The organism is Parapedobacter lycopersici, assembly GCF_024643285.1.
Classification (GTDB): domain Bacteria; phylum Bacteroidota; class Bacteroidia; order Sphingobacteriales; family Sphingobacteriaceae; genus Parapedobacter; species Parapedobacter lycopersici.
The window spans coordinates 173,015-403,700 of the sequence record NZ_JAMSLW010000004.1 but is presented as its reverse complement, the minus strand read 5'-3'; the positions used below and the strand labels follow the sequence as shown (position 1 = coordinate 403,700).

The following is a 230,686-nucleotide window of genomic DNA, read 5'->3' as shown; positions in this document are numbered from 1 at the left end:
TACTGGGAAGTTCCTCGAGGTACGCTTTGGTATCCATTGCAAATGCGAACCAGCCGATCGCTTCCTCGCTATTCAGGTAGTTTAAGAATTTCCGGTTTATTTTCCGGCCGTATATCCGTTTATAGCTTTTTGCCAGTTGCGGGGCAATCTCCAGGTCGGTGCTCAGCCGGAAACCCACATCATTCGCATAAAGCCCGGCCCGCAAGCTGCCGTAGTGACTGAATAACGAGCCGGTTGATCCGGAAAGCATCAATTCGGGTAACCACGCCAGATAAGCAGATTCAAAATTGGATAACCACGCCGTAATCAACGCGTCGTCCTGAACACTGCTTACATAGGACGCATTGGAAAGGATACTTTCTGCCGGTGCCTGGTTAAACAGATTTGCCGTGAATTCACGCGACCACTGTGTGGTCAACCCCTTTTTTATTTGCTGGTCTGCCGCATAATATTCATCATACGGATTGCCATCGTCGTAGTCCGCGCTGTCATATTCAACGGCCGGTGGCGCACTCAATTCATAAACAGTGTCCCCGGACCAGGCTGAGTCAGCAGCTGCGTCAACCGGAACGGGAAAACTCATTGCAGTTGAATCGAGGGCCGGGGGAGGTAAGAACATGCTATCATCATACTTGTCGCCCTCCTCGAAGGCCCTTGCCGTATCCACATCAACGTCATCGTAATCATCATAATCGGGTGCCACAGCCACCGCTACCGCCGTACTGTCATAGTAACCGTAATCATCGTAATCAACGGCACTCGCGGTATCGGCTGCTGCATCGTCGTAATAATCGTAGTAATTGTAATTTCTGATGCCATATCGGTCCGCCACTTCGCTTTGTTCAAAATAGCCGTCTACAAGTGCCGTGCTGGTGACGCTCAAGGTACCGCTATCCCATGCGAAAATGGTGGTGTCCTCGTCAATGACTTTGACAAAGCTGCGAAAACCATCCTGTTCTTCCACCTCCTCATCGCGGATAAACTGCTGTTCAAAAACCGTTGCATCCGCAATTGGGACGAGAAAATTATAATGCTTCGTACTGTCGGTGAGGACTGTATAGAAGTAACTTGTCCGGTTCAGGTCCAGCCCGAAATCCGCTACGCTGTTTACCGAGGAGAATCCGGCGGACCGCGCTTTTTCCAGCAGCATGCTGCCAATTGCCGACTGGTTAAAATCCTCTACCCCCATCAGGTCAAAAAAATGCGCCGTTTGGATATTGACAACGGCAAATGCATCACTGGGAATCCGGCGGGCCAAATCCTGGCCATTTGCCAGGGTTACCATGGATACACATAAAATCAAAGAAAAGAGCTTATTCATCTTAATTTGCTAATTTAATACGGTTTGAAAGATTTTTCCTGCCATTGATCAAGTCCATCAGCGGGCTTTGCAGCATGACCGCTTTTTTCGAGGCAGATACTTTGGCTATGGGATTACTATTGGAAACGACAGGGATATCAAAGCGATAAATACTGGTATATATGGCATTCTCAAACACCGCCTGGTCCGCGGCCTTCAGCTTGTCGAATTCCTTTTTTGCCGTCGGCTCATACACATAAGTCCGGCTGAACGTCTTTGTTGCCGGAAGATAAGCATAGGAGGCATGATTTGCGGTCGTAACTTTCATCTTTTCGAAGACGCGGTCGGTGATGGTATTCAGGTCCTCGACCCGGGCAAACGACCAGCTGATGGAAGCGATGAAGGTGTTAAAATCAAGCGTATAAGTGACATTGGAAATTCCGTCGGTTTGCTGCAGCTCACCGACCAGTTGCTCCAGTTCCCTGCGGATATCAGCTTTGGAAGGTACCGGATATCCATTAACACTATCAAGTAACATAACGGCTGCCAGTTTACTCTTGCTTTGGCTGAGGTTAGCCGTAAGTACCGCCGTGCCCGACCCGTCCTGCTTCACGCTGACCTCTTCAATAAGCTGAAAACAGGAAGTGCATAACAGGCCCGATAATAACAGGGGAAATAAGAAAAAAACTCGTTTAATGCTCACTTGTCCGTCTTATATTAATGCAACATAAACATTGCATGTTGCTAATTCGTGGCAAATATAACGTGACCATGTGGATTAATAAACCCCTGTTTTCCGTTATTCTGTCCCTGCTGTAAACCGGGCATCGAATGCTGCGGAATAGGGCATAATGGATTGCTGCCGCCTGCGCATGGAACTGTCAATCAGAAATTTGGTTTTCGTTTTGCCAAAAATGCCGATACCCCTTCGGCAAAATCGGCCGTGCCGAAGCACTTCGAAAATTCCTCGATTTCCACTTCAAACCCATTCTTTGACGGATCGAGTCCGGCGTTTACCGCACGTATGGCCGCAGCCACGGCATTGGGCGATCTGGAGGCGATTGTCTGGAGTATTTCCAAGGCTTTCTGCAGCAATACCGGCTGATCAACCACCGCATTAACCAATCCATATTCAAGCGCCCTTTCCGCGGTGATCATGTCGGCAGTCAGTATGAGTTCCAGTGCACGGCCCCGGCCCACCAGCTGGGTTAGCCGTTGCGTACCGCCATAACCCGGGATAAGTCCCAATGTGACCTCCGGCAGACCCAGCCGGGCATTTGGAACCGCAATCCGCAGGTGGCACGCCAGCGCCAGTTCCAGTCCACCCCCAAGTGCATAACCGTTAATAGCGGCCAGGATGGGCTTGCCTGCATGGTGGATCAGGTCGAATACATTGCGGTGGCCGTCGCTGGCAAGGCGCTGCCCCTGTGCGGCATCAAAAGCAGCAAACTCCGCGATATCCGCACCTGCCACAAATGCCTTTTCCCCCGCACCGGTCAGCACAATACCCCGCACCTGGCTGTCGGCCAATGCTTTGGTTAAGGCACCATGCAATTCGGCTAGAATAGTCTGATTAAGTGCATTAAGTTTTTCCTCGCGGTTGATGGTAATAAAACGGACCGATTGCTCGTCCCGGATCAATAACTGATGAAATGCCATAAGGGGTATATTTGATGAACTAAAAAGATAAACTGGCACCTATCCGGATCCCATTCCGGTCTGCACCGAGATGACCAAGGTAAGATAGCCTGGTAACATATTCTATGCGAAATACGTTCAAAATGTTTTCCAAACCAAATGCCGTTTCCATATAGGGCTTCTGTCCCAGCGTAAACGTTGTCGGGTTTCCATGAAGATCCGTAGGGAGCCGGAATACGCCCGTACCCCCGTTTTCAGGCCGGTTCTCCGGCCGCACATTGCCATACAACAGCCTAAAGCTGATGATCTCGCGTAATTTCAACCGCTTTATCAACGGAATTTTATTCAAAATAAAACCATTTAGCCGGTGTTCGATGCTGAACTTGACGTATTGGTCGCTCACGAACTCCAGGTCCTCCATCAAACTATAGGCGTCCGGCGAAAGCACGTAAGTCTGGTTGGCATTCGGGATATCCAGCAAGGGAAAAGGGAGTGTGCCAAAAATATAACCTGCCCCCATGTTGACGTCGGCAAATCCCAATTGCGAAAGAAAAACCCGCTTGAACACATCGAACCGCAGCGCATGATACCCATAGTCGCTACCCAGCAGTCCCTTAACCCCCATATTGTAGCGCAGATTAAAAACCGGGAATTTATTGATCATCGGCGTGCGTTCCACATTGCGTTGTAAAAACGCTTCATGGGGCGCCCAGCGCAGGCTCAACCCCCACTCAGCGGTCTGTAACCCACGGAGGGTATCGGCTCCGGGCCCGGCCGAAATAAAGTGCAACTGCGCGGCAGGTGTCTGCCGCAGCGTGGCAACATGCGTCTGTAACATGAAATGATTGCCAAATTCAATCACGTGGTTTAGCCGCATGGCCTTATTATACAGCCATTTGTCCTGGTCATCGCGTCGGAACGACCGCACAAAGCTATCGCCATTACGAAAACCCAGCCGCTGGCCCGGTTCCCGGGCGTCCTGCTGGTAGGTCGCCTGTATGTAATGTGCAGGATAGGCCGCAACGGGCCTGCCGTTAAGTGTGTAAGCTGTTCCCAGGTAAAATTTCACACGTTCGTCGCGGAATCCATATGCCGCGTATGCTTCGCCATATATTTTATCCGATAACAGCGGACTTGTTCTTCCTCCTATGCGCACGCGGCTGCCTTCCAGTTCATTATAACTATACATGTATTCCACGGGCCCGATTTCCACGGGTCCGGCACGTTTGAAACTGCTGAGCAGTACAGATCCCCAGTCCAGTGTACGTTTAAACGCCCGGTTATTCCGCAGGCTGTCAAAATTGGTGTAGGTATTGGCTTCCACCGATGTGAGCGGTACCGGCCGGTTCTCTTTCCAGTAGCGGTCGGGTACCAGGTCGGCCCCGGCTACCATGGACGCCGGTTGGCCGTCGAATACGCGGTCGGGCGTCTGTTGCTGCGTATCATAATCCCCATAAACCAATGTCCGTTGCCCGAAAGCCCCGCGTTTCCCCCCGGTCAATCCGAAATGGATGCGCATATCGGAATGCCCGAGCAGGTAGATGCCGTTGCCTTGCCGGTTAAAACGCTGGGAAATGGTAACATCCGTTACCCAATTCAGGTTCGCCTCGTGACCTATCCGGATATCCGCCTGCCGGATGCCATAATTGCCATCGAGTGTGACCTGTAATTTCCCGGCAAATAAGCGGTCTTCCCTGTTGCGCGGCACAAAAGTCAGTTCAATAAACGTTCCTTCCCCGGTCGAAAGCGTATCCGTGATGTAGTATTTATAAAACAACGGTGCACTTTCTGCAGTAGGTCCCAAAAAGGGCTTGTTCAGGATCAGGATGTTATCGTCATAAATATCTACATCCCCGTGGATGTATTCCATATACGCTTCGATGTTCCTGTTGTTTACATACCGGGGGTCAAGTTCGGTCTTCCGATGTGCGGTTACAAGGGTTTTTGCCGCTTTGGGAAACGCGCGTAAATACTGCCTTGCTACGTGTTCTTCCAGGAACACCGGCAGCAACGCCTTGCCAGGTACCAGTGTCGTATCCGTATTTTCCAGTGCAAACCGGTATCCCCGGGTAATGCCGCTGTTTAACAGGCCTTTTGGAGGGTTACTGACCGCCAGCATGACTTTTTCATACCGTTGAAAGGACACATAATCATAGCGCGCCAGCCGGTTAAGCGGCTTATGCTGAATGACCTGCCGGATCAGCGCGACGGCCGGATTATCCCGGTTCCGATAGCGGCCCTTGCCTTCAACCATTACTTCATCCAGCGCATGGATGTTCTCCTCCAGCTGTACATTCAGTGTCTGGTCGCCCGTTTGGGGCAGCTGGGTGACCAGTGCCTTGTAACCCAGTGCATCAAAAGTGATCGATCGGCTGACGTGTGGAATAAATAGGCTGTAAAATCCAGCGCGGTCCGTGGAGGTACCTATATCGGTATCCCGCAGTACAACCGATACGCCCGAAATCCCTTCCCCGGTAGAGGCATCCGTAACCCGCCCGCGGATGGTCAGCTGTGCAAAAGCGCCGAATCCATTGACGAGGAAGATGAACAGGAGTACGGTTTCCAAAGCGAACTGTCGTATAGCAATACCTTTTATGCCCTTACCTTTCGTCATCGCCATAACCACCGATTGCTGTTCTTCCGTCTTTTTGTAAACGACCACAAGATACATTTGTTGGGGGATTAATACAACATTTCCTAACTTGCGCTACACAAAAAACAAGGATTATGACCCATGCCGAAAAACTGTCCGCCATTCGTCATTTGATGGATGAGCAACATATCGATGCGTATATCATCCCGTTATCCGATCCGCATATCAGTGAGTACCTTCCCGAACATTACCAGTGTATCGCCTGGGTATGTGGTTTCACCGGATCGGCGGGCACCATAGTGATCACCAAAGAATTTGCGGGCTTATGGACAGACTCGCGTTATTTTGTACAGGCCAACAGCCAACTCTCGGGCACCGGTTTTGAATTGGTGAAGCTGCGGGCACAGGGCGCAGCGGAATATGCGGATTGGCTGGCAGGACAATTACCTGGGAGTTCCGTGGTGGCGTTTGATGGCAAGCTGGCTTCCGTTCTGCTGGCCCATACCGTGTCGGAGAAGCTGACGCCGCTGGGAATGACGGTCCGGGGCAATGCCGATTTGATAACCCAACTATGGCAAGGACGCCCCCCATTACCGGACAATCCGGCCTATTTGCTTGATCAGTCCATCACCGGCGAGTCTACGGAGGAAAAACTTCGACGGCTGCGCGGCGAGATGGAAAAACAGCAGGTACAGGCACACTTTATCTCCTCTCTTGACGACCTCGCCTGGCTATTCAATATCCGCGGCAGCGACGTGGCATGCAACCCGGTCGTGCTGGGTTTTGCCTTGATTACACCCGTCACGGCCACGCTGTTCATTTCCGGGACAAAGCTCAGTGATCAGGACAGCAACGTGTTGACCCAGCAGGGCGTCACCCTGGCCGATTACCACGCGAGCGGTCCGGCATTGAAGGCCCTTCCTTCCGGAGCCAGGTTGCTGCTCGATCCCAAACGCACCTGTTTTGCGCAGTATCAGCAAGTGCCTGCCGGCAACGCGATTGTGGAGCAGCTCAATCCGACAACGCGATTTAAGGCCGTTAAAAACGAAGTTGAACTTGCTCATACCCGAAATACCATGATTAAAGACGGGGTGGCACTTACCCGGTTTTTCAAATGGCTTGAAGAAGCTGTAGGACGGGAAAAAATTACCGAAATATCCATCGCCGAAAAGCTGCAGGGCCTGCGTGCAGCGCAGGAAGGTTTTGTCGGCGAGAGTTTTGACACCATCGCCGGTTACAAAGCCCACGGCGCACTACCCCACTACAAGGCAACACCGGCCAGTGACGTCGAGCTTGGAGCTGAGGGTTTGCTGCTCGTGGATTCCGGGGGGCAGTACCGCACAGGAACGACGGACATTACCCGGGTGGTTTCGTTAGGCAAGACCACGGATGCGGAGCGAACGGATTATACCCTGGTGCTGAAAGCGATGATTACCGGCAGCACCACGGTGTTTCCGGTGGGTACCCGGGGTTATCAGCTTGATGCCATTACACGGAAACCCATGTGGGACCAGCTGCGTAATTACGGACATGGCACCGGCCATGGGGTAGGATTCTTCCTGAATGTACACGAAGGGCCGCACGTGTTTAATCCTTCCAGTGTGGATGTCGTCGTTGAACCGGGGACGATTACCTCCATAGAACCGGGACTGTACCGGGAAGCGCAGTACGGTATCCGTATTGAAAACCTGGTGTTGGCGGCAACGAATGAAAACACAGCGTTTGGCGCTTTTATGGCGTTTGAAACCCTTACACTCTGTTATATCGATACCGCGCTGGTGGATAAAACCCTACTGGACGAACCGCAGATCCACTGGCTGAATAGCTATCATGCCACGGTATTTGAAAGGCTGGCGCCCCACCTGGATGAAAGCGAACGGCAGTGGCTGGCCGGGAAAACCGCAGCCATACGATAACGCTCCAAAGAAAATAAAAAAGGCTGCCCCGCACCAGGGCAGCCTTCGGAGATAGGTTTATGGGTCGATTATTCGGCTTTTTATTGCTGTTTAGCCCACCAGAGCGGGGTCAACACTTCGTCCGGACCACCCAATGCGCTGACGGCACTGTCGTAGCCTTCAGGATTGCTGGCCGGTATCGTTGAAGGATAACGGACCCGCTGCGGGAAGAACCGGATGCTGGCATCCATGTAATTGCTTTGGTTAAGGTCCGGCATGTTCACGAGCGGATCTTCCACAGCCGGATTTTCGAAGAACGGTAGACCCAGTCTGCGCTGGTCGTTCCACGTTTCCAGTGGTAGCCAGGGTGCCTGGGCAATGAATTTCTGCGTGATAATTTTGGTCAGCAGGTCGTTTTTCACCGCACCTCCCTCATACAGGTCGTTATCCGGGTAAGGGATGTTGGCGACACCCGCACTTCCGGTGTAACCATCCACAAAGTTCATGGCGTGGGTTGCCGGCGGTTCAGTGGTATGTCCCCAGCTAACCGATGTCCCGGTCATGTTGTAATCCGTTGAGCTGAGGTAATCACCGAGGTAGGACGTCACCCCCCAATGTTCAAAGCTTGACGTAATGCCCGCTTCATAAGCCGCCTGAGCATCCATGGGTGCCGACCAGCCACGTAACGCCGCTTCGGCCACCAGAAAATAGGATTCCCACGGGGCGAAAAAGACGCGTTTGTTGTCGCTGTTACGGAAGAGGCTGTTCAGTCGCGGAGAGCCATTGGGATAGCTATAAACCTGATTGAGCGATCCCCTTGTTCCCCAGGCACCGTTGGCAAACCCATTCCAGGTATATGCTAAGTTTACTTCCTTAAATACCGAGCCGTCCTCGCTCATGAGGTTACGTTTGTTATCCAGCGTGGCATACGTCGGATACAGCGCATTGCTTTCATCCCCGGGGATGGCATATATCTTATAAGCCCGCGGATCAATCGAATTGGGCAGTCCATCGAACCAGTAACCGGCAGTCGGCGCATTGGTCAACATTGCAAAGTGATCATCGTATTTGATGCCCACATAGTTTGCCGGTTTGATATAGTCTGCATAAGAGGTCGCCAGCTGGTCAGCAGACGGGATGCCACCCAGGCCAAGGTACAGGTTGTTGAGCGTCGCCGAGATATTAAAGTGGTTCCATGTACGCGTCATCACCCCTGTAAGCCCATCCCATCCCGGCTGTTCAGCCACCTGGAACATGTCGGCCGCAGCGGTAATGTGGGGTAGTGCTGCGGCGGCCTCAAATTCGGCCTGAGCTTTGCCAGCGTCCACTTCAGAAAGCCGCATTGCCAGGCGCATGCGCATGGAATTGGCGTATTTCTGCCATTTGGCAAAATCATAGCCATAGGCCGGGTCAAAGCGGGAAATGCTTGAGGCGCTGACTGCCAAATCCAGTTTGGTTGAAGCGTCCGTTAATTCCGATAGCAAGAAATTATAAACGTCCTGCAGGCTGGCGTATGACGGATTGTCCCCATGGAAAGCATCCAGTGGAATCGGCCCAAAGGTATCCGCCAGTTCACTCATCAGGTAAGCCCGCCAGATCCGTGCCACCTGTACCAGGTTCGGGGTGTATTCCGGTGCCGTGCCGGCCTCAATCTGCTGCTGACCGATCTGGATCGCGCTGTTGATGGCGGAGAGCCAACTCGCCATGTAGCTTCGGCCGTAGTAATCCGAAGACCAGCCATCGTTATAACCGCCGCTGGAGATGCCGCCGCCGGAAGAAAAGCGTCCGGCAGTCGTCCAATACAGGACGAATACCCGTTCCGCAATGTGGGGGTCCATCTGCGAGTTAATAATGGCGTTGTTAATGAAATATTCCACCTGTACCTGGTCGGCATTCGCCCCGTACGGGTCTTTATTGATTTCTTCGAATTTGCTGCACGACTGAAAGCCAACCAGGCTCCCAAGAAGCACCGCTGCTGTTTTATGAATAATATTTTTCATGTCAGTAGGATGTTGAAAATTAAAAACCAAGGGTTACACCAAACATAAAGGTCCGCATGGTGGCGGGCGACGCACTCTCAAATCCAATGGCGTTTGACCCGGTTGCAAATACAGCTTCGGGGTCGAGTCCCCGCATTTTGCTATGAATCATCCATACGTTATTGCAGCTGGCAAATACCCGGACGTTCTGCAATCCAGAATTGGTGAGAATGGATTGCGGGAACTGATAACTCAGCTGTACGTTGCGCAGCCGGATGTTGGTCGCATCATACAAATTGGCCTCGTTGATACCCAGATTGCTTGCCGTGGCGACACGGTTCCAATAGTTCTGTACGGTTACGGACGTTGTGTTCTCTACGTAACCGTCGGCACCATCACTTTCCACACCGCTTACTACGAAATCTTCACGTGCACCGTTTGGCGCGGTGACGGCTGCAGTACCATTGCGCTGCATGGCGACCTGGGTAGAGGAGAATATTTCCCCGCCAAAACGGCCGTCTATCTGAAACGAGAGACCGATCCCTTTATAGTTGAAGGTGTTGGTCAGTCCGGCCATTGCGTCGGCCTGCTGGTTACCCAACAGTTCCTTTTCGCTGTCGCGCAAAGGCAGCCCGTTTTCCAGGATCAACCGGCCATAATGCGGGCTTGCGGGATCTTTAACACGCAAAAAGCGGTGTCCGTAGATTTCGCCATACATGCCACCTGTACGGCCGACGATAGCCAGATCGTCGTAAGCGGCGTCCACCGGGTACTGATATACGCCCAAATGGCTGGCGATATCAATCACTTCGTTGATGTTCCGGCTGAAATTGGCCGAAATGTCCCAGTTGAATCCGGTCGGATTACTCAACGCGTTTACATTCACCATCACTTCAAATCCTTTATTCTGAATATTTCCGGCATTGATTTTCCGCGACGCATAGCCGCTGGTGGGGTCGAGACCCAAATTGATCAGCTGGTTGGTCGCGTTTACCTTATACCAGGCAAAGTCAATATTCACCCGGTCGAATACCCGTACTTCGGCACCAAATTCGAGACTGCGAAGCAATTCATTCACCACATTCGGGTCGTAGAAAACACTTCCGGTATTGGCCGTGGTGTTACCCCGCGGGTCGCTGCCAATGCTGTACACGTTGTAAAGCTGGTACGGTCCCATGTCATTCCCGACTTCGGCATATGATGCACGCAGCTTAGCGTAGCTAAACCAAGCGGGTAGTGTACCCCCGAGCGCATTAACCATGTCGGTGAATACGTATGAGAGGTTGACGGAAGGGTAGAAAAATGACCGATTATCCGGGTGGAGCGTCGACGTCCAATCGTTCCGGAAGGTTGCATCCAGGTACAGGTAGTTGTCGTATTTCAGCGCAAGGGATCCATAAACGGAATTGACGCGTTTTTCTGACAGGCTTTGGGTAATCGAGGGCACACCTACACCGTTGTTCAGGGAAAATAAATTAGGCACCTCCAGTTCCGTCACCGAGCCGCCTACAGAAGAAAGGTGTTGCTGCATTAAGTTGCCACCGACCATCATGGAACCGCCCAGCCGGCCAAAAACTTCATCCTTTTGTGCCGTCAGCATCGCACTGTAATTGGTTTCCTGAAACGTTTCCTTGGATAAGGCATAATGGCCACCGGCCGGATTCGGGCTGCCCACATATACTTTCCGCTCCACATTGGTGGTATAAATATCCCCGCCTCCTTTAACCTCGGCTGTTAACCAGTCGGTTGCTTTGTAACGCAGGGTACCGTTCAGCAATACCCGATCCCTTGAATCCTTATATTGGTCATACGCTGCACGCCAGTACGGGTTGATCGAAGCGTTTGTGCCACTGCCGAACCATAGCATATCACCGTTTTCATCGACAGCCGGTTCAAAATCCCGGATGTTGAGCGAGCGGGGCATCATATATAGCGAATACATGCTGCTCCAGTCACGCGAATTAATCGGACGGTTGTAACCTGCGGTGTTGCTGTATTGTACTTTGGTGTCGGTACTCCAGCGGTCGTCCCTTCCGAATTTGGTGGTCGCACGCGCCGTGAGGTTGGTCCGTACAAATTTATTGCCGGGCAGGATACTCTTTTGGTTGACACGGCTTACGGACGTATAGATCCCCGTATTATTAAATTGCTGTTGAAATGTGGCGTTATGCTGCTGGTTGATGCCTGTTTGCAGGAAATTGCTGATGTTATCCTGCACCGTTAAAGGGCCTTCCGAACCGTCCCATTTGATGACGTTCTGTCCTTCAATGCGCGGTCCCCAGCTCAATCGTTCGTCGGGAAGAAAATTGCCATTCGATCCCTGGCCGAAAAGGTCCTGGGTTTCGGGTGTCATAAACGGATTCTCAATACCGACGTTGGAGGATACGGTCAATCCCAGTCCGGCCTGTTTCCGGCCTGATTTGGTAGTGATCAGGATGACACCGTTGCCTGCCCGGTTACCGTAAAGTGCCGCTGCAGAAGGGCCTTTCAGTACCGACATGCTCTCAATGTCTTCGGGGTTAATATCCCCGAGGCCATTTCCCCGGTCAAATCCCGGATCCCAGAAACCGTTGGATTCGGTTCCAGTGAAATTGTTCACGGGCACCCCGTCAACCACGATCAGTGGCTGGTTATCACCTGTCAATGAATTGAAGCCGCGGAGTACGATCTTGGCCGAGGCACCGGCACCATTGCTGGAACGGGCGACCTGCAGACCGGCTACCTTGCCCGACAACGCATTCGTTACGTTGGTTTCCCGCGCATTGGACAGCGTGGCACCTTTCACCTCCTGCACGGCATAACCCAGTGAACGGCGCTCCCGCTCAATACCGAGAGCCGTTACTACCACCTCACCCAGTTCGCTGGCGTCCTGTTCGAGGACGACATTCATCCGGGTCTGGTTTCCTACGGTAACCTGCTGTGAAGTATATCCGACCATGCTGAACTGGATGACCTCACCGCGTGATGCACTGATGGTGTAATTACCTTCTGCATCGGTCTGCACGCCGCGGGTAGTGCCCTGCACTACCACGCTCACACCGGGCAGCGGACCGTTTGCGTCCGTCACCGTTCCGGTGACAGACTGCTGCGCATAGCCGACGGAGACGGCGCTAAAAAGCACCACAGCCAGCATGCAGCATTGCATGTAAAAATTTCTCATGTTTGTGTTGATTTGGTTAAATAATTGGTTAATTGCTGTTTATAATTAGGTTTGAAAGGTGTTGTGATTCGTTACGGAACACTTAAGACTTCCTGCCCGGCTCGATCAGTTATCGTTTTTTCTTCAAGAATACAATTCTCCACAACCAGACTGGCTGCACCCAGAAACTCAGCTTTGTACGTGAGGCTGGATACCACTATGTCGGTATTTTCCACCAATTTGGGGATACAGAATTCATGGATGGCGCGATATACCGGTGGCAGCAGCAGGTTGCCGGCCGCTCCCCCACGGCCGCTGAGCACCACCCGTTCGGGATTCATGATGTGGATCAGTGTGGCAATGCCTTTGCCCATCATAAACGCCGCATCCGTAAGCACACGTATCGCTAATTGATCGCCTTTACGGGCCGCGGCAATCAGGTGGTCACCTTCCGCCTTGGTTTTATCAGCGAAGAGCTTGCTCAGGCTGGATATTCCCCCTTCTGCCATTGTCCGCTTGGCATTTTCCACCGCCACGAGCAGCGAAGCCACGACTTCCAGGCACCCCCTTTTTCCACAGGGACATAGGTTATTGGAATCCGAAAGCGGAATGTGGCTGAATTCACCCGCATATCCGTTGTGCCCGCGGAACAGGCTCCCGTTGACGATCATTCCCAGCCCGATTCCCCAGCCCACGTTAACCACCATGACATCCTTCATGCCTTTTGCAGCCCCGAAATGCAATTCTGAAATGGCTATTGCGCTTGAATCGTTTTCAATATAAACCGGCAGACCCAACCGCTGGGTTAATTTCTCCCGCAGGCCAACCGTTTCATTTTCTTCGTATAAATAGGAGGCATTGACGCCGCGTTCCACATCGACAAACCCCGGCATGCCTATTCCAACACCCAATAGGTGCCGACGGTCTATGGCCGATCCGTCAAGGTAATCGTCAATAAATGCACAGAGCTGGTCAAAGGCACTCTCGTTATCCTGCAGGGGTAGCGTGATGGTCGCTTCAGGATAAACCGTTTCATTAAGCAGGTTGTACAGTACAATGCGGGTGACAAACTGGTCCATGGCCACCACGACGATGTATTGTTTCATTTTTTTGTTTAACCGGTATTTTACCGCTCTCCGCCCACCTGTGGAAGGTGCGAGCCCCTGTCCAACGACATACCCGTCCTGAATGAGCCCATTAACCACTTTCGTAATGTTCGGGATGCTTTTCTTGGTGCCCGTACTCAATTCCATTAAGGAAAGCGCACCTTTATAGTAAAGGAGTTTGAATACCGTTTTCCGCAACTGGTCCTCGCGTTGTCTTTTCACAGGTTGGTTAAGTTAAAATTGGTTTTTAAAATGTAACACAAACTTAATAAAATAAATATTTCTATCGCAATACTTTTTAAAAAAATTAAATAAGATGACGTAATGTATTGATAATTAAATCTGGTCATTGGCTTTCCTGTCGCCATCAGATGGATCCCTATCCGTATTTGGTATTAAAAGTAGGCTCGCGTTGTGCGGCTTTCCGGCAGATTCGATGGTTAATCGGGGTTGCGGGGCGCCCGCTTCGCCATCAATTGGGGTTGTGGCCGGCCTGTGTGCAGGGTGACACCAGTATTGTGGCGGAAAAGGTGGACTCACCCTGGACTCACCCTGGACTCACCCCGAACCAGTCCCGGACAGGAGTGCCCTCATTCCGGACAAACGGGCGTATGAATCCCGATTGATGGCAAAGCAGGGGCAACGCATAAAAAATAGCATCGGCTAAAACAGTATTATTTAAAAAATTGTAGCTTTACCTAAATTATAAACTTCATTCCCTGAACAATGAACCAACGGTATTATTCCCTTGATGTCTTCCGGGGCGCCACGGTGGCACTCATGATATTGGTAAACAACCCGGGTACTTGGTCACACATCTTTTCCCCGCTGGAGCATGCGGCATGGCATGGCGCGACACCCACGGACCTGGTGTTCCCTTTCTTTCTCTTTGCGGTGGGCAATGCCATGGCTTTCGTAATGCCCCGCCTCCGCGAAGCCGGTGATGCGGTCTTCTGGAAAAAAGTGTTGAAGCGGACGGCGCTGATCTTTCTGATCGGGCTGTTTATCAACTGGTGGCCGTTTGTGCAATGGGATGGCGATGCACTGGCGTTTAAGCACTGGGTTAATCCGGAAGATCCCGAGCGGGGTATCCGTATCCTTGGGGTGCTGCAGCGTATTGCGCTGGCCTATTGCTTCGCATCCATCATCGTCTATTACCTGAAGGAGAAATCCGTTATTGTTGTTTCCGCCTTGCTGCTGCTGCTCTACTGGGTATTGTGTGCGGTATTCGGGGGGGCAGATCCCTACAGTTTACAGGGCTGGTTCGGCAATGCCATTGACCAGTGGGTAATCGGTGTTGCCCACCTGTACCGGGGTGAAGGGGTGCCGTTTGAACCCGAGGGATTAATGAGTACCCTGCCCTCCATTGTGCAGGTCATATTCGGTTACCTGACCGGTCGCTACATCAGGGAAAAGGGAGAAGTATCCTGGCTGTGGCCAAGGTTGCCTAACCGGGATGGGTCTATTTACCGGATGCTGGGCGGTCTGTTGGTGATGGCAGTGCTATTGTATGTGGTGGGTCTGTGCTGGGGACTTGGATTTCCCATCAACAAGAAAATATGGACGAGTTCCTATGTGCTGTATACTACCGGACTGGCGCTGTTTGCCATCGGCGTGATGATCTGGTATATCGAAGTGCTGAATGTGCGTAACGGGCTTACCCGCTTCTTTGACGTTTTTGGTAAAAATCCATTGTTTATTTTTGTGCTCAGTGGCCTGCTGCCGCGGTTGCTGGGGCTGTTCCGCATCAGCACGGGTGTGAATGAGGCCGGGGAAACCCTGTATACCACACCGCTCGGCTGGTTTTATACCAACGTCTGTGCCCATGTACCGGGGCCGCCGGAAATCGGATCGCTTTGCTATGCCCTCGTTTTTGTCGGGGTTTGCTGGGCAATCTGCTACGTGATGGATCAGAAGAAAATATACGTGAAGGTGTGATTTGGAGGCTATTAAAAATTGGCGTACCTTTGCAGCCAATTAATTAATTTTTTAACGCTTTAATATTATTCACAGCAATGTATTTAAGTAAAGAGTACAAGGCGGATATCTTCGCCGAATTTGCCGGAGGCGCAACAAATACTGGTTCCGCGGAAGGTCAGGTGGCTTTATTCACCAAAAGGATTGCCCATTTAACGGGGCATTTGAAAACGAACAGGAAAGACTTTGCCACACAACGTTCTTTGCAGAAGTTAGTGGGTAAGCGCCGTGCCTTGTTGAAATACCTCTACAACAAGGACATTGAACGCTACCGTGCCGTAATTAAGGCATTGGGCTTGAGGGATATCATCAAGTAGCTTTCAGTTAACATTTTCAATAAAGCCATTCGTCCGCCGTTCAGCGGGTGAGTGGTTTTTTATTTTTTTAGTCATGGGGTGCTGGTTTCAGCTGCCGTATGAAGGATGGACTAATTTGCATTTTATATACTGTAGATAAATGCCAATTTAGTTATGTTTGTGAGCAAATAAAAAGTCTAATATATCCATGGTGTACTGCCTGAAGACGAACAGTGCACCGAATTTGAAACAACAGATGAGTTACAACGAGATCAAAACAACAATCGATATCGGCAATGGACGCCATATCGAAATCTCCACCGGCAAACTGGCCAAACAGGCCGACGGTTCGGTGGTGGTCAAACAGGGTGATACCATGCTATTGGCCACAGTGGTTTCTGCACAGGAGCCGAAACCCGGAGCAGATTTTCTGCCGCTTTCCGTCGATTACCAGGAAAAGTATGCTTCTACCGGACGGATTCCGGGAGGGTTTTTACGCCGTGAGGCCCGGTTATCGGATTACGAAATATTGATTTCCCGTTTAGTGGACCGTGCCCTGCGCCCGTTATTCCCCGAAGATTACCATGCGGATACCCAGGTGATGATTTCCCTGATTTCCGCAGATAAAGACATTATGCCGGATGCACTGGCCGGATTGGCCGCTTCGGCAGCACTTGCTGTATCGGACATCCCCTTTAACGGACCGATTTCCGAAGTGCGCGTGGCGAAAGTGGACGGACAGCTGGTGATTAACCCGTTGTTGAGCGAGCTGGAGCGGGCAACACTCGAATTTATTGTGGCCGGTACCGCGCAGGATATTGTGATGGTGGAAGGCGAGTCTAAGGAAATTTCCGAAGCTGAAATGGTCGAAGCCATTGAATTTGCACACCAGACCATTAAAAAACAGGTGGCTGCCCAGGTTGAGCTATCGCAATTAGCGGGCAAGACAGCCAAACGGGAATATAGCCATGAGCCAAGCAATCCCGAACTGCGTGACCAGATTTTTGCGGCTACCTACGATAAGGTATACCAAGTGGCCAAAACGGCATCGGCTAAGCACGACCGGAGCGAGCAGTTTAAACAGATCGGTGCAGAATTTGTTCAGACACTGGGCGAAGAACTCGACGAAGATACCGCGTTCCTGGTAAAAAAATACTACCACGACGTGCAGTATGATGCCGTCCGTAATCTGATATTAAACGAAGGCATTCGCCTGGACGGCCGTGATTCGCGTACGGTACGCCCCATCTGGAGCGAGGTGGATTACCTGCCCGCAGCACACGGATCGGCGGTATTCACCCGCGGAGAAACACAGTCCCTCACTTCCGTAACCCTGGGCGCCAAGGATGATGAGCAGCTGATCGACGGCGCATTTATCCACGGATATAACCGGTTCCTTCTGCATTATAATTTCCCTGCATTTTCAACGGGTGAGGTACGCCCTAACCGCGGACCCGGCAGACGGGAAGTCGGCCATGGTAACCTGGCGATGCGTTCGCTGAAACAGGTGCTGCCTACCGGTGACGAAAACCCATATACCATTCGGGTGGTTTCGGATATCCTGGAATCCAACGGTTCGTCGTCGATGGCGACGGTATGTGCGGGTACCCTGGCGCTGATGGATGCCGGTATTAAGATCAAGGCCCCGGTATCGGGTATAGCCATGGGCTTGATAACGGACGAAAAGACCGGAAAATACGCCATTCTGAGCGATATTCTGGGCGACGAGGATCACCTGGGCGACATGGACTTTAAAGTAACCGGAACTGAAAAAGGAATCGTTGCCTGCCAGATGGACCTGAAGATCAATGGCCTGAAATGGGAAGTGCTCACCCAGGCATTGGAACAGGCGAAAGAAGCCCGGCTGCATATCCTCAACGAAATGCAGAAAACCATTGCTGCGCCGCGCGCGGACTACAAACCGCACGCACCGCGTATTGTTAGCTTCAGCATAGACAAAGAATATATCGGTGCGGTGATCGGACCGGGTGGCAAGATTATTCAGGAAATGCAACGGGAAACCGGTGCAACAATTGCCATCGAGGAAATCGACGGCAAAGGCGTTGTGCAGGTGTTTGCCGATAACAAATCGGCAATCGATGATGCGGTAAGGCGCATCAAGGCCATTGCGGCCAAACCTGAGGTAGGTGAGGTATACGAAGGAAAGGTCAAATCCATTATGCCTTTCGGTGCATTTGTTGAGATCATCCCCGGTAAGGATGGGTTACTCCACATCTCGGAAATCGACTGGAAACGGTTTGAGACCATGGACGGTATCTTTAATGTGGGCGATATCGTGAAAGTGAAGTTGCTGGATATTGATAAACAGGGCAAGCTGAAGCTCTCCCGTAAGGCGCTGATTCCGCGCCCCGAGAAGAACGAGGCGTAAGCACGCACTGTTACCGCATATAAAGAGCCGGACATCCATGATGTCCGGCTCTTTTGTTTTACAGTCCCCCGGGCCAGGTTTCCGGCTTCCGTCCGAAACGTTTACTGGGTTTTGCACCCATTTCTAACACCAGTTCCCCTCCCTTCACCAGATCCTCATGCCGGATATAGGCCTTTTCATAAGATTCACCGTTGAGCGTCGCCGACTGGATGTACCGGTTTTCGCTGCTGTTATTCAGTGCGCGTACGGTGAACGTACGGCCTCCGGCCAGGGCGAAAGTAGTTTCATCGACAGCCGGACTGCCGAATACATACTCGCCGCTGGCGGGATTTACCGGATAGAGGCCCGCTATGCTCCAGACGGCCCATGCGCTCATCTGTCCCGCATCTTCATTGCCTGCATAGCCGTCGGGGCGGGCATGGTACATCGAATCAAGCACGAGACGTACCTTTTCCTGCGTCTTCCACGGCTCGCCCAGGTAGGTATACATATATGCAATATGGTGGCTGGGTTCATTTCCATGTGCATACTGTCCGATAAAACCGCTTACATCGGGCGATATGTTTTCACCCCGCATCGCTGAAGGTGCGGCAAACAGTTCGTCGAGCTTACGGACCAATGCTTCATTTCCGCCGTAAAGGCCCGCCAGCCCGCGGATGTCATGCGGCACAAAGAAGGTATGCTGCCAGGCATTCCCTTCGATGTATTGGCTCTTGTCAAAATTATGTTCAGACCAGAAAGGGTCGAATGGTTCCACGAAGCTGCCATCGCTGGTTTTTGCACGCATGAAACCGGTTCCCGGATCGAAAAGCCGGGTGTAGGACTTTGACCGATCCATAAAAGTGGCATAGTCGGCATGCTTCCCCAGTTTTTTGGCTACCTGGGCGATACACCAATCGTCAAATGCATATTCCAGCGTAACCGTCACGCTGCCGCCGGCTTTATCCTGTGGCAGGTAGCCGTATTCGATGTAATCCGGTACGCCACGTATGTCCTGGTGCGCACTGCGGATCATGGCCCGGTAAGCCCGCTCCGCATCCAGTCCCGGCCAGTCTTTCAGGATGGCATCGGCCAGTACGGGGATGGCGTGGTATCCGGTCATCGTATTCGTCTCCCAGGTGCTGAGGTCCCACACCGGCAACAGCCCGTTTTCATCATGAAAGGCAAGCATGCTGTTCAGGATGTCAGTATACCGGCCGGGCTGGGTGAGGGTAAACAGCGGGTTCAGCGCGCGGAACGTATCCCACAGGGAAAAGAGGGTGTACCGCTGCGCGCCGTCCGGCATCGTATGCACGTCGCCGAGTGCATTCTGGTATTCACCATCGGCATCGGCATACAGGGTAGGTGCAAGGGCCGTGTGGTACAGAGCGGTGTAGAACACCCGTTTTAGCGAGTCGTCATCCGTTTTAACGGTGACTTTCCGCAGTTCCTGTTCCCACAGGTCCTCCGCGACACGGTGTGCGGTGGCAAAATCCTCCTGCGGCCGGGCATCCAGCTCGTCGAGCGCCTTGTCGTAACTGGTGGTGGACAACGCTACCTTGAGCTCAATGGCTTCGGTAGTGACAGGATCGAACAGCAGCTGTGCAGCCACACCCGCTCCTTTGTCATACGTTTCTACCATGTCAGTCATGTCCGATGCCGTCTGCCCGTCGTGCAGGATCGTTCCGGTGAACGGTTTGGACGTCCGCGCCGCGAAATAGATACGCTGTGCCTGGGCCCAGCCAGTGGAATAACGATAGCCTACCAGTGTGCTGTCGTTGAGAATGGTTATGTGCGTTTCCGTGGGAGTATCCCAATTGACATGGAAACCCAGGTCGAAGCGGAGCGTGGGAGCGCTTCCCTGTGGAAAAGTATACCGGTGATATCCGCAGCGCGCGGTTGCGGTGAGCTCTGCTTTGACCCCGTTGCCAAGCGTAACGTGATAATACCCCGGCGAAGCCCCCTCATCCGCATGGCTGAACGGTATTCTCGGCGGAGCGGCCGTATCGGCCAGTGGCGTGGTCAGCGGCATCACGGAAATATCGAGCCAGTCGCCAATCCCCGTTCCGCTTAGGTGGGTATGGCTGAAGCCGGCAATCAGGCTATCGCTGTAGTGGTAGCCGCTGCACCAGTCCCATCCCTGCCGTCCGTTGTCCGGACTTAACTGTACCATCCCGAAGGGAACGGTGGCGCCGGGAAAGGTGTGTCCGTGACCGCCCGTGCCGATAAACGGATCGACATAGGAAGCCAGTGGCGACTGTGCCCGGGAGTATATCGAAGCGATGGAAAGCAAAATACAGGCGCTTAAACGTATTAGCATAAAATTGGTTCCAAATAAAGTTAGCAATACTTTTTTGGTAAAACTAACGGATTATTTACGATAAGTGAAAATGTTTGCTGAAATTTTGCGGATAAATTCAATTTATTGCCTACGTTTGCCGATGTGCTAAACGTTAAGCATTTTTCTGCTAAAAGGGATAGTGATGTGAGGGAGGCGGCAGGGGTATAATGCCTGTTTTGGGAAAGGGAAATCAGGTAAAAAGCAACAGTGAAATTAACCGGCATCAATAGCAAATATGAAGAAAAAAATACTCATCAGTGACATTGCGAAAGATTTGGGGATATCCGTAACCACCGTGTCGTTTATTCTCAACGGCAAGGCCAAGGAAAAACGGATCAGTGAGGGACTGACGAAGCGGGTGCTGGATCACGTGAAAAAAGTCGGTTATAAACCCAACGAATTGGCTAAAAGCCTGCGCACGGGGAAAACGAAAATCATCGGGCTGGTTATCGAGGATATCTCCAATCCGTTCTTTGCCAATATTGCCCGGTTTATCGAGGCGAAGGCCTACAGCCGGGGGTACCGGATTATTTATTGCAGCACAGACAACGACGTCGACCGGACGATCGCTTTGGTCCAGCTTTTCCGCGACCGCCATGTCGACGGGTACATCATCACGCCGTCTGAAGGCATAGCGGAGACCATCCAGTCGCTGCTCAGCAGCCAACTGCCGCTGGTGCTGTTCGACCGCTATTTGCCGAATCTGCAGACCAACTATGTGGTTTCGGACAACGTAAAAGGAGCTTATGACGCCACTGCCCACCTGGCTGAGCAGGGCTATAAGCGTATCGCATTGGTAACCCTGTACTCTTCACAGACCCAGATGCGCGACCGGATGGATGGTTATATGCGGGCCATCGATACCTATAAGCTGCAGCCGTATGTAAAAAAGGTAAACGTTAATCACGACGAACAGGCCGCGATTGTAGATTTTCAGTCGTTTCTGGCCGAACAACAACCTGATGCCGTTTTCTTTGCCACCAATTACCTGGCCATCTCGGGGCTAAAGGCCATCAAGCAGCTTGACATACCGATGCCCGCCGTTGTTTCCTATGACGACCACACGCTGTTCAAGTTGTTTTCACCGACCATCACCGCGGTATCACAACCCATCGAGGCCATTGCAGACGAACTGATCAATATCCTGCTGAACCAGCTCGATGGTAAAGAACGGGCATTGAAACAGGTGATGCTTCCCTCGTCGCTGCTGATCAGGGAGTCCTCACTGAAAAAATAACGGGGCCCGCCGTTATTATACTTCGGGGATGAATTTCATGGACAGGGAATTGACGCAATGCCGCGTGTTCTTGGCCGTGAACTGCTCGCCAAAGAAGACATGGCCCAGGTGCCCGCCGCAATTGGCACATACGATTTCCGTCCGGCGGCCGTCTGCATCGGGTATGCGCCTGACCGCATGGGCAATCTCGTCGTCAAAACTGGGCCACCCGCAATGCGATTCAAATTTATCTTCCGAACGGTAGAGCGGCTCACCGCAGCGTTTGCAGACATAGGTGCCCTTGGCCTTGTTGTGCAATAACTCCCCTGTAAACGGCCTTTCAGTGCCCTTATGCACCAGGATGTACTCCTCTTCGGGGGTTAATTCATTATGTTTGTTCGTGCCCATATTGACATGCATTGGCGTTATTCGCTATCCCGGCCGGCGGGTTAACCACCCGCGGGCCCGGCATTGCTGGAATACCCGGTGCCGTCCGCGGAAATAAACGGGACAGTTCCCATACGAATATACGAAAAAAAGGAAAAAAAGTTTTAGATGGGCACATCTCCGGGGCTCGCGGGTGACCGCAGCAGGGGATACGGGGATGTCTATCGGGCGGTGAACCAGGTATCTTTAACGCGGTTTTCAGATACTAAACAATTCGATTGAAAAATCAAAATGTACGAACCAAAATCGGCCACTTGCATCGAATGACTTTTTCAAAGAAATTACGCTATATGTGCTTAAATCTTCGTTTTTGATCAATTTAGAACGATTATAAATTATTAAATTAGGTCATCAAAGTGTCATCGATACAGCAATAAGTTATACTTTTGTGGCAATAATAAAAAAGGGTAAATCCATTCACACAGATAACCCAAACTTTTATATTCATCATAAACAGTATAAAGTGCTCAATATGAGAAATATCTCATTGTTTTTTGGAAGATTTGCAAAGCCCGTTTCGGTTGCGTTGGGATTATTATTTGCGGTTTCTACCTTACAGGCCCAGGATGCGAAAGAGGGCGAAACCTTGTTCAAGGCCAACTGTTCCACTTGCCACAAAGTCTTTGGCAAGTTTCTGGGGCCTGAACTGGCGGGTGTAAGCGAGCGGCACGATGAGGCCTGGCTGCTCAAGTGGATTCACAATGCGCCGGCCATGATTGCTTCGGGTGACGCTGCTGCGGTGGCACTGGATGCCCAGTTCCCGAATGCGGCGATGACGGCTTTCCCCCAGCTTTCTGAAGACAATATCAAAAACATCCTGGCATACGTTAAGGCAGAGGAAGGGAAAAAAGCGGCCGGCGGCGATGCAGCCGGTGGCGCGGCAGGAGCAGGTGGCGCGGCAGCAGCCAGCGGCGACGCCAGCAACTTCATGATCATCGGGCTGGTAGCTGTTATTGCACTGGCTTTCGGTGTTATTTTAGTGCTCAACAAGGTAATCCGTACCCTGGAGCGTGTACTGGTAAATAGCAAGCCCATTATCCCTGATCTGACGGAAAAAGCGCCGGGTAAAGATTACATGGCTACCCTTAAGCGGATGGCCAAGAACAAGAAACTGGTCTTTTTTACCGTGCTGTTGCTGGCGGTATTCCTGGGTTCGGCGGGTTGGAAAACCCTGTGGAATGTAGGTGTACATGAAGGTTATCAGCCGGTACAGCCGATCAAGTTTTCGCACCAGCTGCACGCCGGGGTGAACCAGATCGATTGTGCGTACTGCCATGGCGGGGCTTATAAATCGAAAAACGCATCCATTCCTTCGGCCAACGTATGTATGAACTGCCATACGGCCATCACGGCGAGCGAGAAATACGATGGTGAACTTTCACCGGAGATCGCAAAAATTTACCGCGCCCTGGATTACAACCCGGAAACGATGGAATATGGTCCGAACAAACGGCCTATCGAATGGGTACGGATCCATAACCTGCCGGACTTCGCTTACTTTAACCACTCGCAGCACGTAGTTGTTGCCGGTGTGGAGTGCGAAACCTGCCACGGTCCGATCAACACAATGGAAGAAGTATACCAGTACTCGCCGCTGACGATGAAATGGTGTATAGACTGCCACCAGCGGACCGAAGTAAACGCCGACAATGCTTATTACGAGCAGCTGATTGCCGCACACGAGCAACTGAAGAAAGGCGAGAAAGTGACCGCGGCCATGCTGGGCGGACTGGAATGTGGAAAGTGCCACTATTAATAAAATACAAATTAGAAATACGCAATCTTAGATATAGCTTAAATGGATAGCAACAAGAAATATTGGAAAGGTTTGGAAGAACTGCAGCAGACACCCGCTTTTGTGGAGAAAAGCAAAGGGGAGTTTGCCGAATCGATTCCGGTAGAGGAGGTATTGAATGAAGCTGGGTTGAGTACGAAAACGCCGCGTCGCGATTTTCTTAAAGCACTGGGATTTGGTGTGGGCGCCGTAACGCTGGCGGCCTGTAACCGCACCCCGTTGCATAAATCAATTCCGTACCTGATTAAACCGGAGGAAGTTACCCCCGGTATACCGAACTTCTATGCATCCAGTTTCAATGGCCAGAGTGTATTGGTGAGAACCCGCGAAGGCCGTCCCATTCTGTTGGAAGCTAATCCGGCAGCACAGGGACTGAACTGCGGAACAGATGCCGGAACACAGGCTGCGGTGCTTGATCTCTACGATCAGGCGAAACTGCAGGGTCCGAAGTTCCACGGAACGGATACGTCATGGGATGAGCTGGACACGCAGGTGGTAACCGCGCTGGGAAGTGCGGCAGCAGCCGGCAAGCAGATCCGTATTATTGCTTCTACCGTGAACAGCCCGTCCACCATTGCGGCGGTTGCCCGGTTTACTGAGAAATATCCAACGACCCGCTTAATTGAAGTGGACGCCGTTTCATACAGTGGTATAACCAAGGCAAACCAACAAAGTTTTGGAAAAGCAGTGGTGCCGCAATACCGTTTTGATCGCGCTGATGTAATTGTCAGCGTGGCTGCCGATTTCCTGGGTACCTGGGTAAGCGGCGAAGAACATACACAGCAATACATTTCCAACCGCGATTACAAGAGCCTGAAAAAGGGCCGGATGTCGCGGCATATCCAGTTTGAAGGGGGCATGAGCCTTACGGGCTCCAATGCCGACGTACGTGTAGCCATCAAACCTTCCGAAGAAGGACCCCTGCTGATCGCATTGTATAATGCCATTACCGGCGGCTCGTTGCCGGGAGGACTGTCTTCAAACAGCAAAGCACAGACTGCACTGAAACTGGTTGCGCAGGAACTGCGGCAGGCGCAGGGCCGTGCTGTTGTCGTATCGGGCGCTAATGATATCGCCATCCAGACGCTGACCAACGCCATCAATGTGGCACTGGGAAGCTACGGCGGCACGATTGACCTGGATAATCCTTCGTACCTGCTTAAAGGAGATGAGGAAGCATTTTCCGCATTTCTGGCTGAAGCGAACCGGGGCGATGTGGATGTGGCATTTTTCCTGAACAGCAATCCGCTGTACTATCACCCTGATGCAGCAGCCGTAAAAGCGGCGCTGGACAAAATTAAGTTCAAGCTTTCTTTTGCCGACCGGGAAGATGAGACGGCTTCGGAGCTGGATGCCATTGCACCAAACCATAATTTCCTTGAGTCGTGGGGCGATGCCCATCCGCGCGGCGGATATTACACCATCGTACAGCCTACCATTAATCCGGTTTACAATACCCGCCAGGCAGAACAGAGCCTGTTGATATGGGCCGGTGACACGACAGACTACTACACATTTGTAAAAACAAACTGGGAGCAGAATATCCTGGCCGGCAGCAGCAAAACCTGGAAGGATGTGCTGCAGACCGGTTTCGAATATAAGGGCGATGCGCCCGCAGGTACTTATACGTTTGATACGTCGGGCCTTGCCGGTGTCGCTGCTGCGATTACAAAACAAAGCCAGGCATTGGCCAAGGATGTGGAAGTGCAGCTTTATCAAAGTATCGCGCTTCGCGACGGCCGCCAGGCAAACAACGCATTCCTGCTGGAACTGCCGGACCCGATATCGAAAGTAACCTGGGATAACTACGCGGCGCTGAACCCGAAGTTTGCCGAGTCGCTCGGACTGGGTGAAAACAGCGTAGTTGAAGTAGAAGGGGAAAACGGGTATAAAGTTATCCTGCCCGTGCTGATGCAGCCGGGACAGGCGATGGGAACTGTATCCATTGCTATTGGATACGGACGGACCAAAGTGGGTAAAGCCGGAAATAACGTCGGCCAGAACGCATATCCTTTCGCGAAAATCGTTAATGGAACGCTGCAGTTTAATACCACCGCGAAACTGAACAAAGCAAGCGGATCTTACGAACTGGCCCAAACCCAGACGCACCACACCATTGAGGGGCGTAATATCATCCGTGAAACAACTTTTGCAAAATATAAGGAAGATCCAAGCCACAACACAGGCCGCTGGTCCGACTCGCATAAGACGTATGACCTGTGGGACAAATACGAAGAACCGGGACATAAATGGGTAATGGCGATTGACCTCAATGCCTGTACCGGATGCGGTTCCTGTATCGTGGCCTGCAGCGTTGAGAATAACGTGCCGGTTGTTGGCCGGGATGAAGTGCGCCGCCGCCGGGAAATGCACTGGTTGCGTATCGACCGCTACTATACCATTGAACAGGAAGGCGAGTCGTACACCGAAGAGGATGAAATCGGCCGGCTTGAAGACCTGGAAAATGTTTCCGTAGTGCACCAGCCGATGCTGTGCCAGCACTGCGACCACGCGCCGTGTGAAACGGTTTGTCCGGTACTGGCTACCGTACACTCCTCAGAAGGATTGAACCACATGGCCTATAACCGTTGCTTCGGTACCCGGTACTGTGCAAATAACTGCCCGTACAAAGTGCGCCGGTTCAACTGGTTCAATTACTGGAATGATTCCAGGTTTGACAATTACCTGAATAACGAGTTTACCCAATTGGTACTGAATCCGGATGTGGTATCCCGTACCCGCGGGGTGATGGAGAAATGCAGCATGTGTATCCAGCGTATCCAGGCAGGTAAGCTCCAGGCCAAAATTGAGCAACGCCCACTGAAGGATGGAGACATTAAGCTGGCCTGCAGCGCAGCATGTTCAGCCAATGCCATTATCTTCGGAGATGCCAACGACCCGAATTCGGAAGTTTCCAAGGCATTGCGTAACGAACGGGTTTATTACGTACTGGAAGAACTTAACGTACAGCCAGGCGTCGGTTACATGACCAAGGTGAGAAATACATTTGAGGCTTAATTCGAAATAACATACTATGTCATCGCATAACGAATCAATATTAAGAGAACCATTAATAACCGGGAAGGATATTACCTACGCGAAAGTGACGGATGATATTCTGCTTCCGGTAGAAAACAAGCCGAATAAGGCTTGGTGGATCGGATTTACGCTGGCTGCTTTGGGAGCCTTGCTTTGGGTGGTCAGTGTAAGTTATACCTTCTGGACCGGTATCGGCGCCTGGGGACTGAATAAAACCGTGGGCTGGGCCTGGGATATTACCGACTTCGTATGGTGGGTAGGTATCGGTCATGCCGGTACATTGATTTCTGCCGTGTTGTTGATTTTCCGTCAGAACTGGCGGAACTCCATTAACCGTTCAGCAGAAGCGATGACGATCTTTGCGGTAATCTGTGCCGCCACGTATGTGGTTGCGCACATGGGCCGCCCCTGGCTGGCTTACTGGATTTTCCCGCTGCCCAATCAATTTGGGTCGCTTTGGGTGAATTTCAACTCTCCGCTGGTTTGGGATGCGTTCGCTATTTCAACGTATTTTACGGTATCGCTGGTTTTCTGGTACTGCGGTCTGCTGCCGGACATCGCTTCGGTACGCGATCGTGCTGCGGGACTGAAACGGCGGATTTATTCCATTATGTCTTTCGGATGGAATGGCTCGGTAAAGACCTGGCAGCGGTTTGAGATTGTTTCGCTGATCCTTGCCGGTATTTCCACCCCGCTGGTACTTTCCGTACACACCATCGTATCCATGGACTTTGCCACTTCCGTGATCCCGGGCTGGCACACGACGATCTTCCCGCCATACTTTGTGGCAGGCGCGATATTCTCCGGATTTGCCATGGTACAGACGCTGTTGCTGGTCATGCGTAAGGTCCTCAATTTCGAGAATTACATTACCATGTTCCACATCGAATCAATGAACAAGATCATTCTTGTAACGGGATCCATTGTGGGTATCGCTTACCTGACGGAGCTGTTCATTGCCTGGTATTCGGGATCGGAGTATGAAATGTATGCGTTTGCTAATCGTATTGCAGGCCCCTACTGGTGGGCATACTGGACGATGATGACGTGTAACGTGATTTCCCCCCAGTTGTTCTGGTTCAAGAAGATCCGGACCAGCATTCCGATTTCCTGGGTATTGTCCATTGTGGTGAATATCGGGATGTGGTTTGAACGGTTTGTCATCATTGTGACGTCCCTTCACCGTGACTATCTTCCTTCAAGCTGGGCAATGTTCTACCCCAGCTGGGTGGATGTTGGGATTTTTGTGGGCTCCATCGGTGTGTTCTTTACCTTATTCCTCTTGTTCCTGCGGTTCCTCCCCAGTATTGCCATTGCCGAGGTGAAACTGTTGCTGAAGAGCGCGAGCTTACAGCAGAAGACCAAGCTGGTTAAGGAAGGCCACCTGAATCCGGAGCAGGTTGAGTTCTTTAGGAACTCGTTGACGAAATATGATTCCGTAACGGAAGAAGATATTAAAGAGTTAGAAATCAAATAGCAATGAGCAATACAAAATATATCATTGGAAGTTTTGCCGATCCGGATGAAATGATGGATGGGATCGACAGGCTGCAAGCAAACAACATCGGGATTTATGACTGCTTTACACCGATGCCGATCCACGGGATCGAAGCCAAGCTTGGCGTGAGACCTTCACGGCTGCCGATCGCCGCTTTTTGTTTCGGTATTACGGGAACAATGCTCGGATTCAGTCTCCTGTATTATACCATGACATACGACTGGCCGATGAATATCGGTGGAAAGCCGGCTTTGCCGCTGCCAAACTTTGTGCCCGTAACGTTTGAGGTAACCATTCTGCTGTGTGCCCTGGGTATGGTAGCTACTTTTTTCTTCCGGAATCACTTATTCCCGGGACGTGCCCCCAGGGTAATGGACCTGCGGGCGTCGGACGACCGGTTTATCATTGCCGTTGATGCCCGGGAAAACACCGATCATGAAAAGATAGCGAATCTGCTGAAAGAAGCGGGTGCGGTTGAAGTTAAGTACAATGAAAGAAAATATGTTAGCTATGAATAGGAAGAATTTTCTTGGAGCGATCAGTGCGGCGGTGGCTATTGCTGCCGTGGTCAGTGCTTGCGGCGACGGGACGACGCGCAGCAGGGGATGGGAATTCTCGAGAAATATGTACGATCCTATTGGCTATAATCCCGACCAACCGAACAACAATTTCAAGGACGGAAAGACAGCACAGACACCTCCGGCCAATACCACGCCGGTGGGATTCGAGCGATTCGAATACCCCAATACCATGGAAGGGTACCAACGTGCCGGTGCTGAACTGGTAAATCCATTGGCAAGAACAGAAAAGACCCTGGCAGAAGGAGAAGCGTTATACCAAACCTACTGCGCCGTTTGTCACGGACCGGAAGGCCATGGGGACGGACCGATCACGAAGGACCGCGAACTGGTGACGTCTACGGAGCGGAGAATGCTGGAAAACTTCCCGCCGCCGCCCTCGTATGCTGCAAGTGATGGGATCAATTCATCCAGGGGAGGTGCAATGGCAGCGTTAACCGATGGTAAGATCTACCACACGATTACATATGGATTGAATATGATGGGATCGCATGCTTCCCAGCTGTCGCCCGAAGAGCGTTGGAAAGTAGTTATGTACGTTAGGGAATTACAAAAGAATTAATATTATATCAGCTATATTAAATGGGAACTCACAGTCATCATCACGATTATAATTTTTCCGAACAGTTTGTGTTCACCGGAAGGGCAAAGACCCTGAGTTTGGTCGCCATCGTTGTGGGCGTAGTGGCCATTGCTTTTGGTCTGCTTTCCAGTGACCACATTATGGTGGAGCGTACGTACGCCAACTTGTTGCTGATGGGGTATTATTTTACCTGCGTATGCGCGGCAGGCGGCTTCTTTTTAGCGGTGCAGTATGTCACCCAATCCGGCTGGTCATCGGGCCTTATCCGCATTCCCCAGGCAATGGCAAGCGTTTTGCCGATCGCCGCACTGTTGCTGTTGGTTATCATCATCGGCGGATTATTTTCGCACAATTTGTATCATCATTGGTATGCAGAAGGGCTTACGGATCCGCAAAGCCCGAATTACGATGCGCTGGTAGCCGGAAAGGCTTCATTTTTGAACGCGCCCGGCTTTCTGATCCGTCAGGTTGTTTTCATGGGTTCTTACAGCATATGCTCCTGGTTATTGGCCAAGTACTCCTATAATGAAGACATGGACGGAAGCCTGAACTCTTATAAGAAGAGCTTTAAGCTGTCCGCGTTATTCCTGGTGATCTTTGGTTTCACCACGCCGATCTGGTCGTTTGATACCATTATGTCATTGGAAGCGCACTGGTTTTCGACCATGTTTGGCTGGTACAATTTTGCGGCCATGTGGGTAAGCGGGCTGTGTGTGATTACGCTTATTATTATCCAGTTGAATAAAAGGGGCTACCTGTCATGGGTAAATGAAAATCACCTGCACGATCTTGGAAAACTGATTTTTGGATTTTCCATTTTCTGGACATATGTATGGTTTGCCCAGTTTATGCTGATTTGGTATGCCAACATCCCTGAGGAAACGGTATATTTCTACAAACGCTGGGAACCGGAATACAAACCCTGGTTTTGGATTAATATATTGATTAACTTCGTGGCACCTGTATTGATACTGGTCAATCGCGACTTTGTCCGCAACCGGAACATGCTCGCTTTTGTATGTATCCTGCTGTTAGCCGGACACTGGCTTGATTATTACATCATGGTGATGCCCGGCACGGTGGAATCACACCGCGGATTCGGATGGATCGAGATCGGCGCTGCGTTGGGTTTTGTGGGACTGTTTAGCTTCCTGGTACTCAATAAACTGAGTAAACACGCCCTGGCACCGGCAAAACACCCCTTCTTGGAGGAAAGTTTACATCATCAAATATAAGTTGGTAGAATAAGAGACATTAGTATTATCGTTATTATTAGAAATGGGCTTTATAAAATATATCAATTTGAAGACGGTTTTTATACTGGCATTGAGCATCAGTATGGGGCTGTCAGGCAGGGCATTTTCTCAGGAGGCTGATACAGCTGCACGCGTTACCGATACGACTGCTGCCGTAAGCAGCGCCGGAGATGCGGCGCCCGCGGATACAGCGGCATCTGCCGACACGGCAGCGGTAGCACCGGCGGTAAGCAAGGCTGCTGCAGCACCTGCGGCGGCAGTGGAACCCGAAAGTAAACTGAACATCGATCCGCAGGTATATACTAATTTCTTTTACTATACCCTGCTCTTCTTTTTGATCTGTGTGGTGGTCGCGGTAATCGGCCGGATACTGAAGGTATATGAACTTACGCGGAAAATGAACGGCCTGGATGCCGAATACTACATGTATAGTTTCCATGCCTACTTTTTCCTGGTTTCCCTGATCGCCGGACTGTACGGCGTGTATTGGTCTTACGCCCATCACGGCACGCAGGCCTGGCGGGCTGCGGCCACGGAACATGGTGCGCAGATCGATATCATGTTCCTGGTGACCACCGTAATCATTACCATTGTATTGGTGCTTACGCATATTGCCCTGTTCGGCTTTGCCTTTAAATACCGGGCTACGCCGACACGCAAAGCTTATTTTTATCCGCATAACAACACTATCGAGAAAATCTGGACCATTGTTCCTGCGGTGGTGTTGACGATCCTGGTATTGTTCGGGTTCTTTACCTGGCGGAGCATTACAAACGTTTCCGAAGAAGACCAACAGAATGCATTGCTTATTGAAGTGACGGGCGAGCAGTTTGCCTGGACCGTCCGTTACCCGGGCCGGGATGGAAAAATCGGCGAACGTAACTACAAATTGACCAGCCCGCTGAACGGCCTTGGAATTGATTTTAACGACAAGAACAGCTGGGATGACCAACTGGGTTCGGAAATCGTGTTGCCGGTTAATAAACCTGTGCGCGTACAGATTACCTCAAAGGATATTCTGCATAGTTTCTTTATTCCTGACTTCAGAGTACAGATGAATGCAGTACCGGGGATGAAGACTTACTTCCAGTTTACTCCCACCATTACCACGGAAGAGATGCGTGATAAATTGGGCGATTATAACTATGATTTCGTAATGCTGTGCGCCAAGATCTGTGGCGGCGGACACTATAACATGCAGAAGCGGGTACGGGTGGTAACAGAAGAAGAATACCAGGCATGGCTCAATGAGCAACCTTACTTTTTTACCGAAGAATTGAGAAAAGAATTTCAGGTATCGCAGCAAGCGGAATCAGAAAACGAACAGGACGCCAAGCTGCTGGCTACCGCAAACTAATGGATTGAGGATTAAAGTATTTAATAGTTAGATATGTCAAATATAACAAGCGCAGGCGCTCATAGTGTGGACCACCACGGTGACCATGGACATCACCATGAATCCTTTTGGACTAAATATGTATTTAGCCAAGATCACAAAATGATTGCGAAGCAATTCCTGATTACGGGTATTATCATGGCTGTTTTTGCAATGATATTATCCATATTATTCAGGCTCCAATTGGCTTGGCCGGATAAAGAGTTCCCTATTTTGGAGGTTTTCCTTGGAAAATGGGCAGAAGGCGGCCGGATTAATCCGGAGTTCTTCCTGGCGTTGGTCACGATACACGGTACCATCATGGTGTTCTTCGTGTTGACGGCCGGGTTAAGCGGTACATTTGCCAACCTCCTCATCCCGTATCAGCTGGGTGCGCGGGATATGGCATCGCCGTTTATGAATATGCTTTCTTATTGGTTTTTCTTCACGGCATGTGTGGTCATGATTTCTTCGTTTTTTGTTGAAAGTGGCCCAGCAAGTGCGGGATGGACGGTTTATCCGCCGCTATCGGCAATTCCCAAGGCCATCAGCGGTTCCGGACTGGGTATGTCGTTGTGGCTGACCAGTATGGTGCTGTTTATCATTTCCCAGATTCTGGGTGGAACGAACTACATCAGTACGATATTGAATATGCGTACGAAAGGGATGAGTTTCTGGAAGATGCCTTTGACGATCTGGGCACTTTTCCTGACTGCAATTGTGGGGTTGTTCTCGTTCCCGGTACTGGTTGCTGCCGTTGTGCTGCTGATATTTGACCGGAGTGTGGGAACCAGCTTTTACCTTTCGGACCTTGTGGTCCAGGGACAGATTTTACCTTATGAAGGCGGTAGCCCCGTTCTCTTCCAGCACTTGTTCTGGTTCCTGGGGCACCCTGAGGTATATATCGTATTAATGCCGGCACTCGGCCTGACCTCCGAGGTGATTTCCACCAACTCGAGGAAGCCAATTTTCGGTTACCACGCGATGGTGTACTCCCTGATCGGTATTTCTACGTTATCGTTTATTGTTTGGGGGCACCACATGTTCGTGACCGGGATGAACCCGTTCCTTGGCGGGGTGTTCATGATTACGACGCTGATTATTGCGGTGCCGTCTGCCGTAAAGGTATTTAACTACCTGGCTACGTTATGGCGGGGCAATATTCGCTTTACCCCGGCTATGTTGTTTGCCATTGGCATGGTGTCTTTCTTTATCTCCGGTGGATTGACCGGACTTTATGTAGGTAACTCCGCATTGGACATCAACCTGCATGATACCTACTTCATTGTTGCCCACTTCCACCTGGTTATGGGATCGGCATCCATTTTCGGAATGCTGTGTGGGGTTTACCATTGGTACCCTAAACTATTCGGCCGGATGATGGATGAAAAGTTGGGCTATCTGCACTTCTGGTTGACTTTCATCGGGGCGTATATGGTGTTCTTCCCCATGCACTTTATGGGGATAGACGGTGTACCCCGGAGGTACTATGCATTTACAGAGTTTCCGTTTATGGAGAAATGGATTTCCGTGAACGTCTTTATTACCTGGTCGGCTATTATTGCCGGACTCGGCCAGGTCGCTTTCCTGTGGAACTTCTTCGGATCGATCCGGTTTGGTAAGCGGGCTACGCAGAATCCATGGGGTGCAAATACCCTGGAATGGACAACACCGGTGGAACACATCCATGGCAACTGGCCTGGCGAGATTCCGACCGTTCACCGCTGGCCATATGATTACAGCAAGCCCGGCCACCACGAGGATTTCATTCCGCAGACGGTGCCTTTCTCGGAAACGATGAGTTCCAACCTGCCACATGATTTTGAGGGAGACCAGGAAGCCGAGCGCATCCAACGGGAATGGGAATTGGCGAATAAGCCACAGACGGAGAAAGAAACGGAATAAATAGAAACCGCCCAACGAAGTCCAATGGGTGTTGGGCCCATGGGACTGCGCGAGGGTTGTTAGCAAGGAAATTATGCTGCCACCTGCCGAGAAGCGCTTTTTGCGCATCAACAAATTGACGATCATCTCGTTGTTTGTGCTGATTCTGGCAGGAGGGGTGGTACGTAGCACAGGCTCGGGCATGGGATGCCCCGACTGGCCGAAATGTTTCGACAGGCTGGTGCCGCCTACGGATGTATCACAGTTACCCGAGGGATATGAAGAAAAATATATCGCCGGGAGAAAGGAAAAGAACGAACGTTTTGCCAACATGCTCGACCGGTTCGGGAACAGTACACTGGCAAATCGGATCAGGCACGATGAAAGCATTCTCGTGCACGAGGAGTTCAACGCAGCGAAAACCTGGACAGAGTATATCAATCGGCTGTCAGGTGCAATTACGGGGTTTCTGTTGTTGTTGTGTGCTTTTTTTTCTTTTACGTTCTTTAAAACGAAGAAACGAATTTTTATCTGGAGCGTGGTGAACGTGTTCGCCGTGGGCTACCAGGCTTGGCTGGGTTCCATTGTGGTTTCCACCAACCTGATGCCCTGGATTATTACCGTTCATATGCTGCTGGCGCTGGTGATCCTTGGAATCAATATCTATACGTATTTCAAGGCGCGATCGTTGCGCGACAAGGACCTCCTGATGAATCACACATCAGCCGGAATAAAATGGCTGGCGGGAGTTTCGCTGGTGTTGATTGTGGTGCAGGTAGCTATCGGAACGGGTGTGCGTGAACAGATTGACCTGATATCGTCATCCAGTACCGCCCGGGGCGAATGGCTGGGGTTGCTGGGGAGTGAATTTGATATCCATCGAACATTGGCCATTGTGACAGCGATGGTAATCGTGTTCCTGTTCTTTGTCGTCCGCTCCAGGTTTGCACCGAATACACCCCAGAGCAGGTTTACCAATATTTTATTGGCCCTGCTGGTGTTACAGATCATCAGTGCGGTGATATTGGATCGGTTCAATATACCGCCGTTTGCACAGACGGCACACCTGGTGCTTGCCAGTCTGCTATTCGGTGCACAGTATTATTTAATGCTTTTGCTGGGAAAAACAGCCCGGTGAGAGGAAAAGGAAGTTGTAACATGTCGGATCATAAAATAGACAAAAAGCTTGGTGGGGAGGCCGTCGTTGGACGGCACGGTGGGGGAGCGGCTTTTGCCGAGGTGAAGCAGTTTGTAGCCGACCTTAAGCAGTTGGTTAAGATGCGGCTGACCATGACCGTGGTGTTTTCTGCGTCGATTGCTTTTTTGATCGGCAGTAAACAACAGGGCGACATCAATTGGATCAACTGGCTGATCTTGACAGCCGGTGGTTTTCTGGTAACCGGATCGGCCAATGGCTTCAACGAAATTATCGAGCGTGATCTTGACCGGTTGATGAAACGTACGGCTGACCGACCTATTCCGGCCGGCCGGATGACCACCGGACAGGCATTGGTGTTAAGTTTACTGATGGGAATCGCAGGAACGTATACACTGGTCACCCTGAATTTTGTGGCTGGCCTGTTATCCGTATTTTCGATTTTACTGTATGCCTTTTTCTATACGCCATTGAAGCGTAAATCGCCGATTGCCGTTTTTGTCGGTGCTTTCCCCGGCGCTTTGCCACCGCTGATTGGCTACTATGCTGCGTTCAGTCAAAATGACCTGGCCGCATACAGTCAGTATAATGCTTCGGCAATTGTGATTATCCCGCTGGTGTTATTTGTTATTCAGTTTGTATGGCAATTCCCGCATTTCTGGGCGATTGCCTGGGTGCTTGATGAGGATTACAAACGGGCCGGGTTCCGGCTATTGCCTACAATGAAGAAAGACCGGGTATCGGCATTTATGGTGTTGTTTTCAACCCTACTGATGGTGCCGGTCAGTCTGCTGCCCTATTTTCTGGGATTTGGCGGTTACTTCGTATTGGCTGTTTCATTGATCGGCGCATTGGTGTTCAGCTGGTACGGTTTAAAATTGTTCCTGCATCGTGATGTGGCTTCCGCACGGAAGGTGATGTTTACCTCGTTCCTGTATTTGCCATTGATTCAGTTGATATTACTTTTTGATTTTACAGCCTTATGATCGCTATGGCGCAATATACGCAAGATAAAGAACAGCTTACCCAGCAAAAGGCAAAACGGTTTAACCTGTGGCTGGGCATGATCGGAATGTTCATGGTGTTTGCTGCGTTATCAAGTGGGTTTATTGTGTATACCCAAGGGGGGATAGACAAGGGGATAAAAACCATACTCCCGGATGCATTTATATACAGCACGGCATTGATCGTAGTGAGCAGTATAACGATGTACCTGGCCCAGAAGGCAGCAAAGGAAATGGCATTCGGCCGGCAAAAAGGCCTGTTGGCAGTCACCATCGCATTGGGGATCGGCTTTTTTATGATGCAGGTGCATGCATGGGGGATATTGGCAGACCGTGGCGTTGTTTTCGTAAACAGCAATGCTTCACAGTCTTTCATTTATATTTTCACGGGGATGCACCTGGCACACATTGTTGCCGGTATTGTGGTTCTGGTTCGGGCATTGATCGGACGGATCCGGAATATTCCCCAGGTTAGCAATGTCTTCCGGATGGGGCTTGCTTCCTTATTCTGGCACTTTTTGGGTATTTTGTGGATTTATATTTATGTTTTTTTACTTTTGAATCAAAATTAAGCAATGAGCACTACTGTATCGCAATTGGATAAAGTGAAAACCGGAAGGTGGAGCGGAGGAAGGTCGCCTTTCGACGTGGAGTATGGTAAAATCATGATGTGGTTTTTCCTGGTCTCAGACGCCTTCACTTTCTCCTCGTTCCTGGTTTATTATGGCACACAGCGGTTCGCCCACCTGACCTGGCCTGACCCGGATAAAGTGTTTCAATCGGTTCCGTTTATTGCGGACAGTGGTTACCCGCTGGTGTTTGTGGGGATCATGACCTTTATCCTGATTATGAGCTCGGTGACGATGGTACTGGCTGTGGAAGCAGGACACCGCAATGCCAAAAAGGAAGTGGTTGGCTGGATGATTGCCACCATTATCGGTGGGTTAATGTTCGTTGGCTGCCAGGCGTTGGAATGGACACACTTGCATCATCAGGGTTTCTGGTGGGGAAGTATCCCTTATCAGGAAGGTGTTTCACCGGCAGAGACACTGGCACCGTATTTCACAAACGGCATCTCGGAAGTTTCCGCACAGCAGTTTGCTAACCTGTTTTTTACGATCACCGGATTTCACGGGTTTCACGTTTCCGTGGGTATTCTCCTGAACATCATTGTGCTGGGCATGACGCTGGCGAACACGTTTGAGCGTCGTGGTACTTATCTGATGATTGAAAAAGTAGGCCTCTACTGGCACTTTGTCGACCTGGTATGGGTATTTGTATTTACATTCTTTTATTTGGTTTAATCGCATTAAAAATTAGCAATTATGGCTTCTAATCACCAGGATAATACGGCAGGACACGAAGATGTGGCGCATCACGAAGGGATGACCAAAGGAAAGATATGGCGTGTATTCTTCTACTTGCTTGCAATCACTGCACTGGAATTCTTTATCGCGCTGGTATTGGTACACGGCGGCATTATCGCCAAAGGACTGGCAGTTAATGTTGTCTATATCTTATTAACGCTGCTTAAGGCGTATTACATTGTAGCTTATTTTATGCACCTGAAATTTGAAACATTTGGATTCATCATGTCAACGACCGTGGTACTTATCTTTGTCGTTTACCTGATCGTATTAATGTTGACGGAAGGGGCATATATGAAATCCCATTTCAACCCGTTCTCCTTTTGGCCGAGCACGTAATGGAGGGAACCAGAAAAACCTTTGGTTTGAAAAAAATAGCAATCCTGGCAGGTATCTTATTACTGCCAGGATTTTTATATTATCTGCTGAAGCAGAAAGGTGAAAACCGGTATACGAAGCTGCCGATATATGGGGAGAAGACATTAACGGGTACGTTTACTAACCGTATGGGCGAACAAATACCCGATACCCTGTTCCATCAGGTTTCGCCGTTCACCCTCACCAACCAGCTTGGCGAGCCGGTGCAGGTACTTGCTTCAGATACATGCCTGTCGGTGGTTAATTTCTTCTACACGCGGTGCCCTGCGGATTGTAACCACATGAATGACGAGCTGAACCGTGTGGCCGAGCGTTTTTCGGCAAACGGCCTGGTCCGTTTCTACACACTTTCGGTTGACACGGCCTTTGACTCGCCCGATGTGTTACAGGCTTACGCGGCGAAATACACACCGCAAACCAAAAAATGGGATTTTCTTACCGCAGGTCAGGATGATGTATATCGCATAGCCCGCGAAGGATTTCTGGTGGATGCCGTTCAGGACACCACCCGGGGGGAGGCCCTGTTTCTCCATAGTCCATCCCTGATTCTGGTAGATACCCACCGGCGTATCCGGGGCTACTATGATGCCAATGAGCGGAAGGAAGTCGACCGGCTCGTCGATGAAATTAAACTGCTGCTGGTACAGGAAATTCGGGAGCGGAGCCCGCTTTAAACCATCGGAAGGTCCGCTCATGCGCGACTCTCATCTTCTTGTCATTAAACTCCGTTCTTTTCCCTTTAGTCCCTGTTCTTGTTATCTTTGTGCTTAGCGAAGCGACTTCACCTCATGACACAGCAGACCGTAGAAAAGAAATACAATAAATGGATTGTCATTCTTTCCATTGTTATCCCGTTGGTAGTGGCACTCTTATTCGGTGTCAACCTGCGGAAACTGGGATATGATGTCCAGCCTTTAACGTTTTTACCGCCCATTTACGCAACCATTAACGGCATTACTGCCGTTTTGCTGGTATGCGCCGTGGTGGCGATCCGCAATGGGAAAAGGAAGCTGCACGAGCGATTGGTAAAGATCTGTATCGGCTGTTCAGTCGCTTTTCTAATGATGTATGTGGCGTATCATATGACCGCCGAATCTACGACTTACGGTGGTGAGGGTACGATCCGGTATGTGTATTTCTTCATTCTCATTACCCACATCCTGCTATCCATCGTCATCATACCATTCGTGCTGGTGACTTTTGTACGGGCACTGAGCGGTAATTTTGAACGGCACCGGAAGCTGGCCAGGATCACCTTTCCGCTGTGGCTGTATGTGGCGGCAACAGGGGTCATTGTTTACCTCATGATATCACCCTATTACGGGACTTAACCGATAAAAATCACTAGCTTAGCTTACAGGGTATGCAACGAATATGGATATATCAGGCAAACAGGCCGCTGCAGGAAAATGAAAAAGGATTGATTCAAAGCCGGCTGGATGAGTTTACCGCACAATGGAAGGCCCACGGCAAGTCGCTGGCCGCAAAAACGGAAATCCGCTACGACCGTTTTATCATTGTCATGGTTGATGATGAAGTAGCACCCCCCACGGGATGTTCTATTGATAAATCGGTGCATCTGCTCAAGGCGATTGAGTCGGAGACCGGACTTCAGTTATTCGACCGTATGCAGGTAGCGTACCGCGATGCCGAGGGGATACAGGCCGTACCCCGGACTGCATTTGAACAGCTTATCGCCGAGGGGCATGTAACGGATGAAACCATCGTATTCAACAACCTGGTCGGAACCTACCCCGAACTGGAAACGCATTGGGAGGTACCGCTTCGCGAGAGCTGGCACGCTAACGTGTTTTTGTAACCGACTGCCGCTATCCGGCCCTACGGTATTCGGCTGTGTCCCATGTACCGGACAATGGTATTCGCTTTCCGGTTGATGAACGCCGTGGGTTTTACAGGCGACCAGCGCCGGGGGTTGGGTAAAACCGCAATCAATAAAGCTGCCTGGCGCTTCGTCAGGCTTTTCGCCGACTTTCCATAATAATATTGTGCAGCAGCCTCCGCGCCGTACAGGCCGTCGCCGGTTTCCACCACATTGAGGTAGACCTCGAGGATCCGTTTTTTACTCCACAGCAGCTCGATAAGAAGGGTGAAGTACGTTTCGAATCCCTTTCGAACCCAGGAACGCCCTGGCCAGAGAAAGACGTTTTTTGCCGTCTGTTGGCTAATGGTACTGCCTCCCCGAAGCTTACCGCCTGTCTTATTGCGCTGGTAGGCATCTACGATAGCCTCGCGATCGAATCCCCAATGTTCCGTAAACCGGGCATCTTCGCCCGCCATCGCCGCCCGTTTGAGGTTGTCCGAAAGGGCATCGTAAGCCAGCCAGTCCTTGGTGATTTTCCATGTTTTGCCCTCGCCCTGGCGTTCAAAACCCCGTTGCACCATCAGCCAGGTAACGGGCGGGTTAACAAAACGGAGGGCCAGCACCCAGACCACGGTAAGCATGAAAAACCCCACCACGATACGCAGGCCCCACCGCAGGTACCTGTTCCGGACGGTGGAAAATGGAAGTCTCCGACGTTTAACGCGCTTTTTTCGGCTTAGTTTGGCTGCCATAATTAAAACGAATATACGGAATAGTTGGCAGCAGGCAACCGACCGATTCACAATTATCCATTGCCAAATCCCGCCAATTGTTCTATTTTTACGGCCACGCAGGAGTAAAACGACGTCTATTTTGGCAAAATCAGCAAAGAAAAAAGAAACCCCTTTGATGCAGCAGTACAACAGCATTAAGGTGAAATATCCCGGTGCCCTGCTGTTGTTCCGCGTAGGCGATTTTTACGAGACTTTTGGTGAAGACGCAATAAAAGCAGCCCGGATACTCGGTATTGTGCTGACCAAACGGGGTAATGGCAGCGAGTCCGAAACGGCACTTGCCGGTTTCCCGCACCATTCCCTGGAAACATACCTGCCCAAGCTTGTCCGGGCCGGGCAGCGTGTTGCCATCTGCGATCAGCTGGAGGACCCCAAGACCACTAAAACTATTGTGAAGCGTGGCGTAACGGAATTGGTTACACCCGGGGTTTCCTACAGTGATAATATTGTGCAGCAAAAGGCCAATAACTACCTGGCCTCCATTTTTTTCGATAAAAACCTGATCGGTATTTCTTTTCTTGATATTTCTACCGGTGAGTTTCTGGTGGCACAGGGAAATGCAGCTTATATCGACAAGCTGCTGCAGGGGCTAAAGCCGACCGAGGTTATTATGGGCAAGCGGCAACACAGGCTTTTTGTCGAGCATTTCGGTAATCAGTTTTATACCTATACCCTGGACGAGTGGCCTTATACAGGTAGCTATGCCGAAGAGGCACTGCACAAGCATTTCGAAGTGCAGTCGCTGAAAGGATTCGGCATCGACCGGTTGTCTCTTGGTATCGTGGCTGCGGGTGTTGCCCTGCATTACCTCAATGAAACCGAACACCGGGATCTGCAGCATATTTCCAGTATCTCCCGGATTGAGGAAGATCATTACATGTGGCTCGACCGTTTTACCATCCGGAACCTGGAATTGGTGGGCTCGGCCAACGAAAATGCCGTTACGTTAGCCGATGTGCTTGACCAAACTGCTTCGCCGATGGGCGCCCGGTTACTCAAGCGCTGGATGGTAATGCCATTAAAAGAAAAGAAGGCCATTAGCGAACGGCTGGAGGTCGTGGATTATTTATACGCCAACAAAGACCTCCGGGAGGCACTGGTAAGTGAAATCAGGCAGATCGGTGACCTGGAGCGGCTGATCAGTAAGATCGGCCTGCTGAAGGCCAATCCAAGGGAAGTCATTCAGCTTAAGCGTGCGCTGCATGCTGTTGAAAAGCTGAAAGCACTGACCGCCACGGCCGGCACCCCGGCCCTGCAGGCCATTGCCGCGCAGCTGGATCCGTGCCAGCCTATCCGCGACCGGATGGAGGCACAGCTCCAGTCCGAACCACCGGTACAGGTAAATAAGGGGAATGTGATTGCCGATGGCGTTGATGAAACCCTTGATAAGCTGCGTAAAGTTGCCTACGGAGGTAAAGATTACCTGCTCGAAATCCAGAAAAGGGAAGCGGAGGTGACGGGTATTCCCTCGCTGAAAATTGCCTTCAACAACGTGTTTGGTTACTACCTTGAGGTAACCAATGCGCACAAAGATAAAGTACCTGCCAGTTGGATCCGGAAACAGACACTGGTCAATGCCGAGCGGTACATTACCGAAGAGCTGAAGGAATACGAGGAACAGATTCTCGGGGCCGAAGAAAAAATCCAGGCGATTGAAACCCGTTTATATGCCGAGTTGCTGGCTGCTGTTGCGGCCTATATAAAACCCGTGCAATGCGACGCGCAGCTGGTTGCCCGCCTCGATGTACTGCTCAATTTTGCGGTAATCGCCGAAAAAAATTACTACATCAAACCCGAAATAAGTGAAAGTGATGCCATTGATATCAAAGGCGGCCGCCATCCGGTAATTGAACAACAGCTTCCGGCCGGGGAAGATTATATTACCAATGACGTGTTTCTTGACACCGAGACGCAGCAGATTATCATTATTACCGGTCCGAACATGGCAGGTAAATCGGCACTGCTCCGGCAGACCGCGCTTATCGTACTAATGGCCCAGATGGGAAGCTTTGTTCCCGCAACTGCGGCACGGATTGGACTGGTTGATAAGATATTCACGCGGGTGGGGGCATCCGATAATCTCTCGTCGGGTGAGTCCACGTTTATGGTGGAAATGAACGAGACGGCAAGCATCATGAATAACCTTTCGCCGCGGAGCCTGATCCTGCTCGATGAGATTGGACGCGGTACCAGCACGTATGACGGTATTTCCATCGCATGGGCCATTGCGGAGTTCCTGCATAGTCACCCTGTAGCCCGGGCGAAGACACTCTTTGCCACACATTATCACGAACTGAATGAATTAACCAATTCATTTTCCCGGATCAAAAATTTCAATGTATCAGTCAAGGAAGTAAATAATAAGGTGATTTTTCTCCGCAAGCTGGTTCCGGGGGGAAGTGAGCATAGCTTCGGTATCCATGTGGCTAAACTGGCAGGAATGCCCCCCAAATTGTTGCAGCGTGCCACAGATATCCTCAAGCGTCTGGAACAGGAGCGTACCGGAGGGGAGCAGATTAAGGACAGCATGAAAAAAATCCAGAAGCAGGCCTATCAGTTGCAGATGTTCTCCATTGACGACCCTATTCTCGTTAAAATACGGGATATGCTCAATAATCTTGACGTCAATACATTAACCCCCGTTGAGGCGTTGATGAAACTGGATGAGATACAGCGATTGCTGAAGAATTAACCCGGGCGATATCGCCCTGCGATACCTCCATTATTCCATAGGACATTTATTCCATTAAACCTCGGCACACTTTTAGTAGTCCAATCCACAAAAGGAGTCAAGGAATAAATTAGGAGTAACGTAAAACGCAGAGCCATGAAAAAGTTAGTCATTTATGTTGTTGCGATTGTATTCGGAATAATGAGTTTCAGCGATGCTTACGCGCAGCGTGGGCGCGGCCATGGCCGGGGTAATGGAAAAGAACATCCGAAATACCGGCATGAACGGGGTGGGCACCATTATGCAAACGGTGGACATTACCGGGTTCGCGAATACGAAGGCCACCGGGGTAATTCATACCGTGAGTATTATCGGGAACGCGATAAGGCTTACCGGAAATATGTCAAACAACGGGGCAAACGCTACCGTGACCACGACGCCTGGTACTACGGCTCCCGGTTTTACCATCGGTCAGAATACGTGTATTTCCCAGCCTATCGCACGTACTATGACCCCTACCGTAGGGGATACGTTTACCGGCAGCATAATGCGTGGGTTTTTGCACAGGCCATGCCCTCGTTTATGGTTGGGCTTAACCTGGGGTCGGTGAATGTGCAGTTTATGGCTAATTTACCAATGTAATCCCATTTTAATCGCATAGCGAGGCGCGCGGAAATTTCGATTTCCGCGCGCCTTTTTTTGGCCTGTACCGTGGAATTGTATTTTTTACTGCCATTTTAGCCCCTGTGGTCTGAATTTTGCATATAGGCTTAACAGATACAAACAGATTACAGTTAAAATTATACTTATGAGTACGTTACATTATATGGCAGGAATGGCCCTGCTATTCGTGTGCTTTTCCTGTGAATCACCTGAATATGATGAGAAAGGCGCTGATGCAAAGATACTTAAGCAATTGTATGCGGAAATCGACGGGCTTTCCAAAAAGGAATCCTGTACGGATTCCACCCAGTGGGCCTATACGGCAATCGGGCGTAAACCCTGCGGGGGACCGAGTGGTTATGTTGCATATTCCAATAAGATCGATACGGAACACTTCTTAAGCAGGGTAGCACTGTATACGGAACTGGAGACCAAGTTTAACAATAAGTGGGGGGGTAACAACTCAGACTGTGCCATGGCGCCGGAACCGATTGGGGTGAAATGTGTTGACGGTGTGGCGCGGCTGATTTATAAAGAAGGTGAGGACCCGGGCAATGAGTTGCCTTCAGACTCAACGGATCATGAGCTGCCTGTAGACAGCACGGACCATGAGTTACCCGTGGATAGTACGGACAATGAGCTACCTGTGGACAGCACGTCCAATAACCTGCCCGTAGACAGTACGTCAAACGGATAACCGGGAGGTTTTGGGCTGCCGTGGCCAAGTTAAAGTTTAGCTGCCCCGTGTTGACAGATGGCATTCGATTTATGTATCTTTGCCTACGGGTGGGCTGTTGCCTTCCTGAAATAATCCTAAATGCTACATACGGCACCACGATAAAAGTAAAAAGGTATGCCTGCTATACTTATTAAAGTCGCCACCATTGTCAATGAAGGACAGATTTTCGTTGCCGACCTATACATCCGGGACGGGATCATCCAAAAGATTGCACCGCAGCTTACCGAGCGGGCGGAAATCGAGATCGATGCGGAGGGACAATACCTGTTACCCGGTCTGATCGATGACCAGGTGCATTTCCGTGAACCCGGTCTTACGCACAAGGCTGATATCTGGCACGAGAGTCGGGCGGCAGTAGCGGGGGGGACTACCTCGTTCATGGAAATGCCCAACACTGTTCCCAATACGCTTACACAGGCCCTGTTGCAGGAGAAATTTGATATTGCAGCCCAGCGCTCGCTCGCGAACTACTCGTTTTACATGGGCGCCGCTAACGATAACCTGGACGAAGTGCTCCGCACCGATCCACGCACGGTATGCGGGATTAAGGTGTTCATGGGATCATCTACCGGTAATATGCTGGTGGATGACGAATATACCCTGGAGCGGATATTTGCGCAGGCACCTATGCTGATTGCCACCCACTGCGAAGATGAAGCGACAATTCGGCAGAACCTCGCAAAATTCAAGGCAATTTACGGCGATGCACTGACACCGGATATGCATCCATTAATCCGCTCATCGGAAGCGTGTTTTATCTCGTCGTCGCGTGCGGTTGAACTGGCTAAGAAACACGGCTCCCGCCTGCATATCCTGCATATTTCAACGGCACGGGAAGCCCTATTGTTTGATGCTTCCATCCCATTGGAAGCGAAACGCATTACAGCAGAAGCCTGTATACATCACCTTTGGTTCAGCGATGCGGACTACGCCGGGAAGGGCAACTTCATTAAATGGAATCCGGCCGTGAAAACCGCAGAAGACCGCCGTGGAATCCTTGCAGCGGTACGGGATGGCCATATTGATGTTATCGCCACGGATCATGCGCCACATACGCTTGACGAAAAGTCGCAGCCTTATCTACAGGCGCCATCCGGCGGACCGCTCGTGCAACATGCGCTGCAGGCATTGCTCGACCTTCATCACAATGGAGAGCTGACACTGGAAGAGCTGGTGCAGAAAACCGCACACAATACGGCGATCTGTTTTCAGGTCAATAACCGCGGGTTTGTAAGAGAGGGGTATTGGGCTGACTTGGTTTTGGTGGATTTAAACAAACCATATACGGTCACGAAAGCCAACATGCTTGCTAAATGCGGATGGTCGCCATTTGAGGGACATACCTTTAAATCAACCATCACCCACACGCTGGTATCGGGGAACCTGGTTTACCGTGACGGCGAGCTTCTTGAGGGAAGCTCCGGAAAACGGCTGGTATTTAACCGATCATGATATACTGACTGTAATGGACAAACGTACATTCTTGAAAATAGGTAGCACAGGAATTGCCTCAATGGCCCTGGGAAATACATTGCCGGCTTTTGGAGCGGTAAGTGATTCACTCGCCGGACAACGGGCTGCCATTTATCCCAGGCGAATAAAAAAGGGGGATACCGTCGGGATCATTACTCCGTCATCGCCATTGGTCGACGACAAAGGCTATGCGATTGCCGAAGCTAATTTTGCTGCACTCGGACTTCGCGTCAAATGGGGGCAGCATGTAGGTAAAAAATACGGGTATCTGGCCGGTACGGATGAAGAACGGATAGCCGACATACACCGCATGTTCAGCGACCCGGAAGTCAAAGCCATCGTTTGCCTCCGCGGCGGGTCGGGTGCGGCCCGACTGCTCAGCCGGCTGGATTATGGCTTGATCGCACGGAATCCTAAAATTTTTATGGGCTACAGCGATATTACAGCTTTTCATCAGGCTATTTATACGCAGACGGGACTGATTACGTTCCATGGGGCGGTGGCTAATAGCGTTTGGACATCCATGGTCAACAACCAGTTTACGCAGCTGTTTTTTGAAGGGAAGCCGCCGGTGTATGCTACAGACAAAAAGGAATTCCGTCCGATTTCTTCCGGCTCGGCTGAGGGCCGGCTCCTGGGGGGAAATCTTACGGTACTGGCCGGTATTGCCGGTTCCCGGTATTTCCCTGATTTCGAGAATAGCCTGCTCTTTCTGGAGGATATCGGTGAAGAACCGTACCGGATCGACCGGATGTTCAGCCAGCTGGCGCTAACGGGCGCGTTATCCAAGATTAAAGGGCTGATTTTTGGTAAGTGTTCGGACTGCCAAGCGAAAAACCCAAGAAATTCCCTTACCCTGGATCAGGTACTAAACGATTACGTTAAGCCGTTGGGAATACCGGCATATCAGGGAGCACGGATTGGGCATATTGATGAGCAGTTTATCCTGCCAATCGGGGCGCGGGTTCGCATGGATGCCGGCCAGGGAACATTGCAGGTACTGGAAAATATTCTTCGTTGAATACAGGAAAGCAGCTTGCAGGAATTCCGAGCAGGCTAAACGGATGAATCGTCAGTTGTACCAATTGGCCGTGTGAACGCTGATCGTTAAATACCTAAGATATGAAACCATTCATTTATTTATTCGCTATGGTATTGTTGTCCTCCGCTTGTCAGGGCAACTGGTTCTCCGGAAAAGACGTTTATGTGCCTGATACGGCAATGCTGGCCAATGCCTTTGAAACGTATCGCGAACCCACCATCACCAATCGCCGGTTTAAGCACGCCGATATCGAACCGTTAATTCTGAAACGAAAGGGCGGGGACGCATTTGAAGTGACCCAGCTGGGGGTTTCCGTACTGAAAAAGCCAATTTACCAGCTAACATACGGAAGTGGTCCGAAAAAGATCATGCTTTGGTCGCAGATGCACGGCAATGAACCTACGGCAACCATGGCGCTGATGGACTTGTTTAATTTTTTGGAGGCAGAAAATGATGGTCTGGATAGTATCCGTACGCTGTTGCGTGAACAGACCAGCATTTATTTCATTCCCATGCTCAACCCAGATGGTGCGGACGTGTATACCCGGCGAAATGCAATGGACGTGGATATTAACCGTGACGCCAGGGCCGGTGAGACGGTAGAAGGGAAGATCCTGATAGAAGCTGCCGAGACCGTCAAACCGGATTTCGCCTTCAACCTGCACGACATGAATATTTACTATAACGTGCCGGGAACATCCAATCCGGTAACTGTTGCCCTGCTGGCGCCCGCGTATAATGAGGAACGGGAGGTAAATGAGGTACGCGGTAATGCCATGAAAATTGCGGCCAGCATTAACCGGATCCTGCAGGGCTATATTCCGAACGGCGTGGCCAAATATGACGATACCTATTCGCCCCGTGCTTTTGGTGATAATTTCCAGACCTGGGGTGCAAGTACCGTCCTGATCGAATCAGGCGGTTATCCGGGTGATCCCGAAAAGCAAGTTATCCGGAAGCTTAATTTTATTGTTATCCTGAATGCGTTGATGGAGATTGCCCAGGAAAGTTATATGCAATACGACAGAGCCGAATATGAGGCCCTACCTTTCAGTGCCTCGCAACTTTCCGATCTGCTGATCCGGAATGTGGGTGCCGCCCACGATTCCCTGAATTACCGGGTGGACCTGTCCGTCGTACGGAATGAGGTAACGGATCCCGGCGACTACCGCACGTACCATGTGCAATCCCGGATAACGGATGTGGGCGACCTGAAAGAACAATTCGGCTATACTGAACTGGATGCCGAAGGCTACCACTTTATGCCGGGTAGGGTTTATCCAACGGCATTTAACAGCATTGAACAAGTGTCAACGGAGCAGGCGATGAACCTGCTGCGGCAGGGGTATTATGCGGTCCGGGTGACGAATTTGCCGGAAGACCGCCATCACAGCCTACCGCTGATCGTTTTCAACACGCGGACACCTGTTCCATCAGGCCCGAACCTGGGAACGGCAGCCAATTTCTTCCTCGCCAGGGACAATGTCCCTGCCTACGCGGTAATCAACGGTTATTTAATCGACCTGTCCGCTACGCCGGGGGAACAATTTAAGAATTACGTCTGGTAACCTGCCGCTGGTCACTGTTTACCGGACGTGATTGATTTCGTTATTGAAATTAACCACTGATACCTTTTTTATGAAAACAAATACGCCAATATGCCTGATCCTGATTATGGGTCTCGCCGCCTGCGGCAACAACCAGCATGCAGGTCAAACACAGGGAACGATTAAACTGGTGACGGTTGCTCCGGGGCATTTCCACGCATCGCTGGTGCAAAAGTCGGCGTACCCCGGTGTGAGTGACACCGCGTATGTGTACGCTCCGGATGGACCTGAACTGGAGGCTCACCTGGCACTGATAACACAATACAACTCCCGGCCCGACCACCCTACACACTGGAAAGAAGTCGTGTATTCCGGACCAGATTTCATGGAGAAGATGCTGAGCGAACGAAAGGGGAACGTAGTCGTTCTGTCAGGGAATAACCAGCACAAGATGGATTACATCGGCCAGGCTGTGGCAGCGGGCTTAAATGTGCTGGCAGATAAGCCGATGATTATCCGCCATGCCGATTTCCCCCGGCTGGAGGCTGCATTTGCACAAGCCCGGGAAAACCACGTGGTGTTATACGACATCATGACAGAACGGTATGAAATTAATACCATACTGCAAAAAGAGCTTTCGCAGTTGCCTGAATTCTTTGGGGGGCTTGTCGCCGGAGATGCCGGGCACCCTGCGATAACCAAGGAAAGTGTACATCATTTTTTCAAGGAAGTGTCGGGCAAACCGCTGATCCGGCCGGCGTGGTTTTACGATACCCGGCAACAAGGGGAGGGGCTCGTGGATATTACCACGCATTTGGTCGACCTGGTGCAATGGGAGAGTTTTCCGGAGGAAGTAATCCATTATGATCGGGATATCGAGGTAATTAATGCCAAACGGTGGCCGGCTATTGTTACGCCGGCACAGTTTACCCGGTCAACACAAATCTCCGATTTCCCGGAATACCTGCATGATGCCTTGGACAGCAATGGCAACCTGGCTGTTTTTGCCAATGGTGAAATTAATTACAGGATCCGGGGTATCCATGCCCGGGTATCAGTTGTCTGGAATTTTGAGGCCCCGGAAGGTGCCGGTGATACCCATTATTCCATTATGCGCGGCCGGTATGCCAACCTGATCATCAAGCAGGGGAAAGCAGAATCGTATAAGCCAGTGCTCTACGTCCAGCCTACCGAAGAACGGGATGTAGCTTCTTTCGAGTCGGCACTCGGTGACGCGATGAACCGACTCGGTGCTACCTATCCGGGACTGACGTTCGAACGTTTGCCTGATGGCCTGTATCGCATTGGAATTGACTCCGCGCTGGTGACCTCCCATGAGGCGCATTTTGCACAGGTCACCGAAAAATACCTGTCCTTTCTGAAGTCAGGTACCCTGCCTGATTGGGAAGTGCCCAACATGCTGGCCAAGTACTACGTGACTACCAAGGCACTTGAAGTGGCGGAAACGCAGGCGCCCGAATAACGACCCGGATTCCGTAGCAGTCGTTACATGAGGCGTTCGGAAAAGAAAATACAGGAATCGCGCCAAGCAATTGATTGCTGCTATTCAACGACTGTATGGCGCGATTCCTGTATGCTTACTGGCCCGAATATCCCGGATTCTGCTGCGCTTCAATCCCCGGGTTGGCGTTGATTTCGTCCTGTGAAATAGGTAAAACCGTCTTGTAAAAACTTCTGTCAATCGTTTTTTCCCTGTGAGGAACCGTTATTCCACCAAAGTCATCGTTGAATGTGATCGACCGGTTTAACCGGATCATGTCAAAAAACCGGTGGCCTTCGGCAAACAGTTCCTTGCTCCGCTCATCGAGAATCATGTCCAGGGTGATCGTTGCCGCGGTAGCCGGTGACAGGTTTGGCGACCGTTTCCGGATGGCGTTGAGGTAGCTGGCCGCAAGCCCCGGATCGGTGGGCAGGGCGGCCTCAGCCGCGATGAGATATACTTCAGAGAGCCGGATGACCTTGATATTCACTGCGGTGTTGGTTGACTTCCCGTCGCCTTCCAGTGCAACACTGCCACTATATTTATAACATGAACCTAGACGCGGGGTTTCCGATTCATCCTGGTCCATTACCCCCCAGCGCACATCGTCCTGATCTTCCCCCAGGCGCTCAAGAAAGTAATCGCTGGCCATGAACCAGCCGGCAGCCGTGGGCGCGCCGTGTGCCAGGCGCCGCAGGTAAAAGCCCAGCGATGCACTGCCTAAATCGCCCTCGTTCGGGAAGATACCCAATTCAAATATGGATTCAGTGCCGAATGGCGTTTTCCATGAGCCTGTCCACGCCTCGTTTTCATATAGTGTATACACCTTGTCGTTGATGATTTCCTCCGCAGCACTTAATGCCGCTGCGTGATCGCCCATATACAGATTTACCCGCGCCTGTAACGCTTTATTGGCGTAATAGTTTAAATAGCCATTGGTTGGGGTTTTAGGAAGCAAGGGTGCCGCAGCAATCAAGTCAGCCAGTATCTGCGTATAGTTTTCCGCAACCGTTGCCCGGAGTGGCTGGGCAGCGGCTTCCAGTGTGGCCGTTATGTTGGGAACGCCGTATGACGCCGGGTCATCGGTATATGCCTTACCATATAGGCGAACCAAATCAAAGTAAATCAGGGCCCGGGCGGTGAGCGCCAGCCCTTTGTATGTACTGAAGTCGTCCGTTGTCCCTTCCTGCTCCAGCCTGTCTATGTTTTCCAGCAGGTTATTTACCTGTAAAATGCTTTCATACAGCTGGGTCCAGAAACCGGAATAACTATTGGCAGTTACCGTATGATTGAAGGTGTACAGCGGATCCAGTCCGCGGCCCTGGGACGCAATGGTCAGGTCTCCACCCTTTGCATCGCCATACATGATAAAATTCCGGCCATAATAATCCGAGCTGGTCATAGACCGCATCAGCCCATTGATTATTACCTGGGCATCGGCGGCCGTTTGTATGGAGCTTTGGGAATCGCCCGAGTTGGTCGGTTTCACATCCAGGAAGTCGGAACATGAAAGGCATGCTGCCATTGATGCCCCTACCCACAGTATAATTATCGTTTTCATTGTACAAATCTTTTAATCGTTAAAAACTGAATTCAACACCGAATGTATAGGTTTTGCCATAAGGGGTTTCCCAGCCGCGCGTGCCATACTGGTTAACCTCCGGATCGGCGATTTTATACCGGGAGAAGGTTAACAGGTTCGTTCCATTGAAATATACCCGGGCGCTGGAAACGCCGATCTTGCTAACCACCTGTGTAGGTATCGTATACGTCAGGTTAATGTTCTTCAGGCGGAGGAAACTGGCGTTGTGCATCTGGCGGCTGCTGTATTGCATGGCATCGGTCAGGTCATTGCCGTCGAGTTTGGGCAGCGAACCGCCTGGACGTTCCACCGTCCACCTGTGCTCATCGTAATACTGCGCACGGATCCGTTCCCAGTAATACCCGTCGTCTGCCACATCCTTGAAGGCCCCGTCATAAAGATAACCGCCTATTTTGTAACTGAAGTTAAGGCCAAGACTAAATCCCTTGTAACTTACGTTGGTGTTCAGGCCACCGTAAACTGTGGGGATTGCCGACCCGAGAATCACGCGATTCGCGTCCGACCAATTGTAGGTAGCTCCCCTGCCGTTGTGCACAAAATCACCGACATCGCTGCCATCAGGATGATTGACATACCACATGTTCCGGCCATTTTCCGGGTCCACGCCAGCCCATTCAAATCCATAGAAACTCAACATGGATTCCCCTTCACGATAAATAAACTCGGCCCTGTCATCGCCACCCGTCGGGTCGTCCCAAATGATATCCTGCCCTTTAAGGTCGCCTTCATTTTTATATAGTTTGGTTACCTTGGAATCGATAAAGGATCCATTGACGTTTGCGCTCCATTTCCAATCACCCTCCCGGAGGATGTCGTACCCCAATTCGATTTCCAGGCCACGGTTATTCACCTCGCCGATATTCCGGAGAATGGAGCCGAATCCCGTTACCGTTGAAATGGGCACATCCTGTAGTAGGTTCCTGGAATCACGGTTGAAGTATTCCACTACGCCGTAAAGCCGGTCTTCAAACAGGCCGATTTCCAGCGCTACGTTTGTGGAATAACTGGTTTCCCAGGTCAGCGCTTCGTTGCCGATTGTATTGATCGCCCCGCCGGCATTTCCCATGTAGCGGCTGGTATAGCCTGTCAACGTCCGCCAGCCGAAATTATCCGTGGGCTGCGTGCCGTTTGTTCCATAAGAAGCGCGTAAGCGCAGGTTACTGAAAAAGGTTGCACGATCCATAAAGGATTCTTCACTGATCGTCCATGCGCCGCCGACCGACCAGAAATTACCCCAGCGGTTTTCCGGACTCAGCCGGGACGAACCGTCGCGGCGATACGATGCTGACAGGTTGTATTTACTGCCGTAGTTGTACGCCACGCGGGACAATACCGAAAGCATGTTATAGCCCCAGGAGTAAGCACTGGCGTCCAGCTCCCCTGCGGTGGCCACGGAATGCAATGCACTGGAGGGGAGATCCGTTCCGGTGGCGCGCTGAAAATCCGTATTGTTCTTCTCTGCTTCAAAACCTGCGAGCAGGTCCAATCCATGCATGCCGAACTGCTTATTGTAATTGGCCGTAGTGGAGGATACCAACTTCATATAAGCTGTGCTAATCTCATTTACCTCGCCGTTTGAAGTTGCGCCGTCGTAATGGTTTGCACTGTAGTAAAGGTGCTCCTTTACGGCGTTATTTTCATAAGAGAATACCGACTTTACGTTCAGTTCGGGAAGCAGCTGGATGTTCAGTGTTTCGTTAGCGGCAATCCGCAATGTGTTCGCGCTATTTTCCCACTCGTTTTCATAATACTCCGCGTTATAGGCATAGCTGCCGTACCGGTTTACCCAGGGCTCGCCGGTTTTGTAATCGGTTGGCCAGTATAGCGGCCATAACAGGTTACGCGTCTGCAAATAATAATTTCCTCCCAGGTTACGGGTGTCATTAAATCCCTGCTGTTTATTGTTTGAAATGCTGATGTTTGATATAAACTCGACGTGTTTGCCGATTTTCTGTGATAGGTTGACCCGACCTGCTATCCGGTCATAATCATTAATTACAATCCGGTTCTGGTCTTTCGTATAGGAAAGGGAAGAATAATACCGGGTGCTTTCTGTACCTCCGCTGACCGATAGGTCGTTGGTTTGGTATATCCCGGTCCGGAACAGGCGATCTTCCCAGTCAAAGTAGGTGCCCTCGCGGTTTATGAGGCCATCGGCAAGTCCCCTGATGGCTACATTTTCCAGTACACCGGGGCCGGCCGTTTCAAAATAATAGCCATGCCGGTTAAACCGGCTGTTCAGCATATCGAGTGCTGTTTCGCTGGCTTCAGCCTCCGTAGAACCATTGGACGTGCCGAGGTCGTGGAAAACCTGGTATAGCATATTTACCTGTTGCTGTACACCTGCCGGCTCATAGTTATCTGTAGCCCAGCTTGGCGTAAAGCCTACGGAGGAACGGATGTTGATGACCGGCTTTCCAAGCTGGCCCTTTTTGGTTGTAATCACGACCACCCCATTTGCTGCCCGTGAACCGTACAGGGAAGATGCGGCTGCATCTTTCAGTACGGTAATCGACTCGATGTCGGACGGGTTCAGGGAATTCAGGATGTTGTTGGACGTATAAAGGTAATCGCCGAATTGTCCGCCACTGCCCGATACCACGGGAACGCCATCAATGACGTATAACGGCTCGTTGGAGGCATTCATGGAGCCGATCCCGCGGATCCGTATACTGGGAGCCGATCCGGCCTGCCCTGAAGAAGCGGTGACCTGTATTCCCGGTACCCGGCCCGAGAGCGCACCTTCAAAAGAAACGGTGGGGACGTCCTGGATGTCTTCCTGCCGGATTACTGCGGCGGAACCGGTATAAGTATCCCTTGTTGCTGTCCCGTAGGCGACGACCATGACCTCGTCAAGCGCACGGTTCGAAACCGTAAGCTGCGCGTCCACTACCGTATTATTGCCTACGCGTATTTCTTGTGGTGCGTAGCCAACTGCCGAAAAGGATAATACGGCATTGCCATCCGGAATATCGATGCGGTAACGGCCGTCGTTGCCTGTGGCCGTAGCCACGGTGGAGCCTTTGATCACAACCGTAACCCCCGATAACGGCGATCCGTCCATCGCGTCTGTAACCCTTCCGGTTACAGCCATTTGCCGGGCTTCCGCCACATACACCCATGTACACAGCAGCGCCCAAGCGAAGAAAAATAATCGCTTGTTCATAATGGTTTTAATTTTGGTTAGTTATATCTCGTCGTTAGCAAAATGCTATACCGATGCCCGGCCTGTCGGGTAAAACCACTTTCCCCCGTTCAACTGTCATGCCCTGATACACGTCGTTGCTGATCAGCAATGCGCCGTCCAGGTCAGCCCAGTCGACCACAGGGGACAATTGCGCTGCGGCGGATATCGCACATGATGTTTCCGTCATGCAGCCCAGCATCACTTTCATGTCCAGCGCCCGGGCCAGTTCGGCCATCTTATGTGCTTCCCGTAACCCCGTGCATTTCATTAGTTTGATGTTGATGCCGCTATATACGCCATGGGCGCTGCGGATATCGCTTAACCGCTGGACAGCTTCATCGCCTACGGTTGGGATTGGGCTGTGTGCCGTAAGCCATGCGTTATCATCCACCTGTTCCTTAGGCATCGGCTGTTCCAGGAAAATAACGCCCCGCTCAGCCAGCCAATGTGCCATTTCCAGCGCTTCCTCTCTTTTTTTCCAGCCTTGGTTCGCATCTACACAGAGCGGCTTATCCGTTACTTCGCGGATTGTTTCAATCATCAGTTTGTCCGTGTCCAGGCCTAGTTTTACCTTCAGGATCTTAAAAGAGTCGGCTTCCCGGACCTTTTGCCGTACGATTTCAGGTGTATCAATGCCGATGGTAAGGGTGGTGTCTGGTGTGGTTTTCGGGTTATACCCCCATATCCGGTGCAGGGACTGCCCCATTAATTTTCCGAGCAAGTCATGCAATGCAATGTCAATCGATGCCTTCGCTGCCGTATTCTTCATTGCGAGGCTGTCGATATACGTTAGGATGTCTTCCGTAAGAAATGGGTCGGAAAAAGCGGTGAGGTCTACCCGGTTCAAAAAGGCAAGCACCGATTCATGGCTTTCCCCGAGGTAAGGAGGCATGGATGCTTCACCATATCCCGCAACCCCATCATATTCCAATTCCACGAGTACAACGGGCGTTGTGCTGCGCGATCCGGCTGCAATGGTAAATACATGCTTAAGTGTAAGTGTGTAAGGGCGGTATCGAAGGGTGAATTTGCCCATCTTACGGGTTACCGTGTCGGGAGTTGTAAATAAGGGAGTGGCTGTATGGCTGGTGGTATTCATTGATTAGTTGGTTTTTGGCAGGTTGGCTGCTTGGGTATTATATGCCGGATGTGCCGTAAGGAACTGCAGCGCAGGGTCCTGCTGGCCAAGGTAGCGGCGGGCGGCAACGAGGGTATTCGCCCGGTCGGCATCGTAATTCGGCGCGCTGCTCAGCAAGCTGTTAATGCGGACCGTCCCCGACGCGTGGATGAATAGGCCATTGCCCATGTACAACGCCACATGGGTAACGCGCGGATGGGGTGTTTTCCCTTTTGCTGCGGCAAAAAACAGTAAATCGGCGGGCTGCAGGTTGCGCAGCAGCTTTGCTGTGTCCAGGTCATCATTCGTAAGTACGTCCAATGCGAGCCCTGCCAGCACCTGCTGTGAAGCGTCGCGCGGAACAACCAGGCCGTTCATGTAATAGGCTGTCTTGGTAAAGCCGCTGCAATCCACGCCTTTTACCGAAGTACCCCCCCAGAGATAGGGTACGCCCATCATGGTTTTGGCAATATCCAATATATGTTGTGCTGTAGGGTTCAGCGCCTGCTGCCAGCTGCTGAATGCCTGTACCTGGCTGCTTTTTACAAAGGCGTTACGTCCATCGGGATAAATCACCTGTACGTAATCGCCGGAGGTACCTGTGGTCTGCAGCAGATCACCCATTACCAGATCGGAAACCCGCATCGACGACTCATCCGTTGCTTCGTAGGAGTGCCCAAAGTCCGATATGAAGATGACTTTTTCGTGTATATTCCATGAAGCAAGCGCTGCGTCCGTTTTCGGCGCAACCGATGAGGTACTGGTCCAGGCGATATAACCATCGGGGGTCCGTACGCGGAAATAACCATCCCTTTCCTGAAGCAGATCTACCACGGTTCCCAATAGTGCCTGTGTGGCCAGCTCGGCCTGGTTGCGCGGAGCGGTACGAAGATTGGCAACGGAAAGGTTGATAACGCCCCTGGTGGTTCCCGCAACTGAGCTGTCGGGGAGAAGCGTGACCGCACCTGTTGCAGGAATGTCGCTTTTTTTCAATAAGTCCGTAAAAGTGGCTTTCGCATTTTCATCCGTGGTGGTTACGTGGTACTGTGGGATGCGCAGGGTGGTATCCAGTTGGATTTCGAATAATGCAGTACGCTGATCGGGTGTGTATTGCTTCCGGACCTGTTCCGCAATTTGCATGATTTTTTTATATTGTGCAGAATCATGCAGGTTTGCCTGGCTATAGCCTGTGCAAGGTAAAAACGCAGAAAACACGAAAAGGAAGATGCTTAGCCGAATTTTCATATTGGGATAGTTTCCACTAAGTTATGAAATAATTGTATTTTTAGCTAATTTTTTACAATTAACCTTATTAGAACCGTAAACATCCGGCAACAAAACGTACTTATAAGTTTACTTAATTCAATCCTACCATGATTGATCGCAGGACATTTATTAAAGCCGGCACGGCGGCTAGCGCCATGCTGTCTGTTAACGAGCTGTTAGGAAGTGGCGGCAGGCGCAATTCAGTTGACGGGCCCATCGTCATCTCCACATGGGATTTTGGCGTAGCGGCCAACCGGGCGGCTTGGGCGGTACTTGAAAAGGGAGGACATGCACTGGATGCCGTGGAGGCAGGGGTGCGAATTGCCGAAAGCGACCTGAACAATCATACCGTGGGCAAAGGAGGGTACCCCGACCGGGATGGACATGTCACCCTGGATGCATGTATCATGGATGATCGCGGTAATTGTGGTGCTGTGGCGGCCCTGGAACATATTGCGCATCCGGTTTCGGTAGCCCGCAAGGTGATGGAGGAAACCCCGCATGTGATGCTCGTGGGCGGGGGTGCGTTGCAATTTGCGCTGGAACGCGGATTTGAAAAAGAAGACCTGCTGACGCCGGAAGCAGCGGCGGCGTGGAAGAAATGGCTACAGCAAAAAAAATATCAACCCGTTATCAACATCGAGAACCGGTCGTTTACTACAGAGAAATTACCGGGAAACCAGTATAATCACGATACAATCGGGATGCTGGCGCGCGATGCAGCTGGCCGGCTTTCGGGTGCCTGTACGACCAGCGGTCTGGCCTTTAAAATGCACGGCCGGGTGGGCGACAGCCCGATTATCGGCGCCGGGTTATATGTGGATGATGAAATCGGCGCGGCTACAGCCACCGGTGTGGGGGAAGAGGTTATCCGTACTGTGGGCAGCTTTCTGGTAGTGGAACTCATGCGGCAGGGCTATTCGCCGGAAGATGCATGCCGCGAAGCCGTAAACCGGATTATCCGTAAAAAGCCGGAAACAGCAAAGGCCATACAGGTTGGTTTTCTGGCCCTGAATAAACGGGGCGAATACGGTGCCTATGCCCTGCAGTCCGGTTTTTCTTACGCGGTCTGCAACCAAAACCGGCAAGATTTGTTAGTAAGAGGGAAGAGCGTATTTTAGGTGCCGGTAAAGGGCAGGTTCAGGCGGGGAGGCGCAGACAACGCATGTACCCGTATGATCACTGTGGGCATACCGAATTGTAATAAAAAATAAAAAAATGACAGCAACTTTTGGTGGAGGATGTTTTTGGTGCACGGAAGCCATATTCCAGCAACTGGATGGCGTCAGGGAGGTAGTACCCGGTTATATGGGCGGCCAACGGGAGAATCCAACTTACGAACAGGTATGTTCAGGGGCAACCGGACACGCCGAAGTAATTCAACTGGAATATGATGAAGAGGTGCTGCCTTATGAAGAATTGCTGGCGGTATTTTTTAAAACCCACGACCCCACAACGCTTAACCAGCAGGGTCATGATATCGGGACCCAATACCGATCGGTTATTTTTTATCACGACGATGTGCAGCGCGCAGCGGCAACGGCTTTTGTACGGCAACTGGAGGAAAATGAGGTATATGATGACCCCATCGTAACGGAAATTTCACCAGCAATGCCGTTTTATGCCGCGGAACTTTACCATCATAACTATTTTAACCACCATCCGGAAAACCCCTATTGTTCGGTGGTGATCGCGCCCAAGCTGCGTAAATTTTTAGCGGGAAGGACTGACGGCTGAGCTACCCGCGCATGAGCGTCAAACAGCAAATAAAGTGTCCCCGGCAATTACGTTAACGCCAATATTGGCTAATTCCTCCAGTCCCTTAGGATAAATCCCCGAAAGTGCCTCCGGCACGATACCCAGACTGAAGTCGCGCTCGCTTGCTTCGTAAACCGTGGTGCGGGGACAGTTTGGAAAATTACAGCCAGCGACCACGAGAGAACGAATGCCCTGTTCCGTCAAAAAATCCATAAGCGGCGTCCGATAAAAGGCTCCCCACCGGGGTTTGTAAATGGCATAGTCCAGCTCGCCAAGCTGTTCCACTTGTCCGGCAAGTAGGTTCCTGTGGTTGGGTTGCTTTGTAACATCGGGCAACAGTGCAGGTAAAATGGCTGCTCCGGATGTATAAGGTGCAACCACAGATGCACCGGAAGCAATATATTCACGGCGGCAGATATCGGCATTTGTGCCATCGGGAAGATATAGCCGGACGATGTGGATAACGGGACGCTGAGCGTTTCGGAATGCATGGGCAATACGGGATACCGCGGGGACAATGTCAGCAGTTCCATCAATGTAGGCATTTCCATCCGGTGCCGCAAAATCATGCTGCATGTCGATAATCAGCAGTGCCACATGTTGCCAGTCTATGGTGATATCCATGTTCATGCTATGAAATTAAAAATCAAATTAATCATAATCAAGTTTTTACCATTACCCGTTGTCCTTTTTTGATAAAATAAATACCTCCCATAGCCGCCAGTAATGCCAATCCTGTAATCCAGGTAAGTTTTTCATCAAGAAAGAAATAGCCAAGAAAAAGTGCAATAAACGGGTTAATATAAGCATATATGGACGCCAGGCCAATTGGTAATTTCTCCAATGCGTATACAAAACAAGGGTAGGATAGCAGCGACCCGATGATGATCAGGTAAAGCAATGCCCAGAGGCTGTTTGCCGAGATGGCCTGTATGGTGCTGAAATCATCCAGAAAGACTGAAAATATCAAAAGTACGACACCGCCGAAAAACATTTGCAGGGCGGCATTGGTAAGGGCATCTGTCTTCGACGGCCGGTATTTGGTGTACACGCTGCCCGCAGCAAAAGCCAGGGCGGCGAGGAATGCGACTACCATCCCCGCAAAATAATCGGGATTGGCCAAATCACCGATGTTATCACTGAACATTAATAAAATACCCAGGCATCCCAGCAGCAATCCGACAGCTACTTTGATATTTAGTACGTTGCGGTCGGCCCCGCTGATAAACGTCACGATCACTACATATACCGGCATGATGGAGACAATCAGTGCTGCCAGTCCGCTTGGAATGTATTTTTCACTCCACCCGACTACCCCATTCCCCAGGGTGATCATCAGGAAACCCGGAACGGCCTGGCGAAGCATCTCCCGCATGGGGAAAGCCCTGTTTTTGCGCACGAGCCGCAGGATGAGCAATAGTAACCCGCCGGCAATCGTTTGCCGAACACCCGAAAATAAAAATGCAGGGAAAGTAGTTACCCCAACACGCATCGCAAAATAAGTCGTTCCCCATACAATACACACAGTGGCAAGCGCTGCATATGCCAAGGTTAGTGGTCTGTTCATGAATGCAAAAGTCGAGAAAACCGGCGTATATATACCCATACAACTTTCGTCATTTTCAACTGAACAGTTGATTGTGCGGAATTTCTTGGATGCGGCCAATAGACAATAAATGCCGGGCCTGCTCAGCTAAATTCATGATTCCCCCCGGGCTCAGGAAGGTAATAAGTCGAATCTTATCAGGAACTTGGGGAAAAAATAGTATGTTTATTGGCAGTAATGAACATCTTAGTTGTTGAAGACGATAGCCGGATCAGCGAATTCGTGATCAAGGGATTGGAAGAGCAGGGCCATACCGTGACGCTGGCGTGTTCAGGCGAAATTGCCAGGGAACTGATTATGGCTGCTGAATGGGATATTATCCTAATGGATATCATGTTGCCCGGGATAGACGGTGTTCAATTAACCAAACTGGTTCGATATAAGCATAATACGACACCGATTTTGATGCTGAGCGCATTGGGGGAGACGGACGATAAAGTGCTGGCACTTGATGCCGGGGCCGATGACTATCTTGTGAAACCGTTTCATTTCAAGGAATTGCTTTCCCGGATGAATGCGCTGGTCCGCCGCACGAAATTTGGCCATCTCAGCCCAACGCAGGTCTACCAGTGCGGGGCACTTGTTGTCCATGTGGAGGAACACACGGTTCAGCTTGAGGAAAAACGACTGGAGCTCTCTCCCAAGGAATATAAACTATTGGTATACCTGCTTGAACATCAGAATAAAGTACGCTCGCGTGTGCAGCTTGTCAATGCGGTCTGGGGCATCGACTATGACCATAATACAAATATTGTAGATGTGTATATTTCCTACCTCCGCGCGAAAATTGAGCATACGGGTCAGAAATTTATCCATACCATAAAAGGGATAGGATACATGCTAAAACAACCCCAATAAATAAACATGACCATCCGGAATCGACTTACTTTGGTGTTGTCGCTCACGTTTGGTGTGATTTTTATCCTGGCTGCTATTTTGGTGTACGTGGTGTTTTACCGCATGTCCGAACGCATCATTTTTAGTGAACTGCAAAAGACCAGTGCGCTTTCCGCCATGTTTTATCTGGAGGAGGATGAGCTTCCGGCGGGCGATCACGCACGGATACGCCGTCAGTTTGTGGAAAGCATCTCAAACACGGATGTTAAAGTGTATGATGCGGATAACCAGCTTACATATGGTAATGGGCAGCTGGATGCGCAGGTAACACCGGAAGTGCTGGATCAGATCCGTAGATTGGAACAATTGCACTTTAAGGCGGCGGGTTATTATTACTACGGGATCCTCTACGCTGATAATCAGGGGAAGTTTGTTGTGGTCGTGGCTACCAATAACGTATTTTTTATATCACAAAGCAACCAATTGCTGCTCGTGATGGCCGTCGCGTTGGTGGCAGGCTTATTAATTATTTTTTTAATGAGCTTCTGGTTGTCCAGACGGGCCTATAAACCCATTGCCCGTATTATTAAAAGTGTCAATTTGCTGAATGCGGATACCTTGCATCAACCATTACCGCTTCCGGATACGAAGGATGAACTATATGAATTGCTGCATACATTTAATGGACTGCTGCATCGGTTGTCGGAAACGTTTGTCATCCAGAAAAATTTTATCAATTACGTTTCGCATGAATTTAATACGCCACTTGCGGCTATTACAGGGAACTTAGAGGTTTTTGTACAGAAAAACCGCACCCCGGCAGAATACCGTGATTTGGCCGGAACGTTACTTGGCCATGTGGCCTATATTGAACAGCTCATGGATAACCTGAGGCTGCTTGCCGGACTGCACCCCACACCACCCCAGCAGACGGCCTACCGTATCGATGAAATACTTTGGTCGGTTCTGGATCGCATTTACCTGCGCTGGCCAATGGAAAAGTCGCTCATTTATACCACCCTGGATGTACAAGCCGCTGACAAGCTGCTGGCGCATGGCAATAGCGGACAATTGGAAATTGCCCTGTTTAATTTAATCGATAATGCGGTTAAGTATTCAGACGGGAATCCCATAACTGTCTTGCTGGCGGAGCTGCCGGATGGCCGTGTTCGTTTGACGATACAGGATAGGGGGAAAGGAATCCCGGCTGAAGAAGTCCCATTAATCCACCAGCCATTTTATCGCGGTCGTAATGTAGGAAACACGGCAGGGAGCGGAATCGGACTGTCATTGGCGATCCTTATTTGTAAGCAGCTGGCGATCGCTTTTTCCATTCATTCAGACGAAGGTCGTGGAACCTGTGTTACCCTAACCTGGGCCCATTAGTGAACTCTAATCGGTTTTTAATCCCTTTCTAATCTTGGGCGGATAACTTTGCCAACTGAAAACAGATTAGGTAAACCACTATGACATTAGGTATTATGGGTATAGGCAGTCAAGAGTTAATCCTTATTGTATTTGCTGCATTATTGTTGTTTGGCGGAAAGAAAATTCCGGAAATGATGCGTGGACTGGGCAACGGGATACGGGAATTTAAGCGCGGTCAGCAAGAGGAGCCCCAGCGGGAAAATACACCGCAGCAAGAAGAAGTTCCCCAGGAGAAGGATGCAGCGAATAAGTAATGCACATACGCAAGGGACTTTTTTTACTGTTATGCAGTCTGTCGACTGTTGGTTTGCGAGGCCAGCCGGCCCTGGATACCTTACACTTTTCAAGGCAACATGCGGAGACCCTGTTTTTGCAGCAGAACCTGCAGTTACTTGCTGCGAGGCTGGATATAGGCCGCGCAGAAGCACAGGTTATCCAGGCCAGGCTATGGCCTAACCCTACATTATCAGTCGGTGAAATTAATCTTTGGACGAACGCGGGCGCCGAAGAGCTGGGGTCGCTTACCGGGCATTGGGGTAACACTGCCCAGGTGGCTGTGGAAGTGGAGCAGCTGATTCGCACGGCAGCCAAACGCCGTAAAGAGCTGGAGAAGGAGCAGGTAGGTGTGGCGCAGGCCCAAACAAATTTTGAAAATGTATTGCGGAATTTAAAGCTGGAATTCCGGAACCGGCTCAGTGAGCTTGAATTCACCCAGCAACAATCACAGGTTTACCAACGCGAGCTCCATCATTTCCAGCAACTGCTGCATGCCTATGGGCGCGGAGTAGAAGCGGGGCACGCAAGCCCGGGTTCCTATCTACGATTGCAGGCTTTTGAAATCGCGCTGTTGCAATCCATCAACGCGGTTAAGGAAGAGAACCTGCATGCTCAGCGCGCGGTGAAAGCGCTCATGGGTATCGCGGCACCCTACGAGGTGAAGCTTATTGACGAGCCGTCGCCGCTTCCGTTTCCGGTAGATTCGTTGCGGAACCTTGACATAGGTACACTTATCAGCTTGGCCCAGGAGAGTCATCCGGAATTGAAGGCAGCTGAATTGGAAATGGTTTACGCCGATAAGTGGCTGGCTGCTGAACGGGCTCAGCGTGTGCCGGATGTGGCCGTAGCAATAAATTACGACCGCGGGGGAAACATTATGCGTGATTTTGTGGGATTGAATGTATCCATGGAACTTCCGTTGTTTAATCGAAACCAAGGGCATATTAAAGTCGCCCGGATAGCACAGGAGCAGGGCGAGATAAACCTGCAACAGAAACGAAATGAAACGACCAACAGCATTGTACAGGCATGGCAAGAGCTACTGATTACACTGGACTACTATGAAAAACTAGCTAGTGGATTTGAGGAACGGATTGACGCGATGCTGGCGGCGTACCACCGCAGTTTCGCAAATGACGATATTAGCCTGCTTGAATACCTGGACTTTCTGGAAACATACCTTTCCAATAAAACAGCCACAATGGAAACCAGAAAGCAGGTGCAACAGCGGTATGAAGCATTGAACTATGCGATCGGCCGTCAGGTAGCCGCTATACCGGCGAAATAGCCTATATCTTTCGTATTACCAACAATTAAGCGATATGAAGCATCACATCATACTTTATTTCGGCTGTGTCGGAATAATAGCCGCTTCCTGCAGTCCGCGGGAGGTGATGATCCAGGAATCGTTAAGAGATTTTTGCCTTAACGATGAATTGCGGGAACGTATCCGGGTAGACTCGGTATACGAGCAGCCGGTTACCCAGCACGTTAACCTGACCGGAGAAATTACCTATAGCCCTGATGGGGTGGTCCGGTTTGTTTCACTGGTGGAAGGGGTCACTGCGGAAGCACATTTTTCACTTGGTGATTTCGTGAAGAAAGGAGCGGTGCTGGCTGCCATAAAAAGTCCGGAATTAAGTGCGTTGCTGGCGGAGCGGCAGGGCCTCAGGGCCCGCGCCCAGCTGGTGGACCATGAATTGCTGGCTGCCGCACGTATGTATGAGGATAAACTCGTTGCTGCACGCGACTTGCTGGAAGCCCGGTCGGAAAAGGAGCGTTTAACCATCCAACTAGCTAATATCGAGTCAACCCTGGCATTATTCCATCCCAATGAAGCGAAAGGAACCTTTGAAATTTTAGCGCCTAAAAGCGGTTATATTGTTGATAAACAGTTGAATTCAGGGGCGCCGTTTAATAGCGGCGATAACCTATTTACCCTATCTGACCTGAACGAAATCTGGGTAATGGTAAACGTGTATGCAACAGATATGCAGTTTGTAAAGCCGGGAATGGAAGTTGGCATCCAAACATTGGCATATCCCGGGGAAACCTTTCACGGTCGGATCTCGACTTTATCGCCGGTTTTTGACAGCGATGAACGGGTACTAAAAGCCCGGGTGGTGCTGGAGAATCCCGGATTGCGCCTTAAACCCGGGATGTCCGCCGATATTGCGGTTGAACGCCGCACCGGACAGCAGGCGGTGGCCATCCCCGTAGGGGCGGTTGTTTTCGATGATAATCAGTATTTCGCGGTTGTCTATGCGGGCGATTGTAAACTGCAGGCCAAACTTATTTCCATTCTGGCCAAAGACGGGAACATGTATTTTGTTGACGGGGGAATTAACGCGGGAGACCAGGTGGTGACCCAGAATCACCTGCTTGTATACGAGAAAATTAAAGCATTGCCATAACGATGAAAAAACTTGTTCAGCAGCTGGTTTCCTTTTCGCTGCAAAATACATTTATTGTATTTTTCTTTACCGCGCTTTTATTAGGTGTGGGTATTTATTCGCTAATACGCACGCCTATAGAGGCTTTTCCTGACGTTACCAATACGCGTGCGCGGATTATTACACAATGGCCGGGTCGGAGTGCTGAGGAGGTGGAGAAATTCATCACGCTGCCTATCTCCAAAGAAGTAAACACGATACCGCGCAAGGCCGAGGTACGTTCCATCTCGCTATTTGGCCTTTCCGTAGTTACGGTGATTTTTGAAGATGGCGTGGATGATTTTTTTGCACAGCAATACACGGCTAACCGGCTGCAGGGCATTGACCTTCCCGAAGGCGCCGCCGCTTCCATTGAACCTCCATCGGGTGCTACAGGTGAAATTTTCCGGTATGTAGTAAAGGGTGAGCTGCCCATTCGGGAAATAACCGCAATACAGGATTGGGTGATCGAGCGTGAACTACTGTCTGTCCCGGGCGTTGCAGATGTGGTGAGTTTTGGAGGTGAGGAGAAGATTTATGAAATTAAAATTAATCCGACGGAGCTGGTCAATTATGACCTGTCGCCGTTGGATGTATACGAAGCGGTAAGCCGGAGTAATATCAATGTAGGTGGAGACGTCATCCAACGCGGAGATCAGGCGTATGTCGTTCGTGGTATTGGCCTGCTTGATAAGGTAGAAGACATCCAGAATATCCTGATTACAGTGAAGGGCAGCACACCGATTTTGGTGAAGCACGTAGCTGAGGTGGTGATTGGTGCTAAACCCCGGCTGGGGCAGGTAGGGTTACAGGAGGATAATGATCTGGTAGAAGGTGTCGTAATTATGCTGCGTGGCGAAAACCCGGGAGAAGTTATTACCAGACTGAAAGAAAAAATTACCGAGCTGAATGAACGCGTGCTACCGGTAAATGTTCGGATCGAGCCTTTTATCGACCGTACGGAGCTGGTAAATGCCACGGTGAGTACCGTAAGCCGAAACCTCGTGGAAGGTATTGTGCTTGTTTCGGCAATCGTGTTTGTCTTTCTTTTTAACTGGCGCACGACGGTAATTGTGGCTTCGGTGATCCCATTGTCATTTCTCTTTGCCGTAACTATGCTGCGTATCCAGGGGCTTCCGGCGAATCTGATTTCGATGGGTGCGCTGGATTTCGGGCTGTTGCTGGAAGGCACGCTTGTGATTGTGGAAGCAGTGTTTGTGGGCATGCGAAAACGTGCAGCATGGATGGGAATGGAACGTTTTAATCAATCATTGAAACTGGGGGTTATTAAGCAAAGCGTAACCAGTGTAGCGACCTATGTGTTTTTCGCCCAATTAATCCTGATCGTTGCCCTACTGCCCATTTTTTCTTTCCAGAAGGTAGAAGGTAAAATGTTTGCCCCGCTTGCTTTTACCCTGGGATATGCACTGCTGGGGTCACTTATCCTGAGTCTGACCTATGTGCCGGCTATGTGTAAGGTCTTGTTGCGGCGCAATATCCGGGAAAAGGAGAACTGGGTAGCCGGACTGTTTATCCGGATGGCAACGGGCCTGTTCAATTGGGGACACCGGCATAAGCGCACAGTAAGCTATGGATTTTGCGCCCTGTTTGTGCTTTGCATTGCCCGATTCCTGTTTTATGGTTCGGAATTTATCCCCAGCCTCAATGAAGGTGCAATTTACGTGCGTGCAACCCTGCCGAATAGCGTGCACCTGGAGGAATCGGTTCGTCTGGCACAGGAAATGCGTCAGCAACTGCGCGATTTTAAAGAAGTTAAGTTTGTGATGAGTCAGGCAGGAAGGCCGAACGATGGTACCGATCCCACAGGCTTCTTTAATATTGAATTTCATATCCAGCTATACCCGGAATCCGAATGGCCGGAAAACATCAGTAAAGCCGAGCTGCTGAGCCGGATGCGGGCCGCACTGGAGACTTATCCCGGCATTAACTTTGGGTTCAGCCAGCCGATCCAGGATAATGTGGAGGAATACGTGGCCGGGGTGAAGAGTTCATTGGTAGTCAAGATTTTCGGGGACGATCTTTATGAGCTGGAAAACTACGCAGGACAGGTCAGGAATGTTTTGGAGGGGGTTAACGGCATCGAGGACCTTAATGTGTATAAGAACATTGGTCTGCCCGAACTGCGTATCCAATTGCATGACCATAAAATGGCGCGATATGCCGTAAATACTGCAGATGTACAGGCAGTAGTGGCAATGGCGATCGGTGGTCAGTCTGCCACGCAGTTTTATGAAGATGAACGTATATTCGACGTTCGGCTACGCTTTCAGCAGGCCTATCGTAACGATGAAGAGAAGATTGGGAACATCTTGATACCCACTATGGAAGGCAAGAACGTGCCACTGCGTGAAATAGCTACTATCGGATTCCACACAGGTCCAGCGTTTATTTACCGTGAAGGAAACAGCCGCTACATCGGGGTAGGATTCAGCATTGCCGGACGGGACATGGGCAGTACCATCGCGGAAGCACAGGCTAAAGTGAGCCAGGCGATAAACCTACCGAAGGCAAATCGGATGGAATGGTCCGGCGAATTTGAAAGTAAGGAACGCGCGACGCGGCAGCTGGCATTCGTCGTGCCCGTAGTGCTGGTCCTTATTCTCTTCCTGTTGTATTTTAATTTTGGCAACTACCGTGATACTTTAGTGGCTGTCTGTACAATTCCCTTTGCCTTCATAGGCGGATTTATTTCGCTTTGGGCTACGGGTACGGCGTTCGGCATTTCTGCCGGCATCGGGTTTATCATTCTTTTTGGTGTCAATACCATTAATGCCATTATCCTCATTGCTGTAATGAAGGAAAATCTTAGAAAGAAGATGCCTTTAGCCCAGGCAATCAGTAAGGGGGTAAACAGCCGTATACGGCCTATTGTCATGATTGCCCTGATGGGATCCATGGGTTTACTGCCTGCGGCGATGTCGACGGGAATGGGGTCGGAAATCCAGAAACCATTGGCCATCATGATCGTAGGCGGACTTCAGGTATGCATGGTACTTTCGTTCACTGTGCTTCCCCAACTGTTTTACTGGGCATACAGAAAGGAAAAAGAAATTGCCCGCAAATAAAGGTAATCTCGGATATTCGATTAACTTTGTGTACCTAACTGAATCAAAATGATGGTACACCGTTTGTTCTTTAGCCTATTAAGTACTGTACTTTTATTAAGCAGCTGCGCTTCCCAAAGCGAGACAGAAAACCGTAATATCCTGGCAATTGAATGGGAAGTTGCTGAGGTCCGCCATGCGGGCGGTAATGAAACACTATCGCTGCTGACAATTAAGAATACCTCAGCCGATACGCTGCATGGTGCCGGTTGGGCGATTTACTTCAATGGCTTTGGTGGACAGGTTTCCGGTGCGGATAGTGCGGTTGCTAAAATTGAGCGGGTTAACGGTGATTTCTTTACGTTGCAGCCGCTGGCCGGCTGGCGGTCTTTGCCACCCGACTCTGCGATACAGCTCCATATCCTGACCCGTATATTGCGGAATATGACCGATGTTCCGACCGGTTTTTATCTGGTTTCGGAACGTCATCCCGAAGGAATTGATTTGCCTTTTTCAGTGAAGCCATATCCACAGGCGGACAGCCTGGAAATGGAACTGGCGAAACGGACATTTATACAGAACGAACGTATCATTGATTTACCGCAGGAAGAGCTGCCGCCTGTACTCCCTACGCCGCTGGATTATACGCTCACTTCGGACACGTTTAAACTGAATGCCTCCGCGATCATCATTCCGGACGCAGGTTTCGGGCAGGAAGCGGGATACCTGCAGGCGGAATTGGCCAAGGTACTGACTACCGCCCCTGGCCTGGGTGAGAAGGCCGGGGGAGGGGGCGCTATACATATTCGCCAAAAAGAGATGCCCGAAGAGGAGGGATATGAATTAACCATTGATGCTTCCGGGGTCCGGATCGAGGCAGCAACGCCTGTGGGAGCATTTTATGGCATCCAGTCATTAAAACAGCTGATTCCGCCACAATTATGGAAAGCAAAGCAATCTGCCATATCACTCCCTGGAGTACGTATTACTGACGCTCCGCGTTTTGGACACCGTGCTGTAATGCTCGATGTGGCGCGTAACTTTCAGTCGAAAGAGCAAGTATTGAAAATACTGGACCTACTGTCGGCTTATAAGGTAAATGTGATGCACTTCCACCTCAATGAAGATGAAGCGTGGCGGCTGGAAATTCCAGGGTTGCCCGAACTGACAGAAGTAGGCAGCCAACGCGGGCATACACTGGATGACGCACAGCACCTGATGCCATCTTATGGGTCTGGTCCGGGCACCACCAATGCTGCAGGAAGCGGTTTTTATAGCCGATCGGAATTTATTGATATTTTGCGCTACGCCACAGCACGGCATATTCGCGTCATCCCGGAAATCGAAACGCCGGGCCATGCCCGTGCGGCAATCAAGTCTATGGATGCCCGGTACGCCCGGTACATGGCAAAAGGTGATACTGCTGCGGCAAAACAATACCTGCTGCGCGACTTGGATGACCGCTCCGAATACCGGTCGGTGCAGCACTGGAACGATAACGTCATTAATGTGGCATTGCCATCTACGTACGCCTTCCTGGAAAAGGTAACCGACGAACTGATGGCCATGTACACCGAAGCAGGTGCGCCGCTTCAGACCATACATTTCGGCGGAGATGAGGTGCCGGCAGGCGTATGGGAAAAATCACCGGCTGCCCGCCAGCTGATTGCGGGGTCGGACGTAAAAAACATAGACGAACTTTGGCATTACTATTTCGGACATATCAATCGCATGCTTAAGTCGCGTGGCCTTTATCTATCCGGCTGGGAGGAAATCGGCATGAAAAAGGCGATGGTCAACGGCCGGTCGCGAATGGTCGTGGAACCGAGGTTTGCCGGTGAGCATTTTCATGTAGACGTCTGGAATAACCTAGGCGGTAATATGGACCTGGCTTATCGGCTGGCGAATACAGGCTACAAGGTTGTGCTCACTAACGTAACCAATTTTTATTTTGACTTGGCTTATAACACCAGTTTCTATGAACCGGGACAATACTGGGGTGGTTATGTTAATCTGGAAAAACCTTTCCGTTTCATTCCTTTCAACTATTACCGCAGTCAGTTTGATGACAGCACGGGAGAATTGGTTGACCCGTCGCGTTTCACAAGCATGGAACGGCTGACACCGGCAGGCAGAGCCAATATTGTCGGTATTCAGGCGCCTCTCTGGAGTGAGAAGATCACGACGGTCGAGCGGATGGAATACCTGCTACTGCCGAAGTTTTTCGGACTAGCCGAACGGGCCTGGGCGGCGGATCCGCAGTGGGCCAATACGGGCGATGGGTCGAAGACTGATGCGACCTACCAACATGCTTGGTCGGTATTCCTGAATACACTGGGAAAGCGCGAGTTGCCAAGGATTGCGAATTATGCAGGGGGGTTCCAGTACCGGGTTCCGACAGCAGGTGTTGTGGAACGCGACGGGAAACTTCATGCCAACGTGCAGTTTCCCGGATTTACCATCCGGTATACCACTGATGGCAGCGAGCCTAACGCACAAAGCCCTGTATATGAGCAACCGGTTACGGCATCCGAAACAGTGGCCTTCCGGATATTTGATGCGGAGGGCAGGGGTGGCCGCACTGTGTATTGGCACACCGGCCTAACACGCTAAAACAATCCGATCTGACCATTACCGTCGATTTGGATGTCGTCCGGGTTGGTAATTTCAAAATCGATATCGGAAGGCTTTTTGTCTTTCGCGGTCTTGTTTTCGGTTTCTGACGACTTTTCATCTGCAGCTGGCCCGGCATCCGGTGCCTCAATTTTTGCGGAGGCTTCGATTTCTCCCGTTTTGGTTTCGATAGCTCCGGTTTCAGGTACCGCTACTGCTTTTTGTCCGGTGGAGGGTTCCGCTGGATCGGAAGGAGTTTCTGTTGCGGAACTTCCATTACGTATGGCGGGTACACTATTGTCTTTGTTTTCGGCTTCAGCAGCATCAGCTGCTGTTTCGGTCGTTCCATCCGTCGCATTCGTTCCCTGATTTTCGGGGGACGTCACTTTTTCTTCCGCACTCCGTAACGAAACCTGCTTCACTTCATGGGGAGTCAGTCGGTTGCCCTGGGCCCGCATTCCTTTTACATCCACAATCTCTGCCAGGTTCTGTTCGATGGTCTCCGGTGTCTGTGATTTTCCTTTCAGGATGTCTACGCGTACCAGCGGCATTGCGGCAGCAGTAATGAGGACAAGTCGCGATCCGGGCTCTTCGTTGATAATGGATATCCGTTTCCCGATGGGTGCTTCGTCAAACACGAACCGTTTTACATAGTATAGACCTGACTTTCCATCGCGGTGAACGGCACTGTAAACCTGTTGTCCGTTATATTGCTCAATGCGGATCATATGGTCATCAAAGTGATTACTCAGATCGAAGCTGCTCAATGCATAGGTGCCGTCGGCCATGACGGTCAGCAGTTTATCTTCGCCGTCGAATTCACCAAGGTATTGGCCGCGGCCATCGACGTTGAGTCGTTTTAGTACGTCATCGAACCATATTTTCCGTCCAGACAGCGTAGAAATACCCCTGCTTTTCAAAATCACCTTTTTTACCGGATACTTCGTAATGATATTTCCCTGGGAACTCCGCCCTTTAATGGCGATTTCCGAAAAATCAACGTCGAATTGTAGCTTGCGGAGCTTTGAGTGCGGCTTTAACTGTATGTTTACCACTTCGGCTTCCCCATTCGGGTTGGCGGTAAAATACAGCACTCGGGAACCTTTATTTCCTTTGGTAAGATCGTATTCCTTGTCGCGCGTAACCCCCATAATAGAAAAACGCTTGATATAGGATACGCCCGATTTGGCGTCGCGATAGATCAAATTATAGACGGTCCGGTCATCTCCTTTTTTGAATACCGCTACGTGGATGATGTCTTTGCCCACGAAAACCTTATCCTGTATTTTAGTTACCAGGCACTGACCGTCGCCCCGGAACACGATGATGTCATCCAGATCGGAGCAATCGCCAACATACTCATCTTTGCGCATACCGGTGCCGATGAATCCATCTTCCCGGTTAACATAAAGCTTGACATTGGCGAGGGCCACCTGTGCAGCTTCCACGCGGTCAAAAGCCCGCAGTTCAGTTTTCCGCTCCCGGCCCTTACCGTATTTTTCGCGGAGCTTTTCGAACCAGGCAATAGCGTATTCTGTCAGGTGCCGTAAATGATGGCGTACCTTTTTGATTTCCTCTTCCAGTGCGGCCATTTGCTCATCGGCTTTCTTCACATCGAAACGCGTAATACTGCTCATTGGCTTTTCGATCAGCTTCTTATAATCTTCGGGTAGAATTTCGCGGTAGAACTGAGGAAAGAAGGGCGTAAATAAGCGGGTGAGTACCTGCACTACTGTTTCAAAATCGCCGGAATTTTCATAGTCCGGATGCTTGTACATTCCTTCCTGGATAAATAATTTGAGGAGGCTGCTGAAAAAGATCCTTTCCTGCAATTCATTGAGCCGGATTTCCAGTTCCTGTTTTAACAGGCTCTTGGTTTGCTTGGTGTTCTCAATCAGTATATCGTTTACGCTCATGAACTGCGGCTTCTCCTTGCGGATTACGCAGGTATTCGGTGAAATGGAAACCTCGCAGGAAGTAAATGCGTACAGCGCGTCAATGGTTACGTCGGGAGAGATGCCTGGGGCAAGGTGGATAATGATTTCCACGTCTTTGGCCGTATTATCCTCAATCTTTTTGATTTTGATCTTGCCCTTTTCGTTGGCCGTTACAATGCTGTCGATCAGTCCGCCAGTGGTAGTCCCAAACGGGATTTCGGTAATGGCCAGTATCTTTTTGTCACGCTCTTCTATTTTTGCGCGGATCCGTATTTTCCCGCCGCGCTGCCCTTCGTTATATGTTGAGCAATCGGCCATACCGCCGGTCGGAAAATCGGGTAATAAGTTGGGTCTTCCGCCCTGCAATACCTCAATGGAAGCGTTGATCAGCTCAATGAAATTGTGCGGCATGATCTTGGTGGCCAGGCCTACGGCGATACCTTCGGCGCCCTGCGCGAGCAGCAGCGGGAATTTGACCGGAAGCGTTACCGGTTCCTTGTTGCGTCCATCATAACTGAGCTGCCAATCGGTAGTATCCGGATTGAAAACCACGTCATTGGCAAATTTGGACAGACGCCCCTCGATGTACCGCGATGCCGCAGCCGAATCGCCGGTCACCGGATCACCCCAGTTACCCTGACAATCTATCAGCAGGTTTTTCTGACCAATCTGTACCATGGCGTCGCCGATGGACGCATCGCCATGCGGATGGTATTTCATGGTATTGCCGATGACGTTGGCGGCCTTGTTATACCGCCCGTCATCCATTTCTTTTAAGGAATGCATAATGCGGCGCTGCACGGGCTTAAATCCGTCATTGATATGCGGCACAGCACGGTCAAGAATCACGTAGGAGGCATAGTCCAGAAACCAGTTTTCGTATAGACCCGACAGCGGGACGGTTTGGCTACTGCCCAGTTGTGTGTCTTCGGGATGTTGGTTTTCTTCGGGTATGGAATTCGTTTCGTCGCTCATGAAATCTCCGCAATAAAAGCAATGTTACCTTCTAAATAAATAGGCCAAAACGTGTTGGTGGCTTCAGCCGATCTGCCGTAAAAATACGAATCCATTTGGTTTCTGCCAAAGGTGGTAAAGGGTGGTCAGCTCTCTGTTATCCGAAACAAAGATACTTCAATTCCGTATACTCGTCGAGTCCATGTTTGGATCCTTCGCGGCCGATTCCGGATTGTTTAATGCCGCCAAAGGGAGCTACTGCATTGGAAAGTAACCCGGTATTCACACCCACCATGCCTGCTTCCAGCGCCTCGGATACCCGCCAGCAACGGTTTACATCGCGACTGTAAAAATAAGCTGCTAATCCAAATTCGGTGTTATTGGCCAATGCAATCCCCTGTTCTTCCGTTTTAAATCGGAATAATGCACATACGGGTCCAAATGTCTCTTCACGGGCGATGTATGCATCCTTTGGCACATCGGCAAGCACCGTCGGTTGGAAAAAGAGGTCCTTTTTCGCTTTTCCACCCGTCAGCAGCATGGCACCCTTTGTGAGCGCATCCGCTACATGTGCCTTTACCTTTTCCAGGCCCTTTTGATTGATAAGCGGACCTACCTGAACGCCTTCTTCCAAGCCGTTCCCCACCCGGAGCTTTTTAACTGCCGCGGTCAATTTTTTGGCGAAGGCATCAAATATACCGTCTTGTACCAGAAATCGATTTACGGATACGCAGGTCTGGCCGGAATTGCGGAATTTACCGGCAATGGCACCGTTGATCGCGGCGTCGATATCGGCATCATCAAATACGAGAAATGGTGCGTTGCCGCCGAGTTCCAGCGATACTTTTTTGATGGTGCCGGCGGCCTGCTCCATCAACTGGCGGCCTACGGCTGTAGAGCCGGTGAATGAGATTTTCCGGACTTTTTCGTTAGTGGTTAATTCCTTTCCCATGCCATTGCTGTCTTTGCCGGTGATCACATTGAATACTCCGGGGGGGAAACCGGCTTTGTCGGCAAGTACCGCCAGCGCCAGTGCGGTCAGCGGTGTTTCAGATGCCGGCCGCAACACGGCGGTACAGCCGCTGGCCAATGCAGGTGCAACTTTCCGGGTAATCATGGCCAGCGGGAAGTTCCAGGGTGTAATGGCGGAAACTACACCCACGGGCTGGCGGATCGTGACGAGTCGCTGGCCGGCTTTGGGCGCGGGGATGGTTTCGCCATATGCCCGCTTGGCCTCTTCAGCAAACCATTCTACAAAGGAGGCACCATAGTCCACCTCAGTAAGGCTTTCAGCAAGGGGTTTCCCACTTTCCAGGGTCATAATCCGGGCGAGTGCCTCTTTATGCTGGGTAATTAAAACATACCACTGATATACAACCGCACTGCGTGCGGCAACGGGAGTATCACGCCATGCCGGCCAGGCGTCGTATGCCTGATCGATGGCCTTTTTACAGGCAGTGGCATCCAGGTCAGGTACCGACCCGATGGTCGACCCGTCGGCCGGATTAATGACGTCAAACTGTTTTTTACCGCGGAGGAATTTTCCGTTAATATAGGCTTTGTCGGTAATGAGCTGGTTTTGCATGTTAAAAAAATATAATGTCTGTTGATAATACACAAACAACTGATATACCCAACGGTTTTGTTTTGCCTGTGGCGGTCATTTCCAGGGGGGCTATCCACAGCTCGTTTATTTTACTATTTTTGATGCGTAGCAGATTAATGCCGGCTATATTGGTGCTTTTCATTCCATAAATTTAGGAAAGTTGATCAGAAATACAACGATATTATTCTTGTTGCGGTTTGTCCGGATGGGGTTGTCGGTGTTTGGCCTTTCGCTGGCAGCCCGCTATTTTGGGATTTCACTGGAACGGGATGTTTGGCTGCTGGCGTTAAATTTTATTGTGGTGGCTGAAGCCATGGTGTGGGGCCCCGTCAATGAAACTTTCCGCGCCAAGTTTGTAATACTTAAGGAGGAACTTGGTGAACAGGCAGTGCTTAACAAAACGAAATCGCTGCTGCTACTGACCGCCATGTTATCGGCGGTGTTGGTTGGTATGGTGATGCTGCTACGCGTTCCAATCGCGAAGTTGCTGGCTCCCGGATTTGAGGGAGAACAACTCCAATTTCTTTCGCTCATGCTGCTGGTGCTTACACCGTCATTACTGTTCAACCAATTCAGTCATATTGGGATTAGTGTACTTAATGCCTATGAGTCTTATTTCCTGCCGGAAATTACGAGTTCGGTCGCCGCACTCGTCAATATCGCGTCCCTGCTGTTTTTGGCGCCCTATATAGGTGTTTTTTCGTTGCTGGTTGCATATTATTTCGGGCTTATCCTGATGCTTATCCTGGTTATCCGCCAGTTGAGACGAAAAAAGATCGCGATTTTCAGTGGATTCAACCAGACCCGGATGAGCGACTTTATGCCCTTTTTTTTATATGCCCTACCCTTTTTCGTGCCTTACTTTTTTGTTCAGCTGAACCTGGTGATTGAAAAATCGCTAGGTAATTTACTGGGGGAAGGTACGGTGTCAGTAATGGATTATTCGCGCAAATTTATCGATATCCCCATGCAGGTAATGTCGAGCGTCATGCTGACATTGTTGGTTCCCATTCTGTCTTCCCGGTTTGCAAAGAAGGACCGGACAGGTTTTTTGCAGGAGTTTAGACAGGTATTCCAGCTCGGATTATTGGTTGTAGCATTTATTATTGCTTTTTTTTCTACGTCGGCACGTGAACTGATTACGCTGATCTTATATCACGGGGACCTGATCACGCCGGATGCGGTAACCCTGATCAGCGAACTGTCCGTATATTATGCATGGTCTTCGCTCGTGATTTTTACGTACCTTATTTTTGGATTGGCACTGCTATCCGCTAACCAGGGCTGGATATATGCGGTACTGGGCGTGATTCCACAGCTTCTGATGATTGCGCTGAATTTCCTTTTTTATCGGGAGTGGGGCGTGTACGTATTTCCTATTTCTTTACTGCTGAGCCATATTCTGTCGGCCGTTATTATGTTCCTGAAGTTTCCGGGTGACAATCGTAGGTTGATTATGCCTGCTATCCGATACATGGGAATACTCGTTTTATTGGTGTTATTGTCTAAATTGGCAATAACCCAATTGGGAATGCAGTCGCAACATCCTATTTTTGCGATCATTTGTCACTTAGCCGTTATCGGGCTGGTTTTTTTGCTCCTCATGTTAATTTTCCGTGCGGAAGAACTGGCATACTTGAAAAAAGGCTGGAGAAATGTGCTGCAATATGGACGAAAATAAGCGATTTTCTGAAGATTTAACGGTTTCTTTTATTATCGTTAACTATCGGACACCCGAATTGGTACTCCAGTGTATCCAATCTATCCGACAATATTGCCATACACTACCGCATGAAATAATCGTTGTTGATAATCATTCACAGGATCATTCTATTGCGGCACTATCGTCATGCACGGGTATCCAATTGTTGCAAAATGATGCCAATATTGGTTTTGCCGGAGCAAATAACCGAGGTGCAGCCGTGGCAATAGGTAAATATTTTTACCTATTGAATTCGGATACCTACCTATTAGATGATGCGGCCTCAGTGCTTGTTGATTACATGGAGGATGAAAAGCATGCAGACGTTGCGATCTGCGGTACGGATTTACTCGACGCGGATGGCAATAAACAGGCGTCGTATGGAAACTTTCCCTCTGTTTCTGAGTTGCTTTTTCAGTTTGGAATGGGTCGTGTATTTAGGGGATATTATGCTACACACCTGTCGCAGGGGGTTGTATGCCGTTTCAATATATCGCAAGCGGTCGACTTTGTTTCCGGTGCTTCCATGTTTGTCCGGGCGGAGATATATCGTCAGCTAAATGGACTGGATGAAGATTATTTTCTTTATTTTGAAGAAACAGATTTTGCCTTCCGGGCACAGCGGCTTGGATGGAGAACCATGTTGCTTCCTGAGGTGCAGGTGGTGCATCTGGAAGGAGGATCCCAATCGGCGGCAAATTACTTTATCAAACTGGCGCGTTTCACCAAAGGGAAATTTTTGTTTTTTAAGAAGCATAAAAGCCAGATTACTATTTTTTTTGTGCGGATATTGCTGCTATTACGTCTATTTTTGGCGGGCTTGCGTCGCTGGGATAAGCAATATTTTAGATTAATGTGTCGCATAGCCAAAGCCTGAGGGGCAATTTCGCATGGACGGCACATCTCACAGGAAATGATAATGGATAAGCGAAATTACCAAAAGACATATTGCAGCGAATCTGTTCTGTTTGCACTTCGTGTAAAAATGATGGAAATATGGGTATAATAAATACCCATAAAAGACAAGTGATTTTCGGATGAAAAAAATTTTAATAGTATTTGGCACCAGACCCGAAGCAGTAAAAATGGCCCCGGTAGTTAAAGCGCTCCAGCGCTATCCGGACCGGATTGACCTAAAGGTGTGCGTAACAGCACAGCATCGGGAAATGTTGGATCAAGTGCTCCGTTTTTTTGAGCTTGTTCCTGATTTTGACCTTGACTTGATGCGCCATAATCAGGACTTGTATGAATTGACTTCGGATATCCTGCTGGGGTTAAAGGGAGTATTGCAGCAGTTTGCCCCCGATATGGTGCTGGTACACGGTGATACCACCACTTCCTCCGTTACTGCGCTGGCGGCGTACTATGCGAAGATTCCGGTCGCCCACGTAGAAGCCGGATTACGCACATACGATCTGTATGCGCCGTTTCCGGAAGAAGTAAACCGACAATTGACCGGACGAATAGCAAATCTACATTTTGCCCCTACAGATTTTGCGAAGCATAACTTATTGAATGAACACGTTCCTGAATCAGCTATCCATGTGACAGGTAACACGGTGATCGATGCATTATATTGGGCCAGGGAACGCCTGAATCGCTATTCAGATGAGGAGATTCGTGCCCTACAATCTACGGTCAATCTACAAAAGAAGCTGATTCTGGTAACTGCCCATCGTCGGGAAAATCAGGGTGAAGGCATGGCGAATATCTGCAATGCACTCCGTGAGATCGCTAGCCGAAATGAGGTAGAAGTAGCTTTCCCAGTACATTTGAATCCCAGTGTACGCGGACCGGTGTACGATCGTTTGAGCGGTGTTCCGAATATCAAATTGCTTCCACCGCTGGGGTATCCAGCGTTTACGTGGCTGATGATCCAATCATACATTATCATTACAGATAGTGGAGGGATACAGGAAGAAGCTCCAGGGCTTGGAAAACCAGTATTGGTGATGCGTAATGTAACGGAGCGACCGGAGGCAGTAGATGCAGGCGTAGTTAAATTAGTAGGCACTGATAAGGCACGCATTATTCAGGAAACAGAAAGATTAATCCAGGATCCTGCCGTTTACGCCATCATGTCTCAGGCAGCAAATCCGTATGGCGATGGTAAGAGTGCGCTGCGCATTGCCGAAACACTGCTGAACAGTGGACAATAAACGGAAAAGATATGATATTGATATTGGCTGATTTTCCGAATGAAAAAAACCGACATGAAGGAATGGCCCAGCGTATACTGGCAATAGACCAGCAGATACGGGCCGTTGATCGCAAGTACCTGTTTGTATCGCACCGGCGTTTTTTTCGAAGTGTAGCTGAGCCTGTTGCCGAGCGGGCTATCCAGTATCGATATAATCTTTTTCGCCATTTTTTTTTAATCCTCAAGCAGCTGCGAAGCGCACAGGCCATTTACATCCATTCCGTTATTAATCTACTTCCGATTTTACCACTATTCCCTTTTCTAAGCAAAAAGACATTTGTCATATTAGACGCCCATGGTGTAGTGCCTGAAGAACAACAGCTTGCAGGGCGTCGATTTAAAAGTTGCCTGTACGCGTTGGTGGAACGGATGGCCATTATGAGGGTAAATCTAGTGTTGGTCGTCACGGGAGCCATGGAAACGTATTTTCGGAAGAAATATCCGCAATCGTCACCGGTGTATGTACGTTATGGGATTTTCCCAGCACACCTGGACTCAGCGATGCCGCTGACCCCAGGTGAAGGTATCGCCGATGATGGGTTAGTAAGGGTTATTTACAGTGGGAATTTGCAGTCGTGGCAAAATATTGATCTTATGATCCAATTGATTAAAGCAAACCAGGACGACCGTATCCGGTATGATATCCTTACCGGCGAACCGATAGCGATGAAAAAACGGTTAGCAGCGGAAGGAGTTGCTCTGCCTAATGTGCATGTACAAACGGTAACCCCATCGGAGCTGGGGGACTATTACCGGGCGGCCCATTATGGAATCGTGCTGCGCGACGATATTCCGGTCAACCGGGTAGCCTGTCCTACCAAACTGGTGGAATACCTGTATTATGGTATGATCCCCATTGTGAAAAGTGTGCATATTGGTGACTTTGCCACAATGGGTTATGAATACCTGACCTACGAATCATTTTCTTCACAGGTTGTTGCAAGAAAAAGTGAAGTGAACCAGGCCGTGGCCCGGAAAATGATTGAACAACATCGGCAAATAGACCTTAAAACGATTTTAACCAGCAAGTAAATGACACAACCGGCAGTGGAAATACTCATGGCCACCTATAATGGTGCAGCCTATATTGAGGAACAGATCCGGTCCTTACAGGCCCAGACATTTTCCCGTTGGCGGTTGTTGATCCACGATGACGGCTCTACTGATACAACAACTGATATCGTGGCCGGTTTCTGTAAACAGGACGATCGGATCCGAATGTTATCGGATAATGTAAACGGTGTTGGAGCAGCACGTAACTTTTTACACCTTTTGGCACATACAGACGCTGACATTGTCATGCTGTGCGATCAGGATGACAGCTGGTTGCCAGAAAAGATTGAGACCATGTTGTCCGCGTTAACAACAACGGATGGCCCTGCATTGGTTTATGCGAATGCTTATTACCTGAATAACGAACGGGTTATCAGGCGGCAGGTAACGCGGTTGCATCCGACTGCGCTCGACGATTTCTTGTTTCTTAATGCCGGTATCCAAGGTTGCTCAATGATGCTGAACCGAGAATTGATTAATATACTCGGAAAGCCCCCGGCGACTGTGGCGATGCACGATCACCTGATTACCTTGGGTGCATTATGTTTCGGTCAGCTTCGGTATATTGATAAGGTATTGATGCTGTACCGGCAACATGGAGACAATGTGACTGCACACCATGTAAATCGTTGGAAGCAAGCAAAAAGGTGGTTTTTTACCGATGAATGTGTGGTAGATCGCCGTCATTTCGACGCTGTATATGCTTTTTATCAACATTATAAAGATCAACTGGATGATAGCCAACGGCGGGTATTCAAAGAATATTTTAAATTTGTAATGAGCGCAGGTTTGCCCGAGCGACTCCGGATCATCCGGCGTAACCGGTTTAGTCTGGGAGGTAATCAGGCGATACTGTTGGTGAAGACACTGTTGAGAAAAACGATAGCTGAACGATAATTCGAGATGGTCTATTATTATATCCTCGTTTTCTTTTCTGCAGCCATGGTCGTGTTCGACTTCGTGAAGGATCGTCATATCCAGCTGGTTTTCTTCGTTCTGCAATGCTTGGCGCTGACGCTATTCGCGGGACTTCGGGCTGTAGGTGTAGATAATGACAGCCTGAATTACTGGGATGCGTTTCAGCAGGCTGGGGGATTGTCGTGGGAGGAATTATGGCTGGGTGATTACACCTCTTCTATTGAACGCGGATATATGCTATTGAATAAGTTGGTTAGCTCGGCAGACATGGGTATCCATGTGGTCTTTATGGCGATGGCGGTTATGACCGGTCTTGTCAACTATACACTCATTTTCAAAAAAAGCCCTTTCCCGTTTACCTCCTTATTGATCTATGTAGGGTTCTTTTTTTTTTATCGGGACTTCACACAGATTCGCTATGCGTTAGCGGCCGGTATCGGGATGTGGGCGATATTCCTGTTTTTGGAAAAACATTACTGGCGTTCGTTCTTATTGGTCATTGTATTTGCCTTTATTCATAGTGCTGTACTGATCGTATTGCCCTTTATGCTGGCATTTGCAGTATTCCGCAATCGGTTCGTTTATTTTTTGCTTCCTATTGTGGGATTAGTCGGTGGTTTTTTTGATCCGATCGTGTTGATTTTTAATTTAATTGGCTTGCCTGACACGTTAACACGTTATGTGCTGGACAATGAGTTTGGGCGGGGTGGATATGCTATTTCGGCCATTGCCCAATTGGTAATGCTTGGGTTTTTACTGTGTTGGAAGCCGTTGTTAGCCTATTATCCCAAACGCCTGGTTGAAGGCTTGTTTATGGCGCTTTCCCTGGGATCATTTATTAATTTGCTCTTCATCTCCTTTTCGATCATGCAGCGGCTCTCCTCACTGTTGTTTGGTATGGTACTGTTTGCACTGCCGTACCTATTTAAGGCAGTGGAGTCGCGGATTAAGCTGGAAGAACAGCTGACAACAACTGTTATCCGCCTGGTCTTTTGCCTACTTGCACTATATTATGGCATCATGATGATTCATCCCGATATCCTGCAACCGTACCGGATATTGTAGATTTTGGGAGATCCGCTATCTTTGCCCACGCCAACTCAATGAAAAAGCAAAAGCTACTATACATTATTCACGGCATCCGTACAGGTGGGGCAGAAGTTGCTTTTCTTTCTGCATTGGACGGATTGGCAGCTACATATGACTTTAAGGCAATACTGTTAGGGAAATCGGATCCGGAACTGTTGAAGAATATTCCTGATTCCATAAGATCCCGAATGGAATTATATAACATTTCGCTGCCGGGATTGTGTTTGCGGCTGCCGGCCGTGTTGCGCTCCATCCATCGGTTTTCACCGGATATCGTGGTCAGCTCCCTTTGGCGGGCGGCAGTACCGGCGACGTGGTACAAGCGGGTAAACCCCCAAGTCCGGTATGTAGCTATGGTACACATCAACAAGTTTTTTCATGCGGCCGATCGGATTTTTACCAAGCGGGCGGCCCGGATAGCTGATGCATTGTATGTTGACAGTGAGGCCACCCGGTATTTTGCGGAATTGCACTTACCCCGGGGCAACCGCGCAAAAGTGCTTTCTTTTCTCACACGGAAAGCGTCTGAGAATATTAGACCACCCGCTTATTCCGAAAAGGAAAAGAGGTTCTGTTTTGTGGGACGGCTACATAAAATGAAAAACGTGCCACAGGCTGTAGAAGCCATCGGCTGGTTGCGCAGCGAAGGGGTTGACGCACGGTTAGACCTGTATGGCCGGGATGATGGCGACAAACAGGCAGTAGATGCCGCTATTCAAGCAAACCAGCTTGAAGCATACGTGTGCTGGAAAGGTGAATTTGTGCCGGCTGAACGGAGCACCATTTTTTCACAGTATAACTTTTACCTGCAGTTAAGCAGTAATGAAGGAATGGCCATGTCGGTTATTGAGGCCATGCAGCACGGACTGGTGTGTTTCGTTACACCGGTGGGAGAAATTCCGGCGTACGTTCATGACCGCCATACGGGTATACTGATAGATACCAGCACAGAAAAGCAATGGGAAGCATCTCTGATGCGAATAAAACAGGTCGTAACCAATGGCGCGCTATGCCAAAAAATCGCTGAAAACAGTCGACTGTATTTTGCAGACAGACCTGATTTTACTGCCTCGCTGTTAGCTGCATTGCAGGAATTCAGTGACCCAAAATTAGGAGATAATGTATGAAAGGTAAACGTATTTTATTCGTAGCGAATACGGCATGGAGCATGTATAATTTCCGGTTGGGGTTGATGAAAACATTGCGCGACCTGGGGTGCCGTGTTTCCGTAGCAGCACCGTACGATGCTTACTCGGATAAAATGACGGAAGCAGCTATTGACGTGATCCGGCTGGAAAAACTACGTGCAAGTGGCAAAAACCCATTTGATGAGTGGGCGTTTTATCGTGAATTGCTGTCGGTATACAAACATTACAAACCTGATCTCATCTTTCATTATACCATTAAACCTAATATTTATGGCGTGCTGGCTGCAAAAAAACTGGGTATACCAACCATTGCGGTGACCACTGGGTTGGGTTATGTATTTAACAATCGAAACCTGGTTTCATTGGCAGGCAGATGGCTTTACCGGTATGCACTTCCAAAGGCGGATGCGGTATGGTTTCTGAATCGGGAAGACCAGGCCAGCTTCCGTACACATATCGGCCTGTCTCAGGAAAAAATGCGACTCCTACCCGGGGAAGGGATAAATACTTCGATATTTGAACGTCGGGTACCCCTGGATTTTACGGACACGGTTTTTCTTTTTACCGGAAGAATGCTTTATGAGAAAGGGGTAGAGGTATTGGTTTCATCGGTAAGGCGGCTCCGGGGAGAGGGGTATACCTTTACGTGTCTGCTACTGGGATTTCTGGATATTGAAAACCCGTCAGCTATACCCCGTGAAAAATTAATGCAATGGGAAAAGGAAGGACTCATTACCTATCTCGGTAGTACAGATAATGTATTGCCGTATCTGGAAAAGGCAAATTGTTTTGTGTTCCCTTCCTATTATAGTGAAGGCGTGCCAAAGAGCCTATTGGAAGCCGCGAGCATGGAAATGCCGATTATCACGACTGATAATGTCGGTTGCCGGGACGTTGTTGAGCATGGAAAAACAGGTTTGATTGCGGTACCTAAAAGTGAGTCTTCCCTCGCGGAGCGAATGGAACAGTTTTTAAACCTGTCCAGGCAGGAAAAAATAAAAATGGGCCAATTGGGCCGGGAAAAGGTCCGCGGAGCTTTTGGAGAGGATCAGGTGATTTCAATTTACCTGCGCAGCATTGGGGCAATGCTGGAAAAATAAATGGGTTGAGGTATGATATTTGTGAATACATTGCTTAATTTACTGACTAATTTGTGCTTATGAGCTGGAAAAAGGACTTACTCTCACTGTTTTTACTGTTGTTGGGAAGCCAATTTGTATTTTCCCAAGTGTTGCCGGTAGGCACGCCGGGATTGGAAGATAAGTACCGTAGGGATCAGTTGCTGGGATTGGTAGACTCTTCGATTTCTTTTGTGATCAGGCCCTTAACGGCGACAGCGCTTGGCCGGACCAATTTGTTTGATCCCTTGGGGGACGCTCAGTCGGCTCCTTATATTTATGGACATCCGGACCAGGGCCTTGCAGTACAGTTGCTTCCTGTCCGATTTCAATCCCAATTGAATAGTTCGTATCCCTATGGTTGGAACGACGGACCGTTAATTCCCTCAAAAGGAATACAGGCGGTTTTAACCGGGGGCATTTTTGCACAGTATAAATTTATTACGTTACAGTTGCAACCCGAGCTGATGGCAGCCGGCACGGGATCTTATGATGGAATGGGAAACCTGCGGGGTTATGGCCTCGAATGGTATCGTGCAGTTGGCAATAAAATAGACATGCCGGAATATTTTGGGAGGAATGGATACGCACGGGCATACCTCGGACAAAGTAGTCTGCGGCTTAATTTTGATCCGGTTTCAATTGGGTTCTCCACAGAAAATCTGTGGTGGGGACCGGGTCGGGAAAACGCCCTGCTGTTGAGTAACACGGCACCCGGATTTCTGCATTTTACGATTAACACAACCAAGCCGGTAACTACTCCAGTTGGTTCGTTTGAGGCCCAGCTGGTTGGCGGGAAATTAAAACAATCAGGTTTTCCGCCTTCGCGCGATAAAGAGCTACAGCATTTTGAACAATATTATATAGAAAAACCAAAGGACGACCGATATTTCTCAGGTATGATCGTAAGTTATCAGCCGAAGTGGATTCCGGGCTTATCATTAGGATACATCGGTACGTTTATCGCCAATATGGACCATTTATCGGGGCTCAATGACTACCTTCCCTTTTTAAAGTCGACTCCCAAAACGATAACCTACCTGGACGACCTGGGAAAAGAGCGGAAGACTCGGACAACCCGCGACCGTTACCATTCTGCCTTTTTTCGCTGGGTAATGCCGGCCGCTCACATCGAAGTATATGGTGAATATGGGCGGAACAACAGCGCAGCAAACTTCCGGGACTTGATGGTAAGACCCAATCAGTCGCGGGCTTTTGTCCTGGGTTTCCGGAAACTGGTTCCCTTGTCGTTTTCACCGGGTGACTATTTCCAACTGGCATTTGAGGCCACAGAGCTCTCAAGGCCTCCTGCGCATTTTTTACGAAACAGCCAGACATGGTATACTCACCCAATTGTCCGGGATGGATATACGCACCGCGGCCAGGTATTGGGAGCGGGTATCGGACCAGGTAGTAACGTACAAAGTTTTGATTTTTCCTGGATCAGGGATATGAAGCAGATCGGCCTAAAGGTGGAACGACTGGTACGGAATGAAGACTTTTTTTATACCTATGTTTATGATCTGCGGCGCTCATGGGTAGATCTGACGTTTTCTGGATACGCCAGCTGGAATTATAACAACCTGTTGTTTTACGGTAATATGGGCTACGCTTATGCACATAATTACCGGTATGAATTCAGCCAGCCTGTTCCGCAGAATGATTTCTGGAATTTTGGAAGGGAAGATAGGGGAAACTTCATGATGCAGCTAGGTGTATCCTATCGGTTTAAATAAACTTCACATCGTAAATAGACAGGCAGTAAACAACAATTATGGGAACCAAATACACGGGAACAGCAGGTATGGTCGTTGGAATGATGTTATTTGCTCTTGGGGGAGTAGCACAGACCGTTCCATTGAATCTCCCCGAATTAACAGATTATTATCGGCGTCGCCAGTTACTTGGGACATTGGACTCAGCCATTTCATTTAATGTGCAGCCATTGGGTGATGTGGAATATGCCGATGGAGAAGATGATAGTAATAGTCCTGCGATGTCTACCGCAGGATACCGGTCTCCGGCCGGCTTTATCGTAAAGCCGTTGCCCGTAACGATGCGACATCAGCTGGTATCGGCGTATCCCTATGGTTGGAACGATGGTGCGATGATTCCTGCAAGAGGCTATCAGCTGTATGCCAGCGCCGGCATTTTTGCACAGTATAAATTCATCAGCGTACAATTGAACCCGGAGTTTGTTTATGCACAGAATCGCCGTTACGAAGGATATGGTGGGGCTGCAGGACCGGATCGCAATTGGTATAGTAAGGTAGGAAATCGATTTGATGCGCCGGAATTGTTTGGTAACGGTAGTTATTCAAAAGTATATCCGGGCCAAAGCAGTGTCCGACTGACCTATAAGGGAGTATCGCTGGGCTTTTCCACGGAGAATATCTGGTGGGGACCGGGTCGGCGCAATGCCATTATCATGAGTAATAACGCGCCGGGGTTCCGTCATGTAACGTTGAACACAACCAAACCTATAAACACAATAATTGGCTCGTTTGAGGGGCAAATCGTAGGGGGGCGACTGGAAGCATCGGGTTATCCGGCATCCCTGCTGGGTGATACGAGCGTCCATTCGGCTTACCAGCGCGAACGCAGAGGTGACTGGCGGTATTTTTCAGGGATGGTACTTAGCTACCAGCCGAAGTGGATACCTGGCTTCAGCTTGGGCTTTGCGAGGGCATTTACTATTTACCGCGATGACATGAATGATTCTTTTGGCGCTTATTTCCCCATTTTTGGGGGGGTGTCCAAAAACAGTGTCACCAATAATGATGGTAGCGAAAATCTTCCCAGCGACCAGGTGATTTCGCTGTTCTTCCGGTGGGTGTTGCCGGCTGCCCATTTTGAATTGTATGGTGAATACGGCCGTAATGACCATGCCTGGGATGGCCGGGATGGTGTTGTACAACTGGACCATACGCGAGCCTATATCTTTGGACTTCGGAAATTGGTGCCATTAAATGAGACGCAGGAAACCTACCTGCAGATTGCCGCGGAAATTACCCAGATGGGGGTGACGAACACGAATAGAATACGGTCCGCAGGCCCATGGTATATGCATGGACATCATGGTTATACGCATCGCGGACAGGTGCTGGGTGCCGGTATCGGTCCGGGGAGTAACCTGCAATCGCTCGACCTAGGCTGGGTCAAAGGAATGAAACAGGCCGGGCTGCGGGTGGAGCGGTTTACGCACGATGAGGATTTTGCAAATTTATGGATCAACCGGCCGGATTATCGACGCAATTGGGTAGACCTCAGTTTTGAAGGTTATGCGGTCTGGGATTATCAGCGCTGGCTCGGTAGCCTGGCCGTGCAATATATCCACGCCTACAATTATCAATACGGATTTGATTTCCAGAATACCATTGGATACTGGGGGTTCACGCCGCAGGATAAGTCTAACTTTTTAATGAAATTGGGGGTCATGTATCGTTTTTAATGTTTTTCTGCTATCTTAACCGGATAAAACGGAAAAACACACTACTTTTACACCTGCTAAATCAATGATGTTAGAAAAACAAGTACATCATTTAATGTTTTCAACTATGGGGCTGCGTTTTATTGGATTGATTGTGGTATTTATCCTGGGGCTGGGTCTGCCGTCCGTGTGGGCACAGACCATTAATCCTGACGATCTTTCCACTGTGCGTGTCGATGAGTTATCCGATGCGCAGATCCAGTCGTATTTACAGCAGGCCCAGGCCTCTGGACTGTCGGAGGCTGAAATGGAACAAATGGCGTTACAGCGGGGTATGCCTACTGAAGAAGTAGAAAAACTGCGTAAACGCATTGAGCGTATCCAGGGCGGACAAGGCTCTACTTCTAACCAACCTCCTGCACCCATTGACCGCCCGGTGGTGAACCGGGAAGTGAGCGACTCGTCGTCGTTAGCAAATAAAGTTGCTGCCGATTCGCTGCCGGAAGACTCCATCTCCGCTGGTTCACTGGAGATATTCGGAAGCAGTCTGTTTGAGGGCCAGACAGCACGGTTTGAGCCGAACCTGCGCATGGCAACACCGAGTAACTATGTTATCGGCCCGGATGACCAGGTCCTGATTGATATTTATGGAAAATCGGAAGCGTTTCATAGCTTAACGGTGACTCCCGAAGGCAATATTGTTATTCCTTATGTAGGAGTAGTTGCTGTAAATGGCCTAACCATGGAAGCAGCAGCAGCCCGTATCGAACAACGTATGGCCATGGTGTATCCGGCGATTAAAACAGGCGATACTCGGATATTGGTGAGTCTAGGGAACGTCAGGACTATTAAAATTGTGATTACGGGTGAAGTGAAAACCCCCGGGACCTACTCGTTACCTTCCGTCGCAACAGTCTTCAATGCGCTGTATCTTTCCGGTGGCCCCACAGCACGGGGTTCCTTCCGGGATATCCGCTTGATACGTGGGGGAAAAGAAATAGCCACGCTTGATATCTATGATGTGCTGATGAACGGCGCGTTCGCTGATAATGTAGGGTTGCGTGACCAGGATATTCTGATGGTGCCGCCGTATCAGCGCCGGGTTGAGTTGCGGGGAGAGGTGAAACGGCCAGCTATCTTTGAGCTAAAACCAACTGAAACGTTTGAAGACCTTTTACGATACGCTGGCGGATTTACCGAGGCAGCGTATCGTGAACGGGTGAAGGTAACCCGCAATACAGCAACTGAAAAACGTATCGAGGACCTGCTTGCCAGCCAAATGGGACAATTTGAGCCTCAATCAGGCGACCAATACATTGTGGGAAGAATCCTCGATCGTTATGCTAACCGGGTAACAATAAATGGTGCTGTTTTTCGTCCGGGCGTGTATGAGTTGAGCAGCGGTCTGACATTGTCAATGTTGATTAAAAAAGCTGAAGGGGTAAAGGAGGATGCTTTTCTAAACCGAGGATACATTCTCCGGTTGCAGGACGACCTGCAGACAGAACAAATTGCTTTTAATGTGGCAGCAATTTTAGCTGGCACCGAACCTGATGTCGAACTAAAAAGGGAAGACGTCATCCGTATTTCATCGATCTTTGATCTGAAGGAAGAATTTTCGGTACGGATCGACGGCGAGGTCCGGAATCCGGGAATCTTTGATTACGCAGCGGGAATGACATTGCAAGACCTTGTTATGCAGGCTGGTGGATTCCGGGAAAGCGCTTCCACGAAACGGATAGAAGTGTCCCGGCGTGTGAAGAATGCAGATGCCCTGTCTATTGCTGCGCAAACGGCAGAGATATTCCAGGTCAATATCAATAGAACACTGGATAACGAAGCGAATTTTGAGCTCATGCCATTTGATATCGTCGTTGTCCGTACAGAAGCAGGGTATGAAACGCAAAAGACTGTACAGATAGAGGGAGAAGTGTTGTATCCTGGGCGTTACACGATCACAAAAAAGAATGAACGTATTTCGGACCTTGTCAAACGTGCTGGCGGTTTTACGCCGTTTGCATATATTGAGGGGGCTTCGCTGAAAAGAGCGGGAAATATAACACAGAAAATGGCGGAGACAGAACGGGAGCGTAGCGAAAAGACACTGAAACAACAGGATGAATACGAACGCATGGTAGCATTGCGTTACCTCCAGCAAAATACAAACAGCATTAATGAACTTCATCTCAGCCGTAACCTAAACAATGATTTTGTGGGAATCAATCTGGAACGGATTATCCAGAAGCCCGGAAAGCGAGGTGATCTCATCCTGGAAGACGGTGACGTCATTCGTGTACCCAAAGAACTTCAAACAGTGGAAGTTTCGGGAGAAGTACTGGCTCCCTCTACGGCAATTTATGCGCCGAACAAAGGATTTAAACAATACATCAATCAAGCAGGAGGGTTTTCGCAACGCGCACTGCGGAAAAACGCATATATCATCTATGCCAATGGCTCGGTAAAAAGCACAAACCGGTTCTTGTTTTTTAACAATTATCCGCCGGTAAAACCCGGAGCAGAGATATTTGTACCCCAAGCGCCGGAGCGTTTACGAATGGGACCGCAGCAATGGCTGGGTTTCAGTACCGGCTTGGCATCGCTGGTGGCGATTATCGTGACAATTGTAAGGTAACCCCCGATCAGATACAAGGAAATAACGTGCCTAAACATGCCAGACAACGATAAGCATACTGGAAAAGGAAATAACCAGGAAGTGAGCCTAAAGGTATTGCTGTTGAATTTTAATGCCTTTTTATTTTATTCATTGAAAAAATGGCGGCTGGTTTTATTTTTTGTGATCATCGGTGCCCTGCTGGGTTTGGGAGTAGCGTTGTTTAAACGAACTCAATATACTGCGTCATTGAGCTTTGTACTGGAAGAACAATCGGGTGGCGGATCAATGGGCGCGGCAGCAAGTATTGCTGCGCAATTTGGAATCAATTTGGGAGCAATGGGTCAATCGGCCGGATTTTTCCAGGAAGACAATATCATCGAGTTTCTGAAATCGCGTTCCATGATCGATGAGACCTTGTTATCGATGGCAACCATCAATGGAGAATCAGAGCGATTGGTCGACCGTTATGTTGATTTTAAAGGGCTAAGAAAGAAATGGAAACGCAACATTCGGATTGCAGACATCCAATTCCGGGACACAACCGGTATTTACCTACAGGATAGCCTGATGGCCATGTTCTACAAAACGATTACCGAGGATCACCTTAATGTTAGAAAGCCGGATAAACGATTAAACATTATTGAGGTAAGTTTGGAAAGCCCAGACGAACAGTTCTCGAAGGTCTTTGTGGAGAAACTAATTGCCACTGCTTCTGATTTTTATATCCGGACGCGGACTAAACGTGCACAGGAAAATCTTGATGTGCTGACTTTTCAGGTGGATTCGGTCCGACAGGAACTGAATTCGGCAATTCGTGGCGTTGCGGCAGCCACTGATGCGAACCCGAATCCCAACCGTGCATTCCAGAGCTTACGTGTAGCGTCCCAGCTACGGACGGTTGATGTGCAGGCCAACACCGAAATATTGAAGGAGTTAGTAGCCAATCAGGAGTTGGCGAAAATCACATTACGTAATGAAAAGCCGATTATCCAAACGCTGGACCAACCAATTCTGCCACTGAAAAATGATAAGATAGGAAAAGCCAAGGGTATTATTCTTGGCGGTTTCCTTGGTGGAGTCTTTATCGGCTTAGGATTATTGGGAAAATTCCTGTATCGACGGATTATGGAAGCGTAAGCACCACCCACGTCTCATAGATCAGCCGGTTCTATACACACAACCTAAAGGTTTTCCTTCATAATCGTGTGGCCCATGCGATCTCGCTTTGCGCGAAGGTATTTTTCGTTATAGGGATTTGACTCGATCTCGATTGGCACATTCTCAATAATTTCCAATCCGTAGCCAATAAGGCCCGCCCTCTTCGTTGGGTTATTGCTCATCAAGCGCATTTTGGTAACACCAAGGTCACGTAGAATCTGGGCACCTACACCATAATCGCGATGGTCGGGTTTGAAACCTAACTGGACATTGGCATCCACAGTGTCCAGACCACTTTCCTGTAGATTATAGGCGTGGAGTTTATTAATGAGCCCGATGCCCCGGCCTTCCTGGTTCATGTATACCACCACACCTTTACCCTCAGCCTCGATCATTTGCAGGGCACGGTGGAGCTGCGGCCCGCAGTCGCACCGACAGGAGCCGAAAATATCACCGGTAAGGCAGGAACTATGCACCCGAACCAGAATAGGCTCTTCCGGTTCCCATTCACCCTTGTAAATAGCAATGTGCTGTTCGCCCGTATTTTTCTGGGTATAGGCCATCAGATTAAATTGTCCCCAAGTCGTTGGCAGATTAACGGAGACCTCTCGGGTAATCAGTGAATCTTTGGTAAGTCGGTATTCAATGAGGTCCTTAATCGAAATAATTTTCAGGTTAAAATGCTTTGCAACCTGCATGAGGTCTGGTAACCTAGCCATTTCACCATCATCTTTGAGTATCTCCACCAATACACCAGCTGGTTCAAAACCGGCAAGACGGGCAAGGTCGATTGCCGCTTCTGTATGCCCTGAGCGGCGGAGTACACCACCGTCTTTCGCAATAAGAGGGAAAATATGTCCCGGGCGACCAAATTCTTCAGGTTTGATTGCCGGATTAATTAATGCCCGGATCGTCTTTGAGCGATCCGAAGCGGATATTCCGGTAGTACATCCGTAACCCTGTAGATCGACAGATACCGTAAAATTGGTTTCATAAACTGCGGTATTCCGACCCACCATTAAATCCAGGTCCAATTCTTTACAGCGTTCCTCGGTCAGCGGTACACATACCAGCCCCCGTCCGTGCGTAGCCATAAAATTAACCACCTCGGGAGTGGCGTTATGCGCGGCAGTGATAAAATCACCTTCGTTTTCACGGTCCTCGTCATCCACGACAATTACTACTTTTCCGCGTTTTATTTCTTCGATTGCTTCTTCAATCGTGTTTAATCTGATGTCCATTTATGATGCCCTGAAAATACACAAAGATACATTACTTCACTTGAGAATCTATAATTACTATGTCAAGAATTTTGCGGATTAACGGCCTCTTTCGACCGTCTGCTGAACCGAAGTTTTATCCATGCCCATGCCTTTTCCGCTTTTATCCGATACTGTTCAATGTCGAACAGGGCGGAGTCTGTTGCCGCTTTATAGGCCAGAAAAATAGCAAGCGGCGATAAGATGAAAATAGCCATCCACATTCCCCAAAAAGGATCAATACTACCCTCTTTAGCTGATTTTTCACTTACCGTTGCGATGATATGATAGATCAGGAAGAAGATAATCGCCATAACGACCGGCAGGCCAAGTCCGCCTTTTCGTATAATAGCACCCAATGGAGCACCGATGCAAAAGAGCAGGAGACACGATACGGCCAACGTAAATTTGCGTTGATATTCAATGTTATACCGGATGTCTTTATCCCTGTAAAACGCGTCTTCGTTGGTTTTGACGTTGAGAATATCTTTAATATACCGGATTTGGCTTTGGGCACTGCTTATTGCCATGTTACGATTTTCTTCGGGTATGGCTTCCAGGAATTGCTGACGGTAGCTGATCGGCTTCATGGTTCCCGTATTGTCAGCATTATTGTAATAGGTGCTGAAATAATAATAATGTGACTGGATTTCGGGCAGCACCGTCGTACGTAGGCTGTCCATTTGTACGGCATTTGAATCTGTGTAATACTGGAGCTGCCTGAGATTGAGCATGGCGTGATGACTTTTAAACAGGCTTTCATCTGTACGTTTCATTTGAAAGACCGACATGTCAAACTTTTGCTCGGTTTCGTCGAAGTAAAAGCGGGTGAATTGCTGGCGGGGATTATATACCCGGGCATTGCGCGCCCGGGTATCTTCATAGCGCACACCGTCCCGGAGATTCAATATCATGGTATTATTGTCTGGCGAGTTATAGATATATCCCTCTTTCGCCAGGAGTACTGCATTTGCCGTATTACTGGTGTTATGATCGTAAATCATGAGGTCGTACAGCATTTTGCCATCCCGGCTTTTGCCTTTTGCACGAATGGAATAACCAGGTATGGTATTGTTAAAGATACCGGGTTTAATCAGAAAGTCAGCCTGTTTTATGCGAACATCATAAAGCAATGCACCCATTTTAAGATTTACAATGGGAAGAATGTAGTCACTGAATAAAAAGGCGCCGCCACTGAAAAGCGATACCAGTATAAATAATGGCATCATCGCTTTCCGGAGCGAAATACCTGCCGCTTTTATAGCGACTAATTCATAGCTTTCACCCAGGTTGCCAAAAGTCATGATGGAGGATAGTAGCATCGATAATGGCATTGCCATAGAAATCTGAACAGCCGATTGATAGGCGAGCAGCTTGAGGATGACATACCACTCGAATCCCTTGCCGATTAGATCGTCAATATATTTGAACAAAAATAGCATCAACAGCACAAACATCACGATGAGAAACGTGACAAGGAATGGCCTGATGAACGACTTAAGGATAAGAAGATGGATTTTTTTCATTGCATAAAACTCTTTCCCGTCAATAAATCCCCTTTCTAAGGCCATTGGAAGGCCTTGATCTTAATAAGTGAATAATGACAAAGATAGTGTTTTTTAAGCACCAATAACGCTCTGTAAATAGGCAATCTGGTTATCCCAGATTAACTTGCGGTCGTCGAGGTTTTCTGCGCGAGAGAAATCGGTAATGGATAATGCTACGTCATTGGTGAGCTCGTCCTGGAGGATTTCCATTTCAAAATGGTAGGGTTCATCATCCAGCCATTTATACTTTACCAGTTTATTTTCTTTTATACTGATGAGTTTGGCAGTATGATACTCATCGTCCCAGCTAAATTCATAGACTCCATCCTTATAAGAAACATCGTCAGCAAACCATTGCGATAATGCATTGGGCTCGTGCAGGAATGAAAATAGAATTTTAGGGGAGGACTTGATCTCGTATTCCAAGTTGAATTTAATCTTTTCTGCCATGCCAATCGTAATATATTCCGTTTAAATTGTCCGTCGATACTTTGTCTAACTTTTTTTCTAAAGAAAGGGAAAATAAACTATATTTGCAAACAATTTTTTGGGAGGGTAGCGCAGTTGGTCAGGTACAGGATTCATAACCCTGAGGTCGGTAGACGATAGTCGGCTCCTGAAATAAAAAATTAAAATGGCGGGGTAGCTCAGATGGTTAGAGCGCAGGATTCATAACCCTGAGGTCGGCAGTTCGATCCTGCTCCCCGCTACGGAACCGGTGCTAATATGGCATCGGTTTTTTTGTTTAAATGGGTTTGTACACTGAGGTTTTCAAGGCGCGAAAACGGTAAGAATGATCCGCTGCTGCTACGGCGACCGCTCACTGCACGGTTTTGCTCCTGCGAGGTTCCTCTTCACTCATTGCCACTTCGGCCGATTGGCGGGATATAAACGATCAGAAAGGGTTATATTTCATGTCAATCCGAAGTGGTTTAAGTCGTTTATAAAAAACAAAGCCCGGTTTTCATGAAAACCGGGCCCGATAAATAGGATGGGTGCTTAATTTTAATTAAGCGCCTAATTGCACTCTTTTGAAAACAGTAACCGTTAAACCTTTGGAAACACCATCAAGGAACTGTGCAATATTCTTGGAAGAATCCTTTACGAACTCCTGGTTGAGCAGTGTCGATTCTTTATAAAATTTGTTCAGTTTTCCCTGTGCTATTTTCTCTACCATTTCTTCGGGTTTGCCTTCAGCACGGATTTGCTCTTTGGCAATATCCAGTTCGCGCTGGATTGTGGAAGCATCCACATCTCCTTTGTCAATAGCTACTGGATTCATTGCCGCAATTTGCATAGCAACGTCCCTGCCGGCTTCTTCCGCACCATCAACGGCATGGCTAAGTCCAACCAATACACCCAAACGGTAGTTTCCATGGATATAGGCAACCACGTTTTCAGCTGCAATGGTTTCGTATTTCGAAATGTCAATTTTCTCGCCGATTTTACCCGTTTGATCAAGCAATAAGTCCGAAATCTTTACTCCGTCAATGGAAAGTGCTTTCAATGCTTCCAATGAAGCAGGTGCATGTTCAATCGCTACATCCGCAATCTGCTGTGCAAAAGCAATGAAATCATTGTTTTTAGCAACGAAGTCTGTTTCGCAATTCAATTCAATAACTACACCTTTCTTATTGTCGGCGGTAGTTTTAGCGATCACAACCCCTTCATTGGAGTCACGGTCCTGACGGCTCGCAGCTACCTTGGCTCCTTTTTTCCGCAGGTAATCAATAGCGGCTTCAAAATCGCCATTTGCTTCCGTCAACGCTTTTTTACAATCCATCATTCCTGCGCCGGTTTGTTGACGCAGCTTATTTACATCAGATGCTGAGATTTGTACTGTGGACATGTTATTTTTCCTTATGTATATTTACAAATGTGAGCCACACTGCAAAGGTGGCAAAAAACTTAAAACAAAAACCGGATGGCAATGCGGGTTAACGGAATAATAATGCTTCCGAAACCTACTGTTTACCATCCGGCTTCTAAAAGAAGATTATTCTTCGTCTTTTGATGCTTCCGCTTCAGCCGCAGCTTCTGCTTTTGCCTTGCGCGGGCGCTTGCCTGAAGTATCGGTGTCTGTTTTTGCTTCTTTTACTTCTACTTCAGCTTCTCCTTCTTCTCCACTGTCAATTTTTGCCTTGGCAGCAGCGGCTTCTTTTTCCGCTTCTTCTTCCTTGTCACGTTTCCGCTCTTCAAGACCTTCCTGAATGGCTTTGCCGATAATCGCGCTGATGAGGCTGATTGATTTGGTAGCGTCATCATTGGAAGGAATCGGGAAGTCAATGTGGGTAGGATCTGAGTTGGTATCCACCATTGCAAAAGTAGGGATGTTCAATTTCAGCGCCTCGCTTACTGCGATGTGTTCTTTTTTGACATCAATGATGAAAAGCGCAGCAGGTAACCGGTTCAGGTCAGCAATACCACCCAACAGGCTTTCCAATTTAATGCGCTCACGCTGAATCATCAGTTTTTCTTTTTTAGACAAAACATCGTAAGTGCCATCTTTGGTCATCTTATCGATATTTGCCATCTTTTTGATGGATTTGCGTACCGTAGCAAAATTGGTAAGCATGCCGCCCAACCACCGCTCGGTAACGAAAGGCATGTTCACTGCCTTTGCCTGTTCCGAAATGATTTCTTTTGCCTGTTTTTTCGTTGCTACGAATAAAACTTTCCGGCCTGATTTAACGATTTGCTTAATAGCGGAGGCTGCTTCCTCCAGCTTGGTCAGCGTTTTATTTAAATCAATGATGTGGATGCCATTCCGTTCCATGAAAATGTATTTAGCCATTTTCGGATCCCATTTACGGGTAAGGTGGCCAAAATGTACACCAGCATCCAGTAATTCCTGATATGTTGCTCTTGCCATGTTCTGATTCTCCTTAAAAAATTAACGTTTGCTAAATTGAAATTTCCTGCGCGCTTTGCGGCGGCCTGGTTTTTTACGTTCAACCATCCGGTCGTCACGTGTTACCAATCCTTTTGCGCGCAATGCAGGTTTCACTTCCGGGTTGAGCTCGATGAGCGCCTTGGATATCGCCAGACGAATGGCCTCGGCCTGTCCTTTGATACCGCCACCCGCTACGTTAACTTTTACATCATAATTGCCGGATGCACCAGCAATTTCTGTGCTTTGGGTAACGATGTATTGCAATGGCAATGTAGGGAAATATGTTTTATAGTCTTTACCGTTTACGGTTATGTTGCCGTTGCCTGCAGTCAGATAAATGCGGGCAACTGCTGTTTTTCTTCTTCCTGAAGTGTTTGTTGTTGACATGTTCGTTCTCCTTAGAATTTAACAGTTTTTGGATTTTGGGCCGCATGCGGATGCTCGCTTCCAGCGTAGACATACAGGTTCTTGAACAATGCGCGTCCCAAACGGTTTTTAGGCAACATGCCCCGTACCGCTTTTTCTACGATGCGATGGGGATGTTTAGCCAATAATTGTTTTGGAGACTCAAAACGCTGGCCACCCGGATAACCGGTATACCGTTGGTACACCTTGTCATCCAATTTGTTGCCAGTTAGCCGAACTTTGTCTGCGTTGATCACAATGACGTTATCGCCGCAGTCTACGTGTGGGGTGTACGAAGGCTTGTGCTTGCCGCGGATCACCTTGGCAATCTGGGATGACAAGCGCCCCAAAATCTCGCCCTCAGCGTCAACAACAATCCATTGTTTGTTAACGGTGGTTTTGTTGGCAGAGACAGTTTTGTAACTTAACGTATTCACTTGCTTTAATGTTAATTAAATGATATATTATATCCTTAGTTTTTAAGGGACTGCAAAGGTACAAGAAATAAATTGATTTTTCAAAACCGGTTTTTATTACAGGTTGTTTTTAATGAATAATACAACGTGTATTCGCGTAAATAGAATTTGCTTATGTACATTTGGGGCGTGGGTGAGATCATTCATTACCGCTGTTTTGAATGAAAACGGCAGGAAGGCTATCCCGCTGAAAAGACGATAGCTGGCTGCAACTGATGCACGTCTTGGATTAAACAAAATAATTTACATGATGAAACCCGCACAAACTGCTGCTCAAAGATGAATCTGTTAAAAAAGGGGCGCGGCAGGCTTCACCATCGATAGAACTTAACATAACGATTCCATTGATGCCACTGGATGGTGACAATAGATCGATATACAAACTGCAAAGCATTCATTGATGCCACAAAAGCAGACATGAAATTAATAGTCATACTAATGAAAATAAAATGGTACTGCTGTACTTTTCTGATCTGCTGTATATGTATTGGTGTATGGGTCCGGCCGGTTGCCGCACAGGAACATGCTGCGCTAATGCCCAGGGTATTGAATGCTGGCGATAGCCTGCTGATAAAGGAATTGTATTTACAGGGTGTTCAGCAAAAGGCATCAGGACAGCTGACCGCTGCTGAACGGACATTTGATAAAGTGATCCTTTTACAGCCGGATAACCATGCCGCATATTTTGAATTGGCCAGAATACATTTCGAAAAGGAGGACTACGCATCGGCTGAAAAATCTGCCGTGCAGGCTACTAAACTGGATCCCGATAATAAGTGGTACTGGACAGTATTGTTGGACGTTTATAAGAAGACAGCCAATTTTAAAAAAATAGCCGGGGTTTTTGGTGAGCTTATCCGTCTCGACCCACAGAAAGAGTCCAACTATTACGATAAGGCGTATGCACTGTATCTCGATAAGCAATACGATGCGGCTTTAACTGCGTACGACGAGATTGCAGGGAAATTCGGTAAAACCGAAGACCTCTATATCATCCGCCACCAGGTTTATCTGGCCAAAGGTGATCGCCGTTCAGCCACAGCGGAGCTGGAAGCGCTGATTGCCACGAAACCGGCGAACAGCAAGGGATATGTCCTGCTGGCCGATCTATATACCGGAGACGACAATGCAAAAAAAGCACTTGCGTTACTTGATGATGCCGGTAAGACTTTTCCCGATGATCCATTGATCCTGCTTGCGAAATCGGACGCCTCCCTGGCAATGGGGCGACAAAAACAGGCTTACAGCCTTCTTCAACAGGCATTTTCCAGCGATGCCCTGGATATCGATACCAAAGCAGGTGTACTCTATACCGCTGCCAGTAATCCCAAACGATCGCCAGGGGCGGAAGCCCTGACGGGATTGGCAGACCTCCTTGTGGAAGTGTATCCCCGGGAGACAAAGGCGCATGCAGTACGGGGAGATATTTACCTGCAAATGAGTCAACCCGAAAAGGCACGGGAGGCCTATTTAAAGGCCCTGGATATTAATCGTTACATCGAGGGGATTTGGCCACAGCTTTTGCAAACAGAACTGCAGCTTGGACGGTATGACGATGTCGCAACACATGGCAAGGAAGCCCTTTCCCTGTTCCCCAATAATACGCTGCTCCTGTTTTTCACAGGGCATGGTTTTCTGGGTAGCAAGCGGTATGAAGAAGCGCGTTCCTATTTTGAAACGGCATTGAATTCCGCAGACGAGGGTAATGTGCCGCTATTGACCCAATTATACAGCAACCTTGGTGATATTTACCATGCCCTGGACATGTATGCCGAGTCGGATGTAGCTTACGAAGAAGCCATTGCGACGGACAGCACCAATGCCTATGCGCTAAACAATTATGCCTATTACCTGGCGCTACGTAAGGAAAACCTGCACCGGGCTGCGGAAATGTCAAAAAAATCAAATGAACTGGAGCCGGATTTCGCCTCTTATGAAGATACATATGCCTGGGTACTGTTTCAGCAGGGAAATTATGAAGCGGCATTAACCTGGATAAAAAAGGCAATTGGACACAGCGATACCATATCGGATACCCTGCTGGAGCACTATGGAGATATTCTCTCCCGGTCTGGCGATATCCAGGGGGCGGTAATACAGTGGAAAAAGGCCAGAGACGTCGCTAAGGCCCTTGGCAAGGATATTGATAAATTAACAAAGAAGATCAATGAACGGCAGTATGTTGAATAAAATCTGTCTTTTTATGGTTATCTTATCGGGCGGTTTTATCCTTTCATGTGCGCCCCGAAAAGCATTGGTTTCACCTACCGGGGAAACAGCGAAAACAGTATCAAGGGCTGAACGGACGCACATCATCAATGAGGTGATTCAGCACAGTACCTATTACACGACGTTCAGCGGACGCGCAAAAAGCCGGATTACCATGAATGATAAGGAAACGTACGATGTAACGGCCAATGTCCGTATTGAGCGGGATAAGGCGATCTGGATTTCAATTACTGCCCTGATGGGGATCGAGGCCGGAAGGGTGCTGATCACCCCCGATAGTGTAAAGATGATTAACCGGCTGCGCAACGAGTATTTTACTGCACCGTTTGATGCGGTTTATTCATTCACGGGTGGCGACCTGGATTTTTCCAGCCTTCAGTCGATACTGACCGGCAATGTTATCGCCCAGGCAGTTAGCCGGTATGTGGAAGTGTCCGCAATGGAAACAGGAAATGTTTTAAGCAGTGATGCGTTGGACGACGGTGGACTGTCGTACTGGATAGCACTGAACGCCGGTTACCGACCGGTTACCGTTCTATTGGAAAATGCCGAAGCGCAGCGCATAGAAGCAGCATATTCAGGTTATCAAACTGTCAATGGTCGATTGTTCCCGTTTGAAACAGCCCTCTCCATCCGGGCTGGCCGATGGGATATACAGGCCAGTATGAATTATAACCGGGTGGCCTACGATGAGGCAGTGGAGTTCCCTTTCGGTATACCCGCATCCTATAAAGAAATTCAATAATTACAGGATGGCATGGTTTATCGGGGTGGTTTTATTACTTTCGCAGACAATAATCGGCAAAAATACCGTTTAGCAAAATAGCGTAGGCGTTCCTATTTTACAACATCGTAAAAGCAACGTGAATTGATGAATTTTATTAGAGGCATTTTAAGTATTGCGGCTTTTTTTCTGGTAGTAATCAATTGCCAGGCACAAAGCAGTGCCGAGCTCAAGAAGCAGCGTGAGCGGTTGAACCGCGAAATCGAACAGCTTAACCAGAGCCTTCGGCATACTTCCAGCGACCGGAGCCTATCGCTTAAGCAGGTCAATGCCCTGAATGCACAATTGCGCCTCCGGGAACAGAAAATAAGTACCATCAGCAGCGAAATACGGTTGATCAATAATCAGATTGCATCCCACAACAAAACCATTCAGAACCTGAGGGACCAGTTAGCTAAACTCCGTAAGGATTACGAAGGTATGATCCTGTTTGCCTTCAGGAACCGGAATGCCTACAATAAAATGATGTTTATTTTCGCTTCCAAAGACTTCAACCAAGCCTTCAAACGGGTGAAGTATCTGCAGCAGTTTAATGAATCGCGTAAGGAACGTGCGAAAGAAATTGAGGATACACAAAAGGAAATCGCATTAAAGGTTGCGCAGTTGGAATCCAGCAAAAAAGAACAGGCAACGTTGCTTTCGGAGCAACAGCAGGAGCGCAAAACGATATCAACGGAACAGGGCAAGCAATCGCAGGTGTTGAGTGCGCTTACCCAGCAGGAAAAACAGTTCAAGCAGGAGCTGCAAAAGAAACAGCAGGAAGATGCCCGACTTGCCAGGGCTATACAGTCGGCTATCCGCCGGGAAATTGAAGAACAGCGGCGGCTGGAGGAAGAGGCGCGCCGTGCAGCAATCGCCCTCGAAGCGGAACGGTCAGGGAGAACGGTAAAGGAAGTGGAAGCCGAGAATCCCGTTACCCGCAAGAGCGATACGGAAGTGCTTGCTGCAACGCCTGCGGCGGCCAAACTTTCTGCTGATTTTGCAGGCAACCGTGGGCGGCTGCCCTGGCCAGTTACGCAGGGAATCATCACCCAGGGTTTTGGCCGGCATACCTACGGAAGGAACGTTACTGTCAACAATACCGGAATCAATATCCGGACAACCAACGGCAGCCCCGTTAAGGCTATTTTCAGTGGAACGGTGTTAACTGTAGTGAACCCACAGGGTAATTATGCAGTGGTTATTTCACACGGCAAGTATTTTACCATCTACCAGAACCTACGGAATTCAACGGTGAAGAAGGGGCAGAAGGTCGAGGCCGGACAAACGCTGGGCGAAGCGTTGGTTGACCCGAATGACGGGACATCGGAAGTCCACTTTGAACTATGGGAAGGTGCAGCACCGATAAATCCGGAGCCTTGGCTCGCAAAATAGTCCAGTCGCTTTGTCACATTTTTCATAAATTTATATAAATAAAAATATTATATTTACATTTGTGAATTGCCCATGTATGATAATTGGGCAGCCGCTGACAGGATTTTTATAAATTAAAACAGATATTATGTTAGATTCAGTGTTGTTATTCCTCGGTGCGCAGGAAATTATTCTGATTGTTTTGGCACTGCTGCTGCTTTTCGGCGGCCGTAAGATTCCGGAATTAATGCGTGGTATGGGACGCGGTATACGCGAGTTTAAAGAAGGGCAAAAAGAGGCTCCCAAAGAAGAATTGAAAGAAGAAAAGCAATAAAAGCGTTGGCTTAGACAATACATTGCATTATTGGAGACTTTATGTCGGTAACTCCAAACCGGTATAAAGTCTTTCTGTTTTTAGGTAGGTATCAGTTCTTTTTGTTAACTGTTACATAATAAAAAAGTAATCCCGGCGTTCTTAGTAGGTAAGTTATGGATACAATGCCAAGTATATGCTGATCAACATAAGTGCTTCAGCCAGCAAGTTTTTTATGGGATCGCCTAAACACTTACGGATGATAGCATGATAAAAAAAGTGATCCCGGTACTAACTGCGTGTAGTTTATTGTACATTCACGCAGCGCAGGCAGAAAGCCACACCATTACGTCAGCTCCCATTGATTCATTGGCAGACGAAGCGATTGACGATCGCATCAACTCGCGCCTCGACCTGATCGGGGATAGCATCAATTTTGTACATCTCAATGACGACCTGGTTTCGTCACCAATGCTGGAACTGGTTCCTACCACCGTTGAAGGCCGGCTGGCCTACGTACAAAAAGAAGTTCCGCTGAATTATAATGAGCAGGTACAGTCTTACATTGATGTGTACAGTACCGACCGGTATAAGCGGTATCTCTCCCGTATGATGGGATTAGGCCAGTACTATTTTCCCATTTATGAGCGGATATTTACGGAAGCGGGCGTGCCCGATGAAATAAAATACCTATCCATTGTGGAGTCGGCGTTAAATCCTCACGCCGTATCACGTGTCGGGGCAACAGGACCATGGCAATTTATGTTTTCCACGGCCCGTATGTACGGGCTCACGATCGATAGCTATGTTGATGAACGGAAGGATCCAATAGCAGCCAGTCATGCCGCTGCAGCGTACCTCTTGGACGCATACGATCAATTCGGCGATTGGCTCATGGCCATTGCGGCATATAATTGCGGAACAGGTAATGTACTGCGCGCCATCCGTCGCTCCGGAATTAATAATCCCGACTATTGGGCAATCAGCCCGTACCTGCCACGTGAAACCCGAAATTATGTCCCCGCTTTCATTGCCATGACCTATATGCTGGAATATCACGAAGAAAATGAAATTTCAGCAGCAGAAACCGAAGTTTTGCTGGATACAGAAACGGTTTGGGTGCAGCGCACCGTTCCGTTCGCCGGTGTAGCCCAGGCACTGAACATTGGTGAAGATGTTATCGCAACACTGAACCCTGCATATAAACGGGGGATGGTAAACGGTTCGACAGAGACGCCAAAACGACTTATTCTGCCTGAAGTAAAACCGATGGCTTATCCGGCGTTATACGCCGTACTCAACAACACCCCCGTATCAAATCAGGCCCAATTTGTCAATGCTTCAAATACTGCTGGAAAGGCAGTGACAGCGACAATGCACCGGGTGCAAAAGGGCGAGACATTGGAAAAGATAGCTAAACAGTACCATATTACAGTGCAGGATCTCCGCGCTTGGAATAACCTTCAACGACACCTGATTGTACCTGGTCAACAGCTGAAAGTATCAGGTGGCCAACAGCATCAGAAGAACAATGCGACTGCTGCTGCCCCTACCTACCTTACTTATCGTGTTAAAAAGGGAGATACGTTATCCGGTATAGCACAGAAATACCGCGGCGCTACCGTATCCGGCATCCGTACAGCGAACGCATTGAGGGGGAATACAATCCGGCCGGGGATGACGCTGAAGATAACAGTGAAATAAAATATAAGGAAGATCAGATCAGCCAGGCGGCATCCTCACCGCCATCGCATTCTGTTAGGTTGACTTCTACGTGCTCCTTAAGGATGGTGGAGAGTTTCAGCCCCGAATAGTCACTGAAAATGGGAAACTTGTGGTGGCTCCTGTCAATCAAAACAGCCGTCCGCATTTTCTTGATAGGGATATCGAAGAAGATACCTAAACCATACGCGAGTGTCCGGCCGCTGTTCAGCACATCATCAACCAGAATGATCACTTTATTTTTTGCCTCTTCAATAGGAATATCGGTTTCCGCGTCCAATGTCCGGCTTTCCTTATCCAGCGTCACCTTGATCAGCCGGATGTCCAGGGAGGAGATTTGTTCCAGCAGCGCCTTTAGCCGTTGTGCAAATGCGTAACCGCGGGAGGCTATGCCTACCAGAACCAGGGATTTTTCCTCAAAATTATCTTCTACAATCTGATACGCGATGCGTAATGACTTTTGCCGGATCTGTTCCTGATTAAGGATTAATGTTTTCTTCGTTGGCATGCGCTGCTTTTATTGGAACGGTCGATAAAGGTAAGAAACGGAAAGGAGCGCTGCAAGCCGGGAACGCTCCCGGTAGCGGATTTAATTTACAGAAGGAACGTAGGAGCCTTCTTCTTCCGCAAGCATATGCTGCGCCGTAAGCATCCTGCCGCCATTGTAATAATAACGTTTCCAGTATGCTTCATTTAAATCGCTGATCATGACACCGCGACTGGAAGAAGCATGTGCAAACTTATCGTTGCCAATGTATACACCGACATGACTGATGTTGCGGCTGCGGATTTTGAAAAACACCAAATCGCCGGGTTTGAGCTCTTCTTTTTTAACCGGATCTACCTGGGTGTAAATATTCCGGCTGTTATAGCCCAATGTGGTGTTGAAGACTTTATCGTATAACTCGTAGGCAAACTTGGAACAATCCACTCCTTTTTTTGTTTTGCCTCCCAGGCGATAGGGAGTGCCAATCCATTCGTAAATAAACTGGTAGAGTTTGGTGTTGCTCGTTGCCGATGCGGCCACACCCATGATTTGAGCGAAATATTCCTTGGCCAAATTATCCGGATCCTGTGCCCCGGTAGAGGTAACAGCTACCTGGGTTGATGTCTGTGCCTGCGAAACGGCAAATAAGCAAGCAAATAGCAAGCATGCTATCGATGTTTTTAAATTCATTAAGCTGCCTTTTTGTAAAACACTCAGACGTTGATTTGTGTGGGTAATAAATTTACGTTTACCTACTTGGTTTGCAAAGCTATGGTAAATTTGCTATCCATGCAAGAGAAAAAATAAACATATGTTAATAACGTGTATAAATATTAACGACATGATAAAAAAAGCAACTTTTTTTTGCGAATCTCAAACGAATAGCGTTCCTTTGTCACGGAATTTAAGCATAGTGAAAGTACATTTGAATAATACAACGATTACAACAATTATTACCACCGGGGCAAGTACACGGAGGAAGTAGTTTTTATGTTGTAATCTTAAAAATAGAAAACCATAAGCGCCTTCCTCAGATAGAGGAGGGCGTTTTTAATTTAACACAGTTGGATGACGCGCAGTATAGATGCGGCTAAAGCAGATTCAATATGAAAGTACTTAAGTTCGGAGGGACATCCGTAGGCTCCGTGGACAGTATCAGGGCGGTGCTCGAAATTATTAAAAAATCACATGCTGCTAACGAACAGCCGGTGGTTGTGCTTTCTGCCATGGGCGGAATAACCAACTTACTGACTAAACTTGCGGAGGAGGCTGCAGAGGGTATTGATTTTGCAGCGGGCTTATCTGAGATGGAAGCGCGGCATTTTGCGGTGGTAAAACAATTGATTGCCGTAAAGCACCAAAATCCGGTATTTACCAAACTGAAACTGTACCTGAATGAACTGGAGGATCTGTTGCAAAGTATTCTCAGTCTCCGCGAACTTAGTTCACAGAGCCGCGACCTGATTTTAAGTTACGGTGAACGGTCATCGGCTTTTCTGATCAGTAAAATTGCCGAGCAGTATTTTCCAGCGGCATGCTTCGTTGACGCAACGGAATTAATCTACACGGACAGCCACTTTGGAAGCGCCCAGGTAAACCAGCCACTTTCGGAACAGCGTATCCGGTCGTTCGTTTCCGAAAATAGCGATCGGTTGCTTTTTGTCACTGGTTTCATTGCGTCCAATGAAAAAGGGAGGGTGACTACCCTGGGCCGGGGAGGCAGTGATTATACCGCGGCCATCATCGGCGCTGCGCTGGCGGCTGAATCCATTGAAATATGGACGGATGTTGACGGCATGCTTACCGCCGACCCACGGATTGTAAGGAAGGCGTTTTCCCTGCCGCTGCTTTCGTATACTGAGGCCATGGAGCTTTCCTATTTTGGCGCAAAAGTAATTTATCCTCCTACGATGATTCCGGCATTTCTAAAGAAGATTCCCATTGTAATCCGGAATACATTCAATCCCGATTTTGCGGGAACAGCCATCCAGCATGAAAGCGGTATGACCGAATTACCTATCAAGGGTATCTCATCGATTTCCGATATCAGCATAATCAACCTGAGCGGAGGCGGTATGATCGGCAAGGCAGGGTTCAGCGGCAGGTTGTTTACGTTGCTGGCAAGGGAGCAGATTAATGTCGTGCTTATTACCCAGTCGTCATCAGAACATAGCATCACGTTTGCCGTTCATCCGGGAGAAGCACTGCGGGCGAAACGGCTCATTGAAAACGAATTTGAACTGGAATTGCAGGCCAACAAGTTGCTCGAGCCGGAAATTGAAAATCAGTTGTCTGTATTGGCTATCGTGGGTGAGAACATGAAACAGACCCCCGGCATGGCAGGCAAACTTTTCCATGCATTGGGCCGGAACGGTATCAATGTACGGGCGATTGCACAGGGGTCCTCGGAATACAATATCTCTGTAATCATCGCTAAGGCCGATCTTTCCAAGGCACTGAATGCGGTTCATGACGCGTTCTTCGCCCAGCTTAACAAAACGCTCCACGTATTTAATGTCGGCACGGGAAATATCGGTTCCACGCTGTTTAAACAAATACAGGCGCAGCACGACTTTTTGCTGAACCACAACGATATCGAAATTAAAGTGGTGGGCATCAGTAATTCGCGGAAAATGCTGTTCAATAGCGAGGGAATCGCGCTGGAAAAGTGGGAAGAACAACTTGGGGAATCTGGTGAGCAGGCTGACCTGCCGGGTTTTGTGGAGCGGATGAAACGCATGAACCTCCCGAACTGCGTGTTTATTGATAATACGGCAAGCGAGTTGCCTATACCGTATTATGAGTCGATATTCAATGCTAATATCTCGATTGTTACCTGCAATAAAATTGCCAACTCCGGTAAGTATAGCCAATACAAACAGCTAAAAGACGCTGCCCGCAGGCATGGTGTGGATTTCTTTTATGAAACCAATGTAGGGGCGGGGCTGCCCATCGTACGGGTGCAGAAAGACCTGATGCTGAGCGGCGACCGCATCACACGTATCGAGGCCATCCTTTCGGGTACCATATCGTATATTTTCAATAATTTTACCGGAGACGCTTCCTTCCACGATGTGGTCAAGGCAGCGCAGGAAAAGGGGTATACCGAGCCTGACCCAAGGGAAGATCTGCGTGGAACGGACTTTATGCGTAAAATGCTTATCCTGGCGCGGGACGCCGGCTATCCATTGGAGGCAGCGGATGTGGATCTCGGCGGAATATTGCCGGAGGCCTGTCTTCAGGCAGTTTCGGTCGCCGATTTTTACCGCGAATTGAAAGCCGCCGATGCGCATTTTAATGCACTCAAAGACCAGGCACAGCGCGAAAACAAAGCCCTGCGTTATATCGGAAAAATGGAAGGCGGAAAAGTCGCCATTGCCCTGGAAATGGTGGGAGAAGACCATCCGTTTTTTACCTTGTCGGGAAGCGACAATATCATTTCATTTACCACGGAGCGCTATAAGGAGCGCCCGTTAGTAGTGAAAGGGCCGGGTGCAGGTGCTGAGGTCACTGCAGCAGGTGTATTTGCCGACCTGGTTAACGTAGGGGCGTGATACAACCGTTATTGTATACCCAATGACTAAAATAATAAATACAACCGAAGAAAAGATGGCAGGAACTGATTCCGGAGAAAAAGAACTGGTGCATGTATTTGCCCCCGCTACGGTAGCCAATATCGTTTGCGGTTTTGACGTACTTGGGTTTGCACTGGATGAACCCGGCGACGAGGTCATTATGCGCCGGGTAGACCAACCTGGGGTACACCTCATCCAGGTAACCGGTGATGAGGGCAGATTACCCCGTGAGGCGGGAAAAAACACCGTTAGCGCCTGTGTTCAGATGCTGCTGAAGTACATTGGGCGGGAAGACGTAGGTGTAACGATTGAATTGCATAAACACATGCCGATTGGCAGTGGCCTGGGATCCAGTGCCGCGAGTACCGTTGCCGGGCTTTTTGCTATCAATGCATTGCTGGGCAATCCGTTAACCCGGATGGAGCTGTTACCTTTCGCAATTCAGGGCGAAGCGCTTGCCTGCGGCCATGGACATGCGGACAACGTGGCGCCGGGCCTGCTGGGAGGCATTACGCTCATTAAAGGATACGAACCGCTGGATGTGGTAGCGATCCCTGCACCGCCGGCATTACACGCCGCTGTTGTATTCCCCCACGTAGATGTGCCAACCCGTGACGCCCGACAGATGATCCGGTCAAAGGTGGCATTAAAAGATGCAGTAATACAGTGGGGCAATATCGCAGGCCTTGTTGCCGGATTGTTTACGAACGATTATGACTTGATCGGCCGTAGCATGCAGGATGTGCTGATCGAACCTACACGGGCGATTTTAATACCGGAATTCTATGAGATGCGCAGACTGGCACTCGATAGCGGCGCACTGGGATTTGGTATTTCCGGTTCAGGCCCATCCGTGTTTGCCTTTGCACAAAGCAGGGAAACAGCCGGCGATATTGTCAAGGTTATTCAATCGCATTTAACACAACACGGGATCGACAGCAACGGCTATGTGTCCGGAATCAATGCCAACGGACCGAGGGAGCTTTAGTCGGGTAATTTGTTATACGTAAGATAAATATGGAATTATACAGTACCAATAACCGGGACCTCCGCGTTTCATTCCAGGAGGCGGTATTTAATAGCCTGCCAGCTGATAAAGGCTTATACATGCCCATAGAAATTCCGCAGCTAAGCGGGCATTTCATTGCAAACCTGCAACAATATTCGTTACCTGAAATTGCCTTCGAGGTAGCCCGGAAATTAATAGGAAACGTCATACCAGAAGCCGATTTAAAGGCCATTATAGACGAGGCAATAAACTTCGATGCCCCGGTGAAACTGCTGAGTAGTGAGATTGCGGTACTGGAACTCTTCCATGGCCCCTCATTGGCATTTAAAGACTTTGGCGCCCGTTTTATGAGCCGGGTGATGGCCTATTTTTCCGCCAATGACGGACAGACGCTGGACGTGCTGGTAGCTACCTCGGGTGATACCGGGGGAGCTGTCGCCCTGGGATTCCTGGGAGTCCCGGGCACGCGGGTTACGATTCTCTATCCCAAAGGCAAGGTAAGCCCGGTGCAGGAACTTCAGCTTACCACCAACGGACAGAATATACGTGCTGTGGAAGTAGACGGTACATTTGACGATTGTCAGGCACTGGTTAAAGAAGCCTTCAATGATAAAGACCTGAACGAACGGTTTAATCTTACGTCGGCTAATTCCATCAACATTGCCCGGTTGATCCCGCAGACGTTCTATTATTTTTATGCCTACGCCCAACTGAAATCGCAGGGTATAAACGAGGTGGTATTTTCAGTGCCCAGTGGGAATTTCGGAAATATCGGTGCCGGGATACTGGCTTATAAGATGGGACTGCCCGTACAGCAGTTTATTGCCGCAACGAATGTGAATGATACCGTGCCGCGGTTTCTCCGGAACGGCAGCTATGAACCGCGTCCTTCTGTGCAGACATTAGCGAATGCCATGGATGTAGGCAATCCAAGCAACTGGGTACGTATCATGGACCTGTTTGGCGGAGACATTGAGCAGGTACGGAAACAGGTTACCACCTATACCTATACCGATGCCGAGACGCAACAGGCGATCCAGACATTATTTGAACAATATGGTTATGTTGCCTGCCCGCATACCGCAATCGCGTGGCTGGCCGCAACAGCCTATCGCGAACGGCATCCCGGATCATATGCCACTGTTTTCCTATCCACAGCCCATCCGTGCAAATTCCCGGAAGTATTCGCTCCTGAGGTGGCCAGGCGGATTGTTATTCCCCAACAGGTAAAAGCATTGGAAGGTGGAAAGAAAGCGATTACCCCGTTGGGTGTCGATTTTGATGGATTCAAGCAATACCTGCTCGACAACGGAACGGTTTAGTTTAATTCAATCGGAACGGCATCCAGACGTCCGCATCGCGGCCAAAAATGAAATACTGGGGGTTGATAATCTCGGCTAAAATCTCCGCATCATCGGCAATCCATGCACCCGGTTGCCGTAGGTACCGGCTGTGATGTACCAGGTAAATATTATTTTGCTTTACCGCATTTGTATCGGCCCAATACCGCGTAGCCAACGCTGCCGGCAGTTCGTTTAATAAATCCGGTATCGGCCGGTTGTTGATCAAAACAACAATGTCCGGATTAAAATGATCCTGATCCCAATTGGTGTAACTGACCCCACCGGCGATATCGATCAGGCCATCAAGATACACTCCCTGGGCCAGTATCACGGGTGAGATCTCCTGCAGGCAAAGCACGGTCGGCCGTTGTTCTCTGGGAATAAACTTAAGTTTATGGCGGATGATGTTGATCCGTTCCTCCAGGTCCTCAGCCAGGTGATCAGCTGCTTCCCCGGCTTCCAGTACCTTTCCAATGATCCGGATCGCGGTATAAACTTCTTCAGGTGTTGTTGCATCCATTAGCTGGTCGTATGCCGCTGTTTCTTCAAGCAGCGATATACATGCCTGATCAAGCGTCAATGCTTCCAGTATGCTATGTAGGGATAAGCGTGCCTTTTGCATGGACGCAAAGGTAATGAAGTTAGGCGAAAAAGCCCCACCGGGTGCTTACCAGAACAACACACGGAATACATTTATTTCGGGTAACGAAATAAAGGAAGCATTCAGTTGGATGCGTTGTTCGATAAGTTCGCTTCCTGCAATTCCCGCCATAATCAATAAAGCAGCAAAAAAAGGAAGGGTAACCAGCAAAAAGGGAGATACATTGCCAATAAACTTTTTCATATCATATGCAAATTAAAGGTATGCCGTTACGTTTTCCAAATAAACATGACAAAGAAACGGATACAGGTTTCTGATGTAAAATCTTTTAGACCAATAGGCAGATTTTGTAGACTAATCCGTTGCTTTCTATTCGTCCGCCCGAATATCCGGTTGGCCGATGCCTGTAGCCTGTTTGTCTATTGACCTAGGGGATATTGCAGCTGAGTGATATATTTGCAGTATATGCGCACGAATAAAGCCGCCCTAACTCATATCCTGATCTGGTTTTTCCTGATGCTCGTTTTGTTCTTTGTGAATGCAAGAGGACAAAATAAGGAAACGGCGGTTATTGTGTTCCTGTTCGGTGCTTTGAATATCGCCGTCTTTTATTTCCAGTATTTTTTGGTTAACCCGCTTTTTGTAGCGGACAGCAAATATGGACGGACAATCACCTACATGGCGGCGGCACTGACCGTATCGGTAGTTATTAAATATGCGCTGGCCCTGCAATACGAATCATTCATTCTCCGGTATGGTGATAATCACGATAAAGTCTTTACCCCTGTGCAGTACATCGTCGCGGCAGCAATCACCAGCCTATTCTTTATGATGTTAAGTACCGCGGTATATGTAATTATTGATAACTTCGTACAGCGCCAGCACCGTAAAAACCTGGAAAATGAAAAACTCAATGCCGAACTGGCCTTTTTAAAATCACAGATCAACCCCCATTTTCTTTTTAACTCATTAAACAACATTTACTCGCTTGCGTACCAGAAATCCGATAAAGCGCCCGAAGCAATTTTAAAGCTGTCCGAAATTATGCGGTACATGCTGTATGAAAGCAACGAGGACACCGTCCTCCTGGCAGCAGAAATCAATTACCTGTATAATTACATTGAATTACAGAAACTCCGGTTTAAGGAGAAAATATATGTTGCACTGGAAGTCGACGTTGATGACGCCGAGAATCACCGCATTATGCCCCTGCTGTTGATTTCCTTTCTGGAAAATGCATTTAAGCACGGGGTATCCACGGATGCGCAGAAGCCCATACGTATCGGGATCAGGGTGGTAGATGGACGGCTGCATTTTAAAGCCGGGAATGCCAAAAACCACCTGAACAAGGACCAAACGCGCGGTGTGGGGCTCCATAACCTGAAACGCAGGTTGCAACTGGGCTATCCCGACCGGCACACGATTCATATCGTCGAATCAGAAGATTACTATAGTAGTGAACTATTCCTATATTTATAGGGCAAAAAAATGAATCATGATCAGATGCATTGCCATTGACGACGAACCGCTGGCGCTGGATATCATTGCCGACTATGTGGCCAAGATACCCGAGCTGTCACTGGTTGCGAGTACCACCAACGCGATTGAAGCGTTGCCGCTGATACAGAACGGCGAAGTTGATCTCGTATTTCTGGATGTGCAGATGCCGGAACTGACGGGCATCCAGCTGCTTAAGATCATCAATGGACGGTGTGATGTCATCCTAACCACCGCCTATCCGCAATATGCATTGGACGGGTACGAGCTGAATGTGCTGGATTACCTGTTGAAACCCATCGCGTTTGACCGGTTCTACCGGTCCGTGCAAAAGGCATTACATAACAGCCGGATAGTGAAGGCGCCTGAAACCCAGGTGCCGCCGGTTCAGCACAGTGATGCGGTAGACTTCATTTTTGTTAAAACGGAGCATAAAATACAGCGGGTAGATCTGGATGATATCCTATATATCGAGGGCTTGAAAGACTACATTTCTATTTATACAGCGGATGAGCGGATTGTCACATTGCAGAACATGAAAAAAATGGAAGACATCCTGCCGACCAACCGTTTTATCCGCGTCCACCGCTCCTACATTGTTGCCCTGGATAAAATTGGAAGTATCGAGCGCGGGCGTATCTTTATGGGCGATAAAATCATCCCTGTCGGGGACACTTACCGGGACGCCTTTTTCAGGCATATTGGAGATAGGCACAGTTAACGTGTTTTGTGTCCGATCAGTAGCTGACCCTCGTAGTTTAACCGGCGTGGTTCATTTCCTGCCATCGGGGAAAGATCGCCATTAAGCTGGTCCAGTACCAACTGCCAGCGGAACCGGGCTGAGGTAGCCTGGATTTGCAGCAGTTCCGGGGGGCATATGAAGTTTCGGTCGCTACCCGCTGCAGTATCCGGCATTAATGCCCCCGCTTTCACTTGCTGATAAAGGCTATCGGCCAGCGCTCCAAGATCAAATAACACGCTATCGCCGCCCACCGTTGCCCGGATTTTTCTTGTTTCGTCTATGATATGCACGTCCATGATCAGCTGCTGCAGGCGCACGGTGGTTTCCACGGACTGATACGACGTGATGCGGTAGCTGTAATCAAAATCTGACACATGCACTATTCCCGGACTGGCACGGCTCAGGTAGTAATAATCGCCCTGCGGTGTTCCCCATTCGGGGGTTATTCCAAGCAGGGTAAATGCGGTGTCGGTTTTATGGGTCTGTAAGGTGTACCGGTGTTCATTGACTGTCTTTTGCAGCTGCGCGTCCACCGCCGCCATATCGGTGTCGGTAAACGGCTGCAGTGCATCGAGGCCATGTGCACGTACAAGGTAGTTGATAATTGCCGTGCGTTCCACGGCGTCTGTGGTCGAATATCGTTTGGTCAACCGGCGTTGCTGCGACCGCTCGGCGACGCTGCTCGCGCTCTGTGGGCCAAACGCGCCAAGTAACGCGATCACACAGAGGCTTATCGGGATTATGTAGATTTTCGGGTGTTTTGACAGCAGAAAATAGGTGGTGATGCCGGTTAGCCATATCCCGAGCGCAATGAGAATGTAGCGTTCCTCGGTTACCCCGTAATTTGCCACGCGTTTATAGATGGCCAGCGCCAAGAGCAGGATAAGCGGGATGAGCGTGATGTAAAAAAAACGCGTAAACAGTTGTACCCAGCGGTTTTTTTCACGGTCTTTAAGCGGCCAGACAAGGAGCAGCGCCAATGTGCCGAAAACGGCATACCCTAGAATTAAACTTGCTACCACGCCTTTCGGTAACTGCCAGCTCAGGAGTATATTGAGCTCATAAATAAACAGGATGGCCAGGTAGACGGTCATCAATGGAATTAAAACATATTGCGCGAATACCCTGAGCCCCTTCGGGTAGTCGTGCTCATGAGCTGCCTGTGGCTGTATCTGCGGTACGCCAGCGAGAAAAAAAAGCGTGTTGAAACCGACAAAAATGAGGACAAAAAGCTGTTGGTAAAGGTTGGAAGGAACCGAAAGATTGAACAGTTCCTGTATGCCATAAATCGCCAGCGTGATGCCTGCGTATAGGGTTGCCGAGTAAAGCAGGGCAGTAAAAAAACGCAGAAACAGCGTTTTGTTGAAAATCCAGAACCGGAGATCATCATATTGTGCCAAAAAAGGAGCAAAGGCCACCAGCTGGTGGCACGCAAAAACCAGCAACCCACAGCGGATGATGTCGGTCTCGTAATAAGTCGGATCCAGGATGGTATATATTCCACCACAGCAAGCCAGCACCACGATCCGTAACACCCACTTACGTGTATTGCTGTATCCCCGAGATTCCGCGAATAAATCAATGGCAAGCCCCGATGCAAAAAGGAGATTGCAGCTGACGAGCAGGGTCCAGAGCCTGTTTTCCGTTCCGTTGTCCTTAATGTACTCACCCATGAGCAGATACGCCAGCGCGGTTGCTCCGAGTGTGGTGATGGTGACCATCGGAAACCGTTTAAATACCCTGGTGGCATTTTCCAGAAGCTGATTGAATGCAGGCAGTTTCATTGAATAGTTGTCATTACGTAAATAAATGTACGGATATTCCGCCAATCCGATGCCATACCATTGCTATTGGCATCGGATTGATAAACAAGTTATTTGATTTTTTCGGCAATTCCGGTAGCTTTGATGCCGGCACCACCCGTACCAGTTAGGGGAGTGTGCTTTTATTTTCTGATACTACAACTGAAAACTATGGCACGTATTTTTTCATTTTTTCTCGTTCTCGTTTTACTGTCAGGTATTGCGCTGGCACAAAATGATGTGGTGACCGATGCAGGATCCAGCGAATATAACCTCAATAAGCCGGAACGTGTCGAATGGTTCCGGAATACGGGCTCGGGATTATTCATCCATTTCAGCATGGACTCCCAACTCGGGATTGTAATCAGCCATGCGCTGGTCGGTGCCTCAAAAGACTTTGAAGACCGCTATTTTAATGAGCTGTACAAAACATTTAACCCCTATCGTTTCAATCCCGAAGAGCTGGTGGCATTGGCCAAACTCGCGGGGATGAAATATATCGTGTTTACCACGAAACATCATTCCGGATTTTGCATGTGGGATACGAAGACAACCGAATTTAAGATTACCAATACCCGGTACCAAAAGGATATCCTCCGGGAATATGTAGACGCCACCCGTGCCGCGGGTCTGGGTGTGGGCTTTTATTTTTCACCGGAAGACTTCTGGTTTTTAAAGCAGCATAATATCCCGATCGACCGCCCCGTTCAGCCCCTGTCGCCCGAATTGGCTAAGGCTTATGATGATTATACGCGGCAGCAGTGTGAGGAACTGATGACCAATTACGGAAAAATAGATGTTTTATTTATCGATGGCGACCCTAAAGCGGTGGTCAAAGAAACCAGCTGGCGACTGCAGCCGGATATCCTCATCACGCGGGGTGCGATGAAAACGCCTGAGCAGGTACTCCCCGGTGCCCAGATCGATGAACCTTGGCTGTCGTGCATTACCATGGGTACTGCCTGGCAGTACCAGCCTACGAACGAGCGTTATAAATCAGGCGGCCAGCTGCTGCAATTGCTCATTGAGGCACGCGCCAAAGGGGGATCACTGCTGCTTAACGTAGGACCCAAACCCAATGGTGAGCTACCCATCGAACAGGAGAACCGGCTCCGTGAAATGGCGGCCTGGGATTTTATCAATCACGAAAGCATGGACAGCGTGCGCAGCTGGGTTGTCAGCCATGAACAAGACATCTGGTTTACGTCAAAGGATAACCGGAATACCCTCTATGCAATTGTAACAAATGCGCAGGATTGGCGCGAAGGTACGCGGAAATCGTTCACCCTGCAGTCCGTTAAGGCGACGCCAAACACCCGCGTAAGCGTGCTCGGACAAAACAGCCAGATCATCGAATACCGCGACGACGATATCAGCTGCCACTACACGCAAACGGCGGAAGGGTTGGAGGTCTCTGTCGTTAAGGCGCAGCGTATTTACGACGATCACCGCTGGCCGAATCCCGTAGTGATTAAGCTGGAGAATATCGAGCCGACAATTGCCCGGGCAGTCAAGGTGGAGACATTAGGCAGTGAACCTGCACAAGCCGGTGTCACGCTACACGGTGTAATCCATGATTACGACGGCAAGGTGCAGAAAGCCTATTTTTATGTCCGCCCGTTTGCCGGTCAGGTTGAAACACTTTATGTAAGCCCATGGGAAAAGACAGTGGAAGCAACGGTTGATAAATCGGGTAATTTCAGTGTAACCAGTTCCGAATTGCAACCCGGTCAACGTTATGAATACAAAGCCGTAGCCATTCAGTCAGGTCTTTCCGTAGAAGCCGACAGTAAAGTTTATCAGCGTCGGCAGCGGTAATCCGGCGGGCAGCTTTGTTGTTGTTTCAACCCATCGCTGCCCATGAGAAGACAATCAGTGCCTGCAGATCAGTGTACTTAAGTTTATTATCAGGAAAATCCGGGAATGTGCTATACCGCGCTTGTCATTTTTGGCGAATCGTGTAATAATAGAGGTTCCACGCATCCGAATTGGCTTCAACAATATCTAATAATCCGTCGTTGTTCAAATCCCCGACTTCCACGTGATAGGTGTCGTCTTTTAAGTCTTCCCGCAGGTGCTGCATAGTGAACGTACCATTTCCCTTTCCGATAAAAACGCGGTTGACGGCTTCCACATTCCCCTCCACAATATCCAATATACCATCCTGATTGAAATCACCCGCTGCGATTGAGTTGGTGGTTGCCGAGTCTCCAAATTCATCGAAATTGGCATATGTTAAGTTTTTGTCTCCGTAATAAATTCGGTTGGGTGCGCCTAGATAACCAGCTATCACATCTGGAAACCCATCGGTGTTGATATCGGCTATGGTAACGGAGCGGCAGTCTATTTCTTCATTGCCAAAGGCGATAATTTTTGCAAACTCCCCATGGCCGTCGTTTATGAAGATTTTATTTTTACCTCCCCGCTCCGCAGTGACCACATCAGGATACCCGTCCCCGTTAAGATCCACAGCGACCGCCTGTATGGTTTCGGCGCCTTGATCTCCAAAGTAAACACACTCACGATATACCCCGTTTCCATCATTGAGCCATATTTCATTTTGTGTTTTCCTGTTGGATATAATCAAATCGGGGTGCCCGTCATTGTTTATGTCGGCTATTTCAACGTGGCGTGATGGAGATGCCTGTCCAAACTTTTGCTGCTTTTCAAAGGACATCGTGGCATCACCGAAATAAATCATGTTCGGAATCTTATCGTTTGCCAAGACGATATCCAAATAGCCATCACCGTTTAAATCAGCTGCCTTTATACAATATGATGCCTGAAGCAGGCTCCCCAATGGCTGTCCTGATTTAAAATTACCTGTACCATCATTAAAATAGATATAGCTTTGCTCAGCCCAATGTCTTCCGTTAGCGACCAATGCATCAAGATCCCCATCATTATCAATGTCTGTCAAGGTAATCCATGCCGTTCTATTCGATGAGGTACCGATGGATAATGCTCCATCGCCGTTTACGAAATCAATTTTTTGGCAGAAGCCGCTGAAATAGGTAAGGAACAGGATGTTTAGTGTGAGTAACTGCTTGATCATCTTATTAAATTGGTTGTCAAAGATATAAAATATCTGTTCGGTATTTATACACACCATTGAGTGATCGAAACGGTTTCATACAGAAGCCATCCGCGCGGATTAGCCAATAGAAAAAGCCAGCGGTCAAAAGATTTCTGAACGCATAAACCCTATGTATTTAAAAGTAAAAAATCGGAGTGGTCAACTCCGATTTTATTATTTACAGTTTTTGAAATAGTGTTTGTAAAAAAGGATCAGCGTTTCTTTATTTGTTTGGCCTCTTCTCCGATTTTTGAAAAAGATTTGTCTCTTTTGCGCTTTTCGTGTTCAGAAGCGGAAAAATGCCATGATTCCTTTCGCAATTTCAGGTAGCTTTCGTACACATCGGGTTCTAAAATACCGTTGTTTACGGCATCCTTAACCGCACACCCGGGCTCGGTAACATGTGTACAATTGTCGAAGCGACAGGAACCGGCAAATCCGGAGATATCAAATATACCTTCTAATGTTTCGGGAGTGTCTACGGCTATGCCGAACTCTCTTACACCAGGTGTGTCAATCAAAACGCCGGAGCCATTCATCAATACCATTTCTCTCCGGGTTGAAGTGTGCCTGCCTTTCCCGGTAGCGGTGCTCGTCTCGGAGGTGAGAAATACCGTTTGTTCGCACAACGCATTAACTAACGAACTTTTTCCTACACCAGAGGATCCTACAAACACAACTGTTTCTCCCGGCCGAATAGATTCCCGTACAAGAACAATGGATGCTGTGGAATGAATGCTTGTGAAAAATACGGGCGCTTGGCTGGTAATGTGTTTTAACGAATCAGCTACATCCTGTCGGTTAAATTTCAAGTCAGATTTAGTGAGTATAAGTATTGGCTGAATGTTTTCTTCCATTACCTGGACCATAAAACGCTCGGTTCGACGGGGATTAAAATTGGCATCAAGGCTTTGAACAATAAAGGCCTTGTCAATATGAGACGCTATCGCCTGTTTGTCTGATGCGGTGCCGCTCTTTCTACGGTATAGCGTGCGGACGCGAGGGAGGATATCGACGATTATTCCTTTGTCATCGTCAAAAGGCTGAAAGATCACCCAGTCGCCTGTACACGGTAGGTCAAACGATGACTTTCCAAAGAGCAGACTGCCCGTCAGTTCGCAAAACAGCAAACCACTCTCGGAGACAACCTCGTAGTTGGTTTTGTTTACAGTCGAAACACGGCCATGAAAAAGATGACTATATGAAGATGCTTGTTTAAGCTGAAATAGGTTGCTATTCCAGCCAAATAATGCTAGGTTATTCACTATTAATAATTTAGAATGTTGAAAATTAGACTGCTAATTCTTTACCGTCCGAATGACTCACTCATATGCCAATACCCCTGACAACATATTTATTATCAAGCTGACAACGCAAGAAGCAAGACACCCGGAATCAGGCAATCATTCCCGTCGCTAAATTGTAATATGTGAATAGCTGTTTTTGCATGAATTGTAAAGATACAAAAACTTAAAGATATAAAACCATAGTTTAACGCCCCAAATCTGATGTTTCCGATTTGGTAATCAGCAAAATGACTTAAATAGCAAAGCCCGCTCTAAGAACGGGCTTTGCTATTTAAGTCGGGATGACAGGATTCGAACCTGCGGCCTCTTCGTCCCGAACGAAGCGCGCTACCGGGCTGCGCTACATCCCGAAATTTTAAAAAGTGTACAAAAATACAAATCGTCAGCAGTTTTGAAAATAGCAGACTGTAATTTTCTGTAAAGATTAACGATATCCGGAATGAACTGCATAATCTGTCTTTTCCTACCGTACAGCCGGTTTATTTTCTTGCGCGGTTTTGTCCGCAGCGCCTTCATAAATATATACCGTTGCTGCGGGACTGGCCACCCGATATTATTTGTATGTAAAAGTCGGGCATCGGAAAAACAACAGTCGTAATTTTGTGGAACTAAAAAGGAGAAATTAATGCTGAACGAATTAAATCAGGTGATCGATTATATCGAAGATCATTTAACCGATGATAACCTGTCCCTTGAAATAATTGCGGAACATGCCGGGGTATCCGACTATCATTTTCGAAAGGTGTTTTTTTACCTTTCGGGGCTAACACTGAGTGAGTACATTAAGTACAGAAAGCTGTCGGAGGCGTATCAGGATTTGTTAAATGGGGAGAAGGTAACGGACATTGCCTTTAAATATGGTTATCAGTCCATCGAAGGTTTTACCCGGGCATTTAAAAAATGGAGCGGTATTCTACCCTCTGAAGTAATCAAAAACAACGTAAATAAATCATTTCCCAAGCTTTCATTTATCATTACAGTCAAAGGAGGAAACACCATGGAATTTCGGATTGAAGACAAACCCGCATTTAATTTCGTCGGCGTAAGTAAACGTGTGCCGATGCAATTCGAAGGGATTAATAATGAGATAGTCCAACTTGCCAAAAGCATAACGGCCGAACAAAAAGAGGCAATGCATGCCCTTCAAAACATGCCCCCACAGGAAATTGTCAATGTTTCTTACGATGCGGATACGCGCTTCCAAAAAGAAGAAGGGGGGCTGACTCATTTGATAGGCGTGTTAACGACTGAAAACCATGTCGGCAACGGATTGGAAAAAATACCGATGGAAGCCTGCTCCTGGGCAGTATTTCCAAATGAAGGTGTCTTCCCTGCTACCTTGCAGCAGACCATGGCAAAGGCATATTCCGAATGGCTTCCCGTATCTAATTACGAACTGGTTGATGCACCCGTTTTTTCGTTTACGAAAATGGACCAACAGGTAGCAGGTTACGCTTATTGCGAAGTATGGATCCCTGTCCGGAAAAAATAAAACGTTGCCGACAGTGGTTCAGCGGGGATTATTCATCTACAATTACTTCATAAGTTAAGGAAGAGAGATCGGCTGTTTTGCCGGGAGAAAGATCAATAACAACCGATTCTGAACTCACGGCATCTTTCAGCAGATCATTGGGCATCCCGCGCAGCGCATGATAAAGTATACCGTCGGTGGTCTTTACAGTCCACCGGATATCAAAAAAAACAGTTGTGCTTCCATCATAATCACGTCCGGAAACGTTCTTTACGTCGTATCCGACATAAACATCGCCACCGTAATAATCATCCTGTGTCGGATCGATGTTGACAATCTCAAAATCGGCGGGTTCAAACAGGGGGGAGCCATCATCGGGGGTGGTGTCATCCTTGCCGCAGCCAGCAATGGCAATCAAACAAACAACTAACCAGGGCGCGATTTTTTTCGTCTTCATTTTCTTATTATTTAATTTGCCTTGAAATCGGGAAACCAATCCCTTAATACACAAAGGTATCGGCAGTCTCTTTAAGCGTCAATACCGATCTTTAGGTAAAAAAAACTACCGATAATTAGGGTAGTTCTATTTTTTCAAAGCACCATGATTTGCCTAACTTTCACTATATTGCCTGTGCAGTTCCACCAAGTAAAACCAGATAAAGAATGAATAAGTTAATGCACCGCGACGCACGATATAAAGGGCTATTTCCCCTGATACTTTGCCTTGCCCTCACGGTTTCATTGGCCGGTCACGCGAGGAGTGCAGGCCGTATGCAGACCGGCTTTCAGGTACGGGGCTTTCACCTGGACCTCCGCGTGCAGGTCATGAAAATGCCGGCATTGCGGGCGTTTGCACATGAGCTCAGTGAAAACGGAATCAATACGCTGATCATGGAGTGGGAGGCTTCCTATCCCTACCGGCAGCATCAGGTGATCTCCAACAGGTATGCGTACAGCCGCGAGGAGGTAAAATCGTTTGTCGCTTATTGCGACTCATTGGGGATTGACGTGATACCGCTACAACAGAGCTTTGGGCACGTGGAGTATATCCTCCGGCATTACCGATACCGCGATCTCCGGGAAGACCAGAAAGACTTTTCACAGGTAAATCCACTGAAAGAGGATTTGTGTAAAGCCCTGTTCACCGATCTCTACCGCGACCTGATCGAAACCCATACATCTGATTATATCCACATTGGCGGGGATGAAACCTACCTGTTGGGGCATTCGAAGGAATCACAGGAGAAAATTGCCAGGGTAGGCCGGGGGCGACTGTATGGTGACTACCTGAAAATGCTGTGTGAACTGGTGGTTTCCCTGGGTAAGCGCCCCATTGTCTGGGCCGACATTGCACTGAAATATCCCGATGCCTTCCGCGACCTGCCGAAGGAAACGGTGTTTGTGGACTGGAATTACGGCTGGCCATTAGACCGGTTCGGCGACCACCGGCAGCTCGTTGAAAGCGGCTATGAAGTCTGGGGAGCGCCGTCGATCCGCAGTCACCCCGACAATTATTTTCTGGCCGATTGGAATAAGCACTTCTTAAATATTCAGTCGTTTGTCCCCCAGGCAAGGGAGCTGGGATACAAGGGCATCGTAATGACCTCCTGGTCTACCTCGGGTATATACTCCCCGGTCTTTGAATCGTCTTCGGATATCATCGACCTGCCCGCCATCCGGCGTGTCTATCCGCTTACGGGATTCAATTTATTGGTGGCGGCTTATTTTGAGAGTCTCCATTCTGCTGAACCGTTGGATATTAACAAATTTGTCCATACCTATACCCGGGAGGCCTATGGATTTGATGACGCCGCAGTTGATGTCTTCTGGCGGGCATTGACCATGACACCTTACGAAGTTACACAGGGACGTGTAAGTCGCCCCGGAATGACTGTGGCGGCGTTACGGGACAGCGCCGCGCTGGCGTCAGACCTGCTCAGGCAGCTGAAGCCGTCAAAAAACCAGGATGAGTTTGCACATTACCTGTTGATGAGTGACATCCGGACATTTTACCTCGAGTGTATGGCGGTGGAATACCAGTTGAACCTGCCCGGCTTGGGTGGTGCCACACCCGGCGAACTGGCTGATCGCCTGCACCAACTCCGTCCGGAAGAACTGGATAAGCGGTTTATCGACCTGCAAAAGCACGCGTTTTATCTTTCAGAACTCAACCTCGAAAATGAGTTGCGGAATGCGCGCTTAAAATCGCTCCTGGCAAAATTGGAAAAAGCAACAGATTAGACATTGATATATTAGTATGTTCAGCAAATCAGGGTTTTGGCTATTTCTCCTCGGGATGGGCATATGCGTATCCTGCAGGACGGTTAAGGATGCAAGCATTCGCGAATCGCTCTACCGAAGTAACTGCAATCAGCGGAATGTATATGATTACACCAAGGACGAACTTCCTGTTCCGTTGCATGAACAGGAAATCTCCGGTACCCTTTCCGGACGGTTTAGCCATAATACGCTGAATATAGCGAATGCAATAGGTATTCTGCAGCTGATGGAGCGCTATGCGGAGTTGAAATCCAGGAAAGATAATCATACGGTTGCCAACCGGCTTGAAATCCTGGAGATCAAACAGGAAATGGACAACCGGGTCAATACCATGTCCATTGAAATTTCAGCCGTATCCTCGGAAATGGATTGCGAGGAAGAACGCACCAGCCAGGTTGCTAATTACCTCTCCGGCATACAGGATGAGCGGGAGTCAAAATTGACGAAGGGTGCCATCGTTGTCGGCGCACTCGGCGCCATATTGACAGGAGGCGTCATTCCGGATGACCGAACGAGTAACATCGTGGGCGTCACATCAGGGGTAGGCGAGGCCAGCCTGGGCCTGATGATGCTCTTTAATAAAGAATCGGTCACCTTCCAGCACCAGCGGAATGCCCTGAAAGACGTATGGTACGGTACGGAAGTCTCCACCATTTTCCCTCCGGCAATCTGGTACTACCTGAATTATCACGACCCCGAAAGCGCTGACCAAAAATCCCTGCGTCAGCAGATTATCGAAAAGTGGACCTCACTTGGCCAGATTGAACCGAATGCCGATGGCTCCCTTGTCCAGTTGTATTTCGGGGAAGGCGGCATCTATTCAAGTGAAGAACTGAACAACCGGGCGGATATGTACGACCAGCTGGAATCGAATATCAACCTCATGAAACAGGACTTGAATGCGCTTGCTTTTGCGCTAGGTAAAATCTGATCCTTTCCCCGCCGCCTTTTCTGGAACAGGTGAATACACGCGGGCGTTAAAACAGCTTCCATCGTGCTATACGCCTGTTGCTGTGGTCCTTTGCTGATAGGCCCGGTTTACAGTTGCCTATTGACTTAAAATCCACACTAATCTTGTTTTTTAGGTGTATTTTTGCCGTCCCTTAGTACGAAATCATGATAAAGAAAACCGTGTTTACTGCTTATGAAGCACTTTTGATCACCATGCTTACCATTCTGCAATTTTGTATTGTCCTGGATTTTGCGGTGATGGCGCCTCTGGGGGCCCAGCTGATGCGGGAGTTACAGATTTCATCGAGGGAGTTCAGCATATTGGTTTCTTCCTATGCATTCAGCGCGGGTATTTCCGGTATTTTATTAAGCGGGATAGCCGATAAATTTGACCGCAAAAAAATGTTGGTTGTTATTTTAATCGGATTTATCGTGGGGACATTTCTTTGCGGAATAGCCCCGGACTACCATTTTCTTATTGTGGCAAGAATTGTGGCCGGTTTTTTTGGAGGTGTTTTATCTGCCATTTCATTTGCAATCATTACGGATGTTTTTGCATTTGAGGTAAGGGGCAGGGTGATGAGTTTTGTGCAGATGGCATTTGCTGGCAGCCAGGTGCTCGGCATCCCGATCGGTCTGTATTTTGCGAGTACCGTGGGCTGGCATGTTCCTTTTTACATTATCGTGGGTATTGCCATTATTGCGTTGCTCATTATCCTGAAATACATACGGCCTGTTAATAATCATTTGAATAACAGTGATAATCCCGGTATCCTGAAAAGGTTCTCCAGCATTTTAACGAACAGGAATTATTTAGCTGCTTTTGCTACTACATTCTTCCTGGCAACAGGCGGGTTCCTGATCATGCCTTTTGCCAGCCCCTTTCTGGTAAATAATATCGGGATAAATGAAATAGACCTGACCCTCATATTTTTTGTGACCGGCTTAGCGACACTGGTTTTTTCACCCATTTTTGGTTGGATGAGCGATAAGTATGGAAAATTCAATTTATTTGCCCTTGGCAGTACGCTGGCCAGCGTGATGATCTATTTGTTTACACAGCTGGAAACCGCTTCCTTAGGTTATGTGATCCTGATCAATACCATACTGGCTGTTTTTGTCTCCTCAAGAATAATTACTTCATCCGCATTATTGACGGCAATTCCTGCAAAAGAGGAGCGGGGCGCATTTATGAACATTAATTCTTCCATTCAGCAACTGTCCGGGGGCGTGGCTACGTATTTAGGCGGTATGATACTGATTCAAAATGACGCCGGTGGCTTTGAAAACTTTGATACACTGGGCTGGGCTACTATAGCGGCAATGGCGTTAAGCATCGTATTGATGTTTAATATTCATCACATCGTGCAAAAGAAGATGAAACGGCAGACAACTTAAGAACTAAGCTCAAAAGCGCTCCCGATAATCCTTCGCAAAATCTTCAATAGTCCGGGCCGGGCGGCCCAATATTTCTTTTACACTCGCTGAAACGCGCTCCGTGGGGCCTCCGGCTTTTTGATAAGCCGCCAGTGCAAGGTACGAATCGATCATTTCGGCGCCGATCCCCTGTTTCTCCATACGGTCGCGCATCTCTTCCATGGACAGCGATTTATACACGATGTCCCTGCCCGTTGCTTTTGAAATTGCCTGGGCAAGAGATTCATACCCTACCGCAACGTCGCCGGTGAGCACGTATTTTTGGCCGGCGTGTTTTTCCGGATGCAGCAATGCCTCGGCCGCAACGGCTGCAATATCGCGGGCATCGATAAAGGGTACCTTGCCCGCTCCAATCGCCGCATAAATCGCGCCTTCTGACCTGACCGTGTCAGCTACTTCTCCAAGCCAGTTCTGCATAAATACATGGGGCCGCAATATGGTCCACGACATGCCGGATTTTTCCAGTGCCTGCTCCGCCAACCAATGTTCGTGAGCCAAGGGCGACTGGGTGTGTGGGGAGGCGCCGAGCGCGGATAGTTTGACCACGTGTTTTACGCCAAGTCTTTCCGCAGCGTGAATCATCGCGATCTGCGTCCGGCCAAAGCCCGGTCCATTATCCGTTAATATAAACAGACGGTCAGTTCCAGCAAGCACTGCGTCCAACACACGCCCGTCGCTCACATCGGCCTGCAACCAAGTGACACCGGGAAGCGGTCGCGCGCGCGCGAAATTTCTTAAAACAGCCCGCACGGAGCTTTCCGCTGCCGATAACAGATTGACCAGCTCATGACCAATGTTGCCTGTACTGCCGCTGACGGTAATGATCTCTTTTGACATGATTTCAATATCCAAATTGCTGTATTTGGCTAAGTTAGCGCTAACTTGACTCTTCGTCATTAATCCAGGTTAAGAAATCTACCTACCAAAAACGGAACACAATCAGATTTTCAATGGAATAGTATAAGAGAAGACAGCCCCCTTTGTTACCGCATTTTTTGCCCAGATCCGCCCACCAAGCTTTTGAATAAAATCCTTACACATGGAAAGTGCTATTCCCGCACCATGTTGTGTAGAGGACCCGAAAGGACTGGATATTGTAAATAGTTTGCTGAGCGTTTGTTCATCCATTCCAGGGCCTTCATCTGTAACAGATATCGTAATAGAATTGCCATCCTGTGTGCAGCCAATTACTATTGTGCTGCCTTCAGGAGAATATTTAATCGAATTGGATAGTAAATTCCGATTAACAAATTGTAGCATTTCTTTATCCGATGTTGCGGTTATATGTTTCGGTATTTGATTAGAAAGTTTTATTTTTTTGACATCAAGTTGCTGCTTAACTATATCCGCTGATTCTCTGAACAGGTCGTAGAGTACCAAGATTTCTGCTTGATGTTGGTGACCGGACAACTGCTGCTTGATCCATTGCAATATCGTATCGAACGATTCCAGCATGCCTGAAGCTTGCCTTTCGATAGTGCCATAAAACTGTTCCATTTCTGTTTTCGTAGACTCAGGGTTGTCCTTCATTAAATTGGCAATACTTATGGTGTAGGCTAAAGGTGCTCTGAAATCATGTGCTAAAATGGAGAAGAGTTTACTTTTGAATTCATCGTTCGCCTGTAGGATTTTATTTTGTTCTAATATTCTTAAATTGAGCTGTTCCAACTCGCGCTGATGTTTACGTGAATTTTGATATAAACGGTAAATAAATAGGAGCAAAAATATACCAACAACGCAAATAGTGATTAGAAACAGGATTTTGACCCTGTTATTTTTATTGACTATACTCAAAATAACATTGTCATCCTGCAAGGTATTGTATTTGATGTAATCGCCAACAAATTTTTTCAACTTCTCATTCTCTTCTATCATTTCGGCTTGAAGAAGTGTCTGGACGCTGATGATCTGATCTTTATTGCCGGATAATGCGGTATAGCTTAATACATTATTCAATATAGGGATTAAATCCAGGACATAGCCTTTTTTCTTAGCCAATTGATAACATTGCCAAGCATAATGTAATGCGCTATCTGGGTGATTTTCATAGTATCTGGTATAGTCGCCGAGCAAAAAAATTTCCTGGTCATCCAGCCCATATTGCTGCGCTTCAGATAAAGTGCTTTTAAGGAGTTTTAGCGCATGTGTCCTGCGGCCTTCTTTTAGCAGCAGATCAAATTCCAACGCCTTTGAAGCGATGAGTACACGGTGATCTTTGTAAATGGAAGCGATCTCCCGGATTTTGCTCATATAATATTGGACACTGTCATCAGAAAGGGCTGAATTGCCCATGCAATAATTCGCGTATACCAAGCTCATAATACTGTCTCTTCTTCCTGTTCTGATAACCTGCCTAAACAGTTCAAGGCCCTTTGTAGTGTCGCCTAGACTAAGGTATACGTTCGCTATGTTCATAGTTGCCTCACTAACATTTGCGGTATCCCGCAGAGCTTGGTAAGCAGCTAAAGCATCTGTGTATAGTTGAAGTGACTTCTGATACATGCCCCTGATATAGAGTACCGAAGCTATTACATTATCTGCGTCTGCTTTCCCTTTGGGATAATTCGCCCTACTGGCAATACTTTTAGCCTTCATGCCATAATAAAGACTACTGTCAACATTCTTCATATGGTAAAGCATTCCCAGGCGATTTATGGAATTGATATAACTGATGCTGTCTTTAACAAAAAGCAGCTTCTGCTGCTCTGCTCTTATTAGATTAGATTGTCCTTGTACGTTGCAGTAACAAAACGGCAAGGTCAGTAAGAAATAACTAATGAGTTTTGATTTAGACATGGCAGAAAGATCAATAGGTAATCTAATTTACTATATTAATTGGAAAACCTCAAACTCTGTTATTTATTTAAAAGGAAAAGCCATTGCCTGTCTGATGAGCCATCAAGCTTGAACTGCTTGGTTGAACGATTTCTCGTTCTACCTGACTTATTAATAAGGAATTAGATAAAAAAGACAGGCTGCTATTAAGTTAAGGTTGGTCTGCGAAGTCAGGATTAGTGCTGATTCTGAATAGGGGTATTACAAACGAAAAGCGTTTTCTGCAAAAGCAGAAAACGCTTTTCGTTTGTCGGGATGGCGGGATTCGAACCCACGACCTCCAGCACCCCATGCTGGCGCGATACCTGGCTACGCTACATCCCGAAACATAGATGCCTTGTGCCAAAACAGCCAAAGCTGCACCTTTATCGGGGTGCAAATATAAAAATCGTTTGCCGCTTATACAAACAAATAATACCGGGAGCATTATGACAGGTGATGTGGAGCAAATGCATCGCCAATCACGCCGGAAAAAACAGTGACTGTAAAAATAATACCGGTAAATTTCCGTTTTATTTATTCGGTTACGGGAAGTTTTCTTTATCCGGCTGATTATTTTAGTTTTGTGCTGCAGTAATGGGAGCAGGAGGAAATACGGAAAGACTTCCATACACATGAGATAACAGCTAGAGAGGTTGCCGGCTTATGCAGGTGAAAGAACGTTTTATTTATTGGGTTTTTAATATCGCATGCTGGTCTGTTTGCTGCGCGTGCCTGGTGGGCTGCAGTAGTACCGGCGAAGGCGGGGAGGAGGTTGATCCGCGGAAACCGGACTTAAACACGATCGTGGGAATTAATTTTTACGAGGTCAGGCGTGCCTTTGACTCGGGGCTGGCCTATGACACCATTGGTTTTGTGCAGGAACCGGAATGGCACGTGAAGTTCACCCATAAAGATTCGGTACAGATCTACGTGCCCGGCAGTGATTCATCTTTCAATTTTGCAATTACGCACGACCATGATTCCTTCTTCCATTTTGCGCGGGAAAGCTGGAAGGTGGTCGACCTGCACCCCGATAGCATCATGCTGCAGCGGCTGAGCCTGCGCCGCCTGACCGTTGATAAAATACGGTCCAATGTGTATATGCGGTTTTACTCGGATGCCTATATCCGGGAAAAACTGAAAACGACCGTGTCGGAACTGCGCAAACCCCGGCGCCAGGATACCCTATTTGTACAAACCCAGATCGCCAAGGCCAACCGTAACCCCGGAAATCCGGATAGTGCGTTTGCATCCAAGCATTTTGCCCGGTTGGTCAGCAACAGCCCGATACTGGAAATCAGCCGGCAGGAGGTGGATACCGTCGAGCAGATGGGACGGTCATTGGCATACGGATACCTCTATCCTGAATATGACATCGAAATAAGCAAAGCCTATAAGGATTTTTACTATACATTCTCGGCCGTGGTGGATGCACAGGGTAAACTGCACCTGGGCGATTTTTTTGTGATGCCGGAATTTAGGGAATCCCGCGAAAAGGTACTTGCGGGAATTGTAGAAGTGTATTTGCAGCACCTGCTGGATGTTACGCCGGCGAGCACACTGGGCATTCCGCACGCCAGCGTGATTTACCTCCGGGTGCGGGGGCGAACGGGCACCGGCGAGCAAACAAAAAATGCCGGAATCCGTTCATTGAATAAACAGGATGCCGGCGGGTTACAACGAAAAAATACTTGAGTTATGTTCGATAAACTATTTGAAGCCCGTCAAAAGGCAGAAGAGATAAAAAAGCGGCTTGACCAGATTACCGTGGTCGGCGAGGCCGAAGGGGGCTGCATTAAGGTGACCGCTACGGCCAATAAGGAAGTCACCCAAATTACAATAGACACCGCCTATTTTGACGGAGCCGATAAAGAGGAACTGGAAGAATTACTTGCTGTGGCAGTTAACCAGGCAATGCGCCAGGCTGACAATGTAAGCCAGGCTGAAATGCAGGCTGCTACCAAAGACATGCTCGGCGGGTTTGGCGGAATGTTCGGCCAGTAGCCTGGACATCCCTCATAATAGAAGTACGGAAATATGGCTTGGCTGCCCGGTCTTTGCCCTTGGGGCCGGGCTGGTTGCAGCAGGGTACGCTGACCGTTGAAGATTAACACATATACAAAATGAAAGCTATTTATTACGGGCACTCCAGTGTCATGCTTGAATTGGGCGACAGCAAGGTACTGTTCGATCCGTTCATTACCCCCAACCCCCAAGCCAGCGGAATTGACATCCATGCGCTGCAGCCTGACTATATCCTATTAAGCCATGCGCATGAGGACCATGTGGCCGATGTGGCAGCAATACAGAAAAGCAGCCAGGCAACCGTCATGGCCGTGGTAGAAACCGCCATGTGGGCAAGCCGGCAGGATATTCCCGGGTCGCACATTATCCAGTTCAATTTCGGCGGCACGGTACAGACTGGTTTCGGAAGTGTTAAAATGGTCTATGCCCTGCATACCAATGGTACACCGGACGGCCAATACGGTGGCGCTCCCGCAGGCTATGTGCTGTCCAGCGGCGGAAGGAAAATTTATTTTGCCGGGGACACCGCCCTAACGCTCGAAATGAAACTGCTGGAACCCATGGGAATCGACTGGGCATTTTTGCCCATTGGCGGCCACTTTACGATGGACGTAACGGACGCAATTATGGCGGCGAAGTTTATCGGCTGCAAAAAGATCATTGGCATACATTATAATACATTTCCGCCCATCGCCATTGACACCGCAGCGGCCATACAGCAGTTTGCAGATGCCGGCCTCCAGCTGCACCTGCCGGGTATCGGCGAGGCAGTGGCGCTTTAACACTGTCGGGTTACCGGCAGCGTTATTCCGATAGCCGGCTAATGTGGAATTGGACCAGGTCGTCTATCGGGGAGCGGATAATCCGGCCCAGTTGCATGTTGTACTGGTGTACCTTTTCTTCGAGGACGTTCCGGAAATTGTATCCGACCGACCCGATGCAATTGAATGAGTAATCCTGATAATTCGGGTATTTCGTAACCAGGTTTCGGAAAAAGTCGTCAAATGCACCCTCTACGATGCCGCGGGAGTAAGCCATGTCAACGGTTACCTCGTAAACGAATTTGCTGAAGCTTGCACAGAAACGGTTGGCCAGCGGTTTCGTATAAACGGCATCCATCACGTCGTCAGGCGTTAACTTAAATGTTTCCCAGAAAACCTCCCGCACGGTTTCGGGCATTAAGCCACGGATGTAATCGGTCAGCAGTTTTTTGCCAATATAACAGCCGCTGCCTTCATCGCCGAGGATATAGGCCGCAGAGTCGATCTTGTGGATAATATCTTCCCCGTCATAGAGACAGGTATTGGTGCCCGTGCCCAAAATGGCTGCAAAGCCAGCTTTATTGGCCAGCAGTGCCCGGGCTGCCGCCAGCAGGTCGTGGCTTACAAAGACCTTGGAATGGCTGAATACCTGCTTGAGCGCCTCTTCCACGATTTTTGCCTTCTCTTCGTTGTGTACCCCCGCCCCGTAATAGTTGACATCGGTAATCCGGTCAAAGGGCATGTCCTGCGGTAATCCTTTTTTCAGGGAATTCACAATATAGGTACTGTCCACAAAAAAGGGATTGTAGCCCTCGGTATTGAAATAAACCTTTTTTCCAGCATCATCCAGCAAACACCAATTTGTCTTGGTTGATCCACCATCTGCGATAATTATCATTGTCGGTTTTTTTATATTTTAATCCAATTGCAAAGCGCAATCAAGTAACGGAGCCGAAAATACAGTTTTCTCTACAAAAAAAGTAATAACCCCCGCTTATTTACAAAATCGTGTACCAACACGAAGCGCATACAGGGGCGCTGAGCCCCAGCGGTATCCGTCGCGCATTGGTTGCCGCCGGCCCGCAGAATTGTACATATGGTGCTTTTTCAGGGAATTCAGAGAAGAAAAGCCAAAGAGTAGACCGGAAAAGGACAGTTCCGCAACGGGTATCTTTTTTGTAATATGTTTTGAAAATTCAAAAGGAATCGTTTTATTTGCGCAATAATTCTCGAATTTATCCCACACTTCAACGAAAATCATAATTTTCTGAAGCCAAATGCTGAAATCATTGTTTATTATAATGAACGGCCGGAAGAGGGTAGATTTCTGTTTATAACAGCAAAATTCCTTATTTTATAATTACATTTGATGAATATTAATGAATTGAATGCGAAGCTCGTATCCGAATTGCGTGAGATAGCGAGACTTATTGGCATCGTTGACGCTGATAAAATGCGTAAGCAGGAGCTGATCAACAAAATTGTTGCAACAGGGGAAGGGGAAGATGCCAAAGTCACGGAAGAGGTAACGGATACAGAACCGGATGCACAGGCTGCTGACGAGCGGCCCCGCAAGCGGATGCGCACAACCAAACCTGCCGAACCGATTACGTTCCGTAAACGGGAAGACCTGCCCGATGTCGATGAAGACACCAATAGCGGAAGCTTTAAAGCGCCGCAGGCACCCGCTGCCCCGGTGGATACCCCGCCGAGACATACTGCCAATGGCGGCGGCAAGATCGACGGCCCTACCGGCAACCTCGATTTCGACAACGTGATCGTGAACGAAGGGGTGCTGGAAATTATGCCCGACGGTTATGGCTTCCTGCGTTCGTCCGACTACAATTACCTGACTTCTCCGGATGATATTTATGTATCCCAGTCACAGATAAAATTGTTTGGCCTCAAAACCGGTGATACGGTCCGGGGCAGTATCCGCCCGCCCAAAGAAGGGGAAAAGTATTTTCCTTTGGTGCGTGTGGAGGCCATCAACGGCCAAAATCCGGCGGAAGTGCGCGACCGGGTACCCTTTGATTTCCTGACGCCGCTGTTTCCAACCGAACGGCTGAAGCTGTTTACCGGTCCGGGCAATCACTCAACCCGGATTATGGATTTGTTTACCCCCATCGGTAAAGGACAGCGTGGCCTGATTGTGGCACAGCCCAAAACAGGTAAGACAATGCTGCTGAAAGATGTAGCCAACGCAATTGCCAAAAATCATCCTGAGGTGTATCTGATCATTCTCCTGATCGACGAACGGCCGGAAGAGGTAACTGACATGGCGCGCAGTGTGCGTGCTGAGGTAGTATCTTCCACATTCGACGAACCGGCGGAACGACACGTTAAAATCGCGAACATCGTACTGGAAAAGGCGAAACGCATGGTAGAGTGCGGACACGATGTAGTGATCCTGCTCGATTCCATCACCCGTCTGGCACGTGCCTATAATACGGTAGCACCGGCATCAGGTAAGATCCTGTCAGGTGGTGTGGATGCCAACGCACTTCATAAACCAAAACGTTTCTTCGGCGCAGCCCGGAATATCGAACATGGCGGATCGCTGACCATATTGGCGACGGCACTGATTGATACCGGCTCCAAGATGGATGAGGTTATTTTTGAGGAATTCAAGGGAACGGGTAACATGGAACTGCAGTTGGACCGCAAGCTGTCCAACAAGCGGATTTTCCCGGCGATCGACCTTATCGCATCCAGCACACGCCGCGACGACCTGCTCAACGACCGGGAAACGCTGCAGCGGATCTGGGTACTGCGAAACCACCTGGCGGATATGAATTCAACGGAAGCAATGGAGTTCCTGCTGTCCCAGATGCGGGGTACCAAATCCAACGAGGAATTCCTGATCAGCATGAACGGTTAATCCGGCTTGCCCGGAATGGATTCCGTCGTTTTTCCGAAGTGACGCATTTGCCAATCAGGAGAACTCCTGTCTTATGAAGCAGCATATCCCCAATATGATCACTTGCCTGAATTTATTCAGCGGGTGTGTCGGTGTCGTGTTTGCCCTGGAGGGCCAGCCGGAAGTAGCCGCATACCTGGTGGTACTTGCGGGGATATTTGACTTTTTTGATGGACTGGCCGCGCGTGCGCTGGGTGTACATAACCCCATTGGCAAGCAACTGGATTCACTGGCCGATGTTGTCAGCTTCGGCCTGTTGCCCGGGGCCATCCTGTATACCATCCTCGGAACCGCAGTCCCTACGGCAGATTACCTGCCTTACTTCGGTTTTATCGTGACGGTGTTTTCTGCACTCCGTCTGGCGAAATTCAATATTGATGAGCGGCAGTCTACCGATTTCATCGGTCTCAATACACCGATGAATGCCTTTTATGTGGCATCGCTGCCGTTCATCGCCCAAACACACGACCAGGTTGTTTATCATCCGGCCTTCCTGGTAGGCAGTATCGTCGTCACCAGCCTGCTTCTGGTAAGTGAAGTCCGGCTATTCTCCATGAAAATGAGTTCGCTTTCCTGGCACAGTAACCGGTGGCGGTTCATTTTTATAATTATCAGTGTACTGTTGATTGGTTTGCTTAAATTTGTGGCGGTTCCAATCATACTGGTGCTTTATTTTTTGTTTTCATACATTCACTTTAAATCGATAACATGAAGTTTTTGGCAGAAATCAACGTGATGCCGCTGAAGGAAATCCTGGACCCGCAGGGAAAAGCGGTAACGGGTGGCATGAAGAACCTGGGGCTGACGGAAATCAGCAATGTGAGGATCGGAAAGCACATTACCCTTGAAATAACTGCCGAAACGGAGGATATCGCCCGTCAAAAAGTGGAAGAAGCATGCAAGAAACTGCTTGCCAACCTCATCATGGAAAGCTACACATTTGAACTTCAAGCGTTATAACCGCCTGTTTCGTTAGCCGATACCTGCAATACGTTATTTTCCCGTCCTGAACCGACGTACACCCAATGGATCGGGTGTGCACGCCAGCAGTTCCGTAATGGTCTTTTGGTGTGCCGGATGGATGACTCCCGGTGCGATCTCCTGCAGCGGAACGAGGGCAAACCGCCGGTTTGGTAAATGGGGGTGGGGAATCTGCAGCTGCGGATGGTCTACCACACGGTTGCCATACAGCAGGATGTCGATGTCAATCAGCCGGGGACCCCATTTCTGGTGGCGCTCGCGCCCCAGTTTCCGTTCGATTTCGTTAATGATCTTGAGCAGCTGCAGCGGCGTAAGCGGCGTGGTTAATTTAACCACCTGATTCAGGTAGTCGGGTTGGTCGTGCTTTCCCCATGCCATGGATTCGTATATGGACGAAATGGCGGAAATTTCCCCCGCTTCCTCAGCGAGACTGTGCACGGCCAGGTCGAGCAGGGCCTGCCGGTTGCCTAAATTGGTGCCCAATAAGAGATATGCCTCCTGTTTCATTATGCAGCTAAAAAAGAACAGCCTGAACAGTTGTCCGGATCCATGGGCCAAACTTAGATAAATTCACTTGTACAATCAATATTATTGACTCAGGTATCCCGCAAATCGGGATTGCGTAGGCCGCCTTCACCGGGAAAATGCATAAAAAGAAAAGCATAATGGCCATATGGATTGTTTTATTGGCTGATTGGCCGGCACTGCTGTAACTATCCGCCGCCGGGATGGTCAAAAGATGTGTTGCGGTATATATTACACTACAACATTTTTAGCTAAGTTTGGGTGCTTGAACGAATAAGCCGCGGATCCGGCGCGGGTGTTAACCAGAACGGATCCGGCTGACAATTGAAAAACAAAATAAACATCGAAAACCTGCCATGCCTGCGCTTCAGGCCAAGGGCGGCAAATGCAGGTTTTACGGGGGGTATTTAATGAATAAATTATTTTCGAATGAAATCTTTTTTTAAATACGTGCTTGCCACGGTAACGGGGATCGTTATTTCTTTTTTTCTGCTGGTGATTATCGGTGCCATTGTGGTAGGTGCGTGGGTCGGTTCGGTCGTGTCCGACAAGGAAACGGCAGTAGCCAGCAATTCCCTGCTCCATGTCAAACTGGATTACCAGATTACCGAACGGACCATTCCCAACCCGTTTGAGGAGCTTGACGTGCCGGGGTTCAAGACAGAAAAATCGGTCGGACTGGATGCGATCCTGGAAGGTATTTCCGGAGCCAAAACGGACGACCGTATCAAGGGCATCTACCTGGATCTTTCCGGCGTTTCCGCCAGTTTCGCAACCTTGCAGGAAATCCGGGATGCACTGGTCGACTTTAAGACGTCGGGTAAGTTTATCGTCGCCTACGGTGATCATTATACGCAACGCGCTTATTACCTGGTGTCCACCGCGGATGAGGTATACATCAACCCGGAGGGAAGCATCGATTTCCGGGGGCTTGCCTCCCAGACCATGTTCCTGAAGGGTGCGCTGGATAAGCTCGGCATCGAAGCCCAGGTGGTTAAAGTGGGCACCTATAAAAGTGCGGTGGAACCGCTGGTGCTCGACCGGATGAGCGACGCCAATCGCGAGCAGGTCAGCTCGTTCCTTGGCAGCATCTATGATCATTTCCTCAGCGAAGTTGCGGAAGGCCGAAAGATCGACAAAGATTCATTGTTCCGGATCTCCGACCAATACCTCGTGCGGACGGCCCAGGACGCCGTGGATTACCGGCTGGCCGACGGGATAAAATATAAAGATGAACTCCTGAGCGAGCTGAAAACCCGGATCGGTATCGAGGAATCAGACGATATCAATGTCGTGAGCCTCAGTAAATATAAACCGGCTCAGAAAGCGTCCGGCAGCGCCACACGCGATCGGATTGCGGTCGTATATGCCGTCGGTGAGATCACCTCAGGCGAAGGAAATAACGACATCATCGGCTCGGACCGGATTTCGCGGGAGCTGCGGAAAGTACGGCGAGATGACAAGGTAAAGGCCGTGGTATTCCGCATTAATTCACCCGGGGGCAGTGCACAGGCGTCCGATGTGATCTGGCGGGAAGTCGACCTGCTGAGCAAAGTGAAGCCGGTTATCGTTTCCATGGGCGACGTAGCCGCATCGGGGGGCTATTATATCGCCGCCGCCGCTGATTCCATTTTTGCCCAGCCGAACACCATCACCGGATCTATCGGCGTATTCGGTGTGGTGCCCAATATGCAGAACCTCATGAACAATAAACTGGGCATCACATTCGATGGGGTAAAGACCGGCCAGTACGCCGACTTCCTGACGAATGTCGATCGCCCCCTCACCGCCGATGAACGGCGCATCCTCCAACTGGAGGTAAACCGCATCTACGACACTTTCCTGCAACGGGTAGCCGATGGCCGCAGTCTGAGTAAGGCACAGGTAGACAGCATTGGCCAGGGGCGGGTGTGGAGCGGCGAGCAGGCGCTGGCCAATGGGCTGGTCGACCGCCTGGGAAGCATTAACGACGCCGTCGCGGCCGCTGCAAAGAAAGCCGGGCTGGACGACTACCGGCTGGTTACCTACCCGGCTATTTCGAGTCCGTTCGAATCCCTGCTGGGTGGATCGGCCGACCGGGTCAGTGCCTGGATCAGCCAGCGCGAGCTGGGTGAATATTACCGCTACTACGAACAAATGCGGGCAGGCGTGCAGCTGCGGGGGATCCAGGCCCGAATGCCGTTTACGCTCGAAATCTATTGATCCCATGCTGTCCATTACGGAATGTCCCCGCGATGCCATGCAGGGAATCGACCGTCAGATTCCCACCGCTGTGAAGGTCAACTACCTGCAGCGACTGTTGGCGGTCGGTTTTGCGCGGCTGGATTTCGGGAGTTTCGTATCGCATCGCGCCGTTCCCCAGCTGCGCGATACCGCCGCCGTACTCAGGCAACTGGACACCTCGGCCAGCGCCACGCAGCTGCTGGCTATCGTGGCAAATGTGCGGGGAGCGAGGGAAGCCGCCGGCTATACTGCGATACAGGTGCTTGGCTTTCCATTCTCGGTATCGGAAACGTTTCAGCTGCGTAATACCCGCCGCACCATCGCGCAGTCCCTGGAGATGGTCAGGGAAATGCAGGCCATCTGCCGCGGCCAGGGCAAACAGCTGCTGATTTACCTTTCGATGGGATTCGGTAACCCGTACGGGGATCCGTGGGGACCGGATATCGTGGCCGGATACGCCGCTGAACTGGCTGCAACCGGTATCCGGGAGATGGCCGTTGCGGATACCGTGGGCAGTGCGACACCACGCGGGATTACGGAAATTTACACCCGCCTTAAAAGTGTGCTTCCGGATGTTTCCCTAGGACTGCACCTGCACAGTACGCCTGCCACCAGCCGCAGCAAGCTGGTGGCCGCGCTGGATGCAGGATGTGACCGCTTTGATACGGCATTACGGGGGTTTGGCGGATGCCCGATGGCAGAAGACCGGCTGACGGGCAATATCGCCACCGAAACACTGTTGAACCTGGCGGCCGAACGGCAAATACCAACCGGCCTGGATATGCAGGCCTGGCAGGTGGCCATGCAGTACAGCAACGAGGTGTTTCTCCCGTAAGAAAAAAAGGGGATCGCTGTGAATTTGCCGATTCTTATTATAGCTTTGTGTGCTAAACGATAAAGAAATACAAGCATGGACCCTGCACGGTTAAAATAACCATTGCTTACCCCCTGTCCGCCTTTTCCTGTGCTCATGAACGGTTCGCAGGCAAGTTCGCAGGGCAATGATTGCTTTTGATCGGCAACGGTACCACCTGATAACGGAAAAACAAATAAGACAGATGAAAACCATAGATAATTTAAATTTTGCAGGCAAAAAAGCCCTGATTCGTGTCGATTTCAACGTGCCACTTGACGAACAGTACCGCATCACGGATGACAACCGCATCCAGGGTGCTGCCCCGACGATCAGGAAGATATTGAAAGACGGCGGATCGGTTATCCTGATGTCACACCTCGGCCGGCCCAAAGACGGTCCCACGGACAAGTTTTCCCTCCGGCACATTGTCGGGCACCTGTCCGAAGTACTCGGTGTGCCGGTTCAGTTTGCCGACGACTGTATCGGTGAAGCAGCCTATGCCAAGGCGGCTGCCCTGCAGCCGGGTGAGGTACTGCTGCTGGAGAACCTCCGCTTTTACAAAGAGGAAGAGAAAGGTGACCGGGAATTTGCAGGAAAACTGGCCAAACTCGGGGATGTCTATGTAAACGATGCCTTCGGTACCGCCCACCGCGCACACGCTTCTACGGCCGTAATTGCCCAGTTCTTTCCCGAAGCCCGGTATTTCGGATACCTGATGGCCGCCGAGATCGGCAATGCCGAAAAAGTACTGAATAATCCCCAACGCCCCTTTACCGCCATCATGGGAGGGGCCAAGGTATCCGATAAACTGGAACTCATCGAAGCACTGCTGGAAAAGGTCGATAACCTGATCATCGGTGGCGGCATGGCGTATACCTTTGTTAAAGCCCGCGGCGGTGAAATCGGGAAATCCCTGGTTGAACTGGACAAGCTCGACCTGGCCAACAGGCTGGTGGAAAAGGCAGAAGCCAAAGGTGTGAACCTGGTATTGCCCACCGACTCGCAGATTGCCGATGAATTTGCCCCGGATTCCCCGGCCTATAACGGGCCTAATGACCAGATCCCCGCGGATAAAATGGGACTGGACATCGGTAAGGAGTCGGGTGAGCATTTTGCCCAGGTGATCATGGCGTCCAACACCATTCTGTGGAACGGGCCGATGGGTGTATTTGAAATGGATAAATTTGCGAAAGGCACCCGGGCCGTTGCCGATGCGGTGGTGGCTGCTACCGAGCGTGGTGCTTTTTCCCTGATTGGCGGCGGTGATTCCGCAGCCGCGGTAAGCAAGTTCGGCATGACGGAGCATGTCAGTTACGTAAGCACGGGCGGCGGCGCCCTGCTCGAATACATGGAAGGCAAGGAGCTGCCCGGCGTAAAGGCCATTAACGAATAACCGGCGAACTGGAATTTCCGGAAAAGCCGGAAACGTCACGATACCGGAAGCACCTGAACAAACAGGTGCTTTTTTTGTTGGTGAATGTTCCGGCCACCCACCAGGAACCGATCGGGACTGGTTCGGGATGAGTCCAGGGTGAGTCCAGTATGAGTCCAGGGTGAGTCCACCTTTTCACGAAGATTAATGGAGTCAGGGTAGACACACTCCGCACAGACCCTGCGCGCAAGACGGATCAGGCTGCTTTCATTTCCGGTGCAGGGGATACTCAGTAGCTATAACCGATGCCATAGGTTGCAAATACCCGCCGGCGCGCCCCGGCCTCGTTGGCATAAATGAGTTTTACGCCGACGTCGAAGTTGGGCAGGTAAAAGCGCAGGAAATTCATGTCCGACCGAAATTCGATCCCAAATGTCCGCGGCCGGAACGGATGTCCGGTCCGCACATTCTGGAAGTCGGCAAACAGTCCGCCCCGGAAGCGCCGGATATAGGCCAGCGGACCGATACTCCAATCGGGATAGGCCAGCGGAAAACGGTAACTCAACAGCAGGGTATTGTCAACCGGCATCGGCCGCAACTGGTCAAACCCGCTCACCAGCGGAATATCATTGGCCACCTGATACGGGCCACTGCGCTGCTGGTAGCTGAAACGCGCAAGCAGGGAGTGGTTCGGCAACAGTCCCGGAAAATAAAATGAGGTGCGCAGAGAGAAGCGCATGCCCGTGATCCCGTCCTCAAAAGGAACATGATGGTACGCCAGGCTGAGGTGCTGTCCCCAGCGGGGTGCGATATCCAGTGCGCGCTGCCGGACACTGTGGCCGGCATAGACCCGGTAATGCAGGGGGAACCGGATGCGGTTGATAAAGCGGTCCTGAAAAGCCGGCTCGCTCAAACCGTAACGGGACGTATAGGAAGTGGCGACAGCCGCGCCCATCGTGTACGTGTGGTTGAGCCGGTAAAAGACCAACGGGACATCCACGCGGAAGGTCGTGACGTGCTCCCGCCAGCGCAGGCCGGTCAATCCGGTTTCGCTGTCTTCCGATATACGGGCAGCCGCTACCTGGCCGCGGTTGTGGTACTCCAGGGTCAGCTTGGGAAAATAGCGCTGATAGGTCGCCGATGCCAGGTACTCGCTGCTCCGTATGTCGCCGTCGTAACGGTACCCCAGCCGAAGCTGGGCCGTATTGAGCAGGTTGTCCGACAGCCAGTAGATGCCCGGCTGGATGGCGCTGAAGTCCTCGAAATTACCTGCGTCAACGGAAAGACTATGGAAGTTGACCAGGTTTTTGGCTTCATTATATTCGCTTGAAGCAAAGATCTGCTGTTTTATGGTATCAACAGGTGTAAAACCAACTTCGTGGCTTATAAGTGGCTTAAAATAGCTGATATGGGAATCCGGTTTTTTTGCGGCCAGTGGATAGTCGCCCGTTATTCCGGACAGCCAGCTGATGCGGTATCCATCTGACTGATAGTTATTAAACCAAAGCCGTCCGGTTGCTGTGTCAAATGAGGGGTTGAACGCGCCGAACGTCACATTGGTAAGCTGGGTGATGGATCCGTCTGTCCGGTTAAGTGCATAAATATTATCTATGCCATCGTAATGTGCCTTGAAGACGATCGCATCTCCTGCATAGCTGGGGCGTGTTATTTGCTGCGATTGCCATCCGGTTAGCCGGCTGAACGTTCGGGTGGTGCAATCAAATTCGATCAGCGCAGCGCCTTCGCGGGTAACGCCCACCGCGACTATTTTGGTTCCTGTGGCATCGAAGGCGGGCGTCTGCAGCATCATATTCCCCGGCGGCGGGTATTTTCCGAGGATTTTGCCATCCTCCGTACGCAGCAGTACCAGCTCTACCGCATTGTCCCAGCCGATGGTTACTGCGGCAATCTGCGAGCCGTCGGGGCGCAGCGTCGGTGAAAACAGGCGGCTTTTATGAGTTAGCTGCCGGTATTTCCGCGTTTTTAAGTCGTATAGATTAATGATATTATATGTGCGCTTGCCATAACGGCCATGCCTTCGCAGTTCATCCCAGGTGATTTTTCCGGCGGCATAGGAGAAGTTGGGTTCGGTTTGCCGTCCGGTTCCGGTTATGGTTTGCTGCGCCCCGGTCTTATCCAGTACCACAATGGTTGGCACCCGTTGCCGGCCCTGGTTGAGCGCAATGATGCGGCCGTCGGGCAGTGCCTGCGGCAGCAGCCAGCTCTCCGGTTTCCGGGGTTCGTGTGTAGGGAAAACAGGGTAGGAAACCGGCTGGCGGACCACCTCCTGTTTCCGCCATTCGGCGGCCAGTTCGTCCATGGTTTTTTGATACCATTGGCGGGTGTTGTAACCCGTCAGCTTCCGCAGCGTGCGACTGAAATTATAGGGGCGTACCGGGTTGCGCGCCATGCGTGTCATCAGGCTGTCGAGGACACCCGCACCATGGTCACGCTGCAGCTTGGCCACCATGAAATACCCCAGTTCATAATACCCCGCCGTAATGTCTTTCAACGACCCCAGGTAATTCTTCTGATAGCCGAATGTTGACCCGCTGAGCAGGTTTGTCCGGAGGGGCATCTCCCACGACGGAAGCCGTCCGCGCCCGCTGGGGCTTAACACGGTTTCGGTTACGACGGCATCCCCCTCAAAGAACCATGCCGGCAGTGTAATTCCATAGATGGCAAAGGCGAGCTGTTCGAAAAAAGGTGCCCGCAGGTATCCTGTCAATTTGTCAAGCTGAACCACGTGACGGAGCTCGTGGATGGCCAGCTGGTTGAGCCAGTCCTGAAAGTCATTTTGCTGGGGTGGGGTAGTGAGGAGTTCGGACCGGCGCGGTGCAAGCTGAACAAATCCGTTGGACCCGACGGTCTGGTTCTGCAGAATGATGGAAATTTTCCGGGGCGTTTTGCCCATTGTTTGTCCGACCTGGTGCCGGATCTGCTGCAGCCGATGGGCGAGCTGCTGCGCCTCATTTTCGAATGCCGAAGGAAAAATCAATTGGAAATCCGGTGTCACAATCTGACGCCATTGTACACTTGGGGGCGCTTGTTCCGCGTTAAAAATCTGTGAAAAAGCAGATAATGAACATATACATAATATTATTATATGTAAAATATTGATAAATATATATTTATATGCTATATTAGGTGATTTCACAAGGGTTTACTAAATTTTATAGTATATCGTGTCTCCGGTTGCGCTATTAATTGTGTAGTTATTGTTTATATATATAAATTTATTTTCTGATTAATAACTAGTTAAATTTTTAGTATTTTATGTATATTCATATAAAAATGGATAAATCGAATCAATATAAATCCACTTTGTTAATGGATTTCGGCATCTCGGACAAACCTGTTGTTTTATACGGCTAATGTACACTATCTTTTTCAAGTTCGGTAGCCGGATTTTTTATTGCTGCCCGGTTCAGTCGGTCGGCCGGTGTCCGGAATTTTGTTTTTCCGACCGGCTGTTGTCAGTCCGCGTAACCGGACTCGCTATAGTCGACCGACTGTGGTGTCGGACCTGGTGTGGCGCGTTGTTGACCGGAATTGCTGTCGGACCTGCACGACGGGGATTTTCGGTAAAGTGCGGTTCAATGCCCGTAGCTTTTGCCGGATGAAGTGCTGTCATAATGGCATTTTCAGGATGCTGTGACCCGCTGACGGCCGATACATTTTCATTGATTTAGGCTGGTGATTTGTTCGTTCTTTTAATATAAAAAACCGACTTTTGCAGCAAAATTATTTTACCAATGTAGGATATCATTCAATACAAGGAGGGCCCATGGAAGAACTGGAAATGCTGGTTGAACAAACCGAATTACTCCTGGCAGCAGGAGATGCGCAACGGCTCAAGGAACATCTGGATGAACTGAACATCTCGGATGTCGAGGCGCTGATCGACGAGCTTCCTGAGTACGGCCCGGTCTTTATTGAAACGCTTAGTATCAACCGTGCCGTCCACGTCTTCGGCATCCTCGATTTCCCTACCCAGGAACGTATCCTTAAACGGCTGTCAGGCGGTAAGATTTCGGAACTCATTAATGAGATGCCACCCGATGATCGTACCGCATTTTTCAGTGAGCTGAAAGGCGATATTGTAAAGCAGCTGATCATCCTTCTCCCGCCTTCGGAACGAAAGGAAGCGCTGGCATTGCTCGGCTATCCGGAAGACAGTGTCGGACGGCTCATGACACCCGACTACATCACCGTTAAACAGCATTGGACCATCACCCGGGTATTGGAGCATGTGCGTAAATACGGCAAGGCTTCCGAGACGATCGACGTACTGTACGTGATCGATAAAGACGGACAGCTGATGGATGATATCCGGATACGGAACATCCTGCTGGCTGATCCGGAAATGCGGGTCAGGGACCTGATCGATAACCGGCTGATCGCATTGAATGCCAATGACCCCCAGGAGGAGGCGATCAACATATTCCGGATGAATAACCGGGTGGCACTTCCGGTGGTAGACGATCAGGGGATTATGTTGGGTATCGTGACGATCGACGACATCCTCTGGCTTGCCAACGAGGAATACACGGAAGACATGCAGCGGATCGGGGGTAGCGAGGCGCTGGACGAACCTTACCTCGATGTATCCGTGCTACACCTGGTGCGGAAACGTGCAGGATGGCTCGTGGTGCTGTTCCTGGGCCAGTTGCTTACCGCCACGGTGATGGAACATTACGAAAGCCAGCTCGCCAGTGCGGTAATGCTGTTCATGTTCATTCCGCTGATCATTTCCAGCGGCGGCAACAGCGGCTCCCAGGCGTCAACATTGATTATCCAGGCCATGGCGCTGGGTGAAGTGACGTTGGCCGACTGGTGGCGGGTCATGCGCCGTGAGATCCTCTCGGGCATTTTACTTGGACTGATACTGGGTGTGCTGGGTTTTATCCGGATTCTGACCTGGCAGACATTTGCGCACGCATACGGTGAATACTGGTGGCTGGTGGGAATCGTAGTGAGCCTCTCCCTGATGGGTGTCGTGCTCTGGGGGTCACTGGTTGGGTCCATGCTGCCGTTTGTGCTTCGTAAGCTGGGCGCCGACCCTGCCTCATCATCTGCCCCTTTTGTATCCACCCTGGTTGACGTGACGGGGTTGATCATCTATTTCACGGTAGCAACGCTGCTGCTTGCCGGTATTTTATTATGATGTTTTTGACCCCCGCCCAGGGAGAAAAAATATTTTTTTAAATATTTTGCTTTTTAGTCGGAAAATCCCGAATATTGCAGTCCCAAAACGGGATGTCCCGGACAGTATCCGGCATAACCAGACAACAAAACACTCCTGAATAGCTCAGCTGGTTAGAGCATCTGACTGTTAATCAGAGGGTCGCTGGTTCGAGCCCAGCTTCAGGAGCGATAAAAGCCTCACAGTAATGTGGGGCTTTTGCATTTTCCATCCAGTTGTAACCAGCTTGTATTGCTAAAACTAGGAGTGCAACGCCGCACAGCTGTTGCTGGTTTGTATAATTTATATCGAATTAGGTATCTTCTTACAAGTGTTTTGAAATAATTGAAAAAAATTATGGAAACGTAATTATTATATCGTAATATTGCAATATTAAAATATGAGATATGGGACTTACCAAATCGGAAATATTTACGGATGACCAAAATAAGCTGGCGTCCCTATTTAAAGTTTTAGGACACCCGGCAAGAGTTGCCATACTTCAATACATCATTGATCAGAAAGCCTGTATCTGCAACGATTTGGTTGAGGAGCTGGGATTGGCACAGGCAACGATTTCACAGCATTTAAAGGAATTGAAAAATACCGGTATTATTCAGGGGACAATTGAGGGGAAGTCCGTTTGCTATTGTATCGATGAAAAGACATGGAAACAAACTCAAGCAGCATTTAATGCATTTTTCAATCAGGAAGTAAAAGTAATCAGTTGTTGTCCATAGTATTTTTTTAATCTTCAATATCGTAATATTACGATGTAACGCTTTTAAATTCGACTTTATGAAACTATCAGAAATCAAAGAAATCCTGCCAACATTGGGCAATGTTGCATTTCAAGTAGAGAACGGGGAATTTGTACCGGAGCATTTCCACGTCACGGAAATCGGACAGATCACCAAGCACTTTATTGATTGCGGGGGTGTAATCCGTACAGAGAAAGTGGTGAATTTCCAATTATGGAATGCCAATGACTATGCGCACAGACTAAAGCCAGTCAAGCTATTAAACATCATTAAGCTTTCCGAAGAGAAATTAGGCATTGAGGATGCCGAGATTGAAGTAGAATACCAAAGCGAAACGATTGGGAAGTATGAACTGGATTTTAATGGGGATCATTTTATACTGAAGAACAAACAGACCGCTTGCCTGGCAAGTAATGCCTGTGGTATCCCCGTGGAGAAACCAAAAGCAATACTGCCGGTATCAGCTAATGTCTGTTGTACGCCTGATTCGGGATGTTGTTAAGAAATAAAGATCGATCGTGATGTATAGGGACCTAATTGAGACGATAAAAGAGATAATTAACGGCCAAACTGTAAATGAAGAGCGTAAAGCCATATTGCAACCGTTGATCGATTTTATACAACAAAAGGTAAACAGCGGACAGGATATAAACCTCAATTTCATCTGTACACATAATTCACGCAGAAGCCATTTAGCGCAGGTATGGGCGCAGGTAGCAAGTACATACGCCAATATTCCGAAGGTGTATTGTTATTCAGGCGGTACGGAAGAAACGGAACTGTTCCCAAAAGTGGTGGAAACATTAACCCATCAGGGGTTCCATATTTTCAGCGTTGCAAGCGCCCATAATCCGGTATATGCAATAAAATACAGTGATAATGCCTTACCCATTATCAGTTTTTCCAAAAAATACGATAGTCCATTCAACCCCGCTTCAGCATTTGCAGCTATTATGACTTGTTCACAGGCTGACAGCGGATGCCCATTCGTCGCCGGAGCGGAGAAAAGAATACCCATCACATTTGAGGACCCTAAGATTTCAGACGGTACGCCGGAGCAGGTAAGGGTATATGCAGAAAGAAGTCTGCAAATAGCGGCGGAGATGTGCTATGTTTTTTCAATGATTAGGGGTTAACCTATGCAACCAAAACTCAAATTTCTTGATCGCTATCTTACCTTATGGATATTTCTTGCAATGGCAGCAGGCATAGCCCTAGGGTATTTATTTCCCGGTATATCCGACGCTTTCGATAGTCTGTCTGTAGGCACAACAAATATTCCCCTGGCCATCGGACTGATACTGATGATGTATCCCCCATTGGCTAAAGTAGATTATTCCTCCTTATCCACTGCTTTCAAGGACAAAAAGATAATTGGTATTTCTTTGTTCCTCAATTGGGTGGTCGGGACTGTACTCATGTTTACACTGGCGATCGTATTTTTAAGGGACGAACCCGATTACATGGCGGGCCTGATATTGATTGGTTTGGCGAGGTGCATTGCGATGGTCATAGTATGGAATGATTTGGCAAAAGGGAACAGCGAATATGCGGCATTATTGGTTGCATTGAACAGTATCTTCCAGATTTTCAGTTACAGCTTCCTGGTATGGCTATTTATCAATGTGTTGCCCAATAAATTAGGGCTGGCTAATTTCGATGTAAGCGTATCGATGAAAGATGTAATCGAAAGCGTTTTGATATACCTGGGTATTCCTTTCTTTGCCGGTTTTATAAGCCGTTATCTCTTAATCAAATCAAAAGGCATAAAGTGGTATAATCAGAAATTCATTCGCAGCATATCGCCCATTACTTTATACGCATTGTTATTTACCATTGTATTGATGTTCAGCTTAAAAGGCGACAAAATACTGGAGCTGCCGATGGATGTGATAAAAGTAGCAGTGCCGCTCGTCATCTATTTTGTATTGATGTTTTTCATGAGCTTCTTTATCAATAAATCTTTGAATGTTTCATACGATAAGAACGCATCCATCGCTTTTACAGCCACAGGAAATAATTTTGAATTGGCAATAGCCATATCAATTGCCGTTTTCGGCATTCATTCGCCCCAGGCGTTTGTCGGCGTAATCGGTCCGCTTGTAGAAGTCCCGGTTCTGATTCTTTTGGTGAGGGCAAGTTTATGGTTAAAAAGAACGTATTACGCCTAAAAAATAGAGGCTATACCGATATACAAATGAGACTGTGTGTTGGTACGGGGCTGTCGGGTTAATTGGCGGGTCGATTATGGAAGCGATTACACGATCTTCCCAGCATAAAGTAAGTCAAAACATGACATTGTCCGATAAGGACTTGCCGAGCAATGTCATGTTTTTGGATCCGGTCTGTCATTTGCCCGCACCAGGCCGGCGGAACTGCTTCGGTGTATTCTGTTGCGCTGCCTGCTCCGCGATTTCATCAATCCGTTTCTTTCTGGTTTCCGGTCGTTTAGCCAATACAATCCATTGCAGCAGCATCTTTTTTAGTGATTTGCTCAGGCTTAGAAAATACGCCTTTGCGCCGCCGTGATCGCTAAATGCTTCATCCAGATCGTTGGGGATTGCCAATTCTTCCACGCTGTCTAAGATGGTCCACGAACCATTTTCTTTTGCAATCCGGATGGTCTCATAGCCGGCCGCTGTCATCAGGTTGCTGTCTATCAATTGCTGAATCTTCTCTTTGTTGATTTTCGACCAGGTGCTGCGGGGTTTACGTTTACTGAACAGTTGCATAAAAGAACATCCGTCAATCGTTTTCCGCGTGCTGTCAATCCAGCCGAAACAAAGGGCTTCATCAACCATTTCACTCCAGTTGACGGTGGGCAAATTCGATTTCCGGGTATTGCAGACAAGCCACACCGACTTTGCTGACTGATGATGGATTTCCAACCATTGACGCCACTCTGCCCGTGTATTTATATATACTGTTTGTCTTTCTGCTGCCGTTTGCATCGGAGATTATTTTTGCGTGTTTAAGATTGCTAAATAATGTTTATTGGTCATGATTCCTAAAATATTCCCGAAAGGATCAACCACCGAAGCCGTTACAAAATCGCCTTTCCCTCCGCTGCGGTCGATAAGGGGCTGATGCAGAATAGCCCCCGATGACAGGAGTTTGTCAAGTGTCGCCTGCACGTTATCCACATGCCAGTACACAATAGCCCCGCCCGGTCGCTCCGTAGCGCCGCCGGGAGCATACTTGCTGTCGATAATACCAAGTTCATGCTGGTAGTCGCCGATGCGAAACTCAATATACCCGGGAACATTAAAATACGGTTCCATGTTCAGGAAATCAGTATACCATTTTTTTGCTTCTTCCAGATCCGATGCATAAAAGCTTACGGTTGTTAACCCGCGCAAAATTGTTTCCATAGTATTTTATTTGTATTCGTGATGATGTAAAATTAAAAGGGATTGTGACAACTGCATGGCAGTGCCATCACCTAAAAACAAAAATAATGCGAATTGGAACAGATGGGAGATTTCTTTTGAAGAATTAGCCTTAAATCCGCCTGGAATAAAAAAGTTTAAAAAAATAAGCTATTTTTGCATTGCGGTACGGAGTACCATCATTGGTTTATATGCATAGGATACACTACGTAGTATTAAGTATGTTCATGCTGGGGTTGTTTCTGGCCCCCGGGGCTGCGGCTGCGTGTACGTCCTATTCCCAAACAGTCAAGAACAACGAAAAATCGTGCTGTGATGATGCCCAATCGGGGAATCACGACGCAGAGACCTGTAAGAAGGACTGTTGTAGTGCGGATGCAGGTGAGGGCTCCGGCTGCTCGGGAAATTGCGGTCACCAATCGTGTCAAAGCTCTTCGCCCACGTACGGCGTGCACCAAGCCGCTAAACATTCCGATCATGTCTTCAATTTTGAAGACAAGAATCCGTATCCATCTTATCAGCAACCGGATTATTCTTCCGGATTTTATTCCATTTGGCAACCGCCTAAAATAAGTTAGGTTCAACGCCTGGCAGCCCAAGGTATGTCTTGTCGAAAGCTATAACAGTTTTCGGAAACCCCTTATTTTCTGTTTTTCAGTAATCGGTATGCGATCGTTCGCAACGCATTGGCGTTCGTTACAGTGTAACGATTAAACGCGACCGGCTCGCACTGCTTAAAAGCGCAAAAACGGTGAACGGAACCGGAAATGCCCCGCTAGCAAGGAACAGACAGGCATCGGGGAAACCCAATGCTATTACAGACGGGCATCAGCGCTTCCTTTTGAATTCAACGCAACAAATACAAATTACATAACACAGTTTTAATCATTAACGAAAAACCATGACAATGAAACATTTATTTTTAGGCTTGATCACCGCTGCTGTACTGGCCTTTGCAGCATGTAATGGAAACACAGGCAAAAACGCCGAAGGCACCGGACATGAAGCGGGTCATTCCGCAACCGGGTCTGCCGGCAATGCATCAAATGAACAGGGAGATTTTGCTGAATTGTTCGCCCACTACCAGCATTTAACATTCGCATTATCATCGGATAACGACAAAGAAGCCGCTAATGCCGCTCAGGGGATGCTGGAAGCACTTTCCAAAATAGAATCAGCAGGATTCAATGCGGACGACAAAGCAACATATGATGATATCGCGGCGGACATTAAGGAAAATGCCGAGCACATTGCAGGCAACGTGGGCAATATCGCGCACCAGCGGGAACACCTGGTTGTACTGAGCAAGGATTTTTATGATATCACGAAGACGTTTGGTGCGGGAAAACCGCTTTACAAAGTTTTCTGTCCCATGTACAGTAATAACAACGGGGCTTACTGGTTAAGTGACACCAAAGAGGTCAAGAATCCGTATTACGGCTCGGAAATGCTGACATGCGGGGAGGTTCAGGAAGAGTTAATGTAAGGATGGGTTTTAGCATACAGATTGCGCTTTTGCGCTTATCTGTATGCTACTTGTTAATAGGTAAAAACTGTATTTGTTATGCTTAATAACGTTATTAAGTATTTTCTGAACAACCGGATTATTACGGTTCTGTTATTGGTCATTGTGATCGTCTGGGGACTGATGACAGCACCATTTAACTGGCATCAGCAGCTACTTCCCAGTGATCCTGTACCGGTTGATGCGATTCCCGACATCGGTGAAAACCAGCAGATCGTCGCGACGGAATGGATGGGGCGTTCTCCCAAAGACATCCAGGATCAGATCACTTATCCGCTAACCACTTCGCTGTTGGGGATTCCGGGGGTTAAGACCATCCGCAGCAGCTCGATGTTCGGCATGTCATTTATCTACATCATTTTTGAGGAGGATGTGGAATTTTACTGGAGCCGGTCGAGGATATTGGAGAAATTAAATTCATTGCCCGCGGGCACATTGCCGACCGGTGTCATCCCTTCGCTGGGTCCGGATGCAACGGCCCTGGGGCAGGTATTCTGGTATACACTGGAAGGGCGGAATCCGGTGACCGGAGAACCGGCCGGAGGCTGGAATCCGGATGAATTGCGTACCGTTCAGGATTTCTTTGCAAAATATAACTTAGCGGCCGCGGAAGGGGTTTCCGAGGTGGCCTCGATCGGTGGTTTCGTCAAGGAGTATCAGGTGGAAGTCAACCCGGACGCCATGCGTGCGTATAATGTATCTATCATGGATATCATGACCGCGATACAAAAGAGCAACCTCGATATCGGTGCGGAAACCATCGAAATAAATAAGGTCGAGTACCTGGTCCGGGGACTGGGCTATATTAAAAATGTAGCAGATCTGGAAGAAGCCGTAGTGACGGTCCGGGGCAACGTGCCGGTCAAGATAAAAGACGTGGCATTTGTGAATCTGGGACCCGCTACGCGACGCGGCGGACTCGACAAAGAAGGTGTTGAGGCGGTGGGCGGTGTCGTAGTTGCACGCTATGGAGCAAACCCCCTGCACGTAATTAACAACGTCAAAGCCAAAATAAAAGAAATGGAGGCAGGACTGCCGCAAAAGACGTTGGCCGACGGCACCATCTCCAAGGTGACGGTTGTTCCTTTTTATGACCGGTCAGGACTGATCCAGGAAACCATCGGAACGTTGGAAAGTGCCCTGTCGCACGAAATCCTGATCTGCATCATCGTTGTCATTGTATTGGTCATCAACCTGCGGGCATCCGTAATCATTTCAAGTATTCTTCCCATTGGGGTGCTGGCCACGTTCATCGTGATGAAATATACCGGTGTAGAGGCCAATATTGTTGCCCTTTCGGGTATCGCAATTGCCATCGGTGTCATGGTAGACGTGGGAGTTGTCTTTGTGGAGAGCATTATCCGCTATATGGAGGAAGAGCGGGCAAGGGGCGTGGAGAGCCGGGGCCAGGCATTTGTTAACCTGATTACAAGGGCCGTTTCCGAAGTCTCGGGAGCGCTGTCTACCGCTATGCTGACTACCATCATCAGCTTCTTGCCGGTATTTGCCATGGAAGCCCAGGAGGGAAAGCTATTCAAACCATTGGCCTATACCAAAACGTTTGCCCTAACCGCTGCTTTTATTCTGGGAATCATCATACTGCCGACACTGGCCTACTACATCTATTCCATCCGGATAAACGGCAGGAAGATCCGTAAAATCGCCAATTATCTATTAGTGGCCGCGGGTATCGGACTTTGGCTGTATACCGGTGTGCTAGCTTCCGTTGCGATCACACTTATTGGGATCAACAACCTATTTACTCCCCGCTGGAAAGGAGAAAAAACGGCCAATTACATCAATGTCGCCGTAGCCTTGTTCGTCGCCCTGTATTACCTGACCGTGGAGTGGCTGCCGCTTGGAACAGGGGCACATACGGTACTGAATTTCGTGTTTGTATTGCTGGCCATCGGGGTGATCCTGGGTGGGTTGTGGCTGCTGGTAATCTACTACGAGCAGCTGCTGCGCTGGTCGCTTTCGCACCGGTGGAAATTCATGGCCATACCTATCGTAACCCTGTTATTCGGGATGCTGGCCTGGCTTGGTGCAGACAAGACTTTCGGCTTTGTAGCCAGGGGCTTTGAAACGGTTGGCTGGAAATCATTTAAGGAAACCGCATTCTGGCAGAAATCAGTAGCAGCTTTTCCGGGTATCGGAGCGGAGTTTATGCCGAGCTTAAATGAGGGATCTTACTTGCTGATGCCGACGAGTATGCCCCATACGGGCATTGAACAGAACCTCCAGTTTATCCGCACCCTGGATAAGCGTATCCAAAACATCCCGGAGGTGGAAATTACAGTTGGGAAATGGGGACGGGTAAACTCCGCCCTTGACCCGGCCCCGACACAGATGTTTGAAAACACGATCAATTACATCTCCGAATACTTCCTGGACGAAAACGGTCATCGGGAGCGCTTTAAGGTAAACCAAGACGGTGCATTTGAGCTGAAGGGCGGAAATGCCTATCACCCCGACCACGGATTCCGGCCGATACCGCGGGATAGCCTGATCATCGACAAAAATGGCAGGTTCTTCCGCAGGTGGCGCCCCGAAATCAGGAAAGCCGATGACATCTGGCAGGAGATTGTCAATGTTTCCCACCTGCCCGGACTGACGTCCGCTCCCAAATTACAGCCGATCGAGGCCCGGCTGGTCATGCTTTCTACCGGTATGCGGGCACCAATGGGATTAAAGGTTTCCGGTCCGGACCTGGAGTCCATCGAAGCGGGAGGCAAAGCCCTGGAAGCGGCCCTGAAGGATATCCCATCCATTATGCCTTCCACGGTGTTTTACGACCGTGCCGTTGGCGCTCCCTATATTGAGATCCACCTGAACAGGCATAAAATGGCCCGATACGGGATCACCGTGGCGGATTTGCAGGAGGTGATCAGTGCCGCTGTGGGAGGGATGGCATTGACGACCACGGTTGAGGGTCGGGAACGTTTCCCTGTCCGCCTGCGCTATCCGCGCGAATTGCGGGATGACCCGGATGCCCTGGCCAGGATCATCGTGCCAACCGCTACCGGTATACAGATTCCATTGGGTGACGTTGTTGACATTGAATATGCCAAAGGGTCCCAGATGATCCAGAGTGAAAACACGTTTTTGCTGGGCTATGTCATATTCGACAAGATCAGTGGCAGGGCGGAAGTGGATGTCGTACGCGAAGCGGACCGCATCTTACAGGAGAAAGCCGCATCGGGAGAATTGAATTTGCCCAAGGGCGTAACGTATCAGTTCGCAGGTAACTACGAACAGCAGGAACGTGCAGCCAACCGGCTGATGCTCGTTATTCCCCTGAGCTTGCTGGCTATTTTGGTGATCCTTTATTTCCAGTTCCGGACCGTGACCGCTTCCCTGATCCATTTCTCCGGCGTATTCGTTGCCTTTGCGGGTGGGTTTATCTTACTGTGGCTTTACGGGCAGCCTTGGTTTATGGACTTTGCTGTTGGGGGCATGAACATGCGGGATTTATTCCAGATGCACAATATTAATCTGAGCATCGCGGTGTGGGTAGGCTTTATCGCCTTGTTTGGCCTGGCTACCAACGACGGCGTGTTGATGGGCACGTATATCCACGATACGTTCGTCGCGCGGAACCCAAGGACCAGGGAGGAAATCCGGGAAGCTGTGGTTTATGCAGGGTTGAAACGGGTAAGACCGGCCGCAATGACCACGGCTACGGCGTTGATTGCGTTATTGCCGGTACTCACGTCGACGGGAAAGGGTGCTGAGATCATGGTGCCGATGGCCATCCCGACATTCGGGGGGATGCTGATCCAATCCATGACCATGTTCGTTGTACCCGTGTTTCAATGCTGGTGGAGGGAATGGGCGACCCGGAAAGAAAAGGAGAACAAACCACAACATCATATTGCAAATGAAAATGAATAAGATCTGTTTATATACAATAACTGTGCTCCTCGTAATGATGGGTTTCGCTCCGCGCATACGGGCACAGGAACATTCATCGGATTCACTGACCCATTATATACAAGTGGCGATAGCGAATAATCCCGGTGTGAAATCGCAACAGTTTGCCTACGAGGCTTTCCTTGAAAAAATTCCGCAGGCGGGGGCTTATCCGGACCCCGAGTTATCCATTGAAGCGTACACCATGCCCATGGAAATCATTGGCGGCAGGTCATTTGGCACGGCCAGTATTATGCAGATGTTCCCTTGGTTCGGCACCCGAAAGGCGGCCCGTACAGAAGCTGGTCATATGGCTAATATGCAGGATCGGCAATACCGGGAAACGGTCGATGACCTGATCCTTCAGGTGAGCACACAGTGGTATGCGATGCAGCAGCTGAAGGAACAGCTGAGGAACAACGAGGAAAACAGGAAACTCCTGGAACAATTGGAACAATTGGCCATACGGAAATTTTCCGCCCCGTCGGGAGGCACTACACCGGGCTCTGCTCCGCCGGCGCGCAGCGAAGCTGCTGCGGCACCCGTTTCCGCCCTGTCACCCTCTGCGATGGGAGGGATGAGTATGGGCAGTAATACCCGGGCCGCTTCGGTGGCCGACCCGGCGATGAATATGTCTTCGGGGCCGGCTATGGGCGGAATGTCGAATGGTGGGCAGTCCGGAATGTCGGAGGTTCTCCGGATTCAGCTGGAACTCGTAGCGATTGAAAACAGTATCGAGAGCCTGCATTCCCAGATAAAAGCGGAGAAAGCAAGGTTTAACACGTTGTTAAACAGAGCGTCCGGTGAGGAGGTGCAGCTGGGCGACGAAATACACCAGGTAACTTTTTCAGCCGATGAGACAGCAGCTTTATCCGCTATTCAGATCCGTAATCCGATGCTGGGTATGATTACAGAAGAAGGACTGGCTTACAAAGCGAAGGCCGAAATGGACAGGAAGATGAGCTATCCCATGATTGGATTGGGAGTTGCATACATGGCAGTTGGAAAAAGCAGTAACACCATGTTTGCCATGGACGGCATGAATGGCCGGGACATGGTTATGCCAATGGTTACGATGAGCCTGCCGGTTTTCCGAAAAAAGTACGACGCCCAACAGCGTGAGGGTAGGCTTTGGTGGAAATCCAGCGAGGAAAATTTCAGGAATACCTTCAATAGGCTAAAAGGTGACTATTATGGTTTCAAAAGCCAGCTGGATGACGCGGGGCGCATGATCCGGCTATATGAAAAACAGACCGCACTTGCCCATACCACCTATCAATTGATCATCAAAGAGTTCGTAACCGGCAGAAGCGATCTGACGAACGTCATTCAGGTACAGCGGCAATTGCTGGACTATCAGCTTAAGAAAGCGGAAGCGATCACCAATTACAATACGATGGTCGCGTCAATCAGAAAATTAACGGCAACATATGAGCATATTTTAATTGATTAGTAATGAATAAACTCAAAAATATAATGAGCAGCAATGCCGTAAGATATGGTACGGTATTATTGGCCGGCGTATTGCTGGGATGGTTGGTCCTTGGTGGTGGCGGCCATACGCATGAAGATGCCCACAGGAGTGAATCTGCCGGAAACGAGGAGCATGGTATGATATGGACCTGCTCGATGCATCCGCAGATCCGGATGGACAAACCCGGCAAATGCCCGTTATGCGCCATGGATTTGATTCCCTTGAAATCAGCAGACGGGGGCGATGCTATTGACGACGACGCTATCCAACTATCAAAAGAAGCAATGGCGCTGGCCAATATCCAGACTTCGGTTGTGGGCCATCAGGCGGCAGTCAAGGACGTTCAGCTATACGGTACTATTCAGGTGGACGAACGACTGCAACAATCACAAACTTCGCACGTGAACGGCCGGATCGAACACCTGTATGTCAACTTCACCGGCGAAACGGTGAAACAGGGCCAGCTGATCGCAACCGTTTATTCTCCGGAACTGCTGACAGCACAGCAGGAGTTGCTGGAGGCGGCCAAATTAACAGACCTGCAGCCGTTGTTGCTGGAGGCAGCCAAAGAAAAGCTTCGCCTTTGGAAAATGTCCGAGGATCAGGTAGCTGAAGTCCTTACCTCAGGCGAAGTGTCGCCCTTGGTAAATATCCACGCCAATACGGGCGGGGTAGTGATTACGAAGAATGTGAATCAGGGAGACTATATTACACAGGGCACCGTACTGTACAACATTTCAAACCTTTCAAAGCTGTGGGCAATTTTTGACGCCTATGAAAAGGATCTCCCGTTTTTAAAGACCGGTGATCAATTGGAATACACCCTGCAGGGTGTTCCCGGGAAAGTGTATAAGGGAAAAATAGCATTTATCAATCCGATGATTGACGCAGCTTCGCGAACGGCTAAGGTGCGCGTAGAAGCGGATAACAGCGACCGTAACCTCAAACCTGAGATGTACGCGACCGCCCGCATCGCTGCACCGTTAAAAGGGCATGCGAATGAAATAGTCATTCCCCAGTCTGCTGTATTATGGACCGGCAAACGTTCCATTGTTTACGTAAAGCAGCCGCATACTTCCGCGGCAGCCTTTAAGCTCAGGGAAGTTGTGCTGGGACCTTCGTTAGGCGATCAATATGTGGTCATGTCGGGACTGGAAAACGGGGAGGAAGTTGTGACAAACGGTGCATTTACCATCGATGCGAGTGCGCAGCTTGAGGGCAAGGCAAGCATGATGAACAACGGCGAACCCACGGCACTCAGCGGACATCAGCATGATCACTGACTTCTTGCCCCCACATTACCATGGAACGGATACGCAAAAAAAACAAAATAATGACCATAAGCCGAATCTTTATGGTCCTGCTGGCTGTTCTGTTAGTTATGCAGCTGGTCCGGCCTCAAAAAAATAAATCACCCATTCCCGCAGGGAAGGTCTTTGTCGATACTTTTAAGGTTGATGAACGCGTTAATACGATTTTGGCTGTTTCCTGCTACGATTGCCACAGCAATAGTACAGCATACCCCTGGTACAGTGAGATACAGCCTGTTGGCTGGTTGATGGCAAGGCACGTAAACGATGGCAGGGAAAAATTAAATTTCGATGAATTGCCCGGCTACGGACCGCGGAGAATCCGGTCGAAGTTTACGCAGATCATCCGTCAGGTCGAAGCGGACGAGATGCCCTTGGACAGTTACCTGTGGATACACGGAAATGCCCGATTGGACGAGGAGGAACGGCGTGCCCTGCTTGATTATTTTAATTCGAAACTAAATCCGTAAAGTTATGAAGAAATATACCTGTCCGATGCATCCCCAGGTGCTTAAAGATGAGCCGGGGAAATGTCCGATTTGCGGAATGGCTTTAATTCCTATTGGAAAGCCAGACCATCAGACGGAAAATAATCGCCATGGTAGTCATGCGCACGGTTCCCAGCAGGCAGCGCACCCGCACGACAAGCATGAAGGTCATCATACAAATGATTTCCTGAAGAAATTCTGGATCAGTCTGCTCATCACCATTCCCATCCTGGTGCTTTCGCCAATGATCCAGCATTGGGCCGGTTTCGATCTGAAATTTACGGGAGATAAGTACTTGTTGTTTGCGCTTGGTACTTTTATTTACCTGTATGGCGGAATGCCATTCCTGAAGGGCATGGTTGGTGAAATCCGGGCAAAGGCTATTGGAATGATGACGCTGGTCGCTATTGCCATTTCAGTAGCTTACAGCTATTCGACAGCCGTGGTGTTTGGCCTTAAGGGAATGGATTTTTTCTGGGAACTGGCAACATTGATCGTGATTATGCTACTTGGGCACTGGCTGGAGATGCGTTCTCAAATGGCGGCTTCCAAGGCACTCCAGTCTTTAGTGGCACTCCTGCCAAATGAGGTGACTGTGGAGCGGGCCGGAGAAGCCGTTAAGATTAAGCTGGATCAGCTGAACAATAATGAAACGGTGATCATCAAACCCGGCGAAAAGATACCGGCAGACGGAAGTGTCATTGAAGGTGTTTCTTATGTCAACGAAAGTATGCTGACCGGTGAAAGCATCCCTGTCAGGAAGGAATCGGCATCCAGCGTGATTGCCGGGTCAATCAACGGCGACGGGGCGTTAAAAATTAAGGCAACAGGAGTAGGGAAGGACAGCTACCTCAACAAGGTGATTAACCTTGTGCAGGATGCGCAGTCCGCGAAATCGAATACACAGAACCTGGCGGACAAGGTTGCCAAGTGGCTTACCTTCATTGCGATAGCGGTGGGAGTCTGCACCTTTATTTACTGGTATAGTGCGGAAGGGAACCTGTCGTTTGCACTGGAAAGAATGGTTACCGTTATGGTTACTGCATGCCCGCATGCGCTAGGCGTGGCGATTCCCTTGGTGGTGGCCATTTCAACCACGTTATCGGCGACTAACGGCCTGCTGATTCGTAATCGTACGGCGTTTGAAACCACGAGAAACCTGACCACGGTTATATTTGATAAAACAGGTACCCTGACAGAAGGGGCCCATGCCGTGCAGCGGATCGTCGTTCTAGGCGATTATAGCGAGGATGAGCTTATCCAGTATGCCGCTGCAATTCAGCAAAATTCAGAACATCACATTGCAAAGGGCATCATGACGCTGTTAAAGGAACGAGGACTGGCGTTGTGGAAGTCTGAAAATTTTCAATATATGCAGGGAATCGGTGTCAAAGGCACAGTTGACAAAAAAGAGGTGGTCGCTGCAGGGCCTAATTATTTTTCTGAGAACAAATTGGAGCTTCCTGAAATCCCACCTGAAATTGACCAGCGTGCGGAAACCGTTAATTACGTGCTGATAGCCGGCAAGGTTGTTGGCATCATCAGCTTAGCCGACAGCATAAGGGAAGGTTCGCGGGAAGCGATAGTTAAGCTGAAGGAAATGGGAATAAAATCATTCTTACTAACAGGTGATAATGAAAAAATAGCAGCGTCGGTTTCCGGTAATCTCGGAATGTCCGGTTATTTGGCCAACGTCCTGCCGCACAACAAACTGGAAAAGATAAAGGAGTATCAGGATCGCGGAGAAATTGTGGCAATGACCGGAGACGGGGTCAATGACGCACCTGCGTTAGCACAGGCCAATGTCGGAATTGCAGTAGGATCTGGGACAGATGTAGCAGCCGAAACCGCAGATGTCATTTTAGTGAACAGTGATCCGCGGGACGTGGTGAAATTGATCGCTTTTGGCAAAAAGACTTATCGGAAGATGGTTCAGAATCTGCTATGGGCAGTGGGTTATAACGTGGTGGCGATTCCGTTGGCAGCCGGACTGCTCTATCCGCATTTTATGCTCAGTCCGGCCCTGGGCGCTGTTTTGATGAGTGCAAGTACCATTGTGGTCGCATTTAACGCGAGCCTGCTCAAAATGAGTAAAATCAGGTAATAATACGAAGGGATTGTTTTTTGCTTTACAGGAAATTTGTTTGAATTTTGCAATGATCTGTTTGCGCTCCGCAAGCGCACTGCATGGATAACACGCTACTTTTGTCTGGATATCATGAAAACCCCAAAGAGGTGCTAATGTATCCAGCGAATTTATCTTTTAAATCATGATCATATGCGATTAAAAATGCTTGGTGATACCGGTTTAGCGGTATCTGAATTGTGCCTGGGCACCATGACTTTCGGTGGCAAGGGCATGTGGACTTCCATCGGTACCCTGCCGCAGGATGAGGTCGACAAACTGGTGAAGTCAGCGGTGGACGGTGGTATTAATTTTATCGATACGGCAAACGTTTACAGCGAAGGGCTGAGTGAACAGATGACGGGCGCCGCCATACGGAACCTGGGTATTAAGCGGCAGGAACTGGTGGTGGCTACGAAAGTACGGGGGCGCATGGGTGATGGGCCGAATAACATCGGCCTGAGCCGCCGCCATATCCTCCAGCAGGCCGAGGAAAGCCTGACGCGCCTGGACACCGATTACATTGACCTGTACCAGATCCACGGCTTTGACCCCCTGGTACCTTTGGAAGAAACCCTGTATGCATTGGATAACCTGGTGCAAAGCGGCAAGGTGCGTTACATCGGTTGCAGTAACCTCGCCGCCTGGCAACTGATGAAGGCCCTGGGTATATCGGCACTTAAAGGCCTATCAAAATTCGTTTCATTGCAGGCATATTATACACTGGCTGGCCGTGAACTGGAACGGGAGATTACACCATTGCTGCTCGACCAAAAAGTGGGCCTGATGGTGTGGAGCCCGCTGGCGGGCGGGTTTCTCAGCGGCAAATACAGTCGCCATTCGGAAACAACTGAAGGGCGCCGGCTCAGCTTTGATTTCCCGCCCGTCAACAAAGACAGGGCTTTCGACATCATCGATGTAATGCAGCGGCTGGCGACCGAAAAGGATGTCAGTGTTGCACAAATAGCACTGGCCTGGCTGCTGCATCAGCCGGTGGTCACTTCAGTAATTATTGGAGCAAACAAGCAGTCGCAGCTGCACGACAACATGCATTCCACAACGGTAACGCTGACGGACGATGAGCTGAAGGCTCTGGACGAGGTGAGCAGGCTGACGCCGGAATATCCGGGCTGGATGCTTGACCGTCAGGGAAGCGACAGAAAATTGTAACTTTATGGCCTAATCCCATCGGCATGGACATCGAAACGTTCGAGGATTTTTACCGGAATAAGTTCAATATAACCGCCACAGGCGTTAAACCGGATCTCGGGCAGTTTAATGTATTCCCGATGAACTGCGCCACGCATAAAAAGCCGATCCGGTACAGCCGTAAAGATTATTATAAAATATCGTTTCTGCACGGGCATTATGCCATTCACTATGCCGATAAGAGTTTTGAGGTGCAGGGTACCACACTGCTTTTTTTTAACCCGCAGGTACCCTACACCTTTGAGTCGATAGGTGAGCGCGGCGATGGGTATTTCTGTATTTTTAAGACTTCATTTTTCAGCGAGTACCTGCGGGGCAACCTGCGGGACTTTCCCATGTATGCGCCGGGAGGAAAGCCGGCGTATACACTGGATGAAGCGGTGGCGCAGGAAATTGGGGCCGTATTTGAAAGGATGCTTGATAACATGCAATCCGACTATCGGTTCAAGTATGACCTGATGCGGAACTACGTGATGGAAATCATGCATTATGCGTTGAAAATGCAGCCGGCGGAAAGCCGGTATGATTATATTGACGCAAACACGCGGATCACCACCGTGTTCATTGAACTGCTCGAGCGGCAATTTCCCATTGAGAGCATCGAACAGCACCTGATACTCCGTTCGGCGAAGGACTTTGCTGCGGAGCTGAATGTGCATGTAAACCACCTGAACCGGGCGGTAAAACACAGCACAGGAAGAACAACCACACATCACATTACAGACCGCCTGGTCAGTGAAGCCAAGGCGCTGCTGAAGCATACGGACTGGAATATTGCGGAGGTAAGCTACAGCCTTGGATTTGAAGAACCTGCCCACTTCAGCAATTTCTTTAAAAAACAGACAGGCCTGACGCCGGGAATATTCCGGAGCAACTGACCCGGATAACCGGCCCGCTGCGGAGATCGCGGCAGCTTGCGTGCGTCTGTTGGATTATTTCTCAAAAAAGGCATACCTTTAGGCCCAGTTTAAAAAATGCGTAAAACAGTTTGATAGATCATTATGAGTTTAGTAATCATCGGTACCATTGCTTTCGATGCCATTGAAACCCCTTTTGGCAAGACAGATAAAATTGTAGGGGGAGCGGCGACGTTTGCCGGCCTGGCGGCGGCTTACCTGTATAACCCTGTGAAGCTGGTCGGCGTGGTTGGAGAAGACTTCGGTGATGAAAACCTCGGCATTTTTAAATCAAGGGATATCCAGCTCGACGGTGTTCAGATCAAGAAAGGAGAAAAGAGCTTTTTTTGGTCGGGCAAATACCATAACGACATGAATAACCGGGATACGTTGGCTACGGAACTTAACGTACTGGCTGATTTTGATCCCGTTGTTCCGGAATCCTATCAGGATTGCAATTACCTGTTACTCGGAAACCTGACTCCCCAGGTGCAGGCAACGACCCTGAGCCGACTGCGCAAAAAGCCGAAGCTGGTGGTGCTGGACACCATGAATTTCTGGATGGATACGGCGTGGGACGACCTGTTGCAGGTGTTGAAACAGGTAGACGTGCTGACGATCAATGATGCAGAAGCCCGCCAGCTTTCGGGTGAATATTCATTGGTCAAGGCAGCGGAACACATTCTGAAGCTGGGACCGAAATACCTGATTATTAAAAAGGGCGAGCATGGTGCGCTGCTATTCGGCGACGGCCAGATTTTTTCTGCCCCAGCATTGCCGCTGGCTGATGTATATGACCCAACCGGCGCAGGCGACGCTTTTGCAGGCGGGTTCATTGGCTACCTAGCTAAGGTAGGGACGATCAACTTCAACAACATGCGGAATGCGGTAATACTGGGCTCAGCACTGGCTTCGTTCTGTGTGGAGAAGTTTGGAACCGAGCGGCTGCGGGAACTGACCCAGGAAGATATTAATCAGCGGATTGCGCGCTTTACTGCGTTGAGCAGGTTTGATATCTGAGTAGATTGCTTCCATTATACCAGCTTTCCCACCACTTCAAACGCAGCGAATACCCGGTCCGTATGTGGGGCATCCGCCAGTTCGGCTGTTAGGTCCTGTCCGGCCCAATGCTCATAATGCATGCCCCTTCGCCAAAGGCGGCTGCCTGAAACGTCGTAGATATACTCGCGGTAGGCCACCCATATTTCGGGGCGGTCCTGTCCATTTCGCAGCGCCAGTTGGGACCGTGAATAGGTAGGTAGCGGCGGATCCGGCATACAGGTAGTTTCCTGGGAAGCAGCGGGCATCAGTTCCGTTCGTATTTATAGGGTGCCAATGCTTTTTTCATCGCCTTTCTGGCTACATGTATGCGTGTTTTAACCGTTCCGATCGGTATATCCAGGTGCTTGGAAATTTCGTGGTATTTATATCCCTCGAAATACATGCTGAATGGTACGTAATATTCATCCGATAGCTGCGTCATCGCCCCCGAAATATCCTCCATGATAAATTTATTTTCCCCGCCGTTCCGTGTAGCGCTATGCAAAAGGCTGGCGTGGGAAATTTCATCTGACTTGGAAACCAGCGCATTCGTTTTTACGAAACGCCTGTAGTGGTTGATGAACGTGTTTTTCATGATGGTATATAGCCAGCCTTTGAGGTTGGTTCCATCTTTAAACTTGCCGTAATAGGTTACCGCCTTCAGTACCGTGTCCTGTACCAGGTCATTAGCGTCTTCGTTGTCGTGCGTGAAATGCAGGGCATAACCTTTAAGGGAATCGGTGTGCTGAACCACTAAGGTGTTAAACTCAAATTTCGTCATTTCTTTACGGTTTAATGGATTCCAGGTTGCGCTGGATCTCCGGGTTAAACATTTTTTTATGTACAAATAAGCGGTCTGTCGCTTACTTGAAGAAAACGTGACGTTTTGCTTCGGTTTATCTAGTGTCGCCTTTCGTATTGCAAGTATCGTGCTAAAAAGAAATGATGTTGGTAAATTTAATGCTAAGATATTAATAAGGTTTTGAAAATACTATACCACATTTACTTCCCGTTCCAATAGAATTCCAAAGGTCTCTTTTACATCGTCAATAATCTGTGTAGACAGATTGTATATGTCTAACCCTGAGGCATTTTTGTGATTCACCAATACCAGCGCCTGGTTTTTCCAGGTGCCTGCATCGCCGACTTGTTTCCCTTTCCAGCCACATTGTTCGATCAGCCATCCGCCGGCTATTTTAACATGGTCCTTATTTGCCGGGAAATACACGAAGTCCAGGTGGGGGAACGCCGTTTGTAACTGACCCAAATGCTGTACAGTGATAACGGGGTTCTTGAAAAAACTGCCTGCATTGCCTATGGTTGCGGGATCCGGCAGTTTTTCGGTCCGTATGCTGGAAATCGCCTCGGCAACGTCCGACAGGGTAGGTTCATGGATTCCCCGGCTTTCCAGTGCCGAACGGACCGCACCATAGCCGGTATTCAGCGCCGGGGTGAGCGTCAGATTCAGCGACAGCTGGGTAATGATATACCTTCCCTTTTCTCTTTTGAAGCGGCTGTCGCGATAGGAAAACCCACATTCCTCCCGGGAGAAGGTTATCATTTCCCCAGTATGTGTATCAAATGCGCGGCATTGGCGAAAGACCCCGCTGAGCTCGGCACCGTAGGCGCCGATATTCTGAACCGGCGCCGCTCCCGCCGTTCCGGGGATCAGCACCAGGTTTTCGATGCCGCCGAACCTGCGGTCCACACAGTACCATACCAGGTCGTTCCAGATCACGCCGCCACCTGCAACGACCTCCACGGAAGTTCCGGTGATTCGGTGGTCAATGCCCTGGATGGCCATATGGATGACCAGTCCGTCAACGTCCCGTGTAAACAGGATATTGCTCCCACCGCCCAGAATCAGCACAGGCAGACGCAGCAGGTCTTCGTGCTGTGTATATAGCTGCTTCAGTTCCGCTTCATCATTAATTTCGACAAAATAACGTGCCCTGGCGTCAACGCCGAAGGTATTATAGGATTTTAACGGGAAGTTTTCCTGGATCAAAAGCCTCATATATTGACGGATATTTTCAATTATTCAAAAGTATGTTTAACTTTAGCTCAGTTAGCTTTGGTTTCCAAAGATACGCGATTGACCTGAGAGCAAATAATTGGATTTTGATGATATGATTAATGCAGATAAAAAACGCACATTGATCCTGGAGGCGGCTACCCGTAGATTTGCTCATTTTGGACTAACCAAGACGACGATGGCGGAGATTGCGAAAGACCTTTCGTTTTCCAAGGCGTTGTTATATTACTACTTTCCGGATAAGAACAGCCTATATGCCGCGGTACTGGAACACGTCATGCGAAAGACATTCCAGGAAATTGAAGCGGGCTTAAGTGCCATCAACGACTGCGAAGAGGCCATGATGTATATGCTGGATAAGCGTATTGCGTTTATCACCAAATACTATACCCTGTTGGAATATTCCATGTCGGCGGTCCAGCAGATGCCGGATGAAATGGCCTGTGTAATGGGTGAAGCCAAGGATGAAGAAATAGAGCTCATCAGTGCAATATTGCGTAAAGGCAACGGGAATGGACAGTTAAAGGTGGATGATGTGGCCGAAACAGCAGAGATTATCCTGTATGCGCTGGTTGGTATGCGGTTCAGCGTACTGAGTGACATTAAGGGATTGCTGTTTCCGACGAAGGAGGAATTCGACCGCATCCTGACCCTGCAGAAAAAGATGGCTATCATACTGCTTAAGGGACTTCGCGCGTAAGGGCCGTTAGCTGCCGGTAATGTGCCTGATGATCTGGCTGGCGTGGATACGGGAATTCTCGATAAACCACAGGTGGGTATTCATGCCGCCGCAGACAACCCCGGCGAGGTAAAGGCCGGGGACATTGGTTTCCATGGTTTCGGGATTGTGGTATGGTACTCTTGAAGCATCTTTTGCGAGATCGATGCCAATACGTTCCAAAAAACTGAAATTGGGCTGATAGCCCGTTAGTGCCAGCACAAAGTCGTTATCCAACGTAATCGGCCCGGCAGGCGTAAGTACGTCCACCGAAGCGGCCCGGATTTCGGTAAGCCGGCTATTAAATAATGCCGTTATCTCTCCATTGGCAATCCGGTTTTCGATGTCTGGTCTGACCCAGTACTTGACCCGTTTTCCAATATCACTATCCCGTACCACCAGCGTCACTTCCGCCCCCTTGCGATAGGTTTCCAGGGCGGCATCCACCGATGAGTTGCTGGCACCGATCACCACGACCCGCTGGCCGGCGTAATAGTGGGGATCATGATAATAATGGGCGACTTTCGGCAAAGATTCTCCCGGGATATCCAGCATGCACGGTATATCATAGAATCCTGTAGCCACAATCACTTGCTCGGCCCGGTAAACCGCCTTGGATGTGGTTACCTTAAACCCCGTGTCCTGCTTTTCCACCGTTCCAACCTCTTCAAAGAGCCGGATATTCAAACTGAATTTCTGCTGTACCCTCCGGTAGTATTCCAGTGCTTCGGCGCGCCGGGGTTTGGAATTAATGGAAGCAAAAGGTACACCCCCGATTTCCAGCCGCTCCGAAGTGGAAAAGAATGTCATGGTCTGTGGGTAATTAAAGAGGGAATTTACCAGACACCCCTTTTCAATGATGAGGTACGACAGGCCAGCCGCCTGCGCCTCGATGCCACAGGCCAACCCAATAGGCCCGCCACCAATAATAAGTACATCAAAACGATCGGTAGCTATTTCCATGCAGGGCAAAGATACACGACAATCGCGCGAAAACAAAAATCACGGGCGGAATGTTGCGTCAGGCGGGATGTCGGCTTTTTTGCTGTTCCGCCAACCGGTCACAGGTTTTATGCAGATCAACTGCGATGCGGTTTAGGAACTGGAGCTGTTCGGTAATCAACCTAAGTTCTTCCGAATCGATATTGTTTGCATCAATATCAGCAGGTGTTTCCACCTCGGTTTCGTGAAAATCATCAGCCTCATCATCGGGTTCGAATAAGTGGATTGATTGGGCCAGGATATACAGCGTCTTGCGGATCGTTTTGATTTGCTCTCCGGTCAACGCGGAATTATCGGCCTCCTGCACATTGTTGAGCAGGGTGACTGAGTAAGAGGAAAGGATGTGGTTAAATACGACAAACTTATTCATTTCCTTTGTATTCTGCTGCTTGTATTTGGGCTCGGTGATCATCCGCTGGAATGCCGATCCCATGTTGGCAGTGGTGATGTACACTTCTTTACGGGCCAATTTATAATCCGTGACACTGAGCGTTTGGCCGGCAATGATTTTCAATGCCTGGGCGATATACTGGTAATTAGCGATCAGTAGTTTTCGCATCGCGCCCTGAACCTGTGCGCTCTCCCAGCTGGGCAGGATGATGTAGCTGGAAACAAAGGCCAGTCCCGATCCGATAAACGTATCGATAATCCGCTCGCGGAGCACCGACAGGGTATTCATATCGAGGAAACTGAACAGGATGAGGATATAAGGTGTCATGAACATGACGCTCACGATGTAGTTGATCCGGATCAGGCTATAGGTGGCCACCATCAGGAACAGCAACAGGATGAAGAGGGAAGTCTCATCTTTGACCATCAGAAGGATCAATGCCCCTGCGATACCGCCGATGACCGTGCCGACCAACCGCTGGAAGTTCCGTTGCTTAGTGAGGCTGAAACCTGGTTTTAGGATCACCATGATGGTGAGCAGAATCCAGTAGCTGTGTGTACCGATGTCAAGCATAAAGGAGATCAGGTAACCCATGCCCAGCACAATGGCCATACGGACCGCGTGGCGGAACTGGGTCGATTTCAGCGTGAGGTTTTCCCTGAATTGTTTGAGATCGATTTCCTTATGTTCAACAAATCGCTTTAAATCAGCTTCCTCCCGTCGGAACGTATTGGTTTGCTTTGCATCGAAGTAACCATAGATATTGGTTATCCGTTGGACCAGGTTGCGTACATTAATCAGGATCTTTTTCAGCGGCAGGGTGTTTACACCGTAAGTCTGCTCGGTATGATCAATTGCCATGCGCAGCTGTTCCAGCTCCTGCTTGAAATCATACAGTGGCTTGGGTCGTTTGTTGGCATTAATCTGGTACGCCAATCGGTCGAGTTCGTTGCTGATCCGCAGGATCGTCCGTTTGAAATGCTGGAGCATGCCGGTCTTGCCAAACTGATCCCGTATGGAATCGTAATCGTAGTGGGTTGCCATACTCTGCTCAAACAGGTCGATGATATCCGTAAAAATCAGGATCAGCAGCCGGCCGATTTTCGTGGTGTCGCGTATAATCCGCTTACTTCGGAAAAGCTGGTCGCGTACGTTATCCTGATGTTCGCTCACAACGATCTGCTGTTCGATGAGGGTGCGGTAGTTTTTATCGGTGTCTGTCGAAGGATCATAGAACCTAGCCTTGATCCGGATGTAGTCTGCCACATTGTGGATGGATTCGGCCAGCTCTTGCTGGGCCTGACGATAGGGACGCACCTGGTGAAGCGACAGGCTGAGCAGCATATACCAAACGCAGCCAATCAGCAGGTAGGCCAGGTGGGATATGGCGTCGGACGCCACATCGCCGGCTCCGGTATTGAGGATGATGATCATGATGCCCATCGTGCCTACAGAAGAGGCACGCGCGCCATACACGGCAAACATGGAAAAAAGAAAACCCAGGCCAACAATAGTTAAGCCAAGCAAAAACGGCTGGCTGTTTACCAGCAGCGTGATAAGTGCAGCGGCAAATACGACGGCCGTACACGCAAACATGCCGTTGCGGCGATGGCTTGGCGGCCCCGGCGTGTCGACAAGTCCAACGGCGAGGGCACCGAGTGAAATGGTGATCCCGATCTGCAGGTTACCCAGTAGCGAGAAAATAAGCGCAGGCGTTACCGTGCCGAAAGTGATGCGCATCCCGTCGGCAAAGTACTGGCTATAAAAGAAATTCTGGATATCCTGTGCCTTTTTCATTTTTCTGTGCCTGAAAGCGTGCTGAAACGGTACCCCTATCGGCAGATCGGCGGTATCCACAAAGATATGTAAAAAGATTGTGATAGTAGGCCCTCAATACCGTTAATGAAGGGCCTTCCTGTTGGGCACCGGCAGCACAGAAAATACTTACTTTTGGGTATATATGTTGTTTTTCGGTATCCGTAGTTTTGTGTGATCAATCAACAGTAATTGACGTGAAATCGCGATGGATCGTTAACTCATTTTATCATTAAAAAAACAAACAGTTGCTATGAAAATTAAACATCTACCAATTATGATGGCGGCATTCGTCATGTCTTTTGCGCTATTTGCCGCTCCTGCCCAGGCGCAGAAGCCGAAAAAGAGAACCCTCACCATCAGCACGGAAAGCGGTGCAAATTTATTCATTGACGGCAATCAGGTGACCTCGCCCGCCAAGATTAAGATTGACAAGCGGGCTGCTATAAACGTGCGTGTCGAAAAGGTAGGATTCGTTACCGAGATCCGTAACTACGACAACAACGGCATTAACGTGATCCCGAAAACGGATTTTATCCAGCTTACGAAAGATGAGGCATACGAAAATTCCTTTGTCACCAACCTGGCGAACCAGGACATAGACATTAAGCCATCGAGAAATACCGATGAATCCTGGCTGTTATTGAACCGCATCGTTACGGGTTCATTTGATGTCATCGCCATTATGGATAAGGCAACAGGGTATATGGCGACGGCGTGGTCAGCCAAGGCGTTTAACTCCGGTGTCGTCCGTACCCGTTTGATTATCAGGACAACCAGTTCCAATCCGTTGGAATACAAGGCGAAACTGGTATCTGAAATCGCGCCTCCGGGAACCAGTGTTAATTCGGATGAATCTTTTCGCCGGTGGGACCGCGTGTTGAGGACGTATGAAAGCGTTATTCCTGATATGCAGAGCCGTTTGGCGGTTAACTAACCGACCGGTTGCCCAGTGGAATAGCCGCCACAATACTGCAAAAAGATAATGCCTAAATCGAAAAATAGAACGGATAGCCTGACTTTGTGCTGTCCGTTTTTTTTCAGGTTAATGGCTGGACTTTTGGGATTTTTTGCAAAACCCGTTGTGGGATCCTGTACAAACCCTTACCTTCACCCATCCATGATGCTGAAATCGGGATTCCATGAAAACAGCTAAAACAACAATCAATAAATACTGTTTCTTTTTTGATCACAATGCGTTGTGGATACAATGAATAGCCCACTATGGATGCAATGAACTGCTTAAAGACATTCCTTTTTCTCTTATTAACCGCCCTTATTTCGTGTAGTTACGCACAGGAATATCAGCTGCGTGCCGCACCGGTTCCGGATCCTATACTACAGTCCGGGCAGGCAGAAGGCGATTATGATATGAATGTTGCCAAAATCAATCTGCTGGCGCTTCCCCTGCGTAGTTTTTCATTCCAATATGAGCGGCTCGTCGCGCGGAAGATATCCGTTGGGCTGGGTCTGGCCATGGTTCCGCGGGGTAGTTTTCCAATGCTCGGCAGCTTTGAATCCATTATTGATGATGCGGAAACCTTTGATGACCTGCAGCATGTACGGGTTGGCGGCACGGCCATCACGCTGGAACCACGTTTTTATTTTGGCAAGCACGATGGGCCACGGGGATTCTATCTTGCACCTTATTTCCGTTACAGTACTTATGGCCTGGATTTCGCGGAATTTGAATATGAGGTGAGCCTGACGGGTGAATCCGGCACAATATCAGAAACCCGCAATATCCCGCTCACGGGACGGGTCAACAGTTTTACGGGAGGGATACTTTTTGGTGCGCAGTGGCGTATTGCGCAACGGTTTTACCTCGACTGGTGGATATTGGGTGCGGCATACGGAGGTGCAAGAGGCGACCTGAAGGGGACTGCCACGCTGAGTCCGCAGGAACAGGAAGGATTACGCGAGGCATTGAACGAACTGGAGATTCCGATGGTAGAAACCACTGCGTCCGTGGATGCAAACGGCGGCCGGCTATTGCTCAGGGGACCCTGGGCGGGCGCCCGTATGGGCCTGGCTATTGGGGTCGCATTTTAAATACATCCAACTTGGGCGTTTTTGCAGGACAGATAGGGCAGTGACTCCCGCTCTCCGGCACGGCGAGCTGTTAGGTTGGTGTAACCGATGAAAGTGTATAGTATAACCTTTAACACGTTTAAGACAAGCGCTTTCGGGCGCTGTCTTGCTTTTAGTAAGGCAATGACCGGCGGTTTCCCGGTTTGTTTTTCCCCAGCGGACAACTGGGGCTTTTTCCGTCGGGAAACACGAAAACTATATTGGATTTTTTTCAACACATTCCTGTAATTATTGCTATTGTAGTAACGTTTTGTCCATTTTTTAACAAACTATTTTTATATTTGGCGGTTTGGTTAGCGGAATTGTCCAATGATGCTGACCCGAAGATATCAACATTCGTTATATTTAGTTCCTCATTTTATATGGCATGAAGTTAAGTAAAAAGCAAGCAGTCTTTGAAAACGAAGTACTCACCCGGTTTGAGCTGTTCAATAGTCTATTTATGACATTGCCGTTTTATCAGGTGAAGCATACGGGAACGCTCCTGCCATTCTTCACTACACATTGTGAACGGGGGGTGGCAAACAAGCTGGATCCGGAAACCATTCTTGAGAGCTTCTTTAACGAATATAAACAGTATATCGGCGAATCCGACCGGATAGACCTGTTGTTCCGGATTATCCAGTATATTGAACGCCAGGTCGTGCTTTTCGATGCCGTGGAAGATTCGGCATTTAAAAAAACCGGCCGTTCGGACGAGGCCGGCATGCTTGACTCCGTATTCAAATTAACGGAAAACAATAAGGCGCTCCGGAAAAAGCTCATCGATAAACTCCAGAATTTTTCGCTTCGGTTGGTCCTGACGGCGCATCCGACACAGTTCTATCCGGGGCCCGTACTGTCCATCATCACGGACTTAACGGAGGCCCTCAAACAGAACGACATTCATAACGCCCACCTGCTGCTGCAGCAGCTGGGAAAAACACCGTTTATGAATAAGCGTAAACCAACGCCGGTGGATGAAGCGATCAGCCTGGCCTGGTTTCTGGAGAACGTGTTTTATCCGGTGGCATCGGCCATTCAGTCGAAAATAGACGATGAGTTTGATATATCTGCTGAAGATATTAATCCGGTGGTGGAACTTGGTTTCTGGCCGGGCGGCGATCGCGACGGTAATCCCAACGTTACCGTGGAAAGTACACGGCAGGTCGCGATGCTGCTCCGTACAGTGCTCTTCCGCTGCTACTACCGTGATTTCCGGGTACTGAAAAGGCGATTGACCTTCCGGGGTGTGGAAAAATACATGGATAAGCTGTACGACCTGTTGTATGAAAATAGCTTTAATCCGCCCCAGACCCCGAGGAATGAAAAAAGCCATATTCTTCAAAACCTGCGGGAGATAAAACGGGTGCTTGTAGAGTACCACGATGGGCTGTTTGTGGAACTGGTTGACGATATGGCGCGGAAGGTAAAGACGTTCGGCTGCTTTTTTGCCACGCTGGACCTTCGGCAGGACAGCAGCATCCTACGGCAAACGCACCGGTACCTGCGTGAAAAATACCCGGACCTGGCCGGCATAAGTGCCGATTTCGAACAACGGGACGAGGCAGGCAAACAAGCGGCATTGCAATTCCAGGAACTGGACCTACGGCACGATGCGGCTGCTTCGGCGCTGGTGGCCGATACGCTTGATGTGATCCACCTGATTAAGGAGATTCAGTTGTCGGGAGGGGAGCGCGCAGCGCAGCGGTTCATCATCAGCAATTGCCAGCAGGCATCCGATATCCTGGAACTGATGGAGCTGTTCCTTTGGAGCGATTGGAAGCGGGACTCCCTGCACATGGATTTTGTGCCGCTTTTCGAGACGGTGGATGACCTTGAGCGGGCGGCAGATGTGATGAAATCACTGTATACCCATAAACAGTACGCGGCACACCTGAAGCGCCGGGGTAACCGGCAAACCATTATGCTGGGTTTCTCCGACAGTACCAAGGACGGCGGTTACCTCATGGCCAATTGGTCTATCTATAAAGCTAAAATTGAACTTACCGCCATCGCGCGGCAATATGATGTGGACCTGGTCTTTTTTGATGGAAGGGGAGGACCCCCTGCCCGCGGCGGAGGAAAAACCCAGCGGTTCTATGCAGCCATGGGAAAAGAGGTGGTCAATGACCACATCCAACTGACCATCCAGGGGCAGACCATCAGCAGTCAGTATGGTTCGCTGGACACGGCCCATTACAATATTGAGCAGCTGCTTTATGCCGGACTTAATTCGCACATCGGCCAGAAAGACGGTGATACGCTGAGCGTAGAGAAAAAGGAGCTGATCGACTACATGGCTAACGTCAGTCATGAAAAGTTCCTGGAGCTGCGGCATGATCCGCTGTTTCTTAAATACCTCGAACGGTTCAGTCCACTCAAGTTTCTCTCGCAGATCAACATCAGCAGTCGCCCCGTGAAGCGGAATGCCGATCGCGAATTGCGTCTGGAGGACCTCCGTGCCATCAGTTTTGTTACTTCCTGGAGTCAGTTGAAGCAAAACATTCCCGGTTTTTACGGAGTGGGCATGGCCCTGCAACAGGCCGATAAGGATGGCCGGTGGAATGAGGTGGTGGAGCTGTATGAAACTTCGGGGATGTTTAAGACAATGATCGACAATTGCATGATGTCGATGTCCAAATCCAATTTTGATTTGACATCCTATATTCAGAAAGATAAGGAATTTGGTGCATTCTGGCAGAAAATGTGTGATGAGTTTGAACGGACAAAGACTTATGTGCTGAAGCTCAGCCAAAGCACCACGTTGATGGAAAACTACCCGGTAGAACGCGAGTCCATTGCCATGCGGGAGAAAATTGTGCTGCCGTTGCTTATTATCCAGCATTATGCCATCCGGCAGCTGCAGGAAGAGCCAGACAATGAAGTATACGCCAAATTGGTAACGCGTACCATATACGGTGTGGTCAATGCCGGACGGAACCTGGCGTAATCCATGCTGATGGATCAAGGAACTTGTTTGATAAGAAGCACATTTTAGCTAAGTTTGCCTGTCAAAAAATAAAAATAGTACTATGAAACTGGATAAGATTTCCCTCATTGCTGCCTGTGCAGTATTTACGTTAGGTTCCTGTGTGCGGCATTCGGGAGAGCCGATGGGCCGGGCTTCCCTGTTTAATAATAAAACAGGTGTGGACAGCGAGGGCTTTAGCTTTTTTAAGTCTGTGCATGAGGCAGCAGCATATGAAGTGGACCTCGCCAACCGTGTTGGAGCATCGGCTACTTCGCCGGAAGTGAAGAAACTGGCAAGCCAGGTGGTCGAAACCTATCAGTCCATTTTACCTGAACTCGTGGAGATCGCCACGGTGGAATATGTTATTCTGCCAGATCCGGGAGCGTTGGCGTTGGAAAGTGTTTCCGCAGATTCAACGACAGACAGCCTGTCTACCGCCGGTACAATTACAGTTGCGGAACAGGATTATATCGCCCATGTGCAACATAAGCAGGCGATGATATTGGAACAGTTTAACCGTGCCAGCCGGAATACCAACAAGCAACTGCGCAACTTTGCAGCAGCGAAGCTTCCGGCTGTCCAGGAATTGTATGCGCTGGCGGGAGGTGAAGCCGACCACGGGGCGCACCACTGATAAACAGAAATCCCATGGCCAAAAAGAAGAGCATCGTTACAGGTATCCTGTCGTATGGAATGTCCGGAAGGGTATTCCATGCGCCTTTTATCGACCAGAAGACGCGCTTTGATTTGCGAGCCGTGGTAGAACGGCATGAGAAACATGCGCAGCATCGCTACCCGGGTATTATCAGCTATGATTCGGTGGATGAGCTACTGCGTGACGAAGCGATTGAACTGGTCATCGTTAATACGCCGAATAACCTGCATGTAGCGCATGCTACACAGGCACTAAAGGCAGGGAAACACGTATTGGTTGAAAAGCCCTTTGCCACCAGCAGCGCGGAGGCCAGGGAATTGTTTGCGCTGGCCCGGAAGATGGACAGGCATGTGATGGTATTCCAGAACCGCAGGTGGGACAGCGACTTTAAACTGCTCAAGCGTGTGGTGGAGCGCGATACCTTGGGGGAACTGATCGAACTGCATGTCCGGTTCGACCGCTATCGCATGGAAAAAAGTGCAAAGACATTTAAAGAAACCGATATTCCCGGAAGCGGGGTATTGTACGACCTCGGTCCGCACTTGCTGGATCAGGTCATTAGCCTGTTTGGCAAACCGGAGAAAAGCCTGAAGATCACCAGTACACACCGCCCAAATTCCGAGGTGGCTGATTTTGCCACCCTGATACTGAATTATCAAAATGGACTTACGGTGTTTATACACGCGAGTCTGCTGGTGGCCAATCCGTTACCTGCTTACGTTTTGCACGGGATGAAGGGGTCTTTCCAAAAAGTACGCGCCGATGTACAGGAAGATCAGCTGCAGGCCGGTATTTCGCCCAAGGACCCCGAGTATGGTATTGAGCCCGTAGGAAAAGAAGGGTTGATTACGTTGATTAAGCCAAATGGCGACCGTGAATTGCGTTACAGGGAAGCGCTTAAGGGCGATTATAACGACCTGTTCAACGCGGTCTATGCCCAAATCCGCCGGGATGAACCTTTTCCGGTGAAAGAAGAAGAGATCCTTTGGCAAATGGAAATCCTGGAACAGTCGGCCTGGAATGGCTGAAGACCGCTTTAATAAGAAATTAACACCCGCTTACGGCTGATAACATACAGGATGTTGGTTATCATGAATTAACAACGAGTTAACATTAAAAAAATCTTGTATTGTTAATATTGGCCTGTTTACTGTAAGCGGCCATATGTTGACCATTGTGAAGCGAAAATATCCATTTATTAACCGGGAAATCAGCTGGCTGTATTTCAATGAACGCGTGCTACAGGAAGCCGCGGACAAAACGGTCCCCCTTATTGAACGGCTTCGTTTCCTGGCTATATTTTCCTCCAATCTGGATGAATTTTACCGGGTACGGGTGGCTACGCTTAACCGGCTGGTGGATATCAATAGCAAAACCAAGACATTGCTTGGATTTAATCCCCGAAAAATTCTTAATGAGATTAAAAATCTGGTAGTCAAGTTAGAACGCCGCTTTGATTACCTGTATGAGGATGAGATTATCAAGGAGTTGGAGGCGCAGAAGATATTCATCATTAATGAACAGCAGCTCAATGTGGCACGCGGGACTTATGTGCGTGAATATTTCAGGAGGCAGGTGCTGCCTACGCTGGTTCCCATTATGCTGGAGCGCGACGATCATTCCGCGTTTCCCGAACTGAAGGACCGGCATATTTATTTTGTTGTAAAACTTACCTTCCGCAAGAAAATCAAGTACGCCCTGCTGGAAATCCCTACGGCCATCATCTCAAGATTCCTGATATTACCGGAAAACAAGGGACTGAAGTTTATCATTTTGCTTGATGATATTATCCGGTATTGCCTGGATGACCTGTTTTTTATTTTTGAGTATGATACCATAGAGGCTTACAGTATCCAGCTGACCCGTGATGCGGAGTTGGATATCGATGTGAATATGAGTGACCGGTTTGTTGACGCATTGATGCAAAGCCTCCAGCGCCGCGACAAGGGGCGCCCCATGCGGTTGCTCTATGACAGTGATATTCCGCTGGATGCATTGAATTACCTGGTGTCACAGATGCGGCTCGATCCGGGCGCGATGATCCCCGGGGGGCGGTACCATAATTTTAAGGATTTTATTGATTTCCCCAACGTTGGAAGTGACGCGCTGGAGTATGCCGTACAACCGCCATTGCGGGTCCACAACCTCGACCTCAGCCGGAGCATCTTTGGCCAGATGGCACAGCGCGATTACCTGGTTAACCTGCCCTACCAGTCATTCGACTATATCGTTCATTTTCTGCGGGAAGCTGCAATTGATCCGAAGGTCAAGGAAATCAGTATTTCGTTATACCGGTTAGCTGAAAATTCCAGTGTGATCAATGCACTGATTAATGCAGCACAGAATGGAAAACGGGTGAACTGCCTTCTTGAACTGAAAGCGCGTTTTGATGAAGAAGCCAATATTTACTGGCGGAACAAGCTGGAGGCGGGGGGCGTGAATGTAAATATTGGGATCGTGGAATATAAGGTGCATGCTAAAATCTGTCTGGTTGCACGCCGGGAAAAACAGGGCATGGTCTATTATGCGAACCTGGCTACCGGTAATTTTAACGAGAAAACGGCTAAGCTGTATGGCGATCACAGCCTTTTTACGGTGAATCCGATGATTACCAAGGACCTCAAACGACTATTCAAGGGATTGGAGAATAAGGTGTTTCATCGCGCATACAAAGCGATTATTACATCCCCGCTGGAAACCCGTAATAAATTTTATCAGCTGGTCGACCGGGAGGTGGAGATTGCAAAGGCCGGTGGTAAGGGGTATATGATTCTGAAGATGAACAGCCTGTCGGACGACCAGATCATTGAAAAATTGTATGAGGCAAATAACGTTGGGGTGACGATCCAGCTGATTATCCGCGGTATGTGCTGCCTGGTGCCGGGGATCAAGGGGTTTAGTGAACGGATTACTGTCAGAAGTATTGTGGATCGGTATCTCGAACATGCACGGGTGTGGGTTTTTGGTAATGGCGGAGCCGAAGAAGTATATCTTTCGTCAGCCGACCTGATGACCCGAAATATCGATCGGCGGGTGGAGGTAGCGTTTCCTATTTATGATCCGGAAATAAAAAGCGAAATCCGCGACCTGATTGATATCCAGCTCCGCGATAATACAAAGGCGAGAGAGATCAACCAACTTAACAATAACCGCTACATCGGTGCAAAGCGAAAAATTAAGCACCGTGCCCAGGAAGACAGTTACCATTATTTAAAATATAAAACAAGTACAACGTGAGGTATGCAGCAATAGATATCGGTTCCAATGCCGTACGGCTTCTTATCGCGGATATTATCCAGAATAACGAGGTTGTTTCCTTCAAAAAGAATACCCTGGTGCGGGTGCCGCTTCGTTTAGGGGACGATGCATTTATTGAGCAATCGATATCCCAGCCCAAAGCGGACGATCTGGTGAAAACCATGTCTGCTTTCCGTAATTTGATGGATGTGTATAAAGTGGAAGCCTATATGGCGTGCGCGACGTCGGCCATGCGCGAAGCTGAAAACGGTGGATCGCTTGTCGCACAGATCAGGGCATCCGGTATAGACCTGCAGATCATCGACGGTGCGAAAGAGGCAGAAATTATTTACAACAGTCATATAGAGCAGCAACTGGGGGGAAAGAAGGTTTACCTGTATATTGATGTGGGCGGGGGAAGTACCGAACTGTCCCTGTTTGCGGATACCCGGCTGGTGGCATCGGCATCGTTCAATATCGGCACAATCCGGATACTGGACAATCAGGATGATGAAGAAACGTGGAATGAAATGAAAGACTGGGTAAAAACCCATACCGGGATGTTTAAGAATGTGTACGGGGTGGGCACGGGTGGAAACATCAACAAATTATCCAGGCTGGCCAATGATAAGGAAGACAAACCGATCTCGTACACGAAACTGAAATCGATCTACGAATACCTTAACTCGTTTTCGCTGAAAGACCGTATCAATGTACTGGGATTGAATAACGACCGCGCTGATGTGATTATCCCTGCGTGTGAAATTTTTCTTACGTTGATGAAGTATGGCCGACTGAGACAGATCATTGTACCGAGGGTAGGCCTGGTAGACGGAATTATACAGACACTGATTGATCAACACCAGGATGAAAACCGTTCCTGATGCGATTTTTCAATTGCATTAAAAGACTTGTAGAAACAAAAAAATACGCTACTTTTGCATTCGTTAATCCCTGCGGAAGTGGCGAAATTGGTAGACGCACCATCTTGAGGGGGTGGCGCCCTACGGGCGTGGCAGTTCGAATCTGCTCTTCCGCACCGACCAAAAAGCCTTTGCGAAAGCAAGGGCTTTTTCATTTATAGGGTATTCCAAAATCCGTGCGGATGCCCATCAGCTTTGGATGTCGTTGATGATTTTTGAAGTCATCATACCGGGTCGGCAGGACAAGTGGCAGTGCACCAGCGGATATTGCTACTCCCGGTCAATACACTGACCGCGATCGTACACCCACTGTTCGATTGCGGACACTTTAATAAACGATCATCTTCGGTTTTTACCTGATCAACGTGTTTTTTGCAATTGGCAAATTTGTTGTTGCCGTAAGGAAGCCTGCGGAGCCGATAGCCTTCTATGGCGCCCAAATAAGACATTGGTATGATTAGGAATTACCTTAAGACCGCACTGCGCAACCTCCGGAAACATCGGATATTTTCATTCATTAACATCACTGGCCTCTCTGTTGGGATGACTGCCTGCTTTCTGATCTTTCTTTACGTGAGCTTTGAACTGAGTTATGACAGCTTTCACACCAAAGCCGACCGCATCTACCGCTTAACCACGACAGTCAGTACACCCACCGAAACGTTCGAGGGGGCTATTACTAATTATCCGAATGGGCCGAATATCAAGCATGATTTTCCCGAGGTAGCGTCTTTTGTGCGGGTTGCGGACATCGATCTATTGGTTAAGCAGGGCGACCTGAAGATTAACGAGCCCCACGGCTTGGCGGTCGATTCCTCCTTTTTCCAGGTATTCGATTTTGGGCTTGTGCAGGGAGATCCCCGCACAGCTTTAGTTGATCCGTTCAGCGTGGTGCTCAGCGAAAGCGCAGCCAAAAAATATTTCGGTACAGAAGACCCGATGGGCCGGGAACTGACTCTCCCTACCGGGGACACCGTGCTCACGGTCCGGATCACGGGTTTGATGCACGACATGCCGGCGAATTCGCAGATTAGGGGGGATCTGTTGGTCTCTATGTCTACACTCACCGAAGTGCTCGAGAAGGAATCTGCCAAAAACTGGACCAATCATTATCCCAGTACGTACCTGTTGCTGAATCCCGGCGCTGATCCCCGGGCACTGGAAGCCAAACTACCGGACTATCTTGAGCGGCATATCGGCAGCCTTATGAAACAGCTGCAGATGCACTATACGCTCCGCCTGTATCCATTGAAGGAGGTATACCTCCATTTCGGTAATTACCGGTATGCCGGGCAAACAGGTAATGTCGTGCATGTTTATATTTTTGGTGCGGTGGCCTTGTTGATCCTGCTGACGGCCTGCTTCAATTTCGTTAACCTGTCCACCGCAAGAGCAGTAGAGCGTGCGCGGGAAGTAGGCATCCGCAAGGTAGTCGGTGCGGCAAGGGGGCAGCTGACGCGGCAGTTTATCGGCGAATCGCTACTGGTAAGCCTGATTGCCATGGTGCTTGCAATCATTCTTTCGTCCCTATTGCTGCCGTTATTCAACCAACTGGCAGGCAAGGTGATTTCCGAGAGCTTATTCAGTAATCCGGGGGCGTTGCTGGTGCTCTGTTCTGGAGCACTTGGAGTGGGGTTGCTCGCGGGTATATATCCGGCCTGGGTACTGTCTTCGTTCAAGCCGGTGAAAGTCCTGAAAGGAGGTATCACCGGTAGCGGTCCGGCGAAGGCCTGGCTACGGAAAGGGTTGGTGGCAGGCCAGTTCACGCTCTCACTTGCATTGATTGCTGCTACGCTGACGGTCTACAAACAGATGGACTACATGCGCAGCCAGCAGCTGGGCTTCCGCAAAGACCAGGTATTGGTTATCAACGGTTATGAAGACCGTGCCCAGGAAACCGTAAAGGAGGCCATTACTAACCTGCCCGGTGTCCGGTCGGCGAGTCTATCCTCCAGTGTCCCAGGCGGCGACCATACCAGCGCCTATTCAGAAATTGAGAATGTGGAGGGATCGTTGCAACAGTCCAACGTAGATCTGTATTTTGTGGATTTTGATTACTTCGACCTGTATAATCTGGAGATGGCGGCAGGGCGATCATTCTCCCGGGATTTTGGGACAGACTCTACGCAGGCGATGGTGCTGAATGAAGCTGCCGTAGCGATGCTCGGGTATTCTTCGCCCCAGCAGGCTATAGGTCGGCGGTTCAAGCAATGGGGGCATGAAGGCCAAATTATAGGGGTGGTCAAGGATTTTCATTACCATTCGCTACAGACTAAAATACAGCCATTGAGCATGCGTATCGATCCAAGTGGTTTTCAGTACATTTCAGTGAAGCTTACCGGTGGTGATGTACGCACCAGCCTGAATGCAGTTAAGGCAGTCTGGGAAGCCCAGGTACCGGATAAGCCGTTTACGTATGAATTCCTCGACGATTCCTTTGATAGTCAGTACCGTGGGGAGCAGCGGTTCGGTAGCCTCTTCTTCTACTTTTCGGTACTGGCCATTTTCATTTCCTGTTTGGGCATGCTGGGACTGGTTGCATACAGTACCGTACAGCGTACCAAAGAAATCGGCGTCCGCAAGGTACTGGGAGCATCGGCGATAAGCGTGGTTGCGCTGATATCCCGTGATTTCCTGAAGCTGGCGGGTATCGCGGCTGTCATCGCCGTGCCACTGGTGTGGTATGTTATGGACCGCTGGCTAGCAAACTTTGCTTACCGTACACCGTTATCCTGGTGGATATTTGCGCTGTCGGCCGTATTGATGTTGGTGATTACGCTCGCAGCGATCGGTTTCCATTCTGTTAAGGCCGCATTGATGAATCCGGTAAATACGCTTCGGAACGAGTAGGTAACCAGGCGATGCATAGGTGTACCGGTCTTGCTTAACCGCTGCTGACGACGATCGGCTGCACGTTTTTCTCCAGACAGCCATTCAGAAATATAGTAATTCGTGACGTAGATTCGCTTGAAGTTAAAGCGAGAGCGCTCGATGGTGTCCTGCTCCCAGACTAATTAACAGATATCCACAGCTGCCACATACCTGAACCGAAATTGGCAAGCGTGGGTTAACGGGATTTCCTCTTCCTTATCAATAGGGAAATGCCTATGCAATAATAGGTTAGGTCCTGAAATAGCTCTTCCTTTTTTACTTAAACCACTAACCGATGTGACCTTAAATATCAAAATATTTACAGTCATCGGCTCATGTGCGCTGTCGCAATATGCTCTTATATCACAGTGCATGTATGTACGGCGTTGATTTAGTAAACATATTTGCAAATAAACTTTTTAATTCTATATCTTAGCTTTCTACCCAATTATGCCTGATTTTAATGAGAAAAACGATACAGAATTAATCTTCCACCTGAAAGATGGAGATGAAACGGCATTCACCGGAATTTATAATCGATATTGGGACAAGCTATATTTTTTGGCCTATCAAAAATTAAAGGACACTGCGGCCGCAGAAGAGATCGTTCAAGATGTATTCCTAACACTGTGGAAACGAAAGTCAATTCTTCAGATTCGGTCGTTACCAGTATATTTAGCCGCTATGGTGCGCTACGCTGTTTACCATTATATTGCCAAAGAAAAACAGGTTCAGGAATACCAGCAGAACTGGAAACGACATCAGACGTTATCAATAGATGCTGCTGAGGCGTTAGAAAATAAACTACTCCTTGAAATTATTGAAACGCTGTCAAATGATCTGCCAGAAAAATGCCGGTTAGTTTTTCAGTATAATAAACTGGAAGATCGTCCACTCCATGAAGTTGCAGATACACTCCATATCTCAACAAAGACGGCGGAAGCGCACCTTACCAAGGCGCTTAGAATCATACGGAGCCGTTTCGGTAAAGGTTTATATTCCCTTTTTATTTGATTTTTTAATTAATTAGATAATTAGATAAGGGTAAATCCCCATCGCCATACTCTACCTAATAGATAAGCCAGAAATACTGGACAACCAATTATGAATCATATTAGGGAGATTGCAAAAAAATTTATTGCAGGGAATGCCTCTTTAGCAGAAAAGGAATTGCTGCACAAGTGGTATGATGAACAGATCATTGCCGCTGAGGAGTTTGTAAATATCCCCGATGCAGCAAATGCGGATGAGATACGTCAGCGCATATATCAAGCCATATTAGCAAGATTGGACGAGCAGCAATCAGGTAGTGCCGGAGAGAAAACGACAACAATCATTGAGTTTAGACAAATAGCTGCTGTGGCAGCCGTGGTATTTATCGCATTTTCACTCATCGGCTACCTATATTGGCCTGAAAAGAATCAGACAATTGTACCCGTTGAATCCGAAAACAGCATTGTAATAGAAGACGTATCTCCCGGAGGGAACAAAGCTGTGTTGACACTTGCTGATGGGCATGAAATAGTCTTGGCACAACAGGAGGAAGGTTTTCTTACCCGGGTAGGTGATGTGACCATCAGCAAAACAGCCGATGGATTATTGGTCTATAAAGTAGCCAATAGCCGATCTGTATTTGCGGATAACCGTATGTTGTATCATAAATTGACCACACCAAAAAGTGGCCAGTATCAGGTTATATTGCCGGATCAAACCAAAGTGTGGCTTAATGCAGCTTCTTCCTTGAAATATCCTGCAAAATTTGCCAGCGACAAACGGGAAGTCGAACTGGATGGTGAGGCTTACTTTGAGGTAGCCAACGCTTTTTATGCAGAAAGACACCTTTCTGCGAAACCCAAAAACAGGAATCAATATAAAGTGCCTTTTATTGTAAAAACAAGGAACCAACAGGTTGAAGTGACCGGAACCAAGTTTAATATCAATGCCTATGCAGATGAGGAAGCGGTAAAGACAACGTTACTTGAAGGTGGCGTACGCGTTACGGTCTCTGCGGCAGCCGGGGCACTTGGACCACAGCAAAAGGTCTTAAAACCCGGAGAACAGGCGGTATTAGCGAACGACCAACTGGATGTGACTCAGGTCAATGTCGAAAATGAATACTCATGGAAAGATGGTAATTTTTTGTTTAACGATCAGCCATTACATATGATCATGCGACAATTATCACGCTGGTATGATGTGGAGGTTGATTATACGCACCTACCCAATACCCGGTATAATGGCTTTATCTCCAGAGATGTGCCGCTGTCCCGTGTGTTGGAAATGTTTGAAAAGACCGGCAATACTCACTTCGAGATAAAAAACAGAACCATTAAAGTTAAACCCTAAAAATGATATGCCTATGTAGTATAAACGAAACGATCAGTGCCTTACAATAAATAAAGCCGGATACGCAGCCACGTATCCGGTATGATTAAGGCAAAATTCCGCAATGATAAGTAACAGATTAATCACCTTAAAACAATACAAATATAATGAATTTAAGCACATTGAAATGGCTTTTGATCATGAAGCTTACAACTGTTTTATTAGTGGCGGTCAACCTTCATGTCTCGGCCGCTGCTTTTTCCCAGGACATTGTCTTAACTGAAAAAAACGTGTCTTTAGGGGCCGTGCTGCAAAAAATCAGACTCCAGAGCGGTTATCAATTACTTTACAACGCCGATTTATTACGTGAGATGGCCAATCCGGTGACCATCGAAATAAAAGGTGCTTCAGTAGAGGAAGCGCTGCGACAGGCACTAAAAAATCAACCTTTTAATTACGAGTTGAGCGACCGTACCATACTTATTCGTCCGAAGTGGAGTACTATACATCCCAAACCAACGTTTATGGTGCCGGTTCAAGTACAGGTTAGCGGAACAATTACAAACGAAAGCAATATACCTATTACCGGTGCTACAGTTACGTTAAAAGGGACAACCCATAGTACACTGACAAATGAGCGGGGTGAATTTACTATTGACGCAGCACCTGATGGTGTTTTAGAAATCAGTTATATTGGTTTTATTTCACAGGAAGTCAGTATCAATAATCAACTTGTCATTAATGTCCAGCTTAGTGCAGATCAACGGGCATTAGAAGAGGTTGTGGTCGTTGGATACGGAACACAAAAGCGGAAGGATTTAACTGGTGCAGTAAGTTCTGTTTCGGCAGAGGATTTTGCAGACATGCCTGTTGCAAATGTTAGTCAGGCACTGAGCGGTCGAGTAGCCGGATTGGATATTGTTTCTTCCGGTGGGGATCCCGGTAGCGAATCTGCCATTTTGCTTCGCGGAACCCGCTCATTTACCGCTTCAAATGATCCCTTGATTATTGTGGATGGGATGCCCTTTTATGGAACCATTAACGACATTAATCCTTATGATATCAAGAGCGTCGACGTGTTAAAGGATGCCTCATCAACGGCGATTTATGGTTCAAGAGGTTCAAATGGGGTAATTATGATCACCACAAAGCGGGGTGAATCAGGCAAACCACGGTTCCTGATAGAAAGTTACGCCGGGGCGCAATTCCGCTACGGAAGAATGCCTTATGCTGACGCAACTCAATATGCAGACTGGGCCCGGGAAGCATTTCGTGCTTCGGGAGGCTATCCGGACCCCGGTGTTAACCCCAAATATGATGACGCTGTTTTTGATGCAATTGAATTGGAAACGTTAAAATCAGGTGGGCCGGGGCTTGATTACCAAGATTTACTGTTACAAAATGGACATCAGCAGAAGCACCAGTTATCGATTATGGGTGGGAGTGAAGCGGTGAAATATAATTTTGCGGCGAATTATTTTAATGAGGAGGGGATTTTGCCAGACGATATTTTTAATCGCATCAGTATGCGAACGAATCTGGACTTTACACTTTCGCCAATTATCACCGCGGGCACATCGATCCAGCTGAACTACAGTATAAACTCCAACAAAACGGATCCCCGCGCATTGACTTATTATGCCGTTAATGGCAGCCCGTTAGGTCAGGTATACAATGAGGACGGATCCCCGAGATTCGCACTTACCACCGATGGTTTTGAAATAAACCCATTAGCCGATTACTTGTTTGATTCTTATCGGTATGATAATAAACGTTGGGACGCATTTGTAAATGCCTATGGAGAAGCGAAAATTCTACCGGAATTAACATACCGTTTGAGTGTGGGAACGAATTTCAGGTTAGCAACGGAGAAAGAATCGGCAGGTTATTATTCGATTATGCGAAACCTTGGATTACCGACTGCAAATATAGACAACGCGATTAATAACTTTAAGTTGTACGAAAGTATTCTTACGTACAATAAAACGTTTAACGAAGACCATCAATTAACCGTGACGGGCGTCCATGGTTTTCAGGCCACACATACAGAAACCAGTGGTGCAGGTGTGACCGACGTGCCTTATGAGCCTTCTAGATATCATAATATTGGAAGTGCAAATGTCGTGAATGAGGTGAGCTCCAGTTTATCGGAGTGGACCCTACTCTCTTATGCCGCACGTATATTCTATGGCTATAAAAGCAAATACTTATTAACGCTTTCCATGCGTGCTGATGGCGCTTCCCAATTTGCTGACAATCATAAATGGGGATACTTTCCGTCTATCGCTTTTGCCTACAATATCTCCGAAGAGCCTTTTATGGCCGGTTTTCAGGATTGGCTTTCCAACCTGAAACTGAGGCTCTCTTATGGCGTTACCGGCAATCAGGCCATTAATCCTTATCAGACACAGGGAAGTCTGGAAAGAACGACCTATTCCTGGAACGAAAATGCGGGATTTGGCTATCGACCTGCGGCTTTGGCAAACAAAAACCTCAAATGGGAAAGCACAGCAGTTTACAATGTTGGTGTTGATTTCGGACTATGGGCCGGAAGAGTCAGCGGTAACGTCGAAGTATATCATACCAATACCTACGATTTGCTCATGTTTCGGAAACTACCCATTACATCTGGCTACGACCAAGTGCTGGAAAATGTGGGTAGCACAACGAACAAAGGTTTTGAAGTAGGGCTTCGTACCGTTAACATCACCCGCCCGGATTTCAAATGGAATACAAATTTCACATTGTATACCAATAGATCCAGAATCACTGAACTGTACAATGGTAAGATAGATGATATTGGAAATGGCTGGTTTATCGGACATCCGATAAATGTCTATTACGATTACCAAAAGATCGGCATCTGGCAGCTGGATGAAGCAACAGACGCTGCGAGCTATGGACGTGTTCCGGGACAAATAAAAGTATTGGATTTAAATGATGATGGCAATATATCGGCTGCAGATCGTATGATCTTAGGCGATCGTGAACCTGATTTTGTGGCCAATATGACCAACCAGTTCTCTTATAAAAACTGGGATTTTTCGGTAACTGCTTATATCCGGTGGGGTGGAATGACCGCTGTCGGCGCTTTCGCCCCCTATTCCAAGAAGCGATACAATAAATTCGTCTTTGATTATTGGACACCGGATAATCCAACGAATGCATACCCCCGCCCAAACCAATTGTATGAAGGTGGCGGTCTTGATGGTAGCACACTGACTTACCGGGACGCCACTTACATCACAATCCCGCAGGTGTCACTGGGCTATTCGATTCCGCGATCGGCACTTGACCAACTGCACCTATCCAATGCGAGAATATATCTTTCAGCAATGAATTTGTTTTATTGGACGAAATCAGAGGTGCGGAAATTTAATATGAAACCCGATTGGGCGGAAGACACCTTAACATATCCTGCGGTCAGAACGGTGGTTGCAGGGGTCAACATTGGCTTTTAATTTTTCAACATTGAACCATGAAAACGATATTAAATACATTATTAATCGCTTTAGCTAACCTGCTCTTACTCCAGGGGTGTACCAACCAGCTTGATGAAGAAAATATCAATGAACCCACAGCGGATACCTACTATAATACGGCAACAGGGTTTAGCGATTTAATTAATGCGTGTTATACACAGACACGCTCGCAAATGAATGGGGGTGGATTGGCACCGATGTTATATGGCACGGATTTATGGACGAGCGCATCTGATGTGGAGGCGAACGAGTTCAATACATATTCTCCTGCTCTTCAAGCAAGTAATAATATCCTATATAATTTATGGGAAGGCTATTACATCGGGATTTCCGCATGCAATACGGCAATTTCCCGTGCATCGGGCGTGAATGGTTTAACGGAAAGCGAACTAAATGCAAAATTAGGTGAAGCTTACTTCCTGCGAGCCTGGTACTACCATATCCTAGTTATGCATTTTGGTGATTTGCCCATGCCTCTCGAAGAGATAAAAGAAGTGACTACTACCGCGACCCGAATACCGCAAAGCCAGGTGTATGATCAAATTGTAGCCGATTTACTCAAGGCAGCAGACTTACTTCCGCCCACACAGTCGGATTGGGGACGTGCAGCTAAACCCGCAGCGGAGGCGTTGTTGGCAAGAGTTTACCTCACACTTGGACGCGACGAGGATGCGGCAGCATATGCGATGAAAGTCATTGATGGCTACGGATTCGATTTAGTGCAGGATTATGCTGAACTGTGGGATCCGAATATTCCCACGAATATGGAGACAATTTGGTCGATTCAATTCTCACAAAACAACCGACTAAATGGGCCGAATACTTCAATTTACCTTTATTTTACACCCCGTTATGACCTTCAGCCGGGGATGACCCGTAGCTTGATCTATGATCGGCCTTATCCACGATATATGGCTACCCGCTTTTACCTTGATTTGATGCAGGCGAATCGGGATAATGATTCGCGCTATGATAAAAGCTGGCGGGATACGTATTTGGCAAATTACACACCTACTTTGCCTCAGGGAATGAATATCGGTGATACGGCGTTTGTAATCCTCCCATATGCGGTGCCTGACGAGTACAAGGCATCCAAACCTTATAAAGTGATGGACATCCGTGACTATTATGACGGTGAAAATCCGGTAGGGGCACTTCAAATATATCCGAAGTTAAATAAGTGGAACGACCCCAATCGTGAATCGATCAATGCAAATAGCGGGACGAGAAGTGTTATCGAAATCCGTTTGGCTGAAATGTACCTCATTGCGGCGGAGGCGTTGATGAAACTAAATAGATCAGCCGAGGGGGTCAAGTATATTAATCGGGTAAGGGAAAGAGCTGCTTGGCCCGGTAAGGAAGAACAGATGAAGATTACTGCCAGCCAGTTAGACCTTGATTTTATCCTGAATGAACGGGCATTGGAACTGGGGGGTGAAAGGTTGAGATGGGCTGATTTAAAGCGTACGGGAAAACTTATCGAACGGGTGAAGCTATATAATCCCGCCGGTCGCAATAATATCCGAGAGAAGTTCCTATTGCGACCGATCCCAAGCAATATGATCGACCGACTTACGAATAAAGATGAATTTCCGCAAAACCCGGAATTCTAACGTATTTATAGGAAAATTGCTATGAAAAAAACAGCTGCCTTAAAGATAAGGATGACTATAATCGCTATGATATTGACGTGCGCCAGTGCTTTTGCACAATCAGCCAGGGTTGAATTGGGGGAGCAGGATGTTACCACGTGGTACGAAACATACCAATGGTTAAATGGACTGAAACTTACCCCGCATTTATCCATTAATCGTCAGGAGTTTAGTAGCCAGTATCATCAGCATCCGGAATGGTGGGATAAAGCATTTGAATTCTTGAAAAATGAAGATCTTATTGCACTTGCACCTGGAAGATATGTCATTGTTCCTGATCATGTTATCGCCTTCGTTGCTGATGGACCGGCAAAAGAAAGGGGGGAGGTTAATTGGGAAACGCATGCTAATTTCAATGACTTACAGTACATAATCACTGGAAAAACGTTCATGGGGATCACCTCAGTAAACAACCCTTACGCTAGCGTGGCAACTCCTTATAATGACAGACAGGATACGAAAACGTATGTTGTTGATGGGGGCGACTATTATGAGGCTGGACCGGGAACGTTTTTTATCTTTTCACCTAAGGATATCCATCGCCCTGCTTTTAAAGCCGATGGGTACGATACGGTAAAAAAAATATTAATCAAGATAAGGGTACCATGAGCGTCATGGTGCTATCCTATTATTGTTAAATCCATTCATTTATTAAATCATATAACGATGAATAATTTCATTTTAGTTTTTTGTTTCTTATTGTTATCGGCCAATGCATTTGGTCAGCGTCCGAGTGTTGGTACATCTCCGGAATACGTTCAGTCGTTAACTGCACAATGGCGAGGTGAGCGCTTCCCCGATGGACGTCCCCATGTTCCGGATGCAATGTTGAAACGATTGGAACATTGCACGTTGGAGCAGATCTGGGGATACCTTGGGGGCCGCGGCTACCATCATCAGGTAGCAAAAGATTGGCAAATGCTGAATCCGGGAGAAACAATGGTCGGTCGGGTTGTTACTGCCCGTTTTATGCCTGCGCGCCCTGACCTTGATAGTTTGGTAAAGGTTGCAGGCCAGAAGGAGGGGCTTTCACAGAGCGGAGGGAATAACATTTGGCCGATTGACATATTGACCAAAGGGGATGTTTACGTAGCAGATGGATTCGGGAAAGTGAAAGACGGTACACTAATCGGTTCGAGTTTGGGAAATGCAATTTACGGAAAAACAGGTAAGGGCGTAGTCTTTGACGGCTCAATTCGTGATATGCAGGAGCTGAAGGAAACAGCAGGGTTCAATGCCTGGATTAAAGGCCACGACCCATCATACATTCGCGATATGACACCCATATCAATTAATGCACCCATTCGGGTTGAAGGAGTTACCGTGTTTCCAGGAGATGTGGTGTTTGCAAATGACTATGGGGTAGTCTTTATTCCTGCACATTTAGTTGGGGGATTGGTGGCGTCATCAGAGATGACGGCCTTGCGGGATGAATTTGAGCGTTATTTGCTGCGCCAGTCAAAATATCCATCGGGAGAGATCCACGGGAAATGGAGCGAGCAGATCAAGGGTGAATTCCGCGCTTGGTTTGACCAATACCCTGAAGAACTAACTGTCACGAAAGAAGATATCGAGAAATACCTTAGTCGCTGGGAGGATTAATATCGTTAGTTCCATAACGGCAGTAAACCGTGACGTAATGCATTCATGTCGCTGTTTACTGCCGTTAAAATGCCAAAGTAACGGTGCGTCGCCAAATGTGGATTTCCTCTACATATATGAAAAAGCAACCGGCTTATTGCCTAATCACATTTTATTTTTACTTTTACGCCAGTAAAAGGAAATGGTGTTCTTCCTTACCCAACCGCTCCCCTAGTGGATGCTGATGACGCCTGGTTAAGTGGATAAACAAGCACGTTTAATCAGGACGGATATGCAAAAAAAAAATCAGCGGAAATCTTTCGCCAGGGGAATCAAAATCCATATCAGCGTTTTTTTTAGGAGACATCCCGTCGTGCCCTATATTGCTAGGTGGCTGGCTATTAGTTCTGTAATCGGTATCTGCGTGGGCAGTGTGTCAGCAGGTTTCCTGTTTTCGCTTGAATGGGCAACTGCTACCAGGGAAAGCCACCTGTGGCTGATTACATTACTGCCCCTTTGTGGCCTGGCCATCGGGCTGCTCTATCATTACCTGGGCAGGAACGTTGAGGCGGGAAATAACCTGCTTATTGATGCCATTCACCGGCCAGGGGATACCATCCCGTTCAAAATGGCTCCACTGGTATACATCGGTACTATCGCAACGCATCTTTTCGGTGGATCGGCCGGCCGCGAAGGGACGGCCCTTCAAATGGCCGGAGCTATAGCTGACCAGTTCAGCAGGCCCTTCAGGCTGACTGTCAACGAAAGAAAGATACTCATTATCTCAGCAGTAGCAGCAGGTTTCGGATCCGTATTCGGCACGCCGCTGGCCGGTGCGGTTTTCGGTATGGAGGTTTTTTTAATTGGCCGAATTAAGTACGATGCTATTTTTCCGGCCTTTGCATCCGCCATTCTTGCCGACTCGGTGGCGAAGATGTGGAATGCGCCACATACGCATTATGCGATCGGCGGTATTCCCGATATAGCGTTCCAGCACGTCCTCTATGCCATCATAGCAGGTGTTGCATTTGGGGTATGTGCAGCGTTGTTCAGCAGGGCGATGCACAGCGTGAGTTCCGCCTTCAAAACATGGATTGGCTTTCTGCCGCTGCGCTCGCTCGTCGGGGGAGTGATCGTTGCCCTCGCTGTTTTGGCTGTGGGTACCACGAAGTACATTGGGTTAGGCATCCCTACCATTGTGGCATCGTTCGAACAACAGTTACCTGTGTATGATTTCGTATTGAAGATGGTATTTACCATCGTTACACTGGCAGCTGGTTTCAAAGGCGGCGAAGTAACACCCCTGTTTTTCATCGGTGCCGCATTAGGTAATGCGTTATCAATTTTTATCCCATTGCCGATGGGACTGTTAGCGGGTATGGGGTTTGTAGCGGTGTTCGCAGGAGCTACCAACACACCGCTTGCCTGCATGCTTATGGGCATTGAGCTTTTTGGTGTAGAATGCGGTATTTATGTTGCAATCGCCTGTATCGTATCCTATTTATTATCCGGACACTATAGCATTTATACCCGGCAAATGATTGGGGAGCCGAAGCATAGCCGATTTACCCATTACATCGGCAAGCGGCTAAGTGAGCTTTAATATTCGGCCGCCTCGGTATATAAACTGGAATTTCGAAGGGAGATTTCCCAACCTTTGGGAAATTTTTAAAACCAATTACTTGATCACTTGTCTTTATACTGATGGAACCCAAGGTGGGTTTGTATGGCTAATTTTTAAACGTAATGATTATGGCTATTGTAAAAGTAATTGAAGTGATTGCTTCATCCGACACAAGTTTTGACGATGCGGTGCGAAATGCAGTAAGAGAGGTGTCCAACACAGTTGATCATATCGATTCGGTATTCGTAAAGGACTTTAAAGTCCATGTAAAAAACGGAGAGATCGCCTCTTACGGCGCCATCTGTAAAGTCTCTTTTCGGGTAGAGCGTTGAAACAGGTTGTTGTCAGTTATTAAGCCATATTGCAACTCCAGCGAGTTCATTATTGATCTTCCGTAGGTGCTTTAATTTCAGAAAGCTCTGCCGGCGTTAACTTTTTAAAGGCGGCATAAGTGTCCATGATGTAAAGCCGGAGCGCTTCGTCGTTTGCCGAAGAAATAAAATCGACCGTCGGCCGGTACTTGGTCATGTATAATCCAAGCTGCTGCCCGGATAATGGCGTAAGAGAGGTTATGAGTTGCGGGGTGAACCGGCTGTCGATTTTTCTTCTTTCCTGTTCGGCGAGCAGCAGTTCGTAGCGCTGACGAGCCTGTTTACCCCGTTGTCCAAACCAACGGGATGGTGAAATCCGTATCCCGCCGCGATGTTGGGAGGCCTCGGCGATCTGCCCTTCCCGTTTCGCACGTTCAATCTCAGTTGCCAGCTGGTTGTCGGACAGCGCCTCGATTCGTACTTCATCAATCAGGATTGCGCTTCCATCAGGCGTCAGGTATACCCGTTTTAAGTCGAATTCAATGATCACCAAGGTATCGGTACGGTATCCCGGGTATTCGAAGCGCAGCCGTTCATTTTTGCTTGCCTTGATGCTGAAATTTCCTTTTTCATCACTTTCGGTGGCCGTTCCGGTATTGATATTTGTAATTTCCACATATTGCAGCGGTTCACCGCTATCCAGTTTAAGGACAATGCCGTTCAGGGTATTGTTCGTTTGCTGTGCCACCCCGGTATCCGGTAGTAGCAGGGTTACAGCCAGTATCAGCTGCATCAGGATCAGCCGGCCGATGGTAACTGGGATTTTTGGATTTTGTGGCATCTTACACAAGTAACGGTACAGTTTCGTTTTTGTTTCATGCTGCCGGTTATCTATGTAAAGGGGGGAACCGGCAGCGGAGCTTCGTTTATTTGGCCTGCCAGCGATTGTTTGCCGGATTGTGGTCGGGGTACACTTTGTCCGGATCGAGTTGTATCGCGACAACCGCTTCTGTTGACGGGTACCGGAATGTCCAGGACGTATTACGTTCCCATATTTCTACCGGTAGTTTCACGCGGTGTGTCTCACCGTTTTGGGTCGTGATATCCAGTACTACTGGCATTGGCATTTTTTCGAGGTTATCAATGGTAATGATTACACCATTGGCCGGATTCCCATCCAGGTACGCAACTTCTCGGATTCCCTGGTCGAACCGCCAGTTATGCTGAAACCAACCACGCCAGAACCAGTTGAGGTTTTCCCCTGCAACGTTTTCGATCGTCCTGAAAAAATCATCCGGAGTCGGGTGTTTGTATGCCCAGTATTGCAGGTAGGTTTTAAACGCCCGATCGAATCGTTCGGGACCGAGGATTTCGTTGCGCAGTAACGTAAGTCCATAACCTGGCTTTCGATAGGCCAGGGTGCCAATATTGCGTTCCTGCATGCTTTGGGGTGTGCTCATAATGGGCTCAAGATCCGGCCGGGTGTATATCAGCGCTAAACGATTGGCATCGCCCATGGGGCGGTTATATTCACCACCATTGAATGCCTCGGTGGATAATGTGTTTATGAATGTATTGAATCCTTCATCCATCCACGCGTGAAACCTTTCGTTGCTTCCGACAATCATCGGAAACCAGATATGGCCAAACTCATGATCTGTTACGCCCCAAAGCGACGCACCTTTAGCTTTGTAACCGCAGAATACGATGGCGGGGTATTCCATGCCACCCACATCAGCGGCTACGTTGATGGCTACCGGATAGGGGTATTCCATCAGCATTTTGGAATAAAATTCGATGGACGCTTTTGTATATTCTGTGGATCGCTCCCAGGCATTTCCTCCATTACTTTCAACCGGATATGCCGACATCGCCAATGCGGTCTTCCCGCTCTCCAGGTTTATCTTGGCCGCGTCGAGGATAAACGCTGCGGATGAGGCCCAAGCAACATCATGTGCTTTTTCGAGCCTGAACTTCCAGGTCAACTCCTGCTTTCCCTGCGGACGCGAATCGGGTTTGATAACCTCTTCGGCCGATCGAATAAGCACGGTTTTGTCACTTTGCCGGGCGCGTTCCAGTCGCTCCAGCTGTGTCGGGGTGTATACTTCTTCGGGATTGAGGAGTTCGCCACCTAAGACGACGATGTGGTTTGCCGGAGCGGTAATGTCCACTTCATAATTGCCATATTCCAGGTAAAACTCACCGGGCCCGGTATAAGGCTGTACATTCCAGCCCAGTACATCGTCATATACAGCTACACGGGGGAACCATTGGGCAATAGCGAATATATTGCCGTTCTGTGTTTCCAGAATACCGGTCCGGTCGGCGCCATGCATAGGGACGGTATAAGCGTATTCGATACGGATGGTCGTTTTTCCACCATCGGCTGCAAGCGGCTCAGGCAAGAAAACCTGCATGCGGGTGTCATTAATGAGGTGTTTGGCCGCGGTGCCGTTTCCCAACTGCACCGAGTTGATGGCATATCCGCCATCGAAATCAGACATGGAGTCGCCGTATCGGCTATTGGTCAGCGGCACAATCTGCTGGCCCCGGCCCTGTTGTGAAAACATGTTTTGGTCCAACTGAAACCAGACAAAGTCTAATTTATCCGGACTATTATTGGTGTATTCAACGGTGATACTACCGGTTATTTCATGTGTTTGCTCATTCAGCCGTGCCGAAATTTTATAGTCTGCTGTATTTTGCCAATACGCAGGTCCGGGCTGGCCGCTTGCAGACCGGTATGGATTACCGTTCTGTGTGTAGAAAAATGGATCAAACGCTTCTGTATAATTGTACTTGCTGTTTGTTTGCTGTGATTTCACCTCATGGGGAACAACCCAAGCCATTGTGCAAATTAGGCCTACTAAAAGTGATTGCTTCATTTTGTAAGAGTTTATCGACTAACTTCGTCTGGTTATTTCAGTTTGTTCCGGTATTCTGCTTCGTCAAACCCCAGGATAATGCCGTTGGGGCTTTCGATAACCGGTCGTTTGATAACACTGGTTTTTGCTTGCATGAGCGCATTAGCGGATGGTGCATCCACTACCACCTGTTGTTCAACAGGAGAAAGCTGGCGCCATGTGGTGCCGCGTTTATTGACCAGAGCCTCCCACCCGGTTTGCTTTTCCCAGGCTTCCAGCTTTTCCCTGGACACGCCCTCTTTCTTAAAATCATGGAACGTAAAGGGAATGCCTTCATCCTCCAGCCAGGTAAGTGCTTTTTTTACTGTGTTGCAATTTTTGATTCCGTAAACATGCATAAATGTACTCTTAGGTAAGCAAACTTAAAATAAATAAAGTAATTCGGGTGTATTATCCAAAAAAATTGGTGTTTTTATGACGATGGGATACCCGGAGGGGTGCGTGGTTAAGTGCCGAAATCAGAAGTAAGAATATCACAAAAATCCCTATCTTCGTACCGATGGATAATTTTATTGTTTCGGCCCGAAAATACCGTCCAGTTACCTTTGATAGTGTAGTTGGCCAGCGACATATCACCGGTACGCTTAAAAATGCCATTAAAAATAAACAGCTTGCGCAGGCTTTTTTATTTTGTGGACCGCGGGGGGTAGGAAAGACTACCTGTGCCCGTATTTTAGCCAAAACAATCAACTGCGAACATTTTACGGCGGATGTAGAAGCGTGCGGACAGTGTAACAGCTGCAACGCATTCCAAAATGGTAATTCATTCAGCATTCATGAGCTGGATGCGGCGTCCAATAACTCGGTAGACGATATCCGGAGCCTGATTGATCAGGTGCGCATACCACCGCAGACCGGTAAATACAAGATCTACATCATTGATGAGGTGCACATGCTGTCGCAGCAGGCGTTTAATGCATTTTTGAAGACATTGGAAGAACCGCCATCCTATGCTATATTTATTTTGGCTACCACGGAAAAGCATAAAATCCTTCCGACGATTCTTTCCCGTTGTCAGATCTTTGATTTTAACCGTATTAAGGTGGATGATATGGCGCAGCATCTTGCCGCCATTGCGCAACAGGAAGGTGTATCCTATGACGACGACGCGTTGCATATTATCGCTCAGAAGGCAGACGGTGGCCTGCGCGACGCACTGTCGATGTTTGATCAGATTGTTAGTTTTTCCAATAAGGCGCTAACTTACCAGGCTGTTATCGATAACCTGAATATACTCGACTACGATTATTATTTTAAGGTAACAGATGCCATTATCCAGGAAGATGCTGCGGTAGCACTGCTTGCTCTTGATGAGATTTTAGCACATGGTTTTGATGGCGGCCATTTTATCAGCGGCCTTGCCTCGCACCTCCGTAATCTACTGGTTGTTAAAGAACCGGCGACAATCAAACTACTGGAAACCAGCGATACCATTAAGCAGCGGTACCTGCAACAGGCGCAACAGGTGTCGGCAGGTGTGTTGCTGTCTGCACTGAATATAGGCAATCAATGTGAGATTAATTACCGCACGACGAAAAACCAGCGCCTGCAGGTGGAACTTGCATTATTGAAAATGTGCCATATTGCTTCGGCGATCCAGCTTGCACAGCATCAGCCGGCACCGTCTGCGACAGTGCCAGCTGAAAAAAAAAAGCCTGATTCCCGCGTCACCGTTACTCCCCCACAAGATAACGGAGCGGATAAGCCCGTGACGGTTGTTCCGCCGGGCCGAGCGGAGTTACAACCAGACATATCGACACCACCACCGGCAATCCAACAGGCGGTAGCGGTTGCCACAGCATCGGTTGATGCTGTGAAAGCACCGGATGCCGCCCATGTCGACCGGCCCAGCGGCGAAACAGGCTCGTGGGGAAACGTTAAATTAGGACATGTGATTCCGGATTTAAATCGGATGCTCGACCAGGCTGAGGCCGAGGCAACGGCAGCTGAGCCTGAATTGCGCCGTGGTGAACAGCGCGAATCATTTGGCTATGAGGAGCTGCTGCAACAATGGCATGCCTTTGCCGACCGGCTGAAAGCTGAAAATAAAATCAACCTGTTCACGTTAATGACGGCGAATGCGCCGAAACTGCTGCCGGATTACCGGATAGAGGTATTGGTAGAGAACCCCATTCAACAGGAATTGCTGTACACTTCAAAGATTGACATCCTCAATGAGTTGCGGGTAAAGCTGCGCAATTTTGCGATTGACCTGATTCCCGTGCAACTGGAGGGCGATGTCGTACGAAAGCCTTATACGGCTCAGGAGAAATATCAGGCGATGGCTGCCAAAAATCCCACGCTGGATTTATTGCGGCAAACATTTAATTTGGGATTGGAATAGGAATAGCCCTCTGCTACCTTCTTTCACCGATTTGTTGCCGCCACATGGCATAATATAGACCTTTTGAAGCAACTAACTCATCGTGGGTTCCGGTCTCCACAATCCTTCCTTTTTCGAGTACAATAATCCGATCGGCGTGCATAATGGTGGAGAGCCGGTGAGCAATCAATATGGTAATCTGTTCGCGTTCCCCGGATATTTTTCTTACAGTTTCGGTGATTGCCTCTTCCGTAAGCGAGTCAAGGGCGCTGGTAGCTTCATCAAAAATCAGTAGCTGGGGGTTTCTGATGAGTGCCCGTGCAATGGAGATCCGTTGTTTTTCGCCGCCGGAAAGTTTCAGTCCCCCTTCACCGAGCAGCGTATCGATATCCTTATTGCTTCGAGCCAATAGCTGATCGCAGTTCGCCTTGTATAAGGCCGACCGGATTTCTTCGTCGGTGGCATCCGGCTTCACGAAAAGCAGGTTTTCTTTAATGGTGCCAGCGAAGAGCTGGGTGTCCTGGGTAACAAAGCCGATCTGTCGGCGCATTTCATTAAACCGGATTTTTTCGGCAGAAATGCCATTAAACCGAATCTCGCCGGATACAGGACGATACAATCCCACTAATAATTTGACCAGCGTGGATTTGCCAGATCCCGACGGACCGACAAAAGCGATGGTCTCTCCGGTTTTTGCATAAAACGATATTTCGTCAATGGCGTTGTATGCGGCCGACTTATGCCGGAAAACCACCTGATCAAAGACCACTTCTTCCAGTGATCCAATCGGCACAGGATCTGCGGGTCGTTGCTCAATGGGCTTTTTCATGAGGTTGTCGAATAGCTGAATGGATGCCTCGGCTTCCCGGTATTGGACGATAATGTTGCCAATATCCTGCAAAGGCATAAAGATAGCCGTCGAAATAAACTGCATGGCGATCAATTCCCCCGGTGTGAGGATGTCTCGAAAGATCAGCCACAATAATGTGAAGAGAATCGATTGGCGCAGGAGATTCAATGTGGTGCCCTGGAGGAATGACAGGAAACGTACCCGGCGGGTCTTCTGCATTTCCAGCTCGTATATGGTTTGCGTATGACCACGCATCCGTCGTATTTCAGGAAATGTAAGTCCCAGGCTTTTTACCAATTCGATATTACGCAATGACTCCGTGATAATACCTGACATTTTCGTGGTTTCGCGGTTGATGCTGCGCTGTACGATTTTGATTTTTCGACTTAACATTCCTGTGATGGAACCGATGACGATAAACCCAATGAGAAAGATTGGAATCAGTGCCCAGTGTTTAGTCACCGCATACCAGATGAGGAACCCGAAACCTACGAGGGATGAAAATAGAATGTTGATGCCGGAGCTGATAAAGCGCTCTGTATCGGTACGTACTTTCTGCAATATGGCCAGTGTTTCGCCACTTCGCTGCTCTTCGTATTCCTGAAAAGATAATCGCAGCGTTTGTCGTAGGCCATCGTTGAAAATCTGCATCCCAAACCGCTGTGTGGCAAGCCGCATGACATAATCCTGAAAGGAGCGGCTGAGCCGTGCCAGCAGTGCAATGCCGATTGCGATGGATAGCCAGAATACGACACCACGGACTAACTCCTGTTCGCTCCGATTATGCATATTATTGGCATAATCATCAATGATTTTCCCGAAAATGAGCGGGTCGATCATCGTGAGTAGCTGGGCAATACCTGCCAGTAATAGCGCAAGATAAATGTGTTTGCGCTGTGGCTTCAGGTATTTCCATAGGATTTTCATTCCAGGCCGGTTTTAGGCTCTCTTTAGCTGTTTTTCACCCAATAACCAGGAAGCTCTGCGCGGTGGATTAAGCTTGATGCAAGGGTCGCCCTCAGCATGTTTCCGGATGTGATTGACGACTTCCTCGACAGAGTCCGTAAACAGCAACAGATCCATGTCCTCGGGGCTGATCGTTTTTTCATCCATCATCCGCTGGACGTGTGCAATGACATCCTGGTGGAATCCCACACCCATCACCACGATGGGGAACCGTTCAATTTTACCTGTCTGGATTAATGTCAGCGTTTCAAAGAATTCATCCAATGTGCCGAAACCACCGGGCAATACAATAAAAGCAAATGAATATTTGCGTAGCAGCTCCTTGCGCACAAAGAAATATTCCATCGTTACATAGCGGTCAAGGTATGGGTTGTGGGCCTGCTCATGTGGAAGCAGGATGTTACATCCAACCGAAAAGCCACCAGCTTCTTTTGCACCACGGTTAGCAGCTTCCATAATGCCCGGTCCGCCACCGGTCATTATTGCAAAACCAAGTTTAGAGACCTCCCTGGATACGCTTCGGGCCAATTCGTAGTACGGGTGATCTTCCTTAAAGCGGGCTGAGCCAAATACCGTGATACATGGCCCTATAAAATGTAAGGTACGGAATCCTTTTAAAAACTGCATCACTACACCGCCCACGTATTTAAGTTCTTTCCATCTGGCGCGGGCCCCCTGTAAAAAACTACGTTCCTCTTTATGAAATTTGTTGCTCATGTTTTTTATTGATTATGGTGGTTCACCAATTCGACTGCCTCCTGTAAAACCCGTTGCTGTTTGCGCGGGGTAAGATTCAATGCCTGAAGATAAGCGGGCTGACCAATAATATCTTTTACCAAGATACACCCTTTTTGCAGTAATAGTTCCTTTTCCGCTTTTGCAATGGTAGTGAGACAAGTCACGGGATATAACCCCGCATTATCTACCCGGCGCTTGATGCTGTTTTCAACAGGATAATCCCAGGATAACAAGTTGATGTTGTAATATGCTGCGAATTGAATGGAATCTGTGGTCATGTAGGCGTTGGTAACCAACCAACCCGCTGTGAATTGCCGTGTGTTGCCAAAGAAGGTAAAATCGATGCCCTGTAGATCTTTTACTCTTGAAAGAAAGTACATGGGGGTGGTTACGCTGATTTTTGCATCTACCGTATTACGGAATTTGCACTCAATCACCAGCATCTCCGTTTCATTTTGCGCCACCACATCGACTTCATGGCTTACGGCGTGCCCCTCCAGTAACTGTCCCGTAACGGTTTGGTATTGCGCATGCTCAAAAAGCCGTCCTATCCATTTTTCAAAGTAATAGCCGGCGGGGCCGAGGTCGCGCAGCGCTTTCTTTAGGCTGTATCGGGCTGCAAAGACATCGGCTTTGCTTTTTAACAGCCGAAAGGCCATTTTATAAAGCGACCGCGTAGACATCCCCTCATAGAGCGAGGGTTTTATGGATTCCCAGATTTCATTGACGACATCCGGTGTTGCACCTGATTTTGACAATGAGCCTTTTAAGCGATCGACATCGAACTCAACAAGCTCACCGGAATATTTTTTTACTTTCATGTGTATATGTCCTTTGGAATGGCAATATGCACATTTTTATTTTTATCGGCGGGCTTCCATGGGTGATAATGATAATGGGTATTGTCATTGCACCGCCAGCTGCGAATGCAGGGTGGATCCGGGTTGCGCATTCCAGGTTTCAAGTATGCCCGGCAGCTGGTCGATGTCGCCGATTTCAGCATCCGATATCTCCAGTTCATCAATGCCCCATTCCTCCCAGCCCATGACATTAAGCCATACGACTTTACACCCTGCCGCTTTGGAGGGTAGGATGTCCAAGTGGTACGAATCGCCCACAGCCACACATTCTTCCGGTAAATAACCCAAACGGTTGATTCCTTTTTGATAGCCCTCGGTAGGGAATTTCATGGAGGCACCGTCCGTTTCGATAATATCCGTAAAATACTGTTTGATATTGAATTCGGTAAGTACGGTATCCAGATTGCCATAAAAATTGGCAACCAGTACGATTGGAAAGGTATGGGACAACCTTTCCAATATGCTCTTCGTTTTTCTTAGTGTCCGAAGCGCCAGGTCATTGCACTCTGTAGCGATGGCGTATACATCGGTGTAATCCAGCTGGTAACCCTGTTTAGTTAAATAATGAAACTGCTGTGTAATTTTATGGACTAGGACGTCAAAAAATACATGGTTAGGCTGGATAATTTTTTCAGTGACCAGGACCGTTTCTGCATAAGTATAGGCACCGGTAAATGCTGGTTTCTCTAGACCGGTAATGTATTTATGAAACTTGTGCCACAGTATGGCACCCCAATGTTGCCCATTGGTATCCACAGTGCCTTCGTAGTTTAATAAGATTCCTTTTGTTTGCATGATGTTGAAATTAAAACATACCGGCGAAATGAGAAACAGACGTTTTGACTTTTTTTGTATATAGGTCAAATGTACAATTTTATTCAAATGTTTGTATCCCGTTTACGGGTAGACGATAATAATGACGGTTAAATTACATTCGACACGACATTAGCTGGTTTTTCGATAATTCCATATCGCCCAACCATTTAAGATGCCCGAAAACAGAAGCATGATCCCCATATGAGGCAGGATGTCTATCCAGCCACTTCCTTTCAAGATAATCATACGCATTACCGTTATCAGATAACTTACCGGGTTTAACCGGGATATCATTTTTGCCCAACCGGGCATGCTTTCGATTGTGGTAAATAAGCCACCCATGAGGATAAAGACCATCATAAAGAAGAACATGATAAACATCGCCTGTTGCTGGGTATCCGTGTAAGTGGATATCAGCAAGCCGAACCCTAATATTGCAAAGAGAAAAACCCAGATAAAACAATACATTGCAAGCAGGTTGCCTTGCAGAAAGATGCCATAAACGAGCCAGGATACCAGTAACCCCAATGTAAACACTACGTTTCCCAGTACCCAGAAAGGAATGAGTTTGCCAAGGATAAAGTGGTGTTTTTTAATCGGCGTGACGTTAATCTGCTCAATGGTGCCAATTTCTTTCTCCTTTACGATATTTAATGCGGACAGAAAACCGCCTACCATGGTAAGTAAAATCGCCAGGATTCCCGGTACCATGAAAAACTGGTAATTCAGTAATGGATTGAAGCGGTTGCTGGATACAATTTCAATGGCAGGCGATGCTTGGAAACGGGTAGGCGGGATCCATTCCATCCGGACATCCTGATTGTAATCGCGTATAATCCGGGTGAGATAGGCTCCACCTAAACCAGCTTTTGTGCCGTTAATAGCATTGACGGCAATATATAGTTGCTGTTTGCCTTCGCGGATCAGGTTACGTTCAAACCCTTGGGGTATCTCCAATATGAGGTCAGATTTGTCCTGTTCAATCAACGGATATGCTTCCTGGATCGACGGATGGTACCCCTGTAACCTAAAATAACCCGATGCCGTGATGGTTGAAATCAATTGCCTCGAGTAAGGTGAATGATCCTGATCTACGACGGAAAGGTTGATGTTTTTTACTTCGTAATCTGCAGCAAGCGGTAGAATGATCAACTGGACGATTGGCATTACCATAATTAGCACCAGGATTGCTTTATTCCTGAAGATCTGCTTGAATTCCTTTTGTAGCAAAAACTTAATGGTTTTCATATTGTTGCCCTTAGTTTTCCGTAATGGTTAGCTTATTACTGACAGTTATTCCAGCCGGATTTTAAAACTTCGCAGGCTGAGTAGAAAGAAAAACAGGGTAATCATAATCAGAATTAAGGTTTCTTTCCATATTCCTTCGAAACCGAGCCCTTTGATCATGATCGATTTAATGATGATGTAAAACCATTTGGCCGGTACCACATTGGAGATCAGCTGTAGAGGCAGGGGCATGTTCTCAATAGGGAACATAAAACCACTGAACATAATGGTCGGCAATAGCATACCCATCAGTGAAATAAGCATCGCTACCTGCTGGGATTTAGTTTTGATGGAAATGAAGATTCCCAGTGTCAGGCAAGTGATGATGAATAAGGTGCTTTCTGCCAACAGCAGCACCCAGCTGCCGGCTATTGGCAGGTCCAAAACGTACACGCTCATCAAGAGAATCGTCAGTACATTAACAAGTGATAGAATCAGGTATGGAACGGCTTTGGACAGAATAACCCACGTCGGTTTAAACGGTGACACAAGTAAAACTTCCATCGTCCCGGTTTCTTTCTCCCGCACAATGGATATGGCCGTCATCATGACAGAAACCAGCATAAGCACCAGCGCCATCACTCCGGGAACAAAATTAGGGGCACCCTTCAGCTGCGGGTTATATAACATGCGGATTTCGGGTATAATTTGGTAAGGCATCACCGCAGCACCTCCGGCTAACTCAGCCTGATAGTCCTGGATGATCGATGAAATATAGCTGGTTAGCGTGGTTGCTGTATTGGGATCGGAAGCATCAGCAATCACCTGTATCTGTGCGTGATGCTGGTGGAATAAGTCATTTTCAAAATGCCTTGGAAAAATAATAGCCAGTTTTATTTTACCCGATTTGAACGCATCCTCCATAAGGGAGTTGTCCATCACATCTTCCTGTATTTCGAAATAACCGCTGGCTGTTATGCGGCTGATCAGCTGCTGTGAGGCTTCGTCTTTCGCTTGGTCGAATACTGCGATACGGGCATTTTTGACTTCATTGGTTAAGGCGAATCCAAAGATGAGTATTTGTGCAAGTGGCATGCCAAACAGAATGAATAATGTCCGACGGTCGCGCAGTACATGATAAAATTCTTTTTTTACGAATGCAATAAACTGCTCCATTATGCTTCCCTTTTAGCTCCCCGGGCCAGTTGATAAAATACGCCGTCCATTGTTGTTTCATTCAGCTGTGTTTTTAGCTCCTGGGGTGTCCCTAAGGCTTCAATACTTCCGTCCACCATAATGGAGACGCGATTACAGTATTCTGCTTCATCCATATAATGGGTAGTAACAAATACAGTAATTCCGTTGCTTGCAGCTTCATAAATCAGCGTCCAGAATTGCCTCCGCGTCACCGGATCAACGCCGCCGGTCGGTTCATCCAGGAATACGATCTTCGGTTTATGTAGTACGGACACTGAAAAAGCCAGCTTTTGTTTCCAGCCGAGAGGTAACTCCCTGACCAGCGTCTTTGCTTCCGATTGCAACCCCAGTTGTGCAATCAACGCATCACTTTTCGTTTTTAACTCCTGATTATCCAATCCGTATATTCCACCGAAGAAATGGATGTTTTCTTTCACAGTGAGGTCTTCATATAATGAAAACTTCTGGCTCATATAACCGATTTGGCGTTTAATCTGCTCCGGTTGTCGATAGATGTCGAATCCGGCGACGGTAGCGTTTCCGGAAGAGGGTATGGATAATCCGCAAAGCATCCTCATTGCTGTGGTCTTACCGGCACCGTTTGCACCGAGAAAACCAAATATTTCTCCCTTGTATACTTCAAACGAGATTTGGTTGACAGCCACAAAGTCACCGAATTGTTTCGTTAGGTTTGCTGTCTTAATTACGGTTTCTCCGGAGTTCATGACGTAAGCATTTTAATAAAACAGTCTTCAATTGTAGGTGATATCGGTATCACCTCAATTCCTTTAAACCCTTCAGCGTCCAGAAAGCGAATCAGATCATCTTTTAGGCCATCTCCATTTATGTCCAGCGCATCCACATGAATATATTCGCCAAATAAATAACTATTGACCGAGGGCCGAAAAGTGGGTAGTATCTGGACGAGGCGTAGCATATCAGCTGCTTTCACCGCGTATAGTTGATCCGGGTAAGCTGCTATAATCTGCTGTGGAGTATCAACGGAAAGGATCTTCCCCTGCTGAATCAATGCGATCCGGTCGCATAACGATGCTTCATCCATATATGGTGTAGACACAACAATGGTAATACCTTGCCGTTTCAGCCGCCCAAGCATCTCCCAGAACTCCTTGCGTGAAACGGGATCTACACCGGTGGTGGGCTCATCAAGAAAAAGCACAGTAGGTTTGTGTATCAATGCGCAGCACAGGGCCAGCTTTTGTTTCATCCCTCCTGATAACTTGCCGGCCCGGCGTTTCTTGAAAGGAGCGATTTGCACGTAAATATCGGCTATAAGGTGATAGTTTTCCTCAACAGTCGTGTTAAATAATGTGGCAAAGAAATGGAGATTTTCTTCAATGCTTAAGTCCTGATACAGTGAAAATCTGCCCGGCATATAACCCACACTGCTTCTGATCTGCTGATAGTTTGTTACGATATTGTAGCCGTTTACAGTGGCCGTGCCGCTGTCGGGTAGCAATAACGTGGTTAGCATACGGAAAATGCTGCTTTTCCCTGCACCGTCCGGCCCGATGAGTCCAAATAATTCTCCCCGGTCCACCGTAAAAGACACGTCGTTTACGGCCTTTACGGCTCCGCCGTTGTATGTTTTCGAAATGTGATTTACGGCAATCATGTTTAACGATTTTTTAGATGATCCGGCACCACTGGCGGAATGTTCAACCATTTTACCTTTTAATTGATGGCGGTTATCGCTCATCGTCAGGGCCGCTAAACTTCACTTCTCCATACATGCCTATTTTCAGTAAACCATCATTTTTTATCCGGATTTTTGTAGCATATACCAGATTCTCCCGCTCGTCTTTGGTTTGAATGGTTTTTGGCGTAAACTCAGCCTTGTCACTGATCCATTCAATTACACCACGGTATTCGCGGTACTTGCCATCGGCTGCATCCACCAAAACAGTTACCTCCTGGTTAAGTCGAAGTTGTGGATATTGCACGCCTGTTATATATGCACGGAGAATAATAGTTGAGAGGTCAGCAATTTTATAAAGCGGTTTGCCCACCGTAGCCATTTCGTTGACCTCAGCATACTTCACCAGTACGGTGCCGTTTACAGGATTGACAATACGGGTTTTAGCCAGCAGATCTGCTAATTGCGCAATCTGTACGGTTAATGGATCTGCCTCCTTTGTAATACTGGATGATGTAATACCCAAAGTCGACTGTTGAGCGGAAATCTGCCGTTTAATAATGGCAACCTGTGTGCTTGCATCATCCAATTGCTTAGGGGTTGCGGCATCGGCCTTAACCATATTGGAAATCCGCTGCTGTTCGCGAATGGCATGCTGGAGTTGCGCCTGCAAAGCTGCCACCTGCGCTGCAACGTCGGGTCTTTTACTGAGCACTGCTTCCATCTGTGATTGAAGCTGGTGTTTTTGAAACACAAGTTGGCTGCTATCAATATAGCCGACTACCTGCCCTGAGCGTAATTCTTGTCCTTCTTGGATTTCCAGTGTTTTAATGACGCCATTCGCTTCTGCTGAAATAATCGTTTCCACGGCTTCAAAAGTACCCATTGCATCGTAGTCCGCTTGATCAGCTGTACATGAAGCGAATAAAAGCGCCAGCATAATTGTGTTTATCTTATTCATAGTGATGTTGATATGATCAGTTTCCGGATATATTTTTTATGCGGTACTGTGCAGCCAGCCATTGAATTTCATGCATGATTTTTGAAAGTTTGGCAGTGTCCTCCGCATTGACCTCACGCATGTATTCAGCTGTATTGATTACTCCATTCTCCAATTGTGCGAGTGCCGCCTGCTTAACCGAAGTTCGGAGTATAATAATAGCATCGTCTGTTTTCAGGAGCTGTTGGTATTTTGTTGCTTCTGCATTTTGTTGATGGAGCGACAGGTTGGTGTCAAATAAAAAAGCCGCTTTCTTCGTTTCGATACGCTGTGTTTTAATATGAAGTAATGCCCGTTCTTTTTTTAATGTATAAAAACCGGTCAGTGGGAAGGATAATCGAATACCAGTGTAGTAATATGCCTCAAAATCATTACTGAGCATGTTTAAGGCAGGCCGCCCCGCACCCCCCTGGAAAAATAAACTCAGTTTCGGTAAATTTTTTACAGTAAGCATGCGGTCCTCAATTTCGACTCCGCGCTGCTGTTGATTATACCATAGGAGTTCGGGCCGATTGATTCCCTGAGTTGGGACTGCGGCTTCGGGTTTCTCCAGTACAGTATGCTCGCTTAACGGTCGGTTGACAAATAAGCCGAGCATCTGTAAATAGGCCTTGCGTGTAGCCTGTAATTCAATGGCCTGCTGCTGGGTCCTGAGTAATTCGGCCTCCAATAAACTGCCATTACTTTTAAGCGCCATGCCGTTTGCAATAGCGGCATTGATCTTATCCAAGCCAGCTTGCACATCGCTTTTCAGTAGCCCGTTTTGGGCTATTTGCGCATTTAAGAGGAGAATGCCGAAAAATAGCTGATTAATGCGCTCCTTAATTTGATACAGTGCTACTTCCAGGGCTTGCTTCTCAATATCGGTACTGACTTCAATTGCGTCTTTTTGGAGTTTGGTGGCCCCACCGTCGTACAGGAGTTGATTTACTTCTCCGTAAATTTTATATTGGTCCTTACTCAGCTCGGGAATATCCATTCCGGGTAACTGCAACGGGATTTGAGTCACCGCAGACTGATACGTAGCCTGACCATTAATGGTGAGTTGTGGCAGGTAACCGGCATTTACCTTTTCGATGGAGTAAGCATTGCTTTGCGCAATCAGGTTCCGTTCCTTTACCATTGGATAGTTTGCTATGGCTAATGCCTGGGTTTCCTCGAGCGAAAGCGATTGCGTCTGCGCAAAGGCACTTGTATAGTAAACGATCAGGCTACAAATACTAAGTGATATATAGCGAAAGTTAATCATGCAGTTTATTATTTTGAATTAATCATTTGATTAACGTTTGGATAAAAAAAACGATTATGCGTTTAACATTGCTTCTACCCAAATTTTAATGTGGGTTTTCCGTTCATTCATTAACATGTGGATTTCCGCCGGTTTGACTCCGGTAATCAGTTGCAACAGGGGCTTGCCTATAAAAGGAAAGATGATCAATCCCAATATGTTGAAGACAAAATGGATGGGGTTTACATCCGGACGCCGTGCTTTTAGCTGTTTAAAAAATGCAGAATCGACAATCTTGGTTTTGGTGTTGATCAATGTGGCAAACTTAGCCGGATTTGTCTTGATCTCGCCCAGCACAAATAGCGGGATATCCGGGTTGGCCATTAGTGTATCAATATAATGTTCGGCTATCTGTTCCACTTTCTGTTCAATTGTCGTCTTCTCATCCATTAAAACGGGGGCAATCCGCCCGAGTAAAAGATGCATTTTCTCCAGAATAATTATTTCAAAAAGCTTTTCCTTGCTGCGGAAATAATAATTTAACAGCGCAAGGTTAATGCCCGCCTCGTCAGCGATATCCCGGGTACGCGTGGCGGCATATCCTTTCTGTGTGAATACCTTGCGCGCGGCTTCTTTTATCTTTTCTTCCGTGCTGAGGTCGGATTTACTTGTTTTTGCCATATACTGTAGGCAAAGGTAAATAAGAGTTTTTGTTTAACCAAGTATTTTAATCATATGATTAAATTTTATGTGCTGTTAATCGTATCATGAACCCAACGCCACCGGATCCAGTAACTGAAGCCAATCGATCTATTTCGTAAATCGATGACCACTTTTCAACCAAAACGGTGAAATAGATTGCTTTTTTCGGCCAGGTCAGAAGAATAACCACGCTACTGTATTCCGGATTGGTGAATATTATTTTGCTCAAGGGGCGCTCAAACAAGTTCGGGTTTCAATTGTTAACTATGCTGAATCATTTATTAAAAATACCATGGATACGACAGCCAAAGAAATATTCGAAGATGTTAAAGAACGGCTCATTGAGGCGAATGAAAACCGGAATATTGCGAAATCAGAACGCGTATTGTCGGTAGCAGCCGGTGCTTTTGTATGCTATACAGGAATGACTCTAATATTTAAGCGGCCATTAACGGCGCTAGCGGAATTGGCTGTGGGAAGCGCATTGATTTTGCGTGGAGCAACAGGATATTGCCCGGTCACTGATGCAGTAAATCACCGGGAAATCACCATCATTGAAGAGATCGTGGAAGAGCCCTAAATATATATTTCCCGAGTTCGGCTTATTACACATCCACCTGTTCCATTCACTTTCGCTATTATTGATATCCATAGTTTTTGCCGACTCGTTACCGAGCAATTTTTGATGTTCAGTTAATTTCCGCTATGCGGAATCTCAATACATTGGTTATTCCAGTCCGGAGATTCGCTAAACATTGGAAAGTTGCTGCTGAGGAAATCAGCATTTTGCTGAAAAAAATCAACAAACCGGCCGTCGATGATGGGGTCCGTTCGCGGTGGAGCACGGCAATTTGACGATCTAAGAGGTAATAGTTTCAATTCTTATACCACACCGTGTGCAGTTTTAACGCATAAGGAGCGATATAGCTAATCGCCTTGCGCTGTAAATAACCGATAAGGCACGGTGTTTGCAGTTCAGCCGTGTTAAACCATCGCTGTCGGCAAACGATACAAGCGCAGCGCATTATCAGCACCGGGCGTCAGTATCCGGGTGAACTATCGGCTAAACTATGCAAACAGGGAATGATAAGTTGTCCATAAAGCCCGGCAATCGGACAAGGCAGATTTTCTCGGGGTCTATATGGGGTATCCTGGCTAAAATCACGGATGCCCTGGCCAAATTTATCACCATACCTATTTTGGTCAGCTTTTATGGTAAAGCAGATTACGGCTTAATTGCACTTGCTTTTTCGCTTAACGCGTATTTACGTCTCATGGATTTGGGGTTTAACGTGGGCGCAGTTCGGTATTTTTCAATGTGGGTGGAAAGTGGAGAACTGGAGAAAGTAGGAGCAGTGTCACGGTCCAGTATCATTTTTTATGGCGTGGTTGGCCTAGTTAACGCATTCATATTTGTGGTGATGGCTGATTTTGGTCCGGATTTATTCAACATAACCGCTAACCAGGTGCCAATATACCGGGAGATCATGTATATATTGGCCTTTTCAACGGTATTGAACTGGCTTGCTAATGTCGCCGTACAATTACTAAGTGCCAAGGATGAACTCGGTTATATCAATCGCGTCCTGTTGCTTAGCAGTGTATTTAATTTCGGAGTAGCCCTGCTTGCTATTTATTTTCAATGGTCATTGATTACCTATTTTATATATTATACCTTATCCACACTGATTCCCATCCCGTTTTATATTTGGCGGCTACGCGTTTTTCAGCTACCTGTACACACATTAATTACACCGAGATGGCATGGTGCGGCATTTAAGGAGATATTGAATTATAGCTTGGCTATTTTTGTCATGGGGTTATTTCAGCTTACCGCCAATAACCTGCGGCCATTGCTGCTTGCTAAATTCGCTGACGGCACTGAAGTGCTGACTGATTATCGGGTTATTCAGACGATCGCCATGCTAATTGTAGCGTTTGGAGGAGTTTTCATGCAGGTATTGCTTCCATCGTCCGCAAAAATCCACGCGCAGGGCGATCATAACCGGATAGAACGCTTGATGTTTGAAGCGACGAAATACATCTCCATTTTTCTGGCTTTGATGGTCTTTGGGTTGATATTGAATGCAAATGACATCCTGCGGCTATACATGGGCGATGATTATGGACACCTAACCGTCTGGCTGTCGCTGTGGCTGCTGACGGTTTTATTGTCTATGCACAACACACCAGTCGCCAGTATGGTGCTGTCCACAGGAAAAACACGCTTTTTGGTTTATTCATCGGCTACAGCCTGCCTCTTGTCCCTGCCGATTACCGTGATGTTCGCCACACGTTTTCAGGTAGGGGCGGCAGTCATTGGTTATCTGGTGTATATGGTCCTGCAGATTGGATTTTTTTATGCTTATTATATTCCGAAGGTTTTAAGGCTGGATGGTTTCAGGCTTTTTACAAAGGCCTTTCTTCCTGCGGCAATTGGGGGTGGGCTGTGCATGCTGGTTACCCGTTATGTGACTGGATACCTGCCAGCACCCACCGGATATGGCCTGTTGATTTTGAATTCTGCTATTTTTGTATTGTTGTACGCCGTTTACCTGTCTGTGTTTGTTATTAAAATGGCGGATATCCACTACCTTAAAAGGGTACTAATTAGTGAAAAATAATGCCCCAGTTTTCGATTTGCATACCAGCATATAAAAGTCGCTTTTTAGCGGAATGCATCCAGAGCATTTTACAGCAATCGGTTGGCGATTTCGAACTGATCATTTTAAATGATTGTTCGCCCCAACCGGTGAGGCAGATTGTTGAGGGGTTTACAGATACCCGTATCCGCTATTTTGAAAATGAGGAAAATGTAGGGGCATCGCAGCTCACCGCTAATTGGAACAGGTGCCTTTCTCTGGCTGAAGGTGCTTTTACGATGATTATGGGCGACGATGATCGGCTGGGGCAGGATTACCTGGAAGTGTTTTCCGAACTGATAGCAGTTAATCCGGAGTTGGATGTTTACCATTGCCGGAGCGTCGTCATCGATGAAACTGGTCAACCCATTGAACTGACTCCCGCCTGGCCGGCCTACGAGCGGGTGTGCGATAGTATTTGGCACCGGCTGCGTCAATTACGCGCACAATATATTTCTGATTTTGTATATCGGACAGACGCACTTCGTCGAAGGGGAGGTTTTTATTCATTACCGCTGGCTTGGGGTTCAGATGATATAACGGCGTTTCTTGCATCCCATGAAAAGGGTATAGCTCACACCAATAAGCCACTCTTTCATTACAGAAGCAATAGCCTCTCCATCACATCATCCGGCAATGATCTGGAGAAAATGCAGGCTAATATGCAATACGCACAGTGGCTTAGCGAGTTTTTAAAGACTTATCAGCCACATCCAGATGAAGCGATTGTTTACCATACGCTGTTAGCGCAACAGGTTGCGCTGATGCGGGAACGGAAACGATATACGTTGATGCTTTCCATGCGGGAGTCCCCGGTGCGTAAAATAGGGATGTGGCTAAAGAACCGGAAAACATTCGGATTGACTTATCGCGACCTGCTGCTAGCCGTGGCAAAATCCATCGGACGGAAAAAACAAAATTAAATCGCCATGGATATTATTTTCAACCCACCCGTCAATAGTGAAAACCAGTACATCCGTTTAATAGTAGATGAATTAAAGGCCAAAGGTTATCGAATACATGCCCTGGACAACTTTTTTTCCAGTTTTGGGCATTTTAAGTCCATCAGACTGGTACACCTAAACTGGTTTGAAAATATTGACGACAGCAATTTCTTTACTGCATTAAAAAGTTTCTTTCGTAAAATGGTTGTGCTGATAGCCATCCGGCTAAGTGGAAAACCACTGGTGTGGACTATGCATAACCGTACATCGCATGAAAAAGGAAAGGCTTTTTTTAGTCGGATCCTAGTGTATTTTCTGCTGCGATGGACCCGCCGGATTGTTATCCATACGCATCAATCGGAACATATGCTCGCAAACATCAACAGTAAAAGGGCCCGGAAGACAGTATACATCCCACACCCTAATTTTATCGGTGTATATGGTGATATTATTTCGCCGGTAACGCCAGTTGTTCCACAGCTGCACCTGTTGTTTACGGGTATGGTAAAGCCGTATAAAAATCTGGAAATGCTGATCGAGGTTGTCCAGCAATTTCATGACGAAGTACAACTGGTTATCGCGGGTCGGGCAACTGACCCGGTTTATCAGAAACAGGTTGCGAAACAAGCAGCATCAGCCGGGAATGTGAAACTCCTCCCTTATTTTATCCCTGATGAAAAACTTGCAGGCTTGATCACGAAAGCGGATGTATTGGTGCTTCCGTATGATTTGGAAAGCAGTTTGAATTCGGGGACTGCTATCCTTGCGTTTTCATTAAAAAAGACCGTGATATGCCCGGAAATCGGCACCATCACAGACCTGGGCATGTTGCAGGATAGGGTATTTCATTACCGATATGGAAATGCTGCGGAACATCGTGGAGCGTTGACCAACCAAATTGCCGGAGCGCTGTTACTAAAACAGGAAAATCCATTAAAGTTGCAGGAAATGGGAACCCGGTTATATGATCATGTTGAGAAAGTACACGACCGGCACTCCATAGGCATGCAATTGGACCATATTTATCGCGCATTGATCAGAAAAGAAGTAATGAAGACCACATAGGCTATCCGTGATATGAAAATACTCTATATTAATGTGCTGTATAGTCCTTATGTGGCAGGAGGAGCGGAAATCTCCCTCAAATTAATCGTGGAAAGTATGCAGGCGAGAGGACACGATGTAGCAGTGTTAAGCCTGGCACCGCGGGAAGGTATTCACAGCGAACAGGTAGACGGTGTCCGGGTATACCGTGCTGGCTTGCGGAACTACTATTGGCCGTTTTCGCAGGAACGTCCAGGTGCGTTCAGGCGACTGGCTTGGCACCTGCGCGACCGATATAATGCTGCGATCGGGTCGGATATTGAACATGTACTCCAGATCGAGCGGCCGGATGTGGTATCGTGCCATAACCTGGTCGGCTGGTCTGTCGCCGTGTGGGATGAAGTTGCCAGGGCCAATATCCCATTCGTTCAGGTGTTGCATGATATGTATTTGATGTGTGCCAATAGCAACATGTATAAAGAAGAGGGGGTCTGCCACGGGCAATGTTTCCGTTGCCGCGTGCTCCGTACCGGCCATGAGCGTCGGTCGCTGCAGGCAAGTGCTGTGGTGGGTATCAGTCGAAACATACTGGACCGGTTTACGGCCGCTGGGTATTTTGCGGGAGTACCCCGCCATGTCATTTATAATGCGCGCCGTATCCCCACCGCTTCCGGCACGCGTAAACGTGAACCTGGTTCACCACTGAAAATCGGTTATATCGGCACACTCTCGTTGATTAAAGGGGTGGAGTGGTTAATCACCCAGTTTCGAAAGTCCAGGATTGAGGGGAGTCTGCATATTGCGGGCCGGGGTCAGGCGGAATATGTACGCCACCTGGAAAACCTGGTGGCGACCGACCCACGCATCACATTTGCCGGATACGTGGACGCCGCGGATTTTTATGCAGGCATCGACCTGCTTGTAGTGCCGTCATGCTGGGAAGAGCCACTTGGTATGGTTGCTGTTGAGGGTTTGGCAAATAATTTGCCCGTTATAGCCAGTAACCGTGGTGGATTACCAGAAACGGTTATCCACGGTGTAAACGGTTTGTTATGCGAGCCCAACGAGCCCGATTCGCTCGGTGAGGCGTTAACCACGCTGTGGCAGGATAATGTATTGTATAATCAGCTTTCTCAGTGTGCGAGGCAATCTATCGCACCATTGCTTAATCCGGATCGGATGGCGGGCGAATATGAAGCGGTATTACAAGCAGCGATAAAGAAATAAAACGGATGCATAACATCATCGAAAAATACAAAGGCAATATGGCTGAAGCACTATGCTGTTTTTCCATTGTGTCCGTTTTTATCCCCATCAAAATTTATCCATTAGTCTTTCTGCTGGCTGCATTATGCTTTTATATCGATACACCCAGGCTGCTACGCCATTACTGGGTGTTTTTTTTAGCTTTATTTACTGCTTACGCCGGATGGATTTTTTTGACTGATTTACCTGCAAACCATACCGAAATTATCAATTTTCTTAAGCTGCCGATAAACTTTAGCTTCCTCTATTTTGCCGCTGGATGGGTGACGCAACGGGATAATACGGCCCTGATCCGCCGTATTGATCTTACGCTGCATGTGGTATTGGCGTTGACACTCATTCAACTGCTTGTTTATCACGAAGCAACTGGTTTCCAATGGATTGCTGGTAGCTCTACGTCGGCCAAGGGCAGTGCCCTATACCGGCCGGTGCTCTATTTCTGGGGGTTGATTGATAAGAATATGTTTGGTGCACGCATTGCCTTACTGGGGTTCATCTATTTACTGGTGCCGGTAATCCGACAACACCGTATCCTTTGGTGGCGGATCCTGTTGGTATTCCTGTTGGCCTGGCTATCACTTTCACGGACTCCGGTAGTCGCGTTGCTCATTGGGGTCTACGGTCTGTTGTGGTTGGTGTTTTCTGTTCGATGGCGAATAATGCTGGTCGTGGTTGCACTTTTGGCCACACCTTTCGTTGCACAAAAGGTAATACGGATAGACACGATAACCGCTTCGAATGACGGCATGGGTGTGCGGGTGGAATATTGGAAAACATTCATTGAACATTTTACAGAAATTTCCCCGTTGGGGAATGGTTTTATGAGCGGCAGCGCCTTTCTCAGCCAATACGCACGGTTTTACCATGGAGAGCCGCATATTCATAATACATTCATGAGTTGCTATTTGGATTTTGGCATCATCGGACTACTTTCCTATGGCTTATTCCTTTATTTCTTTTATCGTTTTTGTTTAAAACAACAGCCGGGGAAATCGTTTTGGTGGATCGCTTTTGCCCCGTTACTGGCCATCATGATGATCCTGTATTCTGGCTACGATAATGATATTATATTATACCTGGTGTTAATTCTGCTGCTCGGAAGTTCGCGGGCGATTAACTTTAAACAGGTTGAACAACGTGTGATAGCGATATGATTAAACGGATATTGATTGATAAAAGATGGGATGGTGATACCGGCATCGGTAAACTGTATCGCGAAGTAATGGCACGCATGCCTGTGCATGTTGTTCCCTCATTCATACAGGTTGAGGTGGGACTGGGGAACATGCTGACGCCAGTAATACTTGCCAATGAAATCCGTAAAACTCCGGCGGATGTATTTTATAGCCCCTCGTTTATGCCCCCCTTGTATAGCCGTATACCATTTGTGCTAACCATACACGACCTGATGCATTTATTTTACTATACGAAATGGCATCGGATTTACTATAAGCAGGTCATTGCCAGATGTGCAGCAAAAGCAAAACAGATCATTACGGTGTCCCATTTCAGTAAGCAGCAACTCATTGAATTATTAGGTCTACCGGATCATTTAATTACGGTAATTTACAATGGAGTAGACGAAAATTTCCGGGAAAATACGGTTGCATATTTTAGCGGCCGTCCCTATTTTCTGTATGTGGGCAACCGCCGGAAAAATAAAAACCTGCTGGCTATGTTAAGCGCCTTTGCCCGTGCAGTTATTCCTGATGAATTCATGTTTTTTCTTTCGGGCGAAACGGAACCGGCATTAGCCGTCCATATCGGCAAGCTTGGCATTGCGCATCGGGTACGTTTTTTGGGATATATTCCCGAGCAGGATCTTCCTGCACTTTACAAAGGCGCCTTTGCGACACTGTATGTTTCGCTTATGGAAGGTTTCGGTTTACCGGTTATTGAATCTATGGCTTCCGGTACACCGGTAATTACTGCAAGTACAAGTGCGCTGCCGGAAATATCGGGGGGAGCCGCACTGTGTGTTGATCCGAAGAATGTTTCAGCGATCACACATGGGATCGAAACCCTGGTAAATGAAAAAACGATATACCAGCACTATGTTCAGCTCGGTTATCATCGTGCGGCGGAGTTTTCCTGGGATAAAACGGCAATGAAAACGTGGGACACTATTTTGGCAACACCTTAAAATATCGAATCATGAGCTATCAGCTGGCGTTTTTATCAAAAACCGTGTTTTTTACTGTCATGGTGCTGGGACAACTTATGGCTGGTTGTGACCAACGTGGAGTAAACAACGTGGCAAAGGCAGCTGGAGTTGGCCAAATCGTAGATGTAGGTGATTATGGTGCAGAAGGCGATGGTCGCACCGATGACACCAAGGCCATACAGGCCGCCATTAATGCCGCTAATGCCGGAGATACGGTCGTCATTCCACAGGGTACATTCTTGATACAGACCATTCGTCTGCGCTCCAATGTTCACCTAAAAGGGATAGGCACCTTAAAGCAATTGACACCAAAAGACGATGAAGATTATACACTTCAGCGGCAGCACTCCAAATGGCCATTGATCAGGGCACATCGTGTATCCGACATCGATCTATCTTTTCGTGCAGAAACAATGAACGAGGCTATTTATGTGTCAACGAGCGAGAACATCAGCATTCGTAACAGCTACATCGTTGGTGATTCTTCGAAATTGCGGTCGTTCCCGGGTATCTTGCTGTATCAATGCAATAATTGCCGGGTAAGCGATACTGAAATCAGTAATTATGGGAAAGCAAGGCAGTCTGCGTCCAGTTACCAACCCGGAACGGGAATCCGTGTACTCGCCAGCGAATACGTAACATTAAGCCAGAATAATATTCATCATAATGGGGAAAACGGGATTTTTATACATGCAACTTCAGGAGTGACGGTAGATCGTAACCGTATCCATCACAATGGCATGAGTGCAATACAAATCGCTTTTGGCAGCGCTGCGCTGGAAAAAGATTTCGCGATTACCAACAACCGGTTTGAATACAACGCTGCGGATGCAATTGACATAAACAATCGAACAGCCCACCAGGCGATACCTATAAATGGCTTGATCGCATCTAATTACAGTACAGATAACGGGTTTGTCGACGGGCAAAGCACACCTGATGGGTCGGGTATCGCCACCCTGATTAATGTAAGCGATGTGGTCATTCGCAACAACAGATCGGTTAAGAACAACCGGCCTGCCCTCTACCTTGAAAATTGCGGCGAGATTGATTTTAACAATAATTATACAGACGGAACGATCGAAATTGTTCACCGGTTTGCGGATATCAACCTGCGGCAAAGTACCTTCGGAAACCTGCTATTATTGGCTAATGCAAACGGCGAATCATTGTTTTTAGAGCAAAATACGGTGAACAGGGTGTCATTGCCTACCGGTATTCAGGTAGACTCACTGGTCTTTGTCGGCAATCAGATTAAAAGCGGGCCGGTCCATTTCAATTTGTCTGGTCACATCCGGTTCGAAAACAATACGCTGCACAGTGAAGATCCTTTGGGGGCACTGTTGGTAGTCAATGCTTCCAGTACCACCATCCGGAACAACCGCATTCACAGCACGGGAGGGTCGGCTATTACGACACGCAAAAGTGCCGGGCATGTACAGATCGACAGTAATATGGTGGAATCCAGGAACGCATGTGTTTTTGACGATGGGTCGCCAGGGATGAAAGTAACGAACAATACATTTGTGGCGTTGCCGGGTGGCGAACTGCAACGTACGTTTATGAGTCGTAACCCGAATGGACTGCTGCTGGAAAATAATGAACATCGCGCGGGCAAACAGGATAACTCCATCCGCTTAACCGGCAGGGGCACCGCACGGATTGTGCGGGAAAAAATAGTGACCGGTTATCCGGATTACGGATCCGTGGAAGTCATTGAAGAATGAACACAATGTATTTTTGATTTTGACGACGGTTAATATATACATCCCCACATTCAATGCGGGAAGCCGCTGGAAAGCGGTGCTACAGGCGGTGAATCGCCAAACTTATCCAATAAATTGCAACATACTGGTCGATTCGGGTTCGTCGGATAATACCGTGGCAGCGGCCCGGGATGCCGGTTTTCAGGTTCTTAGGGTAGACAGCGCCGATTTTGATCACGGAGGGACACGCCAATTTGCTGTTGAACAGTATCCGGAAGCGGATATTTATGTTTTTTTTACGCAGGATGCCGTCCCGGCTAATGCCGATACATTAACTCATATTGTCCAGGTATTTGACGATCCGGAAGTCGGAATCGCCTATGGTAGACAGCTCCCCAATCCGGATGCTACTGTGCTCGAAGCGCATGCGCGTTTATATAACTATTCTCCAAAAGGCTATGTACGGCAACTGCGCGATGCCGATCAGTATGGTGTTAAAACTATTTTTTGCTCCAACTCATTTGCCGCTTACCGCCGGACCGCCTTCGAAAGTGTTGGCGGATTTCCGAAAAACACCATTATGGGCGAAGATGTGATCACCGCCGGCAACCTGGTGCGGAAAGGGTGGAAGATCGCCTACGCGGCGGCAGCCTGTGTATACCATTCACATGATTATACTCTGGGTCAGGAATTCGCACGTTATTTTGATATTGGTGTTTTCCATCGTTTGACACCCTGGATCATTGATACTTTCGGCCATGCCAATAGAGAAGGGCTGAAATACGCGAAATCGGAGATCAACTACGTTGGTCGGCATAACCCCCTGTTATTACCCAAAGTCGGCTGTTCTTTTTTTGCAAAATGGTTCGGATACCAACTTGGACTACGGTACCGGATGTTACCCCTGAACCTTCGACGTACTTTTTCCATGCATAAGCGATATTGGGATAAGTCATTGTAATTTCCCAGCTACCTTTGCGTTGCCCTGATTGTGGAAATTTTCCCCACGTTTCCCCCTGTTTTTATCGACTATAACCCCCTTACTGCCCATTTTGGACGCTCATTGCCTTTTTACAAACATGGCACTTTATTGGTTGTTGAAACAGTATTGAATTATTGAAGAACTATGATAAGGGAAGAGCAAATACAGGAAATAACGTACCCCGGAGATAACAATATGTTACTGCATGGTGGGGTATCGCTGCAGGGGAGCATTGACGATTTCTTTACTTATCAACCAGCCTTCCGCGTCAATCTGCAGTCTATAAAAAAGCGGATTTTAGTGCATCAGGAAACTGTATTCATTAAACGGGTATTTGATGTTGTTTTTTCTTCATTGGTGATCATTGCTGGCCTTCCGGTATTTTTGGTACTGATGCTCATCACTAAGCTGACGTCACGTGGCCCGGTTTTCTATAAGCAGGAACGCATTGGTAAGGAAGGAAGACCTTTTTTTATCTATAAGTTCAGGAGCATGCGTCCCGATGCCGAAAAGAACGGTCCGCAATTGGCGTCCGATCACGACCCGAGGGTGACAAAATGGGGCCGGTTCATGCGCAGGACCCACCTGGATGAATTACCACAGTTCTGGAATGTGTTAAAAGGCGATATGGCTGTTGTAGGGCCGCGTCCTGAACGGGAGTATTTTATTAATGAAATAGCAAAACGGGCTCCAGCCTACCGGGAATTATTCCGTATTAAACCAGGTATTACTTCCATAGGACAGGTTACGTATGGGTATGCGGAAACCGTCGACCAAATGTGTGACCGGATGGTTTTTGATTTGGAATATCTTTCCAAAATGGGGCTTCGAGCAGACTTGAATATTATTTTTCAGACGGTCAGGGTAATGACCCAGGGGAAAGGTCAATAAAAGAACCGGTAAAATCAGGAAAAATCAAAAAAATCAGTCAATTGGCTGATTTTTTTGCATTTAGTCTGGATGCTTCGCCGGATGCTTCGCCACGTATCAGCTCGCGGAATTCAGGTCTAAAACCAAATACCCATTGCTTAATATATCCACGTTTTCCGTATTAAACCCCGATGATGTCGCGTTATCTGGATAGATAAACAGCTGGTCATGCTCCACATCGAAAATGATAGATATTACTTTATTACCTTTCGTTTCGATCATTATCTTCTGCGCCCCCTTTGCGACACCTATGTTGATGGGTTTGTTAAGCATCTCTTTTATTGTTGTTTATAGGAAAAGCGGCTACAATAAAGATGCCATTTGTTAAGCATACATGAGGCATAAGTACCTCGTGCTGTAAAAATTGGGAAAACGGCATTCAGGGATTATTTTTGGGAGCTGCCAAAGATTACAGAACAGAACGCTCGAAATCCACCGGGTTTGTTGAAGAACAGGGGCGGATTGCCAATTATTAAGGGCATTTCATCAAACCGAATTACGGGTAGCAGTATATAAAAAAAGGCCGTAAAGGCCTTTTTAGTGTTCCCGAAGGGATTCGAACCCCTATCTTCAGAACCGGAATCTGAAATTCTATCCATTGAACTACGGGAACGGGATTGCAAAGATATGATTTGTCTGCGTTAATTCATATAAATTTTCATTTGGCGTAAAAATCGGCAGGCGAGATTATCCGTAGGGTATTTCGCCAATGCGGTGCACGCTATACATTAAAGCGGAAATGCATAATGTCACCGTCCTGCACGATATAGGCTTTGCCTTCCACACTCAGTTTGCCGGCCTCTTTTACAGCAGCCTCTGAACCGAAATTAACGAAATCTTCGAATTTGATAACCTCTGCACGGATGAACCCTTTTTCAAAGTCGGTATGGATTACCCCGGCGGCCTGCGGCGCAGTAAACCCTTTTTCAATTGTCCATGCACGGACTTCCTGTACGCCAGCCGTAAAGTAGGTGGCTAGATCCAACAGTTTATAGGCTGCACGGATCAGTTTATTGACACCGGATTCCGTCAGGCCCAGGTCTTCCAGGAAAAGCTGCCGTTCTTCATAACTGTCCAGCTGCGCGATTTCCGACTCGATCTGTGCTGAGATCACCAGTACTTCGGCATTTTCTTCTTTCACCGTTTCACGGACCCGGTCCACATAGCTATTGCCCGTATTTACCGACGCTTCATCCACATTACATACATAGAGGACCGGTTTTACGGTAAGCAGAGCCAAATCAGCAATAAATTCAAAGTCTTCTTCTGTAATCGGTGCTGTACGCGCGGATTTCCCGGATGCTAAGTGCTGATTGACCACACTGAGTATTTCGTAAGTGCGCTTCGCATCCTTGTCGCCTCCTGTCTTGGCCATCTTTTCTACTTTCTGGATGCGTTTAATAACTGTATCCAGGTCTTTTAACTGCAATTCCGTATCTATGATTTCTTTGTCGCGTACCGGGTCTACCGATCCGTCGACGTGCACCACATTGCCATCATCAAAACAACGGAGCACGTGAATGATGGCATCCGTATTACGGATATTTCCAAGGAACTGATTTCCCAGTCCTTCACCTTTACTGGCTCCTTTTACCAACCCTGCGATATCCACGATTTCAATCGTATTCGGAACCACACGCTGCGGCTTCACGAGATCCGTCAGGGTATTCAATCGGGCATCAGGCACCGTGATCACGCCAACATTCGGCTCAATCGTGCAAAATGGAAAGTTGGCTGCCTGCGCCTTAGCATTGGAAAGACAATTAAATAACGTGGATTTGCCTACATTAGGTAAGCCTACAATACCGCACTGTAATGCCATGGATTCATCTGTTTGTTTAAATTGCCGCAAAGATAAAAATATCGCGCGAACAAATCCGTATCTTTGGATATCGCAGCGGAAATCAAACCGCCGGCTGTATCCAGGTATCAAAAGACGCGACACAATTGGAATCAGGAAAAATGAATGGAGAGGCATATGATGTTCGGATTTCGAAGAAGAAGCCGATATATCCGGTAACTTCCGGGCTGCGTAAATACCTGCGTACCTACCAACGGGATGCACGGATGCCCATTAGTTATGACGATCTGATGGAATTTTATGAGACATCGCCGGTGATTGATAAAAACGGTAAAGACACGCTGTGGGAAACCCCGCTTTATCCGCCGCATATACAGGAAAATCTTTATAATGGCTTAAAAATCCTTTATGCCAAGCTCAAAGCATCGGGGAATATACGTATTGTAGAGCATAAATATATCGACCGGGTAGAGTATTGCGCATTTGGCAATAGCCATCCGTTCCGGATCAGAATAGTTAATCGGCTTAATGATGTCTATGACTATTTTTATGTGAAACAGGCAGATGCTTCGCGGATATATGGACTGGAACTCGAGCAGATCATTTCACCCAATCCGGTTAACTACATCGTGGACGGGCAGACATTAGTGGAAGAGCATATCGTCGGTATACCGGGCGACGTATTTACACAGTCACTGATCAATAACCCCGATTATAACCCAAAGCGCATCGCCAAGGAATTTGTGAAATTTAATGAACGATGCATGATTACATTGTTGGGTGATATGCGTGCTTATAATTTTGTCGTTCAGATTACGCCTGATTTTGATGATTTCCAGTTCCGCATCCGGGCCATCGATTTTGATCAGCAGTTTTATGAGGGCAATCCCAAAATATACATGCCCCAATTTTTTAAAGATAACCTGCCTTATGTACAGCTATGCATGGAACACCTCACAGCGACGACGGTGTTGCAGTACCAGCAGGAAGAACGGTCTTCTATTGTGCACCGGGTCCGTAGCGAGCGTCATCGGATAGCCGCACTGCGGGATGTTTCGAATACAGAGGAATTGTCTACCGCCGTCCATGTTAAGCAATTACGCGAAGGATATGCCGATTTTTATCGGAATGAGCATTACTTCGGTTGCCGTACGATGACGGATATTATCGAAATGAATGTGAAAAATGTGATCCGACAGGTAAAAAGCTGATTATTTTAACCGATCTGCATTGTCCTTTACAAACGCCTCCCAGCCTGTATAACTCTTTTTACCCGCCGGTGCATGCACCTGGAATGCATGGCATACCGCTACCGCAAGACCGTCTGTCGCATCGAGGAATTGCGGACTTTCCTCAAATTTCAACAGTGTCTTTAACATTGCGGCAACCTGTTCCTTTGTGGCGTTGCCGTTGCCGGTGACCGACTGTTTGATTTTCCGTGGAGCGTATTCAAAAATAGGAATGCTGTTATTGAGGGCCGCCGCCATGGCTACACCCTGTGCACGTCCCAGTTTAAGCATAACCTGGATGTTTTTTCCGTAAAAAGGAGCCTCCAGTGCCATGCAATCTGGTTTATATTGCGCGATCAGCGCACTGGTTTTTTGGAAAATACGCTGTAATTTAAGTCCGTGGTCATCAAGGTGACCAAGCTTGATTACACCAAGGCTGATCAAGGTGAGGGTACTTCCTACCTCCTTTAATACACCATATCCCAATACCACTGTTCCCGGGTCGATACCCAGGATAATTCGTTCGCTTGCCTTGGTTGTGCGCATGGTACAATATTACGGTTTTCATTTGAACCTATTGGCTCCGCAATGGAAAGTTTGGCGAAAGTTGTTCTACCTTCCCAGGAGGGGACAAATGCCGCATTCCATAAAAAATTAGTAACATTGCACGTTAAAACACTGGGTTTGACCAACAGGGCAAAAAGGATAGTAGGTATTGTTATTAAGATTACCATTCTACTACTGGTGGCTTGGGTACTTTATCATAAACTCAATAACCATCAAAATTTAATGGAATTCAATCGGTTAATGCGTAACCTCGGTGCCGGCACCGTAGCCATCACATTAACGATCGTTGTTGTGCTCATGTTTGTCAACTGGATTTTGGAGGCGGTAAAATGGAAATACCTATGCCGTTATATTGAACGGATCAGTCTTTGGCAATCCATTCAGGCTGTTTTCTGTGGGCTCACCTGGGCTGCCTTTACACCCAATCGGATCGGTGAATACGGGGGCCGGGTCATGTTCCTCAAACCCCGTAAACGTATTTTTGGTGTGGTAGCCATGGGCGTTGGTGCATTGGCACAGCTCGTGCTGACCAGCGTGGCTGGATCTTTGAGTATCGCCTGGTTTACCGTTCGTTTTTTTGATATTGGATGGTGGGGCGAGATCGGAATGTGGGTGCTGGCGATCAGCTATGCGGGAATTTTCCTGCTGCTGTATTTTAACGTAAGGTGGATCGACCGGCTGATCCGGCATATCGGTTTCATGAAGCGGTTTTATCGTTTCTTTGAGTTGCTGAACCGCTACGACCGTCGCGAATTAACCATCATTTTTCTTCAGTCTCTCGGACGTTTTGTGGTGTTTACTTCACAGTACTGCATCCTGATGCTGGTGCTTATTCCCAGTATTGATTTTGTTCCGATGCTGTTGATGATCTTCATTCTGTTTTTTGTGCAGGCGGCCCTCCCCACACTGGACCTATTCGATTTTGGCCTGCGAAGCGTGACGGCAAGTTACCTGTATAGCCACATCACCGACCACGACATTGCGGTGATGGCTATCGCTTCGTGTATTTGGTTCATAAATCTTATATTGCCTGCCATTTTAGGCTCGGTATTCGTTTTAAAAATTAACTTCTTTGGCAATACAACTCATTAGCACCTTACTTGCTGTATTTGCAGTGGTGTACATGGTATTGGTCTGTTACATGCGTAGGGGATGGCACATTTTATCCGGCGTCGCCACACAGCAGGAGTCCGGCACGGCTGTAACAGTTAGCATTTTGATCGCAGCCCGCAATGAAGAAGCCAACATCGCACATACACTCACGGATATCCTGGCACAGGAATTCCCAAAAGAACTGCTGGAGATCATTGTAATAGACGATCATTCCACGGACAATACATCGGCCATCGTTCAGTCCTTTGCCGGGCAGGGCGTGAAATTGCTTAAAATGAATGAATCGAGGCCGTTGAATTCATACAAGAAAAAAGCGATCACGGAAGCGATTGCCATGGCTAAGGGCGATGTGATCGTAACCACTGATGCCGATTGCCGGATGGGACCGAAGTGGTTGGCTACCGTCATCCATTATATGGAAAGCCACCAACATTTTCTGGTGTCTTCTCCCGTCGCCTACTCGGAAGAACGCAGCTTTTTCGAAACGCTGCAGACACTGGAGTTCCTTTATCTCATCGGATTGGGTGCAGCAGGTATAGGTAATGGTTATCCATCCACATGTAACGGCGCCAATCTTGCTTACCGCCGGACAGTATTCCATGACCTTGGCGGATTTAACGGCATTGACCGGCTGGCATCCGGTGACGATGAATTATTCCTGCATAAAGTAACTGCAAAATACCCCGGACGGATCGGGTTCTGCAAGTCGCGCCAGGCCATTGTATATACCGCCGCGAAAAGCAACCTGCGGGAATTTATTAGCCAACGGAAGCGGTGGGCCTCAAAAAGCACACATTACAAAAATAAGGGAATTGTTGCATTGGGAGTTGCCATATGGCTGTTCAACCTACTGCTATTGCTGGCTGGAGTGGGCAGTTTCTTTATAGGCAGCCTGTTCAGTGTATTTATCGTCGCTTTTGGGTCGAAATTACTGGTCGAACTGATTTTTCTTTACCCATTATGCCGTTTCATGGAACGGGTTTCTTTACTCTGGTACCTTCCTGTGCTCTCGCTGCTGCACATTATCTACATGGTTTATATCGGTTTAGCCGGAAACGTCGGGAAATACGAATGGAAAGGCCGATACGTGAAATAAGATGACGTGTGTTATCGGATTTTACTCCGGATACGCGCCTCGGCCTGCGCTACCACATCTTCCGGAGGCTGTCCCTGGGGATCGATAGGGGGTAATACTTCCCATGACATGTTGATAAACGTGTTAAGCGGGAAAAATCCGTAACGTACCATCTGCCAGGAGTTATTGATGGCAACCGGTACGATCAACGCATGGGGTACTTTCTTTAGTATCGTGGCAATACCACCTACATTAAAGGGTTTTACCTTTCCTGTCTTAGCCCGGGTACCTTCGGGAAAAATAAAAGCCGACCAATTTTTATTTTTCATGTTGTTGGCCAGCTTAAGAATTTCTGAAATGGACTGCTTGGGGTCTTTTCGGTTAATATTGGCGGCTCCCCCGTGCCGTAAATTGAATGAAATGCTGGGAATGCCCTTAGCCAGCTCAATCTTTGATATGAATTTTGCATGATGCTTCCGCAAAAAATAAATCAATGGCGGGATATCATACATGCTCTGGTGGTTGGCTACGAAAATCAGCGGCCGGTTTACCGGCAGCTGCTGTTTATTGATAAACTTCACCGTATTGCCCAATACATAATAGCTGGTAACCAGGCAAAAATTGAGCATGTCAACCGATTTTTTGTGTGCTCCATACCCCCCTAATTTCAGGCATAGCCATTGTATCGGATGGAAGACAACAATAATTATCCCGAATAAAAGGTAATGTACCGGTGAAAGTAGATAGCCCAGAAATTTTCTCATGTATACTAAAAATATGAGGTGATCGGTAAAGGCTGTAAAGATATCATTTATGTTTGTTTGGCCAATATCCAAACTTACCGCAGCGCTTCCTCCGCAAAACGCTGCCGGGTATATGCACCTGGGATCGCATGGTCACCTTCCCGGAAGTCAAAATGCACAACCCGGATGCCGGGCAGCTCCGTATAAGCATAAGTGGCCTCAAGCAGGTACATGGTCGCGCCAGAAGAACCCATTTGCTGCGTGAGGTATTCGGCGTCAGCAATCCGGACATAGGCAGTGTCATTCGATACCCGGTCCATACGCAATTGGATTTCCGGATATGCGAGCGCCAATCGCCGGGTCAGCGTATCAATGTTTAATCCAGTACGGTCAAAATCGGGGTTCGCCTGTGCATCCAGCTGATCGGTACGGTCATTGAATACGGCGGTATAGGGCAGGGCCGGGGCGGGGGCGGGAAGGGTTGGTGGTGTTTCCGTGGGTTCGGCAACGGCACTGTCGGCCGTATCATCCGCAGCGGTATGGCTGGCTTCGTTACGGCATGCCGAGATTGCAGCTATCAGGGTAATCAATGCCATAAGTAACGGCCGGTTGGACCTTTTCATTTTTGCATTCTTTAAGGGGTGGTCACTGCCACAGGCAGTACCTTCCCGTTGAAAAATCGGTGGCCGGTAAGTGCAAAATCGGCAATATATTTACCCATTTCATCAGCTGCCACGGGCGACTCATACTGTGGAAACGCTTTTGCCAGCATTTCTGTTTGCGCTGAACCCAAAGCTAAGCAATTTATTTTTATTCCTTCGCCCGACAGCTCCATGGCTAAACATTCCGTTAGGGTGTGCAGGGCCGACTTGCTGGCGGAATATGCCGCCAGTCCCGGAAATTTGACACTGCCCTGGAATCCACCCATGCTGCCGATGTTTACAATATGTCCACCCGGGGGGATTTTCGGCAGCAGGTGCTGAATCATGTAAACGTGCCCTAAAAAGTTATTTTGCCATAACGAATGAAAATCTGTGGCCGTAGTGTCAGTAAAAGCCTTGTTGATCAGCGAACCGGCATTATTAATCACAATGGTTGCTTTTCCAAGCTTTTCTTCGATAAACGGAAGCAGTACGGCGTTATAATCACCCTGAACAATATCAAATGGCAGCGTGTGGATGGAGCTGTCCGGATATTGTTTTCCGGCTTCCTGCAATCGTTGCAATCCGTCTGCCGAACGGGCCAGCGCCACAATGTGGTTACCGGGTATAGCGGCCAATGCCAGCGCCGTTTCAAAGCCAAGCCCGCCGCTTGCCCCACTAATGATAATTGTTGCCATAATCGTTGTATTCGTTAGTCGTTTTCATCATCCACACCCCGTTCTACTTCATCCGTGG

General features: G+C 48.6%; 183 protein-coding genes, 6 tRNA genes and 1 riboswitch (2 of these 190 cut by a window edge). Of the genes, 121 read left to right on the top strand and 68 right to left on the bottom strand.

Features of this window, described 5'->3' with window-relative positions; all coding sequences use genetic code 11:
- The 4 genes from NEV57_RS10900 to NEV57_RS10885 all read right to left on the bottom strand — a co-directional run.
- Positions 1-1,321 carry the 5' portion of a hypothetical protein gene (locus NEV57_RS10900; protein ID WP_257658354.1) on the bottom strand. 737 nt of this gene lie to the left of the window's left edge, so 1,321 of the gene's 2,058 nt are visible here — the first part of the coding sequence; its start codon is at positions 1,319-1,321; its stop codon lies beyond the left edge, outside the window.
- A gap of 1 nt (position 1,322) precedes the next feature.
- Positions 1,323-2,003, bottom strand: a complete 681-nt coding sequence (locus tag NEV57_RS10895; RefSeq protein WP_257658353.1) for a hypothetical protein — start codon at positions 2,001-2,003, stop codon at positions 1,323-1,325.
- Positions 2,004-2,185: 182 nt separating this feature from the next.
- Positions 2,186-2,959 (bottom strand): enoyl-CoA hydratase/isomerase family protein, encoded by a 774-nt coding sequence (locus tag NEV57_RS10890; RefSeq protein WP_257658352.1) that lies wholly within the window; start codon positions 2,957-2,959, stop codon positions 2,186-2,188.
- Between the two features lie 19 nt (positions 2,960-2,978).
- On the bottom strand, positions 2,979-5,609 hold the full coding sequence (locus NEV57_RS10885; protein WP_257658351.1) for a DUF5686 and carboxypeptidase-like regulatory domain-containing protein: 2,631 nt from the start codon (positions 5,607-5,609) through the stop codon (positions 2,979-2,981).
- A gap of 56 nt (positions 5,610-5,665) precedes the next feature.
- Between NEV57_RS10885 and NEV57_RS10880 the strand changes: the two genes are divergently transcribed.
- Entirely contained in the window at positions 5,666-7,447 is a 1,782-nt protein-coding gene (locus NEV57_RS10880) for an aminopeptidase P family protein (RefSeq protein WP_257658350.1), read from the top strand.
- 80 nt (positions 7,448-7,527) lie between these two features.
- On the opposite strand, the gene NEV57_RS10875 is transcribed toward NEV57_RS10880, so the two are convergent.
- The 3 genes from NEV57_RS10875 to NEV57_RS10865 all read right to left on the bottom strand — a co-directional run bounded on the left by NEV57_RS10875 (position 7,528) and on the right by NEV57_RS10865 (position 13,872).
- A complete protein-coding gene (locus tag NEV57_RS10875; protein WP_257658349.1) occupies positions 7,528-9,426 on the bottom strand; it encodes a SusD/RagB family nutrient-binding outer membrane lipoprotein in 1,899 nt (632 codons plus the stop codon).
- A 19-nt stretch (positions 9,427-9,445) separates the two neighbouring features.
- Positions 9,446-12,565, bottom strand: coding sequence for a SusC/RagA family TonB-linked outer membrane protein (locus NEV57_RS10870; RefSeq protein ID WP_257658348.1), 3,120 nt, complete (start codon positions 12,563-12,565; stop codon positions 9,446-9,448).
- Between the two features lie 71 nt (positions 12,566-12,636).
- Positions 12,637-13,872 carry an ROK family transcriptional regulator gene (locus NEV57_RS10865; RefSeq protein ID WP_257658347.1) on the bottom strand — a complete coding sequence of 412 codons (1,236 nt, stop codon included), beginning with the start codon at positions 13,870-13,872 and terminating at the stop codon, positions 12,637-12,639.
- Between the two features lie 504 nt (positions 13,873-14,376).
- Here NEV57_RS10865 and NEV57_RS10860 point away from each other — a divergent pair.
- From NEV57_RS10860 to pnp, 3 genes are all read left to right on the top strand, one after another.
- A complete protein-coding gene (locus NEV57_RS10860; RefSeq protein ID WP_257658346.1) occupies positions 14,377-15,588 on the top strand; it encodes an acyltransferase family protein in 1,212 nt (403 codons plus the stop codon).
- 77 nt (positions 15,589-15,665) lie between these two features.
- Positions 15,666-15,944 (top strand): 30S ribosomal protein S15, encoded by a 279-nt coding sequence (rpsO, locus tag NEV57_RS10855; protein WP_257658345.1) that lies wholly within the window; start codon positions 15,666-15,668, stop codon positions 15,942-15,944.
- Positions 15,945-16,179: 235 nt separating this feature from the next.
- Positions 16,180-18,312 (top strand): polyribonucleotide nucleotidyltransferase, encoded by a 2,133-nt coding sequence (pnp, locus tag NEV57_RS10850; RefSeq protein ID WP_257658344.1) that lies wholly within the window; start codon positions 16,180-16,182, stop codon positions 18,310-18,312.
- Between the two features lie 58 nt (positions 18,313-18,370).
- On the opposite strand, the gene NEV57_RS10845 is transcribed toward pnp, so the two are convergent.
- A complete protein-coding gene (locus NEV57_RS10845; RefSeq protein ID WP_257658343.1) occupies positions 18,371-20,611 on the bottom strand; it encodes a GH92 family glycosyl hydrolase in 2,241 nt (746 codons plus the stop codon).
- Between the two features lie 256 nt (positions 20,612-20,867).
- Here NEV57_RS10845 and NEV57_RS10840 point away from each other — a divergent pair, with 256 nt between their 5' ends.
- Positions 20,868-21,869, top strand: a complete 1,002-nt coding sequence (locus NEV57_RS10840; protein ID WP_257658342.1) for a LacI family DNA-binding transcriptional regulator — start codon at positions 20,868-20,870, stop codon at positions 21,867-21,869.
- Between the two features lie 15 nt (positions 21,870-21,884).
- On the opposite strand, the gene NEV57_RS10835 is transcribed toward NEV57_RS10840, so the two are convergent.
- Complete coding sequence (locus NEV57_RS10835) at positions 21,885-22,256, bottom strand: methionine-R-sulfoxide reductase (RefSeq protein ID WP_257658341.1); 372 nt, start codon at positions 22,254-22,256, stop codon at positions 21,885-21,887.
- Between the two features lie 511 nt (positions 22,257-22,767).
- Between NEV57_RS10835 and NEV57_RS10830 the strand changes: the two genes are divergently transcribed.
- From NEV57_RS10830 to NEV57_RS10755, 16 genes are all read left to right on the top strand, one after another.
- Positions 22,768-24,051: a c-type cytochrome gene (locus NEV57_RS10830; protein ID WP_257658340.1), complete on the top strand. Its 1,284-nt coding sequence runs from the start codon at positions 22,768-22,770 to the stop codon at positions 24,049-24,051.
- 42 nt (positions 24,052-24,093) lie between these two features.
- Positions 24,094-27,108 (top strand): TAT-variant-translocated molybdopterin oxidoreductase, encoded by a 3,015-nt coding sequence (locus tag NEV57_RS10825; protein WP_257658339.1) that lies wholly within the window; start codon positions 24,094-24,096, stop codon positions 27,106-27,108.
- Positions 27,109-27,124: 16 nt separating this feature from the next.
- Positions 27,125-28,606 carry an NrfD/PsrC family molybdoenzyme membrane anchor subunit gene (nrfD, locus tag NEV57_RS10820; protein ID WP_257658338.1) on the top strand — a complete coding sequence of 494 codons (1,482 nt, stop codon included), beginning with the start codon at positions 27,125-27,127 and terminating at the stop codon, positions 28,604-28,606.
- A 2-nt stretch (positions 28,607-28,608) separates the two neighbouring features.
- Complete coding sequence (locus tag NEV57_RS10815; protein ID WP_257658337.1) at positions 28,609-29,145, top strand: DUF3341 domain-containing protein; 537 nt, start codon at positions 28,609-28,611, stop codon at positions 29,143-29,145.
- Positions 29,138-29,767, top strand: coding sequence for a c-type cytochrome (locus NEV57_RS10810; RefSeq protein WP_307876426.1), 630 nt, complete (start codon positions 29,138-29,140; stop codon positions 29,765-29,767). The genes NEV57_RS10815 and NEV57_RS10810 overlap by 8 nt, the downstream gene beginning before the upstream one ends.
- Positions 29,768-29,787: 20 nt before the next feature.
- Complete coding sequence (locus NEV57_RS10805; protein ID WP_257658335.1) at positions 29,788-31,023, top strand: quinol:cytochrome C oxidoreductase; 1,236 nt, start codon at positions 29,788-29,790, stop codon at positions 31,021-31,023.
- Between the two features lie 67 nt (positions 31,024-31,090).
- Complete coding sequence (locus NEV57_RS10800; RefSeq protein WP_257658334.1) at positions 31,091-32,401, top strand: cytochrome c oxidase subunit II; 1,311 nt, start codon at positions 31,091-31,093, stop codon at positions 32,399-32,401.
- A gap of 141 nt (positions 32,402-32,542) precedes the next feature.
- Positions 32,543-34,324, top strand: a complete 1,782-nt coding sequence (locus NEV57_RS10795) for a cytochrome c oxidase subunit I (protein ID WP_257658333.1) — start codon at positions 32,543-32,545, stop codon at positions 34,322-34,324.
- 73 nt (positions 34,325-34,397) lie between these two features.
- Complete coding sequence (locus tag NEV57_RS10790) at positions 34,398-35,441, top strand: COX15/CtaA family protein (RefSeq protein WP_257658332.1); 1,044 nt, start codon at positions 34,398-34,400, stop codon at positions 35,439-35,441.
- Positions 35,442-35,542: 101 nt separating this feature from the next.
- Positions 35,543-36,445, top strand: coding sequence for a heme o synthase (cyoE, locus tag NEV57_RS10785; protein WP_257658382.1), 903 nt, complete (start codon positions 35,543-35,545; stop codon positions 36,443-36,445).
- Positions 36,446-36,450: 5 nt separating this feature from the next.
- The gene (locus NEV57_RS10780) at positions 36,451-37,035 is read left to right on the top strand and encodes a cytochrome c oxidase subunit 3 (RefSeq protein WP_257658331.1); all 585 of its coding nucleotides are present in this window, start codon (positions 36,451-36,453) and stop codon (positions 37,033-37,035) included.
- Positions 37,036-37,038: 3 nt separating this feature from the next.
- Positions 37,039-37,767: a cytochrome c oxidase subunit 3 gene (locus NEV57_RS10775; RefSeq protein ID WP_257658330.1), complete on the top strand. Its 729-nt coding sequence runs from the start codon at positions 37,039-37,041 to the stop codon at positions 37,765-37,767.
- Positions 37,768-37,788: 21 nt separating this feature from the next.
- On the top strand, positions 37,789-38,169 hold the full coding sequence (locus NEV57_RS10770; RefSeq protein WP_257658329.1) for a cytochrome C oxidase subunit IV family protein: 381 nt from the start codon (positions 37,789-37,791) through the stop codon (positions 38,167-38,169).
- A gap of 26 nt (positions 38,170-38,195) precedes the next feature.
- The gene (locus NEV57_RS10765) at positions 38,196-38,882 is read left to right on the top strand and encodes an SCO family protein (RefSeq protein WP_257658328.1); all 687 of its coding nucleotides are present in this window, start codon (positions 38,196-38,198) and stop codon (positions 38,880-38,882) included.
- 114 nt (positions 38,883-38,996) lie between these two features.
- Positions 38,997-39,539: a DUF420 domain-containing protein gene (locus tag NEV57_RS10760; protein WP_257658327.1), complete on the top strand. Its 543-nt coding sequence runs from the start codon at positions 38,997-38,999 to the stop codon at positions 39,537-39,539.
- Between the two features lie 32 nt (positions 39,540-39,571).
- Positions 39,572-40,027 carry an ABC transporter ATPase gene (locus tag NEV57_RS10755; RefSeq protein WP_257658326.1) on the top strand — a complete coding sequence of 152 codons (456 nt, stop codon included), beginning with the start codon at positions 39,572-39,574 and terminating at the stop codon, positions 40,025-40,027.
- Positions 40,028-40,047: 20 nt separating this feature from the next.
- On the opposite strand, the gene mtgA is transcribed toward NEV57_RS10755, so the two are convergent.
- Complete coding sequence (gene mtgA / locus NEV57_RS10750; RefSeq protein WP_257658325.1) at positions 40,048-40,782, bottom strand: monofunctional biosynthetic peptidoglycan transglycosylase; 735 nt, start codon at positions 40,780-40,782, stop codon at positions 40,048-40,050.
- Between the two features lie 121 nt (positions 40,783-40,903).
- On the opposite strand from mtgA, the gene mutS reads away from it, so the two are divergent.
- The 7 genes from mutS (at position 40,904) to NEV57_RS10715 (ending at position 50,442) form a co-directional block, all read left to right on the top strand.
- Positions 40,904-43,516 carry a DNA mismatch repair protein MutS gene (mutS, locus tag NEV57_RS10745; protein ID WP_257658324.1) on the top strand — a complete coding sequence of 871 codons (2,613 nt, stop codon included), beginning with the start codon at positions 40,904-40,906 and terminating at the stop codon, positions 43,514-43,516.
- Between the two features lie 135 nt (positions 43,517-43,651).
- The gene (locus NEV57_RS10740) at positions 43,652-44,137 is read left to right on the top strand and encodes a hypothetical protein (RefSeq protein ID WP_257658323.1); all 486 of its coding nucleotides are present in this window, start codon (positions 43,652-43,654) and stop codon (positions 44,135-44,137) included.
- A 166-nt stretch (positions 44,138-44,303) separates the two neighbouring features.
- Positions 44,304-44,855, top strand: coding sequence for a hypothetical protein (locus NEV57_RS10735; protein WP_257658322.1), 552 nt, complete (start codon positions 44,304-44,306; stop codon positions 44,853-44,855).
- 156 nt (positions 44,856-45,011) lie between these two features.
- A complete protein-coding gene (locus tag NEV57_RS10730; RefSeq protein ID WP_257658321.1) occupies positions 45,012-46,349 on the top strand; it encodes a dihydroorotase in 1,338 nt (445 codons plus the stop codon).
- Positions 46,350-46,362: 13 nt separating this feature from the next.
- Positions 46,363-47,391 carry a S66 peptidase family protein gene (locus NEV57_RS10725; protein WP_257658320.1) on the top strand — a complete coding sequence of 343 codons (1,029 nt, stop codon included), beginning with the start codon at positions 46,363-46,365 and terminating at the stop codon, positions 47,389-47,391.
- Between the two features lie 101 nt (positions 47,392-47,492).
- Positions 47,493-48,980, top strand: a complete 1,488-nt coding sequence (locus NEV57_RS10720; protein WP_257658319.1) for a M14 family zinc carboxypeptidase — start codon at positions 47,493-47,495, stop codon at positions 48,978-48,980.
- A 70-nt stretch (positions 48,981-49,050) separates the two neighbouring features.
- Positions 49,051-50,442 (top strand): putative oxidoreductase C-terminal domain-containing protein, encoded by a 1,392-nt coding sequence (locus NEV57_RS10715; protein ID WP_257658318.1) that lies wholly within the window; start codon positions 49,051-49,053, stop codon positions 50,440-50,442.
- Between the two features lie 115 nt (positions 50,443-50,557).
- Here NEV57_RS10715 and NEV57_RS10710 read toward each other — a convergent pair whose 3' ends face one another.
- The 4 genes from NEV57_RS10710 to NEV57_RS10695 are packed head-to-tail and all read right to left on the bottom strand — an operon-like array spanning position 50,558 to position 57,507.
- Positions 50,558-52,021, bottom strand: a complete 1,464-nt coding sequence (locus tag NEV57_RS10710; RefSeq protein ID WP_257658317.1) for a RagB/SusD family nutrient uptake outer membrane protein — start codon at positions 52,019-52,021, stop codon at positions 50,558-50,560.
- 19 nt (positions 52,022-52,040) lie between these two features.
- Entirely contained in the window at positions 52,041-55,229 is a 3,189-nt protein-coding gene (locus tag NEV57_RS10705; protein ID WP_257658316.1) for a SusC/RagA family TonB-linked outer membrane protein, read from the bottom strand.
- Positions 55,230-55,263: 34 nt separating this feature from the next.
- Complete coding sequence (locus tag NEV57_RS10700) at positions 55,264-56,349, bottom strand: dipeptide epimerase (protein ID WP_307876424.1); 1,086 nt, start codon at positions 56,347-56,349, stop codon at positions 55,264-55,266.
- Between the two features lie 3 nt (positions 56,350-56,352).
- Positions 56,353-57,507, bottom strand: a complete 1,155-nt coding sequence (locus NEV57_RS10695) for a C40 family peptidase (RefSeq protein ID WP_257658315.1) — start codon at positions 57,505-57,507, stop codon at positions 56,353-56,355.
- 281 nt (positions 57,508-57,788) lie between these two features.
- Here NEV57_RS10695 and NEV57_RS10690 point away from each other — a divergent pair, with 281 nt between their 5' ends.
- Positions 57,789-58,754 carry a glycosylasparaginase gene (locus NEV57_RS10690; protein WP_372340075.1) on the top strand — a complete coding sequence of 322 codons (966 nt, stop codon included), beginning with the start codon at positions 57,789-57,791 and terminating at the stop codon, positions 58,752-58,754.
- A 97-nt stretch (positions 58,755-58,851) separates the two neighbouring features.
- On the top strand, positions 58,852-59,370 hold the full coding sequence (msrA, locus tag NEV57_RS10685; protein ID WP_257658313.1) for a peptide-methionine (S)-S-oxide reductase MsrA: 519 nt from the start codon (positions 58,852-58,854) through the stop codon (positions 59,368-59,370).
- Positions 59,371-59,388: 18 nt separating this feature from the next.
- Here msrA and NEV57_RS10680 read toward each other — a convergent pair whose 3' ends face one another.
- Positions 59,389-60,021 (bottom strand): cysteine hydrolase family protein, encoded by a 633-nt coding sequence (locus NEV57_RS10680; RefSeq protein ID WP_257658312.1) that lies wholly within the window; start codon positions 60,019-60,021, stop codon positions 59,389-59,391.
- A gap of 31 nt (positions 60,022-60,052) precedes the next feature.
- Positions 60,053-60,958: an EamA family transporter gene (locus NEV57_RS10675; RefSeq protein WP_257658311.1), complete on the bottom strand. Its 906-nt coding sequence runs from the start codon at positions 60,956-60,958 to the stop codon at positions 60,053-60,055.
- A gap of 216 nt (positions 60,959-61,174) precedes the next feature.
- On the opposite strand from NEV57_RS10675, the gene NEV57_RS10670 reads away from it, so the two are divergent.
- From NEV57_RS10670 to NEV57_RS10640, 7 genes are all read left to right on the top strand, one after another.
- On the top strand, positions 61,175-61,855 hold the full coding sequence (locus tag NEV57_RS10670; RefSeq protein ID WP_257658310.1) for a response regulator transcription factor: 681 nt from the start codon (positions 61,175-61,177) through the stop codon (positions 61,853-61,855).
- 6 nt (positions 61,856-61,861) lie between these two features.
- Positions 61,862-63,220: a sensor histidine kinase gene (locus NEV57_RS10665; protein WP_257658309.1), complete on the top strand. Its 1,359-nt coding sequence runs from the start codon at positions 61,862-61,864 to the stop codon at positions 63,218-63,220.
- Positions 63,221-63,300: 80 nt separating this feature from the next.
- Positions 63,301-63,516 carry a Sec-independent protein translocase subunit TatA/TatB gene (locus NEV57_RS10660; RefSeq protein WP_257658308.1) on the top strand — a complete coding sequence of 72 codons (216 nt, stop codon included), beginning with the start codon at positions 63,301-63,303 and terminating at the stop codon, positions 63,514-63,516.
- The gene (locus tag NEV57_RS10655; RefSeq protein WP_257658307.1) at positions 63,516-64,826 is read left to right on the top strand and encodes a TolC family protein; all 1,311 of its coding nucleotides are present in this window, start codon (positions 63,516-63,518) and stop codon (positions 64,824-64,826) included. The genes NEV57_RS10660 and NEV57_RS10655 overlap by 1 nt, the downstream gene beginning before the upstream one ends.
- A 34-nt stretch (positions 64,827-64,860) precedes the next feature.
- A complete protein-coding gene (locus NEV57_RS10650) occupies positions 64,861-65,952 on the top strand; it encodes an efflux RND transporter periplasmic adaptor subunit (RefSeq protein ID WP_257658306.1) in 1,092 nt (363 codons plus the stop codon).
- Between the two features lie 2 nt (positions 65,953-65,954).
- Positions 65,955-69,056: an efflux RND transporter permease subunit gene (locus NEV57_RS10645; protein ID WP_257658305.1), complete on the top strand. Its 3,102-nt coding sequence runs from the start codon at positions 65,955-65,957 to the stop codon at positions 69,054-69,056.
- A 48-nt stretch (positions 69,057-69,104) separates the two neighbouring features.
- Positions 69,105-71,648 (top strand): family 20 glycosylhydrolase, encoded by a 2,544-nt coding sequence (locus NEV57_RS10640; RefSeq protein ID WP_257658304.1) that lies wholly within the window; start codon positions 69,105-69,107, stop codon positions 71,646-71,648.
- Here NEV57_RS10640 and NEV57_RS10635 read toward each other — a convergent pair.
- Positions 71,645-74,560: a DNA gyrase/topoisomerase IV subunit A gene (locus NEV57_RS10635; protein WP_257658303.1), complete on the bottom strand. Its 2,916-nt coding sequence runs from the start codon at positions 74,558-74,560 to the stop codon at positions 71,645-71,647. The two genes, NEV57_RS10640 and NEV57_RS10635, sit on opposite strands and share 4 nt — an antisense overlap.
- Positions 74,561-74,696: 136 nt before the next feature.
- Complete coding sequence (locus NEV57_RS10630) at positions 74,697-76,124, bottom strand: NAD-dependent succinate-semialdehyde dehydrogenase (protein WP_257658302.1); 1,428 nt, start codon at positions 76,122-76,124, stop codon at positions 74,697-74,699.
- A gap of 181 nt (positions 76,125-76,305) precedes the next feature.
- On the opposite strand from NEV57_RS10630, the gene NEV57_RS10625 reads away from it, so the two are divergent.
- From NEV57_RS10625 to NEV57_RS10570, 12 genes are all read left to right on the top strand, one after another.
- Complete coding sequence (locus tag NEV57_RS10625) at positions 76,306-77,826, top strand: lipid II flippase MurJ (protein WP_257658301.1); 1,521 nt, start codon at positions 76,306-76,308, stop codon at positions 77,824-77,826.
- The gene (locus NEV57_RS10620; RefSeq protein WP_257658300.1) at positions 77,813-78,724 is read left to right on the top strand and encodes a glycosyltransferase family 2 protein; all 912 of its coding nucleotides are present in this window, start codon (positions 77,813-77,815) and stop codon (positions 78,722-78,724) included. The genes NEV57_RS10625 and NEV57_RS10620 overlap by 14 nt, the downstream gene beginning before the upstream one ends.
- Before the next feature lie 160 nt (positions 78,725-78,884).
- Entirely contained in the window at positions 78,885-80,006 is a 1,122-nt protein-coding gene (gene wecB / locus NEV57_RS10615) for a non-hydrolyzing UDP-N-acetylglucosamine 2-epimerase (protein WP_257658299.1), read from the top strand.
- 11 nt (positions 80,007-80,017) lie between these two features.
- On the top strand, positions 80,018-81,079 hold the full coding sequence (locus NEV57_RS10610) for a glycosyltransferase family protein (protein WP_257658298.1): 1,062 nt from the start codon (positions 80,018-80,020) through the stop codon (positions 81,077-81,079).
- Positions 81,080-81,997 (top strand): glycosyltransferase, encoded by a 918-nt coding sequence (locus NEV57_RS10605; RefSeq protein ID WP_257658297.1) that lies wholly within the window; start codon positions 81,080-81,082, stop codon positions 81,995-81,997.
- A gap of 6 nt (positions 81,998-82,003) precedes the next feature.
- Entirely contained in the window at positions 82,004-83,083 is a 1,080-nt protein-coding gene (locus NEV57_RS10600) for an EpsG family protein (protein WP_257658296.1), read from the top strand.
- 38 nt (positions 83,084-83,121) lie between these two features.
- Positions 83,122-84,234 carry a glycosyltransferase family 4 protein gene (locus tag NEV57_RS10595; protein ID WP_257658295.1) on the top strand — a complete coding sequence of 371 codons (1,113 nt, stop codon included), beginning with the start codon at positions 83,122-83,124 and terminating at the stop codon, positions 84,232-84,234.
- A complete protein-coding gene (locus tag NEV57_RS10590) occupies positions 84,231-85,355 on the top strand; it encodes a glycosyltransferase family 4 protein (RefSeq protein ID WP_257658294.1) in 1,125 nt (374 codons plus the stop codon). The genes NEV57_RS10595 and NEV57_RS10590 overlap by 4 nt, the downstream gene beginning before the upstream one ends.
- 59 nt (positions 85,356-85,414) lie before the next feature.
- The gene (locus NEV57_RS10585) at positions 85,415-87,109 is read left to right on the top strand and encodes a capsule assembly Wzi family protein (RefSeq protein WP_257658293.1); all 1,695 of its coding nucleotides are present in this window, start codon (positions 85,415-85,417) and stop codon (positions 87,107-87,109) included.
- 38 nt (positions 87,110-87,147) lie between these two features.
- Entirely contained in the window at positions 87,148-88,824 is a 1,677-nt protein-coding gene (locus NEV57_RS10580) for a capsule assembly Wzi family protein (protein ID WP_257658292.1), read from the top strand.
- Between the two features lie 106 nt (positions 88,825-88,930).
- Positions 88,931-91,435, top strand: a complete 2,505-nt coding sequence (locus NEV57_RS10575) for an SLBB domain-containing protein (protein WP_443686086.1) — start codon at positions 88,931-88,933, stop codon at positions 91,433-91,435.
- 36 nt (positions 91,436-91,471) lie between these two features.
- Complete coding sequence (locus tag NEV57_RS10570) at positions 91,472-92,554, top strand: Wzz/FepE/Etk N-terminal domain-containing protein (RefSeq protein ID WP_257658290.1); 1,083 nt, start codon at positions 91,472-91,474, stop codon at positions 92,552-92,554.
- 44 nt (positions 92,555-92,598) lie between these two features.
- On the opposite strand, the gene NEV57_RS10565 is transcribed toward NEV57_RS10570, so the two are convergent.
- The 3 genes from NEV57_RS10565 to NEV57_RS10555 form a co-directional block, all read right to left on the bottom strand.
- Positions 92,599-93,816, bottom strand: coding sequence for a bifunctional 3,4-dihydroxy-2-butanone-4-phosphate synthase/GTP cyclohydrolase II (locus NEV57_RS10565; RefSeq protein ID WP_257658289.1), 1,218 nt, complete (start codon positions 93,814-93,816; stop codon positions 92,599-92,601).
- A gap of 62 nt (positions 93,817-93,878) precedes the next feature.
- Positions 93,879-95,360, bottom strand: coding sequence for an LptF/LptG family permease (locus NEV57_RS10560; RefSeq protein ID WP_257658288.1), 1,482 nt, complete (start codon positions 95,358-95,360; stop codon positions 93,879-93,881).
- A 93-nt stretch (positions 95,361-95,453) separates the two neighbouring features.
- Positions 95,454-95,831 (bottom strand): START-like domain-containing protein, encoded by a 378-nt coding sequence (locus tag NEV57_RS10555; protein WP_257658287.1) that lies wholly within the window; start codon positions 95,829-95,831, stop codon positions 95,454-95,456.
- A gap of 186 nt (positions 95,832-96,017) precedes the next feature.
- Here NEV57_RS10555 and NEV57_RS10550 point away from each other — a divergent pair.
- Positions 96,018-96,091 (top strand) — tRNA-Met (locus tag NEV57_RS10550).
- 299 nt (positions 96,092-96,390) lie between these two features.
- Here the strand turns inward: NEV57_RS10550 and tsf are convergent.
- From tsf to rplM, 4 genes are all read right to left on the bottom strand, one after another.
- Positions 96,391-97,230, bottom strand: coding sequence for a translation elongation factor Ts (gene tsf / locus NEV57_RS10545; RefSeq protein WP_257658286.1), 840 nt, complete (start codon positions 97,228-97,230; stop codon positions 96,391-96,393).
- Positions 97,231-97,377: 147 nt separating this feature from the next.
- Positions 97,378-98,253 (bottom strand): 30S ribosomal protein S2, encoded by an 876-nt coding sequence (gene rpsB / locus NEV57_RS10540; RefSeq protein ID WP_257658285.1) that lies wholly within the window; start codon positions 98,251-98,253, stop codon positions 97,378-97,380.
- A gap of 21 nt (positions 98,254-98,274) precedes the next feature.
- On the bottom strand, positions 98,275-98,661 hold the full coding sequence (rpsI, locus tag NEV57_RS10535) for a 30S ribosomal protein S9 (RefSeq protein WP_257658284.1): 387 nt from the start codon (positions 98,659-98,661) through the stop codon (positions 98,275-98,277).
- A gap of 11 nt (positions 98,662-98,672) precedes the next feature.
- A complete protein-coding gene (gene rplM / locus NEV57_RS10530; protein ID WP_257658283.1) occupies positions 98,673-99,116 on the bottom strand; it encodes a 50S ribosomal protein L13 in 444 nt (147 codons plus the stop codon).
- Between the two features lie 477 nt (positions 99,117-99,593).
- Between rplM and NEV57_RS10525 the strand changes: the two genes are divergently transcribed.
- The 5 genes from NEV57_RS10525 to NEV57_RS10505 all read left to right on the top strand — a co-directional run bounded on the left by NEV57_RS10525 (position 99,594) and on the right by NEV57_RS10505 (position 105,538).
- A complete protein-coding gene (locus tag NEV57_RS10525) occupies positions 99,594-101,345 on the top strand; it encodes a tetratricopeptide repeat protein (RefSeq protein ID WP_257658282.1) in 1,752 nt (583 codons plus the stop codon).
- Between the two features lie 13 nt (positions 101,346-101,358).
- Entirely contained in the window at positions 101,359-102,129 is a 771-nt protein-coding gene (gene lolB1, locus NEV57_RS10520; protein WP_257658281.1) for a lipoprotein insertase outer membrane protein LolB1, read from the top strand.
- A gap of 126 nt (positions 102,130-102,255) precedes the next feature.
- Positions 102,256-103,542, top strand: coding sequence for a murein hydrolase activator EnvC family protein (locus tag NEV57_RS10515; RefSeq protein ID WP_307876423.1), 1,287 nt, complete (start codon positions 102,256-102,258; stop codon positions 103,540-103,542).
- 127 nt (positions 103,543-103,669) lie between these two features.
- Positions 103,670-103,855: a twin-arginine translocase TatA/TatE family subunit gene (gene tatA / locus NEV57_RS10510; RefSeq protein ID WP_257658280.1), complete on the top strand. Its 186-nt coding sequence runs from the start codon at positions 103,670-103,672 to the stop codon at positions 103,853-103,855.
- A gap of 246 nt (positions 103,856-104,101) precedes the next feature.
- On the top strand, positions 104,102-105,538 hold the full coding sequence (locus tag NEV57_RS10505) for a lytic transglycosylase domain-containing protein (RefSeq protein ID WP_257658279.1): 1,437 nt from the start codon (positions 104,102-104,104) through the stop codon (positions 105,536-105,538).
- A gap of 13 nt (positions 105,539-105,551) precedes the next feature.
- Here NEV57_RS10505 and NEV57_RS10500 read toward each other — a convergent pair whose 3' ends face one another.
- The gene (locus NEV57_RS10500; RefSeq protein WP_257658278.1) at positions 105,552-106,064 is read right to left on the bottom strand and encodes a phosphoribosyltransferase family protein; all 513 of its coding nucleotides are present in this window, start codon (positions 106,062-106,064) and stop codon (positions 105,552-105,554) included.
- An 81-nt stretch (positions 106,065-106,145) separates the two neighbouring features.
- Positions 106,146-106,733 carry a C40 family peptidase gene (locus NEV57_RS10495; RefSeq protein ID WP_257658277.1) on the bottom strand — a complete coding sequence of 196 codons (588 nt, stop codon included), beginning with the start codon at positions 106,731-106,733 and terminating at the stop codon, positions 106,146-106,148.
- 416 nt (positions 106,734-107,149) lie between these two features.
- Between NEV57_RS10495 and thrA the strand changes: the two genes are divergently transcribed.
- The 3 genes from thrA to thrC are packed head-to-tail and all read left to right on the top strand — an operon-like array spanning position 107,150 to position 111,949.
- Entirely contained in the window at positions 107,150-109,597 is a 2,448-nt protein-coding gene (thrA, locus tag NEV57_RS10490; protein WP_257658276.1) for a bifunctional aspartate kinase/homoserine dehydrogenase I, read from the top strand.
- 55 nt (positions 109,598-109,652) lie between these two features.
- On the top strand, positions 109,653-110,606 hold the full coding sequence (locus tag NEV57_RS10485) for a homoserine kinase (protein WP_257658379.1): 954 nt from the start codon (positions 109,653-109,655) through the stop codon (positions 110,604-110,606).
- 29 nt (positions 110,607-110,635) lie between these two features.
- Positions 110,636-111,949: a threonine synthase gene (gene thrC, locus NEV57_RS10480; RefSeq protein WP_257658275.1), complete on the top strand. Its 1,314-nt coding sequence runs from the start codon at positions 110,636-110,638 to the stop codon at positions 111,947-111,949.
- A 1-nt stretch (position 111,950) separates the two neighbouring features.
- Here thrC and NEV57_RS10475 read toward each other — a convergent pair whose 3' ends face one another.
- The gene (locus NEV57_RS10475; protein ID WP_257658274.1) at positions 111,951-112,592 is read right to left on the bottom strand and encodes an ABC transporter substrate-binding protein; all 642 of its coding nucleotides are present in this window, start codon (positions 112,590-112,592) and stop codon (positions 111,951-111,953) included.
- Between the two features lie 45 nt (positions 112,593-112,637).
- Positions 112,638-112,814 carry a hypothetical protein gene (locus NEV57_RS10470; RefSeq protein ID WP_257658273.1) on the bottom strand — a complete coding sequence of 59 codons (177 nt, stop codon included), beginning with the start codon at positions 112,812-112,814 and terminating at the stop codon, positions 112,638-112,640.
- Between the two features lie 222 nt (positions 112,815-113,036).
- On the opposite strand from NEV57_RS10470, the gene NEV57_RS10465 reads away from it, so the two are divergent.
- Positions 113,037-114,050 carry a sensor histidine kinase gene (locus tag NEV57_RS10465; RefSeq protein ID WP_257658272.1) on the top strand — a complete coding sequence of 338 codons (1,014 nt, stop codon included), beginning with the start codon at positions 113,037-113,039 and terminating at the stop codon, positions 114,048-114,050.
- A gap of 16 nt (positions 114,051-114,066) precedes the next feature.
- A complete protein-coding gene (locus tag NEV57_RS10460) occupies positions 114,067-114,789 on the top strand; it encodes a LytR/AlgR family response regulator transcription factor (RefSeq protein ID WP_257658271.1) in 723 nt (240 codons plus the stop codon).
- Here the strand turns inward: NEV57_RS10460 and NEV57_RS10455 are convergent.
- Positions 114,786-116,594: a DUF4153 domain-containing protein gene (locus NEV57_RS10455; protein WP_257658270.1), complete on the bottom strand. Its 1,809-nt coding sequence runs from the start codon at positions 116,592-116,594 to the stop codon at positions 114,786-114,788. The genes NEV57_RS10460 and NEV57_RS10455 overlap by 4 nt on opposite strands.
- A 189-nt stretch (positions 116,595-116,783) precedes the next feature.
- On the opposite strand from NEV57_RS10455, the gene NEV57_RS10450 reads away from it, so the two are divergent.
- On the top strand, positions 116,784-118,430 hold the full coding sequence (locus NEV57_RS10450) for an alpha-L-fucosidase (protein WP_257658269.1): 1,647 nt from the start codon (positions 116,784-116,786) through the stop codon (positions 118,428-118,430).
- A gap of 124 nt (positions 118,431-118,554) precedes the next feature.
- Here the strand turns inward: NEV57_RS10450 and NEV57_RS10445 are convergent, their stop codons facing one another.
- The 3 genes from NEV57_RS10445 to NEV57_RS10435 all read right to left on the bottom strand — a co-directional run bounded on the left by NEV57_RS10445 (position 118,555) and on the right by NEV57_RS10435 (position 121,345).
- Positions 118,555-119,667: an FG-GAP repeat domain-containing protein gene (locus NEV57_RS10445; protein WP_257658268.1), complete on the bottom strand. Its 1,113-nt coding sequence runs from the start codon at positions 119,665-119,667 to the stop codon at positions 118,555-118,557.
- Positions 119,668-119,900: 233 nt separating this feature from the next.
- Positions 119,901-120,953 carry a ribosome small subunit-dependent GTPase A gene (gene rsgA, locus NEV57_RS10440; protein WP_257658267.1) on the bottom strand — a complete coding sequence of 351 codons (1,053 nt, stop codon included), beginning with the start codon at positions 120,951-120,953 and terminating at the stop codon, positions 119,901-119,903.
- Positions 120,954-121,271: 318 nt separating this feature from the next.
- Positions 121,272-121,345: transfer RNA gene (locus tag NEV57_RS10435), tRNA-Pro, on the bottom strand.
- A 275-nt stretch (positions 121,346-121,620) separates the two neighbouring features.
- Between NEV57_RS10435 and NEV57_RS10430 the strand changes: the two genes are divergently transcribed.
- Positions 121,621-122,487 (top strand): AraC family transcriptional regulator, encoded by an 867-nt coding sequence (locus NEV57_RS10430; RefSeq protein ID WP_257658266.1) that lies wholly within the window; start codon positions 121,621-121,623, stop codon positions 122,485-122,487.
- A gap of 28 nt (positions 122,488-122,515) precedes the next feature.
- On the opposite strand, the gene NEV57_RS10425 is transcribed toward NEV57_RS10430, so the two are convergent.
- On the bottom strand, positions 122,516-122,923 hold the full coding sequence (locus tag NEV57_RS10425) for a hypothetical protein (protein WP_257658265.1): 408 nt from the start codon (positions 122,921-122,923) through the stop codon (positions 122,516-122,518).
- A gap of 206 nt (positions 122,924-123,129) precedes the next feature.
- Here NEV57_RS10425 and NEV57_RS10420 point away from each other — a divergent pair, with 206 nt between their 5' ends.
- The 3 genes from NEV57_RS10420 (at position 123,130) to NEV57_RS10410 (ending at position 127,095) form a co-directional block, all read left to right on the top strand.
- Entirely contained in the window at positions 123,130-124,707 is a 1,578-nt protein-coding gene (locus NEV57_RS10420; RefSeq protein ID WP_257658264.1) for a beta-N-acetylhexosaminidase, read from the top strand.
- Between the two features lie 16 nt (positions 124,708-124,723).
- The gene (locus NEV57_RS10415) at positions 124,724-125,677 is read left to right on the top strand and encodes a hypothetical protein (protein WP_257658263.1); all 954 of its coding nucleotides are present in this window, start codon (positions 124,724-124,726) and stop codon (positions 125,675-125,677) included.
- Between the two features lie 185 nt (positions 125,678-125,862).
- On the top strand, positions 125,863-127,095 hold the full coding sequence (locus NEV57_RS10410) for an MFS transporter (protein WP_257658262.1): 1,233 nt from the start codon (positions 125,863-125,865) through the stop codon (positions 127,093-127,095).
- 9 nt (positions 127,096-127,104) lie between these two features.
- Here the strand turns inward: NEV57_RS10410 and NEV57_RS10405 are convergent, their stop codons facing one another.
- The 3 genes from NEV57_RS10405 to NEV57_RS10395 form a co-directional block, all read right to left on the bottom strand.
- Complete coding sequence (locus NEV57_RS10405; protein ID WP_257658261.1) at positions 127,105-128,031, bottom strand: SDR family oxidoreductase; 927 nt, start codon at positions 128,029-128,031, stop codon at positions 127,105-127,107.
- A 42-nt stretch (positions 128,032-128,073) separates the two neighbouring features.
- On the bottom strand, positions 128,074-129,930 hold the full coding sequence (locus NEV57_RS10400; protein WP_257658260.1) for an ATP-binding protein: 1,857 nt from the start codon (positions 129,928-129,930) through the stop codon (positions 128,074-128,076).
- A 289-nt stretch (positions 129,931-130,219) separates the two neighbouring features.
- A tRNA-Pro gene (locus NEV57_RS10395) sits at positions 130,220-130,293 on the bottom strand.
- 327 nt (positions 130,294-130,620) lie between these two features.
- Here NEV57_RS10395 and NEV57_RS10390 point away from each other — a divergent pair.
- The 3 genes from NEV57_RS10390 (at position 130,621) to NEV57_RS10380 (ending at position 132,758) form a co-directional block, all read left to right on the top strand.
- Positions 130,621-131,646, top strand: a complete 1,026-nt coding sequence (locus NEV57_RS10390) for a hypothetical protein (protein WP_257658259.1) — start codon at positions 130,621-130,623, stop codon at positions 131,644-131,646.
- A 3-nt stretch (positions 131,647-131,649) separates the two neighbouring features.
- Positions 131,650-131,955 (top strand): YbaB/EbfC family nucleoid-associated protein, encoded by a 306-nt coding sequence (locus NEV57_RS10385; RefSeq protein ID WP_257658258.1) that lies wholly within the window; start codon positions 131,650-131,652, stop codon positions 131,953-131,955.
- A gap of 119 nt (positions 131,956-132,074) precedes the next feature.
- Positions 132,075-132,758: a metal-dependent hydrolase gene (locus tag NEV57_RS10380; protein WP_257658257.1), complete on the top strand. Its 684-nt coding sequence runs from the start codon at positions 132,075-132,077 to the stop codon at positions 132,756-132,758.
- Between the two features lie 22 nt (positions 132,759-132,780).
- On the opposite strand, the gene NEV57_RS10375 is transcribed toward NEV57_RS10380, so the two are convergent.
- Positions 132,781-133,635, bottom strand: a complete 855-nt coding sequence (locus tag NEV57_RS10375; RefSeq protein ID WP_257658256.1) for an N-acetylglucosamine kinase — start codon at positions 133,633-133,635, stop codon at positions 132,781-132,783.
- 471 nt (positions 133,636-134,106) lie between these two features.
- Here NEV57_RS10375 and rho point away from each other — a divergent pair, with 471 nt between their 5' ends.
- The 3 genes from rho (at position 134,107) to purS (ending at position 136,617) form a co-directional block, all read left to right on the top strand.
- Positions 134,107-135,618 (top strand): transcription termination factor Rho, encoded by a 1,512-nt coding sequence (rho, locus tag NEV57_RS10370; RefSeq protein ID WP_257658255.1) that lies wholly within the window; start codon positions 134,107-134,109, stop codon positions 135,616-135,618.
- Between the two features lie 73 nt (positions 135,619-135,691).
- Positions 135,692-136,369 carry a CDP-diacylglycerol--serine O-phosphatidyltransferase gene (pssA, locus tag NEV57_RS10365; protein WP_257658254.1) on the top strand — a complete coding sequence of 226 codons (678 nt, stop codon included), beginning with the start codon at positions 135,692-135,694 and terminating at the stop codon, positions 136,367-136,369.
- Positions 136,366-136,617, top strand: a complete 252-nt coding sequence (purS, locus tag NEV57_RS10360) for a phosphoribosylformylglycinamidine synthase subunit PurS (protein ID WP_257658253.1) — start codon at positions 136,366-136,368, stop codon at positions 136,615-136,617. Before pssA ends, purS begins: the two co-directional genes overlap by 4 nt.
- Positions 136,618-136,650: 33 nt before the next feature.
- Here the strand turns inward: purS and folK are convergent, their stop codons facing one another.
- Complete coding sequence (folK, locus tag NEV57_RS10355; RefSeq protein WP_257658252.1) at positions 136,651-137,145, bottom strand: 2-amino-4-hydroxy-6-hydroxymethyldihydropteridine diphosphokinase; 495 nt, start codon at positions 137,143-137,145, stop codon at positions 136,651-136,653.
- Between the two features lie 447 nt (positions 137,146-137,592).
- Between folK and sppA the strand changes: the two genes are divergently transcribed.
- The 3 genes from sppA (at position 137,593) to NEV57_RS10340 (ending at position 141,635) form a co-directional block, all read left to right on the top strand.
- Positions 137,593-139,365 carry a signal peptide peptidase SppA gene (sppA, locus tag NEV57_RS10350; protein ID WP_257658251.1) on the top strand — a complete coding sequence of 591 codons (1,773 nt, stop codon included), beginning with the start codon at positions 137,593-137,595 and terminating at the stop codon, positions 139,363-139,365.
- A gap of 4 nt (positions 139,366-139,369) precedes the next feature.
- Entirely contained in the window at positions 139,370-140,221 is an 852-nt protein-coding gene (locus NEV57_RS10345) for a hydroxymethylglutaryl-CoA lyase (RefSeq protein ID WP_257658250.1), read from the top strand.
- Between the two features lie 223 nt (positions 140,222-140,444).
- Entirely contained in the window at positions 140,445-141,635 is a 1,191-nt protein-coding gene (locus NEV57_RS10340; RefSeq protein WP_257658249.1) for a phosphoglycerate kinase, read from the top strand.
- A 268-nt stretch (positions 141,636-141,903) separates the two neighbouring features.
- On the opposite strand, the gene NEV57_RS10335 is transcribed toward NEV57_RS10340, so the two are convergent.
- Positions 141,904-144,630 carry a TolB-like translocation protein gene (locus tag NEV57_RS10335; protein WP_257658248.1) on the bottom strand — a complete coding sequence of 909 codons (2,727 nt, stop codon included), beginning with the start codon at positions 144,628-144,630 and terminating at the stop codon, positions 141,904-141,906.
- Positions 144,631-145,401: 771 nt separating this feature from the next.
- Here NEV57_RS10335 and mgtE point away from each other — a divergent pair.
- The 6 genes from mgtE (at position 145,402) to arsB (ending at position 149,731) form a co-directional block, all read left to right on the top strand.
- Positions 145,402-146,781, top strand: a complete 1,380-nt coding sequence (gene mgtE, locus NEV57_RS10330; protein ID WP_257658247.1) for a magnesium transporter — start codon at positions 145,402-145,404, stop codon at positions 146,779-146,781.
- 133 nt (positions 146,782-146,914) lie between these two features.
- Positions 146,915-146,988: transfer RNA gene (locus NEV57_RS10325), tRNA-Asn, on the top strand.
- Positions 146,989-147,206: 218 nt separating this feature from the next.
- Entirely contained in the window at positions 147,207-147,539 is a 333-nt protein-coding gene (locus tag NEV57_RS10320; RefSeq protein WP_257658246.1) for an ArsR/SmtB family transcription factor, read from the top strand.
- A 58-nt stretch (positions 147,540-147,597) separates the two neighbouring features.
- Entirely contained in the window at positions 147,598-148,062 is a 465-nt protein-coding gene (locus NEV57_RS10315) for a DUF6428 family protein (RefSeq protein ID WP_257658245.1), read from the top strand.
- Positions 148,063-148,081: 19 nt separating this feature from the next.
- Positions 148,082-148,696: an arsenate-mycothiol transferase ArsC gene (locus NEV57_RS10310; RefSeq protein ID WP_257658244.1), complete on the top strand. Its 615-nt coding sequence runs from the start codon at positions 148,082-148,084 to the stop codon at positions 148,694-148,696.
- A 3-nt stretch (positions 148,697-148,699) separates the two neighbouring features.
- The gene (gene arsB, locus NEV57_RS10305; RefSeq protein WP_257658243.1) at positions 148,700-149,731 is read left to right on the top strand and encodes an ACR3 family arsenite efflux transporter; all 1,032 of its coding nucleotides are present in this window, start codon (positions 148,700-148,702) and stop codon (positions 149,729-149,731) included.
- 177 nt (positions 149,732-149,908) lie between these two features.
- On the opposite strand, the gene NEV57_RS10300 is transcribed toward arsB, so the two are convergent.
- Positions 149,909-150,511 carry a YdeI/OmpD-associated family protein gene (locus tag NEV57_RS10300; RefSeq protein ID WP_257658242.1) on the bottom strand — a complete coding sequence of 201 codons (603 nt, stop codon included), beginning with the start codon at positions 150,509-150,511 and terminating at the stop codon, positions 149,909-149,911.
- Positions 150,512-150,517: 6 nt separating this feature from the next.
- Complete coding sequence (locus tag NEV57_RS10295; protein ID WP_257658241.1) at positions 150,518-150,931, bottom strand: VOC family protein; 414 nt, start codon at positions 150,929-150,931, stop codon at positions 150,518-150,520.
- Positions 150,932-151,856: 925 nt separating this feature from the next.
- Here NEV57_RS10295 and NEV57_RS10290 point away from each other — a divergent pair.
- The 9 genes from NEV57_RS10290 to NEV57_RS10250 all read left to right on the top strand — a co-directional run bounded on the left by NEV57_RS10290 (position 151,857) and on the right by NEV57_RS10250 (position 164,908).
- Positions 151,857-152,435: a DUF3347 domain-containing protein gene (locus NEV57_RS10290; protein ID WP_257658240.1), complete on the top strand. Its 579-nt coding sequence runs from the start codon at positions 151,857-151,859 to the stop codon at positions 152,433-152,435.
- Between the two features lie 78 nt (positions 152,436-152,513).
- Positions 152,514-156,368 (top strand): efflux RND transporter permease subunit, encoded by a 3,855-nt coding sequence (locus tag NEV57_RS10285; RefSeq protein WP_257658239.1) that lies wholly within the window; start codon positions 152,514-152,516, stop codon positions 156,366-156,368.
- Between the two features lie 34 nt (positions 156,369-156,402).
- A complete protein-coding gene (locus tag NEV57_RS10280; protein ID WP_257658238.1) occupies positions 156,403-157,839 on the top strand; it encodes a TolC family protein in 1,437 nt (478 codons plus the stop codon).
- 2 nt (positions 157,840-157,841) lie between these two features.
- Entirely contained in the window at positions 157,842-159,143 is a 1,302-nt protein-coding gene (locus NEV57_RS10275; protein ID WP_257658237.1) for an efflux RND transporter periplasmic adaptor subunit, read from the top strand.
- A gap of 50 nt (positions 159,144-159,193) precedes the next feature.
- The gene (locus NEV57_RS10270) at positions 159,194-159,640 is read left to right on the top strand and encodes a heme-binding domain-containing protein (RefSeq protein WP_257658236.1); all 447 of its coding nucleotides are present in this window, start codon (positions 159,194-159,196) and stop codon (positions 159,638-159,640) included.
- Between the two features lie 4 nt (positions 159,641-159,644).
- The gene (locus tag NEV57_RS10265) at positions 159,645-161,762 is read left to right on the top strand and encodes a heavy metal translocating P-type ATPase (protein ID WP_257658235.1); all 2,118 of its coding nucleotides are present in this window, start codon (positions 159,645-159,647) and stop codon (positions 161,760-161,762) included.
- A 174-nt stretch (positions 161,763-161,936) separates the two neighbouring features.
- Complete coding sequence (locus NEV57_RS10260; RefSeq protein ID WP_257658234.1) at positions 161,937-162,953, top strand: aldo/keto reductase; 1,017 nt, start codon at positions 161,937-161,939, stop codon at positions 162,951-162,953.
- Positions 162,954-162,976: 23 nt separating this feature from the next.
- Complete coding sequence (locus NEV57_RS10255) at positions 162,977-163,870, top strand: helix-turn-helix domain-containing protein (protein ID WP_257658233.1); 894 nt, start codon at positions 162,977-162,979, stop codon at positions 163,868-163,870.
- A gap of 123 nt (positions 163,871-163,993) precedes the next feature.
- Positions 163,994-164,908, top strand: coding sequence for a PfkB family carbohydrate kinase (locus tag NEV57_RS10250; RefSeq protein ID WP_257658232.1), 915 nt, complete (start codon positions 163,994-163,996; stop codon positions 164,906-164,908).
- 14 nt (positions 164,909-164,922) lie between these two features.
- On the opposite strand, the gene NEV57_RS10245 is transcribed toward NEV57_RS10250, so the two are convergent.
- The 3 genes from NEV57_RS10245 to murB all read right to left on the bottom strand — a co-directional run bounded on the left by NEV57_RS10245 (position 164,923) and on the right by murB (position 166,946).
- Positions 164,923-165,165: a cytochrome b5 domain-containing protein gene (locus tag NEV57_RS10245; RefSeq protein WP_372340074.1), complete on the bottom strand. Its 243-nt coding sequence runs from the start codon at positions 165,163-165,165 to the stop codon at positions 164,923-164,925.
- 29 nt (positions 165,166-165,194) lie between these two features.
- Positions 165,195-165,710, bottom strand: coding sequence for an RNA polymerase sigma factor (locus tag NEV57_RS10240; protein ID WP_257658230.1), 516 nt, complete (start codon positions 165,708-165,710; stop codon positions 165,195-165,197).
- Positions 165,711-165,920: 210 nt separating this feature from the next.
- Positions 165,921-166,946 carry a UDP-N-acetylmuramate dehydrogenase gene (murB, locus tag NEV57_RS10235; RefSeq protein ID WP_257658229.1) on the bottom strand — a complete coding sequence of 342 codons (1,026 nt, stop codon included), beginning with the start codon at positions 166,944-166,946 and terminating at the stop codon, positions 165,921-165,923.
- A 112-nt stretch (positions 166,947-167,058) separates the two neighbouring features.
- Here murB and NEV57_RS10230 point away from each other — a divergent pair, with 112 nt between their 5' ends.
- Positions 167,059-167,664: a TetR/AcrR family transcriptional regulator gene (locus NEV57_RS10230; RefSeq protein WP_257658228.1), complete on the top strand. Its 606-nt coding sequence runs from the start codon at positions 167,059-167,061 to the stop codon at positions 167,662-167,664.
- 6 nt (positions 167,665-167,670) lie between these two features.
- Here the strand turns inward: NEV57_RS10230 and NEV57_RS10225 are convergent, their stop codons facing one another.
- Both NEV57_RS10225 and NEV57_RS10220 read right to left on the bottom strand, forming a co-directional pair.
- On the bottom strand, positions 167,671-168,645 hold the full coding sequence (locus NEV57_RS10225; protein ID WP_257658227.1) for a YpdA family putative bacillithiol disulfide reductase: 975 nt from the start codon (positions 168,643-168,645) through the stop codon (positions 167,671-167,673).
- A gap of 58 nt (positions 168,646-168,703) precedes the next feature.
- Positions 168,704-170,872: an FUSC family protein gene (locus NEV57_RS10220; RefSeq protein WP_257658226.1), complete on the bottom strand. Its 2,169-nt coding sequence runs from the start codon at positions 170,870-170,872 to the stop codon at positions 168,704-168,706.
- Between the two features lie 271 nt (positions 170,873-171,143).
- On the opposite strand from NEV57_RS10220, the gene NEV57_RS10215 reads away from it, so the two are divergent.
- The 17 genes from NEV57_RS10215 (at position 171,144) to NEV57_RS10135 (ending at position 194,616) form a co-directional block, all read left to right on the top strand.
- Positions 171,144-171,827, top strand: a complete 684-nt coding sequence (locus NEV57_RS10215; protein ID WP_257658225.1) for a hypothetical protein — start codon at positions 171,144-171,146, stop codon at positions 171,825-171,827.
- Between the two features lie 296 nt (positions 171,828-172,123).
- On the top strand, positions 172,124-172,942 hold the full coding sequence (locus NEV57_RS10210; RefSeq protein ID WP_257658224.1) for a DUF3575 domain-containing protein: 819 nt from the start codon (positions 172,124-172,126) through the stop codon (positions 172,940-172,942).
- Between the two features lie 406 nt (positions 172,943-173,348).
- Entirely contained in the window at positions 173,349-175,913 is a 2,565-nt protein-coding gene (locus tag NEV57_RS10205; protein WP_257658223.1) for a phosphoenolpyruvate carboxylase, read from the top strand.
- Positions 175,914-175,995: 82 nt separating this feature from the next.
- The gene (locus NEV57_RS10200) at positions 175,996-176,568 is read left to right on the top strand and encodes a DUF4142 domain-containing protein (RefSeq protein ID WP_257658222.1); all 573 of its coding nucleotides are present in this window, start codon (positions 175,996-175,998) and stop codon (positions 176,566-176,568) included.
- A 14-nt stretch (positions 176,569-176,582) separates the two neighbouring features.
- Entirely contained in the window at positions 176,583-177,617 is a 1,035-nt protein-coding gene (locus NEV57_RS10195) for a Gfo/Idh/MocA family oxidoreductase (protein WP_257658221.1), read from the top strand.
- Between the two features lie 136 nt (positions 177,618-177,753).
- Complete coding sequence (ppk1, locus tag NEV57_RS10190) at positions 177,754-179,826, top strand: polyphosphate kinase 1 (RefSeq protein ID WP_257658220.1); 2,073 nt, start codon at positions 177,754-177,756, stop codon at positions 179,824-179,826.
- Positions 179,823-180,710 (top strand): Ppx/GppA phosphatase family protein, encoded by an 888-nt coding sequence (locus NEV57_RS10185; RefSeq protein WP_257658219.1) that lies wholly within the window; start codon positions 179,823-179,825, stop codon positions 180,708-180,710. The genes ppk1 and NEV57_RS10185 overlap by 4 nt, the downstream gene beginning before the upstream one ends.
- 72 nt (positions 180,711-180,782) lie before the next feature.
- Positions 180,783-180,865 (top strand) — tRNA-Leu (locus NEV57_RS10180).
- Positions 180,866-181,202: 337 nt separating this feature from the next.
- Positions 181,203-183,599, top strand: coding sequence for an ABC transporter permease (locus NEV57_RS10175; protein ID WP_257658218.1), 2,397 nt, complete (start codon positions 181,203-181,205; stop codon positions 183,597-183,599).
- A 471-nt stretch (positions 183,600-184,070) separates the two neighbouring features.
- The gene (locus tag NEV57_RS10170; protein ID WP_257658217.1) at positions 184,071-184,634 is read left to right on the top strand and encodes a sigma-70 family RNA polymerase sigma factor; all 564 of its coding nucleotides are present in this window, start codon (positions 184,071-184,073) and stop codon (positions 184,632-184,634) included.
- A gap of 90 nt (positions 184,635-184,724) precedes the next feature.
- Positions 184,725-185,966, top strand: a complete 1,242-nt coding sequence (locus NEV57_RS10165) for a FecR family protein (RefSeq protein WP_257658216.1) — start codon at positions 184,725-184,727, stop codon at positions 185,964-185,966.
- 179 nt (positions 185,967-186,145) lie between these two features.
- Entirely contained in the window at positions 186,146-189,406 is a 3,261-nt protein-coding gene (locus NEV57_RS10160) for a TonB-dependent receptor (protein ID WP_257658215.1), read from the top strand.
- 17 nt (positions 189,407-189,423) lie between these two features.
- A complete protein-coding gene (locus NEV57_RS10155) occupies positions 189,424-191,040 on the top strand; it encodes a RagB/SusD family nutrient uptake outer membrane protein (RefSeq protein WP_257658214.1) in 1,617 nt (538 codons plus the stop codon).
- Positions 191,041-191,061: 21 nt separating this feature from the next.
- On the top strand, positions 191,062-191,688 hold the full coding sequence (locus NEV57_RS10150; RefSeq protein WP_257658213.1) for a NanQ anomerase/TabA/YiaL family protein: 627 nt from the start codon (positions 191,062-191,064) through the stop codon (positions 191,686-191,688).
- Positions 191,689-191,745: 57 nt separating this feature from the next.
- Positions 191,746-192,681 carry an RraA family protein gene (locus NEV57_RS10145; RefSeq protein WP_257658212.1) on the top strand — a complete coding sequence of 312 codons (936 nt, stop codon included), beginning with the start codon at positions 191,746-191,748 and terminating at the stop codon, positions 192,679-192,681.
- Positions 192,682-192,849: 168 nt separating this feature from the next.
- A riboswitch (Fluoride riboswitch) is annotated at positions 192,850-192,921 on the top strand.
- A gap of 31 nt (positions 192,922-192,952) precedes the next feature.
- The gene (locus NEV57_RS10140) at positions 192,953-194,263 is read left to right on the top strand and encodes a voltage-gated chloride channel family protein (RefSeq protein WP_257658211.1); all 1,311 of its coding nucleotides are present in this window, start codon (positions 192,953-192,955) and stop codon (positions 194,261-194,263) included.
- A gap of 149 nt (positions 194,264-194,412) precedes the next feature.
- On the top strand, positions 194,413-194,616 hold the full coding sequence (locus NEV57_RS10135; protein ID WP_257658210.1) for a dodecin family protein: 204 nt from the start codon (positions 194,413-194,415) through the stop codon (positions 194,614-194,616).
- A 49-nt stretch (positions 194,617-194,665) separates the two neighbouring features.
- On the opposite strand, the gene NEV57_RS10130 is transcribed toward NEV57_RS10135, so the two are convergent.
- The 3 genes from NEV57_RS10130 to NEV57_RS10120 form a co-directional block, all read right to left on the bottom strand.
- On the bottom strand, positions 194,666-195,436 hold the full coding sequence (locus tag NEV57_RS10130) for a carboxypeptidase-like regulatory domain-containing protein (RefSeq protein WP_257658209.1): 771 nt from the start codon (positions 195,434-195,436) through the stop codon (positions 194,666-194,668).
- Between the two features lie 85 nt (positions 195,437-195,521).
- On the bottom strand, positions 195,522-197,444 hold the full coding sequence (locus NEV57_RS10125) for a M1 family metallopeptidase (protein WP_257658208.1): 1,923 nt from the start codon (positions 197,442-197,444) through the stop codon (positions 195,522-195,524).
- A 68-nt stretch (positions 197,445-197,512) separates the two neighbouring features.
- Positions 197,513-197,857, bottom strand: coding sequence for an ArsC family reductase (locus NEV57_RS10120; RefSeq protein ID WP_257658207.1), 345 nt, complete (start codon positions 197,855-197,857; stop codon positions 197,513-197,515).
- A gap of 161 nt (positions 197,858-198,018) precedes the next feature.
- On the opposite strand from NEV57_RS10120, the gene NEV57_RS10115 reads away from it, so the two are divergent.
- Positions 198,019-199,863, top strand: a complete 1,845-nt coding sequence (locus NEV57_RS10115; RefSeq protein WP_257658206.1) for a DNA polymerase III subunit gamma/tau — start codon at positions 198,019-198,021, stop codon at positions 199,861-199,863.
- A gap of 13 nt (positions 199,864-199,876) precedes the next feature.
- On the opposite strand, the gene NEV57_RS10110 is transcribed toward NEV57_RS10115, so the two are convergent.
- From NEV57_RS10110 to NEV57_RS10060, 11 genes are all read right to left on the bottom strand, one after another.
- Positions 199,877-201,619: an ABC transporter ATP-binding protein gene (locus NEV57_RS10110; protein ID WP_257658205.1), complete on the bottom strand. Its 1,743-nt coding sequence runs from the start codon at positions 201,617-201,619 to the stop codon at positions 199,877-199,879.
- Positions 201,620-201,631: 12 nt separating this feature from the next.
- Complete coding sequence (locus tag NEV57_RS10105) at positions 201,632-202,375, bottom strand: LOG family protein (protein WP_257658204.1); 744 nt, start codon at positions 202,373-202,375, stop codon at positions 201,632-201,634.
- 5 nt (positions 202,376-202,380) lie between these two features.
- Positions 202,381-203,217 carry a restriction endonuclease gene (locus tag NEV57_RS10100; RefSeq protein ID WP_257658203.1) on the bottom strand — a complete coding sequence of 279 codons (837 nt, stop codon included), beginning with the start codon at positions 203,215-203,217 and terminating at the stop codon, positions 202,381-202,383.
- A gap of 84 nt (positions 203,218-203,301) precedes the next feature.
- Positions 203,302-204,051, bottom strand: coding sequence for an HAD family hydrolase (locus tag NEV57_RS10095; protein ID WP_257658202.1), 750 nt, complete (start codon positions 204,049-204,051; stop codon positions 203,302-203,304).
- A 150-nt stretch (positions 204,052-204,201) separates the two neighbouring features.
- Positions 204,202-205,320 (bottom strand): ABC transporter permease, encoded by a 1,119-nt coding sequence (locus tag NEV57_RS10090; protein WP_257658201.1) that lies wholly within the window; start codon positions 205,318-205,320, stop codon positions 204,202-204,204.
- Positions 205,321-205,365: 45 nt separating this feature from the next.
- Positions 205,366-206,475, bottom strand: a complete 1,110-nt coding sequence (locus NEV57_RS10085) for an ABC transporter permease (RefSeq protein ID WP_257658200.1) — start codon at positions 206,473-206,475, stop codon at positions 205,366-205,368.
- Positions 206,475-207,221, bottom strand: coding sequence for an ABC transporter ATP-binding protein (locus NEV57_RS10080; protein ID WP_257658199.1), 747 nt, complete (start codon positions 207,219-207,221; stop codon positions 206,475-206,477). The genes NEV57_RS10085 and NEV57_RS10080 overlap by 1 nt, the downstream gene beginning before the upstream one ends.
- The gene (locus NEV57_RS10075) at positions 207,218-208,183 is read right to left on the bottom strand and encodes an ABC transporter ATP-binding protein (protein WP_257658198.1); all 966 of its coding nucleotides are present in this window, start codon (positions 208,181-208,183) and stop codon (positions 207,218-207,220) included. Before NEV57_RS10075 ends, NEV57_RS10080 begins: the two co-directional genes overlap by 4 nt.
- Before the next feature lie 22 nt (positions 208,184-208,205).
- Positions 208,206-209,114 carry an HlyD family secretion protein gene (locus tag NEV57_RS10070; RefSeq protein ID WP_257658197.1) on the bottom strand — a complete coding sequence of 303 codons (909 nt, stop codon included), beginning with the start codon at positions 209,112-209,114 and terminating at the stop codon, positions 208,206-208,208.
- 16 nt (positions 209,115-209,130) lie between these two features.
- Entirely contained in the window at positions 209,131-210,402 is a 1,272-nt protein-coding gene (locus NEV57_RS10065; RefSeq protein WP_257658196.1) for a TolC family protein, read from the bottom strand.
- Positions 210,403-210,456: 54 nt separating this feature from the next.
- Positions 210,457-211,062 (bottom strand): TetR/AcrR family transcriptional regulator, encoded by a 606-nt coding sequence (locus NEV57_RS10060; RefSeq protein ID WP_257658195.1) that lies wholly within the window; start codon positions 211,060-211,062, stop codon positions 210,457-210,459.
- 313 nt (positions 211,063-211,375) lie between these two features.
- Between NEV57_RS10060 and NEV57_RS10055 the strand changes: the two genes are divergently transcribed.
- The 10 genes from NEV57_RS10055 (at position 211,376) to NEV57_RS10010 (ending at position 222,722) form a co-directional block, all read left to right on the top strand.
- Positions 211,376-211,663, top strand: a complete 288-nt coding sequence (locus NEV57_RS10055) for a YgaP family membrane protein (RefSeq protein ID WP_257658194.1) — start codon at positions 211,376-211,378, stop codon at positions 211,661-211,663.
- Positions 211,664-212,153: 490 nt separating this feature from the next.
- Positions 212,154-213,707: a lipopolysaccharide biosynthesis protein gene (locus tag NEV57_RS10050; RefSeq protein WP_257658193.1), complete on the top strand. Its 1,554-nt coding sequence runs from the start codon at positions 212,154-212,156 to the stop codon at positions 213,705-213,707.
- Positions 213,707-214,648 carry a glycosyltransferase family 2 protein gene (locus tag NEV57_RS10045; RefSeq protein ID WP_257658192.1) on the top strand — a complete coding sequence of 314 codons (942 nt, stop codon included), beginning with the start codon at positions 213,707-213,709 and terminating at the stop codon, positions 214,646-214,648. Before NEV57_RS10050 ends, NEV57_RS10045 begins: the two co-directional genes overlap by 1 nt.
- A gap of 6 nt (positions 214,649-214,654) precedes the next feature.
- On the top strand, positions 214,655-215,734 hold the full coding sequence (locus NEV57_RS10040) for a glycosyltransferase (protein ID WP_257658191.1): 1,080 nt from the start codon (positions 214,655-214,657) through the stop codon (positions 215,732-215,734).
- A gap of 12 nt (positions 215,735-215,746) precedes the next feature.
- Positions 215,747-216,940, top strand: coding sequence for a glycosyltransferase family 4 protein (locus tag NEV57_RS10035; protein WP_257658190.1), 1,194 nt, complete (start codon positions 215,747-215,749; stop codon positions 216,938-216,940).
- A gap of 5 nt (positions 216,941-216,945) precedes the next feature.
- A complete protein-coding gene (locus NEV57_RS10030; RefSeq protein WP_257658189.1) occupies positions 216,946-218,133 on the top strand; it encodes an O-antigen ligase family protein in 1,188 nt (395 codons plus the stop codon).
- Positions 218,130-219,122, top strand: coding sequence for a glycosyltransferase family 4 protein (locus NEV57_RS10025; protein ID WP_257658188.1), 993 nt, complete (start codon positions 218,130-218,132; stop codon positions 219,120-219,122). The genes NEV57_RS10030 and NEV57_RS10025 overlap by 4 nt, the downstream gene beginning before the upstream one ends.
- A gap of 11 nt (positions 219,123-219,133) precedes the next feature.
- A complete protein-coding gene (locus NEV57_RS10020) occupies positions 219,134-220,870 on the top strand; it encodes a right-handed parallel beta-helix repeat-containing protein (protein WP_257658187.1) in 1,737 nt (578 codons plus the stop codon).
- Between the two features lie 19 nt (positions 220,871-220,889).
- Positions 220,890-221,810: a glycosyltransferase family 2 protein gene (locus NEV57_RS10015; RefSeq protein WP_257658186.1), complete on the top strand. Its 921-nt coding sequence runs from the start codon at positions 220,890-220,892 to the stop codon at positions 221,808-221,810.
- 165 nt (positions 221,811-221,975) lie between these two features.
- Positions 221,976-222,722: a sugar transferase gene (locus tag NEV57_RS10010; protein ID WP_257658185.1), complete on the top strand. Its 747-nt coding sequence runs from the start codon at positions 221,976-221,978 to the stop codon at positions 222,720-222,722.
- A gap of 580 nt (positions 222,723-223,302) precedes the next feature.
- Here the strand turns inward: NEV57_RS10010 and NEV57_RS10005 are convergent.
- Together NEV57_RS10005 and ychF are read right to left on the bottom strand one after the other, a co-directional pair.
- Positions 223,303-223,374, bottom strand: a tRNA-Arg gene (locus NEV57_RS10005).
- 108 nt (positions 223,375-223,482) lie between these two features.
- Complete coding sequence (ychF, locus tag NEV57_RS10000; protein ID WP_257658184.1) at positions 223,483-224,583, bottom strand: redox-regulated ATPase YchF; 1,101 nt, start codon at positions 224,581-224,583, stop codon at positions 223,483-223,485.
- A 140-nt stretch (positions 224,584-224,723) separates the two neighbouring features.
- Between ychF and NEV57_RS09995 the strand changes: the two genes are divergently transcribed.
- Positions 224,724-225,773, top strand: coding sequence for a hypothetical protein (locus NEV57_RS09995; RefSeq protein ID WP_257658183.1), 1,050 nt, complete (start codon positions 224,724-224,726; stop codon positions 225,771-225,773).
- On the opposite strand, the gene ruvC is transcribed toward NEV57_RS09995, so the two are convergent.
- Positions 225,774-226,337, bottom strand: coding sequence for a crossover junction endodeoxyribonuclease RuvC (ruvC, locus tag NEV57_RS09990; RefSeq protein WP_257658182.1), 564 nt, complete (start codon positions 226,335-226,337; stop codon positions 225,774-225,776).
- Between the two features lie 243 nt (positions 226,338-226,580).
- On the opposite strand from ruvC, the gene NEV57_RS09985 reads away from it, so the two are divergent.
- On the top strand, positions 226,581-227,450 hold the full coding sequence (locus NEV57_RS09985) for a hypothetical protein (protein WP_372340073.1): 870 nt from the start codon (positions 226,581-226,583) through the stop codon (positions 227,448-227,450).
- A complete protein-coding gene (locus NEV57_RS09980) occupies positions 227,431-228,567 on the top strand; it encodes a glycosyltransferase family 2 protein (protein ID WP_257658181.1) in 1,137 nt (378 codons plus the stop codon). Before NEV57_RS09985 ends, NEV57_RS09980 begins: the two co-directional genes overlap by 20 nt.
- Positions 228,568-228,578: 11 nt before the next feature.
- Here the strand turns inward: NEV57_RS09980 and NEV57_RS09975 are convergent, their stop codons facing one another.
- From NEV57_RS09975 to NEV57_RS09960, 4 genes are all read right to left on the bottom strand, one after another.
- Positions 228,579-229,310 carry a lysophospholipid acyltransferase family protein gene (locus tag NEV57_RS09975; RefSeq protein ID WP_257658180.1) on the bottom strand — a complete coding sequence of 244 codons (732 nt, stop codon included), beginning with the start codon at positions 229,308-229,310 and terminating at the stop codon, positions 228,579-228,581.
- 74 nt (positions 229,311-229,384) lie between these two features.
- Positions 229,385-229,912 carry a hypothetical protein gene (locus tag NEV57_RS09970; RefSeq protein WP_257658179.1) on the bottom strand — a complete coding sequence of 176 codons (528 nt, stop codon included), beginning with the start codon at positions 229,910-229,912 and terminating at the stop codon, positions 229,385-229,387.
- A gap of 11 nt (positions 229,913-229,923) precedes the next feature.
- Positions 229,924-230,628: an SDR family NAD(P)-dependent oxidoreductase gene (locus NEV57_RS09965; protein WP_257658178.1), complete on the bottom strand. Its 705-nt coding sequence runs from the start codon at positions 230,626-230,628 to the stop codon at positions 229,924-229,926.
- A gap of 14 nt (positions 230,629-230,642) precedes the next feature.
- Positions 230,643-230,686, bottom strand: partial view of a lysylphosphatidylglycerol synthase transmembrane domain-containing protein gene (locus NEV57_RS09960; protein WP_257658177.1) — the end only. Its footprint extends 871 nt past the window's final position; only the last 44 of its 915 coding nucleotides appear in the window; its start codon lies beyond the right edge, outside the window — the gene reads right to left on this strand; its stop codon occupies positions 230,643-230,645.

Excerpts from the sequence above, each read along its gene's own strand:
- NEV57_RS10890 (WP_257658352.1), bottom strand. The coding sequence starts at position 2,959 with ATGGCATTTCATCAGTTATTGATCCGGGACGAGCAATCGGTCCGTTTT.
- NEV57_RS10885 (WP_257658351.1), bottom strand. The coding sequence starts at position 5,609 with ATGTATCTTGTGGTCGTTTACAAAAAGACGGAAGAACAGCAATCGGTG.
- NEV57_RS10880 (WP_257658350.1), top strand. The coding sequence starts at position 5,666 with ATGACCCATGCCGAAAAACTGTCCGCCATTCGTCATTTGATGGATGAG.
- NEV57_RS10875 (WP_257658349.1), bottom strand. The coding sequence starts at position 9,426 with ATGAAAAATATTATTCATAAAACAGCAGCGGTGCTTCTTGGGAGCCTG.
- NEV57_RS10870 (WP_257658348.1), bottom strand. The coding sequence starts at position 12,565 with ATGAGAAATTTTTACATGCAATGCTGCATGCTGGCTGTGGTGCTTTTT.
- NEV57_RS10860 (WP_257658346.1), top strand. The coding sequence starts at position 14,377 with ATGAACCAACGGTATTATTCCCTTGATGTCTTCCGGGGCGCCACGGTG.
- rpsO (WP_257658345.1), top strand. The coding sequence starts at position 15,666 with ATGTATTTAAGTAAAGAGTACAAGGCGGATATCTTCGCCGAATTTGCC.
- pnp (WP_257658344.1), top strand. The coding sequence starts at position 16,180 with ATGAGTTACAACGAGATCAAAACAACAATCGATATCGGCAATGGACGC.
- NEV57_RS10845 (WP_257658343.1), bottom strand. The coding sequence starts at position 20,611 with ATGCTAATACGTTTAAGCGCCTGTATTTTGCTTTCCATCGCTTCGATA.
- NEV57_RS10840 (WP_257658342.1), top strand. The coding sequence starts at position 20,868 with ATGAAGAAAAAAATACTCATCAGTGACATTGCGAAAGATTTGGGGATA.
- NEV57_RS10835 (WP_257658341.1), bottom strand. The coding sequence starts at position 22,256 with ATGGGCACGAACAAACATAATGAATTAACCCCCGAAGAGGAGTACATC.
- NEV57_RS10830 (WP_257658340.1), top strand. The coding sequence starts at position 22,768 with ATGAGAAATATCTCATTGTTTTTTGGAAGATTTGCAAAGCCCGTTTCG.
- NEV57_RS10825 (WP_257658339.1), top strand. The coding sequence starts at position 24,094 with ATGGATAGCAACAAGAAATATTGGAAAGGTTTGGAAGAACTGCAGCAG.
- nrfD (WP_257658338.1), top strand. The coding sequence starts at position 27,125 with ATGTCATCGCATAACGAATCAATATTAAGAGAACCATTAATAACCGGG.
- NEV57_RS10815 (WP_257658337.1), top strand. The coding sequence starts at position 28,609 with ATGAGCAATACAAAATATATCATTGGAAGTTTTGCCGATCCGGATGAA.
- NEV57_RS10810 (WP_307876426.1), top strand. The coding sequence starts at position 29,138 with ATGAATAGGAAGAATTTTCTTGGAGCGATCAGTGCGGCGGTGGCTATT.
- NEV57_RS10805 (WP_257658335.1), top strand. The coding sequence starts at position 29,788 with ATGGGAACTCACAGTCATCATCACGATTATAATTTTTCCGAACAGTTT.
- NEV57_RS10795 (WP_257658333.1), top strand. The coding sequence starts at position 32,543 with ATGATTGCGAAGCAATTCCTGATTACGGGTATTATCATGGCTGTTTTT.
- NEV57_RS10790 (WP_257658332.1), top strand. The coding sequence starts at position 34,398 with ATGCTGCCACCTGCCGAGAAGCGCTTTTTGCGCATCAACAAATTGACG.
- NEV57_RS10780 (WP_257658331.1), top strand. The coding sequence starts at position 36,451 with ATGGCGCAATATACGCAAGATAAAGAACAGCTTACCCAGCAAAAGGCA.
- NEV57_RS10775 (WP_257658330.1), top strand. The coding sequence starts at position 37,039 with ATGAGCACTACTGTATCGCAATTGGATAAAGTGAAAACCGGAAGGTGG.
- NEV57_RS10770 (WP_257658329.1), top strand. The coding sequence starts at position 37,789 with ATGGCTTCTAATCACCAGGATAATACGGCAGGACACGAAGATGTGGCG.
- NEV57_RS10760 (WP_257658327.1), top strand. The coding sequence starts at position 38,997 with ATGACACAGCAGACCGTAGAAAAGAAATACAATAAATGGATTGTCATT.
- NEV57_RS10755 (WP_257658326.1), top strand. The coding sequence starts at position 39,572 with ATGCAACGAATATGGATATATCAGGCAAACAGGCCGCTGCAGGAAAAT.
- mtgA (WP_257658325.1), bottom strand. The coding sequence starts at position 40,782 with ATGGCAGCCAAACTAAGCCGAAAAAAGCGCGTTAAACGTCGGAGACTT.
- NEV57_RS10740 (WP_257658323.1), top strand. The coding sequence starts at position 43,652 with ATGAAAAAGTTAGTCATTTATGTTGTTGCGATTGTATTCGGAATAATG.
- NEV57_RS10735 (WP_257658322.1), top strand. The coding sequence starts at position 44,304 with ATGAGTACGTTACATTATATGGCAGGAATGGCCCTGCTATTCGTGTGC.
- NEV57_RS10730 (WP_257658321.1), top strand. The coding sequence starts at position 45,012 with ATGCCTGCTATACTTATTAAAGTCGCCACCATTGTCAATGAAGGACAG.
- NEV57_RS10725 (WP_257658320.1), top strand. The coding sequence starts at position 46,363 with ATGGACAAACGTACATTCTTGAAAATAGGTAGCACAGGAATTGCCTCA.
- NEV57_RS10720 (WP_257658319.1), top strand. The coding sequence starts at position 47,493 with ATGAAACCATTCATTTATTTATTCGCTATGGTATTGTTGTCCTCCGCT.
- NEV57_RS10715 (WP_257658318.1), top strand. The coding sequence starts at position 49,051 with ATGAAAACAAATACGCCAATATGCCTGATCCTGATTATGGGTCTCGCC.
- NEV57_RS10710 (WP_257658317.1), bottom strand. The coding sequence starts at position 52,021 with ATGAAAACGATAATTATACTGTGGGTAGGGGCATCAATGGCAGCATGC.
- NEV57_RS10705 (WP_257658316.1), bottom strand. The coding sequence starts at position 55,229 with ATGAACAAGCGATTATTTTTCTTCGCTTGGGCGCTGCTGTGTACATGG.
- NEV57_RS10700 (WP_307876424.1), bottom strand. The coding sequence starts at position 56,349 with ATGAATACCACCAGCCATACAGCCACTCCCTTATTTACAACTCCCGAC.
- NEV57_RS10695 (WP_257658315.1), bottom strand. The coding sequence starts at position 57,507 with ATGCAAATTGCGGAACAGGTCCGGAAGCAATACACACCCGATCAGCGT.
- NEV57_RS10690 (WP_372340075.1), top strand. The coding sequence starts at position 57,789 with ATGCTGTCTGTTAACGAGCTGTTAGGAAGTGGCGGCAGGCGCAATTCA.
- msrA (WP_257658313.1), top strand. The coding sequence starts at position 58,852 with ATGACAGCAACTTTTGGTGGAGGATGTTTTTGGTGCACGGAAGCCATA.
- NEV57_RS10680 (WP_257658312.1), bottom strand. The coding sequence starts at position 60,021 with ATGAACATGGATATCACCATAGACTGGCAACATGTGGCACTGCTGATT.
- NEV57_RS10675 (WP_257658311.1), bottom strand. The coding sequence starts at position 60,958 with ATGAACAGACCACTAACCTTGGCATATGCAGCGCTTGCCACTGTGTGT.
- NEV57_RS10670 (WP_257658310.1), top strand. The coding sequence starts at position 61,175 with ATGAACATCTTAGTTGTTGAAGACGATAGCCGGATCAGCGAATTCGTG.
- NEV57_RS10665 (WP_257658309.1), top strand. The coding sequence starts at position 61,862 with ATGACCATCCGGAATCGACTTACTTTGGTGTTGTCGCTCACGTTTGGT.
- NEV57_RS10660 (WP_257658308.1), top strand. The coding sequence starts at position 63,301 with ATGACATTAGGTATTATGGGTATAGGCAGTCAAGAGTTAATCCTTATT.
- NEV57_RS10655 (WP_257658307.1), top strand. The coding sequence starts at position 63,516 with ATGCACATACGCAAGGGACTTTTTTTACTGTTATGCAGTCTGTCGACT.
- NEV57_RS10650 (WP_257658306.1), top strand. The coding sequence starts at position 64,861 with ATGAAGCATCACATCATACTTTATTTCGGCTGTGTCGGAATAATAGCC.
- NEV57_RS10645 (WP_257658305.1), top strand. The coding sequence starts at position 65,955 with ATGAAAAAACTTGTTCAGCAGCTGGTTTCCTTTTCGCTGCAAAATACA.
- NEV57_RS10640 (WP_257658304.1), top strand. The coding sequence starts at position 69,105 with ATGATGGTACACCGTTTGTTCTTTAGCCTATTAAGTACTGTACTTTTA.
- NEV57_RS10635 (WP_257658303.1), bottom strand. The coding sequence starts at position 74,560 with ATGAGCGACGAAACGAATTCCATACCCGAAGAAAACCAACATCCCGAA.
- NEV57_RS10630 (WP_257658302.1), bottom strand. The coding sequence starts at position 76,124 with ATGCAAAACCAGCTCATTACCGACAAAGCCTATATTAACGGAAAATTC.
- NEV57_RS10620 (WP_257658300.1), top strand. The coding sequence starts at position 77,813 with ATGGACGAAAATAAGCGATTTTCTGAAGATTTAACGGTTTCTTTTATT.
- wecB (WP_257658299.1), top strand. The coding sequence starts at position 78,885 with ATGAAAAAAATTTTAATAGTATTTGGCACCAGACCCGAAGCAGTAAAA.
- NEV57_RS10610 (WP_257658298.1), top strand. The coding sequence starts at position 80,018 with ATGATATTGATATTGGCTGATTTTCCGAATGAAAAAAACCGACATGAA.
- NEV57_RS10605 (WP_257658297.1), top strand. The coding sequence starts at position 81,080 with ATGACACAACCGGCAGTGGAAATACTCATGGCCACCTATAATGGTGCA.
- NEV57_RS10600 (WP_257658296.1), top strand. The coding sequence starts at position 82,004 with ATGGTCTATTATTATATCCTCGTTTTCTTTTCTGCAGCCATGGTCGTG.
- NEV57_RS10595 (WP_257658295.1), top strand. The coding sequence starts at position 83,122 with ATGAAAAAGCAAAAGCTACTATACATTATTCACGGCATCCGTACAGGT.
- NEV57_RS10590 (WP_257658294.1), top strand. The coding sequence starts at position 84,231 with ATGAAAGGTAAACGTATTTTATTCGTAGCGAATACGGCATGGAGCATG.
- NEV57_RS10585 (WP_257658293.1), top strand. The coding sequence starts at position 85,415 with ATGAGCTGGAAAAAGGACTTACTCTCACTGTTTTTACTGTTGTTGGGA.
- NEV57_RS10580 (WP_257658292.1), top strand. The coding sequence starts at position 87,148 with ATGGGAACCAAATACACGGGAACAGCAGGTATGGTCGTTGGAATGATG.
- NEV57_RS10575 (WP_443686086.1), top strand. The coding sequence starts at position 88,931 with ATGGGGCTGCGTTTTATTGGATTGATTGTGGTATTTATCCTGGGGCTG.
- NEV57_RS10570 (WP_257658290.1), top strand. The coding sequence starts at position 91,472 with ATGCCAGACAACGATAAGCATACTGGAAAAGGAAATAACCAGGAAGTG.
- NEV57_RS10565 (WP_257658289.1), bottom strand. The coding sequence starts at position 93,816 with ATGGACATCAGATTAAACACGATTGAAGAAGCAATCGAAGAAATAAAA.
- NEV57_RS10560 (WP_257658288.1), bottom strand. The coding sequence starts at position 95,360 with ATGAAAAAAATCCATCTTCTTATCCTTAAGTCGTTCATCAGGCCATTC.
- NEV57_RS10555 (WP_257658287.1), bottom strand. The coding sequence starts at position 95,831 with ATGGCAGAAAAGATTAAATTCAACTTGGAATACGAGATCAAGTCCTCC.
- tsf (WP_257658286.1), bottom strand. The coding sequence starts at position 97,230 with ATGTCCACAGTACAAATCTCAGCATCTGATGTAAATAAGCTGCGTCAA.
- rpsB (WP_257658285.1), bottom strand. The coding sequence starts at position 98,253 with ATGGCAAGAGCAACATATCAGGAATTACTGGATGCTGGTGTACATTTT.
- rpsI (WP_257658284.1), bottom strand. The coding sequence starts at position 98,661 with ATGTCAACAACAAACACTTCAGGAAGAAGAAAAACAGCAGTTGCCCGC.
- NEV57_RS10525 (WP_257658282.1), top strand. The coding sequence starts at position 99,594 with ATGAAAATAAAATGGTACTGCTGTACTTTTCTGATCTGCTGTATATGT.
- lolB1 (WP_257658281.1), top strand. The coding sequence starts at position 101,359 with ATGGTTATCTTATCGGGCGGTTTTATCCTTTCATGTGCGCCCCGAAAA.
- NEV57_RS10515 (WP_307876423.1), top strand. The coding sequence starts at position 102,256 with ATGAATTTTATTAGAGGCATTTTAAGTATTGCGGCTTTTTTTCTGGTA.
- tatA (WP_257658280.1), top strand. The coding sequence starts at position 103,670 with ATGTTAGATTCAGTGTTGTTATTCCTCGGTGCGCAGGAAATTATTCTG.
- NEV57_RS10505 (WP_257658279.1), top strand. The coding sequence starts at position 104,102 with ATGATAAAAAAAGTGATCCCGGTACTAACTGCGTGTAGTTTATTGTAC.
- NEV57_RS10500 (WP_257658278.1), bottom strand. The coding sequence starts at position 106,064 with ATGCCAACGAAGAAAACATTAATCCTTAATCAGGAACAGATCCGGCAA.
- NEV57_RS10495 (WP_257658277.1), bottom strand. The coding sequence starts at position 106,733 with ATGAATTTAAAAACATCGATAGCATGCTTGCTATTTGCTTGCTTATTT.
- thrA (WP_257658276.1), top strand. The coding sequence starts at position 107,150 with ATGAAAGTACTTAAGTTCGGAGGGACATCCGTAGGCTCCGTGGACAGT.
- NEV57_RS10485 (WP_257658379.1), top strand. The coding sequence starts at position 109,653 with ATGGCAGGAACTGATTCCGGAGAAAAAGAACTGGTGCATGTATTTGCC.
- thrC (WP_257658275.1), top strand. The coding sequence starts at position 110,636 with ATGGAATTATACAGTACCAATAACCGGGACCTCCGCGTTTCATTCCAG.
- NEV57_RS10475 (WP_257658274.1), bottom strand. The coding sequence starts at position 112,592 with ATGCAAAAGGCACGCTTATCCCTACATAGCATACTGGAAGCATTGACG.
- NEV57_RS10470 (WP_257658273.1), bottom strand. The coding sequence starts at position 112,814 with ATGAAAAAGTTTATTGGCAATGTATCTCCCTTTTTGCTGGTTACCCTT.
- NEV57_RS10465 (WP_257658272.1), top strand. The coding sequence starts at position 113,037 with ATGCGCACGAATAAAGCCGCCCTAACTCATATCCTGATCTGGTTTTTC.
- NEV57_RS10460 (WP_257658271.1), top strand. The coding sequence starts at position 114,067 with ATGATCAGATGCATTGCCATTGACGACGAACCGCTGGCGCTGGATATC.
- NEV57_RS10455 (WP_257658270.1), bottom strand. The coding sequence starts at position 116,594 with ATGAAACTGCCTGCATTCAATCAGCTTCTGGAAAATGCCACCAGGGTA.
- NEV57_RS10450 (WP_257658269.1), top strand. The coding sequence starts at position 116,784 with ATGGCACGTATTTTTTCATTTTTTCTCGTTCTCGTTTTACTGTCAGGT.
- NEV57_RS10445 (WP_257658268.1), bottom strand. The coding sequence starts at position 119,667 with ATGATCAAGCAGTTACTCACACTAAACATCCTGTTCCTTACCTATTTC.
- NEV57_RS10430 (WP_257658266.1), top strand. The coding sequence starts at position 121,621 with ATGCTGAACGAATTAAATCAGGTGATCGATTATATCGAAGATCATTTA.
- NEV57_RS10425 (WP_257658265.1), bottom strand. The coding sequence starts at position 122,923 with ATGAAGACGAAAAAAATCGCGCCCTGGTTAGTTGTTTGTTTGATTGCC.
- NEV57_RS10420 (WP_257658264.1), top strand. The coding sequence starts at position 123,130 with ATGAATAAGTTAATGCACCGCGACGCACGATATAAAGGGCTATTTCCC.
- NEV57_RS10415 (WP_257658263.1), top strand. The coding sequence starts at position 124,724 with ATGTTCAGCAAATCAGGGTTTTGGCTATTTCTCCTCGGGATGGGCATA.
- NEV57_RS10410 (WP_257658262.1), top strand. The coding sequence starts at position 125,863 with ATGATAAAGAAAACCGTGTTTACTGCTTATGAAGCACTTTTGATCACC.
- NEV57_RS10405 (WP_257658261.1), bottom strand. The coding sequence starts at position 128,031 with ATGACGAAGAGTCAAGTTAGCGCTAACTTAGCCAAATACAGCAATTTG.
- NEV57_RS10400 (WP_257658260.1), bottom strand. The coding sequence starts at position 129,930 with ATGTCTAAATCAAAACTCATTAGTTATTTCTTACTGACCTTGCCGTTT.
- NEV57_RS10385 (WP_257658258.1), top strand. The coding sequence starts at position 131,650 with ATGTTCGATAAACTATTTGAAGCCCGTCAAAAGGCAGAAGAGATAAAA.
- NEV57_RS10380 (WP_257658257.1), top strand. The coding sequence starts at position 132,075 with ATGAAAGCTATTTATTACGGGCACTCCAGTGTCATGCTTGAATTGGGC.
- NEV57_RS10375 (WP_257658256.1), bottom strand. The coding sequence starts at position 133,635 with ATGATAATTATCGCAGATGGTGGATCAACCAAGACAAATTGGTGTTTG.
- rho (WP_257658255.1), top strand. The coding sequence starts at position 134,107 with ATGAATATTAATGAATTGAATGCGAAGCTCGTATCCGAATTGCGTGAG.
- pssA (WP_257658254.1), top strand. The coding sequence starts at position 135,692 with ATGAAGCAGCATATCCCCAATATGATCACTTGCCTGAATTTATTCAGC.
- purS (WP_257658253.1), top strand. The coding sequence starts at position 136,366 with ATGAAGTTTTTGGCAGAAATCAACGTGATGCCGCTGAAGGAAATCCTG.
- folK (WP_257658252.1), bottom strand. The coding sequence starts at position 137,145 with ATGAAACAGGAGGCATATCTCTTATTGGGCACCAATTTAGGCAACCGG.
- sppA (WP_257658251.1), top strand. The coding sequence starts at position 137,593 with ATGAAATCTTTTTTTAAATACGTGCTTGCCACGGTAACGGGGATCGTT.
- NEV57_RS10345 (WP_257658250.1), top strand. The coding sequence starts at position 139,370 with ATGCTGTCCATTACGGAATGTCCCCGCGATGCCATGCAGGGAATCGAC.
- NEV57_RS10340 (WP_257658249.1), top strand. The coding sequence starts at position 140,445 with ATGAAAACCATAGATAATTTAAATTTTGCAGGCAAAAAAGCCCTGATT.
- mgtE (WP_257658247.1), top strand. The coding sequence starts at position 145,402 with ATGGAAGAACTGGAAATGCTGGTTGAACAAACCGAATTACTCCTGGCA.
- NEV57_RS10320 (WP_257658246.1), top strand. The coding sequence starts at position 147,207 with ATGGGACTTACCAAATCGGAAATATTTACGGATGACCAAAATAAGCTG.
- NEV57_RS10315 (WP_257658245.1), top strand. The coding sequence starts at position 147,598 with ATGAAACTATCAGAAATCAAAGAAATCCTGCCAACATTGGGCAATGTT.
- NEV57_RS10310 (WP_257658244.1), top strand. The coding sequence starts at position 148,082 with ATGTATAGGGACCTAATTGAGACGATAAAAGAGATAATTAACGGCCAA.
- arsB (WP_257658243.1), top strand. The coding sequence starts at position 148,700 with ATGCAACCAAAACTCAAATTTCTTGATCGCTATCTTACCTTATGGATA.
- NEV57_RS10300 (WP_257658242.1), bottom strand. The coding sequence starts at position 150,511 with ATGCAAACGGCAGCAGAAAGACAAACAGTATATATAAATACACGGGCA.
- NEV57_RS10295 (WP_257658241.1), bottom strand. The coding sequence starts at position 150,931 with ATGGAAACAATTTTGCGCGGGTTAACAACCGTAAGCTTTTATGCATCG.
- NEV57_RS10290 (WP_257658240.1), top strand. The coding sequence starts at position 151,857 with ATGAAACATTTATTTTTAGGCTTGATCACCGCTGCTGTACTGGCCTTT.
- NEV57_RS10285 (WP_257658239.1), top strand. The coding sequence starts at position 152,514 with ATGCTTAATAACGTTATTAAGTATTTTCTGAACAACCGGATTATTACG.
- NEV57_RS10280 (WP_257658238.1), top strand. The coding sequence starts at position 156,403 with ATGATGGGTTTCGCTCCGCGCATACGGGCACAGGAACATTCATCGGAT.
- NEV57_RS10275 (WP_257658237.1), top strand. The coding sequence starts at position 157,842 with ATGAATAAACTCAAAAATATAATGAGCAGCAATGCCGTAAGATATGGT.
- NEV57_RS10270 (WP_257658236.1), top strand. The coding sequence starts at position 159,194 with ATGACCATAAGCCGAATCTTTATGGTCCTGCTGGCTGTTCTGTTAGTT.
- NEV57_RS10265 (WP_257658235.1), top strand. The coding sequence starts at position 159,645 with ATGAAGAAATATACCTGTCCGATGCATCCCCAGGTGCTTAAAGATGAG.
- NEV57_RS10260 (WP_257658234.1), top strand. The coding sequence starts at position 161,937 with ATGCGATTAAAAATGCTTGGTGATACCGGTTTAGCGGTATCTGAATTG.
- NEV57_RS10255 (WP_257658233.1), top strand. The coding sequence starts at position 162,977 with ATGGACATCGAAACGTTCGAGGATTTTTACCGGAATAAGTTCAATATA.
- NEV57_RS10250 (WP_257658232.1), top strand. The coding sequence starts at position 163,994 with ATGAGTTTAGTAATCATCGGTACCATTGCTTTCGATGCCATTGAAACC.
- NEV57_RS10245 (WP_372340074.1), bottom strand. The coding sequence starts at position 165,165 with ATGCCGGATCCGCCGCTACCTACCTATTCACGGTCCCAACTGGCGCTG.
- NEV57_RS10240 (WP_257658230.1), bottom strand. The coding sequence starts at position 165,710 with ATGACGAAATTTGAGTTTAACACCTTAGTGGTTCAGCACACCGATTCC.
- murB (WP_257658229.1), bottom strand. The coding sequence starts at position 166,946 with ATGAGGCTTTTGATCCAGGAAAACTTCCCGTTAAAATCCTATAATACC.
- NEV57_RS10230 (WP_257658228.1), top strand. The coding sequence starts at position 167,059 with ATGATTAATGCAGATAAAAAACGCACATTGATCCTGGAGGCGGCTACC.
- NEV57_RS10225 (WP_257658227.1), bottom strand. The coding sequence starts at position 168,645 with ATGGAAATAGCTACCGATCGTTTTGATGTACTTATTATTGGTGGCGGG.
- NEV57_RS10220 (WP_257658226.1), bottom strand. The coding sequence starts at position 170,872 with ATGAAAAAGGCACAGGATATCCAGAATTTCTTTTATAGCCAGTACTTT.
- NEV57_RS10215 (WP_257658225.1), top strand. The coding sequence starts at position 171,144 with ATGAAAATTAAACATCTACCAATTATGATGGCGGCATTCGTCATGTCT.
- NEV57_RS10210 (WP_257658224.1), top strand. The coding sequence starts at position 172,124 with ATGAACTGCTTAAAGACATTCCTTTTTCTCTTATTAACCGCCCTTATT.
- NEV57_RS10205 (WP_257658223.1), top strand. The coding sequence starts at position 173,349 with ATGAAGTTAAGTAAAAAGCAAGCAGTCTTTGAAAACGAAGTACTCACC.
- NEV57_RS10200 (WP_257658222.1), top strand. The coding sequence starts at position 175,996 with ATGAAACTGGATAAGATTTCCCTCATTGCTGCCTGTGCAGTATTTACG.
- NEV57_RS10195 (WP_257658221.1), top strand. The coding sequence starts at position 176,583 with ATGGCCAAAAAGAAGAGCATCGTTACAGGTATCCTGTCGTATGGAATG.
- ppk1 (WP_257658220.1), top strand. The coding sequence starts at position 177,754 with ATGTTGACCATTGTGAAGCGAAAATATCCATTTATTAACCGGGAAATC.
- NEV57_RS10175 (WP_257658218.1), top strand. The coding sequence starts at position 181,203 with ATGATTAGGAATTACCTTAAGACCGCACTGCGCAACCTCCGGAAACAT.
- NEV57_RS10170 (WP_257658217.1), top strand. The coding sequence starts at position 184,071 with ATGCCTGATTTTAATGAGAAAAACGATACAGAATTAATCTTCCACCTG.
- NEV57_RS10165 (WP_257658216.1), top strand. The coding sequence starts at position 184,725 with ATGAATCATATTAGGGAGATTGCAAAAAAATTTATTGCAGGGAATGCC.
- NEV57_RS10160 (WP_257658215.1), top strand. The coding sequence starts at position 186,146 with ATGAAGCTTACAACTGTTTTATTAGTGGCGGTCAACCTTCATGTCTCG.
- NEV57_RS10155 (WP_257658214.1), top strand. The coding sequence starts at position 189,424 with ATGAAAACGATATTAAATACATTATTAATCGCTTTAGCTAACCTGCTC.
- NEV57_RS10150 (WP_257658213.1), top strand. The coding sequence starts at position 191,062 with ATGAAAAAAACAGCTGCCTTAAAGATAAGGATGACTATAATCGCTATG.
- NEV57_RS10145 (WP_257658212.1), top strand. The coding sequence starts at position 191,746 with ATGAATAATTTCATTTTAGTTTTTTGTTTCTTATTGTTATCGGCCAAT.
- NEV57_RS10140 (WP_257658211.1), top strand. The coding sequence starts at position 192,953 with ATGCAAAAAAAAAATCAGCGGAAATCTTTCGCCAGGGGAATCAAAATC.
- NEV57_RS10135 (WP_257658210.1), top strand. The coding sequence starts at position 194,413 with ATGGCTATTGTAAAAGTAATTGAAGTGATTGCTTCATCCGACACAAGT.
- NEV57_RS10130 (WP_257658209.1), bottom strand. The coding sequence starts at position 195,436 with ATGCCACAAAATCCAAAAATCCCAGTTACCATCGGCCGGCTGATCCTG.
- NEV57_RS10125 (WP_257658208.1), bottom strand. The coding sequence starts at position 197,444 with ATGGCTTGGGTTGTTCCCCATGAGGTGAAATCACAGCAAACAAACAGC.
- NEV57_RS10120 (WP_257658207.1), bottom strand. The coding sequence starts at position 197,857 with ATGCATGTTTACGGAATCAAAAATTGCAACACAGTAAAAAAAGCACTT.
- NEV57_RS10115 (WP_257658206.1), top strand. The coding sequence starts at position 198,019 with ATGGATAATTTTATTGTTTCGGCCCGAAAATACCGTCCAGTTACCTTT.
- NEV57_RS10110 (WP_257658205.1), bottom strand. The coding sequence starts at position 201,619 with ATGAAAATCCTATGGAAATACCTGAAGCCACAGCGCAAACACATTTAT.
- NEV57_RS10105 (WP_257658204.1), bottom strand. The coding sequence starts at position 202,375 with ATGAGCAACAAATTTCATAAAGAGGAACGTAGTTTTTTACAGGGGGCC.
- NEV57_RS10100 (WP_257658203.1), bottom strand. The coding sequence starts at position 203,217 with ATGAAAGTAAAAAAATATTCCGGTGAGCTTGTTGAGTTCGATGTCGAT.
- NEV57_RS10095 (WP_257658202.1), bottom strand. The coding sequence starts at position 204,051 with ATGCAAACAAAAGGAATCTTATTAAACTACGAAGGCACTGTGGATACC.
- NEV57_RS10090 (WP_257658201.1), bottom strand. The coding sequence starts at position 205,320 with ATGAAAACCATTAAGTTTTTGCTACAAAAGGAATTCAAGCAGATCTTC.
- NEV57_RS10085 (WP_257658200.1), bottom strand. The coding sequence starts at position 206,475 with ATGGAGCAGTTTATTGCATTCGTAAAAAAAGAATTTTATCATGTACTG.
- NEV57_RS10080 (WP_257658199.1), bottom strand. The coding sequence starts at position 207,221 with ATGAACTCCGGAGAAACCGTAATTAAGACAGCAAACCTAACGAAACAA.
- NEV57_RS10075 (WP_257658198.1), bottom strand. The coding sequence starts at position 208,183 with ATGGTTGAACATTCCGCCAGTGGTGCCGGATCATCTAAAAAATCGTTA.
- NEV57_RS10070 (WP_257658197.1), bottom strand. The coding sequence starts at position 209,114 with ATGAATAAGATAAACACAATTATGCTGGCGCTTTTATTCGCTTCATGT.
- NEV57_RS10065 (WP_257658196.1), bottom strand. The coding sequence starts at position 210,402 with ATGATTAACTTTCGCTATATATCACTTAGTATTTGTAGCCTGATCGTT.
- NEV57_RS10060 (WP_257658195.1), bottom strand. The coding sequence starts at position 211,062 with ATGGCAAAAACAAGTAAATCCGACCTCAGCACGGAAGAAAAGATAAAA.
- NEV57_RS10055 (WP_257658194.1), top strand. The coding sequence starts at position 211,376 with ATGGATACGACAGCCAAAGAAATATTCGAAGATGTTAAAGAACGGCTC.
- NEV57_RS10050 (WP_257658193.1), top strand. The coding sequence starts at position 212,154 with ATGCAAACAGGGAATGATAAGTTGTCCATAAAGCCCGGCAATCGGACA.
- NEV57_RS10045 (WP_257658192.1), top strand. The coding sequence starts at position 213,707 with ATGCCCCAGTTTTCGATTTGCATACCAGCATATAAAAGTCGCTTTTTA.
- NEV57_RS10040 (WP_257658191.1), top strand. The coding sequence starts at position 214,655 with ATGGATATTATTTTCAACCCACCCGTCAATAGTGAAAACCAGTACATC.
- NEV57_RS10035 (WP_257658190.1), top strand. The coding sequence starts at position 215,747 with ATGAAAATACTCTATATTAATGTGCTGTATAGTCCTTATGTGGCAGGA.
- NEV57_RS10030 (WP_257658189.1), top strand. The coding sequence starts at position 216,946 with ATGCATAACATCATCGAAAAATACAAAGGCAATATGGCTGAAGCACTA.
- NEV57_RS10025 (WP_257658188.1), top strand. The coding sequence starts at position 218,130 with ATGATTAAACGGATATTGATTGATAAAAGATGGGATGGTGATACCGGC.
- NEV57_RS10020 (WP_257658187.1), top strand. The coding sequence starts at position 219,134 with ATGAGCTATCAGCTGGCGTTTTTATCAAAAACCGTGTTTTTTACTGTC.
- NEV57_RS10010 (WP_257658185.1), top strand. The coding sequence starts at position 221,976 with ATGATAAGGGAAGAGCAAATACAGGAAATAACGTACCCCGGAGATAAC.
- ychF (WP_257658184.1), bottom strand. The coding sequence starts at position 224,583 with ATGGCATTACAGTGCGGTATTGTAGGCTTACCTAATGTAGGCAAATCC.
- NEV57_RS09995 (WP_257658183.1), top strand. The coding sequence starts at position 224,724 with ATGAATGGAGAGGCATATGATGTTCGGATTTCGAAGAAGAAGCCGATA.
- ruvC (WP_257658182.1), bottom strand. The coding sequence starts at position 226,337 with ATGCGCACAACCAAGGCAAGCGAACGAATTATCCTGGGTATCGACCCG.
- NEV57_RS09985 (WP_372340073.1), top strand. The coding sequence starts at position 226,581 with ATGGAATTCAATCGGTTAATGCGTAACCTCGGTGCCGGCACCGTAGCC.
- NEV57_RS09975 (WP_257658180.1), bottom strand. The coding sequence starts at position 229,310 with ATGAGAAAATTTCTGGGCTATCTACTTTCACCGGTACATTACCTTTTA.
- NEV57_RS09970 (WP_257658179.1), bottom strand. The coding sequence starts at position 229,912 with ATGAAAAGGTCCAACCGGCCGTTACTTATGGCATTGATTACCCTGATA.
- NEV57_RS09965 (WP_257658178.1), bottom strand. The coding sequence starts at position 230,628 with ATGGCAACAATTATCATTAGTGGGGCAAGCGGCGGGCTTGGCTTTGAA.